At 73.6% G+C, this 224,372-nt stretch carries 186 protein-coding genes, 4 pseudogenes and 3 riboswitches; of the genes and pseudogenes, 72 read left to right on the forward strand and 118 right to left on the reverse strand.

All coding sequences use genetic code 11. The annotated features are described in order from the left end of the window. From ABZ573_RS19020 to ABZ573_RS19055, 8 genes and pseudogenes are all read right to left on the reverse strand, one after another. Positions 1-197 (reverse strand): annotated as a pseudogene (locus ABZ573_RS19020) (2-keto-4-pentenoate hydratase); the annotation flags it as partial. A gap of 174 nt (positions 198-371) precedes the next feature. Next, the gene (locus tag ABZ573_RS19025) at positions 372-1,883 is read right to left on the reverse strand and encodes a 2-hydroxymuconic semialdehyde dehydrogenase (RefSeq protein WP_358119487.1); all 1,512 of its coding nucleotides are present in this window, start codon (positions 1,881-1,883) and stop codon (positions 372-374) included. A gap of 20 nt (positions 1,884-1,903) precedes the next feature. Continuing rightward, positions 1,904-2,167 carry a EutN/CcmL family microcompartment protein gene (locus ABZ573_RS19030; RefSeq protein WP_151454616.1) on the reverse strand — a complete coding sequence of 88 codons (264 nt, stop codon included), beginning with the start codon at positions 2,165-2,167 and terminating at the stop codon, positions 1,904-1,906. Then, on the reverse strand, positions 2,154-2,492 hold the full coding sequence (locus ABZ573_RS19035) for a BMC domain-containing protein (RefSeq protein WP_089000517.1): 339 nt from the start codon (positions 2,490-2,492) through the stop codon (positions 2,154-2,156). The genes ABZ573_RS19030 and ABZ573_RS19035 overlap by 14 nt, the downstream gene beginning before the upstream one ends. Positions 2,493-2,515: 23 nt before the next feature. Beyond that, a complete protein-coding gene (locus ABZ573_RS19040; RefSeq protein ID WP_151454615.1) occupies positions 2,516-2,806 on the reverse strand; it encodes a BMC domain-containing protein in 291 nt (96 codons plus the stop codon). A gap of 35 nt (positions 2,807-2,841) precedes the next feature. Continuing rightward, a complete protein-coding gene (locus ABZ573_RS19045; RefSeq protein ID WP_151454614.1) occupies positions 2,842-3,681 on the reverse strand; it encodes a 2-amino-5-chlorophenol 1,6-dioxygenase subunit alpha in 840 nt (279 codons plus the stop codon). Continuing rightward, positions 3,674-4,657 carry a tRNA U-34 5-methylaminomethyl-2-thiouridine biosynthesis protein gene (locus ABZ573_RS19050; protein WP_358119492.1) on the reverse strand — a complete coding sequence of 328 codons (984 nt, stop codon included), beginning with the start codon at positions 4,655-4,657 and terminating at the stop codon, positions 3,674-3,676. The genes ABZ573_RS19045 and ABZ573_RS19050 overlap by 8 nt, the downstream gene beginning before the upstream one ends. Further along, positions 4,654-6,672 (reverse strand): hydantoinase B/oxoprolinase family protein, encoded by a 2,019-nt coding sequence (locus ABZ573_RS19055; protein ID WP_358119495.1) that lies wholly within the window; start codon positions 6,670-6,672, stop codon positions 4,654-4,656. The genes ABZ573_RS19050 and ABZ573_RS19055 overlap by 4 nt, the downstream gene beginning before the upstream one ends. 167 nt (positions 6,673-6,839) lie before the next feature. On the opposite strand from ABZ573_RS19055, the gene ABZ573_RS19060 reads away from it, so the two are divergent. Then, complete coding sequence (locus tag ABZ573_RS19060) at positions 6,840-7,664, forward strand: IclR family transcriptional regulator (RefSeq protein ID WP_132239079.1); 825 nt, start codon at positions 6,840-6,842, stop codon at positions 7,662-7,664. A gap of 8 nt (positions 7,665-7,672) precedes the next feature. Here ABZ573_RS19060 and ABZ573_RS19065 read toward each other — a convergent pair whose 3' ends face one another. From ABZ573_RS19065 to ABZ573_RS19100, 8 genes are read right to left on the reverse strand one after another with little or no spacing between them, the layout of a single operon-like run. Then, on the reverse strand, positions 7,673-9,292 hold the full coding sequence (locus ABZ573_RS19065) for a thiamine pyrophosphate-binding protein (RefSeq protein ID WP_358119499.1): 1,620 nt from the start codon (positions 9,290-9,292) through the stop codon (positions 7,673-7,675). Further along, positions 9,289-10,050, reverse strand: coding sequence for an enoyl-CoA hydratase/isomerase family protein (locus tag ABZ573_RS19070; protein WP_225852186.1), 762 nt, complete (start codon positions 10,048-10,050; stop codon positions 9,289-9,291). The genes ABZ573_RS19065 and ABZ573_RS19070 overlap by 4 nt, the downstream gene beginning before the upstream one ends. Continuing rightward, positions 10,047-11,405 carry an adenylosuccinate lyase gene (purB, locus tag ABZ573_RS19075; RefSeq protein WP_151454610.1) on the reverse strand — a complete coding sequence of 453 codons (1,359 nt, stop codon included), beginning with the start codon at positions 11,403-11,405 and terminating at the stop codon, positions 10,047-10,049. The genes ABZ573_RS19070 and purB overlap by 4 nt, the downstream gene beginning before the upstream one ends. Then, positions 11,405-12,982: a class I adenylate-forming enzyme family protein gene (locus ABZ573_RS19080; protein ID WP_358119504.1), complete on the reverse strand. Its 1,578-nt coding sequence runs from the start codon at positions 12,980-12,982 to the stop codon at positions 11,405-11,407. The genes purB and ABZ573_RS19080 overlap by 1 nt, the downstream gene beginning before the upstream one ends. A gap of 3 nt (positions 12,983-12,985) precedes the next feature. Beyond that, complete coding sequence (locus tag ABZ573_RS19085; protein WP_327028219.1) at positions 12,986-14,995, reverse strand: hydantoinase/oxoprolinase family protein; 2,010 nt, start codon at positions 14,993-14,995, stop codon at positions 12,986-12,988. A 50-nt stretch (positions 14,996-15,045) separates the two neighbouring features. Then, complete coding sequence (locus ABZ573_RS19090) at positions 15,046-15,873, reverse strand: ABC transporter permease (RefSeq protein ID WP_151454607.1); 828 nt, start codon at positions 15,871-15,873, stop codon at positions 15,046-15,048. Further along, the gene (locus ABZ573_RS19095) at positions 15,870-16,754 is read right to left on the reverse strand and encodes an ABC transporter ATP-binding protein (protein ID WP_327028218.1); all 885 of its coding nucleotides are present in this window, start codon (positions 16,752-16,754) and stop codon (positions 15,870-15,872) included. Before ABZ573_RS19095 ends, ABZ573_RS19090 begins: the two co-directional genes overlap by 4 nt. Then, positions 16,751-17,671, reverse strand: coding sequence for an ABC transporter substrate-binding protein (locus tag ABZ573_RS19100; RefSeq protein ID WP_225852184.1), 921 nt, complete (start codon positions 17,669-17,671; stop codon positions 16,751-16,753). The genes ABZ573_RS19095 and ABZ573_RS19100 overlap by 4 nt, the downstream gene beginning before the upstream one ends. 216 nt (positions 17,672-17,887) lie before the next feature. On the opposite strand from ABZ573_RS19100, the gene ABZ573_RS19105 reads away from it, so the two are divergent. Further along, positions 17,888-18,826, forward strand: a complete 939-nt coding sequence (locus ABZ573_RS19105) for a MaoC/PaaZ C-terminal domain-containing protein (RefSeq protein WP_358119509.1) — start codon at positions 17,888-17,890, stop codon at positions 18,824-18,826. Between the two features lie 87 nt (positions 18,827-18,913). Here ABZ573_RS19105 and ABZ573_RS19110 read toward each other — a convergent pair whose 3' ends face one another. The 3 genes from ABZ573_RS19110 to ABZ573_RS19120 form a co-directional block, all read right to left on the reverse strand. Further along, entirely contained in the window at positions 18,914-20,206 is a 1,293-nt protein-coding gene (locus ABZ573_RS19110) for a DUF6596 domain-containing protein (RefSeq protein WP_327028216.1), read from the reverse strand. A 5-nt stretch (positions 20,207-20,211) separates the two neighbouring features. Next, on the reverse strand, positions 20,212-20,562 hold the full coding sequence (locus ABZ573_RS19115; protein ID WP_132239061.1) for a YciI family protein: 351 nt from the start codon (positions 20,560-20,562) through the stop codon (positions 20,212-20,214). Between the two features lie 124 nt (positions 20,563-20,686). After that, positions 20,687-22,678, reverse strand: a complete 1,992-nt coding sequence (locus ABZ573_RS19120) for a SpoIIE family protein phosphatase (RefSeq protein ID WP_358119513.1) — start codon at positions 22,676-22,678, stop codon at positions 20,687-20,689. Between the two features lie 309 nt (positions 22,679-22,987). On the opposite strand from ABZ573_RS19120, the gene ABZ573_RS19125 reads away from it, so the two are divergent. The 4 genes from ABZ573_RS19125 to ABZ573_RS19140 all read left to right on the forward strand — a co-directional run bounded on the left by ABZ573_RS19125 (position 22,988) and on the right by ABZ573_RS19140 (position 26,604). Continuing rightward, complete coding sequence (locus ABZ573_RS19125) at positions 22,988-24,103, forward strand: DUF4185 domain-containing protein (protein WP_358119516.1); 1,116 nt, start codon at positions 22,988-22,990, stop codon at positions 24,101-24,103. 103 nt (positions 24,104-24,206) lie between these two features. Continuing rightward, positions 24,207-25,334, forward strand: coding sequence for an ABC transporter permease (locus tag ABZ573_RS19130; RefSeq protein ID WP_151454617.1), 1,128 nt, complete (start codon positions 24,207-24,209; stop codon positions 25,332-25,334). After that, positions 25,331-26,008, forward strand: a complete 678-nt coding sequence (locus tag ABZ573_RS19135) for an ABC transporter ATP-binding protein (protein ID WP_151454600.1) — start codon at positions 25,331-25,333, stop codon at positions 26,006-26,008. Before ABZ573_RS19130 ends, ABZ573_RS19135 begins: the two co-directional genes overlap by 4 nt. A gap of 14 nt (positions 26,009-26,022) precedes the next feature. After that, positions 26,023-26,604 (forward strand): TetR/AcrR family transcriptional regulator, encoded by a 582-nt coding sequence (locus ABZ573_RS19140; protein ID WP_151454599.1) that lies wholly within the window; start codon positions 26,023-26,025, stop codon positions 26,602-26,604. A gap of 3 nt (positions 26,605-26,607) precedes the next feature. Here the strand turns inward: ABZ573_RS19140 and ABZ573_RS19145 are convergent, their stop codons facing one another. The 6 genes from ABZ573_RS19145 to ABZ573_RS19170 all read right to left on the reverse strand — a co-directional run bounded on the left by ABZ573_RS19145 (position 26,608) and on the right by ABZ573_RS19170 (position 30,882). Then, the gene (locus ABZ573_RS19145) at positions 26,608-27,735 is read right to left on the reverse strand and encodes an FUSC family protein (protein WP_151454598.1); all 1,128 of its coding nucleotides are present in this window, start codon (positions 27,733-27,735) and stop codon (positions 26,608-26,610) included. 34 nt (positions 27,736-27,769) lie between these two features. Next, positions 27,770-28,147 (reverse strand): sensory rhodopsin transducer, encoded by a 378-nt coding sequence (locus ABZ573_RS19150; protein ID WP_151454597.1) that lies wholly within the window; start codon positions 28,145-28,147, stop codon positions 27,770-27,772. Further along, positions 28,144-29,361, reverse strand: coding sequence for a D-arabinono-1,4-lactone oxidase (locus ABZ573_RS19155; protein ID WP_358119522.1), 1,218 nt, complete (start codon positions 29,359-29,361; stop codon positions 28,144-28,146). Before ABZ573_RS19155 ends, ABZ573_RS19150 begins: the two co-directional genes overlap by 4 nt. A gap of 28 nt (positions 29,362-29,389) precedes the next feature. Further along, positions 29,390-29,656 carry a potassium transporter TrkA gene (locus ABZ573_RS19160; RefSeq protein ID WP_358119525.1) on the reverse strand — a complete coding sequence of 89 codons (267 nt, stop codon included), beginning with the start codon at positions 29,654-29,656 and terminating at the stop codon, positions 29,390-29,392. Positions 29,657-29,766: 110 nt separating this feature from the next. Beyond that, positions 29,767-30,531 carry a rod shape-determining protein gene (locus ABZ573_RS19165; RefSeq protein ID WP_358119738.1) on the reverse strand — a complete coding sequence of 255 codons (765 nt, stop codon included), beginning with the start codon at positions 30,529-30,531 and terminating at the stop codon, positions 29,767-29,769. A 144-nt stretch (positions 30,532-30,675) separates the two neighbouring features. Beyond that, a complete protein-coding gene (locus ABZ573_RS19170; protein WP_151455249.1) occupies positions 30,676-30,882 on the reverse strand; it encodes a hypothetical protein in 207 nt (68 codons plus the stop codon). A gap of 556 nt (positions 30,883-31,438) precedes the next feature. Here ABZ573_RS19170 and ABZ573_RS19175 point away from each other — a divergent pair. The 3 genes from ABZ573_RS19175 to ABZ573_RS19185 all read left to right on the forward strand — a co-directional run bounded on the left by ABZ573_RS19175 (position 31,439) and on the right by ABZ573_RS19185 (position 35,372). Beyond that, the gene (locus ABZ573_RS19175; RefSeq protein ID WP_151455248.1) at positions 31,439-32,803 is read left to right on the forward strand and encodes an endo-1,4-beta-xylanase; all 1,365 of its coding nucleotides are present in this window, start codon (positions 31,439-31,441) and stop codon (positions 32,801-32,803) included. Positions 32,804-32,968: 165 nt separating this feature from the next. Next, complete coding sequence (locus ABZ573_RS19180; RefSeq protein WP_151455247.1) at positions 32,969-33,865, forward strand: bifunctional helix-turn-helix transcriptional regulator/GNAT family N-acetyltransferase; 897 nt, start codon at positions 32,969-32,971, stop codon at positions 33,863-33,865. A 163-nt stretch (positions 33,866-34,028) separates the two neighbouring features. Continuing rightward, complete coding sequence (locus ABZ573_RS19185; RefSeq protein WP_358119530.1) at positions 34,029-35,372, forward strand: PHB depolymerase family esterase; 1,344 nt, start codon at positions 34,029-34,031, stop codon at positions 35,370-35,372. A gap of 61 nt (positions 35,373-35,433) precedes the next feature. On the opposite strand, the gene ABZ573_RS19190 is transcribed toward ABZ573_RS19185, so the two are convergent. After that, positions 35,434-36,663 carry an erythromycin esterase family protein gene (locus ABZ573_RS19190; protein WP_358119533.1) on the reverse strand — a complete coding sequence of 410 codons (1,230 nt, stop codon included), beginning with the start codon at positions 36,661-36,663 and terminating at the stop codon, positions 35,434-35,436. Between the two features lie 58 nt (positions 36,664-36,721). Here ABZ573_RS19190 and ABZ573_RS19195 point away from each other — a divergent pair, with 58 nt between their 5' ends. Further along, complete coding sequence (locus tag ABZ573_RS19195) at positions 36,722-37,513, forward strand: TioE family transcriptional regulator (RefSeq protein WP_327028203.1); 792 nt, start codon at positions 36,722-36,724, stop codon at positions 37,511-37,513. Between the two features lie 28 nt (positions 37,514-37,541). On the opposite strand, the gene ABZ573_RS19200 is transcribed toward ABZ573_RS19195, so the two are convergent. After that, on the reverse strand, positions 37,542-37,976 hold the full coding sequence (locus tag ABZ573_RS19200) for a hypothetical protein (protein ID WP_327028202.1): 435 nt from the start codon (positions 37,974-37,976) through the stop codon (positions 37,542-37,544). 112 nt (positions 37,977-38,088) lie between these two features. Between ABZ573_RS19200 and ABZ573_RS19205 the strand changes: the two genes are divergently transcribed. The 4 genes from ABZ573_RS19205 to ABZ573_RS19220 all read left to right on the forward strand — a co-directional run bounded on the left by ABZ573_RS19205 (position 38,089) and on the right by ABZ573_RS19220 (position 42,314). Next, positions 38,089-38,802 carry a hypothetical protein gene (locus ABZ573_RS19205; RefSeq protein WP_327028201.1) on the forward strand — a complete coding sequence of 238 codons (714 nt, stop codon included), beginning with the start codon at positions 38,089-38,091 and terminating at the stop codon, positions 38,800-38,802. Between the two features lie 253 nt (positions 38,803-39,055). Further along, positions 39,056-41,491, forward strand: coding sequence for a nitrate reductase (locus ABZ573_RS19210; protein ID WP_358119537.1), 2,436 nt, complete (start codon positions 39,056-39,058; stop codon positions 41,489-41,491). 3 nt (positions 41,492-41,494) lie between these two features. Then, on the forward strand, positions 41,495-41,953 hold the full coding sequence (locus tag ABZ573_RS19215; RefSeq protein WP_151455240.1) for a hypothetical protein: 459 nt from the start codon (positions 41,495-41,497) through the stop codon (positions 41,951-41,953). A gap of 169 nt (positions 41,954-42,122) precedes the next feature. Beyond that, entirely contained in the window at positions 42,123-42,314 is a 192-nt protein-coding gene (locus tag ABZ573_RS19220; RefSeq protein ID WP_358119540.1) for a hypothetical protein, read from the forward strand. Positions 42,315-42,414: 100 nt separating this feature from the next. Here the strand turns inward: ABZ573_RS19220 and ABZ573_RS19225 are convergent, their stop codons facing one another. Further along, complete coding sequence (locus tag ABZ573_RS19225) at positions 42,415-43,308, reverse strand: SGNH/GDSL hydrolase family protein (RefSeq protein WP_151455239.1); 894 nt, start codon at positions 43,306-43,308, stop codon at positions 42,415-42,417. Positions 43,309-43,504: 196 nt separating this feature from the next. Here ABZ573_RS19225 and ABZ573_RS19230 point away from each other — a divergent pair, with 196 nt between their 5' ends. From ABZ573_RS19230 to ABZ573_RS19270, 9 genes are all read left to right on the forward strand, one after another. Next, positions 43,505-44,218, forward strand: a complete 714-nt coding sequence (locus ABZ573_RS19230) for a hypothetical protein (protein WP_151455238.1) — start codon at positions 43,505-43,507, stop codon at positions 44,216-44,218. Between the two features lie 213 nt (positions 44,219-44,431). Further along, complete coding sequence (gene rph / locus ABZ573_RS19235) at positions 44,432-47,029, forward strand: rifamycin-inactivating phosphotransferase (RefSeq protein WP_151455237.1); 2,598 nt, start codon at positions 44,432-44,434, stop codon at positions 47,027-47,029. 75 nt (positions 47,030-47,104) lie between these two features. Next, a riboswitch (cobalamin riboswitch) is annotated at positions 47,105-47,237 on the forward strand. Between the two features lie 100 nt (positions 47,238-47,337). Continuing rightward, positions 47,338-48,405: a prenyltransferase/squalene oxidase repeat-containing protein gene (locus ABZ573_RS19240; protein WP_358119545.1), complete on the forward strand. Its 1,068-nt coding sequence runs from the start codon at positions 47,338-47,340 to the stop codon at positions 48,403-48,405. Positions 48,406-48,440: 35 nt separating this feature from the next. Then, positions 48,441-48,926 carry a hypothetical protein gene (locus tag ABZ573_RS19245; protein WP_151455235.1) on the forward strand — a complete coding sequence of 162 codons (486 nt, stop codon included), beginning with the start codon at positions 48,441-48,443 and terminating at the stop codon, positions 48,924-48,926. A 136-nt stretch (positions 48,927-49,062) separates the two neighbouring features. Beyond that, a riboswitch (cobalamin riboswitch) is annotated at positions 49,063-49,133 on the forward strand. A gap of 160 nt (positions 49,134-49,293) precedes the next feature. After that, positions 49,294-50,754 (forward strand): cell wall anchor protein, encoded by a 1,461-nt coding sequence (locus ABZ573_RS19250; RefSeq protein ID WP_358119548.1) that lies wholly within the window; start codon positions 49,294-49,296, stop codon positions 50,752-50,754. Beyond that, entirely contained in the window at positions 50,751-51,674 is a 924-nt protein-coding gene (locus tag ABZ573_RS19255; RefSeq protein WP_358119551.1) for a hypothetical protein, read from the forward strand. Before ABZ573_RS19250 ends, ABZ573_RS19255 begins: the two co-directional genes overlap by 4 nt. Then, the gene (locus ABZ573_RS19260) at positions 51,667-52,929 is read left to right on the forward strand and encodes a CbiQ family ECF transporter T component (protein ID WP_358119554.1); all 1,263 of its coding nucleotides are present in this window, start codon (positions 51,667-51,669) and stop codon (positions 52,927-52,929) included. The genes ABZ573_RS19255 and ABZ573_RS19260 overlap by 8 nt, the downstream gene beginning before the upstream one ends. Then, entirely contained in the window at positions 52,926-54,557 is a 1,632-nt protein-coding gene (locus ABZ573_RS19265; RefSeq protein ID WP_358119557.1) for an ATP-binding cassette domain-containing protein, read from the forward strand. The genes ABZ573_RS19260 and ABZ573_RS19265 overlap by 4 nt, the downstream gene beginning before the upstream one ends. Beyond that, positions 54,554-55,453 carry an ECF transporter S component gene (locus ABZ573_RS19270; protein ID WP_327028190.1) on the forward strand — a complete coding sequence of 300 codons (900 nt, stop codon included), beginning with the start codon at positions 54,554-54,556 and terminating at the stop codon, positions 55,451-55,453. The genes ABZ573_RS19265 and ABZ573_RS19270 overlap by 4 nt, the downstream gene beginning before the upstream one ends. Before the next feature lie 7 nt (positions 55,454-55,460). Here the strand turns inward: ABZ573_RS19270 and ABZ573_RS19275 are convergent, their stop codons facing one another. The 8 genes from ABZ573_RS19275 to ABZ573_RS19310 form a co-directional block, all read right to left on the reverse strand. After that, positions 55,461-56,468, reverse strand: a complete 1,008-nt coding sequence (locus ABZ573_RS19275) for a hypothetical protein (RefSeq protein WP_327028189.1) — start codon at positions 56,466-56,468, stop codon at positions 55,461-55,463. A gap of 214 nt (positions 56,469-56,682) precedes the next feature. Continuing rightward, complete coding sequence (locus ABZ573_RS19280; protein WP_358119562.1) at positions 56,683-57,462, reverse strand: glucose 1-dehydrogenase; 780 nt, start codon at positions 57,460-57,462, stop codon at positions 56,683-56,685. Between the two features lie 243 nt (positions 57,463-57,705). After that, the gene (locus ABZ573_RS19285; protein ID WP_358119565.1) at positions 57,706-59,607 is read right to left on the reverse strand and encodes a hypothetical protein; all 1,902 of its coding nucleotides are present in this window, start codon (positions 59,605-59,607) and stop codon (positions 57,706-57,708) included. Continuing rightward, the gene (locus ABZ573_RS19290; RefSeq protein WP_358119568.1) at positions 59,604-63,284 is read right to left on the reverse strand and encodes a DUF5682 family protein; all 3,681 of its coding nucleotides are present in this window, start codon (positions 63,282-63,284) and stop codon (positions 59,604-59,606) included. The genes ABZ573_RS19285 and ABZ573_RS19290 overlap by 4 nt, the downstream gene beginning before the upstream one ends. Next, complete coding sequence (locus tag ABZ573_RS19295) at positions 63,281-64,471, reverse strand: AAA family ATPase (RefSeq protein WP_358119571.1); 1,191 nt, start codon at positions 64,469-64,471, stop codon at positions 63,281-63,283. Before ABZ573_RS19295 ends, ABZ573_RS19290 begins: the two co-directional genes overlap by 4 nt. Positions 64,472-64,520: 49 nt before the next feature. After that, a complete protein-coding gene (locus tag ABZ573_RS19300; RefSeq protein ID WP_358119574.1) occupies positions 64,521-69,581 on the reverse strand; it encodes a hypothetical protein in 5,061 nt (1,686 codons plus the stop codon). Positions 69,582-69,586: 5 nt separating this feature from the next. Then, positions 69,587-70,444 carry a DUF4132 domain-containing protein gene (locus ABZ573_RS19305; protein WP_151455743.1) on the reverse strand — a complete coding sequence of 286 codons (858 nt, stop codon included), beginning with the start codon at positions 70,442-70,444 and terminating at the stop codon, positions 69,587-69,589. 346 nt (positions 70,445-70,790) lie between these two features. Continuing rightward, a complete protein-coding gene (locus tag ABZ573_RS19310) occupies positions 70,791-71,240 on the reverse strand; it encodes a MarR family transcriptional regulator (RefSeq protein WP_358119577.1) in 450 nt (149 codons plus the stop codon). 79 nt (positions 71,241-71,319) lie between these two features. On the opposite strand from ABZ573_RS19310, the gene ABZ573_RS19315 reads away from it, so the two are divergent. Both ABZ573_RS19315 and ABZ573_RS19320 read left to right on the forward strand, forming a co-directional pair. Beyond that, complete coding sequence (locus ABZ573_RS19315) at positions 71,320-71,721, forward strand: nuclear transport factor 2 family protein (protein WP_192581466.1); 402 nt, start codon at positions 71,320-71,322, stop codon at positions 71,719-71,721. 168 nt (positions 71,722-71,889) lie between these two features. Further along, entirely contained in the window at positions 71,890-72,612 is a 723-nt protein-coding gene (locus ABZ573_RS19320; protein ID WP_151455740.1) for a VOC family protein, read from the forward strand. Between the two features lie 128 nt (positions 72,613-72,740). Here ABZ573_RS19320 and ABZ573_RS19325 read toward each other — a convergent pair whose 3' ends face one another. After that, entirely contained in the window at positions 72,741-73,037 is a 297-nt protein-coding gene (locus tag ABZ573_RS19325; RefSeq protein ID WP_151455739.1) for a hypothetical protein, read from the reverse strand. A gap of 110 nt (positions 73,038-73,147) precedes the next feature. Further along, the gene (locus tag ABZ573_RS19330) at positions 73,148-74,482 is read right to left on the reverse strand and encodes a hypothetical protein (protein WP_358119582.1); all 1,335 of its coding nucleotides are present in this window, start codon (positions 74,480-74,482) and stop codon (positions 73,148-73,150) included. A gap of 260 nt (positions 74,483-74,742) precedes the next feature. Between ABZ573_RS19330 and ABZ573_RS19335 the strand changes: the two genes are divergently transcribed. The 3 genes from ABZ573_RS19335 (at position 74,743) to ABZ573_RS19345 (ending at position 76,570) form a co-directional block, all read left to right on the forward strand. Next, positions 74,743-74,934, forward strand: coding sequence for a helix-turn-helix transcriptional regulator (locus tag ABZ573_RS19335; RefSeq protein WP_121399264.1), 192 nt, complete (start codon positions 74,743-74,745; stop codon positions 74,932-74,934). Beyond that, the gene (locus ABZ573_RS19340) at positions 74,924-75,352 is read left to right on the forward strand and encodes a hypothetical protein (RefSeq protein WP_327028180.1); all 429 of its coding nucleotides are present in this window, start codon (positions 74,924-74,926) and stop codon (positions 75,350-75,352) included. The genes ABZ573_RS19335 and ABZ573_RS19340 overlap by 11 nt, the downstream gene beginning before the upstream one ends. Positions 75,353-75,526: 174 nt before the next feature. Beyond that, positions 75,527-76,570 carry a hypothetical protein gene (locus tag ABZ573_RS19345; RefSeq protein WP_151455736.1) on the forward strand — a complete coding sequence of 348 codons (1,044 nt, stop codon included), beginning with the start codon at positions 75,527-75,529 and terminating at the stop codon, positions 76,568-76,570. A gap of 113 nt (positions 76,571-76,683) precedes the next feature. On the opposite strand, the gene ABZ573_RS19350 is transcribed toward ABZ573_RS19345, so the two are convergent. Genes ABZ573_RS19350 through ABZ573_RS19360 form a run of 3 tightly spaced genes read right to left on the reverse strand, consistent with a single transcriptional unit; the run spans position 76,684 to position 79,106 of the window. Then, positions 76,684-77,148, reverse strand: coding sequence for a hypothetical protein (locus ABZ573_RS19350; RefSeq protein ID WP_151455746.1), 465 nt, complete (start codon positions 77,146-77,148; stop codon positions 76,684-76,686). Continuing rightward, positions 77,123-77,761, reverse strand: a complete 639-nt coding sequence (locus ABZ573_RS19355) for a sigma-70 family RNA polymerase sigma factor (protein WP_132237817.1) — start codon at positions 77,759-77,761, stop codon at positions 77,123-77,125. The genes ABZ573_RS19350 and ABZ573_RS19355 overlap by 26 nt, the downstream gene beginning before the upstream one ends. A 34-nt stretch (positions 77,762-77,795) precedes the next feature. Further along, a complete protein-coding gene (locus tag ABZ573_RS19360; protein WP_225852317.1) occupies positions 77,796-79,106 on the reverse strand; it encodes a S8/S53 family peptidase in 1,311 nt (436 codons plus the stop codon). A 187-nt stretch (positions 79,107-79,293) separates the two neighbouring features. On the opposite strand from ABZ573_RS19360, the gene ABZ573_RS19365 reads away from it, so the two are divergent. After that, entirely contained in the window at positions 79,294-81,924 is a 2,631-nt protein-coding gene (locus ABZ573_RS19365) for a CHAT domain-containing tetratricopeptide repeat protein (RefSeq protein WP_327028178.1), read from the forward strand. 115 nt (positions 81,925-82,039) lie between these two features. On the opposite strand, the gene ABZ573_RS19370 is transcribed toward ABZ573_RS19365, so the two are convergent. The 4 genes from ABZ573_RS19370 to ABZ573_RS19385 all read right to left on the reverse strand — a co-directional run bounded on the left by ABZ573_RS19370 (position 82,040) and on the right by ABZ573_RS19385 (position 86,457). Then, a complete protein-coding gene (locus tag ABZ573_RS19370) occupies positions 82,040-82,690 on the reverse strand; it encodes a dihydrofolate reductase family protein (protein WP_151457690.1) in 651 nt (216 codons plus the stop codon). A gap of 120 nt (positions 82,691-82,810) precedes the next feature. Beyond that, complete coding sequence (locus tag ABZ573_RS19375) at positions 82,811-83,839, reverse strand: NAD(P)H-binding protein (protein WP_327028177.1); 1,029 nt, start codon at positions 83,837-83,839, stop codon at positions 82,811-82,813. 82 nt (positions 83,840-83,921) lie between these two features. Next, the gene (locus ABZ573_RS19380) at positions 83,922-85,319 is read right to left on the reverse strand and encodes an endo-1,4-beta-xylanase (RefSeq protein ID WP_327028176.1); all 1,398 of its coding nucleotides are present in this window, start codon (positions 85,317-85,319) and stop codon (positions 83,922-83,924) included. Positions 85,320-85,608: 289 nt separating this feature from the next. Further along, complete coding sequence (locus ABZ573_RS19385; RefSeq protein WP_327028175.1) at positions 85,609-86,457, reverse strand: ATP-grasp domain-containing protein; 849 nt, start codon at positions 86,455-86,457, stop codon at positions 85,609-85,611. A 116-nt stretch (positions 86,458-86,573) separates the two neighbouring features. On the opposite strand from ABZ573_RS19385, the gene ABZ573_RS19390 reads away from it, so the two are divergent. Beyond that, entirely contained in the window at positions 86,574-86,861 is a 288-nt protein-coding gene (locus tag ABZ573_RS19390) for a DUF1905 domain-containing protein (protein ID WP_151457058.1), read from the forward strand. A gap of 79 nt (positions 86,862-86,940) precedes the next feature. Here the strand turns inward: ABZ573_RS19390 and ABZ573_RS19395 are convergent, their stop codons facing one another. Continuing rightward, positions 86,941-87,135 carry a hypothetical protein gene (locus ABZ573_RS19395; RefSeq protein WP_327028174.1) on the reverse strand — a complete coding sequence of 65 codons (195 nt, stop codon included), beginning with the start codon at positions 87,133-87,135 and terminating at the stop codon, positions 86,941-86,943. 370 nt (positions 87,136-87,505) lie between these two features. On the opposite strand from ABZ573_RS19395, the gene ABZ573_RS19400 reads away from it, so the two are divergent. Further along, positions 87,506-89,374, forward strand: coding sequence for an adenylyl cyclase (locus ABZ573_RS19400; protein WP_327031216.1), 1,869 nt, complete (start codon positions 87,506-87,508; stop codon positions 89,372-89,374). 57 nt (positions 89,375-89,431) lie between these two features. Here the strand turns inward: ABZ573_RS19400 and ABZ573_RS19405 are convergent, their stop codons facing one another. Then, a complete protein-coding gene (locus ABZ573_RS19405) occupies positions 89,432-89,791 on the reverse strand; it encodes a hypothetical protein (protein ID WP_327028173.1) in 360 nt (119 codons plus the stop codon). Positions 89,792-90,012: 221 nt separating this feature from the next. On the opposite strand from ABZ573_RS19405, the gene ABZ573_RS19410 reads away from it, so the two are divergent. After that, positions 90,013-91,356, forward strand: coding sequence for a glycosyl hydrolase family 18 protein (locus tag ABZ573_RS19410; RefSeq protein ID WP_327028172.1), 1,344 nt, complete (start codon positions 90,013-90,015; stop codon positions 91,354-91,356). A gap of 87 nt (positions 91,357-91,443) precedes the next feature. Here ABZ573_RS19410 and ABZ573_RS19415 read toward each other — a convergent pair whose 3' ends face one another. From ABZ573_RS19415 to ABZ573_RS19465, 11 genes are all read right to left on the reverse strand, one after another. Then, the gene (locus ABZ573_RS19415) at positions 91,444-92,127 is read right to left on the reverse strand and encodes a response regulator (protein WP_151452738.1); all 684 of its coding nucleotides are present in this window, start codon (positions 92,125-92,127) and stop codon (positions 91,444-91,446) included. After that, positions 92,124-94,676, reverse strand: coding sequence for a DUF4118 domain-containing protein (locus tag ABZ573_RS19420; RefSeq protein ID WP_327028171.1), 2,553 nt, complete (start codon positions 94,674-94,676; stop codon positions 92,124-92,126). Before ABZ573_RS19420 ends, ABZ573_RS19415 begins: the two co-directional genes overlap by 4 nt. 91 nt (positions 94,677-94,767) lie before the next feature. Beyond that, the gene (locus ABZ573_RS19425; RefSeq protein WP_327028170.1) at positions 94,768-95,649 is read right to left on the reverse strand and encodes a potassium-transporting ATPase subunit C; all 882 of its coding nucleotides are present in this window, start codon (positions 95,647-95,649) and stop codon (positions 94,768-94,770) included. Continuing rightward, on the reverse strand, positions 95,649-97,835 hold the full coding sequence (kdpB, locus tag ABZ573_RS19430; RefSeq protein WP_358119595.1) for a potassium-transporting ATPase subunit KdpB: 2,187 nt from the start codon (positions 97,833-97,835) through the stop codon (positions 95,649-95,651). Before kdpB ends, ABZ573_RS19425 begins: the two co-directional genes overlap by 1 nt. A 20-nt stretch (positions 97,836-97,855) precedes the next feature. After that, positions 97,856-99,511, reverse strand: a complete 1,656-nt coding sequence (gene kdpA, locus ABZ573_RS19435) for a potassium-transporting ATPase subunit KdpA (RefSeq protein ID WP_327028168.1) — start codon at positions 99,509-99,511, stop codon at positions 97,856-97,858. Next, positions 99,511-99,600 carry a K(+)-transporting ATPase subunit F gene (gene kdpF, locus ABZ573_RS19440; protein WP_151452733.1) on the reverse strand — a complete coding sequence of 30 codons (90 nt, stop codon included), beginning with the start codon at positions 99,598-99,600 and terminating at the stop codon, positions 99,511-99,513. Before kdpF ends, kdpA begins: the two co-directional genes overlap by 1 nt. Positions 99,601-100,024: 424 nt before the next feature. Then, a complete protein-coding gene (locus ABZ573_RS19445; protein ID WP_151452732.1) occupies positions 100,025-101,161 on the reverse strand; it encodes a CoA transferase in 1,137 nt (378 codons plus the stop codon). A 174-nt stretch (positions 101,162-101,335) separates the two neighbouring features. Continuing rightward, entirely contained in the window at positions 101,336-102,934 is a 1,599-nt protein-coding gene (locus ABZ573_RS19450; RefSeq protein ID WP_358119600.1) for a beta-1,3-glucanase family protein, read from the reverse strand. Between the two features lie 251 nt (positions 102,935-103,185). Then, on the reverse strand, positions 103,186-104,175 hold the full coding sequence (locus ABZ573_RS19455) for a LacI family DNA-binding transcriptional regulator (RefSeq protein ID WP_192581253.1): 990 nt from the start codon (positions 104,173-104,175) through the stop codon (positions 103,186-103,188). A gap of 258 nt (positions 104,176-104,433) precedes the next feature. Next, entirely contained in the window at positions 104,434-105,195 is a 762-nt protein-coding gene (locus ABZ573_RS19460; RefSeq protein ID WP_327028164.1) for an NAD-dependent deacylase, read from the reverse strand. A gap of 144 nt (positions 105,196-105,339) precedes the next feature. Further along, positions 105,340-105,963, reverse strand: coding sequence for an alpha/beta fold hydrolase (locus ABZ573_RS19465; protein ID WP_151452744.1), 624 nt, complete (start codon positions 105,961-105,963; stop codon positions 105,340-105,342). 434 nt (positions 105,964-106,397) lie between these two features. Between ABZ573_RS19465 and ABZ573_RS19470 the strand changes: the two genes are divergently transcribed. Continuing rightward, on the forward strand, positions 106,398-107,126 hold the full coding sequence (locus ABZ573_RS19470) for a DUF899 domain-containing protein (RefSeq protein ID WP_358119605.1): 729 nt from the start codon (positions 106,398-106,400) through the stop codon (positions 107,124-107,126). Between the two features lie 27 nt (positions 107,127-107,153). On the opposite strand, the gene ABZ573_RS19475 is transcribed toward ABZ573_RS19470, so the two are convergent. Then, entirely contained in the window at positions 107,154-107,822 is a 669-nt protein-coding gene (locus ABZ573_RS19475; protein WP_327031214.1) for a M23 family metallopeptidase, read from the reverse strand. A 144-nt stretch (positions 107,823-107,966) separates the two neighbouring features. Here ABZ573_RS19475 and ABZ573_RS19480 point away from each other — a divergent pair. Next, a pseudogene (locus ABZ573_RS19480) lies at positions 107,967-110,324 on the forward strand (low temperature requirement protein A); the annotation flags it as partial. Between the two features lie 208 nt (positions 110,325-110,532). Continuing rightward, positions 110,533-113,883 (forward strand): hypothetical protein, encoded by a 3,351-nt coding sequence (locus tag ABZ573_RS19485; protein WP_358119608.1) that lies wholly within the window; start codon positions 110,533-110,535, stop codon positions 113,881-113,883. A 46-nt stretch (positions 113,884-113,929) separates the two neighbouring features. On the opposite strand, the gene ABZ573_RS19490 is transcribed toward ABZ573_RS19485, so the two are convergent. The 10 genes from ABZ573_RS19490 to ABZ573_RS19535 all read right to left on the reverse strand — a co-directional run bounded on the left by ABZ573_RS19490 (position 113,930) and on the right by ABZ573_RS19535 (position 128,071). Further along, entirely contained in the window at positions 113,930-116,386 is a 2,457-nt protein-coding gene (locus ABZ573_RS19490) for a right-handed parallel beta-helix repeat-containing protein (RefSeq protein WP_327028161.1), read from the reverse strand. Positions 116,387-116,548: 162 nt separating this feature from the next. Then, positions 116,549-117,544 (reverse strand): ribonucleotide-diphosphate reductase subunit beta, encoded by a 996-nt coding sequence (locus tag ABZ573_RS19495; protein WP_151452723.1) that lies wholly within the window; start codon positions 117,542-117,544, stop codon positions 116,549-116,551. 35 nt (positions 117,545-117,579) lie between these two features. Next, positions 117,580-119,925: a ribonucleoside-diphosphate reductase subunit alpha gene (locus ABZ573_RS19500; protein WP_358119743.1), complete on the reverse strand. Its 2,346-nt coding sequence runs from the start codon at positions 119,923-119,925 to the stop codon at positions 117,580-117,582. Between the two features lie 204 nt (positions 119,926-120,129). Then, positions 120,130-120,346: riboswitch (cobalamin riboswitch) on the reverse strand. Positions 120,347-120,687: 341 nt separating this feature from the next. Continuing rightward, positions 120,688-121,782, reverse strand: coding sequence for an N-acetylmuramoyl-L-alanine amidase (locus tag ABZ573_RS19505; protein WP_225851933.1), 1,095 nt, complete (start codon positions 121,780-121,782; stop codon positions 120,688-120,690). Between the two features lie 282 nt (positions 121,783-122,064). Beyond that, positions 122,065-122,814 carry an SIS domain-containing protein gene (locus ABZ573_RS19510; RefSeq protein WP_327028159.1) on the reverse strand — a complete coding sequence of 250 codons (750 nt, stop codon included), beginning with the start codon at positions 122,812-122,814 and terminating at the stop codon, positions 122,065-122,067. After that, positions 122,807-124,000, reverse strand: a complete 1,194-nt coding sequence (locus ABZ573_RS19515) for a hypothetical protein (protein ID WP_151452721.1) — start codon at positions 123,998-124,000, stop codon at positions 122,807-122,809. The genes ABZ573_RS19510 and ABZ573_RS19515 overlap by 8 nt, the downstream gene beginning before the upstream one ends. A gap of 47 nt (positions 124,001-124,047) precedes the next feature. Then, positions 124,048-124,977: a BadF/BadG/BcrA/BcrD ATPase family protein gene (locus tag ABZ573_RS19520; RefSeq protein ID WP_151452720.1), complete on the reverse strand. Its 930-nt coding sequence runs from the start codon at positions 124,975-124,977 to the stop codon at positions 124,048-124,050. Continuing rightward, complete coding sequence (locus ABZ573_RS19525; RefSeq protein ID WP_151452719.1) at positions 124,974-125,870, reverse strand: carbohydrate ABC transporter permease; 897 nt, start codon at positions 125,868-125,870, stop codon at positions 124,974-124,976. Before ABZ573_RS19525 ends, ABZ573_RS19520 begins: the two co-directional genes overlap by 4 nt. After that, positions 125,871-126,821: a sugar ABC transporter permease gene (locus tag ABZ573_RS19530; RefSeq protein ID WP_225851932.1), complete on the reverse strand. Its 951-nt coding sequence runs from the start codon at positions 126,819-126,821 to the stop codon at positions 125,871-125,873. Next, on the reverse strand, positions 126,800-128,071 hold the full coding sequence (locus ABZ573_RS19535) for an extracellular solute-binding protein (protein ID WP_151452718.1): 1,272 nt from the start codon (positions 128,069-128,071) through the stop codon (positions 126,800-126,802). Before ABZ573_RS19535 ends, ABZ573_RS19530 begins: the two co-directional genes overlap by 22 nt. A gap of 160 nt (positions 128,072-128,231) precedes the next feature. Here ABZ573_RS19535 and ABZ573_RS19540 point away from each other — a divergent pair, with 160 nt between their 5' ends. Then, the gene (locus ABZ573_RS19540; RefSeq protein WP_151452717.1) at positions 128,232-129,005 is read left to right on the forward strand and encodes a GntR family transcriptional regulator; all 774 of its coding nucleotides are present in this window, start codon (positions 128,232-128,234) and stop codon (positions 129,003-129,005) included. Positions 129,006-129,024: 19 nt separating this feature from the next. Here the strand turns inward: ABZ573_RS19540 and ABZ573_RS19545 are convergent, their stop codons facing one another. Next, positions 129,025-132,219 (reverse strand): beta-N-acetylglucosaminidase domain-containing protein, encoded by a 3,195-nt coding sequence (locus tag ABZ573_RS19545; RefSeq protein ID WP_358119618.1) that lies wholly within the window; start codon positions 132,217-132,219, stop codon positions 129,025-129,027. A 554-nt stretch (positions 132,220-132,773) separates the two neighbouring features. Between ABZ573_RS19545 and ABZ573_RS19550 the strand changes: the two genes are divergently transcribed. Next, on the forward strand, positions 132,774-134,555 hold the full coding sequence (locus tag ABZ573_RS19550) for a family 43 glycosylhydrolase (protein WP_358119622.1): 1,782 nt from the start codon (positions 132,774-132,776) through the stop codon (positions 134,553-134,555). A gap of 844 nt (positions 134,556-135,399) precedes the next feature. Here the strand turns inward: ABZ573_RS19550 and ABZ573_RS19555 are convergent. Beyond that, positions 135,400-139,719, reverse strand: a complete 4,320-nt coding sequence (locus ABZ573_RS19555) for a LamG domain-containing protein (RefSeq protein WP_358119625.1) — start codon at positions 139,717-139,719, stop codon at positions 135,400-135,402. A 532-nt stretch (positions 139,720-140,251) separates the two neighbouring features. Then, a complete protein-coding gene (gene metH, locus ABZ573_RS19560; protein WP_358119628.1) occupies positions 140,252-143,767 on the reverse strand; it encodes a methionine synthase in 3,516 nt (1,171 codons plus the stop codon). Between the two features lie 261 nt (positions 143,768-144,028). Here metH and ABZ573_RS19565 point away from each other — a divergent pair, with 261 nt between their 5' ends. Both ABZ573_RS19565 and ABZ573_RS19570 read left to right on the forward strand, forming a co-directional pair. After that, positions 144,029-144,898: a PAC2 family protein gene (locus tag ABZ573_RS19565; RefSeq protein ID WP_101409578.1), complete on the forward strand. Its 870-nt coding sequence runs from the start codon at positions 144,029-144,031 to the stop codon at positions 144,896-144,898. A gap of 127 nt (positions 144,899-145,025) precedes the next feature. Continuing rightward, positions 145,026-145,817, forward strand: coding sequence for a GntR family transcriptional regulator (locus ABZ573_RS19570; protein WP_358119632.1), 792 nt, complete (start codon positions 145,026-145,028; stop codon positions 145,815-145,817). 256 nt (positions 145,818-146,073) lie between these two features. On the opposite strand, the gene mshC is transcribed toward ABZ573_RS19570, so the two are convergent. The 4 genes from mshC to ABZ573_RS19590 all read right to left on the reverse strand — a co-directional run bounded on the left by mshC (position 146,074) and on the right by ABZ573_RS19590 (position 149,805). Further along, entirely contained in the window at positions 146,074-147,312 is a 1,239-nt protein-coding gene (gene mshC, locus ABZ573_RS19575) for a cysteine--1-D-myo-inosityl 2-amino-2-deoxy-alpha-D-glucopyranoside ligase (RefSeq protein ID WP_358119635.1), read from the reverse strand. Positions 147,313-147,399: 87 nt separating this feature from the next. After that, positions 147,400-148,218, reverse strand: a complete 819-nt coding sequence (locus ABZ573_RS19580; RefSeq protein ID WP_151457715.1) for an SCO1664 family protein — start codon at positions 148,216-148,218, stop codon at positions 147,400-147,402. Beyond that, a complete protein-coding gene (locus ABZ573_RS19585; protein WP_151457714.1) occupies positions 148,215-148,802 on the reverse strand; it encodes a DUF3090 domain-containing protein in 588 nt (195 codons plus the stop codon). Before ABZ573_RS19585 ends, ABZ573_RS19580 begins: the two co-directional genes overlap by 4 nt. 289 nt (positions 148,803-149,091) lie before the next feature. Continuing rightward, complete coding sequence (locus ABZ573_RS19590; RefSeq protein WP_151454293.1) at positions 149,092-149,805, reverse strand: histidine phosphatase family protein; 714 nt, start codon at positions 149,803-149,805, stop codon at positions 149,092-149,094. Positions 149,806-150,669: 864 nt separating this feature from the next. Here ABZ573_RS19590 and ABZ573_RS19595 point away from each other — a divergent pair. Then, complete coding sequence (locus tag ABZ573_RS19595; RefSeq protein ID WP_358119640.1) at positions 150,670-151,266, forward strand: hypothetical protein; 597 nt, start codon at positions 150,670-150,672, stop codon at positions 151,264-151,266. A gap of 384 nt (positions 151,267-151,650) precedes the next feature. Here ABZ573_RS19595 and ABZ573_RS19600 read toward each other — a convergent pair whose 3' ends face one another. Beyond that, the gene (locus ABZ573_RS19600; protein ID WP_358119643.1) at positions 151,651-152,487 is read right to left on the reverse strand and encodes an undecaprenyl-diphosphate phosphatase; all 837 of its coding nucleotides are present in this window, start codon (positions 152,485-152,487) and stop codon (positions 151,651-151,653) included. Then, the gene (locus ABZ573_RS19605) at positions 152,484-153,536 is read right to left on the reverse strand and encodes an LLM class F420-dependent oxidoreductase (RefSeq protein ID WP_151454297.1); all 1,053 of its coding nucleotides are present in this window, start codon (positions 153,534-153,536) and stop codon (positions 152,484-152,486) included. Before ABZ573_RS19605 ends, ABZ573_RS19600 begins: the two co-directional genes overlap by 4 nt. Before the next feature lie 178 nt (positions 153,537-153,714). On the opposite strand from ABZ573_RS19605, the gene ABZ573_RS19610 reads away from it, so the two are divergent. After that, on the forward strand, positions 153,715-154,686 hold the full coding sequence (locus ABZ573_RS19610) for an aldo/keto reductase (RefSeq protein WP_132237889.1): 972 nt from the start codon (positions 153,715-153,717) through the stop codon (positions 154,684-154,686). 25 nt (positions 154,687-154,711) lie between these two features. On the opposite strand, the gene ABZ573_RS19615 is transcribed toward ABZ573_RS19610, so the two are convergent. Genes ABZ573_RS19615 through ABZ573_RS19625 form a run of 3 tightly spaced genes read right to left on the reverse strand, consistent with a single transcriptional unit; the run spans position 154,712 to position 157,018 of the window. Further along, positions 154,712-155,608 (reverse strand): hypothetical protein, encoded by an 897-nt coding sequence (locus ABZ573_RS19615; RefSeq protein WP_357577492.1) that lies wholly within the window; start codon positions 155,606-155,608, stop codon positions 154,712-154,714. Between the two features lie 22 nt (positions 155,609-155,630). Beyond that, positions 155,631-156,692 (reverse strand): hypothetical protein, encoded by a 1,062-nt coding sequence (locus ABZ573_RS19620; protein ID WP_327028147.1) that lies wholly within the window; start codon positions 156,690-156,692, stop codon positions 155,631-155,633. Continuing rightward, positions 156,689-157,018 (reverse strand): hypothetical protein, encoded by a 330-nt coding sequence (locus ABZ573_RS19625; protein WP_121397959.1) that lies wholly within the window; start codon positions 157,016-157,018, stop codon positions 156,689-156,691. The genes ABZ573_RS19620 and ABZ573_RS19625 overlap by 4 nt, the downstream gene beginning before the upstream one ends. 92 nt (positions 157,019-157,110) lie before the next feature. On the opposite strand from ABZ573_RS19625, the gene ABZ573_RS19630 reads away from it, so the two are divergent. Then, a complete protein-coding gene (locus ABZ573_RS19630; RefSeq protein ID WP_151454301.1) occupies positions 157,111-157,530 on the forward strand; it encodes a YbaB/EbfC family nucleoid-associated protein in 420 nt (139 codons plus the stop codon). Further along, complete coding sequence (locus ABZ573_RS19635) at positions 157,527-158,564, forward strand: SseB family protein (RefSeq protein WP_358119649.1); 1,038 nt, start codon at positions 157,527-157,529, stop codon at positions 158,562-158,564. Before ABZ573_RS19630 ends, ABZ573_RS19635 begins: the two co-directional genes overlap by 4 nt. A 22-nt stretch (positions 158,565-158,586) precedes the next feature. Here the strand turns inward: ABZ573_RS19635 and ABZ573_RS19640 are convergent, their stop codons facing one another. The 3 genes from ABZ573_RS19640 to ABZ573_RS19650 all read right to left on the reverse strand — a co-directional run bounded on the left by ABZ573_RS19640 (position 158,587) and on the right by ABZ573_RS19650 (position 159,513). Next, positions 158,587-158,742: a hypothetical protein gene (locus ABZ573_RS19640; RefSeq protein ID WP_192581375.1), complete on the reverse strand. Its 156-nt coding sequence runs from the start codon at positions 158,740-158,742 to the stop codon at positions 158,587-158,589. Between the two features lie 85 nt (positions 158,743-158,827). Continuing rightward, positions 158,828-159,034 carry a helix-turn-helix transcriptional regulator gene (locus ABZ573_RS19645; RefSeq protein ID WP_026874506.1) on the reverse strand — a complete coding sequence of 69 codons (207 nt, stop codon included), beginning with the start codon at positions 159,032-159,034 and terminating at the stop codon, positions 158,828-158,830. Continuing rightward, positions 159,034-159,513 carry a DUF2975 domain-containing protein gene (locus ABZ573_RS19650; RefSeq protein WP_151454303.1) on the reverse strand — a complete coding sequence of 160 codons (480 nt, stop codon included), beginning with the start codon at positions 159,511-159,513 and terminating at the stop codon, positions 159,034-159,036. Before ABZ573_RS19650 ends, ABZ573_RS19645 begins: the two co-directional genes overlap by 1 nt. 139 nt (positions 159,514-159,652) lie before the next feature. Here ABZ573_RS19650 and ABZ573_RS19655 point away from each other — a divergent pair, with 139 nt between their 5' ends. Beyond that, positions 159,653-159,844 (forward strand): DUF5703 family protein, encoded by a 192-nt coding sequence (locus ABZ573_RS19655; protein ID WP_121399254.1) that lies wholly within the window; start codon positions 159,653-159,655, stop codon positions 159,842-159,844. Positions 159,845-159,921: 77 nt separating this feature from the next. Here ABZ573_RS19655 and ABZ573_RS19660 read toward each other — a convergent pair whose 3' ends face one another. Both ABZ573_RS19660 and ABZ573_RS19665 read right to left on the reverse strand, forming a co-directional pair. Next, on the reverse strand, positions 159,922-160,575 hold the full coding sequence (locus ABZ573_RS19660) for a hypothetical protein (protein WP_151454304.1): 654 nt from the start codon (positions 160,573-160,575) through the stop codon (positions 159,922-159,924). Positions 160,576-160,635: 60 nt separating this feature from the next. Continuing rightward, positions 160,636-161,964: a M20/M25/M40 family metallo-hydrolase gene (locus tag ABZ573_RS19665; protein WP_151454305.1), complete on the reverse strand. Its 1,329-nt coding sequence runs from the start codon at positions 161,962-161,964 to the stop codon at positions 160,636-160,638. A 157-nt stretch (positions 161,965-162,121) separates the two neighbouring features. Between ABZ573_RS19665 and ABZ573_RS19670 the strand changes: the two genes are divergently transcribed. From ABZ573_RS19670 to ABZ573_RS19690, 5 genes and pseudogenes are all read left to right on the forward strand, one after another. Then, positions 162,122-163,330: a transposase gene (locus ABZ573_RS19670; protein WP_358119654.1), complete on the forward strand. Its 1,209-nt coding sequence runs from the start codon at positions 162,122-162,124 to the stop codon at positions 163,328-163,330. Between the two features lie 41 nt (positions 163,331-163,371). Further along, positions 163,372-164,222: pseudogene (locus ABZ573_RS19675) on the forward strand (IS5 family transposase). A 170-nt stretch (positions 164,223-164,392) separates the two neighbouring features. After that, entirely contained in the window at positions 164,393-165,001 is a 609-nt protein-coding gene (locus ABZ573_RS19680) for a hemerythrin domain-containing protein (RefSeq protein ID WP_151454306.1), read from the forward strand. Between the two features lie 110 nt (positions 165,002-165,111). Continuing rightward, on the forward strand, positions 165,112-166,107 hold the full coding sequence (locus ABZ573_RS19685) for a LysR family transcriptional regulator (protein WP_151454307.1): 996 nt from the start codon (positions 165,112-165,114) through the stop codon (positions 166,105-166,107). A gap of 19 nt (positions 166,108-166,126) precedes the next feature. Beyond that, a complete protein-coding gene (locus ABZ573_RS19690) occupies positions 166,127-166,369 on the forward strand; it encodes a hypothetical protein (protein WP_132237913.1) in 243 nt (80 codons plus the stop codon). Positions 166,370-166,418: 49 nt separating this feature from the next. On the opposite strand, the gene ABZ573_RS19695 is transcribed toward ABZ573_RS19690, so the two are convergent. Genes ABZ573_RS19695 through ABZ573_RS19705 form a run of 3 tightly spaced genes read right to left on the reverse strand, consistent with a single transcriptional unit; the run spans position 166,419 to position 169,505 of the window. Continuing rightward, positions 166,419-166,769, reverse strand: coding sequence for a DUF3140 domain-containing protein (locus ABZ573_RS19695; protein ID WP_132237915.1), 351 nt, complete (start codon positions 166,767-166,769; stop codon positions 166,419-166,421). After that, positions 166,769-166,936, reverse strand: a complete 168-nt coding sequence (locus ABZ573_RS19700; protein WP_165947855.1) for a hypothetical protein — start codon at positions 166,934-166,936, stop codon at positions 166,769-166,771. Before ABZ573_RS19700 ends, ABZ573_RS19695 begins: the two co-directional genes overlap by 1 nt. A gap of 13 nt (positions 166,937-166,949) precedes the next feature. Next, positions 166,950-169,505, reverse strand: a complete 2,556-nt coding sequence (locus ABZ573_RS19705; RefSeq protein ID WP_358119661.1) for an ATP-dependent Clp protease ATP-binding subunit — start codon at positions 169,503-169,505, stop codon at positions 166,950-166,952. A 194-nt stretch (positions 169,506-169,699) separates the two neighbouring features. On the opposite strand from ABZ573_RS19705, the gene ABZ573_RS19710 reads away from it, so the two are divergent. From ABZ573_RS19710 to ABZ573_RS19730, 5 genes and pseudogenes are all read left to right on the forward strand, one after another. Continuing rightward, on the forward strand, positions 169,700-170,098 hold the full coding sequence (locus ABZ573_RS19710) for a hypothetical protein (protein WP_151454309.1): 399 nt from the start codon (positions 169,700-169,702) through the stop codon (positions 170,096-170,098). A 133-nt stretch (positions 170,099-170,231) separates the two neighbouring features. Continuing rightward, complete coding sequence (locus tag ABZ573_RS19715; protein ID WP_089000636.1) at positions 170,232-170,492, forward strand: hypothetical protein; 261 nt, start codon at positions 170,232-170,234, stop codon at positions 170,490-170,492. 9 nt (positions 170,493-170,501) lie between these two features. Further along, positions 170,502-171,518: pseudogene (locus tag ABZ573_RS19720) on the forward strand (hypothetical protein); the annotation flags it as partial. Positions 171,519-171,933: 415 nt separating this feature from the next. After that, a complete protein-coding gene (locus ABZ573_RS19725; protein ID WP_358119664.1) occupies positions 171,934-174,606 on the forward strand; it encodes an FtsK/SpoIIIE domain-containing protein in 2,673 nt (890 codons plus the stop codon). Then, on the forward strand, positions 174,603-175,268 hold the full coding sequence (locus ABZ573_RS19730) for a hypothetical protein (protein ID WP_151454311.1): 666 nt from the start codon (positions 174,603-174,605) through the stop codon (positions 175,266-175,268). Before ABZ573_RS19725 ends, ABZ573_RS19730 begins: the two co-directional genes overlap by 4 nt. 97 nt (positions 175,269-175,365) lie before the next feature. Here the strand turns inward: ABZ573_RS19730 and ABZ573_RS19735 are convergent, their stop codons facing one another. After that, entirely contained in the window at positions 175,366-176,634 is a 1,269-nt protein-coding gene (locus ABZ573_RS19735; RefSeq protein ID WP_358119667.1) for a cupin domain-containing protein, read from the reverse strand. Between the two features lie 9 nt (positions 176,635-176,643). Beyond that, complete coding sequence (locus tag ABZ573_RS19740) at positions 176,644-176,931, reverse strand: hypothetical protein (RefSeq protein WP_151454313.1); 288 nt, start codon at positions 176,929-176,931, stop codon at positions 176,644-176,646. 236 nt (positions 176,932-177,167) lie between these two features. Here ABZ573_RS19740 and ABZ573_RS19745 point away from each other — a divergent pair, with 236 nt between their 5' ends. Both ABZ573_RS19745 and ABZ573_RS19750 read left to right on the forward strand, forming a co-directional pair. After that, complete coding sequence (locus ABZ573_RS19745) at positions 177,168-177,947, forward strand: PIG-L deacetylase family protein (RefSeq protein ID WP_358119672.1); 780 nt, start codon at positions 177,168-177,170, stop codon at positions 177,945-177,947. Between the two features lie 10 nt (positions 177,948-177,957). Further along, the gene (locus ABZ573_RS19750) at positions 177,958-178,767 is read left to right on the forward strand and encodes a DUF72 domain-containing protein (RefSeq protein ID WP_358119675.1); all 810 of its coding nucleotides are present in this window, start codon (positions 177,958-177,960) and stop codon (positions 178,765-178,767) included. 57 nt (positions 178,768-178,824) lie between these two features. Here ABZ573_RS19750 and ABZ573_RS19755 read toward each other — a convergent pair whose 3' ends face one another. The 8 genes from ABZ573_RS19755 to ABZ573_RS19790 all read right to left on the reverse strand — a co-directional run bounded on the left by ABZ573_RS19755 (position 178,825) and on the right by ABZ573_RS19790 (position 184,415). Further along, the gene (locus tag ABZ573_RS19755) at positions 178,825-179,253 is read right to left on the reverse strand and encodes a DUF2267 domain-containing protein (protein ID WP_151454315.1); all 429 of its coding nucleotides are present in this window, start codon (positions 179,251-179,253) and stop codon (positions 178,825-178,827) included. 301 nt (positions 179,254-179,554) lie between these two features. Continuing rightward, positions 179,555-180,427, reverse strand: a complete 873-nt coding sequence (locus ABZ573_RS19760) for a DUF72 domain-containing protein (RefSeq protein ID WP_358119680.1) — start codon at positions 180,425-180,427, stop codon at positions 179,555-179,557. Positions 180,428-180,475: 48 nt separating this feature from the next. Then, positions 180,476-180,874, reverse strand: coding sequence for a TraR/DksA C4-type zinc finger protein (locus ABZ573_RS19765; protein WP_089000644.1), 399 nt, complete (start codon positions 180,872-180,874; stop codon positions 180,476-180,478). A gap of 162 nt (positions 180,875-181,036) precedes the next feature. After that, positions 181,037-181,675: a uridine kinase gene (locus ABZ573_RS19770; protein ID WP_132237939.1), complete on the reverse strand. Its 639-nt coding sequence runs from the start codon at positions 181,673-181,675 to the stop codon at positions 181,037-181,039. Positions 181,676-181,761: 86 nt separating this feature from the next. Continuing rightward, on the reverse strand, positions 181,762-182,364 hold the full coding sequence (locus ABZ573_RS19775) for a winged helix-turn-helix domain-containing protein (RefSeq protein ID WP_151454317.1): 603 nt from the start codon (positions 182,362-182,364) through the stop codon (positions 181,762-181,764). A 388-nt stretch (positions 182,365-182,752) separates the two neighbouring features. Next, positions 182,753-183,307 carry a winged helix-turn-helix domain-containing protein gene (locus ABZ573_RS19780; RefSeq protein WP_358119684.1) on the reverse strand — a complete coding sequence of 185 codons (555 nt, stop codon included), beginning with the start codon at positions 183,305-183,307 and terminating at the stop codon, positions 182,753-182,755. 47 nt (positions 183,308-183,354) lie between these two features. Next, entirely contained in the window at positions 183,355-183,849 is a 495-nt protein-coding gene (locus ABZ573_RS19785) for a rhodanese-like domain-containing protein (protein ID WP_358119687.1), read from the reverse strand. Between the two features lie 110 nt (positions 183,850-183,959). Next, on the reverse strand, positions 183,960-184,415 hold the full coding sequence (locus ABZ573_RS19790) for a cysteine dioxygenase family protein (protein ID WP_151457758.1): 456 nt from the start codon (positions 184,413-184,415) through the stop codon (positions 183,960-183,962). A 165-nt stretch (positions 184,416-184,580) separates the two neighbouring features. Between ABZ573_RS19790 and ABZ573_RS19795 the strand changes: the two genes are divergently transcribed. Both ABZ573_RS19795 and ABZ573_RS19800 read left to right on the forward strand, forming a co-directional pair. Beyond that, complete coding sequence (locus ABZ573_RS19795; protein WP_151457759.1) at positions 184,581-184,979, forward strand: ankyrin repeat domain-containing protein; 399 nt, start codon at positions 184,581-184,583, stop codon at positions 184,977-184,979. Positions 184,980-185,024: 45 nt separating this feature from the next. Next, positions 185,025-185,984, forward strand: a complete 960-nt coding sequence (locus ABZ573_RS19800) for a DUF3500 domain-containing protein (protein ID WP_358119691.1) — start codon at positions 185,025-185,027, stop codon at positions 185,982-185,984. 229 nt (positions 185,985-186,213) lie between these two features. On the opposite strand, the gene ABZ573_RS19805 is transcribed toward ABZ573_RS19800, so the two are convergent. From ABZ573_RS19805 to ABZ573_RS19830, 6 genes are all read right to left on the reverse strand, one after another. Further along, positions 186,214-186,717 carry a DUF2231 domain-containing protein gene (locus ABZ573_RS19805; RefSeq protein ID WP_132237952.1) on the reverse strand — a complete coding sequence of 168 codons (504 nt, stop codon included), beginning with the start codon at positions 186,715-186,717 and terminating at the stop codon, positions 186,214-186,216. A 166-nt stretch (positions 186,718-186,883) separates the two neighbouring features. Next, positions 186,884-187,624, reverse strand: a complete 741-nt coding sequence (locus ABZ573_RS19810) for a GAF and ANTAR domain-containing protein (protein ID WP_358119694.1) — start codon at positions 187,622-187,624, stop codon at positions 186,884-186,886. 185 nt (positions 187,625-187,809) lie between these two features. Continuing rightward, positions 187,810-190,101: an accessory Sec system translocase SecA2 gene (secA2, locus tag ABZ573_RS19815; RefSeq protein ID WP_358119697.1), complete on the reverse strand. Its 2,292-nt coding sequence runs from the start codon at positions 190,099-190,101 to the stop codon at positions 187,810-187,812. A 97-nt stretch (positions 190,102-190,198) separates the two neighbouring features. Then, the gene (locus ABZ573_RS19820; RefSeq protein WP_358119700.1) at positions 190,199-192,013 is read right to left on the reverse strand and encodes an ABC transporter ATP-binding protein; all 1,815 of its coding nucleotides are present in this window, start codon (positions 192,011-192,013) and stop codon (positions 190,199-190,201) included. A gap of 51 nt (positions 192,014-192,064) precedes the next feature. After that, a complete protein-coding gene (locus ABZ573_RS19825; RefSeq protein ID WP_358119703.1) occupies positions 192,065-193,153 on the reverse strand; it encodes a zinc-binding alcohol dehydrogenase in 1,089 nt (362 codons plus the stop codon). Then, a complete protein-coding gene (locus ABZ573_RS19830; protein ID WP_357577458.1) occupies positions 193,146-194,153 on the reverse strand; it encodes a Gfo/Idh/MocA family oxidoreductase in 1,008 nt (335 codons plus the stop codon). The genes ABZ573_RS19825 and ABZ573_RS19830 overlap by 8 nt, the downstream gene beginning before the upstream one ends. A gap of 190 nt (positions 194,154-194,343) precedes the next feature. Here ABZ573_RS19830 and ABZ573_RS19835 point away from each other — a divergent pair, with 190 nt between their 5' ends. From ABZ573_RS19835 to ctaD, 5 genes are all read left to right on the forward strand, one after another. Further along, entirely contained in the window at positions 194,344-195,360 is a 1,017-nt protein-coding gene (locus tag ABZ573_RS19835; RefSeq protein WP_151456371.1) for a glucosyl-3-phosphoglycerate synthase, read from the forward strand. A 73-nt stretch (positions 195,361-195,433) separates the two neighbouring features. Continuing rightward, on the forward strand, positions 195,434-196,591 hold the full coding sequence (locus ABZ573_RS19840) for a glycosyltransferase (RefSeq protein ID WP_327028132.1): 1,158 nt from the start codon (positions 195,434-195,436) through the stop codon (positions 196,589-196,591). A gap of 172 nt (positions 196,592-196,763) precedes the next feature. Next, positions 196,764-197,216 (forward strand): DUF4383 domain-containing protein, encoded by a 453-nt coding sequence (locus ABZ573_RS19845; protein ID WP_151456370.1) that lies wholly within the window; start codon positions 196,764-196,766, stop codon positions 197,214-197,216. A gap of 104 nt (positions 197,217-197,320) precedes the next feature. After that, the gene (locus ABZ573_RS19850) at positions 197,321-198,049 is read left to right on the forward strand and encodes an STAS domain-containing protein (protein ID WP_358119708.1); all 729 of its coding nucleotides are present in this window, start codon (positions 197,321-197,323) and stop codon (positions 198,047-198,049) included. Positions 198,050-198,154: 105 nt separating this feature from the next. Next, the gene (ctaD, locus tag ABZ573_RS19855; protein ID WP_151456363.1) at positions 198,155-200,155 is read left to right on the forward strand and encodes a cytochrome c oxidase subunit I; all 2,001 of its coding nucleotides are present in this window, start codon (positions 198,155-198,157) and stop codon (positions 200,153-200,155) included. Between the two features lie 59 nt (positions 200,156-200,214). Here the strand turns inward: ctaD and ABZ573_RS19860 are convergent, their stop codons facing one another. Together ABZ573_RS19860 and ABZ573_RS19865 are read right to left on the reverse strand one after the other, a co-directional pair. Continuing rightward, a complete protein-coding gene (locus ABZ573_RS19860; RefSeq protein WP_151456362.1) occupies positions 200,215-201,357 on the reverse strand; it encodes a SigB/SigF/SigG family RNA polymerase sigma factor in 1,143 nt (380 codons plus the stop codon). A gap of 228 nt (positions 201,358-201,585) precedes the next feature. After that, positions 201,586-202,998 carry a hypothetical protein gene (locus ABZ573_RS19865; protein WP_358119748.1) on the reverse strand — a complete coding sequence of 471 codons (1,413 nt, stop codon included), beginning with the start codon at positions 202,996-202,998 and terminating at the stop codon, positions 201,586-201,588. 223 nt (positions 202,999-203,221) lie between these two features. On the opposite strand from ABZ573_RS19865, the gene ABZ573_RS19870 reads away from it, so the two are divergent. Continuing rightward, positions 203,222-203,452 (forward strand): CDGSH iron-sulfur domain-containing protein, encoded by a 231-nt coding sequence (locus ABZ573_RS19870; RefSeq protein WP_311410258.1) that lies wholly within the window; start codon positions 203,222-203,224, stop codon positions 203,450-203,452. A gap of 205 nt (positions 203,453-203,657) precedes the next feature. Here ABZ573_RS19870 and ABZ573_RS19875 read toward each other — a convergent pair whose 3' ends face one another. Genes ABZ573_RS19875 through ABZ573_RS19885 form a run of 3 tightly spaced genes read right to left on the reverse strand, consistent with a single transcriptional unit; the run spans position 203,658 to position 207,675 of the window. After that, positions 203,658-204,746 carry an iron-containing redox enzyme family protein gene (locus tag ABZ573_RS19875; protein WP_358119713.1) on the reverse strand — a complete coding sequence of 363 codons (1,089 nt, stop codon included), beginning with the start codon at positions 204,744-204,746 and terminating at the stop codon, positions 203,658-203,660. A gap of 51 nt (positions 204,747-204,797) precedes the next feature. Further along, positions 204,798-206,558: a thiamine pyrophosphate-binding protein gene (locus ABZ573_RS19880; RefSeq protein ID WP_358119716.1), complete on the reverse strand. Its 1,761-nt coding sequence runs from the start codon at positions 206,556-206,558 to the stop codon at positions 204,798-204,800. Continuing rightward, entirely contained in the window at positions 206,551-207,675 is a 1,125-nt protein-coding gene (locus ABZ573_RS19885) for a Vms1/Ankzf1 family peptidyl-tRNA hydrolase (protein ID WP_151453876.1), read from the reverse strand. The genes ABZ573_RS19880 and ABZ573_RS19885 overlap by 8 nt, the downstream gene beginning before the upstream one ends. Before the next feature lie 142 nt (positions 207,676-207,817). Between ABZ573_RS19885 and ABZ573_RS19890 the strand changes: the two genes are divergently transcribed. Both ABZ573_RS19890 and ABZ573_RS19895 read left to right on the forward strand, forming a co-directional pair. After that, positions 207,818-208,366 carry a hypothetical protein gene (locus tag ABZ573_RS19890; RefSeq protein WP_358119751.1) on the forward strand — a complete coding sequence of 183 codons (549 nt, stop codon included), beginning with the start codon at positions 207,818-207,820 and terminating at the stop codon, positions 208,364-208,366. A 47-nt stretch (positions 208,367-208,413) separates the two neighbouring features. Further along, positions 208,414-209,274 (forward strand): alpha/beta hydrolase, encoded by an 861-nt coding sequence (locus ABZ573_RS19895; RefSeq protein WP_358119719.1) that lies wholly within the window; start codon positions 208,414-208,416, stop codon positions 209,272-209,274. Between the two features lie 4 nt (positions 209,275-209,278). Here the strand turns inward: ABZ573_RS19895 and ABZ573_RS19900 are convergent, their stop codons facing one another. After that, the gene (locus ABZ573_RS19900) at positions 209,279-209,617 is read right to left on the reverse strand and encodes a DUF3817 domain-containing protein (RefSeq protein ID WP_132237982.1); all 339 of its coding nucleotides are present in this window, start codon (positions 209,615-209,617) and stop codon (positions 209,279-209,281) included. Positions 209,618-209,800: 183 nt separating this feature from the next. Here ABZ573_RS19900 and ABZ573_RS19905 point away from each other — a divergent pair, with 183 nt between their 5' ends. Further along, a complete protein-coding gene (locus ABZ573_RS19905) occupies positions 209,801-211,279 on the forward strand; it encodes a glutamate--cysteine ligase (protein WP_151453896.1) in 1,479 nt (492 codons plus the stop codon). Positions 211,280-211,342: 63 nt separating this feature from the next. Here the strand turns inward: ABZ573_RS19905 and ABZ573_RS19910 are convergent, their stop codons facing one another. Then, entirely contained in the window at positions 211,343-212,968 is a 1,626-nt protein-coding gene (locus ABZ573_RS19910; RefSeq protein ID WP_327028128.1) for a pentapeptide repeat-containing protein, read from the reverse strand. Positions 212,969-213,401: 433 nt separating this feature from the next. Between ABZ573_RS19910 and ABZ573_RS19915 the strand changes: the two genes are divergently transcribed. Next, on the forward strand, positions 213,402-214,400 hold the full coding sequence (locus ABZ573_RS19915) for a hypothetical protein (RefSeq protein WP_225852103.1): 999 nt from the start codon (positions 213,402-213,404) through the stop codon (positions 214,398-214,400). Positions 214,401-214,512: 112 nt separating this feature from the next. Here the strand turns inward: ABZ573_RS19915 and ABZ573_RS19920 are convergent, their stop codons facing one another. The 4 genes from ABZ573_RS19920 to ABZ573_RS19935 form a co-directional block, all read right to left on the reverse strand. Continuing rightward, a complete protein-coding gene (locus ABZ573_RS19920) occupies positions 214,513-215,091 on the reverse strand; it encodes a GNAT family protein (RefSeq protein ID WP_358119723.1) in 579 nt (192 codons plus the stop codon). A gap of 66 nt (positions 215,092-215,157) precedes the next feature. Further along, positions 215,158-216,330, reverse strand: a complete 1,173-nt coding sequence (locus ABZ573_RS19925) for a zinc-dependent alcohol dehydrogenase (protein ID WP_151453880.1) — start codon at positions 216,328-216,330, stop codon at positions 215,158-215,160. A gap of 26 nt (positions 216,331-216,356) precedes the next feature. Then, entirely contained in the window at positions 216,357-217,310 is a 954-nt protein-coding gene (locus ABZ573_RS19930) for an SRPBCC family protein (RefSeq protein ID WP_225852104.1), read from the reverse strand. Positions 217,311-217,548: 238 nt separating this feature from the next. Next, positions 217,549-218,184: a TetR/AcrR family transcriptional regulator gene (locus tag ABZ573_RS19935; protein WP_151453881.1), complete on the reverse strand. Its 636-nt coding sequence runs from the start codon at positions 218,182-218,184 to the stop codon at positions 217,549-217,551. Between the two features lie 170 nt (positions 218,185-218,354). Here ABZ573_RS19935 and ABZ573_RS19940 point away from each other — a divergent pair, with 170 nt between their 5' ends. Both ABZ573_RS19940 and ABZ573_RS19945 read left to right on the forward strand, forming a co-directional pair. After that, positions 218,355-219,347 carry an alpha/beta hydrolase gene (locus ABZ573_RS19940; RefSeq protein WP_327028127.1) on the forward strand — a complete coding sequence of 331 codons (993 nt, stop codon included), beginning with the start codon at positions 218,355-218,357 and terminating at the stop codon, positions 219,345-219,347. 143 nt (positions 219,348-219,490) lie between these two features. After that, positions 219,491-220,336: a CHAP domain-containing protein gene (locus tag ABZ573_RS19945; RefSeq protein WP_327028126.1), complete on the forward strand. Its 846-nt coding sequence runs from the start codon at positions 219,491-219,493 to the stop codon at positions 220,334-220,336. 93 nt (positions 220,337-220,429) lie between these two features. Here ABZ573_RS19945 and ABZ573_RS19950 read toward each other — a convergent pair whose 3' ends face one another. Further along, positions 220,430-221,440 (reverse strand): hypothetical protein, encoded by a 1,011-nt coding sequence (locus ABZ573_RS19950; protein ID WP_151453883.1) that lies wholly within the window; start codon positions 221,438-221,440, stop codon positions 220,430-220,432. A gap of 428 nt (positions 221,441-221,868) precedes the next feature. On the opposite strand from ABZ573_RS19950, the gene ABZ573_RS19955 reads away from it, so the two are divergent. Then, positions 221,869-222,543, forward strand: coding sequence for a uridylate kinase (locus ABZ573_RS19955; RefSeq protein ID WP_151453884.1), 675 nt, complete (start codon positions 221,869-221,871; stop codon positions 222,541-222,543). Between the two features lie 87 nt (positions 222,544-222,630). Beyond that, positions 222,631-223,194 (forward strand): alpha/beta hydrolase, encoded by a 564-nt coding sequence (locus ABZ573_RS19960; RefSeq protein WP_358119730.1) that lies wholly within the window; start codon positions 222,631-222,633, stop codon positions 223,192-223,194. 72 nt (positions 223,195-223,266) lie between these two features. Here ABZ573_RS19960 and ABZ573_RS19965 read toward each other — a convergent pair whose 3' ends face one another. Then, a complete protein-coding gene (locus ABZ573_RS19965; protein WP_358119734.1) occupies positions 223,267-224,154 on the reverse strand; it encodes a GNAT family N-acetyltransferase in 888 nt (295 codons plus the stop codon). Between the last annotated feature and the right edge of the window lie 218 nt (positions 224,155-224,372).

Genomic DNA, 224,372 nt, shown 5'->3' on the forward strand with positions numbered 1-224,372 from the left:
CGCGACGTCAGCCCGATCTTCGCGCCCACCCGCCGGTGGCCGCGCTGCAACCACTGCCGCACCTGAAGCTGCTGCACCAGGTACGCCGACGTGACGTCCCCCTCCGGCAACAGCCGCCCCCGCAGCGGCGCACACGGCTTGCCGCTCTCCCGCGCGTCAACCAGTTCCCGGGCCGCCGCCTCGTAATCAACGCTCATGTCAGCTCCCCACTCCACTCGGAGCCGCTACCGACAGCCGCGGGTCGACCGGAAGCCGGACGGACACCCCGCGACACTGATGCCGACGTCCAACCCCATACCGGCCCGGTGCGCCCGACCCACGATGTGCTCGCCACGTCCACCGCGCCGCGTCACCGATGCGAACGCCGCCGCTCATGTCAGGTCCACGCAGACGTTGGTCAACTCGGAATAGAAATCAAGGGAGTGCACGCCACCCTCGCGCCCGATCCCCGACGCCTTCACCCCACCGAACGGCGTCCGCAGATCCCGCAGGAACCACGTGTTCACCCACACGATGCCCGCGTCCAACCGCATACCGGCCCGGTGCGCCCGACCCACGTCCCGCGTCCACACCGCCGCCGCCAACCCGTACTCCGTGCCGTTCGCCAACGCGAACGCCTCATCCTCGTCATCGAACGGCGCCACATGCACCACCGGCCCGAAGATCTCCTCAGTGTTCGTCCGCGCATCCGCAGCAAGCCCCGTCAACACCGTCGGCTGCACGAACGCGCCGCCATCACGGGCGTCACCGAAGGCTGGCACCCCACCCCCGGTCAGCACCTGTGCACCCTCACCACGAGCCAGGTCGTAATAGCCCAGCACCTTCTCCCGATGCTGACGCGAGATCAACGGCATGTTCACCGTCGCCTCGTCCGCCGGCCACCCGAACGACAGCGCGGCAGCCCGCTCAGCCAACCGGGCCGTGAACTCCTCGAACACCGGCCGCTGCACATAGATCCGCTCCGTGCACAGACACACCTGACCGCCGTTGGTGAAGCTGGACCGCACCGAACCCGCCACCGCCGCGTCCAGATCCGCATCCGCGAAGACGAGCCCGGCGTTCTTGCCACCCAACTCGAACGACACCGGCCGCACCCCATCGGCAGCCGCCCGCATGATGGCGCTGCCGGTCGACGACTCGCCGGTAAAGGTGATCGCGTCGACGTCCGGATGACGAGTCAAGAACTCCCCCGCCGAATCCGGACCGAACCCGTGCACCAGGTTGAACACACCCTCCGGCACCCCCGCGGCGGCCATCACCTCCGCCAACAACGTCGCCGACGCCGGCGTCTCCTCACTCGGCTTCACGATCACCGCATTACCGCACGCAAGGGCCGGAGCGACCTTCCACGTCAACAGCAGCAACGGCAGGTTCCACGGCACGATCACCGCCACCACACCCACCGGCTTCCGCAACGCATAATTCAACGCCCGGCCGCCGGTCGGGGTGACCGTCGTGAACGACTCCGTCGGCGCGGTCGCCACGATCTCCGCGAAGGCGCGGAAGTTCGCCGCACCACGCGGAATGTCCAACGTCCGCGCCTGCGAAATCGACTTACCCGTATCCGCCACCTCGGCGGTCACCAGATCGTCGAAACGGCGCTCCAGCTCGTCGGCGACCCGGCGCAACACCTCCGCGCGCTCGCGCTCCCCCATCCGACCCCACGGCCCCCGCAACGCCCCCCGCGCCGCCGCGACCGCATCGTCCACACACGCCCGATCCGCCTCGACCACCTCGAAGACCGGCTCACCCGTGACCGGGCTGCGCTTGACGAACCGCCGCCCGCCCTCGACGAACTCACCGCCCACGAAGTTGCGCAGGGTCGGCGGGTCGGCGCCCGGGTGGCCGTCGCGCAGACTCACCGGCCAGGATGACTCGGCCATCGTCAGGTGTCCCTTCCGGTTCAGGTGCTGGGTTCGGTCCGCTCGCTGCCGAGGTCGGCGACGAGCGCGACCACGGCGGCGTCCACGGTGGGTTGGCCGGTCACGGCCGCGGCGGCCTCGTCGGTGACGACCAGGACGGTGGTGCCGACGCCGACGTTCAGGGGATCGACGGCGACGAGGTCGGGCCCGTCGCCGTGCGGGCGGACCAGGACGAGCCGCCTGCCCTGCAACGCCGGCAGGATGCGGTCGGCCCACACCTTGCCGACGACGTCACCGAGCACCATCGGTTTCTCCCCGCAGGCCGGCGATGACCTCGCGGATGCGGGCCGGTTCGGGCGCGTCCAGCAGGGCCGCCGTGGTCGGGTGGGGCTTCGGGTAGACCTGGGAGCTGCGCAGCTCGCCGTGGGCGCGGATGGCGGCCTCGCCGGCGGAGACTGCCTGGCGTACGGCGGCGAGGGTGCCCCGGACGGCGACCGCGAGGTAGCCGCTGGTGACCCGTTCCACGGCCACGCACCGGACGTCGGCGGTCTTGATCATGGCTTCGATTCCCGCCGAGAGCGCCACCAGGCCGCGTGTCTCGACGATTCCGATCGCGATGTCGGAGGACATGGCTGATTCTCCTTACCCGGTTGTCAGTTGCCGACGAGGTCAGGCTCGACGGCCAACGCGCTCACCGCGTCGCAGGGGCTGGCGAAGACGATCGAGCGCACCGAGCGGCTGCGCGCCCGGGCGGTCTCCTCGCCGATGTCCACCGCTTCCTCGACGGTGGCGAGGTCGCCGCGCACGGCGACCGCGACGATGCCGCCGCCGAGGCGTACGACCTTCGTCACCTCGACCTCGGTGGCCTTCACCATCGCGTCGACGGCGTCGAAGATGGGGGTGAAACCCTCGGCTTCGACGAAGCCCACGGCCACGTTTCGCATGTCTGCTCCTTGCTCTGGTTGCGGGTCGGCTTCGGTCAGGGACGCTCGGGCAGGTTCCAGGACAGGACGGCGGCGCCGGTGCCCCAGATCGGGCCGTACGAGTGCAGCTGCGCCGGGCCGCTGGCGGCGCCGGTGCCGGCGGCGAACGCGAGGGCCCGGAACTGGCTGTCCGCCTGGGCCTGCCGGGCGTAGTCCTCGCGGATCGCGAGCGCCTCGTCGACCTTGCCGGCGGTGAGCAGGTCGAGTACGCGGGTGTTCCACTGGTCGTGCGCGGGTGTGCCGATGTGGTCCTGGCCCGGTTCGATCCACTGCTGGATCAGTCCGGAGGACAGTCCGCTCACCACGACGACGGCGGCGCGTACTCCGGCGTCGCGGGCGGCGGCGGCACCGGCCCGGCCGACGTCGGCGAGGGTGTCGGCGTCGGCGTACAGGTTGCAGGAGACCTGCGCCCAGCGCAGCTTGCGCTCCGGGTCGAGCAACGCGGAGGTGACGATGGTCCCGGCGTCGATCGGGAAGCCCTCGTAGCGGGTGCGGCGCGCCTGCTTGCCGTCGGCCTGCACCCGGTCGGCCCACCGCTCGCTGAACTCCACGTCGAAGCGCAGGTCGTAGCGGAGCAGGCCGTAGTCGTAGGCGTACCAGTTCTCGTCGACGTGTTCGCCGCGCGGGTTGGGGTCGCACTGGAACTGGTGGCCGAGGACGGTGAACCACTGGGTGGACAGCAGTAGGACGACGTCGGGCTCCAGCCGGCGCAGCCGTTCGCCCACGTCGCGGGCGGCCGAGGCCAGTGCCGCCCAGCTCGGTGCGGGTTCCTTCGCGAGCAGGTGGGGCATGCCGGGCACGAGTGCGCCGGCGACGATTCCGGTCCGGTCAGCCATGGGGGCTCCCCTCGGGCAGCCACTCGACGACGGCGTTTCCGGTGCCGATGATCGTGCCGTAGCCGAGCACGTCACCGGCGACCTTGGGCCAGCCCATCGCGGCGAGCAGCCAGGTGAGGCTGCCGGCCTTCGTCTCCGACGCGGTCGCCTCGATGTGTTCGGTGATGAGTTCCCGCAGCGGGGCGGTCGGTCCCCGGCGGATCGCTTCGAGCAGCTTCATGTCCCACCGGTACTGGTGGTTGTTGTACGGGTGTTCGCGTTCCATGTCCTCCGGCAGCGCCGGCTCCTCGTGCCAGTGCAGGTGCGACAGGGAGTTGGAGGCGAGCAGCACGGCCCGGCGGCCGGTGGCCTCGACGGCGCGGCGGGTGGCCTCGCCGAGCACCTCCATCTCCTCCAGCGCCGCGTCGGAGTAGAAGTACGGGTTGTTGTTCGCCGACAGGGACACCACGGGGATGTCCCAGGCGGGGTTGGCCAGGTGCAGGGCGCCGATGGTGGCGTAGTCGACGCGCACCCGGGGGTCGCGCATCGCGCGGGTGACGAGGCCGAGGCCGCTGGCCTCCTCGACGATGGCCTCGCCGAGTTCGACGTCGGTGCGGAAGTCGTAGCGGTACCGGAAGAGGTGCGGGAAGATCGGCTCCACGGAGATGCCGCGCGGGTTGGGCGCGCAGTTGACGTGGTGGCCGACCATCGTGATCCAGTGCGGGGCGTGCACGATCAGCACGTCGGGGCGGTGCACCTCCTGGATGCGCTTGCGCAGCCGCTCGTAGGCCCAGCGCAGCGTCTCCCAGCCGCCGGTGGAGCGGGGCTCGTTCTGCGGCGGGTTCTCCGCGTAGATCAGGTGGGGCGGATGTGGGCTGAGGCAGCCGGCGACGATGCCGGCGCGGGCCGGGGCGGCCTGCGGGGCCGGGGCGCTGCCGGCGCCGCCACCGGTGCGGGGCCTGGTGGTCGCCACCGGCACCCGGAAGACCCTGCTCATGACCGCCCCTCCCCGGTGAGGACGCGCACGTACGCGCGGTGCTCGGCGGTGCCGCCGAGGATCTGCATCCCGTCGTCGTCGAGGGCTATCTCGTCGGCGCCGAGCGCGGCGTCGTGGCGCAGCCAGGCCCGCAGTGGTGCCGGGTGCACGCCGTGCAGTTCGACGAGGCTCTCCTCGGCCAGGCCACTGCCGGGCGCGACGTAGGCCAGCCGGCGCTGGCCGCGCCGGCCGGTGTAGGCGGGCCGGTCGGTGGTGGTGAGGCGCAGCCAGCTCCGCTCGTCGCGCAGCCGCTGCCGCAGGTCGGCGGTGGCGGCGCGGTCGGCCTCGCCGGCGCCGTCGAGGACCACGCCGTAGCGCTGGCGGGCCTCCTCGCCGGTCAGGTAGTCCTGCCGGACGTCCTCCGCGACGGCGTCGGGCGCGCGGTCCAGCGGGTCGCCCCAGCCGCCGCCGCCGGCGGACTCCATGACCAGCACGTCCCCGGCGCGCATGGGGAAGCCGGCGATCTTGCCGGGGGTGTCGAAGTCGACCCGTCGGCCGTCGGCGCGGCGCAGGTGGGTGACCGTCGGGGCGCCCGGGCCGCCGTGGCGCAGCCCGTACGGGGGGACGGTGGTGCGGTCGGTCTGCACCGAGTACGACCCGCCGCTGGCCAGCAGCCGGGTCTCCCGCCGGCTGCCCAGGCCGCCCCGGTGCGTACCGTCTCCGCAGGAGCCGGCGCGCAGCTCGCAGGCCTCGACCAGGATCGGGATCTCGGTCTCCAGTCGCTCGACGGACTGGATGGTGGAGATGTCGCCGAGGTCGACCGGGTTCATCGCGCTGGGACCGTCGGATTCGAGGAATCCGCCGTTGCCGCCGGCCGGGTAGTCGTAGTAGAGGTAGGGCTGGCCGGTGTGCTCGTCCACTCCGCCGATGAGGTTCTGGAAGGTGGTGCCGAACTGGTCGGCGGCGATGAGGTCGGGCGCCACCTGGCTCAACGCGGCCATCACGGCGGAGATGACCCGCTTGCGGACCTCGCTGTGGGCGTTGGCCGGGGCGGGGTAGCTGACGTGCACGACCGTGCCGGGCTCGGTGAGGACCCGCAGGGGCCGGAACGCGCCGTGGTTGACCAGCCCGCCGGGATCGAGGGCGGACTTGACGGCGATGAACACCCCGGCCACGGTCATCGCCCGCGACGAGTTGACCACGGCGGCGACCTGGGTGGAGGAGCCCCGGAAGTCGGCTTCGATCTCGTCGCCGTCGACGGTCAGCCGGCAGCGGACGATCGCGGCGTCGTAGTCGCCGTCGGTGTAGAGGTCGAGGTAGTCCTCGTAGCGGTAGGTGCCGTCGGGCAGCGACCGGATCATGTCGCGCAGCCGCTGCTCGGTGCGGTCCATGTTGGCCGCGACGCAGTCGAGGATCAGCCCGGTGCCCCAGCGGTCGACGAGTTCCTTCAGCCGTCGTTGCGCGGTGTGGCAGGCGGCGATGCTGGATTCGAGGTCGCCGCGGCGTTCCTCGGCCATCCGGACGTTGGCGAAGAGGATGTCGAAGGCGGCCCGGTTGGGGCGGCCCGCCTCGATCAGCTTGATCGGCGGGATCCGCAGCCCCTCCTGGAGGATCTCGGTGGCCTGGCCGGAGACGCTGCCGGGGGTCATGCCGCCGATGTCGGCCCAGTGCATCCGGACGCAGGGGAAGAGGAACAGCTCCCCGTCGACGAAGACCGGGCTGATCAGGGTGACGTCGTTGAGGTGGCTGCCGCCCCGGTACGGGTCGTTGACGATGTAGAGGTCTCCGGGGCGCATCTCGGCGGCGAAGTCGGCGAAGATCTCGGCCACCGAGGCGGGCATGGCGATGACGTGTCCCGGCATGTCCCGGCCCTGGGCGACCATCTGCCCCGAGGGGTCGAAGAGTGCGCAGGAGAAGTCCTGGGCGTCGGCGATCACCGGCGAGTGCGCGGTACGGAAGATCGTCTGTCGCATCTCGCGGACGATCGAGATGAGACTTTCGGTGACGACTTCCAGGTCGATCGGATTCACAGTCATGCGGATGCCTCACTGATTTCCGGTGTCGGTCCGTATCTGCCGCCGGAGTGGACCTGGACTGGTCAGGGCGAGTGGACCACCGTGGGTTGAACCACCGTAGAGTGGACCATCATGTGGTCCTAGAGTTATATTATGAAACCTAGCAGCCGGAAAGGCAGGGAAGCAAGATGTCGTACGCCACTGACCCGACGCCCGACGAGGGCGTCGCCCCACGCGAGTCGGGCACCCAGGCGCTGGACCGCGCCTTGGGCGTCCTGCTGGCCTTCCGGGGTGACGCCGTCGAGCGCAAGGTCAGCGACGTCAGCCGCGAACTGGGCCTGCACAAGTCCACGGCCAGCCGGCTGTTCCGCGCGCTGGCCGACGCCGGCTTCCTGCAACGCAACGAGGAGAACGGCACCTACCGCCTCGGCGTCGCCGTCTTCGAGCTGGGCGCCCGCTTCCTCGCCGGCATCGACCTGCACGCGCTGGCCCGGCCCCTGCTGCACCAGCTCGCCGAGCACGAGGGCGAGAGCGTCAACCTCGCCGTCCTGGAGGGCTCCGACGCCATCTCGCTCTACGTCGTACAGGGCACCCGCAACGTGCAGCTCGTCAGCCGCCTCGGCCGGCGCATCCCGCTGTGGTGCAGCGCGGCCGGCAAGGCGCTGCTCGTCGACCACGACGACGACGCCCTGCGCGCCCTGCTCGCCACCGTGCCGCTCCGGGCGCTGACCAGCAACACCATCACCGACCTGGACACCTTCGTGGCGCACATGGCCACCGTGCGGCAGCAGGGCTGGGCCCTGAACGACCAGGAGAGCGAGCACGGGCTGCGGGTGGTGGCCGCCCCCGTACGCGACCGGCACGACCGGGTCACCGCCGCGATCAGCATCTCCGGGCCGATCTTCCGCCTGGACGACACCCGTACCCGCGAACTCGCCGACGCCGCCTGCCGTACCGCCGCCGAGCTGTCCCGGCAGCTCGGCCACGGCTTCGGCGACCGGTGGGGCGACTGACCGCACCGTCAGAAACGCTCCTGGGTGACCTCGGGCAGGACCCGCACGTGCAGCAACCCCGGCCCGGTCACCGGCAGCACCTCGTCGAACGCCGCCTCCGCGCCGGCCTGGTCGGTGACCGTCCAGGCCGGTACGCCCAGGGAGCGCGCCACGGCGGCCAGGTCCCGGGCCGGGAACCGAGCCAGCGCCGGGTCGACCCCGCGCGGGCCGAACTTGCGCACCTCCGCGCCGTAGCCGCCGTCGTCGAGGACCACCAGCAGCACGGGCGCCCCGACCCGGGCCAGGGTGTCCAGCTCCCCAAGGCCGGTGAGCAGGCTGCCGTCGCCCTCGAAGGCGACCACCGGCCGGTCCGGTCGGCCCACGCCGGCCCCGACGGCGTACGGCAGGCCGACGCCGATGCTGCCGAACTCCCAGGGTGCGATGAACGCGCGGTCCACGGCGGACGAGTCGAGCAGCAGGTTGGGCCAGCCGCCGAACTGTCCCACCCCGACCACGGTGGTGCGCCGGGCCGGGAGCCGGCGGGCGCAGATCCGGATGAACGCCCGGGGGTCGATCCCCGCCGCCCCCTCGACGAACTCGATGCCATCGAACGGGTCGGCCGCAGCGACCTGCGCGGCCAGGGCGGGGCTGCGCCACTCCGGGCGCTCGACCGGGTCGAGCCGGGCCGTCACGGCCCGCGCGGTGACCGCCGCGTCCCCGACGATCCCCAGGTCGACGGGCCAGCGCGCCCCCAACGCCCGCGCGTCGGCGTCGACGGCGACCACCCGCGCCCCGGGGAAGAGCGCGCCGTGGTCGGCCGTCCACCGGTTGAGTCCGGCGCCGAAGGTGACCACCAGGTCCGCGTCGGCCAGCACCCGCCGGGTCAGCGGGCGGGCCAGTCCCCCGGCCACCCCCAGGTGGTACGGGTGCCCGGCGAAGAGCCCGGCGGCCAGCACGGTGGTGGCGAGCACCGCGCCGCAGCGGTCGGCGAGGCGGCGTACGTCCTCCGCTGCCGCCTCGGCGCCCCGCCCGGCCAGCAGCACCGGGCGGTGGGCGGCGGCCAGCAGGCCGACCAGCTCGGCGACGGCCTCGTCGGTCGGTGCCGGCGCGGCGGGCCGGTACGCGGCGACGGCCGGCGCGGGCACGGCCTCGGCCGGCACCGGCTCGTCCTGGAGGTCGATGGGAACGTCGAGGACGACGGGGCCGGGCCGTTCGGCGGCGGCCCGGAACGCCAGGCCGACGTCGCGGGCGGCGGTGGCCGGCGCCGTCACGGGCACGAACGCCCCGGCGGTAGCCAGCGCGAACGGCTGTTGCGGGAAGCTCTGCACGTGCAGCGGGTCGCCGGGCGGGGTGTCGCCGGCGATCAGGACCAGCGGCGTGCCGGCCTGCCGGGCGATGGTCAGCGCGGCGCCGGCGACGGCCAGGCCGGGGCCCTGGGTCACGGTGACGACCCCGCACCGGCCGGTGGCGCGGGCCCAGCCGTCGGCCATCATCACCGCGGCGTTCTCGTTGCGGGCGGCCACAAACCGGACGCCGTGGCGCTGCACCAGGTCCGCGACCAGGAACATGTTGGCGTCGCCTAGCAGCCCGAAGATCGTGTCGACCCCGTGCGCCACGATGGCGTCGGCGATCGCCTCGCCGGCCCTCACCGGGGGTCCCGGGCGAGGTAGTCGCCGGCGGGGCGCAGCGCCACGCTCAGCGCGCCGAGGTAGGAGTCGTTGGCGGCCGCCTCGAAGCGGGGCCCGGCCAGGCGGGCGGCCCGCTTGGTCATCGACCGGCCGACCGCGGAGGTGGCCAGCAGCCGCTCGGCGATCCCGGTCGCGGCGTCGGCGAGCCGCCCCGGCTCCACCACCTCGGTCACCAGCCGCAGGTCGCGCAGCTCGTCGGCGGGGATCCGGTCGCCGAGCAGCAGCCACCGCTTGGCCAGGTCGGCGCCGACGAGGTCGGCGAGGATCGCCATGCCGCTCCAGGTCAGCGGGATGCCGAAGCCGACCTCCGGGAAGGTCGCGAAGCAGGTGTCGGCGGCCACCCGCAGGTCGCTGGCGAGACCGAGCACCGCGCCGGAGCCGATGGCCGGGCCGTTGAACGCCGTGACGGTGGTCTGTTCCAGCCGGTACCAGCGTTCGACCAGCTCGGCGGTGCGGCGCTGCACCGACATCGTGGCCCGGGCGTCGAGGGTGGCCAGCTCGTGCAGGTCGGTGCCGGCGCAGAACGCGGTGCCGGAGCCGGTCAGCACGACCACCTCGGTCCGGTCGTCGCGGGACAGCTCGTGCAGCACGTCCTCGAAGCGGGCGAGCATCGCCAGGTCGAAGCTGTTGCGCCGGGCGGGCCGGTTCAGCGTCACCCGGGCCAGCCGGCCGTCGCGGTGCAGCAGCACGGATTCCTCGGCACGGTGTGCGGCGGTCATGGCGACTCCGAGTTCAGTAGGGCGCGGTCGACCAGCGCGGCGGCGTGGCCGACGTACGACAGCGGATCCAGCAGGCCGGCGAGTTCCGCCGCGGGCAGGGCGGCGGTCACCTGCGGGTCGGCGCGCAACGTCTCCGCGAACGGGCGGCCCGCATCGAGGCTGTCGCGGACGATCCGCATGACCAGGTGGTGGGCCTGCTCCCGGCCGAGCGGACCGGCCAGGCGCAGCATCACCGCCTCGGAGAGCACGAGCCCGCCGGTGAGGTCGAGGTTGGCGCGCATCCGGTCGGGGTTGACGCCGAGGTCACCGAAGACGTCGACCAGTCGCTGCATCGCGCCGCCGAGCAGGATGAAGCACTCCGGCAGCAGCTTCCACAGCGTCATCCCGACGCCCATGTCCCGGTCGTCCTGGGCGACCATGGTCTGCAACGCCAGGGGCACCTGGGCCCGCAGGGTGCCGGCGGCGGCGATCACCGCCTCGCAGCGGATCGGGTTGCGCTTGTGGGGCATCGTGCTGCTGCCAACCTGGGTGGAGCGCTGCGACTCGTACGCCTCGCCGACCTCGGTGCGGCCGAGGAAGTAGACCTCCCGGGCCAACTTCTCGGCGCTGGCCGCGACGAGGCCGAAGACCATCAGGCACTCGGCGAAGCGGTCCTGGGTGGCGTGCCAGGGGGTGTCGGCGACGCCGAGCCCCAGGTCGGCGGCGACCGCCTGCTCCAGCGCGAACGCCTGCGCGCCGTAGCCGGCCATCGTGCCGGCCGCGCCGCCCATGCTGGTCACCAGCAGCCGCTGGCGCAGTTGCCGCAGCCGGACGCGGTGGCGTTGCAGCTCGTCCTGCCACACCGCGCAGCGCAGGCCGAACGTCGTCGGCAGCGCCTGCTGCCCGTGGGTGCGGGCGGCCATCGGGGTGGCCCGGTGGCGCAGCGCGAGCCGCCGCAGCGCGCGGACCAGCTCGTCGACCTGCCGCTGCACGATGTCCAGGCCGTCGCGGGCCCGCAGGACGAACCCGGTGTCCATCACGTCCTGCGTGGTGGCGCCGAGGTGGACGTAGCGACCCGCGTCGCCCGGGCAGGCGGCGGTGAGCGCCCGCACCAGCGGCACCAGCGGGTGCACGGTGTCGGCGGCGTCGGCGGCGAGCACCGCCGTGTCGAGCCGCTCGACGCGGGCCGCCTCGGTGATCGCCTGCGCGGCGGCGGACGGGATGATGCCCAGCTTCGCCTGGCCCCGGGCGAGGGCGGCCTCCACGTCGAGCCAGGACTGCATGAGCTGCCGGTCGTTGAAGACCCCGCGCATCTCGGCGTTGCCGAAGAAGCTGGTGACGGTCAGCGAGTCCAGGAAGCACGATCCGAGCTGCATCAGCGTTCCCCCTCCGCGACGAGCAGTTCCCGGGCGGCCCGCCGGTCGACCTTCCCGGACGGCAGCAGCGGCAGGTCGGCGACGGTACGGATCAGGGTCGGCACCTTGTGCCGGGCCAGCCGTTCGGTGGCGGTGCGGGTGAGCCGGTCGACGTCGCAGTGCCCACCGGGGACGGTCACGACCAGGGCCGCGATCTCCTCCCCCCAGCGGGCTGATGGCACGCCGAGGACGCACACCCGGGCCACGGCCGGGTCGTCGGCGAGCACCGCCTCGACCTCGGCGGGATGGACGTTCTCGCCGCCGCGGATGATCAGTTCCTTGATCCGACCAGCCAGGGTGAGGACCCGCTCGTCGGTCAGCGCGCCCAGGTCGCCGGTGCGCAGCCAGCCGTCGCTGGTGATCGTGGCGGCGGTGGTGAACGGGTCGTCGGCGTAGCCGCGGGTGACCGAGCTGCCGCGTACCAGCAGCTCCCCGACCCGCCCGGCGGGCAGCGGGGCGCGGGTGGCGGGGTCGACCACGGTGGCCTGAAGAGCCGGCAGGACGCGGCCGACGGTGTCACCGGGCGCGCCGCAGGTCCCGTCGCCGGGGTCCAGGCTGATCGTCGGGCCGGCCTCGGTCTGGCCGTAGACGACCGCCACCCGGTCCAGGCCGAGCACCCGTCGGGTGCGGGTGAGCAGCGCCGGGGTGCACGTGGCGCCGCCGAGGAAGCCGACCCGCAGGGACGACAGGTCCCAGCGTCCGGGGTCCCGCTCGACGCGGTCGGTGAGCATCGACGCCATGGTGGGCACGGCCTGCACCACCGTGCACGCGTGCTGCTGGATCTGGTCGAGGACCGGCTCGGTGCGGAACCGGCGGGTGGAGACCCACAGCGCGCCCGTCACCAGCGCCAGCATCGCCCCGCTGCCGAGCCCCGCCGCGTGGGCCAGGGGCAGCGGCGAGGCGATCCGGTCGTCGGCGCGCAGCCCTGCGGCCTCGGCCGTCCAGGCCGCGTTGGCCAGCAGGTTGCCGGCGCTCAGCGACACCATCTTGGCCGGGCCGGTGGAGCCCGAGGTGAACTGGATGTTGCAGGCGGCGTCGGGATCACCCACGGGTGCGGGAACCGGGCCGTCCCAGCCGGGCAGCCGGGCCAGCCCCGCGTGTCCCAGGTCCGCGTCGAGGACGTGCCAGCCGTCCGGCCGCTCGCCGGGCGGCAGCGCCGCCAGGACCCGCGTGACGGTGGACGGGCCGTGCCGGTCGCGGACCCGCTCGGCGGCGTAGAGGCGCCGGGGTCGGCTGCGGGCCAGCGCCGAGGTCAGCTCGGGCCCGGTGAGGCCGGGGTGCAGGGTGGTCAGGGCGGCGCCCCGCCAGGCCGCGGCGGCCAGCAGCACCAGCCAGGCCAGCCCGTTCTCGGCCCAGACCGCGATCCGGTCGCCGCGGCCGACGCCCTGGGCCGCCAGGACGGCGGCGGCCCGGCCGGCGAGGTCGGCGAACTCCCCCGTGGTCACCGGCCGGGCCGGATCGTCGAAGACGTACAGGGCGCGGTCCGGCTGCCGCGCGGCGCGCTCCAGCACGGTGAGGTCGAGGGCTGGCGGAATCACGGATCACTCCTTGGTCAGCAGCAGGTTTCCGTGGTCGTCGACCGTGGCGGCCCATCCGCCGCCGACGACGGTGGTGCTGCCGTTCTCGCGTACGACGGCGGGACCGACGACGGCACAGCCCGGCCCCAGGTCGGCGCGCCGCCACACGGTCGCCTCGACCCAGCCGCCCGGGCGGTAGAGACGGGTCCTGCCGGGCTGCGCCGGGCCGCCGGTCGGGGCGGCGAAGCGGACGGCCGGGCGGGGCCCGAACGCGGTGAGCCGACAGTTGACGATCTCGGCGGGGTGGTCGGAGCGGGTGTAGGCGTACCGCTCGGCGTAGGCGGCGTGGAAGGCCGCCACCAGCTCGTCGGCGGTGGCCGGCAGCTCGGGCAGGGCGACGGCGAGGTCGAAGCTCTGGCCCCGGAACCGCATGCCGACCGACAGGCCGAAGCTGACCTGGTCGGGCTCCACGTCGTCCTCGGCCTTGAGCTGGGCCAGGGCGGCGTCGCGCAGGTCGGCCAGGGCCGCCCGGACGGCCGCCAGGCCGTCGTCGTCGGCCGGCACCAGCACGGTACGGACGTAGTCGTGGCGGGCCTGGGCGGTGACGAAGCCGAGCGCGGAGAAGTTGCCCGGCACCGGCGGAACCAGGACCCGACGGATGCCGAGTTCGTCGGCGAGGTCGGTGGCGTGCATCGGGCCGGCGCCGCCGAAGGGCATCAGCACGAAGTCGCGCGGGTCGTGCCCGCAGGCGACGGAGATCTCCTTGATCGCGCTGGTCATCTTGACCGTGGCGAGGGTGAGGATGCCGTGCGCCAGGTCCAGCTCGTCGAGACCGAACGTGCCGGCCAGCCCGGCCAGGGCGGTGCGGGCCGCGTCGGGGTCGAGCGGCACCTCCCCGCCCAGGCTCTCCTGCGGGTCGAGGTGGCCGACGAGCAGGTGCGCGTCGGTGGTGGTCGGCTCGGTGCCGCCCCGGCCGTACGCGGCCGGGCCGGGGGTCGAGCCGGCGCTGCGCGGCCCGACCCGCAGTTCCCCGCCCCGGTCGCGCCAGGCGATCGAGCCGCCGCCGGCGCCGATCGTGTTGATCTCGACCTGGAAGGTGCGGTTCGGGTAGCCGGCGATCTTCCCATCGTTGGTCATCAACGGCGCGCCGTTCTTGATCAGGCAGACGTCCGTGCTGGTGCCGCCGATGTCGCAGGTGATGACGTTGGGATAGCCGGCGAGCGAGGCGAGGTGCACGGTGGCCGCGACTCCGCCGGCGGGCCCCGAGAGGGCGAGGTTGATCGGCAGCCGCCCGGCCTCCTCGGTGGAGACGACACCGCCGCTGCTCGTCATGATCGACAGCGGGTGGGCGTACCCGCCGTCGGCGAGGGCGCCGCCGAGCCCGCGCAGGTAGTCGGCGACGGTCGCCCGCACGCTGGCGTTGAGCACGGTGGTGGCGAACCGCTCGTACTCGCCCTGCTCCGGCACCACGTCGGAGGAGACGGTGCAGACCAGGTCGGGGTACCGCTCGGCCAGCCGCCGCGCCGCGGCCCGCTCGTGGGCGGGATTGCGGTACGAGTGCAGCAGGCAGACCGCCACCGCCCGGGGACCGGCGGCGGCCACCCGGTCGAGGGCCTCGTCCAGTTCGTCGGTGTCCAGCGGCCGGACGACGCTGCCGTCGGCGCCGATGCGTTCGCGCAGCACGTGCCGGTGCCGGCGCGCGACGAGCGGCGGCCGGCCGCTCTCCTTGACGCTGTAGAGGCGGGGCCGGTGCCCGAGGCCCATCTCCAGCACGTCCCGGAAGCCCTCGGTGGCCAGGACCGACACCGGCTCGCCGGAGCCTTCGAGCAACGCGTTGGTCACCCGGGTGGTGCCGTGCACGAAGCGGTCGACCGTGTCCAGGCTGACACCGAGCTTGGCGAGGCCCTCGAAGATCGCCGCCGCCGGATCGTGCGGGGTGGAGAGGGTCTTGGCCTCGGCGAGCCGGGCGGTGGCCGGCTCGTAGACGATGACGTCGGTGAAGGTGCCACCGATGTCGACGCCGATGCAGAGCATGGCGAGCCTTTCGGATAGGGGGTGGATGGCGTCGGCGACGGGTCGGGCCGCTAGAAGTTCACGCCGTAGCGGCGCAGGGTCCGTCCCGTGACCAGACGCAGGATCCAGTCGAAGAGGTAGCCGAGCAGGCCCAGGGCGATGATGCCCACGAAGACCCATTCCGTCTTGGCGTAGTTCCGTGCCGTCCAGATCAGCGATCCCAGGCCGCTCTGGGCGGCGACGATCTCGGCGGAGACGATCGTCAGGAACGAGTTGCCCATCGCCAGCCGGGCCCCGGTGACCACGTGCGGCACCGTCGACGGCAGCACGACCGAGACGAGGCTGCGTACGGGGCCGGCGCCGAGCGCGCGGGCCGCCCGCATCCGGATCTCGTTGACCGACAGCACCCCGGCCAGGGTGTTGAGGGCGACGATGAAGACGGTGGTGTAGAAGATCAGCGCCACCTTCGACGCCTCCCCCGGCCCGAGCCAGATGATGGCCAGGGTGACGAAGGCGATCGGCGGCACGAAGCGGAAGAACTGGATGTACGGGTCGAGCATCAGCCGCAGCCAGGGGATGCAGCCCATCAGCAGACCCATCGGCACGCCGACGAGCACGCCGAGCAGCCAGCCGGTGAGGATGCGGGTCGAGGACGCGCTGACCGAGTCCCACAGGGTCCCGTCGCGGACGAGTTCGACCGCGCCGTCGAGGGTGAGCCGCGGCGAGGGCAGGAAGAAGGCCGTGTAGTTGCGGCTGACCAGGTCCCAGATCAGGACGCCGAGCAGCACCGACAGGACCGACAGCCCGATGCGGGTCAGCCGGGGCCAGCGGTTGCGGCGGGGGCCGGCCGACGCCGACGCCCTGGTGCGGTCGGGAACGGTGGGTGCCTCGACTGTCATCGCCCCTCCGTCCGGTCGTCGCCCGCGCCGGGCCGCCCGTCGTGGCCGTCGTCGAGCCCCTGGGCGCGCAGCGTCCGGGCCACCTCGGCGCCGATGTCCTCGCGCAGCTCCCGGAAGAGCGCCGCGCAGGCCGGGTCGGTCAGGTCGCGGGGGCGGGGCAGGTCGCAGCGGTAGTCCTTCTTGATGGCCGCCGACGGTCCCGCGGTCATCGTGACGATCCGGTCGCCGAGCAGGATCGCCTCGCCGATGTCGTGGGTGACGAAGATGATCGTGGCGCCGGTCTCGCGCCAGATCCGGTCGAGTTCGACCTGCATCACGAGCCGGGTCTGGGCGTCCAGCGCCCCGAACGGCTCGTCCATCAGCACGACCGAGGGGTCGTTGGCCAGGACCCGGGCGAGCTGGGCCCGCTGGCGCATGCCGCCGGAGAGCTGCTCGGGGAACCGCTCGGCGCTGTGCGCGAGGCCGACCATCGCCAGGTACCGCTCGACGACCGCCTCGCGCTGGGCCTTCGGCACGCCGCGCATCTGCGGCCCGAAGGCGACGTTCTGGCGTACGGTCAGCCAGGGGAACAGCGCCTCGGCGCTCTGGAAGACCACGCCCCGCGACACGTCGGGCCCGGTCACGGGCTCGCCGCCGCAGGTCACCTCGCCGGCCGCCGGCCGGACGAAGCCGGCGACCGCGTTGAGCAGCGTGGACTTGCCGCAGCCACTCGGGCCGAGCAGGCAGACGAGTTCACCGGCGGCGATGTCGAGGCTCGCGCCGCTGACGGCGACGAACTCGCCGAAGCGGATGTCGACGTCGCTGATACGGATCGGGGAGCCGGCGCGGCTGGCGGGTCGGCCGGCGAAGGTCGTGGCGGGTGCGGTGCCGTCGACTGTCACGCCACCCCCTTGACCATGACGGTCGCCGGGTCCGCCTTCTGGGTGACGATCTTGCTGTCCTGCTGGAACTGGGCGATCTCGCCGTAGCGCTTGAGGTCGTCGTCGGTGAAGTCGCGGACCTGGCACTGGACGCCCTCCAGCAGCGTCTGGGCCTCCTTCGCCGGCACCTTGATGGCCTTCTCGGTGACCGTGCCCGCCTTGGCCGGGTCCTTCGTGAGCTGCTCGCACGCCTGGCCGATGGTCTGGACGACCTTCTTGGCGGTCTCCTTGTTGGCCTCGTACCAGGCGCCGTCGACCCCGATCACCAGGTTGTAGACGTAGCCGATGTCGCCGCTGGTCAGCAGGACCTTGCCGCCGTTGGCGACGCCGCGCGACGGCCACGGCTCCCACATGATGTAGCCGTCCACGTCGCCGCGTTGCAGCAGGGCCGGCATCTCGGCGGGCGAGGCGTTGACGAACTCGACGGACTCCCGGCTGATGCCGCGCGCCGCGAGGACCTTGTTGGTGGCGTACTCGTTGACGGTGCCGGGAACGACGCCGTACTTCTTGATGCCCGACACGTCGTTGACGCCGGAGCGCGCCACGAGCTTGATGAAGCTGGGCGACTGCGAGAAGACGGCCAGACCCTTGATGTCACCCCGGGTGGCACGGTTCAGCAGGCTCGACTCGGTGCTGGCCGTGAACTGGCCCTGCTTGGCCAGGATCGCGTCGAGGCCGCCGGTGCCCTCCTGGAACTGGGTGACGGTGACGTTCAGGCCGTTGGCCCCAAACAGCTTCTCCTGGTCGGCGAGGTAGATCGGGGAGTACGCCGGGTCGACGCCGACGCCGAAGTTGACCGCCGCCGACGGGGCCGCCTCGCCGCCACCGGACTCGGTCGGGGTCTGGTTCTCCGCGCATGCCGCAACGGCGGCGGTCACCAGCAGGGCTGCTACCGCAGCTCGCAATGCTCGCATTCTCATGGCTACCCCAGATACCTAGCGGCTCATATTATGGTTACCGTTGCTTAATATGGGACGCTACTGCCGGACGGTGGGCGCAGTCAAGAGATTCGGCCTCACCTTCCTGCAACAGACAGTAGCCGTCGATCATCGCCAGCCGACGGGTCGAACCCGCGACCACAAACCGGGAGTCCGATGAACACGCAGGACAAACGGGCCCATGCCGCCCGGACGCAGCCGCCGCCCACCGCCGAAGCGACCGAGTTGACCACTCTGCGTAGCCAAGGATCCGCTGGCGGCGGCCGGCTTGTCGCGCCGGCGCTCGTCGGACTGCGCACCTCGCTGGAGCGGGCGTGGACCCCGACCGAGACGATCCTCTACGCCCTCGGGGTCGGCGCGGGACAACGCGACCCGGCGGCGGAGCTCCGCTTCACCACCGAAAACTCCACCGGCCACCCGCAGCGGGTGCTGCCGACCTTCGCCAGCGTGCTGGCCGCCGACCCGCCGCCCCTGGGCGAACTCACCGCGATCCGGCACGCGGAGGAGGCGCTGACCCTGTTCCGCCCGCTGTCACCGGGCGGGCAGGTGCACACCACCGCCGCCGTGACCGCCCTGCACGACCAGGGCAGCGGTGCCCTGGTCGAGCACGTCTCCCGGCTCCACGACCCGGCGGGCACGCTCGTCGGCACCGTACGCCGGGCCATGTACGTCATCGGGGCCGGCGGATTCGGCGGGCGTCGCGCCCGGCCCGCCCGCTGGCAGCCGCCGGCCGACCCACCCGAGCACCGGATCGTCGCCACCGTCCGCCCGGACCAGGCGCTGCTCTACCGGCTCAGCGGGGACCGCAACCCGCTGCACTCCGATCCGGCGGTCGCCGGTCGGGCCGGGCTGCCCCGTCCGATCCTGCACGGCCTGTGCACCTTCGGCTTCGCCGGCCGGCTCCTGCTGCCCCTCGTCGGTGACGACCCGACCCGCGTCCGGCACGTCCGCGTCCGCTTCGCCGCCCCGCTGCACCCGGGCGACACCCTGACGGTGCACGCCTGGCGGCGCCCGTACGGCGTGGTCTTCCGCGCCACCGACGGGACCGGACGGGTCGTCCTGGACCGGGGCGTGCTGGCGGTCTCCGCCCGGTGACCACCCGCCTGTCCGTCCTCCGGTAGCGCCCCGACACGGCGGAGCGGGTCCTACGGGGCCGCCCGGCCGCGGTCGGCGGTCACGCCGTCACGTGCCCGGCGCGCGGAGCCGCTCGATCGCGTCCAGCCTGCGGCGCAGCAGGGCGCGTTCGGGTTCGGTGCCCGCCAGGCCGAGCGCCTCCCGGTACGCCTCGGCGGCGTCGGCGTGCCGGCCGAGGCAGTGCAGCAGGTCGGCCCGGGCGGCCGGGTAGGGGTGGTGGCCCCGCAGCAGCGGCTCGTCGGCCAGCTCGTCCAGCAGCGCCAGTCCCGCCTCCGGGCCGTCGCGCATCGCCACCGCCGCCGCCCGGTTCAGCGCGACGACCGGGGACGGCGCGAGGGCGAGCAGCACGTCGTAGAGCGCGACGATCTGCGGCCAGTCGGTGGTGGCGAGGTCCGCCGCCTCGACGTGCAGGGCGGCGATCGCGGCCTGCACGCCGTACGGGCCGGGCGGGCCGCCGGCCAGCGCGACGGGCACCAGGTCGAGGCCCTCGGCGATCATGCGGCGGTCCCAGCGACCACGGTCCTGCTCGTCGAGCAGCACCAGCTCGTCGTCCGGGCCGGTGCGGGCGTCGCGGCGGGCGTGGATCAGCAGCATGAGCGCGAGCAGCCCGGCGACCTCCCGGCCGGCGGGCAGCAGCCGGCGCAGGATCCGGGCCAGCCGGATGGCCTCCTCGGCGAGGTCGAGCCGCTGCAGGCGCGGGCCCTCGCTGGCCGCGTACCCCTCCGTGAAGATCGAATACACCGCCTGGAGCACCCCCGGCAGCCGCTGCGGCAACTCCTGCGCGCCGGGCACGCGGAACGGGATCCGGGCCTCGTGGATCTTCTTCTTCGCCCGGGTGATCCGCTTGGCCATCGTCGCCGTCGGCACCAGGAAGGCGCGGGCCACCTCCGGCGTGGTCAGGCCCGCCAGGTAGCGCAGCGTCAGCGCCCCGTGGTCCTCGGCCGCGAGCGCCGGGTGCGCGCAGGTGAAGAAGAGCTGCAGCCGCTCGTCCGGCAGCTCACCACCCGGCATCGGGGCGGGGGCGGGCTCCGCCCGATCCGCCTCCGCCTGGAGGATCGCCAGCCGCGCGGCGAGGGCCTGGTCCCGGCGCAGCCGGTCGACCGCCCGGCGGCGCGCGGTGGTCATCAGCCAGGCGCCGGGCCTGGGCGGAACGCCGTCGACCGGCCACCGGGTCAGCGCCGCCTCGACGGCCTCGGAGGTGACCTCCTCGGCCAGGTCCAGGTCGCCGAAGCGGCGGACGAGGGCCGCCAGCAGCCGGCCGCGTTCCTCACGGAACACGGCCTCCACGACCGCCGCCGGCGCCTCGTCCGTCCCCCCGGTGTCGGCGGGCGCTCCGCCCACCGCGCTCAGCCCCCGAACTCGGCGACCGGCCGGACCACGACGGCGCCGTTCCCGCGCGCGCCGGGGCAGCGCGCCGCCCAGTCGAGCGCGACGTCGAGGTCCGGCACGTCGATCACGTAGAAGCCGCCGAGGATCTCGCGGGTCTCGGCGAACGGCCCGTCCGTGACGGTCCGCCTGCCGTCCTCGCCGACCCGCACGGTGGTGGCGGTGACCAGGTCCGCCAGCGACTCGCCGGAGACCAGAATCCCCGCCTCGCGCACCTGCTTGTCGTACGCCATCCAGTCGCTGACGTCGCAGCCGGCGGCCCCGCCGTCCTCGCCGACCGCACCCGCGTTGATGAGCAACATGTACTTCATGATCCGACTCCCCTCAGTGTCGCGTCGCCGCTGCCGTACCGGGCGACGCCGTACGACATCACTACGGACGGGGGACGGCCGATTGGACAGCCCGCCCGAAGATTCTTTCCCGGTTCGGCTCCGGCTACCGGTGGAACCCGTCGTCCCTGCCGTCCGCGGGGGCCTCCGGCAGGAGGTGACCCAGCCCGGTCAGTTCCAGCACGGCGTGGGCGGGGCTCTGCGGGGTGGCGGTGACGCGCAGATGCGCGACGATCCGGGCGACCTCGTGCAGCACCCGTACGCCGGTGCTGCTCAGGTGGGTGACCGGGGTGAGGTCGATGGTCAGCGGCAGGCTGCCGCCGCGGCTGGCCTGCATGATCGCGGCGCGCAGCCGGGGGCCGGAGACCAGGTCCACCGGCCCCCGCACCCGCAGTGTCCGGCTCGCCGGCGCCTCGATGACGGCGGCCGTGAACTCCTCGACGACGGCGGCCTGCTTGTGGGGGCCGGCCGCCTGGGCGGCGGCGGTGGTGGTGACGTTGGCGGCCTGGCCGATGTGGTGGTGCATGCTGACGGTGGTGCCGGCGGCGGTGCGGCTGACCTCCGCGCGGTCGACGAGCCCGCGGATCATCGTCAGCCCACGGCCGCGACCGCCCGGGTCGGCGACCGGTGGGCGCCACCGCCCCTGGTCGGCGCAGGTGACGTGCACGACGCCCTGGTGGTCCAGCGTGCCGTGCAGCGTGAACGTCCCCGGCGTACCGCTCGGATAGGCGTGGTCGACGGCGTTGGTGACGGCCTCCCCCGCGGCGTGGACGAGGTCGCTCGCGTCGAGTTCGCCGGCCCCGATCCGGACGAGCCAGTCGCTCAGGTGCCGGCGCATCGGGCGCAGCGCCGTCCTGTCGGCGGGCAGGGTCACGTGCAGCGGTGCGAGGGGCTGCGGCAGGAGGTGGGCGGCGAGGAGCGTGGTGTCGTCGCCGAAGCCGCCGCCGGCGAGGGCGAGCCGTTCCGTGACCAGGGTGCAGATCCGGTCGGGCAGCCGCTGCGGGATGGTCGTGGCCGCGTCGAGTATCGCCCGCCGGGCGGCCGCCGCGGCGTCGGCCAGGATGCGGGCGCCGTCGTGCAGGCTCTGCCGGGGGCGTTCGATCAGGCCGTCGGTGTAGAGCAGCAGGACGTCGTCGGCCCGTAGCTGGTGGGTCTGCACCGGGGCGGGGTCCGCTCCGGTGCCCAGTGGTCCCGTGGGCGTCAGGGGCAGGTACCGGGCCTCGCCGGTGGCGCCGATCACCAGCGGCGCGGGGTGTCCGTGGCTGGCCGCTTCGAGCGTCCCCGTGTCGGGATCGAGTACCGCGAGGCAGGTGGTGGCCGCCCGGGTCACGTCGGCGCGGCCCGCGAAGTCGTCCAGGACCGCCAGCACCTGCGGCAGGCCGCCGCCCGACTGCAACGCCTGCCGGGCGACCGTACGGAGCTGACCCATGGCCGCCGCCGCCGTGGCGCCGTGCCCGACGACGTCGCCGACGGTCAGCGCGAGCCGCCCGTCGGGCAGGGGAACCACGTCGAACCAGTCCCCGCCGGCGACGAGGTCGCTGCTCGCGACCAGGTAGTGGGCGGCGACCTGCACGTGCGGCAGGACGGGCAGCACGTCGGGCAGGAGGCTGCGTTGCAGTTCCAGGACCAGACCGGCGGCCTGACGGTAGCGCCGCTCCGCGGTGGCGGCGGCGGTCTCGGCGGCCTGCCGGGCGGCCACCACGGGGGTGGCGTCGACGGCCTGCACGATCACCCCGCGCACCGAGCCGTCCGGGTTGCGCCACGGCGCCATGTCGAACGTGTAGAAGGCCTCGGTCAGCGTGCCGTCGCCGTTGCGGTCGGTCAGGACGCGCTGCTCGTAGCCGTGCGAGCGGATGCCGTGCAGGGCCTGGTCGAGCAGTTCGAAGATGTGCTGGCCGGCGAGTTCCGGCACCGCCCGACGGAAGGGCTCACCGATCAGGCCGCTGCGGTTGCCGACGGCGGCGCGCACCGCCGGGTTCGCGGCCACCACCCGCAGCTCGGGCCCCTCGAAGATCCACACGAATCCGGGCAGCTGCTCGAACCCGTCGAGCACCGCCTGCGGGTCACCGGAGGACCAGCGTGCATGCGGAGCGGTCACCGACGCCCACCCTCACCCGTGCCCACCAGCAGCACCCTGTCATGCCCGCGCCCGCCCGTCCAATCCGTCGCGTGCGTCCACGCCGTCGAGGATCCGGGGGCGGCCCGCCGCGGTGAGCGCGTCGGCGAGCCGGGTACCGGGCCCCGCCGCCGACCCGCGAGGTGACCTCGGGGCGCGCACCGACGGTCCTTGACCACGCCGGCCGGTTGGCCGTAGGTTCCAGCCCTACATCGACATCGGTAGTTCGATGTGGCCGGCACGGCCGGTCCGTTCCCCCACGTCCGCAACCCCCTCGCGACAAGGACGGTCATGACGATCACCCGCCGCTCGCTGCTCGGCACGGTCGCCGCGGCCGGCCTGGCCACGGCCGTCGCGCCGGTCCTCGCCCCCGGCACGGCCCGGGCCGCCGCCTGGAAGAAGCGCCTGACCGGCGCCGACCTGGACACCAACCACCGGTGGCGCGTCGCGGGCACGGACCTGGGCATACCGTACGTGCTGGAGAACGGCTCGATCGGCTACCTGTTCGGCGACACGTTCGACACCCCGTGGCCCGAGGGTCCGCCGGTGCCGAACGACTGGCGCTCGCCGGTGATGCTGCGCTCCGCCGTGCACCCGGGCGCCGCCGGCGGGATCGTCTTCGACAGCGCCGCCCGGGTGGCGGGCAACGGCCGGGCCCCGGAGCTGATGCACAACGGCCACCACGGCATCGGCATCGACGGGCTGCGGGAGGTGACCGTCATCCCGAACGACGGCATCGCCTTCCCCGAGACCGGCCGGCAGCTCGTGTCGTACATGAGCATCGAGAACTGGAACTCCGCCGGCCCGGCCGGGCCGCACTGGCGCTCGCGCTACGCCGGGCTGGCCTACAGCGACAACGGCAACGACTTCATCCGTACGCCCCTGAAGTGGTGGAACGACGCCACCAACACCGACCCGTTCCAAATGTGGACGATGCAGCGCGACGGGGACTGGGTGTACGTCTTCTCGGTGCGCGCCGGGCGCCAGCCCGGGCCGATGATGCTGCGCCGGGTCCGCTGGGACCGCCTGTTCTCCCCCGAGTCGTACGAGGGCTGGGGTTGGAACGGCAGCAACTGGGGCTGGGGCCGCCCGTGCACGCCCATCCTCACCGGCCGCTTCGGCGAGCCCTCGGTGCGGCGGCTGGCCGACGGCACCTGGGTGATGTCGTACCTGAACTGCGCCACCGGGTGCATCGTCACGCGCACGGCGGACGGGCCGGACCGGGTCTGGACGGCCGAGCGGATCCAGGTCACCTCCTGGCAGGAACCGGGCCTCTACGGCGGCTTCATCCACCCGTGGTCCAGCCGACGCGCCAACGACCTGCACCTCATGGTCTCGAAGTGGACCAGGACGCCCGACAACCGCAGCACCGCCTACCACGTCAGCCAGTTCGTCGGATCGGCGTAGCCAGACGCCGCCCCGGCCGACCGACGGCGCCGGGAAGGATACCGACAGCGTGTTGGTACGATGCCAACATGCAGTCGGTAAAATTGCGCCCCCGGTGGTGGGCATGTTCCTAGCGGTACGCGAACTGCGGTTCGCCAAGGCCCGGTTCGGCCTGATGGGGGCCGTCGTCGCGCTCATCGCGGTGTTGGTGGTGCTGCTGTCCGGGCTCTCCACGGGCCTGGTGAACGACGGCGTGTCGGGGCTCCAGCGCATTCCGGCGACCTCCTTCGCCTTCGCCGACGGGGTGCAGCACGATTCGGCGTTCTCCCGCAGCGTCATCGACGTCTCCGCGGTGGACACGTGGCGGGCGCAACCACGCGTCGCCGACGCGGCGCCCTTCGGCAACGCGCTGGTCAACGCCCGCAGCGACTCGGGCGTGGAGATCGACCTCGCGTTGTTCGGCGTGCCCACCGACTCGTTCCTCGCCCCGCCCGTGGCCGAGGGCGCCCGGTTGGACGCCGCGAACGGCATCGTGGTGAGCCGGACCGCCATCGAGGCCGGGCTGCGGGTGGGCGACACGGTCACCGTCGACCGGATCGGCACCCGGCTCACGGTGGTGGGCGCCATGGCCGAGCAGCACACGTTCGGTCACGTCGACGTGGCCTACCTACCGCTGCGGATCTGGCAGGAGATCAAGGCCGGCGTCCGCCCCGGCGAACCCGTACCGGGCGGCACCTACGAGGAGATCACCGCCGTGGCGGTGCGGGCCGCCAACGGTGCCGAGGTCGACCTGGCGGCTGGTGACCGGGCCGCCGGCACCGAGAGCCTGTCCCGCACCCAGTCGTACGGCGCCTCGCCCGGCTACACCGCCGAGACGTCGACCCTGCGGCTGATCGAGTGGTTCCTCTACGCCATCTCGGCGCTGGTGGTCGGCGCCTTCTTCACGGTGTGGACCATCCAGCGCCGTGCGGAGATCGCCGTGCTGCGGGCCATGGGCGCTCCGACGGCGTACCTGCTGCGCGACGGGCTGGTCCAGGCCCTCGCGTTGTTGCTGCTCGCCGTCGGCGCGGGCGTCGCGGTCGGCACGGCGGCCGGCAGCCTGGTCGGCAGCGGCATCCCGTTCGCGCTCAGCGCGCCGGCGATCGCGGTGGCCGCCCTCCTCCTGCTCGTCCTCGGCCTGCTCGGAGCGGCCGTGGCCATCGTCCGGATCGCCGCAGTGGATCCGCTGACCGCACTGGGAGCGAACCGATGACCGACACCGGCCTGGTCATGCGCGGTGTGAGCCTGCGCTTCGGCGATGGCGACGACACCGTACCGGCCTTGGACGGCGTCGACCTGACCGTTGCCCCCGGGCAGTTCGTCGCGGTCGTCGGCCCCTCGGGCGCCGGCAAGTCCAGCCTGCTCGCGGTGGCCGGCGGGCTGACCGTCCCGACGTCGGGTTCGGTCACCCTCGGCGGGCGGGACATGACCGTGCCGAGCGCACGGGCGCGGGCCGCACTGCGCCGGGAGTTCGTCGGCTTCGTGTTCCAGTCCGGCAACCTCATTCCCGCGTTGACCGCCGTGGACCAGCTGCGGCTGCCGGCCCGCTTCGGCGGTCACGGCTCCCGGGCGCGCGAGGCGACGGCCCTGCTCGACGAGGTCGGGATGGCCCACAAGGCGAACCGCCGACCGCACCAGCTCTCGGGTGGCGAACGGCAACGTGTCGGCATCGCCCGTGCCCTGGTCAACCGGCCGCGACTACTCTTGGTGGACGAGCCGACCGCCGCCCTCGACCGTGCCCGCAGTCACGAGGTGGTGGAGCTGCTCGCCCGCGAGACCAAGGAGAACGACGTCGCCACCGTCATGGTCACCCACGACCACGACGTGCTGCGCCACTGCACGACGGTGTACGAGATGATCGACGGGCGACTGATGCCCGTGCCGTGACGATGGGGGTTCCCGTGCCGAAGATCCAGGCGCCCACGGTGGCCGAGCACCGGGCCCGCCAGCGGCGGGCGATCCTGGCGGCGGCCCGGGAGATCCTCGCGGAGAGCGGGGCGCAGGCGCCGAGCCTGGCCGAGGTGGGCAAGCGGACAGGCCTGGCGCGCCCCAGCGTCTACCAGTACTTCAAGTCGCGGGAGGACCTGCTCAACGCCGTCATCGCCGACATGTTCCCGGAGTGGTCGGCATACGTCACGCAGCAGATGGACCGGGCCAACGACCCCGGCGGGCGGGTGCTGGCCTACGTCGAGGCCAACCTACGCCTCGTCGCCCAGGGGGAGCACGCGGTCATGCGTGGGCTCGCCGCCAGCGTGCCGGGCGCCGTCCTCGCCGAGGAGAGCCGCGTCCTGCACGACCAGTTGCGTACGCCGCTGGTGGCGGCCCTGGCCGAGCACGGCGCGAGCGACCCGGCCGCCGCGGCGGAGCTGATCCAGGCGGTGGTCTACGCGTCCTCACAGATGATCGAGAACGGCACCTCGGAAGCCGCCGTGCTCGCCCTCACCCGGGATCTCCTGGGCCCCTACCTGCGACAGCAGGGCTGAGCGTCACGGATGTCCGGCGGCGGCCCGGCGCACCAGCCGACGCGCCTCGTCGCGGGGGACGCCCGTGGCGCGCAGCAGGTCGTTGGCGATGGTCCGCAGTTGGGACACGACGATGGTGCCCGAGAACCCCATGTCCTGACGGCACGCCTCGCCGGCCTCCCGCACCGCCGCCAGCACCCGCTCGCGCGCACCGACGGGTTCCCGGGCGGCCAGGAACTCGCGGTGCAGCATCCGGACGGCCTCGCCGTAGCGCTCGACGGCGGCGGGCAGGCCGGGCGGCACCGGCTCGTCGTCGCGCAGGGCGGTGCCGATGCGGCGCACGAGGGTGCGGCTGTTGCGGAAGGCCCGTTCCATGTGCTCCACGCCGTGCCGGTACGCCCGCAGCGCCCGGCGGCGGCGCCAGCGCAGCGGCGAGAACCTGGTGACCTCCTCGGCGGCCTCGACGGCTTCGCTGAGCCGGTCGAGTTCGGGCTCTGCGGCGCGCATCCGGTCGAGCACCTCCTCCGCCGCGCGGGCGTCGCCGCGGGCCAGCGCCTCCGCCGACGCGGTCAGCTGGCGGGCGAAGAGGTCCAGCGCGGAGTCCGCCACGCGACGCACGGTCCGCAGCGGATGCAGCGGGACGATGACGAGCACGACCAGCAGGCCGACCAGCCCGCCGACCAGCGCGTTGACGGTCCGGGGCAGCTCGAGGTCGGGATTGTTCGGGGTGAGGGTGGCCACCAGCACGCCCGTACCCCCGGCCTGGGTCATGAGGGCTCCGCCGCCGCGGACCAGCACCGCCACGGCGATCGCCAGGAAGACGATGACGCCGGTCTGCCACGGCCCGGTGCCCAGCAGGCCGATCAGCACGTCGCCGACGGCGATGCCGAGCACCACCCCGGCGATCAGCTCGACGGTGCGGCGGGTGCGGTTGCCGATGGCCGCGGCGATCACACCGACCGCGGCGGCCGGCGCGAAGGTCGGGTCCTGGTTGCCCAGCACCTCGCGGGCCGTCACCCAGGCCAGGGCCGCGGCCAGACCGGCCTGCACGGCGAGGAGGAGGTACGACTGCAGGCGCCGGTAGGTCTCCCGGCCGGTGCGGCGCAGCCGGGAGTCCGACTCCGCCGCCGCCGCGTCCCCCACGATGCGCATGGCCGGGGTTACCCTGCCCGCCCGGCCCCGAACGTCAGGCGGGGTGGGCCATGACGCCGGTCAGCGCGACGACCCCGGGCAGCCGGGTGTCCTGGCGCAGGAACTGCACCACCACCGGCACCGGCGAGCGCAGCAGGCAGCCGTAGGGACGGTCGAGGCGGACCGCCTCCGGGTCGATCAGGTCGTTGACCCGCACGTGCCGGATCCGTCGCGCCCCGACCAGGATCCGGTACGGCCCGACGGGCTCGGCGTCCTCGTAGTAGACGTCCAGGCTGACCTCGGTGTCCTGGTCGGTGGCGTTGAGCACGCAGAGCTGGTCGAAGCTGGTGAACTGCGGTTCGGGACCGTGGCCGGGGAACGGCACGTGCCCGCCGGGAACGACCCACGTGCGGGCACCGAGCTGTGCCGTCACGCCTCCTCCAGCAGCCGGGCCAGGTCCGGGGTGAGGAACACCCCGTCCGGGTCCAGTCGGCGCCGCAACGCCTGGAAGTCGTCCCAGCGGGGATAGAGCGGACGCAGCTCGCGGGCGGTCAGCCAGTGCTTCTTGCCCCAGTGCGGCCGGCCGCCGTACTGCCGGAAGACCGCCTCCATGTCCCGGAAGTACTCCTCGTACGGCAGGGTGGTGTTCTGCAGGCAGGCGATGGTCGCGGTCGGCCGGCCGTAGGCGTTGCTCAGCCAGATGTCGTCGGCGGCGATGCTGCGCACCAGCACCCGCCAGCCGGCGACCCGGCGGTGCCGCTGCCTGATGCGCCGCCGCACCTCCGCGAAGCAGGCCGGCAACGCCTCCACCGGCAGCATGTACTCGATCTCCTCGAACCGCAGTTCCCGGTGGCGGGGGATGGCCCGGTGGGTGGGTGCCACGTGGACCTCGCGGGGCTCGTCCACGGCCGCCGAGCCCGGTACCCGCGGCGCGTGCCACACCCGCTCGTCCGGCGTCTGGTCGACCCGGTTCATGACCCGGACCTGGGTAAGGTCGTTGCGGGGATACCAGTAGAAGTCCATGTTGCGGTTGGTGTGCTGCAACTCGGCCAGGTGCTCCAGGGTCCAGGCGACGGGCGCGCACCAGGACCGGCGGTGCAGCTGGTAGCGGGGTTGCACGGTCAGCGTGACCCGGGTGAGCACGCCGAGGGCGCCCAGGGAGAGCCGGGCCGCCGGCAGGAGCTCCGGGTGGTGGTCCGCGCTGACGTCCACCGTGTCGCCGGTTCCGGTGACCAGCCGGACGCCGGCGACCTGGGTGGAGAGGTTGCCGAAGCCGAGGCCGGTGCCGTGGGTGCCGGTGGCGGTCGCGCCGGCGATCGACTGGTAGTCGACGTCCCCGAGGTTGTCCATCGCCAGCCCCGCGTCGTACAGGCCCTCCCCGAGGGCCTTGAGTTTGGTGCCGGCGCGGACCGTGGCGAGCCCGTCGTCGTCGGCGATCACCCCGGCGAGCCGGTCGAGGCTGGCGAGGATTCCGTCGGTGCGCACCAGCGGGCTGGACGAGTGCCCGGAGCCCACCGGCCGCAGCGTCGTGCCGGTCTCGCGGGCCCGCCGCACCAGCGCCCGCACCTCGTCCTCGTCGGCGGGCTCGGCGTACTCGGCGGGGGTGAACGACAGGCTGCCGGACCAGTTCACGAACTCTCGTCCCACGTCCCCTCCCCGCGTCCGGTCCGGCGGCTTACCCGCCGGCTCGTGGGGTAGTCGTGAGGGCGCCGGGCCCGGTGACGTCGAGGACGTCGAGCAGGCCCAGCAGTCCGGCGAGCACGACGGCCTCGTCGTGGGTGAGGGTGATGCTGCGGGTGGCGTCGGGGTCGTCGCCGTCGGGGTAGACCAGCTCACGCCGGCCGCCGACGTGGTGGGTCACCACCCCGACGCGCACTCCCGCGTCGGTGGTGAACATGCGGCGCAGCCCGATACCGGGCAGGGGGGTCAGCTCGACGTCCATCGAAGGCTCCAGGTGTGCGGGGAAGGTCGGTCCCGGCCCGGTGGGCGGCCGGTGGGCGGCGGGCGGCCGCACGGCACCGTCGTCACGACGCCGTGCGGCACCGCCTGTGGTCAGCCGGTGAGCAGCAGGCGCAGGCCGGCGAGCGTGGCCAGGTGCGGATCGGCGGGCATCGTGACGACCCGGCCGGTCAGCGCGGCCAGCCGGGCCCCGAGTTCGGGGTGTACCGCCCCGCCGCCGGTGATCAGCAGCCGGCGTCGCCCCGGGAACGCCGGCCGGGCGCCCACGCGTCGGACCGCGTCGGCGATCAGCGACACCCGGTCGAGAGGATCGGGCGCGTCGACGCGCTCGACCGCCTCGACCGCGCGATCGGCGATGTGCGCGATCTCGGTCCGGCCGTGTCCGATGTCGACGGCGACCACGTCGTCGCGGTCGAGGTCGGCCCGGCAGGCCAGGGCGGCGGCCAGCGGCTCCTCCACCGTGGCGACCCGCCCGCCGAACGCGTGGCGGACCGCCGCCACCAGGAGGTCCTTCTGCCGCAGGGTGGCGGTGGCCGGCACGCCGACCACGACCGGGGAGACGTCGTCACCCGGCCGTCCGCTCGCCGCGGCCAGCACCCGCAACAGGTGTACGCAGCCGAAGAAGTCGGCCACCACGCCGTGGCGTACCGGCCACAGCAGCTTCGTGTCACCGGTGTCCCGCAGGGCGATGGCGGCACGTCCGACGGCCTGGGCGCCGGACGACGTGCACGCGACGACGGCGGGCTCGGTGACCACCGTGCCGGAGACCGGCGTCCACAGTCGCACCGTGGAGGTGCCCAGGTCGAGGGCGACGGGATGCCGCAGACCGAGGCGGGCGTATGCGCCGGGGGCCAGCATGCTCACCGCCCCTGTCGTGGGGCGGGCGTGACCCGGGGTCCGTCGCCGACGGACCGGGGCAGGGTGGATCGATCGTGATGCGGGGTCGGCATGGTGCTCCAAGCCACGGGCCCGCGTCACGGGACGCGGGGAGGCGGACGGGCTTCAGACGGCGAACGTCAGCCCGGGCGGAGCGCGGTCGGCCGACCAGGCGGGCACGCAGCCGGGAATGGCCCGCCGCGCGCTCCGGAAGACGATGCACAGCCCGACGGACCGGGCCGCGGAGAGCACCATGAGCAGCACGGTCAGCATCAGCAGCGCCGGCAGCGAGACCCGCTTGCCGGCGCGGCGGAGGCCGTGCCGATCCTGCATGTCCCCACCATAGCCGGGCGCCGTGCGGACCGGGTGGCCGCCTGCGCGCGGTGGTCGGCGCCGCCCACGGGCTCGGCAACCTCGTCCCGCCGCTGATGACGGGCTGGGCGTACGGCGTGCGGGGCCGTACGCGATCGGTCTGATGCGGTTCGCCGACGTCGCGCCGGCCGCGGTGGGTGCACGCCGGTGCAGATGGGCGGCCTGGCCAGGCGCGACCTCTGACGCGTTACGGAGGCGTACCGGAAAATCCGACCGGCGGACACTCATCCCGGCAGCATGGAGATCAACAGAAGCGCCCGCCTCCCTTCCCGGCCGATCGCTGACCTGCCGTGTGCCACCAATCGACCGACGCGACAGGCTCGGAGACTACCGAAACTTTTCCGGAAATTCTTGCTCGGCCGCGCGCTGCGCTGCCATACTCCACATCCATCAGGGTCGATGACGGCGGGTCCGAGGCCCGTGCGCCGCAGCCCGCCGGGCGGCCCTGATCCGGCACACCCCCACCACACCGGTCCGTCCCCCCCGACGGTGCGGACCGGCCCCGGAAGGAGCAGGAATGACCGAGAGGCACCCCCGGGACACCCGGTCGAGATCGCGTTCGCGGGCGCGCGCGGCCATCGTCGTCGCCGCCGTGGGACTGCTCGCGGCGACCGGCGCCACGGTCCTGCCCGGCGCGGCGAGCGCCGGGACCACGCTGGGCGCGTCGGCGGCGGAGCGCGGTCGCTACTTCGGCGCCGCCGTCGCCGCCAACAAGCTCAGCGACAACACCTACGTCACGATCCTGAACCGCGAGTTCAACTCGGTGACGCCCGAGAACGAGATGAAGATCGACGCCACCGAGCCGCAGCAGGGGCAGTTCACCTTCGGCAACGCGGACCGGATCGTCAGCCACGCCCGCAGCCGGGGCATGAGCGTGCGGGGCCACACCCTGGCCTGGCACTCGCAGCAACCCGGCTGGATGCAGAACATGAGCGGCAGCGCGCTGCGCCAGGCGATGCTCAACCACGTCACCCAGGTGGCCACCCACTTCCGGGGTCAGGTCGTGGCCTGGGACGTGGTCAACGAGGCGTTCGCCGACGGCAGCAGCGGGGCCCGGCGCGACTCGAACCTCCAGCGCACCGGCAACGACTGGATCGAGGCGGCGTTCCGGGCCGCCCGGGCCGCCGACCCCGGCGCCAAGCTCTGCTACAACGACTACAACACCGACGACTGGAGCCACGCGAAGACCCAGGCCGTCTACGCGATGGTCCGCGACTTCAAGCAGCGCGGCGTGCCGATCGACTGCGTGGGCCTCCAGTCGCACTTCAACAGCGGCTCGCCCTACCCGGGCAACTACCGCACGACCCTGTCCAGCTTCGCCGCGCTCGGCGTCGACGTGCAGATCACCGAGCTGGACATCGCCGGGGCCTCGCCCACCACATACCGCAACGTGGTCAACGACTGCCTCGCGGTCTCCCGGTGCACCGGCATCACCGTGTGGGGCATCCGGGACAGCGACTCCTGGCGGGCCTCCGACACGCCGCTGCTGTTCGACAACAACGGCAACCGCAAGCCCGCGTACGACGCGGTCCTCGCCGCCCTCAACAACGGCACGCCCCCGCCGACCTCGCCGCCGCCGACGACCGGCCCGACCACCCCGCCGCCTGGCGGCAGCTGCACCGCCACCCTGCGCGACGGCACCCGGTGGGGCGACCGGTTCAACAGCGACGTCACGGTCAGCGGCGCCACCAACTGGACCGTCGTCGTCGCGGTGACGCCCCCGCAGAAGGTCTCCGCCACCTGGAACGGCACCCCGAGCTGGGACGGCAACGGGAACGTCATGACGATGCGCTCCAACGGCAGCGGCAACGTCTTCGGGTTCACCACGATGGCCAACGGCAACTGGACGCGCCCCCAGGTGCGCTCCTGCACCGCCTCCTGACCGTCGGGCGACCGGACGGCCCCGGGGACGGCGCCCACCGCGCCGCCCCGGGGCCGCCGGGTGGCGGCCCGGGCCGGGTCGCCGGCGGTACGCGCGACGCGACCGCACCCGCCCGCCGGGGCGGCGCTGGCGCGGACCAGGCATCGCTGACTAAGGTCAGGTTTCATGGAAGCGGAGTCGATCGCCGCCGTGCGGCGGTTCAACCGGACGGTGACCCAGCGGGTGGGGGCGCTCGACGACGAGTACATGGCGCGCGCCCGTCCCCTCGCCCAGGCCCGCCTGCTGTGGGAGATCGGCCCCGGCGGCGCCGAGGTCGCGGCGCTGCGGTCCCGGCTCGGGCTGGACTCGGGGCACCTCAGCCGCCTCCTGCGCGCCCTGGAGGGCGACGGGCTCGTCACCGTCGGGCCGTCCGACCAGGTGGGCGGGGACAGGCGGGTCCGGGTCGCCACGCTCACCGCCGCCGGCCGTGCCGAGTGGACCGAGCTCGACGAGCGCTCCGACGACTTCGCCCGGTCGATCCTCGCCCCGCTGACCGGGCGACGCCGCGAGCGGCTCGTCGCGGCGATGGCCGAGGTGGAACGGCTGCTCGTCGCGTCGATGGTGCTGATCGCGCCCTGCCCGCCCGGCGACCCGCGGGCCCGCGCCTGCGTACGGGCCTACGCCCGGGAGGTGGCGCGGCGCTTCGACGGCGGGTTCGACCCGGCCCGGAGCAACCCGGTCCACGACGAGGAACTCGTTCCCCCGGCCGGAGTGTTCCTGCTCGCCACCCTCAACGCCGAGCCGGTCGGCTGCGGCGCGGTGAAGCTCCACCGGGACGCGCCCGCCGAGATCAAGCGGGTCTGGGTGGCGGACGCCGTACGCGGGCTCGGGCTCGGGCGGCGGATGCTGAGCGAGCTGGAACGCCACGCCGCCGAGCGGGGCTGGAGCGCCGTCCGGCTGGACACGAACCGCAACCTCACCGAGGCGATCGCGATGTACCGGGCGGCCGGCTACCGCGAGATCGAGGCGTACAACGCCGAGCCGTACGCCCACCACTGGTTCGAGAAGCGCCTGGCACGGTGACGGCGCGAGGGACAGCACGGCAGGTCGCGCCCGGCCGGCACTTGCCGGACTCTCCATATTAATAGATACTTGTCGATGTTCCTGAGCCGGACGTGATCGGGCAGCCGGGCAGCCCTCGATCGGAACCCCGCCCTGTCCACCGTCTGCGGAAGAGGAACCATCCATGAGGACCAGACTCCGAGTGCTGGGCGCCGCCCTGGCCGCCGCCGCGCTGACCGCCCTGGCGGCGGTGGCGGTCGCCCCGCCGGCGTCCGCCGCGACCCTGACCGAGGTGACGAGCTTCGGCCCCAACCCGAGCAACCTGCGCATGTACCTGTACGTGCCGGACTCCGTCGCGCCCCGGCCGGGGCTGCTGGTCGCGGTGCACTACTGCACCGGCACCGGCCCTGCCATGTACGCCAACACCCAGTACGCGGCGCTCGCCGACCGGTACGGCTACATCGTCGTCTACCCGTCGGTGACCCGCAGCAGCCAGTGCTTCGACGTCTCCTCCCCGCAGGCGCTGCGCCGCGACGGCGGCAGCGACCCGGTGGGCATCAAGTCGATGGTCGACCACGTCCGGCAGCGCTACGCCGTCGACCCCGACCGGATCTTCGCCACCGGCATCTCGTCGGGCGCGATGATGACCAACGTCCTGCTCGGGCTCTACCCCGACGTGTTCAGCGCCGGGGCGGCGTTCTCCGGGGTCCCCTTCGGTTGCTTCGCCACCACCAACGGCTCCGAGTGGAACAGCGAGTGCGCCAACGGCCAGGTCACCAGGACCGCGCAGGAGTGGGGGAACCTGGTCCGCAACGCCTATCCGGGCTACACCGGACGCCGGCCCCGGATGCAGACGTGGCACGGGACGAACGACGAGGTGCTGCGCTACCCGAACTTCGGCGAGCAGGTCAAGCAGTGGACCGACGTGCACGGGCTGAGCCAGACGCCGACGTACACCGACAGCCCGCAGGCCGGCTACACCCGCACCCGCTACGGCGGCAGCGGCGACCGGGCGCCGGTCGAGGCGATCAGCATGCAGGGGGTGTCGCACAACCTGCCGGTCGACGCCGCGCAGGCGATCCGCTTCTTCGGGCTCGACACCGCCGCGCCCCCCACCACGCCGCCGCCCACCACCCCGCCCCCCACCACACCGCCGCCGACGAGCCCGCCGCCCAGCACTCCCCCGCCCAGCACTCCCCCGCCCGCGCCGGGCGCCTGCCGGGTGGGCTACACCGTCAACGCCTGGAACGCCGGCCTGACCGCCTCGGTCACCGTCACCAACACCGGCACCACGACGGTGGACGGCTGGTCGCTGGCCTTCACGCTGCCCTCCGGCCAGAGCATCACCAACGGCTGGAACGCGACGTACGCCCCGACCAGCGGCGCGGTCACCGCCCGCAACGTCTCCTACAACGCCACCATCGCGCCCGGCACGTCGGTCAGCGTCGGCTTCCAGGCCACCCACACCGGCGACACGGGACGGCCCGCCTCGTTCACCCTCAACGGCGCCACCTGCGCGATCGCCTGAACCGGCCGGGGCGGCGCCGGCCCCCGGCGCCGCCCCGGCGGCAGGCGCGGACCAGTGCCGGTCAGTCGTTGCCGGACGCTGGCGGGGCCTGGCCCCGCCCGGCGTCCCTGACGAACAGGATCCCGTCGGTGTCGGCCACGTGGGCCGGGTCGAGCGGGGCGTAGCCGAACCAGGGCGACACCCGGGCGGCGGGCGTCATGCCGGCGAGGGCGGCGGCCAGTCGGCGGGCGTCGACGAGGTGACGCTCCGCCGGCAGCGCGTACAGCAGCCCTTCGACGGTGTCCGGCGGCGGGGCGTCGACTCCCTGGTGGCGGATCGTGCCGACGGCCGTGGCGAGGAAGGCGTACTCCTCCCCCAGGTGGGCGCCGACGATCGCGCCGGCGCTCCACCACTGCACCGGCAGTCCGCCCATCCGCATGCTGCTCCTGTGCCGCTGGAGGTGGCCGTTGTGGGCGTTCACCAGTGCCGGCCCTCGTCCGGCGATGGCGAGCAGGTTGGCGGCCATCATCGAATCCCGCACGGCGAGCAACCGCGCCATGCGGCTCGGCGACGGGTCGGCCATCGCGTGGTGGTAGCGCAGCAGGCCGACGGCCGTACGCCCGTACAGGCGTGCCCGGTGCCAGTCCTCCGGTGTGGACGCCCCGATCAGGTGTGGCGTCTGCGCGTCGAGCAGGGCCACCAGGTCGTCGGCGAGCAGCCGCAGCCGGCCGGCGTCGGGCGTGCGCCCCGCGGACCGGGAGGGGTCCATCATGGCGGCGGGACTGGTCCACCGCTCGTCGGCGCCGAGCAGGTGGTCGAGCGTCTCCGCCGCGCAGGGAAGCAGGTCGGCGTCGACCCGGGCGGCGAGGTAGGCGTGGAGCGCGGTGAGGGCCTGCCGGGGGCTCGCGGCGCCGGTGATCTCCAGCGGGCCGTCGAACCCGGCGAACCGCACCTGCTCCGCCGGGGGCCGCCCGTCGTTGTACGCGCGCATCCAGCGCACCAGCTCGCGGTTGGCGGCGAAGGCGCCCCACCCGTGGCTGAACCCGCGCTCCATGACGTCGTCGAGGACGCCGGTGCCCGAGGTGACGTGGTCGTCCACGACCAGCCCCATCATGCAGTCGCTCTCGATCGCGATCGTCCGGTAGTGCTCCTGCCCGACGAGTTGACGGAAGAGCTCGTTGCGCAGGTCGAGCAGTGCGTCCTCGCCGTGGGTGGGCTCGCCCAGGGCGAGCAGCCGCGGCCTGCCCGGGAGCAACCCCATGACGGCAGCGGGGTCGACGGCACGGGCGGCGTCTGCGATACCAGCAGTCATGCCCTCAACGGTATCGTTGAACCGACGGTGCAAACTTCTCCCTGATGTCGGCAGGAACATGACGCCAAACCCTCAAAGCAGTGGCAGGCTCAGGCCGGTCGATCTGGCGCGCGCGCACGGCCTGTCGACGCAGGCGGTCAGGAACTACGAGGCGGCCGGCATCCTTCCGGCCGCGGACCGCACCCCGCACGGCTACCGCACCTACACGGCGCTGCACGCGCAGGCACTGCGCGCGTTCCTCGCCCTCGTGCCCGGACACGGGCATGCGACCGCCACATCGATCATGCAGGCGGTCAACCGGGGCGCGACCGAGGACGCCCTCCGGCTCGTCGACGAGAGTCACGCGCAGCTGCTCGACGACCGCCGCACCCTTCAGGCCGCCGAAGCCGCTGTCGGTGACCTCGATCCGGTGCCGCAGGGACGGAGCAACACGTTCGTCGGTCCCCTGTCGAGAAGGCTCGGCATCCGCCCGGCCACCCTTCGGAAGTGGGAACGCGCGGGGGTGCTCCAGCCGCGCCGCGACCCGCAGACGGGCTACCGGGTCTACAGCGCCGCCGACGTGCGCGACGCCCGGCTGGCCCACCAGCTCAGGCGGGGTGGCTACCTGCTGGCGCAGATCGCCCCGCTGATCGCCCAGGTCCGCTCCGCCGGGGGCGTCGCGCCGCTCGGGTCGATGCTGCGCGACTGGCGCGCCCGCCTCGCTGCCCGCAGCCGTGCCATGCTGACCGGCGCCGCCGCCCTGGACGCCTACCTCAACTGCCGACCGGTCCCGCCCGGCGACAGGCCGAGCGCCCCCGGCACCGCCTCACCGGCCACGGATCCGATCCAGCCACCGGGTGGCTCCCGCTGATCGTCACCCGAGCGGGCGTCGCCGCCACTCAGACGGGGTCACCCGCTGCCCGGTCGCCTGGCCGTACGAGCAGTTGCCAGTAGTCGCCCGCTCGGTCGTGAGCCGTGAGCCATCGCCGGAGCGCTTCCAGCGACGCCCGGTGGGACGCCGAACTGACCTCGTACCACCTGTGCAGCAGCAGCTCGTGGATCCGGACAGCCTGTGCGGCGTGTTCGAGCACCAGGCCGTCCACGGCGCGGACGACGGCCACCTCCTCGGCCCGTCCCCGCAGCAACGCGGTGCAGTCGATGTCCGTGGCGACCTGGATCCCGTCGCCGGCGGCGAGGACGGAGAACTCGACGGTCCGGTCCCGCCCGCCCACCTCGACCGTTTGGGCGAAGACGAGGACGTCGTCGCCCGGGGGCACGAGCATGCCCCCGGCGGCCACCCCGGGTGGGACCACGTAGTGCACCCAGAACGTCATGCGCAGATGCTAGCCACCCTCGTGGCCCTGCCCAGACCCCTGCGGCGGTACGACTTCTGCGCGGTGCGCGGGGGCGGATTAGGCTCGTGGAGATCGACTTGAGGAGTTGGCCATGCCGAACCTGTCGTCCCCTGCCACGGTCGTCCGTCGGGCCGCCGTCGCGGCCACGCTTGCCGTCGGTGTCGCCGCGTCCATGCCGGCCTGCGCCTCGACGGCTCCCACGACCGGGGAGCCCACCGCCTCGCCGGTGACCCCCGCACCCGACGGCGGGACCGCGGGCACGCCCTCGCCCACCGGCTCCGGCCCTGCGGGCGGCGCGCAGACGACCGGCCCCGGGGCGCCCGACGACGCGGACCCGATCATGCGGGGTGAGCGGCAGATCGTCCTGCGGCCGGTCGGGTCGTTCGAGTCGATCCTGGCGGTCGACGCCAAGGGCCGGCTGAACCTGACCGACGGCGACACGGACAAGAGCCTGTTCGTGCTGCTTCCCGCCGGCGACAACCGCTACCAGATCCGGACCGCGAAGGCACACAGCGGCGGCGAGCCCGACTGCATGGGTCTGCGCGACAACGGCAGCGCCCCGGCGACGGTCGTGGCCGCCGCCTGCGACGCCGGCCGGGCCGGCCAGCTGTTCACCATCGAGAAGACGCGGGAGAAGAGCCAGGGCCGCCCGACCTACACCATCAGCGGCGAGGGCGAGGTCCGCCTCCGCGCGACCGACAGGCAGGGCCTGGTGGCTCAACGGGTGGGCGAGGGGGCCGCCGGCGAGGGCCTGAGCTTCGACTTCGTCGACAACGGCGCCGCGCCCGCGGGCCCGGGCGACTGAGCGCCACCGGCCCCCGTCACGGCCTCCGGCCGGCACGGACACCCGAACCGGTGCTCTCGGTCCGGTTCGGCGTGCTGGTCCGGGGTATCGCCACATGCTCATAGGGGCGAGGCGAGGAGGCGGGCGCGACGGTGCCGGATCCGGTGGTGGGCGGTCGGCGGCCCGGGGCGTGGACCGGGGTGGGCCGGATGCGGTGCGCCTGCTGACGGCGGGACGGATGTGACGACCGAGGCCCGGGAGAAGGGAGCGCGTCATGGTGGACCGGATCGCCGACCCGTGGGGTGAACGGACCCCGTACGGGCCGGGGCAGGAGTGGCCGGTGCGGGTGGACCGCTATCTGGCCGACGGGCGTACCGAGGCGGACGTGGACCGGTGGGTGCAGTCGGCGTCGGTGCTGCACTCCAACGGCGACGCGCTGGACATCGCGGTCGCCGACGGCCGGATCGTCGGGGTACGGGGCCGGGCGGTGGACCGGATCAACCGGGGCCGGCTCGACCCCAAGGACCTGTACGGGTGGCAGGCCAACCACAGCCCCGACCGGCTGACCCGGCCGCTGGTGCGCGAGGGCGGCCGGCTGGTCGAGACGGACTGGGACACCGCGATGGGCCGGATCGTGGCCCGGTCGAAGGAACTCCTCGACGGTCCGGGCGGGTGGGGGCACTTCGGCTTCTACACCACCGGCCAGCTGTTCCTGGAGGAGTACTACACGCTGGGCGTGATCGGCAAGGCCGGGCTGGGCACGCCGCACATGGACGGCAACACCCGGCTCTGCACCGCCACCGCCGCCGCCGCTCTGAAGGCGAGCTTCGGCACCGACGGGCAGCCCGGCTCGTACACCGACGTGGATCACTGCGACGCGATCGCCCTGTGGGGCCACAACGTCGCCGAGACCCAGACGGTGCTCTGGATGCGGATGCTGGACCGGCGGCGCGGCCCCAACCCGCCGGCGATGCTGGCGGTCGACCCGCGCGCCACCCCGGTGGCGCGGGAGGCCGACCTGCACCTCGCCGTGCGCAGCGGCACGAACATGGCCCTGATGAACGGCCTGCTCCGGGAGATCATCCGGCGCGGCTGGTACGACCGCGATTACGTCGACGCGCACACCCTCGGCTTCGAGGAGCTGCGCCGCATCGTCGACGGCTACCCGCCCCGGCGGGTCGCCGACATCTGCGACGTGCCGGCCGCCGACGTGGAACGCGCCGCCGAGCTGCTCGGCACCTCGCAGCGGCTGCTGTCGACGGTGCTACAGGGCTTCTACCAGTCAAACCAGGCCACCGCCGCCGCCTGCGGCGTCAACAACCTGCACCTGATCCGGGGCATGATCGGCCGCCCCGGCGCCGGGATCTACCAGATGAACGGCCAGCCCACCGCGCAGAACACCCGGGAGACCGGCGCCGACGGTGACCTGCCGGGCCTGCGCAACTGGGAGAACACCGCGCACATCGAGGAACTGGCCCGGCTCTGGAACGTCGACGTCGACGTCATCCCGCACTGGGCGCCCCCGACGCACGCCATGCAGATCTTCCGGTACGCCGAGCAGGGCTCGATCAAGCTGCTGTGGATCAGCGCCACCAACCCGGCGGTGTCCCTGCCCGACCTGTCGCGCATCCGGCGCGTCCTGGCGAAGCCGGAACTGTTCGTGGTGGTGCAGGACCTGTTCCTGACCGAGACCGCCGAGCTGGCCGACGTGGTGCTGCCCGGTGCCACCTGGGGCGAGAAGACCGGCACGTTCACCAGCGTCGACCGCACCGTGCACATCTCCGACAAGGCCGTCGACCCACCGGGCGAGGCCCGTCCCGACCTGGACATCTTCCTCGACTACGCCCGGCGGATGGACTTCCGGGACCGCGACGGGCAACCGCTGATCCGGTGGACCGGACCGGAGGAGGTGTTCGAGGCGTGGAAGGAGTGCTCGCGGGGGCGGCCGTGCGACTACACCGGCATCACCTACGCCAAGCTGCGCGGCGGCTCCGGCGTCCAGTGGCCCTGCACCGACGAGCGCCCCGACGGCACCGAGCGTCTCTACACCGACGGGCGCTTCCCCACCGACCCCGACCACTGCGAGACGTACGGCCACGACCTCGCCACCGGCGCCGAGTTCACCGAGCCGGAGTACCGCGCCAAGGAGCCGGGCGGGCGGGCGTTCCTGCACACCGTCGACTACCAGCCCTCCCCCGAGGTGCCCGACGACGAACACCCCATGCTGCTGACCACCGGCCGCACCGTCTACCAGTTCCACACCCGCACCAAGACCGGCCGGGCCCCACAGCTCGACCGGGCCGCGCCGGACGTGTGGGTGGAGCTCAACCCGGCCGACGCGGCCCGGCTCGGCATCGCCGAGGGCGACCTGGTCGGCGTCGCCTCGGCCCGTGGCGGCATCCAGGCCCGCGCCCGCCTCTGCGGCATCCGCCCCGGCGTGGTGTTCCTGCCGTTCCACTACGGCTACTTCGACCAGGACCCGCACGACCGCACACCCCGCGCCGCCAACGAGCTGACCGTCACCGCCTGGGACCCGGTCTCCAAGCAGCCCCTCTTCAAGGTGGCCGCCGTCGCGGTCGAGAAGCTCGCCGACGGCCGCGGCGTACCCGCACCGGCGCCGACGGTCGGCGGCAGCGCGCCGCCCCCGGACGCCGGCATCCCCCCGACCGCGGGTGGACCGGCGGCGCAGGCCACCAGCGGGAAGGAGTGACCCGTGCACCTCGCCCACTACCTCGGCCTGCTGCACCGCGCCCAGGTCAACCTCGCCGGCGCGTTCCGGCAGGTCGCCGACGCGCACGCCGAGGAACCCGACATCCGCCACCTGTGTGAGCGACAGGCGAAGCGCTGCGACGCGCACGCCGAAGGCCTGCGCCCGTTCGCCGCCCGCTACGCCGAGGACGCCCCGACCGAACCCGACCGGCTGCACTCGCAGCTGTTCACCGGCACCCGCACCGGCGGCATCGGCCTGCTGCGTGACCTGCAGGACCTCTACCTGATGGCCGCCGAGTGCGACATCGCCTGGACCGTCGTCGGCCAGGCCGCCTACGGCGCGCGCGACGAGGACCTGCTCGCGCTCGTACGACGCTGCGAGGGTGAGACGGCCATCCAGCTCAAGTGGCTGCGCACCCGGATGAAGGCCGCCGCGCCCCAGGCGCTCGTCGTCGCCGACTGACCGCCGCCGACCCGCCCCCAGATCGCGACCCTGCGCCCGATTGGCGGGGCCGTCGCGGGGCAGTAGGTGGCGATGGATGAACAGGTGATGGTGTTCGCCCCGGCACCGGCCGGCCAACGGGGTCGCCGGACTGCGCCAGGCTGCCCTCGCCCCGTTCGGTCAGGTGCAGGTGGCCGTCGCCGAGAGGGGTCACGGCTACGTCCGTACGGCCCTCGAGGAGAACGGCGCCCGCCGCGTTCCCGGCACCGACCTGGCCTGGCTCGCCGACGGGTACGCCGCCGTCACCGCGGTCCGGGCCCTGGGCGACCTGCTCGACCTGGTGGTGCCGACGGCGGGAGCCGGGGACCCTGCCGTCGGCTGATTCGCCCGGCACCGGCCACCCGTCCCGCCGCCGAATGGGCGGTGGGGCGGGTGGCCGGTGTCTCGTCGGGTCAGGTCGCGCCGGCGATGGGAATCGTCGGTCAGCTGTTCAGCCTGGCCAGCAGCGCGTTGGCCATGCCCTGCTCGCCCCTGGCGTTGGGGTGGAAGGGGGCGGCGGCGTTCTGCGGGACCAGCCCCTCGACCCAGCGGGTGCCGCTGCTCTTGCACGTGTCGCGGCCGACCGACGGGGCGTAGACGTCGGCGTAGGTGGCGTTGTTCGCGGCGGCGGTGCTGGCGAGCATCCCGTTCAGGGACTTCTGGACGCCGCGCAGGTACGGCACGTCCTGGTAGGCGATCGGGACCACCGGCCAGCAGCCGTAGCCGCTGTCCGGCACGATCGCCGGGTAGCCGAGCACCACGACCCGGGCGCCCGGCGCGGCACGGTGGACGGCCTGCAGCACGGCGGTCACCTTCGGCGCCGTGGCGGCGATCCTAGCCTGCAACTGGTCGACGCCACCGGCGGTGTACCGGTTCTTGCACGGAGACCCGAGGGGGCTGCTCAGGCTCGCCTCGGCGCAGTCGGTGATGATGCCGGAGAAGCCGATGTCGTTGCCGCCGATCTGCACGGTGACCAGTGTCGTGTCCGGGGTGACCGCGCTGAGCTGCGGCGGCAACGAGATGCCCAGTGCGCCGCTGCCGCCGACGAGGATGTCCTCGGTGGTGGCGCCGGAGCAGCTCACGTCGGCGAGCGCCGACGAGCCGACGGAGGCGGCGACCAGCGACGGGTAGTTGCGGTTGGAGCGCAGGCAGTTCAGGTCGACCTGGGTGGGGATCAGCGGGCCGGAGGTGTACGAGTCACCCAACGCGACGTAGCGCCCGGTGGGCGCGGCGGCGTTGGCCGGTGCGGCGAGGGTGAGCAGCACACCGGCGGTGGCCGCGGCGAACGCGGCCAGCCGGCTGGCGGCCCGGAGGAACGGCAGGCGGGGACGGGTCATGGCATCTCCCAGCGGGGATCATGGTGGGTGCCGTGATTCTGTCCGCGCCGTCGTCGCACGTCAATATCGACGGCCATTGTTGCCACGGGCCGTCGGGCGGAACGCGACGGCGGCTCGGCCACCCCTTCCGCGCGCGGGAAGGTCCGACGCACTAGCATTGCCGCAGTCCGGGACGGCTCTGCTGAAACGAGGCGAAATGCGTTGGCTCCAGCGACTGCTGGGCGGCGGGCGGGTCCAGCTCGATCCGGAACGGCAGCAGGCTCTGCTACGCGACGTCCAGCACCGGTACGGCGCCCACGCGCAGCTCCGGTTCCCCGAGCAGGTCGAGGCCGTCGCCGGCATGCTGAACGACGACGACGGCGTGGTGGTGGCGGCCCGGATCGTGAGCCAGGTCGCCGACGAGGCCTACGTGGACCTACAGGCCCAGGCCCAGGACGTCCACCGACGAACGGGCCGGCGGCTCCTGGTGCACCGCCGCAACTACCGGCCGCTGTGGATGGAGGCAGGCCGGGCCCTGCGCTGGCCGCTGTTCGCGTTGCCGAGCGGCTTGCACCCGTACGCGCAGGTGGCCGCCGCCGTCGCGGTGCTCGGCGGCCAGGCGGCCCGGCTCGACCGGGTGACCGACCCGAGTCCTCTCGTGACCCGCGTGTTCGAGGTGCTCGACCTCACCACCGCCGGCTGGGAGTACGGCCGGGTGCGGGTGGACACCGACGCCGCCGCCCTCGCCGACAGGCTGATCACGAGCGCCGGACAGATCCTCGCAGCCATGGACGACCCGCCCCGGCTGCCACCTCCGGTCCGTGAGCTCATGCGCCGCAACAACACCCTCGACGTGCACGATCCGGCCAGCCCTCGGGTGGTGGGTGGGTTCAACCCGGGCGCCAGGATGCGCGAGCAACTGCTGGCCTGAGGACATCGCGGCGGGTGATCGCGCCACTTCGGTCGCAGCGGACAACCGCGAAGAGAACTGTCCCGCTTCAACGTATATCGGGCTGGAGGGCTTGCCGCAAGACCCGTGTCCTGCCGCAGAATCGTCCGCTGAACCGGAAACCGGCGAAGAAGCGGGGCACGACGTGCGAGTGTCGTTGTCGCGACGGATGCCGGCTGCCTCGGAGGGGTCGCGATGATCGAGCAGTACGTGTGCGACCTCCACGAGGTCGACGACGCGCAGGTCGCTTCCGTCGGCGGCAAGGGCGCGCACCTGGCGGCTCTGTCGCGGGTCGACGGCATCCGCGTGCCGGCTGGCTTCTGCGTGACGACGGACGCCTTCCGGCGGATCATGGCCGAAGCGCCGTCGATCGACGATCGGCTCGACCGGCTGTCGCGCCTGGACCCGGACGACCGGGAGACGATCCGCGCGCTCGGTGCGGAGATCCGACGGGCCATCGAAGCGGTCGTCCTCCCGGACGACGTGGCGGCGGCGATCGTCCGGGCCCTCGCCCGGCTCGGCGAGGGGGCTGCCTGTGCCGTCCGGTCCAGCGCGACGGCGGAGGACCTGCCGACGGCCTCCTTCGCGGGCCAGCAGGACACGTACCTGAACGTGGTGGGGCAGGAAGCGGTCCTCCAGCACGTCAGCCGGTGCTGGGCCTCGCTCTTCACCGAGCGGGCCGTGACCTACCGTCGACGCAACGGCATCGACCACCGCACGGTCCACATGGCCGTGGTCGTGCAGAAGATGGTCTTCCCGCAGGCGGCCGGCGTCCTGTTCACGGCCGACCCCGTCACGCACCACCGGAAGGTCGCTGTCGTGGAGGCGAGCTTCGGCCTCGGCGAGGCCCTCGTCTCGGGGTTGGTGAACGCCGACGCCTACCGGGTGCGGGACGGTCAGATCGTCGAAAAGGCGATCGCCGCCAAGCGACTGGCCATCCACGCCCTGCCGGCCGGCGGGACGAGGCAACAGGCGATCGACTCGGAGCGGCAGGAGCAGCCGGCCCTGACGGATGCGCAGGTCGTACGGCTGGTGCGGCTGGGCCGGCGGATCGAAGCCCACTTCGGCCACCCCCAGGACATCGAGTGGTGCCTGGTCGACGACGACTTCCAGATCGTCCAGAGCCGGCCGATCACCACGCTGTTCCCCATCCCCGAAACCGGCGACGGCGCGAACCACGTCTACGTCTCCGTCGGTCACCAGCAGATGATGACGGACCCCATGAAGCCCCTGGGGATCTCCATGTGGCAGCTGACGGCCATGGCGCCGATGCACGAGGCCGGCGGGAGGCTGTTCGTCGACGTGACCGGGCGCCTGGCCGCGCCCGCGAGCCGCGCCGGCCTTCTGGAGATGGTGGGGCGGTCCGATCCGTTGATCAGGGACGCGCTGGAGACCGTCCTCGGCCGCGGCGACTTCGTCCCGTCGCTCCCCGACCAAGGGCCGGCAGGGCCGCCCGCCGGCGGCGCGCCCGCCCCGATCGAGACCGATCCGGCCATCGTCGCCGAGCTGGTCGAACGCAGCCAGGCGGCCCTCGCCACCCTGCGGCGCGACATCCGTACGAAGTCCGGGCCGGCGCTGTTCGACTTCCTGCTGGAGGCCTTCCAGGAGCACAAGCGGGGCCTCGGCGATCCGCTGAGCATGCAGGCGATCATGGCGGGGATGGAGGCCACGTGGTGGCTCAACGACAGGCTGTACGAGTGGCTGGGTGAGAAGAACGCGGCCGACACGCTCACGCTCTCCGCGCCCGACAACGTCACGTCGGAGATGGGACTGGCGCTGCTGGACGTCGCCGACGTCATCCGCCCGCACCCGGAGGTGGTGGCCTTCCTGCGGGAGGTCGAGGACGAGGGCTTCGTGGACGAGCTGCCCCGGCTCCCGGGCGGCCGGGAAGCGCGCGACGCCATCCGGGCCTACCTCGACAGGTACGGCATGCGCTGCGCGGGCGAGATCGACATCACGAGGCCGCGCTGGAACGAGCGCCCCAGCACGCTCGTGCCCCTCATCCTCGACAACGTCAGGAACCTCGAGCCGGGCGCCCGCGAGCGGCGCTTCGCGCAGGGGCGCCAGCGGGCGGCGCGGAAGGAACAGGAGGTCCTGGAGCGCCTGCGGGCCCTGCCGGACGGGGAGCGCAAGGCGGCGGAGACGAAGCGGATGATCGACCGGGTCCGGACCTTCATCGGGTACCGGGAGTATCCGAAGTACGTCATCGTCAGCCGCTACCTCAGCTACAAGCAGGCCCTGCTGAGAGAGGCCGGGCGCCTCGTGCGGGCCCACGTGCTCCCGGAGCCGGAGGACATCTTCTACCTCACGTTCCAGGAGCTCCACGACGTCGTGCGTACGCACGAGGTGGACGACCAGCTCATCCAGCGGCGCAAGGACGCGTTCAGGTCGTACCGGACGCTCACCCCGCCCCGGGTGCTCACGTCGGAGGGCGAGGGCATCGCCGGCGCGTACCGGCGCGAGGACGTGCCGACCGGCGCGCTGGTCGGCCTCCCGGTTTCCGGCGGGACCGTCGAGGGGCGGGCCCGCGTCGTCCTGGACCTGGCCGAGGCCGACCTCGAACCGGGCGACATCCTGGTCACCGCCTACACCGACCCGAGCTGGTCACCCCTGTTCGTCGCGATCGCGGGACTGGTGACGGAGGTGGGCGGCCTCATGACCCACGGGGCGGTGGTCGCAAGGGAGTACGGCCTGCCCGCCCTCGTCGGGGTGGCGCAGGCGACCCGGCTGATCCGGGACGGACAGCGGATCCGCGTGCACGCCACCGACGGCTACGTCGAGATCCTGTCCTGACCGGCCACGGGGCTGCGACCGGACGCGCGCGGGCGATCACGCATTGACATCGGGCGTCCCTCCACTCCAGACTGGCGCCACAACTCAACCAACGCGCGTGCGTGCGGGGGAAGTCCGGTCGAAGTCCGGCGCTGGCCCGCAACGGTAGGCCGTCGAGATGCATCTCCGACGGCGAGCCCGAATACCCGACGTACGCGCAGAATCCGCTCCCCACCCGTCGTGGCCCACGGGTCGGAGTCCCGGTCGACCCCCGCGCTGCGGCGGGTGGCCGGGCTTCTGACGACCGCCGGGCCGGAAAGGCGCTTCCGATGGTCGTCCGCCTGAGCCGGCACCGCCTGCTCACCCTGTTCCGCGGCGTGCTCGCCGCCCTCACCCTCGCCACCCTCACCCTCGCCGCGCCGGCATCCGCCCACGTCTCCCCCACCTCGCCTGCCGGGGTCGGCCGGTCGGGGGCCGCGGCCGGCTGGCTGGCCCGGCAACTCGTCGCCGGCGAGCGCCTCGAGGTCGTCTTCGACGGCGTCACCTACCCCGACCAGGGCCTCACCCTCGACGCGGTGTTCGCCTTCGCCGCCGCCGGCGTCGCCGACGACCCGGGAGCCCGGGCGCTGGCCTGGGTCACCCGGCCGGACATCCGCGACGCCTACCTCGGCGACGGCGCGACCGAGGCGTACGCGGGCGCGACCGCCAAGCTCGCCCTCGCCGTCCAGGTACGCGGCGGCGACCCCACCGACGTCGGCGGCGTGGACCTGATCACCCGGCTGCGCTCGCTGCAGGCCCCCACCGGCCGGTTCACCGACCGGTCGGCGTACGGGGACTACAGCAACACGTTCAGCCAGTCCTTCGCCCTGCTCGCCCTGGGCCGCACCTCGCAGGGCACGCCCCCGGCGGCCGCCGCCTGGCTGGCCGCCACCCGCTGCCCGGACGGCGGCTACCCGCTGCTGCCCGCGCAACCGGTCTGTGCCTCCGACGTGGACGCCACCGCGCTCGCGGTGCAGGCGCTGCGGTCCACCGGCCGCCCGTCCGACGCCGCCGCCGGGCTGCGCTGGCTGCTGTCGGTGCAGCGCGCCGACGGCGGTTTCGCCAACGCCGCCGGCATCCCGAACGCCAACAGCACCGGCCTCGCCGCGCAGGCGCTGAGCGACGGCAACCGGCCGCTGGCCTGGGCCCGCGCGCGGGTGTTCCTCGCCGGACTACAGGTCGGCTGCGCCGGGGCGCCGGCCGACCGGGGCGCGGTCGACTTCGACGGCGGCGCCTTCGACCCCGGCACCGCCGCCCGGGCCACCGGCCAGGCTGTCCTCGGCCTGACCGGCACCGGGTACGCCCGGCTGTCCGCGGCCGGCGCCGCCCCGGGCGCACCGGTCCCCGCCTGCCCGTGACCCGTCCCGTCGCTCCACCGATTCCAGGAGGAACCGTGTTCCGTCACCGATCCACCGTCCGCACCCGGCTCGCCGGCCTGTTGGCAGCCGCCGTCGCCGCCGTCGCCCTCACCGCCGTCGAACCCGCCCCCCGGGCCGGGTACGCCGCGGCCTGCACCGGCACCTCCGGTGTCACCGTCGTGGTCGACTTCGCCGCGCTCGGCGGCGGCGTCCAGGTCGCCTGTGCCCCGGGCGACCCGGCCTCCGGGCTGGCCGCCCTCCAGGGCGCCGGCTTCACGGTGACCGGCACCCAGCGCTGGGGGCTGGCGTTCGTCTGCCGGATCAACGGCAAGCCGACCGCCGCGGCCGATCCGTGCGTCAACACCCCGCCCGCCACGGCGTACTGGTCGTACTGGCATGCCCCCAGCGGCGGCGCCTGGTCCTACAGCACGTCCGGCGCGAGCAGCTACAACCCGGCCCCGGGCACCGTCGAGGGCTGGTCGTTCGGCGCGGGCGCCCCGCCGAGCATCGCCGCGCCCTGACCGTGGCCGCACACCGGGTGTGACCGCAGTGGTGCACCGGGTGCCGGCCACCTCCCCTGGCGTCGCGCGACGTGCGGGCGGTACGGTGTCGGCACCCGGTGCATGCCGGTCCACAACTGCATACGTCCCGAGTGGGGGGAAGCCGGTTCGAAGCCGGCGCTGACCCGCAACCGTGAGCGAGGCCCCGGCCTCGCGAGCCGGAATGCCTCGCCCGGGACGAGCGGCTTCCACTGTCGAGGTTTACAGGGTGAAGTCCGGGCCACCCGAGGTCCGTTCCACCCCGCTCATCGCATCACGCGAGCGGGGTGTCGCTGTCCCCGGGTGCTTTCCGGAGCTTCCACCGACCGCTCCGCGAAAGGCACCCCTCATGTCCCGGTCCCGTTCCCGGCGTCTCGGCGCCGGCGTCGTCGCCGCCACTGCGGCAACGATCGCCGCGCTCACCGCCGTACCCCTGACCGTCGTGGCCGCGCCCGCCCCGGCCCACGCCGCCGCCGCGCGCGACGCCGCCTCCTGGCTGGCCGGCGAGTTCGCCGACGGGGTGCTGCCCGGCCCGTTCGGCGGTCCGGACTGGGGTCTGACCATCGACGGGCTCCTCGCCCTCTCCGCCACCGGGGTGGACGCGCCGGTCCGTCAGGCCGCGACGGCGCAGGTCGCGGCGCATGTGCGGTCCTACAACAGCCTCGACGACTGGGGCATCCCCGGCTTCACCGACGGCGGGTCGACCGCGAAGCTGCTGTACGCCGCCTCCGCCGCCGGCGCCGATCCCACCGACTTCGGCGGCTTCGACCTGCGGACGGAGACCCTGTCGCTGGTCGCCGGGGCGGACGCGGGACACCAGCGGGGGCGGATCACCAGCCGCACCACCGCCGACACCGGTCCGGACGCCAGCAACGCCTTCGACCAGTCCTTCGCCGTGCTGGGCCTGGCTCGCAGCGGCGACGTACCGCAGGACACCGTCGACTTCCTCATCCGCCAGCAGTGCGTGGCCGGTGGGTTCCGGCTCTACCCCGACACCGCCGACGGCCCGTCCCCGTCCTGCGACGAGCAGGCCGGCGCCACCCTCGACGTCGACTCGACCGCGATGGCCGTGCAGGCGCTGCTCGCCGCCGCCGCCGACGGCGCCGCCGGCGCCACCGCGGCGGCCGCCAGGGGCGTGGCCTGGCTGGTGGATCAGCAGCGCGCCGACGGTTCGTTCGGCGGCTCCGGCCCGACCACCGGCGCGAACTCCAACAGCACCGGCCTGGCCGGACAGGCCCTCGCCGCCGCCGGCCGCGACGCCGAGGCCGCGCGGGCCGCCGGCGCGTTGGCCGCACTACAGCTGACCGCAGCGAACGGCGGCGCGGCCGCCGCCGACGCGGGCGCCGTCGCCTACAACACCGACAGCCTGACGACGGCGGTCGCGTCCGGGATCACCGACACCGACCGGGACCAGTGGCGTCGAGGCACCGCACAGGCCGTGCTCGGCCTCGTCCAGGTGCCGCTGGGAGGCATCGGCCTCGACCCGCCGCCGTCGTCGCCCGGGCCGACCCCGACCGGCACGGCCCCGCCCACCGCCACCCCCAGCGCCATCACCTCCCCCACGCCCACCGGGTCACCGACGCCCACCGGGACGGCCGTCCCGACACCGAGCCCGTCCGCGACCACCGTGCCGTCGACCCCGTCCGCCACGGCGTCGACGACCGTCGCCCCGGGCGCGACCCCGACCACCCCGGGCCTGGGCGGGCTGCCGACGACCGGCGCGGCGATCACCAGCTACGTGCTGATCGCGTTCCTGCTGGTCGGCGGCGGGGTGCTGCTCGTCGTACTCGGCCGTCGGCGGGCGGCATGACCGTCCGGGCCGCCCGCGCCGGACTGGTCGTCGCCCTCACCGCCGCCGGCACGATGGTCGGATCGGGCACCCCCGCGAGGGCCGCCGGATCGGCCGGCTACTGCCCGGACGCCTCCGGTGTGACCGTGGTGGTCGACTTCAACGAACTCGGCGGCGGGACCGTGGTGCGGTGCGCCCGGGGCGAGCAGTCCACCGGGCTGGCGGCGCTCAAGAACGCCGGGTTCCAGATGACCGGCACGCTGCGCTGGGGCGAGGGGTTCGTCTGCCGGATCGAGGGCAAGCCGTCGACGGCGTCCGAGAAGTGCGTCGACACGCCTCCCGCCAGCGCCTACTGGTCGTACTGGCACGCGACCAGCGGCGGCAGCTGGACGTACAGCGACAAGGGTGTGCTCAACCGCAAGCCGCCGGCCGGCAGCTTCGAGGGCTGGTCGTTCTCCCTCAACCGCAACGCCAACGACGCGCCCCGGCCGGGCGCCGCACCGAGGCGTCCCGCGCCACCGCCGCCACCACCGTCCCCTCCGCCCCCGGCACCGCCCACCCGGGGCGGTGGCCCGGTCCCCCCACCGCCGGCAGGAGACGGTCGGCCGGTCGCGCCACCACCTGCCACCGCGGGCCGACCCGGCACGGCAGGACCGGTGCCGGGCTCCGCCGGGCCCGCGCCGCTCCCCACCGGTACGCCGACCGCCGGCGGCCCGGTCCCGACACCGAGCGCGGGCGTCGCGACGCCACCCGCGAGCGCTGCCGTCAGCCCACCGGCGGGCAGTTCCGTCGACCAGCCGGCGGTGACCGAGGTGGCCGCCCCCCGTGACGCTCGCGGGATCCCGCTGGGGACGGCGGCCGGCGTGCTGCTGCTGGTCGCGCTCGGCGCGGGCGGTCTGCTGGCCGCACGGCGGCGGCGGACCGTCGAGCCGGATGACTGACCGGAGCACCCGCCGGGTGGAGAGGCCCGCCGGCCCGGACCGGGCAGGGTCGGTGGGACGGGCGACGCGCCTGCCCCGGGCGCTGCACCCCGGCGCGTGGTGGCTGTGGGCGCTCGGCCTGGCCACCGCGGCCAGCCACACCACCAACCCGTTGCCGCTGGGCCTGCTCGTCGCCGTCGCCGCGCTGGTGGTCGTCCGGCGGCGGGGAGACGCGCCGTGGGCGCTGGCGTTCCGGATGTACCTGGTGCTCGGCGCGGTGATCGTGGCGATGCGGGTGCTGTTCCGGATCGTGTTCGGCGGCGGGCAGGGCGACCACGTGCTCGTCCGGCTTCCCGAGATCCCCCTGCCCGCGTGGGCGGCGGGAATCCGCCTGTTCGGGCCGGTCGCCGCCGAGCAACTCCTCGGCGGGTTCTACGACGGGCTACGGCTGGCCACGATGCTGGTCTGCCTCGGCGCGGCGAACGCCCTGGCCAACCCGAAGCGGCTGCTCAAAGCCGTGCCCGGGGCCCTGTACGCGGTGGGCACCGCCGTGGTGGTGGCCCTGTCGGTCGCCCCGCAACTGGTCGAGAGCGTGCTGCGGGTCCGCCGGGCGCGGCGGCTGCGGGGTGCCTCCGGCCGGGGAGTACGGGCGTTGCGGGGCATCGCGCTGCCGGTGCTGGCCGACGCGCTGGACCGGTCGCTGGCACTGGCCGCGGCGATGGACTCCCGGGGTTACGGCCGCACCCCGGCGGTGCCGGCCGGGCAGCGCGCCGTCACCGGTGCGCTGGTGCTCGGCGGGCTGGTCGGCGTCTGCGCCGGCACGTACGGGCTGCTCGACGCCACCGGCCCCGCGTACCTGGGTCTGCCGATGCTCCTCGTCGGCCTGTCGACCGCCGTGGCCGGCATGCTGCTGGCCGGCCGTCGGGTGCGGCGCAGCCGCTACCGGCCGGACCACTGGCGGGGCGCGGAACTGCTCGTGGCCGGCTGCGGGGTGGGTGCCGCCGCGCTGACGGTACTGGCCGGTTCGGTCGATCCGGAGCTTCTCTATCCGCCGGTGAGCCCACTCACCTGGCCCGAGCTGACGCCGCTGACGCTGCTCGCCGTCGTGGTCGCGGCGGCACCGGCCTGGCTGGCGCCGCCTCCCGCGCTCGCAAGGACGTCCGCCGCGCGCACCGCCGGCCCGGCGACCGCACCCCGCGGTCCGGTCGACGCCGCGCCGGCGGACGGAGCGGGTCGGCTGGCGTCGTCGTCCCCCACGCAGGGAGGCCCTTCGTGATCGACTTCGACCGGGTGACCGTCCGTTACGCCGAGAGCGACCGCCCGACCCTGCGGGACGTGACGCTGCGCATCGACGAGGGTGAGCTCTGCCTGGTCGTCGGTCGCACCGGCACGGGCAAGTCCACGCTGCTGCGGGCGATCAACGGGCTGGTGCCGCACTTCACCGGCGGCACCCTGCACGGCAGCGTGACGGTCGACGGCCGGGACACCCGCCGTCATCCGCCGCGTGACCTCGCCGACGTCGTCGGCGTGGTCGGGCAGGATCCGCTGTCCGGGTTCGTCACCGACACCGTCGAGGAGGAGCTCGCCTACGGGATGGAGCAGCTCGCCCTGCCGGCGACGGTGATGCGCAAACGGGTCGAGGAGACCCTCGACCTGCTGGGCATCGCCGAGCTTCGCGACCGGCCGCTGCGGACGCTGTCCGGCGGGCAGCAGCAGCGCGTCGCCATCGGGTCGGTCCTCACCGCCCACCCGCGGGTGCTGGTGCTCGACGAGCCCACCTCCGCGCTGGACCCCACCGCGGCGGAGGACGTGCTCGCCGTGGTGACCCGGCTGGTGCACGACCTCGGCGTGACGGTGGTGCTGGCCGAGCACCGGCTGGAACGGGTCGTCCAGTACGCCGACCGGCTGCTCTACCTGCCCGGCGACGGTCGGGTGGTGGACGGGGAACCGGCCGCCGTGCTCGCCGACGTCGACATCGCACCACCGCTGGTCGAGCTGGGCCGTCTCGCCGGCTGGACGCCGCTGCCGCTGTCCGTACGCGATGCCCGCCGGCGGGCGGCCGCCCTGCGCCACCGGCTCGCCGACGCCGCCGTGCCGGCCGCGGCGACGGTCCCGGACGCGCCCCCCGTCCTGACGGCCCGCGACGTCGTCGTGCGCTACCCGGGGACGGTCGCCGTGGCCGGCGTCGACATGGAGCTGTCTCCCGGCCGGATCGTGGCGTTGATGGGGCGCAACGGCTCCGGCAAGTCGAGCCTGCTCTGGGCGGTGCAGGGCAGCGGCCCCCGCCAGGGCGGGACCGTCGCCGTCGTCGGCGCGCAGTGCACCGTCGACCCGAAGGCCCTGCCGCCGGGCCGGGCCCGCCGGCATGTCGGTCTGGTCCCGCAGACCCCCGGTGACCTGCTGTACCTGGAGACGGTGGAGGCCGAGTGCGATCAGGCCGACCGGGAGACCGGAGCACCGGCCGGCACCTGTCGGACGATGCTCGACCAGCTCACCCCGGGGCTACCCGCCGACCGGCACCCCCGCGACCTCTCCGAGGGGCAGCGGCTCGCGCTCGCGCTCGCCGTACAGCTCACCGCCGCCCCGCCGGTGGTCCTGCTCGACGAGCCGACCCGCGGCCTGGACTACCGCGCCAAGCGGCAGTTCACCGCCGTCGTCCGACGGCTGGCCGCCGACGGCCGGGCGGTGCTGATCGCGACGCACGACGTCGAGCTCGTCGCGGCCCTCGCCGACCAGGTCGTGGTGATGGCCGAGGGGGAGATCGTCGCCGCCGGCACCACGGCGGAGGTCATGCTCGCCTCGCCGGCGTTCGCCCCGCAGGTGGCCAAGGTCCTCGCCCCCGCGCCGTGGCTGACCGTGGAGCAGGTCGCGGCCGCACTGGCCACGACCGGGGAGCCGGGGTGAGCGTGCTGCGGGTCGCCCCGCGTACCGCTGTCGTGCTGGTCCTGGCCTCGGCCGCCGCACTGGCGACCTTCACCTGGCCGTTCTTCGTCCCCGCCCATCCCGAGAGCACCGCCCGCACGGGCGAGGCGCCGCTGGTGTTCCTCGTGGTGCTGCCGGTGCTCGTCGCGCTGGTGCTGGCCGAACTCAGCTCCGGCGGCATCGACAGCAAGGCGTTGGCGATGCTCGGGGTGCTCGCGGCCGTCAACGCCGCGCTGCGCCCGCTCGGCGCCGGCACCGCAGGCATCGAGACGGTGTTCTTCCTTCTCGTACTCGCCGGCCGGGTGTTCGGGCCCGGCTTCGGCTTCCTGCTCGGCTCGACGTCGCTGTTCGCCTCCGCGCTGCTCACCGCGGGGGTCGGGCCGTGGCTGCCGTTCCAGATGCTGGCCGCGTCCTGGATCGGTCTCGGCGCCGGCCTGCTACCGGCGAGGCTGCGGGGCCGGGCCGAGATCGCTGCCCTGGCCGGCTACGGCGTCCTCGCGGCCTACGGCTACGGACTGCTGATGAACCTGTGGTTCTGGCCGTTCAGCATCGGCGCGGACACCCAACTCTCCTACGTCGCCGGAGCGCCACTGTTGGAGAACCTGCACCGCTTCGCCGTCTTCACGGCGGTCACCTCCACCTTCGGCTGGGACACCGGACGCGCGATCACCACCGCCGTGGCGATCGTCCTCGCCGGCCCCGCGGTGCTCGCCGCGCTGCGCCGCGCCGCACGGCGGGCCGCGTTCGACGCTCCGGTCACCTTCGCCGCGCCCGAACCACAGCCGGACCCACCTCGCACGGGTGGGGACGACCGGGCGGGTTCGTCCCGGCCGGTGGCCGGAGCCGCGACCACCGACCGACCGGGCGACGTCCCCTGATGTGGTCCTAGACCGCGCGGGCCACGCAGATCCTGGCGTCGAGGCGGGGCCCCGCCTCGTAGAGCATGTACTCCACGCCGCCGTCGGTGCCGAACGTCGGCGAGGCCACCCGGCCGTTGTCCGACGCGATCGGCCGGTGGAACACGCCGAGGTGGACCTCCCGGTCGAAGTTGTTGCCGACCTCGGTCAGGTACATGTTGCCGCTGCTGCCGTGGTACGCGATGTACGCGGTGCCATTTCGCTTCAACAGGTGCGGCGCGGAGATGTCGGTGAGCCCGTCGCCCGACGGCGACACCAGCGGGTTCGGGGAGAACTGCCAGCCGCTCCAGCCGTTCGGCGACCAGCCCCAGAAGATCTTCCGGGTGCCCGGCCGGATCGTGTGTGCGCCCATGAACACCATCACGTAGCGGTTTCCCTTGCCGGCCACCGAGTGCTCGAAGACCCGCGCGTACGAGGTCTCGGTCGTGTTGGGCACCAGGTTCGTCGACAGGATCGGCGTCTCGTTGGTGAAGCGGACGCCGTCGCTCGAGCGGGCGACCCGGGTCGTGTGGTTCTCGCCGTGGAAGTACAGGTAGAACTGCCGGGTCGGCGCATCCCACACGACGTGCGGCGACGACACGTGGCTCACCGTCGTGGACGGCAGCACCCGGTCGACGACGGGATTGTTGGCGTACTCGGTGTAGGGGCCCTCGAGCCGGTTGGCGTAGGCGAGGCAGATCCCGCCGGGCGCGTCGTGTGGCGCGTAGTAGAGGTAGTAGCGGCCGAGGGCACCGCTGATCTTGTCGTAGACCCCGCGCACGCACGGGAAGATGAACTCGCCGGTCGGGTTGTAACGCAACGGCCTGTCGAACGCGTCGCGCACGTACCGGTAGTTGGGGAAGCCGGCCGGTGCGGCGAGCGCCGGCGTGGGGGTCGCGGCAAGGCCGGCGCCGGTGGTCGCGGTCGCGACACCGGCGGCTGCCGCGCCACGCAGCAGCGTGCGTCGGGAGAAGGAGCCTTCCGGGGTACGCGTCATCGCGTTCCCTCCGTTCGTGGGGCGCGCCGACTGGGGGGTGGGGGGTGCGGGCAGGCGTCACTCGACCCCGCGCTGAGCGACCGGACGGTGTGGACGCTCGGCGCGGAACGGGTTCGTTGGTCGATGAGTCTGCGCGCGCCGTCTCGGCGGCGTCAAGATGCTAATACGAATTAGCAAACGCTCCGGCGGGCCTTGACCACGCCGGCAGGCTCGGTCACCTGACGGGAGACCCACCGTCGACCGGGATGGTGTGGCCGTGGATGAAGGAGGCGTCGTCGCTCGCGAGGAAACAGACCGCCCGGGCCACCTCGTGGGGTTCGCCGTACCGGCCCGCGGGGGCCTGCATGGTCAGGTCGTAGAACGGGAAGTCGCTGGTGATCTCCGCGCCCTCGAACGCTGCGGTCTTGATGACGCCGGGCCCGATGCCCACGGCGCGGATGCCGCGGTGGCCGTAGTCGTAGGCGATCTGCTTGGTCAGCCCGATGACACCGTGCTTGGCCGTGGTGTATTCGGCCCCGACCTCGCTGGCGACCAGACCGGAGGCCGACGAAACGTTGATCACGACGCCGCTGCCGCGCTCCAGCATGTGGGGAAGCACGGCCTTCGTCGCGAGGAAGACGCCCTTCAGGTCGACGGCCATGACGCGCTCCCACTGACTGGTCTCGATCTCGAGCAGCGGGAGGTAGGCGCCGAACACACCGGCGTTGTTCACCAGCACGTCGACGTGGCCGTACGCGTCGACGGCGGCGCTCACCATGGCGTCGACCGAAGCCTCGTCGGTGACGTCCGCCGCCACCCCGGTCGCGTCTCCCCCGGCGTCGCGAATCCGCTCCACCGTCGCGTTGGCGCGTTCCAGGGAGAGGTCGGACACGACGATCTTCGCGCCCTCCTGGGCGAGCTCCACGCACATGGACTGGCCGAGACCGGAACCGACCTGCTCGGGGCTGTATCCGCCCCCCGTCACGAGCACGACCTTGTCGGTGAGTCCACGCACGATCCATCTCCCGTCCGTTTTCGACCACGCGGATTCAATCTAGTCCCGCGTCACCGACGGCCACCGGGTTTCCCCCGATGTCCCTTGGGATCGCCCGGCGGGCGGGTCGTGACGCACACGGTCGCCAGGTGTGCGTTCCCTCGCCCGACGGCCCCGGCACCCGCCCGGGTTCGGACGGGTGCCGGAGCCTCGGTGGCGATCGCCTCGCCGGCCCGGAGCGCGATCGCCCCGGGTCCCCGCAGGTCAGCCGAGCGGCGGGGCGGTCCAGGAGGATCGGATCAGCTCCCGCTCGGCGGCGGCGAGATGCGCGGTCGCGGCGAGCCAGGCCCACGCGTACCGCTCCGGGTCGGGATCGGTACGCCGGCCGAACGCGTCCCGGCCGCGCCGGTCGGACTCGTCGGCCAACGCGGTGGTGAGCGCCGCGGCGGTGGTGAAGCCGGCGCGGCGCAGCGGGCCGGCCAGGCCGGTGCCGTCGCCGCGGGCCGCCTCGGCGACGGCGCGGCGACCGCCCGAGACGGCCAACTCCACCAGCCGGCGGACCCGCCACAGCGGGGACTCCGCAACCGCGTCGGCGCCGACGGCCAGGACGGGTCCGGTCGTCTCCGCCGGGTCGCGCGGCGGCAGGTGGCCGCCCTGGAGCTCGTCGTAGCCGAGGTCCGCCCGGCCGTGCCAGTCCGCCGGCAGCCGCAACGTGGCGGCGGCACCGGGCACCGGGCCGACCGCGAGCGGTCGCAGCGTGCTGGCCCGGTCCGGGTCCAGCCGGCCGACCACCCGGACCCGCAGGCCGGGCCGGGAGGCGAGCCGTCGCAGGTTGGCCACGTGGGCCAGCATCGGGTGGGAGTCGACCGGCACCAGCCGGATCAGCGGCCCGTCCGGCACCGGCGCCCGCTCGCCTCCTGCGTCGGTGGCGGGGGCCAGCTCGCGGGCCAACACCTGGTCACCGACGGCGCCCACCACCATCAGGTCACCGCCGAACAGCGCGGTCCCCGCCCGGGCCGGGTCCTCCGGGTCCTCGGTGGCGAGTTGCGCGGTCACCACCTCGGCGAGCGGGCGGGCGAACAGTCGCGCCAGCGGCCCGGTGGACCAGTCGGCCCCGGTGAGCGGGATGGCCCGGACCCCCTTACCGGCGCCGAGCCGGCCGTCCGGGGAGACGGTGGTGCCGGTGATCCGCAGGCCGCCACGGGCCAGTACCGCGTGGTTGACCGCGACCGCGCCCATCTCGGTGACCGCCCGGGCGCAGTCGCGTGCCCGGTCCGGACCGCCCGGTTTCACGTCGCCGAAGGAGACCTGGCGCCCGTCGGCGGCGACCAGGTGGGTGACCACCCCGGCGTACCCGGTCGCGCTGATCACCGGTTCCCGGCAGACGCCGTGCACCTCCAGGGTGCCGTCCGGCTGGTAGGCCCGCCGCAGGACGCCGACCAGCGCCGGGTCGGCGTCGCCGGCGGCCAGCCGGCCGGTGACGTACAGCAGGTCGTGCAGCACCTCGACCAGCTCGGCCAACCGGTGGCCGTTCTGCCGTCCCCGGTGTGCGCGCAGCCCACGTACCGTGCGCAGCGCGGCGCTCTCGGCCCGCGGCAGGCCGGCCAGCCGGGCGCCGTGGGCGGCCCGCAGCAGTTCGGCCTGGGGCACCGCCCCGGCCGCCGGCACGCCGGCCGCGAGCACCGCGGCGGCCGCCCGCCACAGCGCGCCGGCCGCGGCCCGCTGCGCCTTCGTCGGTGCCGCGCCGGCCGACTTCCTGGTACGCCCGGTCCGGCCGGACGCCGCGGCGGCGCTGTCCGACGCCGGGGACGCCGCGGCGGTGGACGCCGGATCGGGGTGGGCGGCCGGGTCGGCGACGGGGCAGGCGAGCAGGACGGCGGTGCGGTGCAGACAGCGGGGCGCCAGCAGGCAGCTGCACCGCGCCTGGTGCGGGTCGGTGACCGCGCCCGTCGCTCCGGGCGTCAGGGTGACCAGCGACTCCGGACCGCAGTCGACCGACACGCCGCCGTCGACCGGGCCGACCGGTACGCCGGCCAGCCGTTCGACGGCGGCGTCGAGCCGCCTGTGCAGCCGGGGTGGCAGGGCCGCCACCGCCGCGGCGGCGACCGCCGGCAGCACCGGCGGCAACCGGTCGGTGTCCACGGCGGTGGCTGTGCGGTCCGTCAACGTGATCCTCCGCGGATGCGGTCGCCCACCCAGCGGGCGAGTTCGAGCGGGCTGAGAGCGGCGACCGGCATCCCGGCCGCGACGAGTTGCTCGGCGACCGGCACCGAGTAGCAGGGCACTCCCCTGTCGTTCAGCGCGGCGCAGCCGAGCAGGTGCACGCCGGAACCGACCAGCGTGCGGACCTCGCCGAGCAGCCCGGCCAGCGCATAACCCTCCTCGAAGTCGCTGACCACCGCGACGATGGTGCGGCTCGGCACGGTCACCAGCGAGCGGGCGGCGGCCAGCCCGGCGGCGATGTGCGTACCGCCGCCGACGCGCACCTCCAGCAGCAGCGACAGCGGGTCGTCGACCCGGTCGGTCAGGTCGACCACCTCGGTGGAGAAGGCGAGGAAGTGGGTGGACAGGGTGGGCACCCCGGCCAGTACGGCGGCGGTCAACGCCGACCACACCACCGACGCCTCCATCGAGCCGGACACGTCGACCACCAGCACCAGCCGCCAGTCGGCCTCCTTGCGGGTGCGGCTGTTGAAGACCGGGCGTTGCGGCACCACCACCGTCCGGCCGTCGCCGAGCCGCTGGGTGTGCGCCAGGTTCGCCCGCAGCGTACGGGCCAGGTTGATCCGGCCACCGGGACGGCTGGTCGGACGCGGGTTGGTCAGCCCGGTCAGCGCCGGACGCACCTGGGTGGCGAGCTGCCTGGTCAGCTCCTCGACCAGCCGCCGTACCAGTGGCCGCAGCTTGGCCAACTGCCCCTCGGGCAGGCCACCGGCCAGCGACAGCACCGAGGTCAGCAGTTCCATCGAGGGGCGTACGGCGGCCGGGTCGAGTTCGGTGAGCACGTCGGTACGGCCGCTCTCGGCCGCCCGGGCGATGACCTCCTCGCGTACGGCGGTGCCGAACAGCGCCTCGAGTTCGTCGGCCCACTCGCGGGCGGTCGGGAAGGAGGCCTCCTGGCCGCCGCCGGCCGCCTGCCCGAGGTCGGTGGCGCCCTCGCCCTGGCCCGCCCCGTACAGCTCGTCCAGGGCGCGGGCGTAGCGGCGGGCGTCGGCCGGCAACCGGTCGGGCTGGCGGCCGAGCAGCAGCCGCCACCGGTCGCTGGCGGTGAGCCGGGCGTCCGGGGTGTCCGGCCCGGGCGTGACGTCGGCATCGGCGTCGACCTCGGTGGGGCCGGTCGGCGTGCCCGGGACGGGGAGGTGGCGGGCGAGCAGGGCGGCCCGACCGGCCGCGTCGGCGGCGGCCCAGCGGGCCAGCAGCTCCGGCGGGGCGGACAGGCTCAGGTCGAGCCGGTCACCCAGCCGTTCGGTGACGGTGTGCAGCAGCCGGTCCCGGGCCGCCGGGGTGAGCACGTCGAACCCCCCGCGCAGCGCGGGCAGCCGGTCCAGGAAGTCGGCGTCGGGGAGCCGCTCGATCCGTTCCAGCAGCGGGTCCAGCGCGGCCGGGGCGGACTGCAACAGCGGGTGTGCCCCGGTGAGCAGGCCGCCGAGCAGCCGGTGCAGGTGCCGTCGGGTGTCCGGTCCGGTCGCCGCGTCGATCCAGCCGGCCACCCGGGTGCCCAGGGTCTCCAGGTCGGTCAGGTCGAGCAGCACCCGGGCGGCCAGGGCGGCGCCCTGGATCAGCGGCGAACCGGCGCGGGCCAGGTGGTCGAGGGCCTCGTCCAGGCGCAGCCCGATGCGGTCCTCGCCGGCCCGTACCGCGAGGTCGACCAGCGCGGCGGCGTCGGCCGGGGTGTCGCTGCCGGCCAGGCCGGGCAGCCCGCGCACCGCCGCGTCCAGCAGCACGACGGCCAGCTCGGCCGCCCGGGCCCGGCCGTCGGCGGTGGTGCCGGGCAGGTGCTCGCGGCGCAGCGCCTCCAGCAGGTCCAGTGCGGCCAGCAGCTCCGGCAGCGTGCCGGTGCCCGGCAGCACCGTGGCGGCCAGGTCGAGCCGGTCGGTGACCAGCTCCGGCAGGTCGCACCGGGCGGCGTCGCGCAGCCCGGTGAGCAGCTGCGCGGCGGTGGGGCCACCGTCGGCGGCCTCCCGGCGGAACCGCTCCCGCAGGGTGCCGGCGGCGGCCAGCGCGGCGGTCACCCCGCGTACGCCGACCAGGTCCAGCCGGGCCGCCACGGACGGCGTCCAGGCCAGCTGCCAGCGGGTGGTCAGGGCGGCGCCGTCGCCGGTGCCGGACACCGCGACGGGCTCGCCGTAGCCGACGCCGCAGATCTGGAGGCGTTGCAGCAGGATCTCCCGCCGCCCGTCCAGGTCGGTGCGCAGCGGGTCCAGCCGCACCTCGCGGGCCTTGGGGCTGCCCGGGTCGGGCAGCCGCAGCGTGGCGAGTTCCGCCTCGACCGCCGGGCCGAGCCCGGAGCGCGGCGTGCCGGGGGCGATGCGGCCCCGTTCGGCGCCGACCAGCACGTTCTCCAGGGCCCTGGCCAGCGCCCGGCCGCGGCCGAGCAGTTCACCCTGGCCGAGCACGGTGGTCACCGCCTCCAGCACCTCGCCCCGGCCGGGGGCGGGCAGGTTCCGCAGCCGGGCCAGGTCGTCGGCGAGCCGTACCGTCTCGGTGGCCTCGCCGGTGCCGGCGGTGTGGCCGGCCGCGCGGAGTTCCCGGCACAGGTCGGTTACCGCCCGGGCGGCGGCGGCCCGGATCCGTTCCGGGTCGCCGGCGGCGGTGAAGACGGACTGCTGCCAGCGCGGGTCGCGGATCCCGGCCGGGTAGCCGGACCGGGAGTCGAGCAGGTCGAACGCGTACGGCACCAGCGAGGTGACCGCCGTGCGGTCGCCGTCGGTGGCGGCCGGTCCGGGCGGGGTCGTCACGGACCGGACCGGATCGGCCGGGGCGGTGCCGGGCCGGGTGGACGCGACGTCGACGGCGGCGGTCGACGGGGCGGGGACAAGGGCCGGGGCGTGGAAGGCGCCGACGACGGCGGCGACCCGCCGGCCGTCGACGCCGGCCTCGGCCAGTACCCGGCGCATGTGCCGCTCGCGGGCCAGGTCCCGGCCCGGTACGCCGTCGCGGTTGGCGCTGTCGGTACGCATCGCCCAGCCGACGCCGAGCGCGGCCCGGCGGACAGCCTCGGGCGGGCAGCCCGGGGCGCGCACCTCGACCACCCGGTCCCACAGGTCGTCGCCGTCGCGGCCGGTGCCGCTGGCGCTGAGCGCGGCGGCGTAGGACCGGCGCAGGCCGGGCACCGGCTCCCCCGCGTCCGGTGCGGGCTCGTCACCGGCGGCCGGCTCGGCACCGGCAGTCGGGTCGGGGTCGGCGGCGCCGGCGCTCCAGCCGGGGTCGGCCAGCGGCAGGTCGCAGCAGACCACCTCCACGCCGTGCTGCCGGGCCCAGCGGATCGCGGCCAGTTCCGGGGAGAAGTCGGCGAACGGGTAGAAGCCCATCGGCCCGTCCGCGCCGTGGCTGCCGACCAGGGCCAGCGGGGCCCGGGCGGCCGGATCGGACAGGTAGGGCAGCCAGCGCTGGAAGTCGGCCGGCAGCTCGATGCAGACCACCTCGGCCCCGGCGGCGTCCAGCAGCGCCGGCACCACCGCCGCCAGCGCCGGGCTGTGGTGCCGCACCCCGATCAGGTACGGCCGCACCGAACCGGCGAGCGCGTCGACCACGGCGCGCGGATCGGCCGACGTCGCATCGGCCCTCGCCGGGTCGGCGGCCGGCGGGGCCGCACCGGGCGTCGTACTGGAGAGGGTCGTCACCGCAGGCTCTCCCGCAGGTCCCAGAGCCGGCGCCACATCGCCGAGCCGTCCTCGGCGCGGCGACGGACCGGGCCGTCCCAGTAGCCGAGCAGCCGGGCGTGGTCGTTCTGGTCGTCCTTGCGGACCACGCCGAGCAGGTGCCCGGGCACCAGGTCGAGCGCGTCCCCACCGGGCAGGTACGCGGCGGCCAGGCCGAGCGACACCGCCACCTGCACCGCCTCGGCGGTGGACATCACCGTGCCGGGCCGTTCCACGTCCCAGCCCTCGCCCGACCGGCCGGAACGCAGGTCGCGGAACACGGTGACCAGGGCGTCCAGCACCGCGTCGTCCACCGTGTACGCCGCGCCGGCGCGCTGCACGGCGGCGGTGGCCTGCTGGCGGACCAGGTCGGTCTCGACGTCCGCGTCGGAGATCGGGTGGATGGTCTCGAAGTTGAACCGGCGCTTGAGGGCCGAGGACATCTCCGACACGCCCCGGTCCCGCAGGTTGGCGGTGGCGATCACGGTGAACCCGGGCGTGGCGCGGATCAGCCCGTCCTCGGTGCCGGACAGCTCCGGCACGTTCATCCGCCGGTCGGACAGGATGGACACCAGCGCGTCCTGCACCTCGGGCAGGCAGCGGGTGACCTCCTCGATCCGGACCACCCGGCCGGTGCGCATCGCGGTCAGCACCGGCGAGTCGACAAGCGCCTGCGGGGTCGGACCCTGGGCGAGCAGCAGGGCGTAGTTCCAGCCGTACCGGAAGGCGTCCTCGGTGGTGCCGGCGGTGCCCTGCACGGTCAGCGCGCTGGTGCCGCAGACGGCGGCGGCCAGCAGCTCGGACAGCATGGACTTGGCGGTGCCGGGCTCGCCGACCAGCAGCAGGCCCCGTTCACCGGCCAGGGTGACCACGCACCGCTCGACCAGGCTCCGCTCGCCGACGAACTTCGCCGGGATGGTCATGCTGGCCGGCAGTCCGGTGCCGTCCGCGCCGGTGCGCCGCTCGGCGGGCAGCTTCAACGCCTCGCCGTCGCTGCCCTGGATGAAGGTGACCACGGCGCGCGGGGTCAGCGCCCAGCCCGGCGGCCGGGCCCCGTCGTCGTACGCGGCCAGGAAGGCCAGCTCGTCGGCGTACCGCTGCTCGGCGGAGAGGACCTGGGCGGCGGTCTCCGGCGCCACGGTGGGGCGGACGTGTTCCGTCACGGTCACGGGCGTTCCTCGATCTCTTTCGGTTCGGATGGGGGTGGTGTGGGGTGGGTCAGCGGGAGGTGGGCAGGTGGTCGAAGCGGGGCCGGTCACCGTCGCGCAGGCGTTGCCAGGCGCGCCGGTGGAGCTCGGCGGCCGGTGCGAACGGCACCGTCACGCCGAGCGCGGCCGTGCCGTCGGGTGCGAGGTCGAACAGGGCGGCCTTCCAGCCCTCGATCGGTGCCTGCCCGCTGCCGCGCTCCAGCCACGGGCCGGGCAGGAACAGCGACCGGCCGGCCCGGGACCGGCTGGCCTCGACGACCAGGTCGGTGCCGGCCAGTTCGGCGCGGGCCGCCTTCAGCCGCGCCGGCTTCCAGCCGGTCCACTTCGCCGTGTTGCGGTCGGTCGGGTCCGGCATGGCCAGCAGCATCAGGTACACCGCCGCCGCGTCGGCGGCCAGGCCGTGCGCCCCGGCCACCTCGGCGACCAGGTCCGGCACCGACCGGGTCGGGTCCTGCGGCCACCAGGTGCCGTCCACCGCCCGCGCACCGCCGGCCGGCTCCCCCGGATCGCCGAGCAGCGCCACGAAGAGTGGGTCACGGACCAGGCGCAACGCCACCTCGACCGGGTACGGCTTCGCGGCGTCCCCGCGCAGCGCCGGCAGGTACGGGTCCGTCCCGTCGGCGTCGAGCAGGTCCGGCCGAAGCGCGGGCGACGGCTGGCTGTCGTAGGTGGACAGGACGATGGCGCCGTACCGTTCCCAACCGGGGCCGGTCTCCGACGGGGTGCCCGCCACCTGCCGGAACGCGGGCAGGGACACGTACTGGTCGAGGTCGAGCAGCAGGCCGGGGCTGGCCAGCCGGTTCCGGATCGCGGCCAGCGCGCCGGGCAGCGCGGCCCGGCACGCGTCCCCGGCCGGCGTGTGGTGGGCGACCCAGGCCGCCAAAGCGACCGTGGAGCGCAGCACGTGACCGGTGAAGCCCGCCGCCTTTGCGTCGACCGGCCGGGCCCGGTCGCCCCTGACCTCGAAGGCCAGGTCGGTGCTCAGCTCGGCCGAACGGGCCGGGTCGAGCAGCGCCGGCAACGCCTTCGCCGGTGCCCAGCCGGTGCGGACCGCGCGCGTCGCCTCGGCGAGCAGGTGTTCGGGCACCACCACCCGGCGCCCCAGGGCGGCGTTCCACACCGCCGCGGCGGCGGCCACGTCCGGGCCCTCGGTCCACAGCCGGGCCGGTTCCTCGGGCAGCAGCGCCGAGACCACGGCCCGCCGCAGCGTCGCCCGGGCCTCCCGCAGCACCCCGAACGCCAGCTTGACCTCCCCGACCTGCCTGATCCCGAGCGCCTTGCGCAGCTCGGCAGGCATCGTGTTCGCCGAGTCCGCGTACGGCAGGCCGGCCAGCACCAGCTTCGCGGCGGTGGGGGTGACGCCGGTCAGCTCGGCGAACTGTTCGGCCGCCTCCGGCCGCCAGGGCAGCGGGCCGCGCGCGGCCGACTCGGCGAGGAACCCGGCCAGCCAGCCGGCGGGCCGTCCGTCACCGACCGGTTCCGAGGAGTGCACCGTGTACGGCTCGGGCACGGCGAACACACCGGCCGGATCGTGGTGCAGCGCGTCGAAGAAGTAGCCGGTGGCCGTACCGCTGGAGTTGAGGACGGCGACGAACGCCCCGTCGGGCAACGGCAGGATGCCGGGCCTGGGGTAGCGGCGCGAGCCGTCCGGGTTCTTCAGCTCGTCGTCGAGCAGGTGCAGCCTGCACTGGCGCCACCGACCCGGCTCCGCCGCCGTGCTCAGGTCGAGCCCGTCCAGCTCCGTGAGCAGGGCCCGCAGCGTCTCCCGGTGCTCGTCCGGGGTGACCGCCGCGACGGCCCGGTAGGCGACCGCGGCGACGCCCCCGAGCAGGGACCACCAGTCCGGCGTGGACGGCAGCGACGGCCCGTCGAGGTGCAGACGCACGGCGGAGCCGTTCCCGCCCGTGGCGGAGCCGTTTCCGTCCGTGGCGGAGCACCGGATGGTGAACGCCTGGAACTGGGTGAAGACGCCGGTCGCGGTGCCCGCCCCGTGGGTCGAGCCGCGCAGGCCGTCCAGCGCCGCGCTGAGCTGCCGGTCGGTGGGTCCGGTCACGGTGGCCGTCGGCACCACCGCGACCGGGGCGGACAGCGACCTGGTGAGCCGCTCCGTCACCGCCTCCAGGTCGGTGCGTACCCGGGCGGCCAGCCGCAGCGCCCCGACCACCCCGGCCAGCAGGGCGTCGTGACTGAGCGCCGGCACCGTCGAGCGGACCAGCTCCACCAGCGCGTCCGTGTCGTCCTCGACGGCGGTGGTGGCGGGGCCGGAGCCGGCGCCGACCGTGGACGCGGGAACGGCGACGGGAAGGCCGGTGATGGCCTGGGTGGCCACGGTCAGCCCGGACCGCGCCGCCGCGCGGGCCGCGGCCCGTGCCGCCTCTTCGGCCAGGACGGCGCGGCGCTCGTCGAGGGCGACCTTCAGCAGCGCGGCGGCGGTCTCCCGGTCCATCCGGCGCAGGGCGGTGGAGCCGGCCGGGTCGCGGGGCAGCAGGTTGCCGAGAAACTGCCGGGCCGGCAGCGGGACCGTGCCGGGGCCGTAGTCCCGGTTGGACGGCGGTCCGGCGGCGGCCGACACCACCCCGTCCGGGTCGACCAGGACGAGGCCCTTGAGCACGGCCCGGGGTCGGTCGTCGCCGGGCAGCACCAGCGCCGCGACCGGCTCCTGGCCCGCGGCGACGGTGACGGTACGACCGGCCAGGTCCGTACCGCGTACCGAACCGTCCGGCAGCGTGACCACCCGCCAGCCGAGCAGCCCGTCAACGGGGACGGCGGCCGGGGTGGCCCGGTCGGACAGGGCCGGCCGCAGCCAGCTGGCCGATTCCTGGAGGCGGCTCCCGTCGACCGGGAGGTCGGCCAGGAACCCGGGCAGGCCGCGCCGGCCATGGGTGTTGGCGACCGGGTCGTACTCGCGCCAGCCGTGGGTGTCGTCGTCCTCGCCGTGCCGGTACACCCAGTGCGAGGTGCCGTCGGTGATGACCGGCAGCTCCGACGGGACAGCGGTGTCACCGGCGTGCAGCACGCCGTCGCCGGTGGTCCGGCCGCCGCCGGCCAGCGGCAGGGTGATCTGCTTCCCGCGCGGCTGGCTGCCGTGGTGACGGCCCTGGATGAGCTGCGGTTCGCCGGGCGACGAGTGCCAGTAGCCGCGCAGGTCGTAGTTGAGCGCCTTGGAACGCCAGTAGACCAGCAGTTGGCCGTCGACGTAGTGGTAGCCGGGCTGGCCCCACATGTCGCCGGCCGGGATGCGCAGGTCGTGGCGAAGCACGATGCCCTCGGCGCCGATCACGCGCACCGTGGTCGGCCCGCCCAGGATCGCGTACGGCCAGGCCTCCTGCCGGATCACCTCGACCTGCCGGTCGCCGCCGGTGACCTCCTGCCAGGCCAGCTCCCAGTCCGGCCAGCCCAGCTCGGCGAGGAGTCCGCCGCGCAGGCTGCGGGCGACGCGCTCGGCGAGGTCGACGCCGAGGGCCTGCCCGAGGCCGCCGCCCCGGCCGGGCTCGCCCGCTCCGTCGAGCTCGTCGGAGACCAGGCGCAGCGCCTCGACCGGGAGCCGGCCCAGCCAGTCCACCGACGCCGGCAGGTACGGCAGCCCGGCGGCGAACCGGTCGCGGATCCGGGCCCGCAGCCAGTCGATCAGCATCGGCCGGACGCCCGGCGTCTCGACCATCCGGCGCAGGGCGGCCTGCTGGTCGTCGAGCTGGTCGAGGCCCCGGCGCAGGGCGCCGGTGAACCGGTCGTCGCCCGCCACGGCGAGCAGATCGCGCTCTCCCCCGCGCTTGACCCAGTTCGCCAGGTCCAGGGCCTCGTGCTCCTTCGGCGCGGCCACCGGCAGGTCGAGGGCGAGCAGCAGGTCGAGCAGTTCCAGGTCCCCGTCCGCGCCGAGGGTCTCGCCGCTGTCGGCCAGCTCGACGCGCAGCCGGTCGGCCATCCGCTCGACGAGCGGGTACAGCTGCGGCAGCCGACGGCGGTGGTGGCCGGAGTTGACCCGGCCCACGAAGCGGCGCAGCCAGCCGACGGAGCCGTCCTGCGGGCGGGCCGGGTCCGGCACGTCCGCGTCGGACAGCCCGGCGAGCGCACCGGTGTCGGTCAGCAGGGCCAGCCACGTGACCAGGTCGTCCCGGTCGGCGGGCATCAGGTCGAGCAGGCTGCCGCGGATCGCCGGGTCACGGCCGGCCAGCGCCGTCACCGCCGGCAGGTGCGCCTTCCACCAGCCGGCCGGCGCCTCGGCGGCCACCGGCAACCGGAGCAGCTCGGTCAGGTAGGCCGCCTCGCGCTCGGCGACGGCGGCCGCGCCGGCCTTACCGGCGGCCTTGGTGGCGGCCCGGACCAGCCGGTTCACCACGCCGGCCGACTGGGTGGACGGAACCACGCCGGCGGTCGCGGCCCGCAGCGCCAGCCGGCAGAACCGCTCCAGCGCCTCGCCTGCCGGCAACTGGGCGGACAGCTCCTTGGCGTAGCCCGCCAACGCGGTCGCGGACACGACCTTGGCCGAGGCGAACTCCACGTAGACCTCGTCCAGCCGGTTCAGGTCGACCGGCAGGCCGTGCTGCGCCTCCGCCTTACGCGCCTTGTTGAACAGCTGCGTCGCGTACGCGTCCTGCCCGGCGGCCAGGAACACCCGCGCCGCCTGCTCGAAGAACGTCGGCAGGAAGTGCGGCAGCGTGCGGGCGAGCCGGTCGGCGATGCTCTGGTGCCCGTCCAGGGCGGCCTTCGGCCGCGACCGCACCTGCTTGGCCAGCTTCTGCAACTCCGGCACCACCGCCAACGCGTGCCGGCCGTCCGCCGGGTGGTGCACCAGCACCCACTCGGGGAACGCCAGCGGCCGGCGGGGGCCCAGCCCGACGACGACCGGCTCGGCGCCCGGCGTCAGGCCGAGGAACTCGACGGCGATGTCCTCGCCCTCGCCGAGTGCGGCGTCGACCAGGCGGACCACCGGTCGGTCGCCGAGGACCGGGTGCCGGTAGGTGCGGGCGGTGAGGGGCACCGCCCGGTCGCCGGCCCCGGCGGTGTCGGCCGGCAGCACCGCGCCGGCGGTCAGCAGGCTCTCGACCGAGCCGTCGCCGGTGGTCGTCGTCATCCCGGTCACGCCTTCTTCCCCGTTCCGGTCACGGCACCGGACAGGGCCGTCGCCATTCGCATTCCTTCCGACCAGGCCACCGGCCCGACCTCGGTCAACCGCAACGTCGGGCCGTCCACCGCCGACCAGGAGAGGTTGCCCAGGGTCGCCTCGGAGTCCCAGTAGTCCTCGTCGAACCGCATGGCGGCCTCGACCGTGCGGCCTGCCTCCCAGATCCGGCACCTGACCTGCGAGCCGGAGACCCGGAAGCCGAGCGTGGCGGCCCGGGCGGCGAGCCGGTTGGGGACCGTGGTGCCGCGGAAGTCGGTGATGGCCGTGTCGCGCTGCTTCAGCACGTCGGGCTTGCCCCAAGTGCCCCGGTGCAGTTGCTCGATCCGCTGGGTGACGTCCAGTTCGTCGGCGAACTCGCGCAGGTCGGGCAGGTCGGGCAGGCGCACCGGGTGCGGCAGCGTGGCGGTCGCCGGCGAGAGCCGGACGGTGTCCCCGTCGAGGTTGACCACGCGGAGGTCGCCGGTGTCGGTGACGTCGCGCAGGAAGCCCGGCTCGGCCGGGTCGTCCCCGAGGACCACGAGGTCGCGCAGCGCGTCCTGCCAGGCCGGGTCCGGCCAGACCCGGGCCAGCAGCCCCGTCGGCACCGGCAGCGAGGACACCACCCAGGCGTCGACCCGGGCCAGGCATTCGGCGGCGTGCCGGTCCAGCCACTGGGCGAGCTGGCGCAGCCGGTCCACCTCGGGGTCGTCACGCAGCGCCTTCGGCAACGTCTTCAGGGGACGGCCACCGGCGCGCGGGCCGGTGGACCGGGCCGCCACCTTTCCGTCCACGAGGGAGATCTCGTACGAGTCTCCCACCGGTAGCCAGGCCATCAGGAATACCCTCCGCAGTGGCAGAACAGCCAGATTTCGTGAGGAATCGGCCGTGATCGACAACGAGGGCACGCTAACAGTAGTGACCGACACGACAGCGACCCATCGGCCGAGCAGCCGAGGCCCGGTCAGCGGGACGAGCGGACGCGATCTGCGGAAGCCGCAGGTCCGGGCGGTCCGAGCGCACCGCGAACGGTCAGTCGCGGCCCCGACGGGAGAAGAGGTGATGACCTAGGTCACACCAGCCGGCCGGCAGTCGGCGGCCGGCGTCTGCGTCCGCATCGACACGTCGGCTGATCGGTAGCGCGAGCGCCGGCGGGTGCGGCCTGGTGGCGCTCAGGCCGGATCACGACGTCGGCGCGCCGCCGTGGTGGTCGAGCACCTTGCCGAGCAACGCGACCAGGGCCTGCCGTTCGGCGGCCGACAGTGGGGCGAGCAGCTCGTCCTGCACGTCGTCGAGCGCGCGGTCCAGCCGCCGCAGCTGTCGCACGCCCGCCTCGGTGCTGCTGACGATGTTGCGTCGGCGGTCCGCCGGGTCGACGCTGCGCTCGACGAAGCCCGCCCCCTCCAGCTCGGTCACGGCCGCGACGACGTCGCTGCGGTCCATGCGGCAGCGCCGCCCCAGCTCCGCCTGGCTCGCGGGACCGAACTCCCGTAACGCCGCGAGCACCCGATAGTGGTAGCCCCGTGCGCCTGCGGTGGCGAACCCCTGGGCGACGAGCCGCCGCGCGTGCACCGCGGTCTGCGTGATCAGCCAGCTCGCCTTCGTGGCGAGACGATCCGGTGTCGGTTCCACGGGTGACCACGCTAACAGGCCGTTGGCCGCACCAACGATCTGCCATATCGTTGGCGCCACCAACGATATGGAGGATGAGATGTCACCCGTGACCGACCGCACCGAGATCGCCGAACTCGTCGCCCGGCTCGCCCAGGCACTGGACGAGCGGCGCTTCGAGGACCTGCGGGGCGTCTATGCCCCGGACGCCGAGACCAGCAGCCCGCGCGGGGCCCTGCACGGCATCGACGACATCGTCGACGTCCTACGGCGGACCAGCCCCGAGGAGGAGTCGACCCAGCACCTCAACACCGACGTGGTGGTGGATCTCGACGGCGACCACGCCGAGGTCGGCACCCATCAGCTCGTGTACTTCTTCCGCCGGGGCGAGGCGCCGCACCGGGTCGCCGGTGTCCAGGCCCGCTACACCGCCACGCGTACGCCGACCGGCTGGCGCTTCGCGCGGGCCCGGATCTCCCCACTCTGGCAGCACGTCTCGTAGCCGCCACGAACGGAGCCACCTCGCCGCCGGCGGCGAGGTGGCCGGCGGCCCGGCGGCCGTCGAATACTCGGCTGCGCACGACGCGGCCCGCCCCTAGGCTCCCGAGCTACGCGCCGGCGAGGCGTGCTGTCGACAGCGGTCACACCGCCGATCGGAGATGCGCAGGAGATGACGAGTCAACTGTTCGCGCTCAGCTTCGACGCGAACCAACCCCTGCGGCTCGCCCGGTTCTGGTCCGGGGTCCTGGGCTGGGACGTGGCCGACGACCCACACGACGGTGTCGCGCTGCTGCCCGGTGACGACACCGGGTTCCGGATCCGTTTCCTTCCGACCGGGAGACCGAAGGTCGGCCCGAACCCGATGCACTTCGACCTGACGAGCACATCCCTCGAAGACCAGCGGCAGACGGTGGCCCGGGCGCTGGAACTCGGCGCGGAGCACATCGACGTCGGCCAACGGCCCGAAGAGGGTCACATCGTGCTCGCCGATCCCGACGGCAACGAGTTCTGCGTCATCGCGCCGGGCAACAACTTCCTCGCCGACTGCGGATTCGTCGGGGCGCTGGCCTGCGACGGCTCGCAGGAGGTCGGCTACTTCTGGAGCGAGGCGCTGGGGTGGCCGCTGGTCTGGGACCAGGACCAGGAGACCGCGATCCGTTCACCGCTCGGCGGCCCGAAGATCACGTGGGGTGGTCCACCCCTGAATCCGAAGACAGGCAAGCAACGACTGCACTTCGACCTCGCTCCGCCTGCGGACGGCGACCAGCAGACGGAGGTCGACCGGCTACTCTCCCTCGGGGCCACCCGGATCGACATCGGCCAGGGCGAGGTCAGCTGGGTGGTCATGGCCGACCCCGACGGCAACGAGTTCTGCGTGCTGACGCCCCGGTAGCCACCCCGGGGCGCCCGTCGCCGGGTCGGCTGCACGGACGGCCGGGGACCGGCATGGTCAGCGACTTTCGGCTGCCACGGTGCGCCGGGACGGCAGCGGTCGGCGGCCGTCCCGGCGGAACTACCGGTTCAGCAGGTGGTGTTGCGGGCCGGGACCCAGCCGTCCACGGACGGGTTCTCAGCGCCGTGACCGTAGATCCAGGCGTCGTCGTCGACCGCCGAGACCTGACCGTGCCAGCGGAACCCGCGGCCGGCAGTCAGGGTGAGCAGCACGTGGCTGTGCGGCGCGGCGCGCAGCCAGGTGTTCTCCCGGAGGTTGCAGACGATGCCCCACGCGTCGCTCGCCGAGGCCGGCGCGGCCACCACAGCCGTACCGGAGAAGACGACGGTCGCGACCGTCAGGATGTGCAGAAGGCGGCGTTTCACTCGCGTCCCTTCGACTGTGGATGATGACGGCCTCCGATTGTGGTCGATGGGTACGCCGCCGACGCCACGGGGGGCAGCATCACGTCGGCGCACCGCTCGGCAGCCGCCGCTCAGTGGAAGGAGTCGTAGAAGTCGTTCAGCACGTCGTGCACGTTGTCCCGGTCGAACTTCTCGATGCCCAGGATCAGGGCCAGCAGTTGCGCCGTGTCCTTGGGGATCTGGCACTTCGCCTCGGCGACGAGTTCGTCGAGCATCCAGTGCAGGAGCTGGGCGACGGGCGTCCGGGCGGCGAGGTCGGAGTTGATGGTGAACCGGATGGTGCCGTCCGCGTTGATGACCGTCGAGTGGTTCAGCATCTTCGGCTCGACCCGCACCACCAGCCGCCCCTCCGCCCGCATCAGCGCCAACATGGCCGCGTGCAGCGCCTCCATGTACGCCCCGATCAACGGCGCGTACGCCCGGTCCTGCGGCAGGTCGGTGAGCACGAGAGCGACCGGCTTGGGCAGGTCGGTCCTGGTGAAGTCGAGGCGGGTGAAGTCGTAGGTGCGCACCCACGCGCGGGTGATGCGGGACGCGAGCACGGTGTGCAGCGAGTCCAGCCGGGGCGCGGCGCGTCCCCGCATGGCGGCCACCTGCGCGTCGGTGGGGAACGGGCCACCCTGGCCCAACACCTCGCAGACGGTCTGCTCGAAGTTGGCGGCGTTCTGCAGGGCGATCTGGCCCTGCAGGTAGTAGGCGGCGTTGCGGTGGCGGTAGACGATGTCGACCGTCGGATTGTCCGCCAGGATGTGCGTGCCCTCGTGAGCGAGCGTGGCGGCGAGCTCCCACAGGTGCATCGTGCCGTCGAGCGCGGAGCGCCCCACGTTGATGATGGCGGTGTCACCCTGACCGCTGGCCAGTGCGCCCATCCCGTCGGGCAACGACAGGTTGCACACGAATCCCGACCGGCGGCCGTCGGTGCGCTCGAGCACTGCCCGCAGGGCCGTGACCGTCTGCGCGAAACGCGCCTTGGCCACCGACGAGGTGGACCCGAACAGACGCGCGAACGCGGTGTTGACGGCGACGTGCGTGGGGCTCTTGTCGTCGTTCATGACGTCGACGATCCTGGTCTTCAGTTCGTCCACAGCGGCGACGAGATACGGGTTGCCGACGGCGGAGGGCACGACCCCGTCGAGCGAGTCCTGCACCTCCTTGAACAGCGTGGCCGCCTGGTGCATCGTCGCGCCGCGTTCCGAGATCTGTTGCAGCCAGGTCCCGACGGCCAGGGCGGCGACCTTGTCGAGCCGGGCGGTCAACTGCTCGCGGCGCAGCCCTGCCGGCAGTGCCCCGACGACGGGGCGCAGCCGCTGCAGTTCGCACGCCATCAGCACCCGGTAGGTCTGGAACACCTCGCGCCGGCCGAGATCGAGTGCCTTCCTGGTCGCTTCGTCGGGAAACGGGAACATGTGGAGGGCTCCTTCGCTCGCCGGCCCGGCCCGGTCGGCCGAACGCCCGCAGAGAGGTAGCACCCGAAGGGCCGTGGCAGTCAGTAGCGCGTCGGTCATCGGACAGTGAGTGATCCGTCGCCCGCGCTCCCGGCCGGCATGTCGCCACCGGGGTGCCGATCGGGCCGGCGAGCCCTCGCCGGAGACAAGCGTGCTTGACAATCCCGGAGGGTGTCAAGCACGCTTGTCACGACAAGGTCACTTGACATCAGGGGGTGTTCATGAAGAACGACCTCTGCGCGCTCCGGCTGGCCACCGGGCTGTCCCAGCGCGAGCTGGCCCAGGCGCTGGGCGTCTCGCGACAGACGATCAACTCGATCGAGAACGGCCGCTACGACCCCTCCCTGCCGTTGGCCATCGCCATCGCGCGCCACTTCCACCGCACCGTCGAGGAGATCTTCCATGTCGACTGATCGACACACGGACAAGCGCAGGGCCCTGGCTCTCGGCGTCGGCATGGCGATCGTGGCGCTGCTGATCGCCGTGGGCCTGCTGCTGCGCGAGCACGCTCCCGGAAACATGGGAGTGGGCTTCCTCCTGGGCGCGGCGGTCGGGCTGATCGGTGCCGCGGTGATGGCGTGGCGGCTCAGCAGGCGACCGGACCGTACGACGGCCTTCGAGCGGGCGTGGTCCCAGTCGGGCGACGAGCGGGACGACGCCGTCCTCACCCGCGCCCTGGCCGTGCTCGGGCTGCTCGCGCTGCCGCTCACCGGTGCGGCGGGGATCGCGATCGGGCTCGGCGCCGCGGTCGAGATGATGCTGGCGCTGCTGATCCTGACGGAGGTCCTGGTCGGGGCGACCGCCTTCGCGGTCATCAACCGACGCAGTTGAGCGCGCATCCGAGCGCTCTGCGGCTTTCGCCGGCTTGACGGCAAGTCACGCCATCTGACATCACCCGCCAGCGCCAGATGTATCTACTCGCATCGATCGGACTCCGTAAGGGTGTCCACCCGCCCACGCCACCACCTCGGGGCGAACGGCGATCCCCCATCATCGGGAGGAAATGTGTCTACCAGACTCGCAGGAAGAGCGCGCCGTTCGACGCTCGCCCTGCTCACCGGCGCGGCACTGGCGACGCTGTTGTCCGTCACCGCGGCCGGTGCCGCACCACTGGCCGGGCCGGCGGACGGCCCCGCCACCGCCGCCGCGGTCGACGTGTACATGAAGGACACCGCCGCCGACGTGGGCCTCGAACCGCACGCGTTGAACCCGCTCTGGCAGAGCCCGGACATCAAGGTCTGCCACACCGCCATCGAGTGCGCGACCAGCCAGAACCCGATCGTCGGCCAGCGCAACTACATCTTCATCAAGCTGCGTAACCCCGGCCCGTACGGCGACAGCGTCATGGAGGAGGGCACGATCTGGGTCTACCGGACCACGCCCGGCGGCGGGGCGGGCTGGCCGGGCGCGTGGACGCAGATCGGGGCGATGGCGGTGCCGGTCTACCCGGGCGTCACCACGGTCACCATCCCGTGGGACAACGTGCCCGGCCCGGGTCACTTCTGCCTGCTGGCCCGCTGGGTCTCCGCCAACGACCCGATGACCTTCGAGGGACCGGACATCGGCGTCAACACCCGCAACAACAACAACATCGCCTGGCGCAACGTGGACTCGGTGGCGGTGACCGCCGGCGGCCTGGCGCAGATCCGGCCGTTCGCCATCGGCAACACGCTGACCCGGCCGGCCCGCAGCAGCGTGGTCTTCAGCCAGACCGGGGCACCGTTCCAGGCCGCCGGTGGCCGGCTCGTCGCCGACCTCGGACCGACCCTGTTCGAGCGCTGGGCCAAGGGCGGCAAGGCCGGCAAGGGTGTCCGCGAGGTGGGCCGCAACCAGGTCGAGATCGTCGACATCGGCCAGGCCAGCCTGGACAACCTGGAGCTCAACCCCGGTGAGCGGCTCGCCTTCTCGCTGAGCTTCACGGCGGCCGTGCCGACCCGGGAACAGACCGCCGTCAACGTGACCCAGGTCGGCCCGGACACCACCGGCGCCGCACGGGCCGACCTCGGCGGCGTGCGGTACGACATCACGGTGGTCCAGCGGGCCAAGTAACGCCCTCGAGGGGCAGGGACGGAGGTCGCGGACGGGGCCCGCGACCTCCGTTCCACCCGTCCGGCCGGTGTCCCGGGCGGTCGCCGCCTCGCCCGGTCCCGCCCGGTGTCCGCTCAGCGCAGGGTGACCCAGGCGGTCGCCACCGCGTACCCGGCGGTGCGGGCGCAGAACTGGACCGGGCCGGCGGGCGGCACCCCCATCGAGAAGTAGCCGACCGCGTCCACCGGCACCTCCTCGTACGGGCCGACGGCGGTCCGGGCCGCCACCCGCCCGCCCCGGGCCGGTGAGAGCTGCCCGACGATGCCGGTCGGGGTCAGCTCGATCTCGACCACCACCGCACCGGTGCGGAACGTCAGCGTGCGGGCCGAGCCGGCGGAGCGGGTGGGACCGGCCGGTTCCGGGTCGCAGACCGAGTCGAAGGTCAGCTCGGCGAGGGCCAACTCGGCGTCGACGGTCCGCCAGCTGAACGCGGCGTGCGCTGCGGCCAGGAACTCCTCCGGCACCGGGCCGGAGTCCCGCAGGGCGGCCCTCAACTCGGCCAGCAGGGCGTCGTCAGCGGCTGGCGGCCACGGCTCCATCCCGGTCACCTCCGCTCCCCTCGTCACCCGGGCGCGCCCTGAGGAAAGGGGCGAGTGCCGGACAGTTCCGCAGCTTGTGCAGGCACCGGGCCTGACTCGGACCGACGCTACCCACCGGCATGCCCAACCGCGCGCCGATCTCGCGGTAGCTGACCGGCGGATCGGCCAGCAGCAGGGCCAGCAGGTCCCGGCAGCGCGGCGGCAACTGCGCGAACGCCTCCCGCAGCGCCTGCTGCCGCTCGGCGCGCAACAGGTCCTCGTCCGGGGTGACCGGGTCCACCAGCAGATGGGCGCCGACGTGCCGGTCGACCGAGTCGTCGTACGGGTCGAACGGCTGGGTCCGCCGGCCGAGGCGAAGCAGCCGGTAACACTCGCGTCGGGTGGTGGTGACCAGCCAGGCGGGCAGGGCGTTCGACTCCCGCAGCCGTCCCAGGTGCTCCACCGCACGAAGCCAGACGGTCTGGTTCACGTCCGCCGCGTCGACCTGGTCGAGCCCGTGGGACCGGATCACCGAGAGCACCAGCGGGGTGTAGCGGCGCACCAACTCGCCCCACGCCCGCTCGTCACCGCAGGAGGCGGCGGCGACCAGCCCGACGGTGCTGCGCTCGCTCACCGGTACGACGCCCGGCGCGCCGCTGCCGACGACCTCACGCGACGAGCACGCCGTAGTCGGGATGCCAGCGGGGACCGGCGACCAGCACGGCTCGGGCCGCCTCCGCGCCGAGCCCGGCGCTGGTCATCAGCGCGGCCAGCCGGCCGGCGACGTGGCCGGTGGCGAACGAGGTGCCGGTCCAGGCCGCGAAGCCGTCGAAGTACCGGATCGGCTGGCCCGGCAGTTGCAGTCGACCCCTGACGTAGGTGCTGGTCCGGTCCCCCAGGGCACAGGCGTCCACCCACGACCCGTAGCTGCTGTACGGCGCCGGGACCGGGCCGGTGGCGCCGGCACTCACCGCGCCCACCGCCAGGACCCGGTCCAGGGCGGCCGGCCAGGCCCGCCGGCTGGTGCCGGCGTTGCCCGCCGACGCCACCACCGCCCTGCCGGGCAGCCCGGCCAGGGCGTTGACCAGCGGCAGCGGAGGCTGATCGTCCTGGGTGAAGTAGCCCAACGAGAGGTTGACGACCGACACCTGCGGGCCGAGCCGACCGAGGGCGGCGACCAGCATCTCCTCGTCGCCGACGCCGGTCGCGTTCAGCGCGGCCTCGGGATCGAGACGTACGCCCGGCGCCGCCTGCCGGACCACTCCGGCGACGAAGGTGCCGTGGCCGCCCTGGAGTGCGAGCACGTCAGCGCCGACGTAGAGGGCGTCCTCGTCGTCGACCTCGGGAAGGTAGCTGCCGGCCAACCACTGCGGATGGCGGGAACCGGCCAGCCGCCAGATGCCGGTGTCGCAGATCCCCACCGTCACCCCCGCCCCCTCACCCGCACGCGCCGGATCCGGTGCGGGCAGGGCAGCGGCGGACCGCGGCGGACCGCCCGGGTTGCCCATGATGTTGCCGAAGCCGAGCAGGGCGTGGTGCGGCTGGACCAGGGGCGCCGGCTGCCCGGGCCACTGCTTCGGGTCGCGGAGCCTGGTCACCACCGACGGGATGTCGGTCTCGGTGGCGAAGAGGAGTCGGGCCACCCCGCCGAAGCCGACGCCCTCGGTGACCGGGTGGCCGTAGCTGCGCAGCCGACCCACGACCCGCTGCACGTCGGGGTGGGCCACGAGCAACTGCCGGGGCCGGTAGAGGAACTCCCGGCCCGTGACGGCGTGGCGGCGCAGGTCGGGGTCGGCGGCCAGGGCCTCCAGGAAGACCCGCTGGTAGGTCTCGTCGGGCGACTCGCCGGCGGCGGCCGGGGCGCCGCGCCCGACGAGACCGAGCGGCGCCGCCGCGGCGGCAAGGGTGGACCAGGCCATGACCTGCCGGCGGGACAGCCCGGCGGGCGGGCGCGACGCGAAGGAGTCGTCAGACGGCACCGGTCCTCCAGGCGGTCGAAGATGCGTGGTCGGCGGCGGGCCGGGCAGCTACGGAAGCGCTCTCCGAGGCACCGGACGATTATTTCAAAGGATAGTCGAGTGTCAATTGATCGTCGGTCAGGCGACTGATGTCCGATCCGCCTCGAGGCGATTGACCGGGGAGCGCGACTGCGAGATTCTTCTTGGCATGGCCGACAGCACCGATCCCGGTGCCGTCCAGGCCCAGGCCGCACTCGACGCCGTCCAGCGCTACCCCCGCGAGGCGATCGCGATCGCCCGGCAGGTCCTCGCCGCCGGGCAGCCCGACGCCGACGAGCGGTCCACCGCCGAACGCGCCATCGGGCTGGCCCTGCGGGAACTCAACGACCTGCCGGGCGCCCTGCGGCACCTGCGCCGGGCGGTGCGGGTCACCGACTCGCCCCGGGCACGGGCACTGGCCCGGATGAGCCTCGGGTACGTCCTGGCCAACGCCGGGCGCACCGGCGCGGCGCTCCGCGCGGTGACCCTGGCACTGCCCCGACTGACCGGTGCCGACGCCGGCCGGGCCCGGATGCAGCGGGGCGTCGTGCTGCACTACCGGGGACGGTTCGACGAGGCGGTCCGGGACTACGGCATCGCGGTGGAGATCGCCCAGCGCGAGGGCGACCTGCTACTGGAGGCACGGGCGCGCAACAACCGTGGGCTGCTCAACGCCCACCGGGGCACCAGCCGGGACACCGACGACGACCTGTTCCGCTCCGCGGCCATCTTCAGCCGGCTCGGGCTCGACCTGGCCGCCGCCGACACCCGCTGGAACATCGGCATCGCCGCCGGCCAGCGCGGCGACGTCGCGGGCGCGCTGCGCAGCTTCGCCACCGTCGGCGACGAGTACCGCCGATTGTCGGTGCCCCGGCCGGCGCTGCTGTTGGACCGCTTCGAACTGCTGCTCTCCGTACCGCTGGTCGACGAGGCGGTCGAGGTCGCTACGTCCGCCGTGACGGAGCTACGGCGGCGCGGCATGGCCTCGGATCTCGCCGAGGCGCTGCTGGCGCGGGCCCGGGCGGCGCTGCTCGCCGGTGACCTGGACACCGCCGCGACCGCCGCCGCCTCGGCCCGGGCCCGCTTCCGCCGCCAGGGACGCCGCATCTGGGCCGCCTTCGCCCGGCACGTCGAACTGCGCGCCGAGTTCGCCCGGGGCACCCGGTCGACGGCCCTGCTCACCGCCATGGTGCGCACCGCCGGGCAGCTCGACGCCACCGGCTGGCCCTCGCCGGCGCTGACCACCCGGATCGAGGCCGCCCGGCTGGCCGAGGCGATGGGCCGGCCCGCCCGGGCGGCCGAACTGCTGGCGGTGGCGGCCCGCGCGCACCGCCGGGGCACCGCGCCCCACCGGGCCCAGGGCTGGTACGCGCTCGCGCTGCGGCGCCGGCTCGACGGTGACCTGCGCGGGGCAGCCCGGGCCCTGCGCCGGGGGCTGGGGGTGCTCGACGGCCACCGGGCCTCCCTGGGCGCCACCGAGCTGCGCGCGCACAGCGGGGCGTACGGGCACGAACTCGCCGCCGAGGGACTGGACATCGCCGTGCGCACCGGCACGCCCGCCCAGGTGTTGGCCTGGGCGGAACGCTGGCGGGCCAACGCCCTGCGGATGCGCGCGGTGCAGCCGCCGCAGGACCCCGAGCTGGCCGCCGCCCTGGCCGAGCTGCGGATGGTCAGCACCGCCCTGGAGGACGCGCTGCTCGCCGGGCACCCCGGGTACGCGCTGCGGCGCAGCCAGGGCCGACTCGAACAGCGCATCCGCGAACTGGCCCGGGGGGCGGACGGCGGGGCCCGGGGAGCGGACGGCGGCGACCTGGTGGCACCGCCCACGGTTGGCGCCCTCGCCGCCGCGCTCGGTGACGCCGTGCTGCTGGAGCTGGTGGCGCACGGGCCACGGCTGCGGGCGGTACTGGTCCGCGACGGTCGGACCAGCCTGCACGACCTCGGCCCGCTCGACGAGGCGCTGGGCCGGGCCCGCCTGCACCGGTTCGGCCTGCGCCGGCTGGTCACCACCGGCGACTCGGCCAGTGCCCGGGCCGGGGTCGAGTTCGCCACCACCGCGCTGGACCAGCAGCTCTTCGACCCGGTACGCCGGCTGCTGCGCGACCGGCCACTGGTGATCGTCCCGATCGCCGCGTTGCACGCCGTGCCCTGGTCGGGCCTGCCGACCTGCGCCGGCCGGCCGGTGACGGTGGCGCCCTCGGCGACGGTCTGGCTGCGCGCCGTCGGGCGGATCGTCCCGGCCGGCCCGCCGGTGCTGGTGGCCGGGCCCCGGCTGCCCGCCGCCGAGACCGAGGTACGTCAGCTCGGCGCGGCCCTGCCCGGCTCCCGCCCCCTCACCGGCTGCGCCGCCACCGCCGACGCGGTCACCGACGCGCTGAACGGGGCCGGGCTGGCGCACATCGCCGCGCACGGCGCCTTCCGCGCCGACAACCCGCTCTTCTCCACCCTCGAACTGGCCGACGGGCCGTTGACCGCGTACGAGTTGGAGCGGCTGACCCGCCCACCGGGCTGCGTGGTGCTCTCCGCGTGCGACTCCGGCCTCTCCGGCGTCCGGCCGGGCGACGAGGTGATGGGCTTCACCGCCGTGCTGCTGGCCCTGGGCACCCGCAGCCTGATCGCCACCGTGTTGCCGGTCCCGGCCGACCTGACCACCGCGCTGATGCTGGACCTGCACCGGCGGATGCATGCCGGTGCTCCGCCGGCGGTGGCGCTCGCCGAGGCCCAGCGCGCGTTCGACACCGCCGGTGGTGGTGGCGCCCATGCCACCGCCGCCGCGTTCGTCTGCTTCGGCGCCGGCTGAGAGGAGCCCAAGCCGGTGGGGAGCCGCCTGGTGTCGAGCGACCGGCAGGAGAACGGCGACGTGGGCGACGATCAGTGGACTCGTCCACCTCGGATACACAACGGCACAGCCAGCACTATCGCCGCCCACTCGCACTGGGCGAGTTCGGCGACCTGCCGCCACCCGGTCGACTCGGGTTCGTGGCGACGTAGGTCGCGATGATCGCGCCCGTGCTGGTCACCTGGCTGTCGGCCAGCCGCAGCGGACGGTGTGCGCCGTCGGCGCCGAACAGGCGCTTGCCGCCGCCGCCCACCACCAGCGGATCGATCATCACCCGGAGTTCGTCGACCAGGCCGAGGTCCAGCAGGGTCTGGAAGAGACCGGGACTGCCGATCAGATGCAGGTCCTTCCCCGTCTCGGCCTTCAGCGCGCGCACGGCCGCCTCGATGTCGTCTGGCAGCAGTGTCGAGTTCGACCAGCCGAGCGGCTCGTCGAGAGTCGTCGAGGCGACGTACTTCGGTAGCGCGTTCAGGGGCCCGGCGAGCACCTGCTGCTCCTCCGGCGCGTTCGGCCAGTGGGCCGCGAAGATCTCGTACGTGCCCCGTCCCAACAGGTAGCCGCCCGCGCCGCGTACGTTCTCGATCACCCAGCCCATCGACAGGTCGTCGAAGTAGTGGGCATGCCAGCCGCCGTGCTGGAAGCCACCGGTCAGATCCTCGTCGGGATAGCTGGGAGCCTGCACCACCCCGTCCAGCGTCATCCACTCGTTCGCGATCACTTTCCGCATCCCGGCTCCTACCGATCGTTGGTTCCGCCGCTCCGCCCGCACGGCGGAACAGCCCCGTCACCCTCGAGGACGGAGCCGGGCGCCCGTCTTCGACATGACCCGCGAGCGGCCGGGCGGCCCCTACCGCCGGCCGGTGAAGTCCTCGACGTGGTCGCGAGCCCACTGCGCGAACGTCAGTGCGGGCCGGCCCAGCAGATGCCGGACGGTGTCGGTGACCGGCTCGGGGTGCGTGATCATCGCCGCGTGGCCGGCGATGATCGCGGCGGCTACGCCCGCCGGCATCGTGGGGAAGAGCTCGGCGGCGGCCTGTGCGGAGTCCATCTCCTCGTAACGCAGTGTCCGGCCGAGCGCGGCACCGATCGCCGCGAGCTGATCGACCTGCGTCAGTTGCTCGGGGCCGGTCAGGTGGTGGGCCGCGCGCTGGTGCCGATCGTCCGTCAGCAGCCGCGCCGCCACCGCCCCGAGGTCCGCCTCGTGCACCAGGGCCCGTCTGGCCTGGGGAACGAACCACCGCAGTACGTCCGACTGCTGGATCTGCGGCGCCCACGCCAGGGTGTTCGCGGCGAAGCCGCTGGAGCGCAGGAAGGCGTACTCGGCGGCCGATCCTGCGAGCAGGCCCTCCAGATGGGCGTGGGAGCCCAGGATGGTCCCGTCCGGCCCAGCGGCACCGTCGGGGTCGTCCGGCACGCCGTGAGTGGACAGATAGACGATGCGCCCGACCCGCTCGGCCAGCGTCGCCACCAACCGACCTGCCGCATGGTCGGCCGTGACCGACGGGAAGACGAGGAACAGCGCATCCACACCGTCCAGCGCGGCGCTCAGGCCGTCGGGCACGGTGAGATCACCGCCGACCACCTCCACCTGCGGCCCCAGGGCCGCCGATGCCCTCGCCGGATCGCGGGACAACACGCGCACCCGCACGCCCTCGGCCTCGACGAGCCGGGCGACGACCTGCCCGCCCACTCGCCCGGTCCCCCCGGTCACCAGTACCGTCCGCTTCACGCTCATACCAACCACGCCCTGATCCGCTCGATCGAACCTGCCGTGTCGACGGTAGAAGTTGAAGTGGACTTGAGGGCAAGTGCCGGAGGACCGGCACCACGGTCGGCTGGGGCTCCGGCAGTCCCGACGACCATCCAGGGCGGACACCGCAGAGCCCGGGCGGGCGGAAGGTGCATACGGCGTCGGCGGCCCGGCGTGGGTGGTTCCCCGCGCCGGGCCGTCGGACGGGTCAGCTCGCGGTGCAGGTGGGCGTGCCGGTCGGGCCGGTCCCGGTGCCCTGGAAGCCGAACTCGGTGGTGGCTCCGGCGGAGAGTCGGGCGTTGTAGTCGACGTTGCGGAACGTCACGGCGCCGCTGGTCCCGGTGGCGCGCGCGCTCCACGTGTTGGTGATCGTCGCGCCGCCCGGCAGGGTGAGGGCGACCGCCCAGCCGTTGATCGCCGCGGTGCCTGCGGTGACGCGTACCGTGGCGACGAAGCCGCCGTTCCACGAGTTCAGCGACACCGTCGCGGCGCAGTCGCCGGACGGCGGCGGGGTGGTGGGCGGCACGGTGGTCGGGGGCGCCGTGGTGGGCGGCGGAGTGGTGCCGCCGTTGAGGGCGTCGAGGGTGGCGGTGTACGCGGGCTTCTTGTTGCCGCTGCCGTCGAAGAGCAGCGGGGTGCCGCTGGCCCGCCAGGAGTCCGTGTCCCGGATGCCCCACACGGTGATGCCGGTGCAGCGGGTCACGGCGAGGCAGGCACGCACCACCCGGCCGTAGTTGTCAGCCTGCGCCTGGCCCGAGCCCTCGATGTCCAACTCGGTGATCTGCACGTCCACGCCGAGGTTGGCGAAGCGCTGCAGGTTGGCCTGGTAGTCGGCGGGCACCGGGGAGGCGCTGTTGAAGTGCGACTGGAAGCCGACGCAGTCGATCGGCACGCCCCGGGCCTTGAAGTCCTGCACCATGGCGTACACCGCGTTGCTCTTGGCGTTCTGCCCGTCGGTGTTGTAGTCGTTGTAGCACAGCTTCGCGGTCGGGTCGGCGGCGCGCGCGGCGCGGAACGCCACCTCGATCCAGTCGTTACCGGTGCGTTGCAGGTTCGAGTCGCGGCGGGCCCCGCTGCCGCCGTCGGCGAACGCCTCGTTCACCACGTCCCAGGAGTGGATCTTGCCACGGTAGTAGGTCGCCACCTGGGTGACGTGGTTGACCATCGCCTGGCGCAGCGCGCTGCCGTTGAGGTTCTGCGCCCACCCCGGCTGCTGGGAGTGCCAGGCCAGGGCGTGGCCGCGCACCTGCATCCCGTTGGCGCGGGCGTGGTTGACGATCCGGTCGGCGTTGGCGAAGGTGAACTGGCCCTGGGACGGCTCGGTGGCGTCCCACTTCATCTCGTTCTCCGGGGTGACCGAGGTGAACTCCCGGTTGAGGATCCCGACGTACGTGGCGTCGGAGAGCTTGTTGGCGGCGACCGCGGCGCCGAAGTAGCGCCCCTTCTCGGCGGCGGACGCCCCCAGGGTCGTGCCGGCGCTGGCGCCGGACGCCACCGCGACCGTCGTGGCGGCGACGGCGAGACCGACCACGACCGACGCCAGCGCGACGCGTGGCCGCCGGCGGGTCACCGGGCGCCCGCTGGCACGGGCGAGCATGTTGTCCATGGCAGAGCCTTTCGATGAGCCGAATGGATGAGAAGGCCGCCTCGGCAACCGCCCGCCACGGCGTGGGGCAGGTGGAGTGGTCGCCCGGAGACCACGCCGCCGTCAGCATCCTCGACACCGTGAGTTGATCGAAGCCCTTCCATCGGACCGTATCGGAACATCTCCGGAACCTCAACGCCCGGTTATCGGATTCTTCCGACGGGTGTGCGCCGCATCGCCGCCTCGGGCAGGGTCACACCCTGCCCGCGAGCCGGACCGACGCCTACCGGAGCACCGGAAGTTTCGGAGGTCAGGATCCGCGACGCAGGACGTCGACCAGAGCGGCCGGGTCGATGGTGGACGGCCGGTCGCTGACCTGCCCGTCACCGAGTTCGACGATCCGCCAGACGCCGTCGGCGCGCAGGGCCAGGTCCACGGTCACGAACGGCAGCCCCAGCGCCGCCACCGAACCGCTCACCGGGCCCGCGTCGAACGCCTCCGGCGGCGTGTCGTGCGGACTGTCGGGATGGGCGCCGACGAGGACGCAGACGCCGTCGACCCACCACGTGCGGACCTCGGCGGTGGTGAACCGCTCGAACCGGCGCAGCACCAGGCCGCCGACGAGGTCGTCGCCGCGCAGGTTGCGGAAGCGGCTGGCGACCCGCCAGGCGGCATCACCGTCGTCGAGATCCGGGATGAACGCCGCCTCGTGCCAGTGGTGCTTCATCGACTTGGTGAAGTCGCGCAGCACCGCCGCCCCGCCCCCGAGCGCACGCCTCGCCCGGTCGAATTCGGCACGCTCGGTGCCGACCGTCCACGCCGAGCGTGGCGTCAGCTCGATCAGGTCCGGGTACCAGCCCGGCAGCTCGTGGGCGCGCCGGTACTGTTCGGCGCTCGTACGCAGGCTGACGCCCCGTCGGGCCAACGCGTCCGCGAAGGCGGCGTACTGCTCGCCGCGCAGCATCCAACCGCGGTAGACCGCGACGCCCTCGGCCCTCACCCGCGACACCGCCCGCGACACGTCGTCACCACGGGTCAACGCGTCGTGGTCGACAACAGCAACCTCGACGCCGGCCTCCCGGGCGGCGCGTGCCTCCGGTGCGAAGTGGGCGTCAGGGTGGCGCGGTCGTAGCGGGTCCGAGGCGACGATCAGGAGCACGGGTGCATGCTGCCCCATCGGCGCTGCCGACGCGAGCGCCGCCGGGCCGGCGCGGGACCGGCCGGCGGCACTCCGCCCGTCCCGAGGAAGTCGGTGCCCGCTCCTATGCTGAGCCGATGGACCTGGAGTTCGGTGGTGAGCTGTGGTTCTGGCGGGGCCCTGCGCCGTGGCACTTCGTCACCGTCCCCGAGGACGGCTGCCAGGAGTTGGCCGCGCGATCCGCGGGCGTGAGCTACGGCTGGGGCATGATCCCGGTCGCGGCCCGAATCGGGAAGACCGGCTGGAGCACGTCGCTGTTTCCCAAGGACGGGCGCTACATCGTGCCGGTGAAGGCGGCCGTGCGACGGGCCGAGGGGCTGGCGGTGGGAGACACGGTGACGGTCCGACTGGTCGTCGACGGGTGACCGGCCCACACCACACGCAGCAGCGCGACCGCGGCCGACGACACCCCTGACACGACACACCGGGCTGCGGCCGGCGCGGCTACAGCGTGGGTGGGTCCGGCAGGATCCGGAAGGCGACGTCGGCGGACTCGATCCGGGCAAGGTCCTCGGCGGTGATGCCGTGGCCGGTGAACCGCTGCACCGCGACCAGGCCCATCAGCTCCTTGCCACGGTGATGGTCGGCGAAGTCGAGGCCCGCGAGCGCCTCCGCCGTCCCCCGTACCGGAAGGCACATTCCTACCATCGACGGCCGACACCGACATCGATCGAGCCGCGAGGGGCACGCCACCGGCGTCGTGCGGTGCGCGGCCCGGCGCGGTCGCTCCACGAGAACCCGCCCTGATCGCGGCGGCGCAGCAGTAGCGCCGGGCGGATCGACAGGGTAGAAACATGCCAACCCTTCTTTCACGGCGTGATAGAAGTCGCGATGGCGAGAGAGCGCTCTCACAAAGGCGTCGTCCCCCGCCGCCGCCCCCACGAGGCAGGTCGACGACGACCGCGGTCCGGCCACCGGCGCGCCCACCCGGGCCGCGCCGGAACACCTCCCCCACCACGTCGCCGAGCCCGGCACCCGCCCCGGCCGGCGGAGAGGACGAACGATGAGAATGCAGTCCCCCGACCCGCGACGGCGGCTCCGCCGGACGCTCGCCCTCGGCCTGGTGCTGACGGCCGTCGCCAGCACCACCGGCACGGCCGCCGCCGCCGGACCGGCCCGGCACGGCGCCCCGGACTTCGGGCCCAACGTGACGATCTTCGACCCCGACACACCGGTCGCCGAGATCCAGGCGACCCTCGACGGGGCGCACGCCCGGCAGGTCGACGCCGAGATGGGCACCGCGCGGCACGCGTACCTCTTCAAGCCCGGCAGCTACGGTACGGACACGCAGCCCCTGCACGTGAAGGTCGGCTACTACACCGAGGTCTCCGGCCTGGGCGCCTCCCCCACCGACGTCACCGTCAACGGCAAGATCGAGACCTACAACCGCTGCCTCGAAGGCGGCGGGACCGGCAACTGCATCGCCCTGGTCAACTTCTGGCGCACCCTGTCCAACCTGTCGCTGTCCGTCAACGCCACAGGCCAGGACGGCTGCCGCTCCTCGGCGAACTTCTGGGCGGTCTCCCAGGCGGTGTCCATGCGCCGTCTCGACATCAGCGGCGGCGGCCTGTCCCTGATGGACTACTGCACCGCCGGCCCGCAGTACGCCAGCGGCGGCTTCATCGCCGACTCCCGGCTGCCCGCCACCACCAACGGCTCCCAGCAGCAGTGGCTCACCCGCAACAGCGAGGTCGAGAGCTGGTCCAACGCGGTGTGGAACCAGGTCTTCGCGGGCACCGTGGGCGCCCCCGACGACGCCGACTTTCCCGACCCGCCGTACACCACGCTGGACACCACGCCCCTGAGCAGGGAGAAGCCGTACCTGTTCGTCGACGACCGGGGCCGCTACCAGGTCCGCGTCCCCGCCGTCCGGCGTGACAGCCGGGGCATCTCCTGGGGCGACGGCATGACGCCGGGGCGCACCATCGGCATCCGGGACTTCTTCATCGCCAAGCCGTCCGATCCGGTGCACGTCATCAACGCCCAGCTCGCCCGCGGCAAGCACCTGCTGCTCACCCCCGGCGTGTACGACATCGCCCGCAGCATCGAGGTCCGACGGCCCGACACCGTGGTGCTCGGCATCGGTCACGCCACGCTCACCGCCGTGAACGGCGCCGTACCGCTGGACGTCGCCGGCGTGCCCGGCGTCGTCGTCGCCGGGGTGACCATCGACGCCGGCCCGACCGAGTCGCCGGTGCTGCTGCGGGTGGGGCGCGAGCACGGCCGCAACGCCAGCACCCCGCGCAACCCGATCACGCTCTCCGACGTATACTTCCGCGTCGGCGGGCCGCACATCGGCAGGACGCACACCGCGCTGGAGGTCAACGCCGACCACGTCCTGATCGACCACACCTGGGTGTGGCGCGGGGACCACGGCGTCGAGGGCTTCACCGAGGGCGTCAACGGCGACACCGACCGCTGGCGGACCAACACCGGTCGCTACGGCGCCGTCATCAACGGCGACCACGTGACGGCCACCGGCCTGTTCGTCGAGCACTTCCAGCGGTACAACACGGTCTGGAACGGTGAGCACGGCACGACGGTCCTCTACCAGAACGAGCTGCCGTACGACCCGCCGACGCAGGCCGACTGGATGAACGGCAAGACCAGGGGTTGGGCCGGCTACAAGGTCGGCGACCGGGTGCGGCACCACACGCTGCACGGCGGCGGGGTCTACGTGTTCAACCAGAACAACCCGTCGATCCGCACGGAGAACGGCTTCGAGGTCCCCGCCGCCCCGGGCGTCAGGCTGCACCACGTCATGACCGTGAACCTGAGCGCCGGCACGATCGACCACGTGGTCAACGGCGTGGGCGCGGCGGCCGACACGACGCGGGTCGGCGAGCCCGTCTACGTCACGCGGTATCCCGCCGCGTAACCCCTGCGGGAGTCCGGGTCGGACGGGGCGCGCACCCCGCCCCGTCCGACCCGGTCGTCAGCCGGCGCAGTTGTTGTTGCGCGCGGGCTGGGTCAGCTTCTCCTGGCTGCCGAACTTCGCGTAGACCCGCAGGTAACACGGCAGCTCGACGTCGCCGTAGTAGCTCTGTACCTCGTTGGCGTAGTGCGTGGTGCCGCTCTGCGCGACCTGCCAGCCGCCGGCGTCCCCCGACTGGATCTCCCAGTAGACGTCGCCGGAGCAGCCCTGCAGGCCCTGCGACCAGGCGATGATGTTGGCCCCGTTGTAGATCTCGGACTGCACGAGCGTGCAGCTCGCCGCCTGCGCCGGGCTCGCGCCGGCGAGCAGGCCCACGGTCAGCATCGCTCCGGCTCCGACCGCCGACATCAACTTACGCATGCTCGATCTCCTCCACGATGGACGGCAGGTGTCCACCGGAGGGTATCCCGTTCCGGAGATTAGCTCCACGGCCATCGTCGATATTGGCGAAAAGTTTTACCGGCCTCCTCCGGCAGGCGTCGGCCGCCCCGCTACGGCCTCGCCGGCACGCCACCCCCGCCCACCGTTTACATTAAACAAAGTTAATTGATAGCCTCCCGCCATCGACGAGGAGGAATGCCATGCGACTTCGACGTACGATGCCCGCCCTGCTGGCCGGCGCGGCGCTCACCGCCACCCTGGCGGCCATGCCCGCCGTGCACGGCCGCGCCGCCGCGAAGACCGCCCCCGACGTCGCCGCCGCGGCCTGCACCGCGCCGGCCTGGGCCGAGGGGACCACGTACGCCGCCGGCAGCCGGGTCAGCTATGCGGGGCGCTCCTACCAGGCGCTGGTGACGCACACGCCCCCGCCGGGCGCCGGCTGGAACCCCGCCGCGACGCCCTCACTCTGGACCGACCTCGGCGCCTGCGCCGGCGGCGGCACACCCTCCCCCACCCCGACCGCCACGTCGGGGCCCTCCCCCACCCCGACGCCGACGCCCACCGCGACGCCGACCCCGCCCGGCCCGGGCACCTGCGCCGGCAAGCCGAAGCCGGCCGGCAAGGTGCTCCAGGGCTACTGGGAGAACTGGGACGGCGCGGCCAACGGCGTCCACCCGCCGCTGGGCTGGATCCCGATCACCGACGCCCGGATCCCCGCGCACGGGTACAACGTGATCAACGCGGCGTTCCCCGTCATCCGCGCCGACGGCACCGTGCTCTGGGAGGACGGCATGGACGCCACCGTCAAGGTGCCCACTCCCGCCGAGATGTGCCGCGCCAAGGCGGCCGGCCTGACCATCCTCCTGTCGATCGGTGGCGCGACCGCCGGAATCGACCTCAGCTCGGCCGCCGTCGCCGACCGGTTCGTCGCGACCGTCGTACCGATCCTCCAGCGGTACAACTTCGACGGCATCGACATCGACATCGAGACCGGGCTCACCGGCAGCGGGAACATCTCCCAGCTCTCCCCGTCGCAGGCGAACCTGATCCGCATCATCGACGGGGTGCTGGCGCGGATGCCCGCCGGCTTCGGCCTCACCATGGCGCCGGAGACCGCGTACGTCACCGGCGGCAGCGTCACCTACGGCTCCATCTGGGGCGCGTACCTGCCGATCATCAAGCGGTACGCCGACAACGGCCGGCTCTGGTGGCTGAACATGCAGTACTACAACGGCAGCATGTACGGCTGCTCCGGCGACTCCTACCCGGCCGGGACCGTGCAGGGCTTCACCGCCCAGACCGACTGCCTCAACGCCGGGCTGGTCGTGCAGGGCACCACCATCCGGGTCCCGTACGACAAGCAGGTCCCCGGACTGCCGGCGCAGCCCGGCGCCGGGGGCGGCCACATGGCCCCGGCGACGGTGGCCCAGGCGTGGAACACCTACCGGGGTGGCCTGAAGGGCCTGATGACCTGGTCGCTGAACTGGGACGGGTCGAAGGGCTGGACCTTCGGCGACAACGTGCGGACCCTCCAGGGCCGCTGAGCCGCCGCGCACCCCGCGCGTCAACCGCCGGCCGCACCCCCGCGGCCGGCGGTCGGCGCCCCGGAACGCGCGGCGCCTCCGTCGCGTTCAGGGCCGGAACCGGTAGCCCATGCCGGGCTCGGTGATGAGGTGGCGCGGGCGGGCCGGGTCGTCCTCCAGCTTGCGGCGCAGCTGGGCCATGTACTGGCGCAGGTAGTTGGTCTCGTTCTGGTACTCGGGACCCCAGACGTCGTGCAGGAGCTGGCGCTGGCTGACGAGCTTGCCCGGGTGACGCAGCAGCTGTTCGAGCACCCCCCACTGGGTTGGGGTGAGCCGGACGTCGGCGCCGTCGTCCCGGGTGACCGTACGGGCGGCGAGGTCGACGGTGTGCCGGCCGACGCGCAGCGTGGCGGTGGTCGCGTCGGCGCTGACGTGCAGTCGCCGGGTCACGGCGCGGATCCGGGCGAGGAGTTCGTCGATGCCGAAGGGCTTGGTGACGTAGTCGTCGGCGCCGGCGTCCAGGGCCGCGACCTTGTCCTGGCTGCCGGCGCGGCCGGAGAGCACGATGATCGGGACGTGCGTCCAGCCCCGCAGGCCCCGGATGACCTCCACCCCGTCGATGTCGGGCAGGCCGAGGTCGAGCACCACCAGGTCGGGCGGGTCGCTGGCGGCTGCCTTGAGCGCGGCCGTGCCGGTCGCGACGGCCTGCACCTCGTAGCCCCGGACCCGCAGGTTGATCCGCAGGGCACGGACGATCTGCGGCTCGTCGTCGACGACCAGGATGCGGGTCATTCCTGCTGCCCCTCCGCGGCGCTCGAGGTGGCGGCGGGCAACCGCAGCACCATGGTGAGGCCGCCCCCGGGGGTGGTCTCGGGAGTGATGCTGCCACCCATCGCCTCGGCGAGGCCGCGGGAGAGGGCCAGGCCGAGGCCGACGCCGGTGGCGTTGTCCCGGTCGCCCAGGCGCTGGAACGGCAGGAAGACGTGCTCCCACTGGTCCTGCGGGATGCCGGGACCGACATCGATGACGCGCAGCTCCACCTGGCCGGCGTGGGCGCTGGCGGTGATGGCCGGGGGCCGCCCGGGCGGGCTGTGCCGCAGGGCGTTGGCGACGATGTTGACCAGCACCCGCTCCAGCAGCCCCGGGTCGGCGACGGCGGCGGGCAGGTCGGCGGGGATGTCGGTGCCGACGTCGGCGGCCTGCGGACCCAGCTCGTCCAGGGCCCTCGGCACCGCGTCCTCCAGCCCGATCGGCACGCGGGTCACGCCGAGGGCACCGGCCTGCAGGCGGCTCATGTCCAGCAGGTTCGCCACGAGCCGCCCGAGCCGGTCCAGGGACTCGTCGGCGGTGGCCAGCAGCTCGTCCCGGTCGTCCGCGTCGAACTCGATGTCGTGGCTGCGCAGGCTGCTCACCGCGGCCTTCGCCGAGGCCAGCGGCGTACGCAGGTCGTGGCTGACCGCGGCGAGCAGCGCCGTACGCATCCGGTCGGCCTCGGCGAGCGGCCGGGCGCTGGCCGCCTCCTCGGCGAGGCGTTCCTGCCGCAGCGCGACCGCTGCCTGCGCGGCGAACGCCTCCACGACGCGCCGGTCCGCCGCCTCCAGCCGCCGGCCGGAAAGCACCACGGTGAGCCCGTCGTCCACCGGCACGGCCGTCTCGCCCGCGCCCGGGTTGCCCGCCGGGTCCTCGCCGACGCTGGCCACGATCCGCCACGCCCCGTCCTCGCTGGCGTGCCCGGGCCGTCCCCCGGCGTCGGCGACGAGTTCGAGGACGCTGACCGCGCGCAGCCCGAACGTCTCGCGCAGCCGGTCCAGCAGCGCCGGCAGCGGCCGCTCGCCGCGCAGGACGCCACCGGCCACCGTGGCCAGCGTCTGCGCGTCGGCGGAGGCGCGCGCCGCCTCCCTGGTGCGCCGCGCCGCGACGTCGACGACCCCGCTGACGGCGACGGCGACGGCGACGAAGACGCCCAGGGCGAGCAGGTTGTCGGCCTCGGCGATGGTCAGCGTGCGGAACGGGGGCGTGAAGAACCAGTTGAGCAGCAGGGAACCGCCCAGCGCGGCGACCAGCGCCGGCCACAGCCCGCCGACGAGCGCGACCCCGACGACGCCGGTGAGGAAGAGCAGGATGTCGTTGGTGAGGCTGAGGTCCGGCAGGGCCCGCAGCAGCACCGTCAGCAGCGGCATGCCGAGCCCGGCAAGGCCGAGGCCGAGCAGCCGGCGCCGCCGCGACAGCGCGGCCGGCACGCCCGCGCCGCGCCGCCCCCGGCCCATCTCCGGGTGGGTGACCAGGTGCACGTCGATCGGCCCGGACAGCGCCGTGGTGGTCACCCCCACGCCACGGGAGAAGAGCTGCGCGAACCGGCCGCGCCGGCTCGCGCCGAGCACCAGCTGGGTGGCGTTCACGCCCCGGGCGAAGTCGAGCAGCGCCGCCGGGATGTCGGCGCCGAGCACCTGGTGGTACGTGCCGCCGAGGCTCTCCACCAGCACGCGCTGCCGGGCGAGCTGCGCCGGATCGGCGCCGGCCAGCCCGTCGCTGCGGGCGACGTGTACGGCCAGCAGGTCCGCGCCCTTGCTGCGGGCCGCGACCCGCGCGGCGCGGCGGATGAGCGGCGCACCCTCCGGTCCGCCCGTGAGCGCCACCACCACCCGCTCGCGGGCCTCCCAGGTCTCGGAGATGCCCTGCTGGGCGCGGTAGGCGCCGAGCTGCTCGTCGACCTTGTCGGCCAGCCACAGCAGGGCCAGCTCGCGCAGGGCCGTGAGGTTGCCGACGCGGAAGTAGTTGCCCAGGGCCGCGTCGATCCGGTCCGGCCGGTAGATGTTGCCGTGCGCCATCCGGCGGCGCAGCGCCTCCGGGGTCATGTCGACCAGCTCGACCTGTTCGGCGGCGCGGACCACCGCGTCGGGCACCGTCTCGCGCTGGGTGGTGCCGGTGATGCGCGCGACGACGTCGTTGACCGATTCGAGGTGCTGGACGTTGACGGTCGACAGGACGGTGATGCCGGCGTCGAGCAGCTCCCGCACGTCCTGCCAGCGCTTCTCGTGACGCGAGCCGGGCACGTTGGTGTGGGCCAGTTCGTCGACCACGGCGACCTCGGGCCGCCGGGCCAGCACCGCGTCGAGGTCCATCTCGGTGAACGCGGCGCCGCGGTAGGTCACCACCCGACGCGGCAGCACCTCCAGGTCGCCGACCATCGCGGCGGTCTGGGCGCGACCGTGGGTCTCGACCAGGCCGACCACCACGTCGGTGCCGCGCTCGGCGCGCCGCCGGGCCTCCTCCAGCATCGCGTACGTCTTGCCGACGCCGGGCGCGGCCCCGAGGTAGATGCGCAGTTCTCCCCTGGGCACGCAGCCATCCTCCCTGATCACCGGCACGGCCGGTCGTCGGACCACGGACCACGGGTGGGGCGGGACGCCCGGCCCCACCCCACGCCGGCCCTCACGCGACGGGCAGCGCCTCGTCGAGGGCGAGGTTGAGGGCGAGCACGTCGACGGCGGGGGCGCCCATGAACCCGAGCACCCGGCCCCGGGTGTGCGCGGCGACGAGGCGCCGGACCGCCGCCGAGTCCGCGCCCCGCTCACGGGCCACCCGGGCCACCTGGATGTCGGCGTACGCCGGACTGATGTGCGGGTCGAGGCCGCTGCCGCTGGCGGTGACCGCGTCGGCGGGCACGGCGGGGGTCTGTGGCGCGTCGCCCCGCACCGGCACGATCAGAGCGCCGGCGGCCACGAGGTCCTCGCCGGGCCGGGCCAGCTCCACGGCCACCCCCTCGTACGCGGCGAGGAACGGGGTGGCCGGCGCGCTCTGGTTGACGCTGACGACCCGGGTGACGGTGCCGGTCAGCCCGTCGGCGCGGAACACCGCCAGCACCGCCCCCACGCCGTCGGGGGTGCAGTAGGGACGCCGGCCGTCGACGCCGTCGAGTTCGCCGACGGCGCGACTGCGGGCGCAGACCTGGCTGAGCAGGCTCCGGCTCGACGCGCGCGGGTCCACGGCGAGCGTGTCGACCACGCTCTCCGGGCCGAGGTTGGACGCCGCGGTGGCCGTCGGGTCGTAGCCGTCGCCGGCGGCCGACGGCCGGGACTGGAAGTACCGGGGCACGGGCGCACCGTCGGCATCGGTGAACGCCTGGCCGATCAGGGCGCTGCCGACCGGCCGGCCGTCGGCGGCGAGCAGGGACCCGTCCGTCCTGTCGCGCAGGCCGGGCAGCCGACCGGCGCCGACCAGGGCGAGCGGGTAGGCCAGGCCGAGCAGCACCGTGAAGACCAGCAGCGCGCGCAGCGCGGCCACGTGTGCGGAGAGCCAGGTGGGCAGACGCATCAGGAGACCCCCGGGAGGAATTGCAGGAGCAGGTCGACGAGCTTGATGCCGACGAACGGCACGACGATGCCGCCGAGGCCGTAGACCAGCAGGTTGCGGCGCAGCAGCCGCGAGGCCGACGCCGGCCGGTAGCGCACACCGCGCAGGGCCAGCGGGATCAGGGCGACGATGACCACGGCGTTGAAGACGACGGCGGCGAGGATGGCCGACTCGGGACTGGCCAGCCGCATGACGTTCAACGCGTCGAGGCCCGGGTGGATGCCGGCGAACATGGCGGGGACGATCGCGAAGTACTTCGCCACGTCGTTGGCGATCGAGAAGGTGGTCAGCGCGCCCCGGGTGATCAGCAGTTGCTTGCCGATCTCCACGATCTCGATCAGCTTGGTCGGGTCGGAGTCCAGGTCGACCATGTTGCCGGCCTCCTTCGCGGCCGACGTGCCGGTGTTCATCGCGACGCCGACGTCGGCCTGGGCGAGGGCGGGGGCGTCGTTGGTGCCGTCGCCGGTCATCGCGACCAGCCGGCCGCCCTGCTGCTCCCGCCGGATCAGGGCGAGCTTGTCCTCGGGGGTGGCCTCGGCGAGGAAGTCGTCGACGCCCGCCTCGGCGGCGATCGCCGCGGCCGTACGCGGGTTGTCGCCGGTGACCATCACGGTGCGGATGCCCATCCGGCGCATCTCGTCGAAGCGCTCCCGCATGCCGGCCTTGACCACGTCCTTGAGGTGGATCACCCCCAGGGCCCAGGCCGGCTCGCCGTCGACGTGCTCGGCGACCACCAGCGGGGTGCCGCCCGCGCCGCTGATCTCGTCGACGATCCGCCCGAGCTGCCCGGCGGGTTCGCCGCCGTGCTCGCGGACCCACCCGGTGACGGCGGAGGCGGCGCCCTTGCGGATCCGCCGGGCCGGCCGGAGCGCGCTCCCGTCGGGGTCGAGGTCGACGCCGCTCATCCGGGTCTGCGCGGTGAACGGCACGAACGTGGCGTGCGGGAGCAGACCGGGCTCGCGCTCGCGCAGCCCGAACTCCTGCTTGGCCAGGACGACCACCGAGCGGCCCTCGGGGGTCTCGTCGGCGAGGCTGGCCAGCTGCGCCGCGTCGGCGACGAAACTCGCGTCGACGCCGTCGACGGGCAGGAACCCGGCGGCCTGCCGGTTGCCGAGGGTGATGGTGCCGGTCTTGTCCAGCAGGAGGGTGTCGACGTCGCCGGCCGCCTCCACGGCCCGGCCGCTCATGGCCAGGACGTTGCGCTGGACCAGGCGGTCCATGCCGGCGATGCCGATGGCCGACAGCAGCGCGCCGATGGTGGTGGGGATGAGGCAGACCAGCAGCGACACCAGCACCACGCCCGTCACGCCGGCGTCGGTGATCGCGCCGTTGTCGGGCGCCGCCGCCTGGTGGCCCTTGGCGAAGACGCCAAGCGGCTGGAGGGTCGCCACCACCAGCAGGAAGACGACGGTGAGCGCGGCGAGCAGGACGTTCAGCGCGATCTCGTTCGGCGTCTTCTGCCGGTTGGCGCCCTCGACCAGCGCGATCATCCGGTCGACGAAGCTCTCTCCCGGCCGCTGGGTGATCCGTACGACGATCCGGTCGGAGAGCACCCGGGTGCCGCCGGTGACTGCGCTGCGGTCGCCACCGGACTCCCTGATCACCGGGGCGGACTCGCCGGTGATGGCCGACTCGTCGACGCTGGCGATGCCCTCCACCACGTCGCCGTCGCCCGGGATCAGCTCCCCGGCCGCCACCAGGACGACGTCGCCCTGCGCGAGTTCCGGCGCGGGCACCGCCTCGTCGCGGTAGGTGCCGGCCGCGGCGCCCGGCGTCCAGTCGCGCAGGCGGGTGGCCACGGTGTCCTTCCTGGCGTGGCGCAGGCTGGCGGCCTGTGCCTTGCCGCGCCCCTCGGCCACGGCCTCGGCGAGGTTGGCGAAGAGCACGGTCAGCCACAGCCAGGCCGCGACGGCGAACGCGAACGCCGACGGGTCGACCAGCGCGAGCACGGTGGTGCAGGCCGCGCCGATCTCGACGATCAGCATCACGGGGTTGCGCCACAGGGTGCGGGGGTCGAGCTTGCGCAGCGCGTCGGGCAGCGACCGCAGCAGCTGCCGCGCGTCCAGCAGGCCGCCGCCCCGGCCACCGCGTACGGCGGGGGTGCCCGCGTCGGCCCGGGCCTCGGGTGCCCGCGTGTCGACGGTCATGGTCTCTTTCCTCATCGGGGTCACAGCCCTTCGGCCAGCGGGCCGAGGGCGAGCGCGGGCAGGAAGGTCAGCGCCACGAGGATCACCGTGACGCCGGCGACCATCGCGACGAACAGGGGCCGGTGGGTCGGCAGGGTGCCCTCGGAGGCGGGTACGGGTCGCTGGCGGGCCAGCGACCCGGCCAGGGCGAGCACGAAGATGATCGGCAGGAACCGGCCGAGCAGCATGCACAGGCCCAGCGCGGTGTTCCACCAGGGCGTGCTCACGGTGATGCCGGCGAAGGCCGAGCCGTTGTTGTTGCTGGCGGAGGTGAACGCGTACAGCACCTCGGTGAGGGCGTGCGGGCCGACGTTCAGCGCGGTCGCGTGGTTGCCGGTGGCGAAGGCGGTGGCCGTGCCGATCAGCACGAGGGCGGGGGTGACCAGGAAGTACAGCGAGGCGAAGCGGATCTCGCGGGAGCCGATCCGCTTGCCCACGTACTCGGGGCTGCGGCCGACCATCAGCCCGGCCACGAACACCGTGATCACGGCGAGCACCAGCATCCCGTAGAGGCCGGCGCCGACGCCGCCCGGCGCGACCTCGCCGAGCATCATGTTGCCCAGCGTCATCATGCCGCCCAGCGCGGTGTACGAGTCGTGGAACGAGTTCACCGCCCCGGTCGACGTCAGCGTCGTCGCGGCGGCGAAGGTGGCCGAGTTCGACACGTCGAAGCGCACCTCCTTGCCCTCCATGGCGGCGCCGACGGCCTGCGGGACGGTGCCGCCCGCCGCGAGCTCGAAGACGTTTGTCAGCGCGACGCTCGCGAGCGCGAGGACGGCCATGACCGCGACGATCGCGTGGCCCTGCCGGGTCTGGCCGACCATCCGGCCGAACACGCGCGGCAGGCTGAACGGGATCAGCAGGATCAGGAAGATCTCGATCCAGTTCGTCCAGGGGCTCGGGTTCTCGAAGGGGTGCGCGCTGTTGGCGTTGTAGAAGCCGCCGCCGTTGGTGCCGAGTTCCTTGATCACTTCCTGGCTGGCCACGGGCCCGCCGGTGACCGTCTGGGTCCCGCCGGTCAGGGTGGCGACCTCGGTGCCGCCGGAGAGGTTCTGCACCACCCCGCCGGCCATCAGCACCAGCGCGCCGAGGACCGCGACGGGCAGCAGGACCCGCAGCGTGATCCGGGTCAGGTCGACCCAGAAGTTGCCCAGCTCACCGGTGCGGCTGCGGGCGAAGCCGCGGACCAGGGCCACCGCCACGGCGATGCCGACGGCGGCGGAGACGAAGTTCTGCACCGCCAGGCCGGCCATCTGCACCAGGTGGCCCATCGTCGACTCGCCCGAGTACCACTGCCAGTTCGTGTTGGTCACGAACGACACGGCGGTGTTCCAGGCGCCGTGGGCGACGACCGGGTCGAGGCCGAGCGACAGCCACAGGTGGTCCTGCCAGCGCTGGAACGCGTACAGGAACAGGATCGACACGGCGGAGAAGGCCAGTACGGCGCGGGCGTACACGCCCCAGGTCTGCCCGGCGGCCGGGTCGACCCCGACCAGGCGGTAGATCCCCCGCTCGACGCGCGAGTGCCGGGTTCCGGCGACCACCCGGTGCAGGTGGTCACCGAACGGGCGGTGGACGACGACCAGGGCCGCCACCAGGGACAGGACGAAGAGGGCGCCGGCTGTCGTGGCGGACATCAGAAGCGCTCCGGGAACAGCAGCGCGACCACCATGAACACACCCAGTCCCAGCGCCAGCACCAGGCCGACGGCATCGACGACGTTCACAGCTTCTCCACGCCCCTCACCACGAGGGCGAGTGCGGCGAACAGCCCCACCGTCACCAGGACGAACACCACGTCGGACACACTGACTCCTCTGCCGGAACCGCTCGTCACGACCGCCTTCCGGCCGTGCCGGGCAATCGAAACTCCGTGCCCGCGCGAGGGACAGGGGTCATCACGCGATCATGACGGCGGCGGCGCGTTTCTTGACGCGCTCTTCACGCGGCCGGGTTGCGGCGGTGACGCCGCTCACCGGCGCCCCCTCCGCCGGAGCACGCGGACGGGACGCGGCAGCCGGGCGAGGTCCGACAACCGGCCGGACGGGGACGGGCGTCAGCCAGGCGGGCGGACGTCAGCCAGGCGTGCAGGCGTGGGTCACTCGGGCGGGCGTCAGCCGGGCGTGCAGGCGTGGGTCACTCGGGCGGGCGTCAGCCGGCCAGCCAGTTCCGGATCTCGTCGCCGTGCTCGTCGAGGCCCGGCGGCGGCAGGTCGTAGCGCGCCGGGGTGGCGCTCAGGCCGATCGGGTGGCGGATGCCGGGCACGCCGCCGGTGGTGACGACCGGGTCCAGCCCGAGTTCCCGCGCCAGGTCGACGCCCCCGGCGACCGTGTTGATCGGGGCGCACGGCACGCCCGCCGCGCGCAGGTCCCGGAACCACTCGTCGCGGCTGCGCAGGACCAGTCGCGCGACCAGGAGGGGCCGCAGTGCCTCCCGGTTGACCGTGCGGTCCTGGTTGCGCCCGAACCGGGGGTCGTCGGGCAGTTCGGGCAGGCCGAGGACCTGGCACAGCTTGCGGAACTGGCCGTCGTTGCCGGCGATGACGACGAGGTCGCCGTCGGCGGTGGGCAGCGGTTCGTACGGGAACAGGCTCGGGTGCCCGTTGCCCATCCGGAACGGCGTCGCGCCGCCGGCGACGTGGCCGCTGGTCTGGTTGACCAGGCCGGACAGCGCGGAGGAGAGCAGGTCCACCTCGACGTGCTGGCCGGTGCCGCAGCGGTCGCGTTGGTGCAGGGCGGCGAGGATGCCGACGGCAGCGTGCAGGCCCGCGATCACGTCGAACACGGCGACCCCGGCCTTGTAGGGCGGGCCGTCCGGCTCGCCGGTGAGGCTCATCAGGCCGGACGCGGCCTGGACCACGAGGTCGTAGCCGGGCAGGTTGGCGCCGGCACCGGCGCCGAACCCGCTGATCGAGGCGTAGACGATCCGCTCGTTGACGGCGGCGACGCTGTCGTAGTCGAGGCCGAAGCGCCGCAGTCCGCCGGGCCGGAAGTTCTGGATCATGACGTCGGCGCGGCGGGCCAGTTCCCGGGCGACGGCCAGGTCGTCGGGGTCGGCGAGGTCGAGGGCGATGGACCGCTTGTTGCGGTTGACACCGAGGTAGTAGGTGGAGGTGCCCTCCCGCACGGGCGGCAGCCAGGTCCGGGTGTCGTCCCCGCCGGGCCCCTCGACCTTGACCACCTCGGCGCCGAGGTCGGCGAGGAGCATGGTCGCGTACGGTCCGGCGAGGATCCGGGAGAAGTCGGCCACGAGGATGCCGCTGAGCGGCCCGGACCCTTGCTCCCCCATCGCCGCTCCCCCTCCCGTCGACGCCACGGCCGGCGCGGCGGCGTCGTGGCACCTGCCGGGGGCGCGTGGCGATGGCAGGACCACGATGGCACAGCGGGCAAGACGGACGTCGGTCGCCCCGACGGTCCGGGCCGGGGGCGGATGGCGACGGGTCGTCGCCATCCGCCGAGCGGGTCAGCCCTTGCGCCACTTCTGGTTGGCGGTGCCGGCGCAGTCCCAGAGCTGGAGCTTCGCGCCGTCGGCGCTGTTCCACTCCCGGATGTCGACGCACCTGCCGGCCTGGATGTTGACCAGGTCACCGGTCGCGGTCAGGGTGAACCGCTGTGCGCCCGTGCCGTTGCACGTGTAGAGCTGGACGACCGCGCCGTTGCCGGTGGCGCCGCCGTCGACGTCCATGCACTTGTTGTTCTGGCTGCGCAGGGTGTCGCCGGTGAACGTCCACTTCTGCGCGTCGGTGCCGTTGCAGTTCCACATCTGCAACTGCGCGCGGTCGACGAAGTTCGAGTTCGGCACGTCGATGCACTTGTTGTTCCAGTTGCTCAGCACGGGCACCGCGCCGCCGGGGTTCCCCGGGCCGCCGCTCCCGGCGCCGAACGGGCTCAGGACGAGTCCGGCCGCGCGGGGGTCGCCGTCGTGGACCAGCGACTCGAACGCGCCGACGTCGTCGAAGGCGAAGGCGTACGCCCTGCCGTCGGTCATGTTGGCGTGGATGACGCGGGCGTAGTGGTTCGTCGGGTTGTTGCGGTAGAACTGGGCGGCGTCGGTGCTGGGCTGGGTGTCGATGGTGCCGAGCGTGCCCCGGTTCAGCGCGGCGCAGAGCGTCCGGGAGATCGGGCCGACGACCGGGTCGTTGGGTGCGGGCAGGTCCCCGTCGCAGCCCCAGACGCTCGCCGAGGAGGGCCGGTTGAAGGAGGCGACCCGCTGGCCGGCGCTGTTGGTGAAGGTCATGACGTTGCCCGAGGTCCGCCCGAAGTAGCGGGTGTTCGGCTGGTCGGCGAACGGCACCACGGTCAGCGTCCTGGTCGTGTACGCGTTCCAGGCCGACGCGATGTAGGAGTCCAGGTAGGTGGCGCTGAACAGGCCGGCGCCGGCCGCCTTGCCGGGCGCGAGGACCCGCAACACGGTCCCGTCGGAGCGGGTGTGGACCGTGTTGGCCCAGCCCGACTGGGACCGGATGCCCTCGATGATCGCGTTGCGGCCCCCGGCGACGACGTCACCGGTGCGCTTGGTGACGCCGTTGGCTCCGGTCACCGTGACCGCGTGCGGCACCGCGAACATGTCGACCTGTGAGCTGTTGAGCCACAGCCCGGCGTCGTTGTAGGTGAACTCGCTCCAGTCGAACAGGATGTCGCGGTTGGCGTCGCCGGCCGCCCACGGGGCGGGTTGCACGAGGCCGTCCGGGGTGAGGAAGAACTTGAGCTTCTCGCCGAAGGAGAAGTAGACGCGGCCGGAGAACCCGCGCGGGAACCGGATGGTCGTGCTGCCGCCGTTTCCGGGCCCCGGGATGGACGCGTCCGGCGCGGGCGACGGCGGGAGCTGCCCGCCCGACCACGGGACGAAGGTGCCGCCCTGGTTGACGTAGCCGAGGCGGCCGCTGGAGAGCTGCACGCCGATCACGTAGAGGTGGACGGCCTCACCCCGGCCGGTGCTGTTGGTGACCGTGACGGGCAGCAGCGCGGGGCCGACGGCGTGGGCGGGGGCTGCGGCGAGGGTCACCGGGACGGCGGCGACCAGCGCGGACACGGCGGCGAGCAGCCTTCTTCGAAGCTTCACGAAAGGTCCTCCTCGGGGTGGTGGGCCGCGCGAGAGAGCGCTCTCTCAGCGTCGGGCCGAGGCGGCTCTCCTGTCAATAGACACAAACCAATGCGACCCCCGCACCGGGCTCGCGGACCGTCTACTCCGGGTGGAAGGTGGCGGAGGCGCGGTCGGCGTCGCCGCGGAAGAGCGTCGAGCCGTCGTCGCGCTCGACGCACAGGGCGACGTCGCGGTGGCGCAGGTGGTGATGAAGTGGATCTCCGGCGGGATCAGCGCCGTGGCGGGGCGGCGACGCTGCGACGGGAGACCAGGGAGGGCGCGACCGTCTGCCGCAGCGGGCCGGCGATGTCGGATTCCATCTGCGCCAGCAGCAGGTCCAGGCTCGCCCGGGCGACCGCGGCGAAGTCGGGCCGCACGGTGGTCAGCGGCGGGATGAAGTACGCCGCCTCGGGCACGTCGTCGAAGCCCACCAGGCTGATGTCGTCCGGCACCCGCCGGCCGTGCTCGTGCAACGCCCGCAGCACGCCGAGCGCCAGATGGTCGTTGGCGGTGAAGACCGCGGTGACCTCGGGCATCCGGGCCAGCATCTGTCCGCACCGGTACCCCGCTGCCGCCGACCAGTCCGCCGGCAGCAGCGGCGGCAACTCGGCGCCCGCCGCCTGCAACGTCTCCCGCCATCCGTCGATCCGGCCGGCGCTGTCGAACCAGTCCGCCGGCCCGGAGACATGCCAGACCGTCCGGTGCCCGGCGTCGAGGAGATGCTGCGTGGCGGCGCGGGCACCGGCGACCTGGTCGACCGTGACCAGGGGCACCGGACGGCGCGGGTCGCCGTCGACGGTGACCAGCGGAACGTCCTTGGGGAGCCGTTCGAGGGCCTCCCCCGCCGACTCGACCGGCGCGATCACCACGATGCCGGCGACCCGGTGCGCGAGGTGCCGCTCCACCGCCGCCGAGATGGACTGGTCGTCGAGGTCGCTCACGCTGCCGACGCTGACCGCGAACCCCGCCTCGGCGGCCGCCTGGTCCAGGGCCGCCAGCAGCGAGGCCGGGCCGTAGAGGGTGGTGTTCTGCGCGACCACCCCGATCACCTGGGACCGGCCGGTGACCAGCGCCCGCGCCGCGCGGTTGGGCCGGTAGCCGAGTTCCGCGATGGCCGCCTGGACCCGCAGCCGGGTCTGCTCGCGTACGTTCGGGTGCCCGTTGAGGACCCGGGACACCGTCTGGTGCGAGACGCCGGCGAGGCGAGCCACGTCCGTCATCGCAGGACCGCGCACGGCCACCTCACCTCTCCCGCCCGCCCCGTCCGGCGACTGCGCCACGTCCGACCTCGACGGAGCGCCTCAGTGACACGGAAACACACTCCGCCGCCAGCCGGCGCGTGTCGGACGGCCGGGGCTGGACCGCCGACAGTCTACGTCAGCGGTACGCCGGCCCTGGTGGGGCTGAACCGGCAACCGGGGCGCCTGCCCACGACATGGCCCGGCCGGCCGTCCCGCACCGGATGCTCCCGCGCGTCGTCACGCCGGATCGGCGCCCCAGGCGGCGTGCACGAGGGCGGGAAGCACCTGGGCGGCCGGACCGCGCAGGTTCACGTCGGACACGGCGTCCAGGGGCGTCTCCTGCGGGTTGACCTGCAGCACGGTGGCGCCGAAGCGGGCAGCCACTTGGGGGATCTCGGCGGCGGGATACACCAGGCCCGAGGTGCCCACGGTCACCAGCAGGTCGCACGTGGACGCCGCCTCCACGGCGGCCTCCAACGCGGCGGTCGGCAACGCCTCACCGAACCACACCACCCCGGGCCGGACGGGGCCCGCGCAGTGCGCGCACCGGGGCGGAGGCACGCGCCGGCCGTCGTCCGGTTCCTCAACAGCCTCGTCCGGCATCGGCGCCGGACGGGCGCAGGCCGAGCAGCGCGGCGCGAAGAGGCTGCCGTGCAGGTGGATCGGCGCGACCGAGCCGGCGCGCTCGTGCAGGTCGTCGACGTTCTGCGTGACGACGACCGCGCCGGGTACGCGTGCCTCGATCGCGGCCACGGCCACGTGACCGGCGTTCGGGCGGGCCCGCCGCACTGTGGCGCGTCGCCACTCGTACCAGCCCCAGACCAGCGCGGGATCCTCGCGGAACGCCTCCGGCGTGGCGAGCCGCTGCGCGTCGAAGCTGCGCCACAGGCCAGTGAGGGCGTCGCGGAAGGTCGGCACACCACTCTCCGCGGAGACGCCCGCGCCGGTGAAGATCACGACGCGCCGCGCCTGCGCCAACAGCGCTGCGGCCTCCCGCATCGACCGCTCCCCCATTTGACCTGCTCCCTTCGACCCGGTCCCGCTGGGCAAGACTAGTGCGGTCTCCGTGCCGGTCCAGCGGGGCAGCGCCGGACCGCTCGCCGGCTGCGGGCCCCGGCGGGCGGACGCCACGGGTCGGGCGGTTCAGTGCTGGGCGCGGGCGGCGAGGAAGCCGTCGACCGCGGCCAGGAACTCCGCCGGCCGGCTGGCGTGCACGTCGTGCCCGGCCGGGATCGTGACGAGGGTGGCGTCGGGCATCCGGTCGACCATCTCGGCGAGCAGCTGCTGCGGGATGGGGCTGTCCGGGCCGCCGCCGACCACCAGGGTCGGCACGTCGACGGCGTCGGTACGGTCCCACCAGGCCGGGTCGGGGTCGTTGAGCTGGGCGCGGATGGCGTTGACGGCGGCGAAGTCGAACGGCGTGGGCGCGTCCGGCGGGGGCAGGGGCGGCCGTTCGAGAGCGCCCGGTCGGGGTGCTGCCACGTCCTCCAGGATCAGGTGGGTGAGTCGGTGCGGGGCGGCCTCGGCGAGCAGGATCGCCACGGCCCCACCCATGGAGTGGCCGATCACCACGCACCGCTCGACCCCCACCGCGTCGAGGAACCCGACGAGGTCGTCGCGCATCGACTCGAGCGAGTACCGGCCGGGGTGGTCGCTGCGGCCGTGGCCGCGCAGGTCCAGCGCGTACACCCGGTGCCTGGCGGCGAGCGCGGCCAGGACGCCGTGCCAGTCGCGTTCGTCCTCGCCGAGGCCGTGCAGCAGCACCATGGGTGGGTCGGTCGAGTCGCCGGCGACGCGATAGGCCAGGGCCACTCCGTCGACCGTGACGGCCCGCAACGCCCCGATGTTCGACTCGTCCACGCGCCACACCGTATCGCCGGGGCCGGCGAGGCGTCGCCCCCGACCGCTGGAGGGCCGGGTGCGGGCGGCTCCCCGTCGTCGAGCGTGGGCGACGAACGCGACGCGCGGCCTTATTCGATAGTGCGCACTTCACCGACTCACGCCGGTGCCGTTTTCCGGCACGCGGACCGGCCGGGCGTCGAGGGCGAACAAGCCGACCTGCGAATTTGCTCCACCGGCCGGCGCGAATCGCCGGAACGGTATCCGGAAATGGGAATCCCACGACACCGGGTGAGGCTGGTGTGATCGCGTACGGCCCGACAAGAATGGGCCAGGCGCTCCAGCGGAAAGGCGTGTCGTCCATGATTGCACCGAAGGTCGTGTCCCGGGACGAGTGGGTCGACGCCCGAAAGGAACTGCTCGACCGCGAAAAGGAGATCACCCGCCTGCGGGACAGGGTCACCGCACTCCGGCGCGAACTGCCGGCGGTCGCCGTCGAGAAGGACTACTCCTTCACCGGTCCCGCCGGCGCCGTCCGGCTGCCCGACATGTTCGAGGGACGACGACAGTTGATCGTCTACCATTTCATGTTCGATCCGGAATGGGCCGAGGGATGCACGAGCTGCTTCCTGCTGGTCGACAACTTCGGGCACCTCACGCACCTGCACGCCAGTGACACGACACTCGCCGTGGTCTCCCGCGCGCCGTTCACGACCCTCGCGGCCTTCAGGAGCCGGATGGGCTGGCGCTTTCCCTGGTATTCCTCGCACGGCAGCGACTTCAACTACGACTTCCACGTCACCATGGACCCGGCCATCGCCCCGGTGGAATACAACTACAAGGACGCCGAGACCCTGGCGGCCCAGGGCCTCACCCACCACCTGCAGGGCGAGGCCCACGGCCTGAGCGTCTTCGTCCGCGACGGCGAACGGATCCTGCACACCTACTCCGTGTACGGCCGCGGCCTCGACCCGCTGCTGAACACGTACAACTATCTCGACCTCACGCCGCTGGGCCGGCAGCGCTACGTCAACGAGTTCCCCCACCACGACACCTACGACACGGACGCGGCCGGCAGCCACAGCCACTGACCACCCGCCGCCGACCGGCGGCGTCGGTCATTCGGGCACGCAGTTGTTGCTCTTGCGCCTGACCGTGTACTCGGTGTCGTCGTGGGTGATGCCCGACGGCGCCCCGTCGAAGTAGGCCTCGACCTTCTCCCAGCCCCGGCGCTGCTCGTAGTGCAGGTGCGGCGCCCCGGAGTTGCCGGTGCTGCCGACCCGCCCGATCTGCTCACCCTGGGCGACCCGCTGACCGACCCGGACCAGCGGCGGTTCGAGCAGGTGCAGGTACTGCGTCTCCCACTTGCCGCCGTGGTCGATCTTCACCCAGTAGCCGCCGCCGCGGCCACGCGGCCCGTCCGGGTCGTCGGGCGTACGGCCACCGAGCGATCCGTTGATCCCCGCCACGGTGACCTCCCCCGCGTAGGACGCGAGCACCGGCCGCCCCCACGCCCTGCCCTCGGTCGGGAACAGGTCCACGTCGTAGTCGTCGTGACCGGGATAGGTGCCCAGTTGCCACGTCTCCCCGCACGCGACGGGAAGCTGGAACAGCGGGCGCGGGCCCGCCGGCCGCACCAGCGGCACCACCACCGCGGCGACGAGGACGGCGACGGCGAGGACCACCGCGGCCGCGCCGGAGACGAGCGCGATCCGGGTGCGGCGGCTGCGGACGCGGCGGTGGGTGCGGGGGGTGGTGGGGCGACCGGTCGTCACCGGCCCGAGCATGGCAGACACCGGCAAGGCGCCCCTCCCCGGGCGGCCGGCGTCACCCGCAGGCCCTTCGACGGTACGGCGGACCAACGCGGCGGTCGACGACCCGCACGCCCGACGGCTCCCCGGACGCACCAGGCGCGGCTTCGGCGATCCCGCGTGGCGCCCGCCCGCCGGTTGGCAGAGTGGGCGGGTGGCGATGAGCGCGTCGGCGGCCGGGCGGATCCGCGCCGCGGTGTCCGGGCGGATCCAGCCCGGCCCGGGCGGGGTGACACGCCTGGAACTGTTCCTCGACCTGGTCTTCGTCTACGCGTTCATCAACGTCACCGCGCTGATGTCGGCGAACACCGGGTCGGCGCCCACCCGTACTTCCACCCCGTCGGGCTGTTCGAGGGGTTCCTGGTGGTCGCGCTGCTGTGGCGGTGCTGGGCGTCGTACGCCTGGTTCGGCAACACCGTGCGTCTCGACCGGGGCGTCATGCCGCTGGTCGTCTTCGGGGCGGCGGCCGGCATCTTCGTGGTCGCTGTCACCCTGCCGGTGGCCTTCGCGGACCGGCCGGGTGGCCGGTGGGATCCCCTCGTCTTCGCCGTCGCGTTCGTCCTGGTGCGCCTCGTGCCGTTGGTGGTCACCACCCTCGCCGGGTTGAACGCCGGCGACCGGCCCCTGTTCACCCGACGCGCGTGGTTGCCGCTGTGCGTCACCTCGCCGCTGCTGCTGGTCGCCGCGTCCCTGCCGGCGCTGCTGCCGGACCTGCCGCCGGTGCGCCTCGCGCAGGTGGTGCTGTTCACCGTGGCCACCGCCGTCGACTACGCCGGCCTGGCGGGGCTCGGCTCGCGCGACTGGCGGCTCGGGTCCGTCGGGCACTGGGCGGAACGGCACAGCCTGATCGTGCTCGTCGCCCTCGGCGAGACGATCATCTCGATCGGCACCAGCCGGGGACTGGTCGGCGACCCGCCCATCACCTGGTCGGTGCTCGGCGGCTCGGCCCTCGGCGCCGTCGTGGTGATCATGCTGTGGTGGACCTACTTCGACCTCGCCCGGTTCGCCGCCGAACAGTCGCTGCGGCGTCTGCCCGGCGGCGCCACGTCGCTGGTGGGCCGCGACGCCTACGCGCTGCTGCACCTGCCGATGGTCGGCGGCCTGATCCTGCTCGCGCTCGGCCTCAAACACGCCCTGAGCGCGACGGAGGTGAGCACCGCCGGCCGCTGGGGCACGGGCAGCGTGCTCGCCCTGTACGGCGGGGCGCTGCTCTACCTGCTCGGGCTGCTGGCCTTCGAGAAGCGCGGGTTCGACCTGGTGGGGCGCAGCGTCGCGCTCGGCATCGGGCTGCTGCTGGCCGCCACACCGGTGGCCCTGAACACGCCGGCGCTGGGATCGCTGGGGATCCTCGCCGCCTGCCTGGGCACCGCCGTGATCGCCGACCGCACCGTCTTCGCGAGGCGGCACCGCCGGCTGCACGAGGCGGTCGCCGGCACGGTGCGGCGGGTGACGGCGGTCCGCCCCCACCAGCTCTTCCTCGACCTGATCGTCGTGTACGCGTTCATCCAGATCACCGTCCTGGTGACCCGTCAGCCGTCCCCGGCGGGGCTGGCGCAGGGCCTCGGTGTCCTGGCCCTGCTCTGGTGGTCCTGGTGCATGTACGCCTGGCTGGAGAGCGTGGCGCCCCGCGTCAGCACCCTGGTGCGGGCGACGGTGCTGGCGGCGGGCGCGTTGACCTTCGTGCTCGGCGTCGCCATCCCGCAGGCGTTCAGCCGCGTTCCCGGTGGGCTTCCCGGCCCGCTGATCGTGGTGGCCTGCTACGTGGCGCTGCGGGCGCTGCACCTCGCCGCGCTCTTCCGGGTCGCGAGAGGCGATCCGGTGCTGCGGGCCCAGGCGGCCCGGGCCGCCGTACCCACCGCGGCGGCGCTGGCGCTGCTGGTGGGCGCGACGCTGACCTTTCCCCCGCTCGGTCGGCCGATCCCCCCGGTCACCGCCGTGTGCTGGACGGCCGCGGTGGTGGTGGACCTGGCGGGCGGCTACCTGACCAGCGCCCGCGACCAGGGGATCCGCTCCATCGGGCAGTGGCCGCACCGGTACAACCTCGTCGTGCTCGTCGCCCTCGGGGAGGGGTTCATCTCCACCGGCGTCGCACTGGCCGACACGTCGATCTCAGCGGCTTCCCTGGTCACCGTCGCGTTGATCGTCACCCTGCTCGCCGCCCTGTGGTGGACGTACGTCGGCACCGACCGTGTCCTCGACCGGCGGCTGTCGCAGGTGTCGACCGGCCCTCGCGGCGCGGCCCTGGCCCGGGACGTCTACACCTACCTGCACCTACTGACCGTCGCCGGTCTGATCCTGGTCGCCCTCGGCCTGACGACGGCGCTGGCCCAGGCGGCCCAGCGGCCGGGCGCGCCGCTGGCGTCGCTGGGACACGCCGCCCTGCACGGCGGCGTGCTCGTCTTCCTCGCCGCCGACCAGCTGATCTGGCGACGCGCGACGGGCCGGTTCTGCCGGCGACGGATGCTCGGACTGCTGGTGGTGGCGCTCGCGGCTCGGCGACCGCCGCGCTGCCCAGCCTCGCGTCGCTGGTGCTGCTCGCGGCGGTCGGCGTCGCGGTCGCCACCACCACCTCGCTGCCCGCCGTCGCGCCGCCCGGCGGCCCTTGACCGGTGGACCGGCAGGACGGTGGTCGTCGGCAGGCGCCGGGCGGATAACGGGTCGGCGGGGCGGCCCCCCGACCGCCACAATGGTCGGCGTGCGGAGATCGACACGACGGCTGCTCGGCGAACTGGACGCGCTGGCCCACCCGGAGCGGATGGCGACGCTCGCCCGTCGCGCCCGCGAGGCGGCCGCCACGGGGGAGCTGCCGGAGATCCTGGCGGACCTGCGCGCCGAGGCGTCGTCGTACCACCGGTTCCTGGCCGTCACCGCCGCCGAGATCGTCAGCGACCACGCGGCGGTGCGGGCGGCGCTGGGCGACCGGCACGGCACGATCCGCGCGGTCGCCGTGAAGGCGGGCCTGCGCGCCGGCTGGCTCGCCGGCGATGACCTGCGCGCACTCGTCCGGGACGCGCCGGCCGACCTGCGGCACCTGGTCTACCGGTCGCTGCGGCACCTGCACCGGCCGGCGGTCGCCGACGACCTGGTCGACGGCGTGCTGGGGCGCTTCGGGGCCGTCGAGGCGGTCGCCCTGCTGCCCGCCTGCGGGGCGGACACCGTCCGCCGGCTGCTGCCGGTCGTCGAACACGCGTTGCCGGGCTCGGTCTGCCTGGCCCGTCGCCACGGCGACGTGGTGCTCGACCACGCCGAGTCGACGCTGCCCCACCTCCAACCCGACGAACGGGACCGCTGGTGGACGGCGCACGGCAAGAGGGTCCTGGTCGCCGGCCGGCGCCGACCGGAACGCGCGCTGACGCTGCTCGAACGGTACGCGCCCACCGGACACCTCCCCGGCGACCTCGCGCACTACGGGCCGCTCGCCGCGTCCGCGCCACGACGGGTGCTGGCCCTGCTGACCGCGCCGTCCCGCGCGGACTGGGTGGCTTACCAGTGGCTGCCCCCGGCGCTGCTGCGTCGGCTCGCCCGGCTGCCGCAGGCGGACCTGGTCGCGCTGGGCCGGCGGGTACGCGGCCACAACAACGCCCTGGACCGGCTGTTGGGGGCGCTACCCCCGGCGCGCCGGGGCGACCTGTACGACGCCGTGTTCGCCGACGTCGAGACGGCCACCCGGATCCCCGACGCGTCGCTGATGGAGGTGCTGCCGCACGACTGGCGGGAGCGGGAGGCACGTCGGGTGCTCGCCCTCGACGACGTCCGCCACGACGAGGCGCAGGTGCGGTCGTGGAGCGCCCTGCTGCCCTGGCCGGCGGCGTCGGCGGCGCTCACCCCCGCCCTGCGCGCCGCCGACGCGCACGACCGGGCCGTCGCGTACCAGCTGCTCCTGGCCGCCGCCCGGCGCAGCCGCCACCCCGCGGCGGCGGCCGAGGCCCTGACCAGGCTGGATCGGCTGCGCAACGAGCAGGACCCGGTCCGGGCCGTGGCGCTGACGGAGCTGGCGGACCTGGCCCCGTTGCTGCGCGCGGACGCCGTCGAGGCGCTGACCCGGATCACCGTCGACGCCACGACCACCCGCGACGCGTCGACACGCACCCTCGCCGCGCTCGGCACCCTCGCCGCCCGGGTGCTGGGTCGGCACGTCGACGAGCCGGCCCTGCTGCGGTGGGCGTTGGACACGCTCGACCGGCTCTTCGGCGGGCACCGGCTGCCGCCGCTCGGGCGGTTCGACGAGACGCTGCGCCGCGGCCAGGAGACGCTGGTCTTCGCCCGGCTCCGCGGATGGATCGAAGCCGGTGTGGCCCGGGGGCAGTTCACCGCGTTGTTCGCGGTGACCCGGGCCCTGGGGCGGCGGGCGTGGCAGCTGCCCGAACTCCAGGAGCTGCTGCGCCGCGCGACGACCCCCGGCACCGTGGCCGCCGTCGTGCGGGAGGCCGTCGAGCTGTGGCTGGCCGACCCGAGGACCCGGGCGCAGCGCGTGGCGTACGTGCTGGACTCCGACAGCTCCACCGTCACCCTCCCCACGGTGTGGCGGACCGTCAGCGCCCGACGTACCGACCTGCTCGACCGGGTGCTGCGTCACCCGCCGAAGGGGGCCTTCCTCACCGCCGGCACCCGCTGGATTCCGGGCCGACCGGTGCGCGTCGAGCGGTGGCTGCCCCGCCAGCAGGAGGCGTTCGTGCGGCTGCAGGCGCGCCTCGCCGCCGACGCCGGCACCCCGCTGCACCACCGGGCCGCCGCCGTACGGGCCGCCGCGCGGGTGCCCGACGCCGGGCGGGAGCTGGTGCTGCGTCACGTCGGCTCGCCGAACGTGACCCTGGCCGAGGCGGCCCTGGAGGCGCTGCCGTGGACCGACCGGCCCGCCGAGGCGCTGCCGCTGCTGCTGTCGCACGCCGACGACGATCGGGCCAGGGTCGCCCTGTACGCCGCCACCCGCGCCGTCCGCTTCACCCGCCCGGCCGACCTGATGGCCCCGCTGTCCGGCGTCGCCCTGGGGCGGGGCAAGGTGACCAGCCGCAAGCAGGCGGTCCGGCTGCTCGGCCGCTTCGGTCCCCCGGAGGCGATGGCGGTACTGGTGTCGGCGTGGCGCCAGCCCGGCCAGCACCGCGACGTACGGGCCGCGATCGTCGACGCCGCCCGGCAGCGGCTGCACGCGCCGGAGAGCTGGCCGATCCTCGAGGAGGCGATCGTCGGGAGTCGGGAGGAGTCGCTGGCCGTGCTGGCGACCCCGCCCGGCGGAATCGCCGCACCGGATCGCCCCCGCTACGCCGCCCTCGTCGCCCGGGCCTGCGCGAGCCCCGACCGGGAGCTCAGCCGGCTGGCCTGGCCCCGGCTCGTGCACTGGCTGCCCTGGGCGCCCGACCTCACCGGCCTGCTCACGGCGGCGCTCACCGACCTGGGCGGGCAGTACGACTGGCAGTCGGTGCGCCCGATGCTGACCGCGGTGCTCCGTCACCCGGACCGCGCCGAACGGGAGGTGCCCGTCGCCGCGCTGGACGCCCTCGTCCGGATCGACGGCGCCGACGCGGACCTCGGTGGCCCCGCCGGGGACCGCCTCGCCCGTCGGCGGATCGACGACATCGTGGCCACGGCGTCCTGGACGCTCGGGCCACTGGCCGACCCGGCGCCGGTCCGGCGGGCGGCGGCGGAGTTGGGCCGGCACCGCGCATACGTTGCCCAGGCGGGCACCCTGCTGACCAGCGCGCTGCCGTTGAGGGACACGACGTCGGCGCGGCTCACCGCCGAGATCCTCACGATCGCGGAGCTGGTGGCGGGCCGGCCGGCGCTCGCCGCCCGGCTCGCCCACCTCCTCGCCCAGCGCACCGCCTCCCCGACGGCCCTGGACGCCGAGCCGATACTCGACACGGCTCGTACGCTCGCCGCCCGGGGTGAGGCCGCCACCGGCCTGTTCGCGGTGGCACTGGCCGCCGGCGGCAGGGCGTTCGGTTGGTCCGCTCCCTGGCGCGACGTGCTCCACCTGCTGCGCGGGCACCCGGTCGCCGATGTCCGCGACGCCGCCTTCGACATCTCGATGCAGGCGTGATCCAGGCCGGACCGCACCGATGGCGCGGGTCAGCGGCGGTTCGCGGTCAGTCGTCGGCGGCGGGGATGTCCTGCGGCAGCAGCGTCCGCAGCTGCTCGGCGGTCGGCGCCGGTACGTCCCCGAGCCGTCCCGCCTGCCGTTCGATCATCGCGTTGAACAGCTTCCGCGCGCCCCGGCCGTTGCCGAACACCGGGTCGCGGACGGCCTCGACGAGCCGGTCCAGCAGGGCGTCGGCGGTCGGCCCGGTCAGGTCGTAGCCGTGCTGCCCGGCCAGCGCGGAGATGATGGCGAGCAGCTCGTCGGGGGCGTAGTCGACGAACTCGATGGTCTTGGTGAACCGGGACGCGAGGCCGGGGTTGGTGGCCAGGAACTGCACCATCTCGTCGGAGTAGCCGGCGACGATGACGACCGTCTCGTCCCGGTGGTCCTCCATCAGCTTCACCAGCGTGTCGATGGCCTCCAGCCCGAAGTCCGAGTTGGTGCCGAACGTGCGGGCCAGCGCGTACGCCTCGTCGACGAAGAGCACCCCGCCGAGGGCCCGCTCGAAGGCCGCGGCGGTCTTCAGCGAGGTGCTGCCCAGGTACTCGCCCACCAGGTCGACCCGCGCCACCTCGACGACCTGCCCCTTGGTGAGGACGCCGAGCTGCGCGAGCAGCCGCCCGTAGATCCGCGCGACGGTCGTCTTCCCGGTGCCCGGTGAGCCGGCGAAGACGAGGTGCCGGCTCACCGGCGGCACCGGCAGGTTGGCCCTGCGGCGCTGTTCGCCGACCCGGATGAGCTGGACCAGCGTCCGCACGTCCCGCTTGACCGCGGCCAGGCCGATCATGCCGTCCAACTCCGCCAGCACGGCGTCGACGTCGACGTTGGCCGACGTCGGACGGGCGGGCACGCCTGCCTCGTCGGCGGAGCCGGCCCGGTCCCCGGGAGCCGGTACGACCGGGGCGGCCGGCTGTTCCGGGGCGGTCACCGACACCCGCGCACGGTCGGCGCCCCGGACGGACTCGCCGGCCACGTCGACGAACTCGCACCGGTCGACCAGCACCGGGGCGTCGGTCTCCACCTGCACGCCGTCGCCGCCGCAGGCGCGCAGCGTGCTGGCCCGCAGGGTCAGCCGGGACTGCTCCCGCAGCAGCATCCCGGAACCGGTGGTCCCGGTGACCGTGCTGGCGGTGAGGTGCAGGGCGGCCTCGCCCGCCCCGGTCACACCGACGGTGCCGCCGGAGAACACCGCGTCGGTGAGGGTGACCGCGATCGCGTCGGTGCCGACCAGCCCCACCGGGGCGTTCTCCACCCGGACGTTCGTACCGGTGAGCCGGCCCGCTCCCCCGGCGGCGATCCCGCTGCTCGTCGCGCCCCGGATGGTGGCGCCGTCGAGGCGGACGTCGGCCTCGACGGCGCCGTCGAGCACCACTCCCGCCTCGCCACCGTCGACCGTCAGGTCCGTCAGGGTCGGGTCGCCGCCCTGCACGATCACCCCGTAGCGGCCCGGAGCCTCGATCCGCACGCCGGTGTACCGGCCGGCGGCGGCCCGGACCAGCAGGGCGTCCTCCCGCGCCCGGCGCAGGACGCCGCCGCGCACCAGCGGCGCCGCCCCGTCGACCACGGCGATCGCGGGCAGCCGGCTGGCCGTCACGTCGCAGTCGGTGAACGTGCCGCGCGCACCGCTGACGTAGATGCCGTTGCGGCCGACGCCCTCGATCCGGCAGCGACGCACGTCGGGCTCGGCGCCGCCGGAGACCTCGACGCCGCAGCCCTCCAGGTCCGTCAGCTCGCACTCCTCGACCAGCCCGCCGGCGGACCCGCTGAACACCAGCCCGCTGCCGCGTCCGCCGGAGACCCGGCACCGCCGCACCGTCGGCCGGGAGCGCCCGCCTGCCGTGACGGCCCCGATGCGTACGCCCGTGAAGTGGCAGTCCTCGACGGTGCCGCCACCGCCCTCGAAGGCATCGAAGCCCCGGTCGGTGTCCCGGACATGGCAGTGCCGCACGGTGGGCTGACTGTCCCGTTTGGACAGCACGGCGTACTCGTCGAGGTCCCACAGCCGGCAGTTCTCGACGACCCCGCTGCCGTCGACGAACGCCACGCCCCGACGCATCCCGCTGACGTCGCACATCCGCACGTGCGCGGTGCTCCGCTCGCAGAGCACGGCGTTGAAGGCCTGCCCGGTGACGACGCAGGACTCGATCGTCAGGCTGGCGCGGAGCGCCGACACCGTCGCCGGCGCGTCCGCGCTCCACGTGCGCAGGGTCAGCCCCTGGAGGACGACCTGAGCGTCCTCGCAGTACACGGCGGGGGCGGCGGCGCCGCTCTCCACCAGCACCGGTGGCCCGCCCGGTACGGCCGCGCGGATCGTGACCGCCTTGGCCCGTACGACGACCTGCCCGTCGTAGCGGCCCGGCTCCACGACGACGACCGCGCCGTGCGGTGCCGCCGCCACCGCCGCCCCGATGTCCCGGTAGGCGTTCGCCCTGCTCAGCGAGACCAGCAGCGTCGGCACACCCACTTGACCCGTCCCCCCGCCCAGGCCGCGCCACCGACGGCGGCGAGGCACCAGGAGCATAGATCGGGCCTGCCCCCGTTCGCGGCCACGGGGGCCGCGAACGGGGGGCGCCCACGCCCGTCCGGTCCCGGCGCGACGGCCGCACGGCCTGCGCGGCCCCCGTGCTCAGAAGTCGTCGTCGAAGGCCACCGTGCCGCTCACCCCGACCTGGTACGCCGACACGCGTCGCTCGAAGAAGTTCGACAGCTCCTGGACGTCCTGCAACTCCATGAACGCGAACGGGTTGGTCGACCCGTAGTGGGCGGGGATGCCGAGCTGCGCGAGCCGCCGGTCGGCGACGTGTTGCAGGTACTCGCGCATGTCGACCAGGGACAGCCCGGGCACGCCCTGGCCGAGCAGGTCCTCGGCGAACTGGACCTCGCACTCGACGGCCTCGGCGAGCATCTGCCGCACCTGAGCGGCCAGCTCGTCGTCGAACAGGTCCGGCTCCTCCCCCCGTACCGTCTCCACCACGTCGAAGGCGAAGGCCATGTGCATGGACTCGTCGCGGAACACCCAGTTGGTGCCGGACGCCAGGCCGTGCAGCAGCCCCCGGGAGCGCAGGAAGTAGACGTAGGCGAAGGCGCCGTAGAAGAACAGCCCCTCGATGCAGGCGGCAAAGCAGATCAGGTTGAGCAGGAAGGCGCGCCGGTCCTCCCGGGTACGCAGCTGGCGCAGCTCGCCCAGCGAGTCGATCCAGCGGAAGCAGAACTCGGCCTTGCGCCGGATCGACGGGATGTTCTCGATGGCCGCGAACGCGGCGAAGCGTTCGGCCTCGTCGGGCACGTAGGTGTCGAGCAGGTTCAGGTAGAACTGGACGTGCACGGCCTCCTCGAACAGCTGCCGGGACAGGTAGAGCCGGCCCTCCGGCGAGTTGACGTGCTGGTACAGGTTGAGCACGAGGTTGTTGGCGACGATGGTGTCGCCGGTGGCGAAGAACGCGACGAGGCGGCTGACCAGGTGCCGCTCGGCCGGGGAGAGCCGGTCGAGGTCGGCGAGGTCGGCGTGCAGGTCGACCTCCTCCACCGTCCACGTGTTGCGGATGGCGTCGCGGAAGCGGTCGAAGAAGTGCGGGTAGCGCATCGGGCGCAGGGTGAGATCCATCCCCGGGTCGAGCAGCATGTGTGTGGTCCTCGGTTCGCTGGTGGTCGGGGTGGTCACTGGCAGGCCTCGCACGACTCGGGGTTCTCCAGGGAGCAGGCCAGCGCCTCGTCCACGGTCGCCACCGGCGCGACGACACCGGCGGCACGGGCCGGCCCGACCGGCGCGACGGTGGCCTGCTGGATCCGGGTGGCCGGCCGCGACCGCAGGTAGTACGTCGTCTTCAGCCCGGCTTTCCAGGCGTACAGGTACATCGAGGAGAGCTTGCCGATCGTCGGCGCGGCCAGGAACAGGTTCAGCGACTGCGACTGGTCGATGTACGGGGCGCGGGCCGCGGCCAGGTCGATCAACGCCCGCTGCGGCAGCTCCCACGCGGTACGGAACAGCTCCCGCACCTCGGCCGGCAGTTCCGCGACGTCCTGCACGGAGCCCTCGGCGCGCTTGATCGCCGAGCGGATCCGCTCCGTCCACAGGCCCCGCGCCTTCAACTCCCGCACGAGGGCGGTGTTGACCTGGAGGAACTCCCCCGACAGGGTCTCGCGCTTGAACAGGTTGGACACCTGCGGCTCGATGCACTCGTAACAGCCGGCGATCGAGGCGATGGTGGCGGTCGGCGCGATCGCCACCAGCAGCGAGTTGCGCAGCCCGTACGCGGCGACGCGCTCCCGCAGCGCGCTCCACCGCGCCGTCTGGGTGCCCGTGACGCCCCACAGGTCGGGTTGCAGCTGCCCGCGCGCCGCCCGGGTCTGCCCGTACGCCGGGTGGGCGCCCGAGCGTCGCGCCAGCTCGGCGGAGGTCTCCAGGGCCGTCAGGTACAGCTCCTCGCTGATCCGGGTGGACAGCTCCCGGGCGGCCGGCGAGTCGAACGGCAGCCGCAGCGCGAAGAACACGTCCTGAAGGCCCATCAGCCCGAGCCCGACGGGTCGCCAGCGGGGGTTGCTCGCCGCCGCCTGCGCCGTCGGGTAGTAGTTGATGTCGATGACCCGGTCGAGGTACGTCACGGCGGTCCAGACGGTGGCGCGCAGCCGCTCCCAGTCGATGCCGTCCGCGCCCAGGTGGGCGGCGAGGTTGACCGAACCGAGGTTGCACACGGCGGTCTCGGCGTCGCTGGAAACCTCGACGATCTCGGTGCACAGGTTGGACAGGTGCACCACGTTGCCCGCCTCGGCGGTCTGGTTGCACAGCCGGTTCGCAGCATCCTTGAACGTCATCCACCCGTTGCCGGTCTGGGCGAGGGTACGCATCATCCGCCCGTACAGCTCCCGCGCCGGGACCTGCCGCACGTAGCGGCCCTGCTCCTCGGCGGCCCGGTACGCCGCGTCGAACTCCTCGCCCCACAGGTCCGGCAGCTCCGGCACCACGTCGGGGTCGAACAGCGACCACACCCCGTCGGACTCCACCCGCCGCATGAACTCGTCCGGGATCCAGTTGGCCAGGTTCAGGTTGTGGGTGCGCCGGGCGTCCTCGCCGGTGTTGTCGCGCAGTTGGAGGAACTCCTCGACGTCCGGGTGCCACGGCTCCAGGTAGACGCAGGCCGCCCCCTTGCGCCGGCCGCCCTGGTTGACCGCCGCCACCGAGGCGTCGAGCGTCCGCAGCCACGGCACGATCCCGTTGGACTGCCCGTTGGTGCCCCTGATCAGCGCGCCCCGGGAGCGCACCCGGGAGAACGCGATGCCGATGCCCCCGGCGAACTTCGACAGGTTCGCCACCTGCGCGTACCGCTGGTAGATCGAGTCGAGCTCGTCGCGCGGGGAGTCGACCAGGTAGCAGGAGGACATCTGGGTGTGCCGGGTGCCGGAGTTGAACAGCGTCGGCGAACTCGGCAGGTACGCCAGGCTCGACATCAACCGGTAGAACCCGATCGCCTCGTCCGGTGCCTGCGACAGGCCGCAGGACACGCGCAGCAGCCAGTACTGCGGGGTCTCCAGCACCAGCCGGCTCGTCGGGTGGCGCAGCAGGTACCGGTCGTAGACCGTACGCAGCCCGAAGTACTCGAAGCGCAGGTCGCCGCGCGGGTCGACGGCGGCGTCGAGGGCGCCGGCGTGGGCGGCGACGAAGGCCGCGGTGTCGTCGCCGATCAGGCCCTCGGCGTGGCCGTGCCGGATCGCCTCGCTGAAGGAGCCGATGCCCTGCCGGCGGACCTCCTTGTCGACGTACCCGGCCAGCAGGCGGGCGGCCAGCCGCGAGTACTGCGGCTCCTCACCGATCATCTCCGCGGCGGTCTGGATGGACAGCCGGTCCAGTTCGGCAGTCGTCGCCCCGTCGTACAGGCCGCTGATCGTCCGGGTCGCCACCCGCAGCGGGTCGACGTCGGCGAGGTCGTCGGCCCACCGCTCGACCGCGCGGACGATCCGGTTGACGTCGACCGCCTCGGTGCCGCCGTCGCGCTTGCGGACCCGCATCTGCGGCCGCCGCTGGCCCACCACGACCGCATCGTCGGCCGGAAAAACCTCGGTGACTGTCACCACTCACTCCTCGCGAGCCTTGATCCCAGACGGATTTCCTGGGCACGCGGGGAGCGGACACCGACGACGACGCGCCGCAGGGCAACGCGTCGGGATGGCGTCGGCCGTCCCACGCGGCCTCGGACCGCCACACACCCGGAAGCGGGCGTACGGCGCACTGGCAGGTCTTCGGACTCGCGGGCGCGACCGGACTCGCCGGTCTCCTACTGGCCGTCGCTTCCCAGGCCGCTGGCGGCCCAGTGCTGATGACGGCGGTCGTTCCCACTCACCGCTGCGGGGCAGTCCCGGATTCCCACCGGGTTCCCTCTTGCCTCGACCACTCCGGATGAGCGGCCGAACCAGCTGCGCCGACACCATATATAGGGTTGGCGCCGTTGTCACACCCCACATGTCGGTCCCGGGCGTGTCGTCGGCGGCGCGGGTCACACCCGTCGATCGCCGGCCAGAAGCCCGCGTCGATGCACCGACCCGCGCACCGGCGCACCGCGACGCGGTGCCGCTCTCTGCCGCAGCTCTCTGCCGGCCGCGCCCCGCAAACGGTGATCAGGACGCCATGGACCCTAAAGCCGCCGGGTCACGTCCATGGCGTCCTGATCACGTTCGGGTGGGTCTGTCGGCGCGCTGGTGGCGGTGGAGGAGGGCCGCGAGGCGTGGCGCGGCGACGCCTGCCGAACGCCCGGCCTCAGCCCGGCAGCGTTCCTAGACCCGGGTGACCCGGACGGCGTCGGCCACCACGTAGCCGGTGCTGCTGGTCCAGCGGCTGACCGCGACCAGGTTACGGTCGCCGGCGGCCAGCCCGAAGGTGCCCAGCGAGCGCCAGACGCCGCCGCTGGAGCGCTGGTCCACGTTGACGGTGCGGTTGCCCGAGGCGGTGACGACGACGTGCGGGGCCGAGCTGTTGTAGCCGGGGTCGGCCGGGTGCCGCACCTCGACGCGGTAGTTGCCGGCCGCCGGGATGTTCACCTTGAACCAGGCGGAGTCGCTGGCCAGCGTGGGGTTGGCGAAGCGGTAGTCGGCGCCGTAGCGCTGGGCGGAGTACGAGGAGGTCCCCCAGTTGGTGCTCGCCGTGAACCGTCCCGCCGTGGTGTTGTCCACGATGGTGCTGAACGTGGGCGGGTTGGGGGCGCTCAGGCCGAGGTAGGCGGCGATGCCCTCGGCGTGGCCACGGGCGGTGGCGGTGATGAAGTCGGCGCGCCTGAGCAGGTTCGAGTCGGCGACGGAGTCGATGAAGAGGTTCTCGGTCAGCACCGCGGGCATGGCCGACTCGCGCAGCATGTGGAAGTTCGCGGTCTTCAGCCCCCGATCGGTGACCCCACCGATCGTCCGCATGCCGCCGATCACCCTCGGGTGCAGGGCGTTGTGCAGATTGACGGTGGCGGCGTCCGACGTCGGGTAACGGTAGCTCTCGAAGCCGGTGCCACCGCCGGAGTTGATGTGCACGCTCACCAGCAGGTTCGCGCCCCACGCGTTGGCGTCGTCGGTGCGGTACGCCAGGCTGCGGGTGATGTCGGTCGTGCGGGACATCCGGACGTCCACGGCCCAGTTGGCCAGCAGGATGTTGCGCAGTTGCAGGGAGATGTCGAGCGTCAGGGCCTTCTCCTGCAGCCCGTTGCCGACCGCGCCGGGGTCGGTGCCGCCGTGGCCCGGGTCGATGTAGACCTTCGGCAACGCCGCCCACGCGGGGCCGGCGATGATGGGGACGGCCGCGGCGCCAGCGACGGCCGCCAACAGGGTACGCCGCCGAAGCGTCGGGTTGTCGAACATGTGCACCTCGTCATCGGGAGAGATCGACACTGCTCGGCAATATAGCGGGACATCGATACAACATGAAAGATGTCTACGTCCCTTGATCTGAGATCTGAAGGTTTCCTCCTACGGCCCGCCGGACCGCCGAGCCCGACCGCTGGCCGGCTGAGCGTGGGTGCGGTCGCACGGCCGTCGTGCCGCGACCGCATCCCACGCCCAGGCGAGCACCCACTCACACCGATCCGCCGGCCCACCGAGCCGGTCGACGGCCCGCTTGAAGGGCCAACTCGACCGGGAGGCTCACGCCCCCGGAGCCTTCGTCCCGGCCGATCAGGGTTCGATCGGGCGGACCTGATCGCGGTACCGCTCGTAGAGGACGCGGTTGTGCGCGTCGCCCTGCGCGAGATTCGCGGATACGTGCACGGGCGGGTCGATGTCGCGGCCCAGCAACCGGCGGCAGACCAGTTCGGTGAGTAGCTGCGCGATGAGGACTCCGGTGAACGACGAGACCGCCCCGATCCGAACTCCTGGGGTGATCTCCAGCGCCGCGTCCCCCGCCGGCGCCTGGTTGTCGATCACCACATCCGCCAGGTCGGCGAGATGCGGTCCCTGGGTCGCACGGGCACCGGCCGAGCGAGTGTGTGCCAGTGAGGTGACCGCCACGATCGGATGGGAGCGCTCGCGGGCCAGCACCGCCATCTCGGTGACGGCGGCGTTGATTCCGGAGTTCGAGACGATCAGGAAGGCATCGTGCGCGGAGGGTGCGGCGAGCTGGTAGATCCGCTCGGCGAGGCCGGGCTCGCGCTCGTACGTCGGATCGAGGATCGGCCCCGGCTCGGCGCCACCGAACATCACGAGATCCTTGACCGCCAGCATGCTGACGGCGGCGAGCCCGCCGGCACGCCCCGCGAGTTCGAGGGTGACGATCCGCGAGTGGCCGGTCCCGAACGCCTGCAGGACACCACCGGCGGCGATGGCGTCGGCGACGAGCCCGGCCGCTGCCTCGATGGCGTCGAGCTGCGTTGACAGGACCTGTTCGAGTGCGGTCCGGGCGATGTTGGCGTAGGCAGGCTCAGGCATTGATCCTCCTGGAGTGGTCCCGGTTGCCGACGGCCGCCGCGACGGCCGCCACTGCGGCCTCGACGACGATCTCGCTGCTGCCCGAGGTGACCGGACTGGCATAGGTTTCGTAGCAGGGCTGCGTGTCACGGGCGGGTAGGTAGCCGAGGTAGCCGTTCGCGTAGCCGAGGACCACGACGTCCCGTGCCTGGTCCGGCGCCGCGGCCCGGATCGTCTCGCCCAGTTCCAGGAACAGTTCGCCGGGAACGGCCACGACCGTGACGCCGTCGAGGTCCACCGCCTCCACGTCGATCACGTACGGTTCCGTGCGTTGCCGGGCGGCCTGTTCCGCCGCGATCCGCAGCCCCTGCTGCATGACCCGGTGGATGCGTTCGTTCCCGCCCCCCGGCGGCGGGGTCTGACGCACGGCGACGTCGAGTTCCGCCGGCTGCTTCGGCGCGAGCGTCACCGTCCGCACGACCGGCGGGCGTACCGGCGGCGCCGCACCCTCGCCGACGCGCGGCGACACCGGTTCGACCCGGTCGGCCAGCCAGGCGCCGAGCCGGTCCGCCTCGTCGAGCCCCCGCCCCTGACGGGTGTGCCGGGTGCTGATGTCGCCGGCCGCACCGGTGGCGACGACCACCCACCGGTCCGGCGTGGCCAGCGCCCGGCGGATGCCGCCGTTGAGGTCCGCGCTCACATGGTTGTTGTCGGCGGGAAGGATGGTCGGGTGGACCGGTGAGACCACGACCAGCCCCACCACTTCGGTGCCCGCGGTGACCACGATGGTGTCGACGGGAATGTCCAGGGGAGCCGGATCAGCGACGTTACGGTGACCGGCCAGTTGGGGAACCAGCGTGCGGGCGGAGCCGAGTCGGGCGGCACGCTCGGACGCCACGGCAGACCGCGCGGCCACGAGGGACGCGGCTTCGAGCCGGTCGGCGACGTGCCGTGGCGTGGCGTCGCCGCCAGGGCTGCAGCCCGCCTCGGGGCTCGCGTGGGTGTGGGTGGCGGCGACCCAGCAGGACTGCACGCCGACGTCTCGCATGGCGGCCCGGATCCGGTCGACGACGTCGACGTTGACGCAGATCAGGTCCGCGACCACCAGGGCGAAGCGGTGGCCCTCGTCGGCGAAGGTCACGACATGGACCTCCAGCGGGTCGAGCACGTTCCGCACGCCGTCCGAGCGGTCGGCGTACCCACCCATGGGTTCCCCCGGCACGACCTCGAGTCGCGCCACCCCGTGCCCGGCCCTCACGCGTCGCCGCCCTGGCGCGCCAGCAGGCGCGCGTAGGGGGCGGCACCGCTCAGGAGCGCCGGACCGCCGTCGAGCGGCTCCGCTCTGGGCGTCACCAGGGGCAGCCCTCTGGCCTCGAGTTCGGCCGACAGCGCCTGGTGAAGAGGGTTACCCGGCGTCAGCAGCCGTCCGCTGAAGGACACCCGGCGGGCTGGCCCGCCGAGACCGAGCCGTTCGGTTGCCGCCTGTGCCGCGTCGGCGAGGTCGGCCGCGGCCCCGGCGCAGATCCGGCCCGCCACCGGGTCGGCCCCGGCGGCCGCGTCGAGCACCTCGCGGGCGAAGGCCGCCGTACGCGAGATCATGGCCGGGTCCCGGTAGTACCGCTGCAGCGCGGCCAGGTCCACGCCGCCGAGCGCCGCGACGAGGCGGTCGGCCAGCCCGGTGGCCGGCCCCACCCGGTCGTACGACGCGGTCGCGGCGCGCATTCCGGCCAGCCCGATGGCGTGCGCGCTGCCCCGGTCACCGAGGTGGGGACCCCATCCGTCGAGCCGGGCGTGGTCGCCGTCAGCGTCCACGGCGAGCACGGTCGTTCCGGTCCCGACACACAGCAGTACGCCGGGGCCGCCGAGAGCGCCGGCGTGCGCGAGGATGCTGTCCTCCACGACCACGGCCGGACCGCCGAACTGTCGTTCGAGGGCGAGGGCGAGGCGCCGGCGTTCCGCCGACTCCCCCGGCACGCCGGTCAGGCCGGCCACCACGCCCGCCACCTGTTCGGGAAGGGAGATCGTCGCCGCGGCGCCACGAACCGCGGCCAGGATCCGGTCGACGCCGTCCTCGTGGGGCTGGTAGGAGAAGCCCGGGCCGACGCCGAGCTGGCGGCCCGCCGCCGCGCGTAGCAGCAGCCGGAGCTCCGACTTGCCGCCGTCGATGGTGATCGTCGTCGTCAACGTGACATCCCTGCGGTCAGGCCCGCGACGATCTGCTTGGTCGCGAGGGCGAACACCACGGCCAGCGGCACCAGGGCGATCACGAGTCCGGCGAAGAGGGTGCCGCGGTCGGCGGCGAACTCGCCGAAGAACCGGGTCAGCCCGACCGGGACGGTGTACTTGTCCCCGCTGCGCAGCAGCACCAACGGATAGAAGAAGTCGTTCCAGGTCGGCGCGAACTGGAAGACCGTGGCGACCGCGAGCGCCGGCCGCATCAGGGGCAGGACGACCGACACGAACAGCCGGCCCTCGTGTGCCCCGTCGATGCGCGCGGCCTCCTCCAGCTCACCGGGTAGTCCCCGCATGAAGCCCATGATCACGAAGATCGAGAACGGGATTCCGCTCGCCGCGTAGAGCAGCACCAACCCGATCCGGCTGTCGATCAGACCCATCGACTGGAACATGTAGAACACCGGCAGCAGGCCGAGCTTCGCGGGGATCATCAACCCGGACAGGAAGAACGCCGCCAGCAGGGCGCGGCCCCGGAACTTCCACCTGGACAGGGCGTAGGCGGCCATCGCCGACACGCTGACGCACAGCGCCACCGAGGCGCAGGTGACGGTCAGGGAGTTGACGAAGTACGTCGAGATCGACGCGGTCTGCCAGGCCCGGGTGTAGTTGCTCAGGTCGAACGAGCTGGGCAGCCCGACCGGTGCCTGGAGGATCTCCGCGTTGCTCCGCAGCGATCCGATCAGCACCAGCAGCAGCGGGCCGAAGGCGATCGCGGCGTAGGCCCACAGGACGAACTGGCCGCCGGCGGTGCGCAGCAGCGAACGCTGGCGGGTGCCACGCGGAGGTTCAATATCGCCCCTGGCTTTTTGTGCCGTGCGGGGGGCGGCGCGCAGGGTCGTCATCTAGTGGACCTCCCGGCGGCGCAGCACCCGCTCCAGGCCCAGGGAGACCCCGAAGATGAACACGAAGATGAGCATGGCCAACGCCGAGGACTCTCCGATCGCGTTGCTGCCGCCCTGGAAGGCGGTCCGGTAGTAGAGCAGGCCGAGCACGTCCATCGCGCCGCCGGGTCCGCCGTCGGAGCCGCCCAGCGCGTAGACGAGGTCGAAGATGTTGAAGCACCCGATGAACGTCAGCACGGTGATGACGCCGACCGCCGGCATCAGGAGCGGGAACCGGATGCTCCAGAACGCCCGGGTCGCGGACGCGCCGTCCATCGCGGCCGCCTCCTCCAGCTCCTGGGGGATGCCGCCCAGGGCGGCGCCGAAGATGAGCATCGGTCCGCCGATCCACTGCCAGGCGTTGACGAGGATCAGTACGGGCAGGGCGAGGTCCGGCTCACCGAGCCACGGACGCGCCCACGCGTCCAGGCCGACCGCGCGGAGCGCGAAGTTGATCGGCCCGAAGGTGGGGCTCAGCAGGAGCGACCAGATGTACCCGACGATCAGCGGGCTGATCAGGTAGGGAAGCGAGAAGAGCGTCTGGAACAGCCGCTTGCCCCAGGGATTGCGGTGCAGGAGCACCGCCAGGCCCAGTCCGACGGTGTTCTGGATCGCCATGGTGCCGACGAAGAAGAGGACGTTGTGCCCCAGCGCGGCGGGGATCTCGTCGCGTAACGGATAGCGGGCGAGAACCTCCTGGTAGTTGCCGATCCCGACAAACTCCCCCTGCCGGGTGCCGTCCCAGTGGAACAGCCCGTAGTAGAAGGCGGTGACGAGCGGCACCACGACGAAGAGGCCGTAGAGCGCGAGGGCCGGCAGGCAGAAGGTCGTGATCCACCCTGCCGAGACCCGTCCCGCCCGGCGGCGTGACCGCCGGGCAGGACGGACCGTCAGTTCTTGGGCCGGAACCACTGATCGACCCCTCGTTGGACGTGGGCGGCCGTGTCAGCGGCGCTGCGTCGACCGAGGACGTAGTCGGAGAACGCCTCGGAGGCGAGGTCCCAGCCGGTGGGTGTGCCGCCGGAGAAGTACGCGTAGGTGACGTACGGACTCGGGTTCGCCTGGTATTCCCGGAGTGCCTGGGCCAGCAGTTCGTCCTGCGGCTGGACGCCCGGCACCGCGGAGATCTGGTGGAGCTCGGTGGCCAGGGCGCGGCCGAACTCCTCGGTCGCCATCCACCGCACGAGTTCCAGAGCCGCGTCCCGCCGGGGCGACTTCGCCGAGACGCCGAACGACCCGTCGACGTAGCCGGGAACCAGCGTCTTGTCGACCGCCGCGCCGGGCGCGGGCGGCACGTTGAAGATGCCCAGGTCCAGCTGCGGATTGGCCTTCTTGAACCCGGCGATCTCCCACACGCCGCCGGGGAACGCGGCGGCCCGGCCGGAGGTGAAGAGTGCCTGCGCGTCCGCGTAGCTCACCCCGGACGCCTGCGCCGGCCAGTACTTCTGGGTGCTCTTCCACGCCTCGAGGGAGTTCACCCAGGGCGTGCCGGTGAACTTCGCCGAGCCGTCGAGCATCCTGGTCAGGTAGTCGGGGCCGCCGTACGTCGTGGCGCCGAAGATCTCCTGCTCGATCGGGAGCATCCACTTGTCGGTGACGGTGTTCGCCAGCGGGGTGACGCCGGCCTTCTTGAGCTTGTCGAAGCCCGCGATCATGTCCGCCCACGTGGTGGGGGCGGCGATGCCGTTGTCGGCGAAGATCTTCTTGTTGTAGATGACGTGCAGGGTCTGGAGCGCGAACGGAACGCCGTAGACGCGCCCGTCCTTCTCGCCCTTCGCGCCGTCGAGGACCGGCTTCGGGAAGCCGCCGAGCTTGTCGACCTGGTCGTCGAGGGGCACCAGGCTGCCGGCGGCGACCAGCGGCTGGAGCAGCCCGTAGGAGCGCAGCTGCGCGACGTCGGGGCCGCTGGAGTCGGTGAGGCCGGTCTTGAGGATCGTGTCGTACTCGGTGTTCTTGTAGGGCAGGTACTCCACCGTCACGCCCGGGTGGGCCTTCTCGTAGATCTGGAAGATCTTGTTGTATGCCGCGACATCCTCCTGCCGCCAGCCCCAGACCTTCAGGTTGACGGCGTCGTCGCCGCCACCCCCGCTGCCTGGCGCGCACGCAGTAAGGGTGATGGCGAGCAGCGCTGCCGCCCCCAGCACACCGCGTCTTCTGGGCATCGCATCTCCGATCGTCGTGGCCGCCACCCCGCTGGACGTGGCGGACCAGCCGAGGCTAATACTGGTATAGACCGGAGGTCAACGGTTACGCCGACCTCACCAGCCGTCCGGGCGTTTGCCCGTACGATGGCTTGAATTGCGTAGGAAGGAGAACTGGTTCGTGCCAAGGACGCGACATGAGCCGAGCGACGGGGCCCTTGAGTCCCTGCCGGCGGAGCGCAACGGCGGCAAGGGCGAGCACATCAGGGACGTCCTCACCGCCATGGTCCTGAACTCGCGGGACGGTGCGCTGCTCCCCTCGGAGCGGGTCCTCGCCGAACGGTTCGGAGTCGCCCGGATGACCGTCCGGGGCTCCATCGACGCGCTGGAGTCGAAGGGAATGGTCCGGCGCGTGCCCGGGCGTGGAACCTTCGTGCAGCACCCCACGCTGACCCACTCGGAGATCTTCCGCTCGTTCAGCGAGGACATGCGGATGCGCGGCATGACACCGGGTGCCAAGTCGTACCGCGCCCGCACCCGCCCGGCCGCCCGCCAGGTCGCCGCCAACCTCGACATCGCCCCGGGCGACCCGACCCACTACATCGAGCGGATCCGCACGGCGGACGGCATCCCGATGGCGTTGGAGCGGACGAACCTCGCCGCGGCACGGTTCCCCAGCCTGCTGAAGGTGATGGAGCGCGACGACTCGCTGTACGAGGTTCTGGGCCGTGTCTTCGGGGTGCGGCTCGAATCGGCCCGGCAGACCGTCACCATCGCCCGGCTGACCGGCACCGAGGCGAAACGGCTCGAAGTCGGCGAGGACACCCCGGCGTTCCTGATAGAGCGCATCTCGGTCGACAACATGGGCAAGGTCGTGGAGTACGGCCGCTCGCTCTACCGCGGCGACCGGTACGCCATCCAGATGCACGTCAGCCCCCCGTCCCAGGGCGGCTGACGCGCATCCGCAGGGCCGGTCAGCGCAGACCGGTGAGATGGTGCGCCTCGATTTCGGCTGCCGTCAGGGCGCGGTCGTAGATCGCCGCCTCGTCGAGGTCACCCTGCAACCGCTGGGACGTGTCGTCCCCACGGCCACCGAGCTTGACGCTCGCCGTACCGCTGCCGGGCGGCACCGACGTCGCGACGCTGTTGTCCGCGACGCCGTCGAGGTACACGGTCAGTCGCGATCCGTCGAAGACGGCGGCGACGTGGTGCCACTCGTCGACCGTCAGCCGGGTACGGCCGGTCACGAGGCCGTGCCCCTTCCCGGCGGCGCCGAGCGACCACGCCTGCAGGACGCCGTCGGTCACCCGCAGGGCGTAACCGTTGACCGCCGGCCCGGAGTAGCTCTCGATGACCGCCTGCCCCGGCGCCGGGGCGAGCCTGTCGAGCTTCACCCACGCCTCCAACGTGAAGGCGCCCTGAAGGTCGGTCCGCGGGCCTCGCGGCGCCTCGATGTAGCCGGCGGAGAGGTCCGCCGCCCGGTCACCGGTGATCGCGCCCTCGGCGACCGGCTGGGCGCCGGCGAGGTAGGTCCCGTTCCGTCCGCTGGCGGAGCTGTCCACGGCGGTGCTTGAGCCGGCCGGGTCGCCGAGGCGCCAGTAGCCGGCCGGGTCCGCCCCGGTCACGAGGTTCGGGTAGCTCTGCTGCCCGACCAGGATCGGCAGCGACACCTTCACCGGGGGCGCGCCGTCCTCGTTGAAGGCCACCGTGACCTGGTGGCGCCCCGGCTCCGCGCCGGCCGGTACGCTCACCTTCACCGGCACGCTCGCGACGATGGTCCGGCCATCCGGCCGGGCACGGAACACCTGCGTCGCCGGGTCGACGGTCCAGCCGTCCGGGCCGGTGGCGGTCACCCGTCCACTGAGCCGGTGATCCGCGAACACCTCGACGGCGACCTGGAACCGCTTCGTCTCCCCCGGCGCGATCAGCGACCCGGGCGGATCGACCGAGACGGCACCGCTGAACACGTCGGAGTAGTGCGGGACGATCTCGTAGACGCGCGGGGCCGCGCTGCCCGACGCCCACCGGATCCGCACCGCGCCGGCCGAGAGGTCTCCCGCCGGCACCTTGGTGAACCCGTCAGCGAGCGGTCCGAGATCCACCCAGGCGCCGTCGACCAGCGCCTGGATCACGCCGTCGGCGGGAGCGGTCGCGTCCTGCACCACGGTCACCGCCGACAGCCGATGCGGCTTGGTGATCGCAACCGTGATCGCGTCGCCGTCCTGCGGCTTGCCGGCCGCGACGTAGGCCGTGTCGTCGCGCCGGTCGGTCAGGTTGCCCAGCGCGGACCCCTGGGCGGCAGCCGGTAGGCCCGTGGGGGCCCCGAGGTCGCCGTACCAGCGGTCGCCGATGTAGCCGTCGCTCTGCGCGGCCGCGAAGCTGAGCAGTTCGTCGACCGGGCCGGGGCTGATCTGGTGCGATGTCCTGTCGAGGATGCCGCGGGCACGCGCCTGCTCCCGCCGGGCCAGCCAGGCGGCTTCGCCGTTCCCCCGGTCCTGCGCCCGCAGGATCGCCAGCGCCGCCCGGCCCGCCTGGCCGGTCGTGCCGACCCGGTCCAGCCAGGGCTCGATCTGCTTGAGCAGCAGAGGGTTGTCTAGCTGCGCCCGCAGCGTGGTGGGGAGTTCCTCCAGACGGCGCAGCTCGCGGTCGAGCTGGTCGAGCTGGGCGTCCACCGCTCGGCCCGCCGAGTAGTCGGCGATGAGCCGGTTGACGAGCGCGGCGAACTGGGGCCGCGCGGTGTTGTCCAGGGCGCTGGCCTTGTTGTTCTCCGCGAAGAGTCGCAGCTGCGCGTACGCGTCGCCGCCGATGATCTCGAGAGTCCGCGTCCATGAGCGCTCGGCGTCGTAGGCCCCGGGGTTCCAGGCGTAGTCGGCCTGCGTGCCGAGTGGGATCTGCGAGGCCTCCTGGTGCTGGACGAGTCCGTTGAACGAGATGCCCAGGACGTCGTCCGCCATGCCGGCGTCGCGGTTCACCAGTGGGCCCAGCAGGAGTCGGTTGGGGCTGTAGTCGTTGACCGGGTAGTTGTCCCAGATCATGATCCGGTGCCGCGGCCAGACGCCCTGAGCGGCCCGCAGGTCGTCCTCGGTGATGCGCGGCGAGACCACCTCCGAGCCCGTCCAGTAGAGGTCGACCTCGGTGCTGAGCAACTCGTCGAACCGGTTCTTGTACGGCGTGGGCGTCATGCCCCAGTACTCCGTCGGCACCGTCACCATGCGGCTGGCGCCGGGGCGCTTCTCGATGAACTCGCGTTGGACCAGGTTGGTGACCCCGGCCTGGGCCGCCGCGAGCGGCGACGGATCGCCCTGGTAGGCGTCCCGGTCCTCCTGGCACGCGAAGTTTCCGGACACGTCGTCCCAGGCGATGACGTAGCTGCGGACCCCGATCTCCCACAACTGCGCCAGACGCGCCAGCAACTTGGCCCGATCGGTGTCGCGTACGTGGCAGATCCCCCTGCCCGGAGCCAGGGGCGCCTCCGGCGAGATCCGGTACACGAAATCGACATGACGGGACGTCGCCAGGTCGAGGATCTCCTTCAACCGGCCCAGTTCCGCCTCGTCGTACAGGGAGTCCCAGTGCGATCCGGTACGCAGGTCGTCCGCCGGCCCGTAGAAGAACTGGTTCATCTTGTGCCGGGCCAGGAACTCGATCTGCGAGCGCCGGTCCTCCTGCGACCACACGGGTCCGTAGAACGACTCCATGCCCCCACGGATCCGGTAACCCGGCCAGTCGCGCACCGCCACGCCGTCGACGGCCACCCGGGCGCCTCGCGACACGAGCAGCTGACGCAACGACTGGACCGCGTAGAAGGTGCCCGCGCCGTCCACCCCCGCGAGGACGATCCGCGGTCGCCCGAGCCGATCGTGCCCGGCCGCCAGCACGTACCCCTCACCGGGCAGTCCCGCTGGCCCCTGCACCCCGAGGGCACTCAGCGCGGCGACGCTCGCCGACGTCTCGTTCGGGCCGCCGAGGAGGATCACCGGACGCGATGTCGACATGTCCGCGCTTCCGACGACCCTGGCGGTGACCCCGCGCGCGTCGAGCACGTCCACGAGAGACTGCCGGGCGGCCGGATCGGCGGCCGCACCCGCGACGACGTCGACGTGGTCGGGCAGGACGACCGATCCCGCACGCGCCTGCACGCGCTGCGGCGTCGGAAGGACGCGCGCCACGCCCACCCGATCAGGGGCCTGGGCCTCCCCCCGAGCCGGCACGGGGTTCACCAGGCCAACGGCGAGCACGACCGATCCGGCCAACACGCCGGTGCGGCGACAGCCGCGAAACGAGCGCAACAGAAACATCGAACCTCCACTCATGCGATATGGGCCAGCCGTGGTTCCGTAAAGGGTCCGGCGTGGCGTGCGGTGAGCGGACCACCGCGAGGACCGGCCGACATGGCAACCGCCGGTCTGGTCGAGTCAGCAGGGACGAGGCCGGCCGTCGGGGTCGGAGCCGACGGCCGCGCGAAAGGGGCTCCCGGAGGATCGTCCGGGCCGGGCTGGCATCCGCGCGTGGGATCGGTTGTGGCCGACCGGTCTATACCGATGACGAGGATCCATGCCACACCCGGTCACGTCAACCCCCTACCGTCGTACGACAGCGCTGGTCCGGGTCGCTGCGCGTAGCGAGCCATTGACATCAACTCGGTCGGACTTCACGATACTGGCCTAGGCCGGTATCTGGTCGTGCCGTGGACATCGACGGCCGACCCCGAAGGGAGATCGCCATGCGTATCCCGCCCATCCGCCGCGGCCAGGCCCACGCGGCCATGCTCGCAGCGCTTGCCTCCGTCGCCCTCGTCGTGCCGGCCGCGCCGGTCGCGGCGGGCCCGAGTGCCGTCACCGCAGTAGCCGAAGGTCCCAGAAAGCTCATCGCACAAGGGTTCGCAGACCCGGACGTGGTCCGCATCGGCCAGACCTGGTACGCCTACGCCACCAACGACTTCAGGCACCTCCCGGTGGCCAGCGCGCCCACCATCGACGGGCCGTGGCAGGTCCTCGGTGACGCGATGCCGGGCGGACCCGGCAGCTGGGCCGTCGCCGGCAGGACCTGGGCACCCGACGTGCACCCCAACCCTGACGGCAGTCTGACCCTCACCTACACGGCCCAGGACGCCGCCTCTGGCCGTCAGTGCATCGGTGTGGCGCTCGCGTCCTCGCCGCTCGGTGGGTTCGTGCCCTACGGATCGGGGCCGCTCATCTGCCCCCTCAGCCAGGGCGGCGCGATCGACGCGAACACCTTCGTCGCGCGGAACGGAACGCGCTACCTCACCTGGAAGAACGACGGCAACGCCATCAACCGGCCGTCCACGCTCTGGGTCAGCCAGGTCACCAACAACGGCACCGCCCTGGTCGGTCCGACGACGGCAATGCTGACCGTCGCGGCAGGCCAGATCATCGAGGCGCCGGACCTGGTCCAGCGTGACGACAAGATGGTGCTCTTTTACTCCGGTGGGTCCTTCGCCAGCTGCGGCTACTACACGTCGTACGCCACGGCGCCGACGGTCATCGGCCCCTGGACGCCGGCGCCGAACGCCTTCATGACCCAGGCCGACACGGGACTCTGCGGTCCGGGTGGCGCGGACGTCGTGACGGCCCAGGACGGGCTGGGCGGCGGCGACAAGGTCGTGATGCACGCGGCGGTCGCCGACGGCAGCAGGCACATGTACTCGATCAACCTCCGCTGGGTCAACGGCCTCCCGGTGCAGGGCGGCAGCCGCAAGTCCTCGCTCGACGGCAACGGCCGCGCCGAGATCGCCCTGGTCCAGGCCGACGGGCAGATCAAGGCCTGGCACAACTACAAGGGCTTCGACAACATGCCGTACGGCGCCGCCGCGGTCATCGGGACCTCCTTCACCGACCCGGCCCGGGTGCGCTTCGCCGACCTCGACGACGACGGGAGGTCCGAGCTGATCCAGATCCAGGCCGACGGCCAGATCAGGGCCTGGCACAACGACCTCGGCTTCGCCGCCTCGCCGTACGGGAACTCCGTCGTCATCGCGACCGGATTCACCGACCCGACCCGGGTACGCCTCGCCGACCTGGACAACGACGGGAAGTCCGAGCTGATCCAGATCCAGGCCGACGGCCAGATCAGGGCCTGGCACAACGACCTCGGCTTCGCCGCCTCGCCGTACGGGAACTCCGTCGTCATCGCGACCGGATTCACCGACCCGACCCGGACCGTGTTCACCGACCTGGACGATGACGGCCGGTCCGAGATCGCCCTGATCCAGACCGACGGCCAGATCAAGGCCTGGCACAACGACCTCGGCTTCGCCGCCTCGCCGTACGGCTACACCGTCGTCATCGCGGCCGGGTTCACCAACCCCGCGAGGGTGCGGTTCATGGATCTCAACGACGACGGCCGCTCCGAGATCGCGCTGATCCAGACCGACGGGCAGATCAAGGCCTGGCACAACTACAGGGGCTTCGACACCATGCCGTACGGCGCCGCCCAGGTCATCGCGACCGACTTCCTCGACCCGGCCCGCACGATCTTCATCTGATCCGGGCTCGGACACCAGCACCACGAGCAGGGCGCTGCTCGGCGCGGCTACGTCGGTCCGGTGAGCTCGGGGCCGGTCCTTTCGCGCCGCCGGGTCCGCAGCCGCGCGGCCACCCTCAGCGGTGAGCCGGCGTGGTCGTCGACTCGCACGGAGGCCGCCGCCGCCCAGTCGATCTTCGTACGGCGCGGTGCGGCCGGCGTCGACGGTACGACGCCGGCCGCAGCCGACCGCACGGAGCCGACCCGGGTCGCAACGCTCCTGCTCGGCCCGGAGCCCAGCCCCGGCGCCGTGGACGTCGTCGCCGGTCATCCCCTGTGCGGCGACACCGCAGGCCAGCGCCGCAGTGATATCGCCATGGCCGCGGTCGCCCCGTCGTGGACGCCGGCCGCTCCGCGGCTCGGGGCCGGCCGGGCGCACCAGGTCGTCTCGGGTAGGTGGAGCCGGCGGCCGTCCGCGGTCCAGGGGCCCAGGAACGGCCTGGCCTGGGCGTTCTCGATGCGCCCGGCAGTGCCGGTGTGCTGCCGCCGCATCGCCTGCGGATCGCGGTGCCTCCGCGACGCGTGCGCCCGCCGGGGTCGCCGGGCCCGCGGTCGGCCAGGGACCAACACGTCGTGCGTTCCACCCGTCGACAGCAGCCTCCGCACGGACGCCGTCGCGGTGCGGCCCGGCTCCACGCGCACGCACGAGACGGCCGGTGACACGCCACCTTGTTGCGCATGACGTGCCACCGGCCAGGGTCTACGCCGCGGCCACCGCACGATCTCCGGTGGTCCTCATGGACTGTCGACGATCGTGCGGTGGCCGCCCTCATGCCCTCGCCACGCCTCACACGTGGCGTCCGGGGTCAGCCCGTCGTGCCGGCCGAGTGGTGTCGCGCGACCTCGTCGGCGGTGAGGGCATGGTCGTAGACGGCAACCTCGTCGAGCAGCCCGGAGAGCCTGGCACCGGCATCGTCACCACGGGCCCCCAGCTTGAGGCTTCCGGCCCCGTCGGTCGGGCTCACCTTCGTGGCGGCCGAGCTGTCGGGTCGTCCGTCGAGGTAGACCGTCAGGGTCGACCCGTCGTAGACCACGGCCACGTGATGCCACTTGTCCGGCGTGACCACCGTCTGCCCTTCGACCGACGCCAGTTGCCCGGCTGCGCCCAACGTGAGGGCGCTGATCCTGCCTCCGGGCAGGACGCGCAGCGCGTAGCCGTTGTAGGCGGGCGCGTCGTACTTCTCGACCACGCCGTACTGACCGCAGACGTCGTTGAGATTCACCCACGCCTCGAGGGTGAACGAGCCGCTGACGCTCACCGAGGCCGAGTCCGGTACGGCGACGTAGCCGCCGGTCAGCTCGGCGGCGGTATCCGGATCGCCCGTCAGCGCGCCCGGGCGGCCCAGTGCCACCGCGTCCGCGTACGCGCCACGGTTGCCGGTGCCGGAGGAGTCCTCGGCGCTCGTGCCGGATCGCTCACCCAGCCGCCAGTAGCCGACCGGCTTGTCGGCCAGCACCTGTGCCGCGTAGGAGGACTGGGCGATGGCCGCCGGCTGCCTGCTCGTCGACGGCTGCCCGGCTGCCGAAACCGCCGGAGCCGGCGCTGAGCTGCCCTGCACCGCACTCCCACCCGAGCGCTGCGCACTGGGCGAGGGGCCGGGGTTGCCGAGCACACCCTTGACGTAGTGCGAGTCGATCTGCCCCGGACTCAGGGCCTTGTGGTAGATCGCGACCTCGTCGAGGTCGCCGAAGAAGCGGTCCGCCGCGTCGTCTCCACGGGCGCCAAGCTTGAGGCTGCTCCTGCCGTCGGTAGGCGCCTTGGCCACCGGGGTGGACGTCTGCAGCTGCCCGTCGAGGTAGGTCCGCAGCGTCGTCCCGTCATACGCTGCCACCACGTGGTGCCATCGCACCTGCTGCACGCTGCGCGGGCTGGACGCGCCGGACTGCGCCTCGTCGGCGATCGTGAGCGCCTGCAGCTTGTTGCCGTTGACCAGGCGCAGGGCGTAGCCGTTGCGCGACGGCAGGCAGTCGCCGCCGTCGTACTTCTCGACGATGCCCTGCGGTCCACCCGCCGCGTCCTTGACCCACGCCTCCAGCGTGTAGGCCCCGGTGACACTGAGCGAGGCGCTGTCCGGAATCTCGGCGTAGCCGTCGTCCAGCCGGACCGCGGTGTCGGCGGAGTCGGCGATCGCCCCTGGCTGGGACCGACCGACGCTGCCACGGTAGGCACCAGCGTTTCCGTTGCCGGAGGCATCGACCACCGGCTGGCCCTGGGCGTCGCCGAGCCGCCAGTAGCCCACCGGCGCGTCCCGCTTCACCAGCGCGGCGTAGTCAGCCGGATCCGGTCGGGCGACCCGGACCGACAACGAGGTGGTCCGCGCCGTCCCACCGGACGGACGGGTGACCACGTCGATCCGGTAGCTCCCGGGCGCCGCATCGGTGGGGATCCGGACCGAGGTCGCGAGCTCGGACCAGGCCAGTCTCTGGTTGCTGCTCACGCGGAACGGCAGCTTCGGGTCGCGCACCGTCCAACCGGTCGGAACACCGACACCGACGGTGCCGCCGACCGTGCCCTGCCCGAGCGCCTCGACCTCCAGGTCCAGCGCAAACGTCTCACCCGGCTCCAGCAACATACGCGGGGTCGTCACCTTCGTGGCCTCCGCGCTCGGCGCGGTGGCCACCTTCACCGCCCGGTAGGTCGCCCGGACCGTGACCGCCGTCGTCGGCCGGCCGAGGTCGACCAGCTCGCGCTCGGCGTCAAACGTCACCGAACGGCCGTCGACGGTGACCCCGGTCAGCCGGTGACCGCGCGGCGCACGCAGGTGCAGCACCACGTCCGTCAGCGGCGCCCGTCCGGTGGCCGCGCGCGGTGGGTCGACCCGCACGGTCAGCCGGCCGTCCGTCAGCTCCGACGAGGAGGCGAACCCCACGGGGCCGAAGGACGTCGGCAGGTCGGCGACCTCGATCCGCTCCCCGTCCGCGAGCCAGGGCCGCGGCGTGGCCGGCGCCAGGTGCAGCCGGGTCGGCACGCCGTCGGCGTTCAGGTCCTCGCTGACCAGCAGGCCGCGCACCGCCTCCAGATAGGTGGCGTTGTTCGGCGACAGCGGCGGCCAGTACTGCGACCGGTAGTACTCACCGAACTGCGGGCACGGCGAGATCGTGGCGCCCTCACCGCCGACGTAGGTGTGCGGCGTGAAGTTGTGCGCGAGCATCCCGTAGAAGCTCAGGTCGAGGCGATCGGACTCGGCATTGTCGGCCAGGAACCGCATCAGCGAGTAGCCGTACTGCTGGTCGATGCCGCTGGACTTGTATCCAGGCACCGCCGGCCACTGGTTGTGCCGGATGTTCTGGCAGACGCCGGGATCGGCGGTCGAAAGGTTGAACCTGGTCAGGCCAAGGAACAGCGACCCGTGCTTGTAGAGGTAGTCCCGTAGTCCGGTCGCCGTCGCGCTGCCCGGCTCGAACAGCCCGGTCGCGAGTGCGTACGGCATGATCAGGTTCCAGTAGCTGCCGAGGAAGTCGGTGGTGACCTTGTCGTACGGCTTCGACGACGCCGGATCCAGCAGCGCGATCGGCACGAACACCGAACCGTCCGGCAGCACCGTCTTCGACTTCTCCACCGCGCCCAGCAGTGACGCGCGCAGGCCGGCCGCCTCGTCGAGGAACGGCTTCGCCTCGTCGGCACGGCCCATCAGCCGCAACGCGACACCGACGTCGCGCAGTCCGCGCCAGACCTCCGACTGGTGGTGCAGGCCGTAGACCGGCTCCGGAATGTCGGAGGCGTAGCGGGTCTTGGCCAGCAGACCGTTCGGGTCCGCGACGCGTTGCCGCTTGAAGTCGGCGAGCCAGTCACGGAACGTCGGCAGGTTCTCCAGCAGCAACGACCCGTCGTTGCTCTGCAGGTAGTACGTCGCCACCGTCTGCAGCTTGATCCCGCGCTCCCAGGACACGAAGAAGCTGCCCTGGCCGCGTCGCAGCATCTCGGTGAGGTTCGCGCGCGCCTTGTCCTGGTAGCCGAAGTCCCCGAGCGAGGTGACCGTCGCCGCGATCTCCGGCACCCAGGCGAAGGACTTGTCCAGCGACTCGTAGCCGTTTCCGACGGTGAGGTTGAAGCCCATCACCAGGTTGTTCAGCAGCGTGCTGCGCATGGCGTCCGCGGCGTACCGCTCCGGAAGCCGGACCTTGGCGCCGGCGTTGAGCTGCGCCGTCCAGTAGGCGCCGGTGCGGGACTTCGCGGCGTCGTAGAGCTTGGCCGACGGACGGTCGGCGGGCAGTTCGGCCGGCTCGTTCGGCACGACCAGATAGAACTCGGCCTTCCCGCGGCTCAGGTCGGGCGTGAAGCTCAGGTCGGGCGCGGACCAGGTCGCCGCACCGCTGTACGCGACCACGGTCTTCCCATCGAGGGTCAGCCGTCCGGGCGTGGCGACGACGTCCGCCACCTTGTCACGGCTCACGTTCAGCCGCAGCCTCGGGCGCGCCTTCGCCGGCCCGCTGACGACGAACCGGAGCATGCTGACTGCCGGGCCACCCGGGGTGAGCTCGGTGACGAACGACTCGCGCTCGTAGCGGACCCCGGCGGCGTCACGATAGGTGTTGGCGAGGATCGGCAGGTATCCGCCGGTCAGGCGGGGGGCACCCGACCTCGCCTCGGCCTGGCCGTAGCGCTCGGCCCCGTCCGCGCCGACGAAGAAGCGGACGCGCTGGGTCGCCCGCGAGTCCGACCATTGCGACATCAGCTCGCTGCCGTCGGCGACGTGCAGCGAGAAGTCCCGCTCCTCGGCCCACCGGGTGGGGTCCGGTGCCGGGTAGGTGAAGGGCAGGTAGTACCAGGGCGAGGCGGCGTCCGTCGTGCCACCGTGGTTGGCCGGCACCAGCAGCGGCTTGACGTTGGTCAGGGTCGGACCGTCGGGCAGGCCGAGCAACTTCTCGCCCCAGTGGTCGGATCCCTGCTCCAGCGCGTGGTTCACTCGATCGGCGTAGCCGTCGGGCAGGGTCAGGTCATCGCGGGGGCCGGACTGGCCGTGAGCCTTCTGCTCGCCGGCCGCCCGCTCGCCGGCCGCCCGCTCGCCGGCCGCCTGGACGCCGGCCGCCTGGACGTCCTCGGATTCCTGCGCCAGCAGGCCGGCCGCCAACGTCACCACCGTCAGCAGCGACAGCGCGGCCCTCGATCTCGATCTTGTGGCCATTCGATCCACCTTCGTGTGGAGTACTGCGAATACTGGACTAGTCCAGTAACTCTGGAGCACCCTCCTCGCCGGTGTCAACACTCCGACTGCCCACCCCTTTCACGAGGGCGCGTCACGACGATCGACCCGAGCGCGGGCTGTCTGCTGTGTACCGTCCCGGCTCCTGGAGAGACTTCCCGGATTCGGAGGAACCGCCAGACAGCAGAAACGGAATCGAATCCCCAGTGCTGCGGGAGCGAGCGGTGCGGATGGTCGAGGAGGTGTGCAGATGTTCGCCGAACAGGGCGTCGAGGGAACTGCGCGTGCGCTCCGCCCCTGCGGCCCGCACGCGCGTTCAACCCCGATGAGCAGGATCGCCGGTCAGGAAGATGTCCCCACTCACGGCAGTGCCGGGGTGACGGGCTCGGTCAGCACGCCGGCAGCGACGACCGCACCGCCGCAATCGATGCGGCCTTTCGGCCACAGCCTGGGCGCCTTCGACGCCCGGCAGGACCCGAGGGGATGTTCGCGCAGCTCGGACAGGGTGACGGCGTCACTTGGCGTTGAAGTAGCTCGCCTCCGGGTGGTGCACCACGATCGCGTCGGTCGCCTGCTCCGGCATCAGCTGGAACTCCTCCGACAACTGCACGCCGATGCGCTCCGCGCCCAGCAGCTCCACGATCTTCGCCCGGTCCTCCAGGTCCGGACAGGCCGGGTAGCCGAACGCGTACCGGCAGCCCCGGTAGTCGGTGCGCAGCAGACCCGCCAGATCCGCCGGGTCGTCGTCGGCCACCGTACGGCCGCCCGGCAGGGCCAGCTCGGCGCGGATCCGCCGGTGCCAGTACTCCGCGAGGGCCTCGGTGAGCTGTACGGACAGCCCGTGCACCTCCAGGTAGTCGCGGTACTCGTTGCGGGCGAACATCTTCGCCGTGTACTCGCTGATCGGCTGCCCCACGGTGACCAACTGCAACGCCACCACGTCCAGCTCGTCGCCGCGCGGGCGGAAGAAGTCGGCCAGGCAGAGCCGCCGCTCCTGCCGCTGCCGGGGGAAGGAGAACCGCGCCCGCTCGGAGTGCCCGTTCTCGTCCAGCACCACCAGGTCGTTGCCCTCGGCGTACGCCGGGAAGTAGCCGTACACCACGGCCGCCTCCAGCACCTGGTCGGCGATCAGCCGGTCCAGCCAGTAGCGCAGCCGGGGCCGGCCCTCGGTCTCCACCAGCTCCTCGTAGGACGGTCCCTGCCCGCTGCGGGCGCCCCGCAGGCCCCACTGCCCGAGGAAGGTGGCCCGCTCGTCGAGCAGCGCCGCGTAGTCGGCCAGCGGCACGCCCTTGACCACCCGGGTGCCCAGGAACGGCGCGGCGGGCACCTCCACGTCGGTGGCCACGTCGGAGCGCACCGAGGCGTCGTCCAGCTCCGGCAACGACTCGCTGACGATGGCGCGCTGCCGCTCGCGGCGCGCCCGCCGGGCCGCCAGGGCCGCCTCCCGCTCCGCGTCGATCACGGGCGCCCCGCCGCGCTTGGCCGTCATCACCCGGTCCATCAGCGACAGTCCCTCGAACGCGTCCCGGGCGTAGTGCACCTGGCCGGGGAACATCGCCCGCAGGTCGTCCTCGACGTACGCCCGGGTCAGCGCCGCCCCGCCCAGCAGCACCGGCCAGCGCTCCGCGACCCCGCGCGACGCCATCTCGGCGAGGTTCTCCTTCATGATCACCGTGCTCTTCACCAGCAGGCCGGACATGCCTATCGCGTCGGCCCGGTGCTGCTCGGCGGCCTCCAGGATCGCGTTGATCGGCTGCTTGATGCCGATGTTGACGACCTCGTAGCCGTTGTTGGACAGGATGATGTCCACCAGGTTCTTGCCGATGTCGTGCACGTCACCGCGCACCGTGGCCAGCACGATGCGGCCCTTGCCGCCGTCCTCGGCGGTCTCCATGTGCGGCTCCAGGTACGCCACGGCGGTCTTCATCACCTCGGCGGACTGGAGCACGAACGGCAGCTGCATCTGACCGGAGCCGAACAGCTCGCCGACGACCTTCATGCCGTCGAGCAGGATGTCGTTGATGATGGACAGCGGCGTGCGCCCCTGCGCCATCGCCGCGTCCAGGTCGGCCTCCAGGCCGTTGCGCTCGCCGTCGATGATCCGCCGCTTGAGCCGCTCCTCCAGCGGCAGCGCGGCCAACTCCTCCGCCCGCCCGGCCCGCGCCGACGCGGCGTCCACGCCCTCGAAGATCTCGATGAACCTCTGCACCGGGTCGTAGCCCTCGCGGCGGCGGTCGTAGACGAGGTCCAGCGCCGCCTCCCGCTGCTCGTCGGGGATCTTGTTGAACGGCAGGATCTTGCTGGCGTGCACGATGGCGCTGGTCAGGCCGGCCTCGCGGCACTCGTGCAGGAAGACCGAGTTGAGCACCTGCCGGGCCGCCGGGTTGAGCCCGAACGAGACGTTGGAGATGCCGAGGGTGAAGTTGACGCCCGGCCAGCGGCGGGCGATCTCGCGAATCGCCTCGATGGTCTCGATGCCGTCGCGCCGGGTCTCCTCCTGGCCGGTCGCGATCGGGAAGGTCAGCGCGTCGATCAGGATGTCCGCGCGGTCCATCCCCCACCGCCCGGTGAGGTCGTCGATGAGCCGCCCCGCGACCCGCACCTTCCAGTCGGCGGTACGCGCCTGCCCCTCCTCGTCGATGAGCAGCGCCACCACGGCGGCGCCGTGCTCCTTGACGATGGGCATCACCCGGGCGTAGCGGGACTCCGGCCCGTCGCCGTCCTCGAAGTTGACCGAGTTGACCACGCACCGGCCGCCGAGCATCTCCAGGCCCGCCTCGACCACCTGCGGCTCGGTCGAGTCGAGCATGATCGGCAGGGTGGAGGCGGTGGCGAAGCGGCCGGCGAGTTCCCGCATGTCCTGGGTGCCGTCGCGGCCGACGTAGTCGACGCACAGGTCCAGCAGGTGCGAGCCGTCGCGGGCCTGGCTGCGGGCGATCTCCACGCAGGCCCGCCAGTCGCCGGCGAGCATGGCCTCGCGGAACGCCTTGGAGCCGTTGGCGTTGGTGCGCTCCCCCACCATCAGCAGGGAGGCGTCCTGGGCGAACGGCACCGGGTGGTAGACCGACGAGACACCGGCCTCGTGCCGCGGCTCGCGGGGTGCCGGGCGCGTGCCGTGCAGGCGCTCCGAGAGGACCCGGATGTGCTCGGGGGTGGTGCCGCAGCAGCCGCCCACCAGCGAGACGCCGTACTCGGTGACGAACCGCTCCAGCGCGTCGGCCAGCTCCACGGGGGTCAGCGGGAAGTACGCCCCGTCGGCGGTCAGCACCGGCAGGCCCGCGTTCGGCATCACCGACAGCGGAATCCGGGAGTGCCGGGACAGGTAGCGCAGGTGCTCGCCCATCTCGGCCGGCCCGGTCGAGCAGTTCAGCCCGATCAGGTCGACGCCCAGCGGCTCGATGGCCGCCAGCGCCGCCCCGATCTCGCTGCCCACCAGCATGGTGCCGGTGGTCTCCACGGCGACGTGGCAGATGATCGGCACCGTCCGGCCGAGCCGGGCCATGGCCCGCTTCGAGCCGACGACGGCGGCCTTGACCTGGAGCAGGTCCTGGCAGGTCTCCACGATCAGCGCGTCCGACCCGCCCTCGATCAGGCCCTCGGCGTTCTCCTGGTACGCGTCGCGCAGGGTCGCGTAGTCGGCGTGCCCCAGGGTGGGCAGCTTGGTGCCCGGGCCGATCGAGCCCAGCACGAAGCGGGGCCGCTCGGGGGTCGCGTACGCGTCGGCGGCCTCCCGGGCGAGGCGGGCCCCGGCCTCGGAGAGCTCGCGGATGCGGTGCTGGATGTCGTACTCACCCAGGTTGGCCAGGTTGGCCCCGAAGGTGTTGGTCTCGACGCAGTCCGCGCCGGCGGCCAGGTACGCCTCGTGCACCCCGCGCACGACGTCCGGTCGGGTGGCGTTGAGGACCTCGTTGCAGCCCTCGTAGCCCTCGAAGTCGTCCAGGGTGAGATCGGCCGCCTGCAGCATCGTGCCCATCGCGCCGTCGGCGATGAGAATCCGGTCTGCCAGTACGTCGAGCAATGAGGTCCGCACAGGATCAGGTTAGTGCCGTCGCCGGCCGATGGATTCCCCCGCACGTGCCTTCCCACATTGTGTCAGCGGGATCACGCTGTCCGGTTCATCGTGGTATGGCCGACCGTCGCTGGGCTCGACCGGCGCGGCCGGCGGGCCGCATCCCGCCCCGACACGTAGGCTGACGGACGTGAAGGACTACAGCGACAGCACCACGCCCGGCGGGCGGACGACCGGGTCCGGTCCCGGCGCCGGCCCCGACGAGCAGGGTGAGGTGACGGCGTGACCGAGTTCGACGGACTGCCGGTGCTGCGGTCCCCCGTGGCGATCGCCGCGTTCGAGGGCTGGAACGACGCCGCCGATGCCTCCACCGCCGCCGTCGAGCACCTGGAGCAGGTGTGGCAGGCCCGGCAGGTCACGGAGCTGGACCCGGAGGACTTCTACGACTTCCAGGTCAGCCGCCCCACGATCACCATGGCCGAGGGCGAGACCCGCCGGGTGGAGTGGCCGACGACGCGCTTCATGGTGGCCAGCCCCGAGGGCACCGAACGGGACGTCGTGCTGATCCGCGGCATCGAGCCGAGCATGCGGTGGCGCACCTTCTGCGAGCAGGTGCTGGAGATCTGCCACAGCCTGGAGGTCGAGCGGGTCGTCGTGCTCGGCGCGCTGCTGGCCGACGTGCCGTACACCCGGCCGCTGCCCATCAGCGGCAGCGCCTCCGACGCGGAGGCCGCCCAGCGCTACCAGCTCACCCCCACCCGCTACGACGGGCCGACCGGGATCGTCGGCGTGCTGCACGACGCCTGCAACAAGGCCGAGGTCGACGCCGTCTCGTTCTGGGTGCACGTGCCGCACTACGCCAACAACCCGCCCTGCCCGAAGGCCACCCTCGCCCTGCTGCACCGGGTCGAGGAGGTGCTCGACCTGCCGGTGCCCATGGCCGACCTGGCCGAGGAGGCCGCCGAGTGGGAGCAGCGGGTGCGCAGCGCCGCCGAGCAGGACGCCGAGCTCGGCGAATACGTGCGCGAGCTGGAGGAACGCGTCGGCGACGCGGGCATCACCCCGCTGACGGGTGACGAGATCGCCCAGGAGTTCGAGAAGTACCTGCGCCGTCGCGGCGGCTCCGCCGGCCCCACGGCCGGCTCCTGGTAGCACCCATCCCCTGCCGCACCGGCCCCGGACGCGTGTCGTCCGGGGCCGGTCTTTTGGCGTGTCCGGGGTGGCGCGGTCACCACCCCTAGGGCATCCTAGGAACCTAGCTGTCATCGAGGAGGCGGGCATGCAGATCAATCCGGGGGCGGCCGAGTTCCCGCACCGGCAGATCGCCGCGCAGCTCAAGGCCCAGATCCGCCGCGGCGACTGGGCACCGGGCGAGCGGCTGCCGTCCATCCCGGCCATCGCCGAGATGTTCGGCGTGGCGAAGCAGACCGTGCAGCGCGCCGTCGACCAGCTGCGGGTCGAGGGCATCCTGATCACCAAGCCCGGCTCCGGGACGTACGTCCGAGGCACCCGGCGGCGGCTCAACCGGCTCTCCCGGGGCCGCTACGGCGGCTTCCGCGGCTACCACACCGACCTGGCCGCGCGGTACCGGCAGCAGCTCGTCTCCGTCGGCAGGGCCCCCGCCCCGCCGGAGGTGGCCGACGCGTTCGGGGTCGCCGACGGCACCGACCTGCTCTGCCGCCGCCACCTCGTGCGCACCGAGGACTCCCCCGTCGAGGTGGGCGCCTCGTGGTTCCTGCCCGCCGACACCGCCGGCACCTCGCTGGAGCGCGCAGAGGCGTTCGGCCGGCCGCTCTACCAGGAGGCCGAGGAGGCAACCGGCCGGCGGTACGTCTCCGCCACCGACACCATCAGCGCCCGCCAGCCCAGCCGGGAGGAGGCCGAGATCCTCCAGATCCGCCCCGACACCCCCGTGCTGCACCTGCTGCACGTGGCCTACGACGGCCACCGCAAGCCGATCGAGGTCGCCCAGGCCACCTGGCCCGGCCCGGTCACCACGCTGACCGAGGAGTACAAGATCCCCGCCCCGGCCCCCGACCCCGCCCCGGACCCGGGCCTCGTCCTCGGCTAACCAACCCTCCACCCCACCCCGTCGATCATGCACTTGGGGTGGGCGGCTACCGCCGTTATGCACCTTTTGCGGGGCACCACAACTGCATGATCGACGTCGCGAGGGGCGGGGCCCACGGCGGGGCGGCGGGCGGGAGCGAGGACCGGGAGCGGGAGCGGGGGGGCGAGGGGCGAGGGGCGAGGGCGGGGCGGGGCGGGTGGGGTCAGTCAGAGGCTGAGTCAGACCGACCGGGTGACCCGCTCCCACATCATCACTGTCAGAGGTGAATACCGAGGAGGGCGTCCAGGGTGGCGGCGAAGAGGGCGGGGGCGGCCGGGTCGTCGGCGGTGCCCGCGAGGGTCGCCTCGGCCCATCCGTCGGCCAGCGCCAGGGCGCCCGGCGAGTCCAGGTCGTCGGCGAGGCGGGCGCGTACGCCGGCCAGGAACTCCTCGCCCGACGGACCGGCTGGCGCGGCGGCGGCCCGCCGCCAGCGCGCCAGCCGCTCCAGCGACGTCGCGAGCAGCTCGTCGGTCCAGGCGCGGTCGGTGCGGTAGTGCCCGGAGAGCAGGGCCAGCCGGACCGCCATCGGGTCGACCTGGTCGGCGCGCAGCCGGGAGACGAAGACCAGGTTGCCCCGGGACTTCGACATCTTCTCGCCGTCGAGGCCGATCATGCCGGCGTGCACGTAGTGCTGCGCGAAGGGCGCGGCGCCCGTGAGCCGCTCGGCGTGCGCGGCGGAGCACTCGTGGTGGGGGAAGATCAGGTCGTTGCCGCCGCCCTGCACGTCGATCCGGTCGCCGAGCAGGTTGAGCGCGATGACCGTGCACTCGATGTGCCAGCCGGGGCGGCCGGCGCCCAGTTCGCCGCCCGGCCAGGACGGCTCGCCCTCGCGGGCGCCCCGCCACAGCAGCGGGTCGAGCGGGTCGCGCTTGCCGGCCCGGTCCGGGTCGCCCCCACGCTCGGGGAAGATCTCCAGCATCTGCTCCCGGGTCAGGTTCGACTCGTAGCCGAAGCGGGGGGTGGCGGCGATGTCGAAGTAGACGTCGCCGGTGCCGTCCTCCAGGCGGTACGCGGCCCCGTCCTTGAGCAGCAGGAGGACCTTGTCGGCGATGTCGGGGATCGACTCCACCGCGCCGACGTAGTGCGCCGGCGGGATGATCCGCAGCGCCTCCATGTCCTCGCGGAACAGCGCGGTCTCCCGCATCGCCAGGACCTTCCAGTCCTCGCCGTCCCGCTCGGCCCGCTCCAGCAGCGGGTCGTCGATGTCGGTGACGTTCTGCACGTAGTGCACGTCCCGGCCGGCGTCCCGCCACACCCGCTGCACCAGGTCGAACGCGATCATGGTGGCGGCGTGGCCCAGGTGCGTGGCGTCGTACGGGGTGATGCCGCAGACGTACATGGTCGCGCTGCCGGCCGGGTCGCTCGGGTGGGCGCCCTGCCGCGCCGAGTCGAACAACGACAGCGGCTGGCCCCTGCCCGGCAGCCGCGGCACTTCATGTCCCGCCCAAGAGTCCATGACCGTCAGCCTAACCAGCCGACGCGGCGCGGCAGGCCCGGCCCACAGTGATCAACATGACAGCGCCGCGGGACGGAACGGGCGCGCTCACATGGGGGGCCAGGGCACCGTCGGCCAGTCCTGCGACGGCTGCGGGAACAGGCCGGTGTGCCGCAGCCGGTCCACCCGCGCCGCCAGCTCGGCGACCTCCCGGATGGTCAGGTGGTCGGCCAGCTCGGCACCCAGTGCCCCGGGGAGCTGGCCGGCGAGTGCGTCGAGCATCTCCACGGCGTCCGCCGGCAGTTGCCGCCCGGCCCAGCCCCAGAGCACCGTGCGCAGCTTCTCCTCGACGTGGAAGCTCACCCCGTGGTCGACGCCGTAGATCCGGTCCTCCGGACCGACCAGCACGTGCCCGCCCTTGCGGTCCGCGTTGTTGATCACCGCGTCGAGCACCGCGAGCCGGGCCAGCCGCGGATCGTCGGCGTGCGCCAGCGCGTACGGTGTGCCGTCGTCGTCGCGGGCCGCCGCGATCGGGAACCACCGGGGCGGTAGCGCGTCGGCCGGCACGAACCCCACCAGGGGCTCGGCCGCCTCCGGCTCGTCGATCCAGAGCTGGCACGATCCCGGGCCGAACGGGCCGTCGCGCAGCACGGTCGGCGGCACCAGATCCCAGCCGGTGGCCCGGGAGACCACGTACGCCGAGACCTCCCGACCGGCCAGCGTGCCGTCCGGAAAGTCCCACAGCGGGCGCTCGCCCCGCACCGGCTTGTAGACGCAGCGGGCCGTCACCCCGTCGAGGGTCAGGATGCCGCGCAGGGTGGTGTTGGAGGCGTCGACGAGCCGCCCCTCCAGGTCGAGGTGGCCGTCACGCAGCAAGCGGAGCGCGGCCTCGCCGTCCTGTCGGGGCTGGAGATCCGACGACGTCACCGGTGATAACCGTTGTGGCGCGGACAGAGATGACCGGCGGGGTCGAGGGGCTGGCCGCAGAGCGGGCAGGGCGGACGACCGGCGTTGACCACCCGCCGGGCCCGCTCGATGAACTGTCGGGTCGCCTCGGGGGTCAGCCGCACCCGGAGCCGGTCGAGGTCCTCGTCCGGCTCCTCGTCCTCGTCCTCGGCGTCCTCATCGTCGTCGTCGGGCTCGCCGAGCTCGACCTCGACCTCCGCCTCGCCCACGGCGATGGCCTCGATCACCACGGTCGCGGTGTCGACGTCGAACGCCAGCCCGAGCGTGCCGACCCGGAACTCCTCGTCGACGGGCGTGTCCAGCGGGTCGTTGTCGCCGACGACGGCCACCGGCTCGGGCAGGTCCACCCCGAAGCGGCGCTGCGCCTCGGAGAGCAGCTCCTCGAGCTTCTCGGCCAGCAACGACACCTGGACCTTCTCCAGCGCGACGCTGACCAGCCGGCCACCGCCGCGCGCCTGGAGGAAGAACGTGCGCTCCCCCGGCGGCCCGACCGTCCCGGCGACGAACCGCTCCGGCGGCTCGAAGGCGTGCACCTGGTGGGTCATACCCACGACCCTATCCGGCGCGCCACAGCGCCGCGCACCCCACCGACGCGAATCGCCGTACCCCCGCCGCGCCCGGCACACCGTGCGCCGCGCCCGGGCGTGGCGGCCGGCGAGGCCCCGGGCCCGCGCCGCAGCATGCTCGCGGACGGGACTCTCGGTCCGCAGCGGCGCGCGGACTCCTCGCCGGCCGGGGCGAGCGTCGCGGGAGGGACGGACGCCACGCCCCGGCAGCGCCCCACCGGACGCGGCGCCCCGCCGCGAGGCCGTGGGTCAGGGCGCCGCCGGCCCGTCACCGGCCCGCCCCCGCGCCGCCGCCGACCGGCGCGTCGGAGTCGGCCGCGCCGGCCGCCCGCGTCGCCCGTCGGCGCCGCTTACGCGGCGGCGGCACCAGCCCCGCCAGGTCGCCGCCGGTGTCGTTGAGTCGCATCAGGAACGGCCGCAGCGGCGTGTAGCGGATCGCCGTCACGGAGGCCGGGTCGGCCACGATCCGCTGGAACAGATCCAGGTGTACGCCGAGCGCGTCGGCGACGATCGCCTTGATCACGTCGCCGTGGCTGCACGCCAGCCAGACCGCCTCGGGGCCGTGCTCCGCCGTGATCCGGGCGTCCCACGTACGCACCGCGGTGACCGCCCGCGCCGCCATCTCCGCCATCGCCTCCCCCTCCGGGAAGACCGCCGCGCTCGGGTGCTGCTGGACCACCGGCCAGAGCGGCTCCTTGGCGAGCTTCTTCAGCGGCTGCCCCTCCCAGGCGCCGTAGCCGCACTCGATCAGCCCCTCCTCCACCACCGGGGCGGCCCCGGGCAACGCCAGCTCCAGGGTCTGCCGGCACCGGATCAGCGGGCTGGTCACCACCGCCGCGAGCGGCACCGCCCGCAGCCGCTCGCCGACCGCGCTCGCCTGGGCCCGGCCCGTCTCGTCCAGTTCCACGGGCTGACGGCCGGCCAGCCCGCCGTCGGCGTTCGCGGTCGTCCGGCCGTGTCGCAGAAGCAGAAGGGTCGCCACGGGACCACCCTATGACCTGTGTCCGGCCACGGGTGCCTCCCCGGTGCGCGGTATGACCCGCGCTCCCCCATCTGCGCTACGACCCCGGGCCCGACTCACCTCGACGGCGCTGACCGCCCAATCGACGATGACAGTCCCACACCAGGCGCAACACCCACGGCCCGCACCTATCCCGCACCGCCCCCGCGTCTGCCGGCCCCGCGCCACACCACGTCGGCGTCGGCGTCGGCGTCGGCGTCGGCGTCGGCGTCGGCGTCGGCAGATCTTGGAACGAGAGTGCCCCTCCAGGGGCCGATCCTTGCCAAGATCTCGCAACAGGGGCCGGCCCGACAGGCTCGACTAACCGTTGACCATGCCCGGGGGCACCAACGGACATCACTCGACGCCCGCATGTCCGGTTCATCCCCTCACACGCGGCTTCAGCAGCCCTCCACCCCGACCGATCGCCCTGTCCGACACCAATCCGGAACGCCCACCACGACCCGCACCACACCCGCCCGAAACGAGTCGACGACGAGACGCTTTGTCCGGTTTCAGGGTGTGACCGGGGGCATCGTGGGGGCGGAATCGTGGCCGGCCCCGGGTCGTTACACCATGCGTACGACCGAGTAAGGGCACGCCCCGCCTCCCGGGCAGGTGGTCAGCCCGGGCCCCGGAATGATGGCGGCCGGCCGGTCGTTACACATGGTCCCGGCCCACGTGCAGGGCATCCCCCTCCGCCCCACGCGGCCGACTCTGATCTTTCCTCCGGCAGGACGCCGGAGGTTCCCCGTTGTTCATCGAGCGCCGGACGGTGCTTGCACCCGCACACAGAGCCGATCCCCCTTCGGTGTGTGGTGCCAACCCCCGAATGGAGCGTCCCCCATGAACACGTTCATTCGTAACAGCGTTCTCGGTATTGCTGGTCTCGCGTTCGCCGGTGGTGTGGCCGCCGGCCCGATGACCGACAGCACCCCGACGACTGTCGACACCACGCCCGTGGCGGCTGTGGCCATGCAGGCTGACAAGCCGGCCGTGGACAAGGGCAAGCTGATCCCGCACGGTGTGCAGGGCACCCAGTCGCACGTCGACCTCTCGGACGAGCAGGTCGCCAACGTCAAGGCCATCATCGCGGCCACGAAGAAGGCCGGCATGGACGAGCGCGCCGCCGTGGTCTCCATCGCCACCGCGTTGCAGGAGTCGAAGCTGGAGAACCTGGGTCATCTGGGTGACCGCAACGACCACGACTCGCAGGGCCTGTTCCAGCAGCGTCCGTCCAGCGGGTGGGGCACGATCGAGCAGATCACCGACCCCGAGTACTCCACCACCGCGTTCCTGAAGGGCCTCAAGCAGGTCGACGGGTGGCAGGACATGCCCCTGACCAAGGCCGCGCAGACGGTGCAGGTGTCGGCGTACCCGGACCACTACGCCCAGTGGGAGCAGCAGGCCGCCGACCTCGTCACCGAGCACTGGAACAGCTGACACAGACTTTCCACCACAAGGGGGACCGCCGGCCGGCACCGATCAATCGGTGCCGGCCAGCGGCACGTCCACACGACACGGCCGGCACCCCGACAGGGGCGCCGGCATCTCCACCTGAAAATCTTGGACAGTTACCGCTCGCACCCGACGACAACCGTCCAAGATCTCGACGTGAGGACGGCGAGCACGGCTTACGCGATCCGGCGAGAGAGAATACGCCCCTCGGCCTTCGGGTCGCCGGGGTTGTGGTCCGGGTGCGAATCGCGGCGCCAGACGCCAGAGCACCAAGGCGCCAGGCAGGCGGTGACGGCCGGCGGTGGGTCGGACACGGACCGGCCCCCGTCCGGTGGTGCGGGGACGGGGGCCGGCGCGGGCTCGGGCGGATCAGGTGGCGCTGATGGTGCCCGTCATCAGCAGGGCGAGCACCAGGGTGCCCACCGCGACCCGGTACAGCACGAAGACGTACAGGGTGTGGTGGGCGACGTAGCGCAGCAGCCAGGCGATGGCCGCGTACCCGACGCCGAAGGCGATGATCGTGGCGATGATCATCTGGGCCATGCTCGGCACCGACGTGCCGGGCGCCGCCGGCTCGAAGACGTCGCCGACGCTGAAGATCCCGGACATCACCACCGCCGGGATGGCCAGCAGGAACGAGTAGCGCGCCGCCGCCTCCCGGGTGAGGTTGAGGAACAGCCCGGCGGTGAGCGTGCCGCCCGAGCGCGACACCCCCGGGATGAGCGCCATCGCCTGGGCGAAGCCCATCACCACGCCGTCGCGCATCTTGAAGTTCACCAGGGTGCGGGTCTGCCGCCCCCAGTACTCGGCGAACGCCAGCACGAACGCGAACACGATGAGCGTGGTCGCCACCAGCCACAGGTTCCGGCCGGCGGTGCGGATCTGGTCCTTGAACAGGAAACCGAACAGCCCGATCGGGATCGAGCCGACGATGACGTACCAGCCCATCCGGTAGTCGAGGCTGGAGCGCACCGACTTGTCCCTGATGCCGACCAGCCAGGTACGGGTGATGCGCCAGATGTCCTTGGCGAAGTAGATCAGCACCGCCGCCTCGGTGCCCAACTGGGTGACCGCGGTGAACGACGCTCCGGCGTCCCGGTCGAAGAAGATCGCCGAGGTGATCCGCAGGTGACCGGACGAGCTGACCGGAAGGAACTCGGTCAGTCCCTGGACGATGCCCAGGACGATGGCCTCGACCCAGGTCACTCCCCGACTCCCGAGAGGTCCAGCGCCTCGGCGACGGTACGCAGGGTGTGCACGCCGCTGTCCCGGTCGGCCGCGAACAGGGTCACCGACAGGGTGGTGACGCCGGCGGCGGCGTACTCCCGCATCCGCTCGGCGATGCGCTCCTTCGGGCCCAGCAGCGAGGTGCGGTCGATGAACTCCAGCGGCACCGCGGCGGCGGCGTCGCGCTGCCGCTTGGCCAGGTAGAGATCCTGCACCTCGCGGGCGGCGTCGCCGTAGCCCATCCGGGTGGCGAGCTGGTTGTAGAAGTTCTGCTGGCGGCTGCCCATGCCGCCGACGTAGAGGGCCGCGTACCAGCGGACCAGCTCGGCGCAGGTGGCGATGTCGTCGCCGACCACCACGGGCACCGACGGGACCACGTCGAAGCCGGCGAGTTCCTTGCCGGCCTTCGCCCGCCCGGCGCGCACCGACGCGAGCTGTTCCTCGGCGAACTCGGGGGCGTAGAAGATCGCCAGCCAGCCGTCGGCGATCTCGCCGGCCAGCTCCAGGTTCTTCGGGCCCACGGCGGCGAGGTAGATCGGGATGTGCTCGCGCGGCGGGTGGAAGCCCAGCTTCAGCGCCTTGCCCGGCCCGTCGGGCAGCGGCAGCGTGTAGAACTCGCCGTCGTACGCCACGGACTTGCGGGCGACGGCCAGCTTCACGATGTCCACGAACTCGCGGGTCCGCGCCAGCGGCTTGGCGAACCGTACGCCGTGCCAGCCCTCGGAGACCTGCGGGCCGGACACGCCGAGGCCCAGCCGGAACCGGCCGCCGGACAGCGCGTCGATGGTCGCCGCGGTCATCGCGGTCATCGCCGGGGTACGGGCGGGGATCTGCATCACCGCGCTGCCCAGGTCGATCCGCTCCGTCTGCCCGGCCATCCAGGCGAGCATGCTCGGCGAGTCGGAGCCGTAGGCCTCCGCCGCCCACACCACCGAGTAGCCGAGCCGGTCCGCCTCCTGGGCGAAAGCCAGGTGATCGGCCGGCGTGCTCCACGCCGTCTGGTATCCGAGGCTGAGCCCGAGTCGCACTAGGTCCTCCCCCATCCGCACCACAGGTCGCATCAGGTTACGCAATGCCGCAAGTCGACCCGTTCACCGGTCGCCACCACCGGGGGGCGGTGCCCGGACGGTCGGAAACGCGACGCGCCCGGCTCACTTGACGGGAGCGAGGATATCGGCGGGCCCTCGTTCGAAATAAGGTTCACCCATGCAACAGCGACCGCTCGGCCGAAGCGGGCTGGCGGTTTCGCGGCTCGCGCTCGGCACCATGACGTGGGGCCGGGACACCGACGCCGACGATGCGGCCGCCCAGCTGAAGAGTTTCCTCGACGCGGGCGGCAACCTGATCGACACCGCCGACGTCTACGGCGACGGCGACGCCGAGTCGGTGATCGGGTCGCTGCTGGGCTCCCTGGTGCCGCGCGAGGAGCTGCTGATCGCCACCAAGGCGGGCCTGCGGCCGGGCAGCGGCCGGCGTCGGGACGGTTCCCGGGGGCACCTGTTGCGCACGCTGGACGCCTCGCTGCGCCGGCTGGGCACGGACCACGTCGACCTCTTCCAACTGCACGGCTACGACCCCGACACGCCGCTGGAGGAGACGCTCGCTGCGCTCGACCACGCGGTGGCCAGCGGCCGGGTCCGCTACGTCGGGGTGTCGAACTTCGCCGGCTGGCAGACCGCGCGGGCGGCGGCCTGGCAGACCGCCTGGCCGGGGCGCGCCCCGGTGGTGGCGGCGCAGGTGGAGTACTCGCTGCTGGAGCGGGGCGTGGAGCGGGAGGTGCTGCCCGCGTGCGAGGCCCTCGGGCTGGGGGTGCTGCCGTGGTCGCCGCTGGGCCGCGGGGTGCTCACCGGCAAGTACCGGCACGGCCGGCCCGCCGACTCGCGGGCGGCCTCGCCGCACTTCGAGCGCTTCGTCGCCACCTACCTGGAGCCCCGCTGCTCCAGCATCGTGGAGGCGGTCGCAATCGCCGCGGGCGGGCTGGGCGTCTCCCCGACGGAGGTGGCGCTGGCCTGGATCCGCGACCGGCCCGGGGTGGTGGCCCCGATCCTCGGCGCGCGGACGGTCGGGCAGCTGCTCGGCGCGCTCCAGGTCGAGCGGGTGACCCTGCCGGAGGAGATCGTCACCGCGCTGGACGACGTGTCGGCGGTGCCGGTGGGCTACCCCGAGCGCGACGGCTGACTCCGCCCGCGGCACGAGCGCGCGGTCAGGCCGTGGGGCGCTGGCCGGGCAGGTCGCGTACGGCGGCGAGGAAGCGGGACTGGTCGTCGCGGGTGGCCGGGTTGACGATCCGGATCCAGGACCCGTCGTCGAACACGATGGTGGACGGGAACTGCATGAGGCGGGCCCCGTGCTCGGACTCGATGCGGGCGATGCGCCGCCGCGGCACGCTCCACAGCACCTGGGGGCGCCGCCGGTCCTCGCGGTCGGGGTCGGGGCGGCGGCCCATCCGCAGCAGGTGCAGGTGGGTGTCGGTGACCGCCAGCGGGGTGCCGGTGTAGCGCTCGAGGAAGAGCAGCAGGCTGCCGGCGAGGGTGGCCAGGTCGCCGCTGAAGACGTACCGCCGCCGGTAGGCGATCTCGGCGAGCTGGTCGGCCAGCGGGCGGTAGCGGCTGAGCCGGAACAGCGCCCGGAACGCCTCCTGCTCGTCGGTGAGCGGCAGCGGCTCCCGGGGCGCGCCGCCCGGCGCCGGTTCCGGCTCGGCCGTCTCCGGGGTGCCGGCGGCGAGCACGGCGGCCTTGCCGGGCAGCAGCAGGACGCCCGCGGCGATGCGTACGGGCGTCAGCACCGCGTCCACCCAGGCGACCGGGTTGACGATGTTGAGCAGCCCGAACAGCGCGCGCGGATCGAGCGCCTCGGCCAGCTCGGCGTTGACCCGGTCGGCGAGCTGGCTGCCGGCCCGGTGGTTCTCCGGGGCCCGGACCGGCGCCAGGCCGACGTAGCGGATCTCCTCGTCGGGCAGCAGGGGCGCCACCAGGGCGCGCTCGGGCTCGTCGGTGGTGCGGAACTCGTCGCGCAGCTCACGGGCCTTGTCCCGGGCGGCCCGCGCACCGCCCAGCACCGCGTCGGTCAGCCGGCCCAGCCGACTGCGCCCCTCGGACACGCCCCACCCCCTCGATCGGCCGTCACCTGCCGGCCGGCTGCTGCGCCGGCGGCTGCCCGAAGACATTCTGGTCGATCCACTCGGCGCCGCCCTGCACCGCCGCGTCGACCTTGTCGCCGACCTGGTCCATGCCGGGCACCGACAGGCCGGAGACCATCGCGACGGTGCCCCAGGTGGCGCCGTGCACGACGGAGTTCGGGATGTTCCACGGCAGGTTGGTGGCCCAGTCCCGGCCGATCATCCGCGCCCCGTCGGCCATGCCGTGCGCCCGCAGCGCCCCGAGGCGCTCGAACGTGCTCATGTCGAACGGCGAACCGGACTTGCCGAGCTTCCAGGTGCCCTTCGCCGGGTCCATGAACTTGTGGTGCCACTTGTCGGCGGCGCCGGCGGCGCGGCGCTTGTCGGCGTACTTCTGGCCGGCGCGCAGCGCCTTCTGCTTGTCGACCAGCTTGTCCAGGTGGTTGCGCAGCTTGCGCAGGTGGAGCAGGACCCGTTGCAGCAGCCGGATGACCTTCTGCAGGTGCGTCGCCAGCGGCCGGATGATCTTCAACATCCGGGTCAGCGCGATCATGCCCCGGGTGACCCCCAGCGCCACGCCGGCCGCCCAGGACGCCCCGGCGGTGAACGGGGCCATCAGGAGCGCGGTGACCAGCGTCACCAGCAGGAAGTTGACGAACTCGACGCAGATGTCGACCAGGACGTCGTGCACCGTCTGGAGCGCGTCGGCGACCCCGCGCAGGTACTCGGCCGTCGCGGCGAACTGCTCGGCGACGTCCAGCAGCTGCTGCTCGACCTCGGCCATCCGCCGCCCGTACGCCTGGCCGGACGGGGAGCGCCAGCCGGCCTGCTCGGCCTCGCGCACGCTGCGGTGGCCCATCGCCAGCTCCCGCACCTGCCCGGCCAGCGCGTCCCACTCCGTGGCCTTGGCGCGCAGCGCGGCCGGCTCGCCGTCGACGAGGTCGACGAGCTGGATCAACGGCCAGGCGAGAGTGCGGCAGACGCTGTCGACCACCTTGTCCACGCCGGACAGGGCGTTGTCGATGCCGTTCCAGAGCTCGACGGCGGTGCCCGCGGGCCCACTCACCGGGGCATCCCGGCGCCGATGGCGCGGAAGGATGCGTCGATGTCCTGCTCGTTGCGCTCGTAGGCCTCGGCCGTCCCGCCCAGCGCGCCGCCGACCCGCTCGAACGCGTCGTGGCCGGACCGGAACAGCTCCATCCCCCCGGTGACCTGCTCGGCGTACTTCTCGCGGAGCATGTCGCTGACGAACGGCAGGTGCCCGAAGGCCCCGTCCGGTATGTCGCCCGCTGACGTGATCCGGCTCTCCAGCGCGGTCAGCGAGGTGGCCACCCGCTTCGCCGCCGCCTCCAGCCGACGCACCGCCTGCACGTCGACGTCGATGTCAGGCACGCCGTTCCTCCCCCACTCGCCCGGCGGGACGACGATACGATCATGCCGCCGCCGGGCGCCACCCCGGACGGCACCGCGCACGGGAGGTTCTCATGTCTGACCCGCTGTCCGCGTTCGACGCACTCGCCGGACGGCTCGCCGACATCGAACGCCGCTTCGCCGGGCTCACCGACGACCTGGAGGAGCTGAGCGCCACCGCCACCGACGACAGCGGGCTGGTCACCGCGACCGTCGACGCCACCGGCGAGCTGACCGACCTGAGCCTCGCCCCGACCGCGCTGCGGGTGGGCACCGAGGACCTCGCGGCCATGGTGCTGCAGGCGTACCGGCAGGCCCGCACGGCGGCGACCGCGCAGCTCGAAGAGCGCACCGGGGGTCTCGACGCGACGCTCGGCGCGGGCCTGAACGGGATCTTCGGCACCCCCGGCGACTTCGCCTCGCTGGGCCGCCTGGAGGAGGCGATGGGACGGCTCGGCCGGCTCGACGGCCGCCTGCCGGGGCCGCCGGCATGACGTCGCCGGGCTGGCCAGACATCGTCACCCGGCTCCACGACACGCTGTCGGGCTGCGACCGCGACACCGACCTGGAACTCGCCGCCGGCCCCCGCCGGCTGCACCTGATGGTGCGCCGGGACACCGTCCGCGGGGTCTGCCCGCCCTACGACGAGCGACGCCTGGCCGAGCTCGGCTGGCAGGCGCCGCGCGGGGTCGGCGGTTGGTGGTACGAGACGCCGCGCAACGCCGAGGGCCTGCGCTGGTGGAGCGGGTTCGCGGCGCAGACCGCCGCCACGGTGCTCACCACGGAGCCCGCAGCGCTGTCCTGCCAGATCCTCCCGCCCACCGGTCCCCGGGTGCGCCCGGAGCCGACCGTGCCCCGCGTCCGGGTCGCGGCGCCCGATGCCGAGGCCGGGCACCCCGCTGCCGGAGCCGGGCAGCCCGTCGCCGAAACCGAGCACGCCGCTGCCGGAGCCGAACGCCCCGCTGCCCAAGTCGAGCAGCCCGTCGCCGGGGTCGAGCGGCCCGTCGCCGGGGTCGAGCAGCCCGTCGCCGGGGTCGAGCAGCCGGCTGCCGGGGCCGGGGACGCGCGTGTGCCCGACCCGCCGCCCGCGGAACTGCCCGCAGATTCGCCCGCGGGCCCCGCCGCGGACGAGGCGCGGAGCGGGGCGGACCCGGGCGGGCCGTCCGTGCTCGACCTGCTCGGCGAGGCCGGCGCGCGGCGGGACCTGCCCGGCTACCTCGGCATCCTCGCCGCCGCGGCGGTCTGCGTACCGCTGGCGGCGGAGCCGGGGCCGGACCGCGAGGTGCCGTGGACGATCGTCACCGACCCGACCGGCGCGCCGCTGCTGCCCGTCTTCACCTCCCCGGACGCGCTGACCGCGTTCGCCGGGGAGGGCGTGCCGTTCGTCGCCGTGCCCTGCGCGGACCTGCTCGCGGACTGGCCCGACCCGGCGTGGGGGCTGGTGGTGGACGCGGGCACCCCGCGCGCCCTGGCCCTGGGGGCGGCGTCGCTGGCGGCCCTGCTGGCGGCGAACCCGCCCGCCGGCTGACCGCCGGCCGGCAGTCCTACCGCTACCGGCCGCGCCGCGCGAGCCGCACGGCGAACACGACCGCGCCGACGACGAGCACGACGCCCAGGAACTGGAGGCCGGGCGAGTCGTCGGCCTCCCCGTGCACGACGCCGGCGACGCCGAGCGCGCCGGCGAGGAGGGCGAGCAGGTACTTCACGGCGTCTCCCTGGTGGCGGCCGGGGTCTCGGACCTGCTGGTGGGCGGTTCGTGGCCGTCGGTCCGGGGCGGCGCGCCGTGGGGGTTCACTCGTCGACCCACTCGAGCAGGTCACCGGGCTGGCAGTCGAGCACCCGGCACATGGCCTCCAGGGTGCTGAACCGGACGGCCTTGGCCCGGCCGTTCTTCAGCACCGCCACGTTCGCCGGCGTGAGTCCGACGCGCTCGGCGAACTCGCCGACGCTCATCTTGCGTTTCGCCAGTTCGACGTCGATGCGTACGACGATGGGCATCAGATCACCGCCTCCATGTCGGTGCGCAGCGTCGTGGCCTGCCGCAGCAGCGCGCGCATCACCACCATCAGCAGGCCCAGCACGGCGACGCCCACCAGCAGCAGGAACAGCAGGAGCGGCAGCCCGGGGTCCGTGGCGTTGAAGCCGACGTAGAGGAAGACGCCCAGCAGCACCACCCAGGCGGCGACGATCGCCCAGACGATCGCGTCCACCCACGCCAGCGAGGCGTCGCTGAAGATGCGGTCGCGCTTGACCAGGGTGAGCAGCTTCCAGGTGGACACGACCACCACCTGGACGCACAGCACCCAGAACACCGCCACGGCGGTCATCGGCCACCTGAGGTAGGCCTGCTCCGGGGACTCCTCTGCCATGTGGGCGAACTGCCCGGGCAGCGAGAAGGTCTGGAGCATGACCAGGATCCCGAACAGCACGACGAGGAAGACTCTGAGCGGGGCTACCGCTCGATGCTCGTTGAACATGCATCGACTATCGCTCTTAACCTATCGAAAGTCAATCGGTTTGGCGATGGCCGGGAAGCCGGGCGGCCACGCCTGGCAGCGGCGCGGGTCACCGGCGAGGGGGTGGCGAAGGCCTCCCGGGCTGGGCAGCATGGAGGTCATGGACTACGAGTACGCGCCGCTGCGGCTGCCGCCGGACGTCGACCGGTTGACCGCCGCGGCGCAGTTGGCGATCCAGGCGGAGTTCTCCGGGTGGGAGTTGGCGCGGGTACGGCTGTACCGCGACGGCACGCGGCAGGTGGTGCTGCGCCGCCGCCGGGTCAACCAGCCGCAGCCGGGACTGTCGTACTGACCACGACAGCAAGGCCCGGGGCCGACCGTCCGGTCGGGCCCCGGGCCTGCGCCGCCTGACTGGCGGGCCGTCACCGCCTAGTGGGCGTGGTCGTGCTCCTCGTCGAGCTCCATGAAGGGGTGCTCGTCGAGCCGGCCGACCAGCCGGTCGTCGGCGGCCGGCTGGAACGGGCCCACCGGGTCGTCGTCGTCGAAGGACTCCAGGTCCACAGGAGTGCCGACCTCGCTGACCATCACCACACCGTCGAGCGGCTCCAGCTCCGGCACGTCCAGCGCGCCGAGCGAGCCGTCACCGCTCTGGAGCAGCTCCAGCACCGCCTCGCCGACCCCCTCGACGGGCTCCGGCTCGTCCTCGGCCGGGGTGCCCTCCCGCCGGGCGGCCTCGGCGACCCGGATCAGCGCCGACACGCTCGGCACCCGGTAGTCGCGCCGCTGCCGTACCGAGATCACCCGCGGGTGCGGGTCGGTGGGCTCCACGCCCTCCGCGCCCCCGAAGCGCTGGTCTGCCTCCTCCGGGTCGATCGACTCGACGTCCCACGGGGTGACCTCGCCGAAGGCGTCCAGGAGTTGCTCGTCGTACGCGAAGGACGCGTTGTTGAGCGCGACGTACGCCTGCCAGACGTCGTCGTCGTCGACGCGGCCCTGTGCGGCGCGGACGGCGGCCAGGTGGTGGCGGGCCGCATCGATCACGCGCTCGAGGGCGGCGTCCAGCTCACCGTGCTGGTCGGTCATGTGGGTCAGTCCCTTCACGATCAGTGGTTCCCGCCGGGACACCGGGGTTCCTGGCGGGGGCTAGCAGGTGCGGAGGAACCGGTCGAGAACCCGCACGCCGAACTGTAGTCCGTCCACCGGAACCCGCTCGTCGATGCCGTGGAACAGCGCGGAGAAGTTCAGGTCGGCCGGCAGCCGCAGCGGCGCGAAGCCGAAGCAGCGGATGCCGAGCTGCGAGAACGCCTTCGCGTCGGTGCCGCCGGAGAGCATGTACGGCACCGGCCGCGCCCCCGGGTCCTCCGCGCGCAGCGCGGCGGACATCGCGTCGACCAGGTCGCCGTCGAACGTCGTCTCCAGCGCCGGCTGGCGCTGGAGGTACTCGATGACGATGTCCGGGCCGACCAACTCGCGCAACTGCCGCTCCAGCAGCTCCGACTGCCCCGGCAGGCTGCGGCAGTCGATGGTGGCGGTGGCCCGGCCCGGGATGACGTTGTCCTTGTACCCGGCGGCGAGCCGGGTCGGGTTGGCGGTGTTGCGGATCGTCGCGCCGATGATGTTGGCGATCGGGCCGAGCTTGGCGATGGCGGTCTCCGGGTCCTCCGGGTCCAGCTCGACGCCGAGCAGGTCGGAGACCTCCTCCAGGAACGCCCGGACGGTGTCGGTGACCACCACGGGGAAGCGGTGCCGGCCGACCCGGGCCACCGCCTCGGCGAGCGCCGTGACCGCGTTGTCGTCGTGGATCATCGAGCCGTGCCCGGGGCGGCCCTTGGCGTGCAGGCGCAGCCAGTCGATGCCCTTCTCGGCGGTCTCGATCAGATAGAGCCGCTGGCTGTCGTTGACCGAGTACGAGAAGCCGCCGACCTCGCCGATGGCCTCGGTGCAGCCGTCGAGCAGCCCACGGTGACGGTTGACCAGGAAGTGCGCGCCGTAGTCGCTGCCCGCCTCCTCGTCGGCGGTGTACGCGAGCACGATGTCCCGGGGCGGGCGGACCCCGGTGCGCTGCCAGTGCCGCACCACCGCCAGCACCATCGCGTCGAAGTCCTTCATGTCGATGGCGCCCCGGCCCCACAGGTAGCCGTCGCGCAGCTCACCTGAGAACGGGTGCACCGACCACTCGTCGGCGTCGGCGGGGACGACGTCGAGGTGGCCGTGCACCAGCAGCGCCCCGCGGCTCGGGTCGGTGCCGGGGATGCGGGCGACCAGGTTGGCCCGGCCGGGCGCCGACTCGTGGATGACGGACTCGACGCCCACCTCGGCCAGCTTCTCCGCCACGTACTCGGCGGCGAGGCGTTCCCCGGCGCTGGTGTCGTTGTCCCCGGTGTTGGTGGTGTCGATCCGCAGCAGGTCACGGCAGAGGTCGACGACCTCGTCGGTGGGGTCGGGTCGGGCGGAGGCGGCGTCGCTCGTCATCAGACTCCTTCTGTGAGTGTCCCGGGCCTTCGGGCCGGGGAGGGAACTGGACCTCCTGCGAGACAGGTCAGGGATGGCAGGGTCGCCGTCAAGGCCGACAGAAGTACCGCACGGATACCGCAGGTCCGGTTCCAAACTATCGTGTTAGCTTGTGAAAGTGACCTCAAGGGTGAAGCGGGCCTACAAGTTCCGCTTCTACCCGACGGCCCAGCAGGCAGAGCTGTTGAGCCGAACGTTCGGGTGCGTGCGCAAGGTCTACAACCTGGCCCTGCACACCCGGACCGAGGCGTGGTACCAGCGGCAGGAACGGGTCAACTACAACGCGACCAGCGCGATGCTGACCGCTTGGAAGAAGACCGACGAGTTGGCTTTCCTCAACGAGGTCTCCTCCGTGCCGCTGCAGCAGACGCTGCGGCATCTGCAAGGCGCCTTCGCGAATTTCTGGGACAAGCGCGCCCGCTACCCGCGCTTCAAGTCCAAGCGCAGGTCGCGAGCTTCGGCCGAGTTCACCCCCAGCGCGTTCCGCTGGAGAGACGGCCAGCTCACTCTGGCCAAGATGACCGACCCGCTGGCCATCGTCTGGTCGAGGTCGCTGCCCGAAGGGCAGTCCCCGTCCACCGTGACCGTGTCCCGTGATTCGGCCGGCCGCTGGTTCGTGTCGCTGCTCTGTGAGGACCAGATCGAGACCCTCCCGGCCGCCGAGAGCGCAGTAGGCATCGATGCCGGCCTCGAGCACCTGCTGACTCTGTCCACCGGGGAGAAGATCGCCAACCCCCGGCACGAACGGGCCGACCGCACTCGGCTGGCCCGCGCCCAGCGAGAGCTGGCACGCAAGGAGAAGGGCTCCCACAACCGGGCCAAGGCCCGGCTCAAGGTGGCCCGCGTCCACGCCCGCATCGGCGATCGCAGGCGTGATCACCTGCACAAGCTCACCACTCGACTCGTGCGCGAAAACCAAACGCTCGTGATCGAGGACCTGACCGTGCGCAACATGGTCCGCAACCACCGCCTGGCCCGCGCCATCAACGATGCGGCCTGGCACCAGTTCCGCGAACTGCTCACCTACAAGTGCGCCTGGTACGGCCGGAACCTCACCGTGATCGACCGCTGGTATCCCTCCTCCAAGGTGTGCTCGACCTGTGCAGCCGTCGCGCGGAACATGCCGCTGAACGTGCGGGCCTGGACGTGCCGGTGCGGCACCACCCACGACCGCGACGTCAACGCGGCACGCAACATCCTGGCCGCCGGGCTGGCGGCTGCTGCCTGTGGAGCCGGTGTAAGACCTCAACGGGAACCCTCCCGGACGAGGCGGTCGGCGATGAAGCAGGAAACCCCTGGGGCGACCCAGGGAACCCGCGCCCTCTAGGCCGTGTTTTCAAAGGATCTTGGTGTCGGATGATGTAGCGCGTGGGTCGTCGCTACGAGTTGTCTGACGTCGAGTGGGAAGCGCTGTCGCGGTACCTGCCGTCGGCGGTGACCGGTGGTCGGCCTCGGGCCGATGACCGGCGGGTGCTCAACGGAATCGTGTGGAAGATTCGGGCCGGGGCGGCGTGGCGGGATGTGCCCGCCCGGTACGGGTCCTGGCAGTCGATCTACACCCGTTTCCGCAGGTGGGCCCTGGACGGCACGTTCGAGCGGATGCTCGCCGGGATCCAGGCCGATGCGGACGCGGCCGGGGACATCGACTGGTTGGTGTCGGTGGACTCGACCATCGTGCGAGCCCACCAGCACGCCGCGGGCGCCAAAGGGGGCACCGAGAAACGGACGAACCACAAGATCACGCCCTCGGCCGATCTCGAGGTGGACTGACCACCAAGATTCACCTCGCGTGCGACGGCCTGGGTCGGACCCTGGCCTTCGTGCTCTCCAGTGGCAACGTCAACGACTGCACCCGCTTCCACCATGTCATGGCCGCGATCCGTGTCGAACGTTCAGGTCCGGGCCGGCCTCGCGTCCGGCCGGAGCACGTCATAGCCGACAAGGGCTACAGCTCCAAGGCCATCCGGGCAGACCTGCGCCGCCGCGGCATCGGACACACCATCCCCGAACGCACCGACCAGAAGGCCAACCGCCGCCGGCGAGGCAGCCGCGGCGGCCGGCCACCGGCGTTCGACAAGCAGCTCTACCGGCACCGCAACATCGTCGAACGGTGCTTCAACCGGCTCAAGCAGTGCCGCAGCCTGGCGACCCGCTACGACAAGACAGCAACGTCGTACCGGGCCACCGTCACCATCGCCGCGCTACTCCAATGGTTGTGAACCTTTGAAGACACGGCCTAGGGCGGGGAGGATGTCAACGGTTCTTCATACCAGCCGGATCGACCGGCACTCGGCGGCCGATCCAGGCGGTTTCGCCGCCGACGCGGCCGGGTACCGCCGCTCGCGACCGCTCCCCACCACCTGCGCCGCCCGCCACAGAGGAGGGCACCATGACCGTTCCCCTGCCACCGCTGCCGCCGACCGGAGAGGACGAGGGCTTCCGGCCGGGCGGCCGCAGCATCGCCGACATCCTCGACGCCGAGCACCGGCAACTGCGGGAGCTGCTGCGGCGGCTCACCGACCCGGGCCCGGAGCCCGCCCCCGAGCGCGGCCTGGAGGTGCTCACGGCGGCACTGTCGCGGCACCTGTCCGCCGAGGAGCAGTACCTGCTGCCCGCCGTCCGGGCCGCGCTGCCCGACGCGGCGGAGCGGATCGACCGGGCCATCGCGGACGACCGGGCCCTGCTGACCGCCCTGAAGGCGCTCGCCGACGAGGGGCTCGCCGACGTCGCCGCGCGGGTCCACCGCCACGTCGAGGAGGCCGGCGCGCTCGTCGCGGCGCTGCGCGAAGTGGCCAGCGCCGAGGAGCTGATCCGCCTGGGCAACCGGCTGGAGATCGCCGAGGAGGCGGCCCCGACGCGCCCGCACCCCGGCACCCCGGCGACGCCGCCGTGGAACCGGGTCGTCGAGCCTGCGGTGGGCGTCGTCGACAAGGTCCGCGACGCCGTCACCGGCCGACCCACCTACCTGGCCGATCTCACCGAGCGGCCGCCGGGCTGAGCCGGCGGCGGGCGCGGACGCGGCGCGCCGGAGCAGATCAGGCACACATTGGGAGGCGTTGATCCGTCCAGGGCCTTCCGTCGGCCGCTACGGGGTCATACCGTCACGGTATGAATCTGGAGCTGCGACACCTGAGGGTGGTCTGCGCGATCGCGGAGACGGGGAGCGTGACCAAGGCGGCATCGACGCTCGGCCTGGCCCAACCGGCACTCACCGCCCAGCTCCAGCGCATCGAGCGGACCCTGGGCGGGCCCCTGTTCGAGCGGGACCGCCGCGGCGCCCGCCCGACCGCCCTGGGCGAGCTGGTGCTCGCCCGGGCGCGGGTGCTGCTGCCGGCGATGAAGGGCCTGCAGGACGAGGCGGCGCGGCTGGCCGGGGCCGGGGACGTGCCCCGCCGCTACCGGTTCGGCGGGGTGAACAGCCCCATCCTCGGCCGGCTCGTGCACCGGCTCGCCGCGGAGCCCCCACCGGCCCAGATCACCACCCACGCCTCCTGGTCGGCCGACGAGCTGGCCCAGCTCGTCGCGGGCGGCCGGCTGGACTTCGCGCTGATCGGGGTGTGCGGCGACGCGGCCCCGCCCGCCGAGCTCGGGTTGAGCTGGCGGGAGGTGGCCGTCGACCCGGTGCTGGTGCTGCTGCCGGAGCAGCACCCGCTGGCCGAGCACGCCGAGGTGAGCCTGGTGGACCTGAGCCACGAGCAGTGGGTCGCCGCGCCCGGCGACGGCTGCTTCGGCGACTGCTTCGCCGCCGCCTGCGCCCGCGCCGGCTTCACCCCCCGCAAGGTGTACGAGACCGACGTGCGCTGCTGCATCGACATGGTGGACTCCGGCGAGGCGATCGCGCTCTGCCAGGCCACCTTCCGCCCGGTCGCCGGGTTGGTCACCCGGATGCTGACCGGGACTCCGCTGCGCTGGCGGCTGATGCTGGGCTGGCATCCCGACTCCCCCGCCGCCCGCGACGCCGAACTGGTGCTGGAGTTCGCGCTGGCCGCGTACACCGACTCGCTGGCGGCGCACCCGGAATACCTGGCCTGGCTGCTGCGCAACCCGAGCTACGGGGCGCGGAGGCTGACGGCCGCCGGGGCCGACGGGGTGCGAACGGCGTAGCGCCGGGTATCAGGCGGACATGACCGATGCCTACCCCGCCGCCGACGACCGGGAGATCCTCCGGCAGGCCGCCGCCACGCACACCGCCGCCGCCCGCGACGTGGAGGCGTTCCTGCGTCGCCTGCCCGAGGTGCCCGACCCGGCGGACGTCACGGAGTACGCCAACCTGCTGACCCGCGAGGAGCGGGCGCGCGCCGACCGCGAGGCGGCTGCCGACGCCGCGGGCCTGACGATCGGCAGCCTGGAGAGCGACCACGGTTGACCACGGCGGGCGGCGCCCGGGTCCTCCCGGGCGCCGCCCTACCGCCGGCTCAGCGTTCGACGAGGACGTCGTGGCCCAGGTCGAGCAGGGCGTGCCGCCACTCGTCGTCGGCGTTGCCGCGGGGCGGCTTCTCGTCGAGCAGGGACTGGATCTCGTCGATCGCGTCCCGCATCACCCGGATGTCCTCCGGCGTGAGGTCCACCTTGCGTTTGGCCAGCACCCGCAGGATCCGCCGGCCCATCCCGGGCAGGTCGAGGTCCGGGTCGGGCCCGAACGACTCCTCCCCGGAGCCGCGGGTGAGCAACCACTGCCGCAACTGCTCCGACGGGACGTTCACCTGGGCGTGGAAGTCGTCCCAGAGCACCTCCACCTCGGGTTCGAGCCGCTGCTCGCGTACCATCAGCCCTCCTCTCGACGGCGGCGGTCGGACTCCGCCGGTTCCGGGTCGTCGCCCTGCTGGCCCACGCCCTCCGGCGGCATCCGCACCCGGGCGGGGTTGGCGGTCGGCGGGGCCACGATCGGATCGGTGCGCTCGCTCTCGTCCCGGGTCTCCTCGGGTTCGCTCATGTCCGCCCTCCGGTCATCGGGGATGGGACGTCGTGGCCGGGGTGTAGCCGCGCTCGCCGGCCGTCACGTCGAAGGCGAGTCGCCCGTCGCGGGCGTCCACGGTGATCTTCTGGCCGGGTGAGACCGCCGACTCCAGCAGCATCCGGGACAGCTGGTTGTCCACCTCCCGCTGGATGACCCGGCGCAACGGCCGGGCGCCGAACTCCGGCTGGTAGCCGTGCTCGGCGATCCAGTCGACGGCGGCGGTGGTGAAGTGGACCTGGATGTCCTGCGCGTGCAGGCGGCGGCGGGTCTCCTCCAGCAGCAGGCCGGTGATCTGGCGCAGCTGCTCGGCCTCCAGCCGGCGGAAGATGATCACCTCGTCGATGCGGTTGAGGAACTCCGGCCGGAAGTTCTCCTGGAGCCGGCGCATCAGCCGCTCGCGCAGCTCGTCGCGCTCCTGCTCGCCGCCCTCCGCGCCGGTGCCGAACCCGACGGCGCGCTGGGCGCCGGTGATCAGTTCCGAGCCGAGGTTGCTCGTCATGATCAGTACGGTGTTCTTGAAGTTGACCGTCCGGCCCTGGCTGTCGGTGAGCCGCCCGTCGTCGAGCACCTGGAGCAGGATGTTGAACACGTCGGCGTGGGCCTTCTCGATCTCGTCGAGCAGCACCACCGCGTACGGGCGGCGGCGGACCGCCTCGGTGAGCTGGCCGGCCTCCTCGTAGCCGACGTACCCGGGCGGGGCGCCGACGAGCCGGCTGACCGTGTGCCGCTCCTGGAACTCGCTCATGTCCACCCGGACCATCCGGTCGGCCTCGCCGAACAGCGCCTCCGCGAGGGCCCGGGCCAGCTCGGTCTTGCCGACGCCGGTGGGCCCGAGGAAGAGGAAGCTCCCCATCGGGCGGTCCGGGTCGGCCAGCCCGGCACGCGAGCGGCGGACCGCCTCGGCGACCGCGGTGACCGCGTCCTCCTGGCCGACCACCTTCTCGTGCAGGTGGCCCTCCAGGCGCAGCAGCCGGTCGCGTTCCTCCTCGGTGAGCTGGCTGATCGGGATGCCGGTGGCGCGGGAGACCACCTCGGCGATCTCCTGCGGCCCGACGGCCGGCACCTGCGACGGGCCGCCCTCGTCGCCCCGGGCCAGGCGGATCTGCTCCTCCACCTCGGCGAGCTGGTCGCGCAGCGTGGACGCCTTCTCGTACTGCTCGTCGGCGACGGCCTGCTCCTTGTCCCGGCGTACCTCCTCGAGCTGTGTCTCCAGCTCCCGCACGTCGGACGCCGGCGTGCGGGTGCGCAGCCGGACCCGCGCGCCGGCCTGGTCGATGAGGTCGATCGCCTTGTCCGGCAGGAACCGGTCGGTCACGTACCGGTCGGACAGCTCGGCCGCGGCGACCAGCGCCTCGTCGGTGAACCGCACCTGGTGGTGGGCCTCGTAGCGGTCGCGCAGCCCGCGCAGGATCGCCACGGTGTCGTCGACGGTGGGCTCCGGCACGAACACCGGCTGGAAGCGGCGGGCCAGCGCCGCGTCCTTCTCGATGCTCTTGCGGTACTCGTCCAGCGTGGTCGCGCCGATCACCCGCAGTTCGCCCCGGGCCAGCGCCGGCTTGAGCATGTTCGAGGCGTCCATGCCGCCCTCGCTGCCCGCCCCGCCCGCGCCGACCAGGGTGTGGATCTCGTCCAGGAAGACGATCAGCTCGTCGCGGTGCGCCCGGATCTCGTCGATGACCTTCTTCAGCCGCTCCTCGAAGTCGCCCCGGTAGCGGGTTCCCGCCACCAGGCCGGCCAGGTCGAGCTGGATCACCCGCTTGCCGAGCAGCGTCTGCGGCACGTCGCCGTCGCAGATCCGCTCCGCCAGGCCCTCCACGATCGCGGTCTTGCCGACGCCGGCCTCGCCGATCAGCACCGGGTTGTTCTTCGTCCGCCGGGACAGGATCTCGACGGCCTGCTCGATCTCGTCGGCCCGGCCGATCACCGGGTCGATCTGGTCGTTGCGGGCCAGGTCGGTCAGGTCCTGGCCGTACTGGTCGAGGGTGGGGGTGCCGCGGTCGGGCTTCGGCCCGGTCATCGGCCCGCGCTCGGCGCTGGCCGCCTGCAACGACTCCGGCTGGATCCGGCCGGCGGCGAGCATCCGGCCGGCCGGGGACTCCGGGTTCAGCGGCAGCGCCATCAGGATGTGCTCGGGGCCGATGTAGTTGGCGCCCATCGCCCGGGACAGCTGGTGGGCGTCGAGCAGCGCCCGCTTGGCCGCGGGGGTGAGCGACAGGTTGGGCGGCACCTCGCCCTTGGGCGCGCCGTCGCCGCGCCCACCGAGCGCGTTGAGCAGCGTGTCCGGGTCGGCGCCGGCGCGCCGGACGAGGTCGCGCAGCGGTTCGCGTTGCAGCGCGGCCCAGAGCAGGTGATCCGTGTCGAGGTCGCTGCTCTTCCGTTGGGCGGCCCGGCGGGCCGCGTCGGCCAGCATCTCCCTGGCGTCGGCGGTCATCAGCCGGGTGATGTCGACCCGGTGCGCGGGTCGGCGCCCACCCTCGCCCCGGCCGAAGTACCGGGCCAGGAACTCGTCCCAGGGGTCGGAGCCGAAGTCACCGGGTCCCATCATGTCTGTCCTCCGCAGTCGGGCGCGACGGTCGCCAGGGGCTACCCGGCGGTCCGCCCGACAAACGCCACCACCCGCGCCGCGACCCGCCACGATGGCCCCGGGCGATGTGTGCGAGGAAGGGCCCCTCGTCAACGCCTGCGGTAGCGGAAGGGTCCCTTCCTTGCACCTGAGCCGGCGGGTGGCAGGCTGGCGGGATGGAGCCGACGATGCCGCTGCTGATCGTGGACGCCGCCAACGTGGTGGGGTCCCGCCCGGATGGTTGGTGGCGGGACCGCGCGGGCGCGACCGCCCGGCTGCGCGACTCGCTGGCCCCGGTGGCCGCCGCCGGGCTGCCCCCGCAACTGCCGCCCCCGGTGGAGGTGGTGCTGGTGGTGGAGGGCCGGGCGCGGGACGTGCCGGGCACGGCCGGGGTCCGGGTGGTGGCCGCGCCCGGGTCCGGCGACGACGCCGTCGTCGACCTGGTCGCCGCCGCGCCGCAGCGCCGGCGGCTGGTCGTCACCGCAGACCGTGAGCTGCGGGAACGCGTCGTCGCGCAGGGCGCGGAGGTGTACGGGCCGCGCTGGCTGCGGGACCGTCCGGCCCCGCCCGGGTAGTCCCGTCAACCGGACTAGCAGCGCTTCCGGTCGACAACCGGTCAGCGGGGCAGGAACACTGACAGGGCGGATGTTCTCTCACCGTGAGGGATAGGCTCTAATGGAGGCCTCCCCGCCCCCAGGAGGTTTCGCCGTGGCGAGCGTCGCCGAGCTCAAGGCAGCCATCGATGTCGCGCTGCAACAGATCGGCGACGGCCAGAGTGCCGTGCAGGCGGCCGGGGAGAAGCTGGCCGAGGCGCAGCAGACGCTGGCCGGCGCGCTGGAGGGCAGCGGGCACGAGACCGTCGAGGCGGCCCAGTCCTCGCTGACCCAGGCCAGCCAGGAGCTGGAGGAGTGCCTCGCCGCGACACTCGTCGCCGTCGAGCAGGCGCAACTCTACGTCGCGACGCTCTGAGGTTCGGCCGTGTCCATCGTCGAGGACGTCGGCGCGCAGGTCCGCGCCGCCGCCGATGACCTGCCGCTCGCGCAGCTGGCCCTGGCGCTCGAGAAGTTCGGGCTGGCCGCCGAGCGGCTGCGCTGGGTCCGCCAGGAGTCGGCCGACCCGATGGGGGTGCCGGAGCTCTCCGCCGCCACCGAGCACGCCGAGACCGCCGGCTACGCGCTACGCGTCGCGCAGGAGCAGCTCTCGGCGTACCTGGCCGCGATCGGGCTGGCCGCCGACGGCTCCCCCGCCCCCAGGCCGCAGGAGCAGCGGCGCCGGCCCGCGCACGACGCGCCGCGCGAGGCGGCCCCCGGGGAGCCGGCGCCGGAGCCGGCCGCCGACGCGACGCCCCGCCGCTGGTGGGCGGTACGGGTGGCCGAGCTGACGGGCGGCCGGGAGGGTGCGCCCGAGCAGCCCGACGAGAAGGTCGACGACGCCCGGGAGCTGCTGCGCCGGGTCGTCGGCGGGGTCCGCGCCGGCGACCGCGACCGGCTGCACAGCGAACTGCGTCGCGCGCACGCCGACGTCGGCCTCGGCCTGGCGGCGGTCGCCCCGCCGCTGCTGCGCGAGCTGGCCGGTGAGCTGCTCGGGCACCCGCCGCGCGCCGAGGACCTCGGACGGCTGCACCGCGAGCTGGACGGCCGGGTGCGGGACCTGCTGCCCGGCCTGCCCCCCGCGGTGCTGGACACGCTGCTGACCCGGATCTGCCGGATGCCCCCGCCCCGGCGCGGCGAGGCGGAGCAGCCGCACGCCGCCGACCCGGCCGTCACCGCGGGGGTGCTCACCGGGGTGTTGCTGGCCCGGCTCGGCCGGGACCTGCCCACCGAGGACGAGCGGGCCCGGCAGGCCGAGACGGCCCGGGAGCGACGCGCCGCCGCCGAGCGGGACCGGCAGGCGGAGACCGCCCGCGACCGGGCCGACGACGCCGAGTGGCAGCGACGAGCCGCCGCCGCGAAGGGCCGGGTTGCCGACGCACGGGAGCGGGTCGCGGCGGCACGGGACCGGGCGGAGGCGGCACACGACCAGTCGACCGCGGCCCGGGAGCGGGCGGCGACCGCCGGCCAGGCCGCCCCGAAGCCGGACCGGACGACGACACAAGGCCGGCCCGATCCGACGGCCGACCGGGCAGCGACGCACGGCCGGCCCAGCCCGACGCCGGACCGGGCGGCGGCGCACGGCCGGCCCGGCGGGTCGACGGGCAACGGCGGGTCGGCTGGCGGCGCGCCGGCCAACGGTGGCGCACCGGGCAGCGGCGGATCGACGGGCGATGGCGGCGCGTCGGCGGGCCGCGGTGGACCGGCCGCCGACGGTGCCGCCGCGGGACGGCCCGGATCGGCCGGCCGCGTCTGGTCGAGCCCGCCCGCGGGCCGGCCGGCGTCGGGCGGCACCCCGGGCCCGCGCGGGCGGGGCGTCGATGGCTGACCGGCGGAGCCAGCTGGTCACCCGGGCCAGGGGCATGCTGGGCGAGGCCCTCGGCGCCACCCGGACCCGGCTGTCCAGCGCGCAGGCCGAGCTGACCACGGCCCGGGAGCGGCTGGCGAAGGTCCGGCGGGCCGCGTCGGTCGTACCGGAGCGGGTGGGCGCGCAGCGCGACCGGCGGCTGGCCGAGATCGACGATCGGCACGCCGCACGCATCGCGGAGCTGGCCCGGCGGGCGGCGGACGCGGCGCAGCGGGAGGCCCCCGGGGCGGCCTCCGCGGACTGGACGCGGTGGCACCCGACCCCGACCCGGCGGGCCGAACCGCCGGGCGCGCTGCGCATCGGCACGGTACGCATCCCCGGCGCCGAACCGGTGCCGGCGCTGGTGCCGCTGCTCGACGCCGGCCACGTCGAGCTGACCGGGGACGACCGGGAGGGCTGCGACGCGGTGGTGTCGGCGCTGCTGCTGCGCGGCGTCGGGCGCGCCGATCCGGGCGCCGTACGGCTGGTCGGCTACGACCCCGAGCACCTGGGCGGCGGCCTGGCCGGTTTCGCCCCCCTCGGCACGGCCGGGCTGCTCACCTTCGTCGGCCCGGGCGGCTTGGCCCGGCTCCTCGACGACCTGGTGGAGCAGATCCGCCGGATCAACGAGACGGTGCTGGCCGGGGAGTACGTCTCGCTGCGCGAGCTGGCCGCCGCCACCGGTCGCCGGCCCGAGCCGTGGCGGGTGGCGGTGCTGCTGGGCGGGGACGAGCTGTCGCGGCACGAGCGCGGCCAGCTCGACCGGGTGGTCCGCACCGGGGCCGCCTGCGGCGTGCACCTGGTGGTGCGGGGCGTGTCGCTGCCCGAGGATCCCACCGTGACCCGGGTGGGCGCGTACGCCGACGGCGCCCGGATCGGCGGGCCGAACGGCCTGCCCGTACGCCTCGATCCGCCGCCCCCGCCGGTCCTGGTCACCGAGACCTGCCGGGAGGTGGCGGCGCGGGTCAACGCCGGCCCCGCCCCGACTCCGTTCACCGACCTGCTGCCGCCGGTGGAGCAGATGTGGCGGGAGGACTCCGCCACCGGGCTGACCGCCCCGATCGGCGAGGGCCCGCACGGCCGGCCGGTGCTGCTCACCCTGGGCGACTACCCGCCGCACGCGTTGATCGGCGGCCCGTCCGGCACCGGCAAGACGAACCTGATCTTCGCCTGGATCGGCGCGCTGGCGGCCCGCTACTCCCCCAGCGAGCTGGAGTTCTACCTGCTGGACTTCAAGGAGGGGGTGTCGTTCGCCCGGTTCGCCAAGGGCCGGCGGGACCCGAGCTGGCTGCCGCACATGCGGCTCGTCGGGATCAACGTCAACACCGACCGGGAGTTCGGCCTGGCGTTGCTGCGCTTCCTCGCCGAGGAGCTGCGGCGGCGGGCCGACGCCGCGAAGAAGCACGAGGTCACCAAGCTCGCGGAGCTGCGCGCGGTCGACCCCACGGGGCACTGGCCGCGGATCGTCGCGGTGGTCGACGAGTTCCAGATGCTGCTGGCCGGGCGGGACGTGGTCGCCCGGGAGGCCGCCGACCTGCTGGAGGACCTGGCCCGGCGCGGCCGGTCCCAGGGCATCCACCTGGTGCTCGCCTCGCAGGACGTACGCGGCATCGAGGCGCTGTGGGGACGGCCGGCCCTGGTCGCGCAGTTCACGTTGCGCATCGCGCTGCCGAAGGCGCTGCGGATCCTCGCCGAGCGCAACGACGCCGCCCAGTCCCTGCCGCGCCACCACGCGGTGGTCAACGCGGAGTCCGGCATGGCGGAGGGCAACCAGGTGGCCCGGATCCCGTCGGCCAGCGACTGGGAGACGTGGAGCGAGTTGCAGCACCGGCTGTGGCGGATGCGCCCGCAGGACGCCGCGCCGGCCCGGCTCTTCGACGGCGACGCGATCCCCCGCCTCGCCGACGCGCCGGACTTCCGGGCGCTGGCCGCGCCGGAGACGGGGCACCCGCGTACGCCGGTCGCGCTGCTCGGCGAGATCATCGACGTGCAGTCCCGCTCGGCGGCGTTGCGGCTGCCCCGGGCTCCCGGCCGCAACCTGGCGGTGCTCGGCACCCGGGTGGACGAGGCGTGCGCGGTGCTCGACGCGGCGGCCCGCTCCCTGGCCCGCCAGCACCGCCCCGGCACGGCCCGGTTCTCGATCGCCTGCCTCGACCCGGACGCCGACCCGGCCGCCCGGTCCCTCTACGAGGATCTCGCCGACGACGCCGCCTGGTACGACGAGGAGACCGTCGGCGAGCTGATGGCCGAGACCGCCGAGGGGCTCGGTGCGCCGGGCATGCCGCACTACCTGCTGCTGTTCGCCGTCGACGCGGCGGCCGGGGCGTTGGCCACGCGGATCGGCCGGCGCACCGGGCTGGAGGAGCTGCGCCGGATCCTGCACGACGGGCCGGAGCGGCGCACCCACGTGCTGGCCTGGTGGCGGGGCGTCGCCCGGATGCGGGCCGACCTGGGCGGGCCGGCGGCCCGGACGGACCAGATCGGCGCCTGGGTGGCGCTGGACGCCCACGGCGGCGAGCTGGGTTCGTCGCTGTATCCGGGGACGGGCGGCCCGGACTGGTATCCCCGGCCCTGGCGGGGGCTGTTCTTCGATCGGGCGGTGCACCGCACCGGCCAGGTGATCATTCCCTACGGGCCGGCGCGATGAACGAACCGGTGACCAGTGAGTCGTACGCGGCCCAGATCCGTCGGCTGGCCGAGCTGAGCGCGCGGGTGCGCGTCCAGCGGGCCGAGGCGCACACCTGGCACGCCCAGCAGTGCGCGGCGGCCGAGCGGGCCGTCGCCGAGGCGGAGGCCGAGCTGCGGCGCGCGGAGCGGGAGCTGGTGGACGCGCGGGAGGAGCAGGAACGGGTGGACGCCGAGGTCGCCGACCTGTGGCAACTGCTGCGCGGCCGGCTCGGCGGCTCGGGTCGCCGGGCGGGCGGGCCACCGGCGCCGGTGCCCGGCGCGACGGGCGACCCTGCTCCGCTGCTGGCCGGCGTGCGGGACCTGCTCAACCGCACCCGCCAGCCGGGTGACCTGCCGGGCTCGGTCAACCCGCTGCTGGCGTTGTGCGGGGTTGCGGGCGCGGTGCTCGCGTACGCCCTCGGTGGCGCGGCCCGGGCGGCGGGCGAGCGGTACGGCGGCGAGCTCGGGGTCGGGCTGCCGGTGCTGGCCCTGGTGGTGACGCTGCTGGGTCCGCTGGTCGGTCTGGTGCCGGCGAAGGTCCTCGCCGACCGTCGGCACGCCGTGCTCGGCCCCCGGCCGATGACCGTCGTGCTCGTCGCCGGGCTGGTGACCACGGTCGCGCTGCTGGTCGCCGGCCGCTGAACCGCGGCTCCGTCGCCGTGCCAGCGCCGGCTGGCCGGCCGCACACGCGGCCGACGGCAGCCGGGGTCGTCGCCCCGCCGCCGAAACGGTGGCCCGCTCAGGCGGGGACCAGCACCGCCTCGCGCAGGAGGCGGCGGGCCAGGGTGATCCGGTCGGCGTCGTCGTCCAGGCCCGGCAGGTCGCCGACCCGGACGGACCCGGCGCCGAGCAGGGCGTGCACGGCCGGCGCGCACGACGCGGGCAGGGTGATCGTGCGGTCGAACAGCACGAGCGCGACCTGGTCGCCCCGTGGGGTGAGCCGCCAGCGCAGGCCGGGTCGCGGGACGAGCCGCGTGTCGGCGTCCAGCGCCGCCAGCGCTGCGGCCTGGGCCAGGGGTCGGATGGGCGCGGGCCGCGCGGCCGGCCAGGCGCGCTGCCGCAGCCGGGCGGCGACGGCCGCCGGGTCGGCCCGCAGCAGCCAGTCCCGCAGCGCCTCCACCGTCTCGGTCAGCTCCGGCTCGATCGCGTCCGGATCGGCGACGTCGGTGCCGAACGGCAGCGTGGCGCGCAGCCGCGGGTCCTCGGCGGCGAGGGCGAGCAGCTCCTCGACCAGGGCGTAGCGGGTCAGCGCCCGGACGCCGACGGTCAGGTGCAGCGAGCTGGACTCCTGGGCCTGCGCGCTGTGCAGCCAGCCGCGGGGCAGGTAGAGCGCGTCGCCGGGGGCGAGCACGACGTCCAGCGTGGCGGGCCCGTCGGCGGTGGCGGCGACCTCGTCGGCCCGGCCGCCCCACGGCTGCTTCTCCAGCGGGTCCGGCAGCACCGGCGGGTGGATCCGCCAGTGCTTGCGGCCGTCGACCTGGAGGACGAAGACGTCGTGGGTGTCGTAGTGGGTGGCGAAACCCTGGCTGCCGGCGGGGGTCAGGTAGGCGTTGACCTGCAACGGCTGCCCGACGGCGGTGCCGAGTTCGCGGGTAAAGTCGGTCAGGGCCGGCCAGGTGCGGTGCAGACCCTGCAGGACGAGGGTGGCGCCGCCGGCGTACAGCTCCAGCACCCGCTCGTCGAGGACCTGGTCGGCGATCTCGGCGCCGGCACCACCGCCGCCGGTGAAGCGGGCCGCCGGCACGAGCTGGCCGTCCTTGGCGATCCGCAGGAACGGCGTACGCAGGCCGCGGCGGCTGAGCAGCTCGTCTGCGTCAGCGGGGCTGAGCAGGTCGGTGAAGCCGGCCCGGTTGGGCAGTTCGTCGGCGCGGGAGAGCAGCGGGGTGCGTCCCCAGTGGGCGGCGGCGAACTTCGCCGGCTCGACCGACACGCAGCGGGCGAGCGCGGCCGAGGCCTCGGACGGGACCGCCGGGCGGCCGTCGCCGCCCGGCGGGTCGATGTCGGTCATGGCGGTCCGTCAGGCGCTGCCGTCGGCGCCACCGTCGTGCTGGCCCGGCGTGGCACCGCCGTCGGCGGGACCCTCCGCGCTGCCGTCGGCGCCACCGTCGTGCTGGCCCGGGGTCGCACCGCCGTCGGCGGGACCCTCCGCGCCCTGGTCAGCGCCCTGGTCGGCGCCACGCTCGGCACCGCGGTCGGCACCGCCGTCGGCGCCACCGTCCTGCTGGCCCGGGGTTGCGCCGCCGTCGGCCGGGCCCTCGGGGCCGCCACCGCTGCTGGTCTGCATGTCGTCGTCGTTGAGTGCCATCGGTGCTCCCTAGGGATGTGCCGCCCCGCCGTTACGCCGGGGTCCGTCGTGCAGCGGGTGGTACCCCACACGCGATCTTCTCTAACCACACCGTAGACGTCCTTTCCGGTTCACACCGGCGGTTCGCCGTGCCCGGTCAGGGCCGCCAGCAGGCACGTCGCGGCGCGCCGTGCGGGTCCGACGCCGACGGCACGGGGGTTCGCGCCGCCCGGCGCGGCGGCTCCGACGGTGACAGGATGGTCCTGTTCGAGCAGGAGGTGGCGATGACCGACCCGACCGGGCCGCGCCCGCTGGAACCGGTGACCGAGCAGTGGCAGCGCGCGCTGGCGATCGTGGCGCACCCCGACGACCTGGAGTTCGGCGCCGCCGCCGCGGTCGCCCGCTGGACGGCGCAGGGCAGGCAGGTCGTCTACTGCCTCGTCACCAGCGGCGAGGCCGGCATCGACGCGATGCCCCCGCCGCGGGCCAGGGAGGTGCGGGAGCGGGAGCAACGCGAGTCCGCCGCCCTGGTCGGGGTGGAGACCGTGGAGTTCCTCGGCCTGCCCGACGGCATCCTGGAGTACGGCGTACCGCTGCGTCGCGCCCTGGCCGGGGTCGTCCGCCGGCACCGCCCCGAGATCGTCGTCACCAACAACTTCCGGGCCACCTGGGACGGTGCGTACGCCCTCAACCAGGCCGACCACATCGCCACCGGCCGGGCGGTGCTGGACGCCGTCCGCGACGCCGGCAACCGGTGGGTGTTCCCGGAGCAACTCGTCGACGGGATCGGGCCGTGGAACGGGGTGCGCCAGGTCTGGGCCGCCTCCTCGCCCCTCGCCGCGCACGGGGTGGACGTCACCGACACCTTCGCGCGGGGCGTGGCCTCGCTGCGGGCGCACGACGCGTACCTGAGCGGGCTGGGCGACGGCAGCTTCGACCCCGAGGAGTTCCTCGAAGGGCTCTGCCGCCCCGTCGGCGCCCGACTGGGCGTCCGTTACGGCACCGCCTTCGAGGTCTTCCACTTCGACCTCTGGTGAGGGACGGCGGATGATCCTGCTCGGCACCTCGGGATGGCAGTACCGCGACTGGCGGGGCCGCTTCTATCCGGCCGGGCTGCCGCAGCGGCTCTGGCTGGAGCACTTCGCCGCCCGGTTCGCCACGGTGGAGGTCAACAACGCCTTCTACCGGCTGCCCGAGCGCGACACCTTCGCGGCCTGGCGGGCCCGTACCCCCGACGACTTCTGCGTGGCGGTGAAGATGAGCCGCTACCTCACCCACGTCAAGCGCCTACGCGACCCCGCCGAGCCGGTGGCCCGCTTCCTGGGCCGGGCCACCGCGCTCGGCGACCGGCTCGGCCCCGTGCTGGTGCAACTGCCGCCGAACCTGCCCGCCGACCCGGCGGCGCTGGACGCCACGCTGCGGCTCTTCCCCGCCGAGGTGCGGGTCGCGGTCGAGCCGCGGCACCCGTCATGGTGGACCGACGCCACCCGCGCCGTCCTGGAGCGGCGGCGGGCGGCGCTGGTCTGGGCGGACCGGCTCGGCCGGCCCGTCGCGCCCCGCTGGCGTACCGCAGACTTCGGCTACCTGCGGCTGCACGAGGGACGGGCCAAGCCCTGGCCCCGCTACGGCCGCACGTCGCTGGCCTCCTGGGTGCGCCGGCTGGCCGACGCGTTCGGCGACGACGAGCCCGCGTACGTCTACTTCAACAACGACCCGGGCGGCGCCGCCATCGTCGACGCGACCGCCTTCGCCGCGCTCGCCCGCCGGGCCGGCCGGTCGGTCAGCCGCGTACCCGGGACGCCCCCGGCCCTCGACGACGAGGACGAGGGAGAAGTGGCGCCGAGCGGGCCGGCGTGAACGGCGCGCGGTCCGCTCCGCCAGGGGCGGAGCGGACCGTCGCGGACGTGCGGCGCGTCAGGGAAGGATGTTCGCCATGTCCCGGGGCATCGTGGCCTTCACGTCCTCCCACTCGCCCTGGGTCACGTGGCGGCGCAGGGTGTCCAGCACCACCTGCACCACGCGCTCCGGGCCGCCCTCGACGTCGTACGGGAAGCCCTGCCGGACCTCCAGCAGGAAGTCGTCCCGGTTGAGCTTGATCGGCACGTCCGACGGCTTCCAGCCGTCGAAGTAGATCCCGCGCACCAGCACCGGGAGCTGCGCGGCGAACTCCACGCTCTCCTGCACCGGCATCCGGTCGCGCAGCAGGTGCAGCACCGTGCGCAGCGCGCAGTAGGACTGGTTGCGTTGCTCCTTGGGCCAGCCGTAGGCCTGCTCGATGTCCTTGAGGATGATGTTGGTCTTGTCCATCGAGGACTCGAACGCGGAATGCAGCTGCTCAGCCATCTGTCCACCCCCGTACGTCGGTCTCCCACCGTCGGTCGTCGTCACGTCGCGGCGGCCCCACCGGGCCGCGCGGCTGCCGGGTCGGACCGACCCGGGCAGGGCGCGGCGCCCACCGGGCGTCGGGGGACGACCCGACGACGTGCAGCACGGGGCCGCGTCGTCGACCCGGGACCACCCGAACCGTCATCTCCACCCACCTCCGTGGTGTCGCCTGCCGCGGCCACGGTCTGCCGCACACACCGTCCATGCTGCGTGGCGCCGGGGTGAGCGGCCCTCACCCCGACGGAGTGAACCGCCCGGCTCAGTCCGCGTCGAGCAGCCCGGCGAGGGTCGCGGCGTTGGTCTGCGCGAAGTCGCGGTAGCAGTTGTTGAGGAGGACGTGGGTCTGCCCGGTTGAGTCGGCCAGCTCGCGCAGCTTCGGCGCCCAGTCGCGCAGCTCCCGGTCGGCGTAGCGGTAGCCGAACTTCTCGTGGATGTCCTTGCTGGTCCACTTGTCGCTGTGCCCGTGGAAGCGGACCACCGCGAGGTCCGCGGTGGCGGCCAACACCGGGGGCACCGACGAGCGGTGCCCCTGCGGCATGTCCACGCAGACGTACGCCAGCCGGTGCTCGCGCAGGAAGTCGAGGGTCTCGTCGGCGTTGTCGCCGTCGAACCAGGAGGCGTGCCGGAACTCGTAGACCGGGCGCAGCGGGGCGCAGCGCTTCGCCACCTCCAGCAGGTACTGCTTGTTGTCCCGCCTGATGGTGAACCAGGGTGGGAACTGGAACAGCAGCGCGCCGAGCTTGCCCGCCTCGACCAGCGGGTCCAGCGCGGCGAGGAAGCGCGTCCACACCTCCTCGTACGCCTGCGGCGGCAGGTCGTCCGGGTACAGGTTCTTCTTCCTCGTGTCCGGCCGGAGGTCCTTGTAGAGCGCGCCGACCCGGGTCGGGTGCCCGGTGAGCAGGCTGAACGCCTTGACGTTGAAGGTGAAGCCGGCCGGGGTGCGCTCGGCCCAGAGCCTCGCCGTCCGCTCGGCGGGCGGCGAGTAGTAGGTGGCGTCGACCTCGACCAGCGGGAACTGGCGGGCGTAGTACGCCAGCCGCTTCTCCGGGGTGTCGGCGGTCTGCGGATACCAGCCGGAGTCCAACAAGGTCCGGTCGGTCCAGGAGGCGGTGCCGACCTTGATCTCACCCATCGGTCGACCTCGCCGCGGTCCGGACCGACCGGCAACCGCTGGCGGGGATCAGGCCGCCCGACGTTCCCGGTTCTGCTTGCACTGCACGCAGGTGGTGGCGGAGGGGAAGATCTCCAGCCGCTCGACGGGGATCGCCGAGGTGCAGCCCTCGCAGAAGCCGTAGGTGCCCTCCTCCAGCCGGGTGAGGGCGTGCTCGTACTGGGCGCGGCGGTCGAGGATGGTCCGCAGCAGGGACTGCGCGGTGTCCCGCTCCGCCGTCTTGGTGCCGCTGTCGGCCTGGTCGTCACCGGCGGTGTCACCCACCTCCACCAGTCGCAGCACCTGGCTCTGCAGCACCGCCTGCTCGTACTCCGCGGACAGCTCGTCGTAGCGGGCCTGCAGGGAGCGCCGGATCTGGTCGATCTCCGCCTGGGATCGGCCCGTACCGATCGTGTCGTGGACGAGCATCGCTGCCTGCCTTTCTGGCCTGGAAGATCCGCCGGGGCACCGGGTAGGTGCGCCCGGCGCCGTGGTGGTCTGCGCGCGGGCGGATCACCCGCGCTCTGTGAGCCGGGCGAATACCCCGGCACGTCGACCGTCAAACCGACGACTTTTCGCCGTGTCACGGCGTCAGGGCGACACCGGGGACTCCACCAGCGCCGGATGCCGGGGATCGTCGGCGCGGACCACGACGTCGGCGAAGGAGGCCGGTGCGACCTCGTCGGCGTACCGGGCGAAGGCGGGCAGCGTCCACCGCTGCGCGGGGTCGGTGCGCCGGTCCAGGGCGGCCGGGGAGAGCACCAGGTGGACCGTGACGTCGAAGGGCAGGCCCCCGCCGAGCAGCAGTGCCCCGCTGACCAGCACGACTCCCCCGGGCGGCAGGTCGACGTACGCGGCGCGGCTGGCCCGGTCGGTGGTGGCGTCCCACAGCGAGGGCAGCACCCGTCCCGAGCCGCCGGGCCCCGCCGGGTCGAGCACCTCCCGGCGCAGCCCCGGCTCGTCGACCCAGCCCTCGTAGAACGCGTCGGGGTTGGTCCGGCCGAACTCGAGGCGCACCGACGCGGGGCGGAGGAAGTCGGCGGCACGTACGTGCAGCACGGGCCGGCCGAGCGCGCGCAGCGGGTCGACCAGCGCGGCGGCGAGTTCGTCCGGGCCGGCCGCCGGGGCGCCGTCGACGGCCACCCGCAGCCGGCCGGGGGCGTCGGTGCCGGCGAGGCGCTCGGTCAGCTCGGCGACGAGCAGCTCCGGGGAGATGGGTCGGATCCGCATCCGACCATGGTGCCCCGCCGGCCGCCCCGGACGGGGCGCGGCGGCCGGCGCCCGCGCCGTGGACGGTGCTCGCGCGGTGGGCGGCGTCAGCCGTTGCGGTCGATGGTGACGCGGGCGTCGTCGGCGAGCCGGTAGCCGACGCCGTAGACGGTGGTGACCAGCGGGACGTCGACGCCGACCTTGCCACGCAGCCGACGGACGTGCACGTCCACGGTACGCACGCCGGCGTGCTCGTAGCCCCAGACCGCGTTGAGCAGCTGCAACCGGGTGAAGACCCGGCGGGGGTGGGCGACGAGGTGCAGCAGCAGGTCGAACTCCAGCCGGGTCAGGGGCAACGGCTCGCCGTCGCGCAGCACCGACCGGGACGAGGCGAGGATGTGCAGGGTCGGGATGGTGGCGGCGACCGGGCGCGACGGCGCGCGGCCGGCGGGCACCGGGTCGGGGCGGCGTTCGACGGTGGCGGTGATGACGGTGCCCTCGCCGCGTTCCAGCATCTCCCGGGCGGCCTCCAGCAGCCGTCGGGCGGGCGCGGTCAGCGACTCCTCGGATGCCAACGGGATGTTCAGGGTCACCGTGAGCATCGGTGCGGCCGTGTTGGCGGGGCGACGCTGGCCCCCCGGGGGTCGTCCGGGAACAGCGGGCTGGGACGTATGCCATCCGGCGCGCGACGAGGCGGGGCTGACCGACATGGTCCTCCTTGGCTGGTCCGGGTATCTCCCCACGGCCCGGGACGCCGCTCCATCGATGCTTCCCGGCGCCCGGGCGAGGGTCAAGGGGCGGCTGCGTTGCATGAATGTGACAATTGACGAACGCATCGGAGCCGGATGCTCGCTCTGCGTACGAAGCCTGATGATTACAGCAGAGCCGCCGGGTTGACCCGATAGGGGGGTGCCCGCCCGGTTCACGGTGGTCGGCGCGGGTGCGCCGGGAATGGATCAGCGTGGATCGCGTCGGCCCTCCGGACGGCCGTGGGCACGCGACCGGGGTGCCGCGCGGCGTACCGGCGACGGGACACTGCGGACGCGGACGCGGCGGCGCGGCGCGCCCAAGGCCGGGCACGCCGCGCGGGTGGCGCCGTCAGCGACTGCGCTCGATCTCGATCCGTGCCTCGTCGGCGAGGCGGTAGCCCACGCCGTAGACGGTGGTCACCACCGGCATGTCCGGGTCGAGCTTGGCGCGCAGCCGGCGGACGTGCACGTCGACGGTGCGCGCCACCGCGTGCTCGTAGCCCCACACCCGACTCAGCAGCTGGAGCCGGGTGAACACCCGGCGGGGCTGCTCCGCCAGGAACAGCAGCAGGTCGTACTCGATGCGGGTCAGCGGGATCACGCGGGAGCCCTGGTGGATCACCCGCGAGCCGGTGGCGATCCGGATCGCCTGGGGGTCCACGACGGCCGGCACCGGCCGGGGCGCCGCCGGCCGGTCCTCGGCGACGCCGGGACCCAGCCGCCCCTCCCCCGACTCGGCGAGTTCGCCGATCAGCTCCAGCAGCCGGGCCAGGCGGGGGCTCACCGGCCCCGGGACGAGGTCGAGGGTGATGGTGACGGTCGGGGCGGAGCGCGGTCGGCCCGCTCCGATCCGCTCGGGGCGCGCGGTCGAGTGGTGTCGGGTGGGGATGGCGACGACGGACATGGAGCCTCCTGGGCGGCGGTGCCGCCACGCCCGGTGGAGCGTGACGGTCAGGACGGCGCCCGACCGGCGGTCACCGGGGGCGCGGGGGCGGACGTGGGCTGCGGCGGGGTGGGGCCGAGCACGGGCAGGCCGGCGAGCCGCCAGGCGACGAAGCCGCCGACGACGTCCGTGGCGTGGCGCAGCCCGAGATCCTGGAGGGCGGCGGCGGCCAGCGAGGAGGTGTAGCCCTCCTGACAGATGACCATCACCCGCAGGTCGTAGCCGACGGCCTGCGGCAGCCGGGCCGGACAGCGGGGGTCGAACCGCCACTCCAGCACGTTGCGCTCGATCACCAGCGAGCCCGGCACGGTGCCGTGGGCGGCCCGCTGGGCGGCCGGGCGGATGTCCACCAGCAGGGCCCCGCCCCGGTGCGCCAGGTGTGCGCGCTCCGGGTCCAGCCGGTCCAGCCGCACCCGGGCGGCGGCCAGGATCTCGTCGATGCCCCGGGAGCCCGGCGGCGCCACCGGGGCCGGACACGCGTGCGGGTCGTCGGTCTGCGGCATGGTCGTTCCCTCCACTGGTTGCTGACGGTGCACGTACGACGGCGGGCCGCCGGCGCGGGGCGGGCGGCGCGCAGGGGGTCGCGGGCGGCCCGGGCGCGACGGCGCCGCGCTCACCAGGCCACCCCGGCCTCGGCCACCTCGGCGACGCGCAGCCGGCCGTCGGTGAGCCGGTAGCTGGTCATCCGGCGCAGTGCGGGCCGGTAGACGTGGACGCTCACCGCCGGCTCGTCGTCCCGGTTGGACACCAGGTGCACGTGCCGCGGGCCGAAGCGACGCCCGGACCCGGCCGGCAGCCGGTGCGGGCGGAGCACGCCCCCGCCGACCGTCTCCTCGGTCAGGACTCCGGAGACGACCAGGAACGCGCCGCCGCAGCCACCGTGGTCGTGCAGATCGGTGCCCTGGCCGGGCAGCCAGCTCAGCGCCCACACCTCGTGGTCGGTCTCGTGCGCGAGCCGGGCGTACCAGCGGGAGACCGGGTCGAAGCGCAGCGGCACCGGCCAGCGGGCGGGGTCGGCGGCCCACCGCCGGGCGGTGGCGAGCAGGTCGGGTGGGCGTCGGTCGGGCATGGCGGTCCTCGCGGTTCGGCGGTGCGTCGACCAAGCATAGGCTGCAAACCCTATTGGTTTAGTAGGCATTCCCAGGGGCTGGGACGCGGCAGCGGCGGACCGGCGGATCCACCCGGCAGGCCGGCCGAGCAACGCACCAGGGGAGCGTCCGACTAACCTGGACCGGTGAGTGAGGAACTCGACGCGGAGACGCTGGCGTTCGCGCACCGGATGTTCGACCTGGCCCGCGACGGGGCCACCGCCGAACTCGCCGACTACGTCGACGCGGGGCTGCCAATCGACCTGACCAATGACAAGGGCGACACCCTGCTGATCCTCGCGGCGTACCACGCCCACGCCGAGACCGTCGCCGCGCTGCTCGCCCGCGGTGCCGACCACTCCCGGACCAACGACCGGGGCCAGACGGCACTGGCCGCCGCCACCTTCCGCAGCAGCGCCGAGGCCGTCCGGGCGCTGCTCGCCGCCGGGGCCGACCCGCACCACGGCAACCCGTCGGCGGTGGAGACCGCCCGCTTCTTCGACCTGCCCGAGATGCTCTCGCTGCTGGCCGCGCCGACCGGCTGACGCCGACGCCCGGCGCATCCGGTCCGCGCCCGGTATACAGGGTCGGTGGAGGATCCGCTGCCCGAACAGATGCGCACCGCCGCCACGGCGCTGCTGGCCGCGCTGGACGAGCCCGCCCGCGCCCAGGCCGCCCACCGGTTCGACGACGAGGCGGCCCGCCGCTGGCTCGAGTACCGGCCGCGACCCCGGCCCGGGGTCTGCCTGGCCGACCTCGACCGCGCCGGGCGCAAGGCCGCGCACCGGCTGCTGGCCACCGCGCTGAGCCCACCGGCGTACGCCCAGGCGATGGCCATCGTCGCGCTGGAGGAGGTGCTGGACCGGGCGGAGGGATGGCGCCGGGGCCGGCACAGCGGCGACTACTGGGTGGCAGTCTTCGGCGACCCGGCCCGCGACGACGCCTGGGCGTGGCGCCTGGAGGGGCACCACCTCTCGGTGAGCATGACCGTGGTGGCCGACCAGGTCTCCCCCGCGCCGATCTTCCTCGGCGCCAACCCGGCCACCGTCCGGTACGCCGGCCGCCCGGTCTCCCGGCCGCTGGGCGTGGAGGAGGACCTGGCCCGCGCCCTGCTCGACGCGATGGGCCCGGCGGGCCGGACGGCGGCGATCGTCGCCGACGAGGCGCCCGGGGACATCATCAGCGCCACCCGCGCCCGGGTGGACGGGCCGCTGGAGCCGCTCGGGGTGCCCGCCGACCGGCTCGGGCCCACCGGGCGGGCCCTGCTGGACCAGCTCGTGGCGCTCTACCTGGACCGGCTCCCACCCGAGCTGGCGGTCCGGGAGGCGCGCCGGCTGGACTCCGGGCAGCTGCACTTCGCCTGGGCCGGCCCGACGGCGCCCGGCCGGCGCCACTACTACCGCGTGCAGGGCGACGACCTGCTCATCGAGTACGACAACACCACCGACGACGGCAACCACGCGCACACCGTCCTGCGCCGCCCGGCCAGCGACTTCGGCGCGGACGTCCTCGCCGCCCACCACGCCGAATCCCACCCCCACCCCCGCTAGCCCTCTCCCCCGCTAGCTGCCCCCAGCACCGCCCCGCCCACCCCCAGCCTCGTCGATCATGCAGTTGTGGCGCCCCGCGAAAGGGGCGAACAGTCCTCAACCGGCCACCACAGCTGCATGATCGGCGCCGCCGGGGCGGGCGGGGCGGACGGAGCGGGGCGGGGCGGGCGGGGCAGACGGAGCGGGGCGGGGCGGGACGGACGGAGCGGGGCCGGGCAGGGGTGGGGGGTCAGGGGCGGTGGTGAGCCAGGTCGACGGTGGAGTCGGAGGCGCTGGAGAGCGCGTCGAAGGTGGTGGGCTCGGCCCGGCGACCGGCGTCGAAGCGGCGCACCAGCCGGGCGCCCAGCGCGACGCCGACGGCGCCGATGCCCAGGGCCACCAGCTCGGTGAGCAGCAGCACGACAGAGGCGCCCCGCTGCGGCGCGTCCGCGCGGACTAGGCAGGAGATCAGGAACAGCGCGGCCATCGCCACGTTCACCAGGTTGAAGGTGACCGCCGTGCGCCGGGTCCGGTCGACCGGCACGTCCCACAGGTCGATCATGCCGGCCACGGCGGTCAGCGCGGCGGCGACCAGGGCGGCCACGGACGTCCAGTAGCCCACCTCACCGAGGAAGGCCGGCCCGCCGAGCACGTCGGTCAGGTCGAACACGGTCGCGCTCACGAAGAGCCCGAACGGGAACGTCACCAGCATCGGTTGGATCGGGTGCCCCTGCACCCGCAGCCGGCTCTGCATGGTTCCTCCCCAGGTAGGCACACGTCACCAGTCCAGGGTGCTACCCGGGCGCCCGTACGCCGAAACGACACGCGGCCCGCCGGCCACCAGCGTCACGCAGGTCCCGATGGTCACGCCGGCCACGGAGGGCCCGCGGCGTCACCGCAGCACCGGCCGGCTGGCGGGTTCAGTTGTCCCGGGGGCGCGACACGGTGGCGACCAGCCGGTCGGCCACCTCCCGCAGCGGGATGTCCAGCGACGACGCCGCGCTGCGCAGCACGTCGAGCGCCTCGCCGGCCACGCAGCCGCGCTGGGTCATGATCACGCCGATCGCCTGGCCGATCACCCCGTCGCCGAGCACCGAGGGCTCCAGTTCCCCGACCTCGGCCGCCTTGCGCGCCCGGTCGCGGACCGCCGCGAGGAGCAGCCCGGCGTGCTCGGCGAGCAGCATCGCGGTGAGCTGGTGCCCCGGGGTGAGCAGGTCGTCGGGGCCGGCGTACAGGTTGATCGCCCCGATCACCTGTTCGTCGACGTCGACCGGCGCGGAGATCACCCCGTGCACGCCCAGCTCCCGGGCCCGCGGCGTCCAGGACGGCCAGCGCACCTCGCGGTCCAGCCGGTCGGAGAGGATCATCTCCCGCCGCCGGATCGCGTCCATCGCCGGCGAGTCGGGGCCGTGCCGCAGGTCGTCCAGCCCCGCCAGGCGCGCGTCGGAGGCCGCCACCCCGGCCGGTTCGCCGGCGCGCAGCGCGGTGAAGCCGCACCAGCTCACGCCGGCCACCGCCTCGCGGGCGGTACGCACCAGCGCGTCCAGCGCCTCGTCGAAGTCCTCGACCGCGATCAGCGCGGCCGTCAGCTCGCGCAGCAGGGCGGCGGTCTCCAGGACACCGAGCCGCTCCACCGCCGGGTCCCACATCTCCAGGTTCACCGCTCCACAGCCCCCACCGTCCCGGGGCGTGCTTCCGCACGGCCGACCGGCGCCGTCACGTGTTCCATCGTCTGGTCTCTCCCGACTCCTCGGACCCGGCCTACTACCCTCGCAAACCGGGATCGAAACGGCGCAAAAGGGGGCCCCTTCCTGCGCCCGAAGGCGCCGGAAGGGGCCCCGGAGCGTCAGCGCGACGCGGAGCTGAGCCGCCGCCCCACCGAGGCGATCAACCGGTCCAGCTCCGAGCCGAACGGGTTGTCGTGCACGAGGTACGTCCAGGTCGCGCTCGGCCGCACCAGCTTCGCCTCGTCCGGCTCCCAGTCGTCGGTGAACTCGGTCTCCTCGAAGGTCTCGATCGTCCGCCGCTCGATCTCCGGGATCAGGTTGTTGAACGCCGGCACGGCCGCCCGGTGGAACTCGTCCAGCGGATCGAGCCGACCCAGGGCGCGCAGGTGCACGCCCTCGCGTACCTCGGAGAGCTCCGCGAGGTGGTCCGTCCAGAGCCGGTCGAGGTGGTAGAGGGCGATCGAGCGGGCGACCCGGGCGAGCAGGTCCTCGTCCATCTCACCGGCCTTCTCCGGCACCCGGTCCAGCAGCATCAGCGCCGCGACGTCGCTGGTCAGCAGCCGTTCCCGGCGCTCCGCGAGGGCCTTGCGCTGCTGCTCGATGACGACGCTGTAGCGCCAGGTGTTGCGGTGGATCTCGTGGTTGACGCCCTCGGCGACCCGCTGGGCGTGCTCGACGGCGTACTCGACCTGGTCGTCGGTGACCAGGCCGTCGGCGTTCATCCGGGGCGAGGCGGGAACGGCGTCGCCGGCGTGCCGGGCGACCAGGTCGTCCTCCAGGCTGACGAAGAAGACCGATCCGCCCGGGTCGCCCTGCCGCCCGGCCCGGCCGCGCAGCTGGTCGTCGACGCGCCGGCTGTCGTGCCGGCCGCTGCCGATGACGTAGAGGCCGCCCAGCTCGGCGACCCGGTCCCGGTCGGTCTGGTCACTGCCGCCGAGGCGGATGTCGACGCCCCGGCCGGCCATCTGGGTGGAGACGGTCACCGCGCCGTACGCGCCGGCCTCGGCGATGATCGTCGCCTCCTCGTCGTCGTTCTTCGCGTTGAGCACCACGCAGGGCACCCCGATGGCGTTCAGGCCGGCCGCCAGCCCTTCGGACTCCTTCACGTCCAGGGTGCCGACCAGCACCGGCCGCCCGCGCTCGTGGTGGCGCTTGATCTCGTCGACCAGCGCCTCCTCCTTCTCGGCCCGGGTGGCGTAGATGCGGTCCGTCTCGTCCTCGCGCACGCACGGGGTGTTCGGCGGGATCACCGCCACCTCGAGGCCGAAGAACTCGCGGAGCTGGTCGCCGACCAGCACCGCGGTCGCCGTCATGCCGCACACCTTGGGGTAGAGCGCGATGTACGCCTGCACGGCGATCGTGCCGAGCACCTCGCCCTCGGCGGTGGCGTCGAGGCCCTCCTTGGCCTCCACGGCCGCCTGGAGCCCGTCCGGCCAGCGGCGGCGCTGGGCGACCCGGCCCCGCATCTCGTCGATCAGCTCGACGGAGCCGTCGCGGACGATGTAGTCGACGTCGCGGTGCAGCAGGGCGTGCGCGTGCAGCGCCACGTTCACGGCGGAGAGCTGCGCGACGTGCTCCTCGTCGTACAGGTCGATGCCGAGCTTGGCCTCGACGGCGGCCAGGCCGGCGGCGGTGAAGGCGACACTGCGGCCGTCCTCGGCCACCGTGTAGTGCTTGCCCTTGCGCAGGCCCCGCACCTGCGCGGCGGCGGCGTGCACCGGGTCCTGCTCGCCGGCGACCGAGCCGGCGAGGACCATCGGCACCCGGGCCTCGTCGATGAGGATCGAGTCGGCCTCGTCGACGATCGCCGTGCGCAGCGGCGGCTGCACCCGGTCCTCCACGTCCGTGACGAGCTGGTCGCGCAGGTAGTCGAAGCCGGCCTCGCTGACCGAGACGTAGGTGACGTCGCAGGCGTACGCCTCGCGCCGCTCCTGCGGGGTGGACGCCTCGTTGACCCAGCCGACGCTCAGGCCGAGCAGCTTGTAGACCGGCTCCATCCAGAGGGCGTCGCGCCGGGCCAGGTAGTCGTTGACGGTGAGCACGTGCACCGGGCCGTTGCCCAGCCGGACGTGCCCGTAGGCGGCGATGGTCGCGGTGAGCGTCTTGCCCTCACCGGTGGCCATCTCGGCGACCTTGCCCGAGAGCAGCGCCATCGCGCCCAGCAGCTGCACGTCGTACGGCCGCTGGTCGAGGCCGCGGCGGGCAGCCTCGCGGCCGATCGCGCAGATCTCCTCGTAGCCCGTGGCCTTGCCGGCGGCCTCGGTCAGCTCGGCGTCGTCGAGCGCCGACAGCTCATCCTCGCGCGCCTCGACGGCCGGCAGCAGCTTCTCCAGCGGCCCCAGGTCGACCGTCGTCCCCGGGCGCTGGAGGAACCGGCGGAACCTGGTCTTCAAGCGTTGCGACACACCCATGAGCGGCAACGGTACGCGACCGGAGCCCGCGTTGGCGGCCCGCCCGGCGCGCCGCCGCGCGGGTGTCGTCGCCGGGCGGGTCGCGGGCGTGGACCGCTCAGCTCACCAGGAGCTGGTGCGTGGCCAGCTCACGGTAGAGCGGGCTGGTCCCGGTCAGCTCGTCGTGGGTGCCGGTGGCCGCCACCCGGCCGCCGTCGAGCACCACGATCTGGTCGGCGTCGACGACGGTGGAGAGGCGGTGCGCCACGATCAGCAGGGTGCGCCGGGCGGCGACCGCGTCGATGGCCCGGCGCAGCGCGGCCTCGTTGCGGGCGTCGAGGTTGCTGGTCGGCTCGTCGAGCAGCAGCACCGGCGGGCCGGCCAGCAGGGCGCGGGCGATCGCCAGCCGCTGCCGCTCGCCGCCGGAGAGCAGCACCCCGCCCTCGCCCACCTGCACGTCCAACCCCTCGGGAGCGCGCTCGGCGAGGTGGCCGAGGTTGACCTCGTCGAGCACCGCGCGCAGCCGGGCCTCGGTGGCCTCCGGCGCGCTGATCAGGAGGTTCTCCCGCAGCGTGCCGGCCAGCACGGGCGCGGACTGCTCGACGTAGCCGATCCGGGCGCGCAGCGCGTCGCGGGGCAGGTCCCGCACGTCGACCCCGTCGATGCGCAACGCGCCCTCGGTGACCTCGTAGAAGCGCTCGACCAACGCCAGCAGCGTCGACTTCCCGGCGCCCGACGGGCCGACCAGGGCGGTGCGGGTGCCGGCCGGCACGGTGAAGCTCACCTCGTGCAGCACCGGCAGGCCGCCGGGGTAGCCGAAGCCCACCCGGTCGAACTCGACGGACGCCGGGGCCCCGCCGGGCAGCGCCCGGGCCGGGACGGACGCGGGCCGGTCGGCGGCCCCCTCGACCGGCACGGCGAGCATCTCCTCGATGCGCTGGAGCGCACCCAGCCCGGTCTGCAACTGGGTGTAGGCGTGCACCGCCTGCCCGAGCGGAAGGACCAGGAAGAACAGGAACATGATGAAGGCGACCAGGTCGCCGACGGTGATCGCGCCCGCCGCCACCCGCGCCCCGCCCACCCCGAGGACCAGCAGGAACGCCCCCTGGATGGTGACGCTGCTGGCCGGGCCGACGAACGCCTGCACCCGGGCCACCCGCAGGCCCGCCGCGTACGCCCGCGCGGCGCTGACGCCGATCGCGTCCGCCTCGCGCCGCTCCGCCCGCGCCGCCCGGATCGTCCGGGCTGCGGAGATGGCGCGTTCCACCGCCGAGGTCATCTCGCCGACGCGTTCCTGGGCGGCGCGGGCCAGGCCCCGCACCCGGTGGGCGAAGGCGACGGCGATGCCGATGCCGGCGGCCACCCCGAGCAGGGTCACCCCGAACAGCACCGGGTCGAGCAGGACCATCGCGCCCCCCGCGCCGAGCACCATCACGGCGCCGGTGACGACCTCGAACAGGCCGGAGGTGACCACCGCGCGCAGCAGGGTGGTGTCCGAGCCGACGCGGGAGAGCAGGTCGCCGGTGCGGCGGCGGTCGTACTCGGCGATCGGCAGCCGCAGCAGGTGGCCGGCAAGCCGCCGCCGGGTGCCCAGCACGACCCCCTCCGCGGTGCGTTGCAGAAGGTAGTCCCGCACCCCGCCGATCGCCGCGGCCACCAGCACCAGGGCGACCAGCGCCGCGACCAGGCCGGCCACCGACCGGCTGCCGGAGAGCCCGTCCAGCACCGAGCGGGTGAGCAGCGGTTGTGCCAGTGACGCCGCCGCGCCGGCCAGCGACAGCGCGCCCACCACGGCGAGGGTGCCGCGGTGGGCGCGCAGGTACGGCAGCAGGGCGGCCAGGCCGATCCGCCGGTCCGCCACGGGGGCGCCCGGACCGCCGGCGGCGGTCGGCACGGGGTCGTCGGCGGTCGTCACGGGAGCGGCGGTGGTCATGGCTGGCACGGTATCGGGCCGCGCCATCCGCCCGGGGGGCGACGCGGGGCCTCAGACGGTCAGCACCACCTGGAGCTCCTGGCGGCGCCGCTCGGCGAGATCGGTCAGCAGGGCCGGGGCCTGCTCGAACGGCACCACCGCCGAGACGAGGTGCTTGCGGATCACGTCCCCGTACGTGCGCAGCAGGTCGATCGTCTCGGCGGAGAGGCGCTCCCGGTCCCAGGTGGGGGCGAGCCCGCGCGGCACCCGGCCGATCTGCGCGCACCGCAGCGACAGCCCGTTGTGGTGGAACTCCTCGCCGAACCGGACCGCGTCCGCGCCGGCCTGGTAGAAGGCCAGGTCGACGACCGTGCCCTGGGGACGCAGCAGGCGCAGCGCGAGCTGCAACGCCCACGCCTGCCCCCGGCACTGGAACACCACGTCGGCGCCCCGGTCGCCGGGGCCGTGCGCCCAGCGGGTCTTGAGCACCACCGCCGGGTCGTCGGCCTCCGGGTCGAGGGTCTCCAGGCCCAGCGCCTCGGCGACGGCCCGCCGCTGCGGGGTCGGGTCGAGCACCACCACCGAGGCGGCGCCGTGCCGCTTGGCGAACAGGGCGGTGAGCAGGGCCACCACCCCGCTGCCGACGACCGCGACCCGGCGGCCCCGCACCCCGTCGCCCAGCGACCGCACGTCGGCGCCGTGCAGGTCGGCGGCGGCGTGCAGCACCCCGTTGGCGCAGATCGGCCCCATGTGCGCGACGTAGACGCCGAGCAGCGGGTCGAGGTCCTCGGGCAACGGCACGAACCGCTCGGCGACCGGGTCGGCGACCCAGCCGGTGCGGTGTCCGTACGTCATCGCGCCGACGGTGCCCACGGCGACGGCGGGCGTACGGCTCTCCACCACCCGGCCCACCTGCATGTAGCCCAGCCGGGTCACCGGGTACGGGGTGCTGGCCGCGCCCGGCTGGAAGAGCCCGAGGTCGGCGTTCCAGGTGACGTTGAGGTAGGGGTTGGTGCCCTTGACGTAGCTGAGTTCGGTGCCCGCGGAGACGCCGCTGAACAGCGTCTCGACCCGGAACGTGCCGTCGGTCAGCTCGGCGGCGTCCTGCTCGACCAGCTCCACCCGGCCCGGGCCGCTGACCACCACGACGTGGTCACGCATCGACGGTCACCCCCGCGGCGAGCGGCGCGGCGACGGGCGTGTCCAGCCGTACGGGCCGGCCGGTGCGGGCGGAGTCGGCGACCGCGAGGGCGAGCCGCTGGGTGCCGAGGGCCTCGGCGTACGGGACGCGGACGTCGTCGCCGACGCCCCGGACCGCGTCGACGAAGGCCCGGTCCACGGCCACCCGGGCGGCCTCGGGGTCGGCGTCGAAGCGGCGTTCCCCGTCGGCGTCGCGTACGACCAGGCCGTCCTCGCTGAGCGAGAGGGCCAGCCCGTCGGCGAGGATCTCCAGTCCGGCGCGGTGCTTCCAGCCGAGCACGCAGGCGGCGGTGAGCGTGCCGACCGCGCCGCCGGCGAAGCGCAGCGTCGCGGTGGTCACCGAGTCGATGTCGGCGCCGTCGACGGGCGGCGGGGTGCCGTTGCCGTACGCGGTGACCTCGGTGGCCTCGCCGACCAGGCACCGGATGAGGTCCAGCACGTGGGCGGCCTGCTCGACCACGGGGCCGCCGGAGCGGTCCCGCCGCGACCACCAGGCCACCGGGGGCACCTTGTCCCACCACGCGCCGCTGACCATCCGCACCGGACGGTCGCCGAGCAGTTCCCGGGCCTGCTGGACCACCGGCAGGTACCGCCAGTGGTGCCCGACGCCGGTGAGCAGCCCCCGCCCGGCCACCAGGTCGGCGATGCGCTCGGCGGTCACCAGGTCGACGGCGACCGGCTTCTCGACGAACATCGGCACACCGGCCGCGACGACCGCCTCCTCGGCCGGCCCGTGGGCGAACGGCGGCACGCAGACGTAGACCGCGTCCGGCCCGGCGGCCAGCAGTTCCTCGACGTCGCCGAAGGTCCGGGCGCCGTGCGCGTCCGCCAGTTCCGCCGCCGCCTCCGGCACCACGTCGGTCACCCCGAGCAGTTCCACGTCCGCGAAGCCGCCCAACACCCGGGCGTGGCGTTGCGCCACCCCGCCGGCCCCAACCAGTCCCACCCGGCACGTGCGCATGTAAGAGCCCCTTCGCCACAGTTTCGCGTTCGGCGACTGCACTCCCCCCGCGTGCGCGCAACCAAACGTTCACCAGGGCGGAACCCGGTCACGTCACTGACGTGATCAAGCTGTTAGGCATGCTGCGTTAGCGCGAGTGCGGTAGTGGGAAAAACAGGGAAGGTTTTTCCGCCACGATCTGGGGGTGCCTGTGCGGAATACGGAAACGATGGTGTCACCGGTGGTGGAGGCGTGGGCCACCTACCGCACCACGTCGGCGGGTGACTGGCCGGCGCGGCGGCTGATCCGCGCCAAGGGGGACAGCAGGGTCAGCGTGGTCCTGCCGGCCCGAAACGAGGAGGCCACGGTCGGCGCGATCGTGTCGACGATCCGCGAGCACCTGATGGAGCGGGTGGCCCTGGTCGACGAGCTGATCGTGGTGGACTCCCGGTCCACCGACCGCACCGCCAGCGTGGCCCGCGCCGCCGGCGCGGAGGTGGTGAGCCAGGACGCGATGACCCGGGGCCTGCCCCGGCTGACCGGCAAGGGCGACGCGCTCTGGGCCGGGTTGGCCGCAGCCGAGGGCGACGTGGTGGCGTTCATCGACGCCGACCTGCGCGAGTTCCGTCCGCACTTCGTGACCGGGCTGATCGGTCCCCTGCTGACCGATCCCTCGGTGGACTTCGTGAAGGGCTTCTACCACCGCCCGCTGGTCGGGGCGTCGAGTGTGGAGGCCGACGGCGGCGGGCGGGTGACGGAGCTGATGGCCCGGCCGATGCTGAACCTGTTCTGGCCCGAGCTGGCGGGCTTCGTGCAGCCCCTCGCCGGTGAGTACGCCGGCCGCCGGGAGGTGCTGGAGCGGGTGCCGTTCGTCTCCGGCTACGGGGTCGAGACGGCGATGCTCATCGACCTGCTCGAGCTGGTCGGGTTGGACGCGCTGGCCCAGGTGGACCTGGGCGAGCGCAAGCACCGCCACCAGGACACGGCCGCGCTGGGCCGGATGTCGGCCCAGATCATGCTCACCGCCTGGTCGCGGCTGCAGCGGCGCGGCTGGGCGGCACCGGGGGCGATGCCCGCCGCCCTGCTGACCCAGTTCCGGCGCGGCGGCTCCGACGCCCTGCCGAACCTGGACCGGGAGATCGTCGTCAGCGACGTCTCCGTCGAGGAACGGCCGCCCCTGGCCGAGCTGCGGCACCGTATCCCCCGCCGACGGGTCGCCGCGGCGTGACCACGCGACCCCCCGTGACCGCGAACGACCGGACGCGGACGGCCCAGGCCCCCGCCGAGGGAAGGAATCCCGCATGAGCCTCACCGTCCTGATGAACGCCGGTCCGTGGCTGTCCGTGCCACCGCCCGGCTACGGCGGCATCGAGAACGTGATCGCGACGCTGGTGCCGGAGCTGCGCCGGCTCGGCGTACGGGTGGTGCTCGCGTCGGTCGACAGCAGCACCCTGCCGGTCGACGAGAAGTTCTCCGTCTTTCCCGACGGGCAGTTCCACGCCCTGCAACGGCCGTACAACCAGGTCTGCGGCATCTCCCAGGCGCACCTGAACGGCGTGGTGCGCGCGTTGCACTCGCGCGACGACATCGACCTGGTGCACGACCATGTGGAGGCGGTCGGCCTGGCGACGCTCGCCGCGATGGGCCCGGACGCCCCGCCGGCCCTGCACACGCTGCACTGGGACCTGGCCAAGCACCCGGCGCTCTACGGCAACGTCGACGGCGGCGACCGGGTCCGGGTCAACGGGGTCTCCGCCTCGCAGCTGGCCCGCGCGCCCCAGGCGTTGCGGGAGCACTCGGTGGGCCACGTGCACCTGTCCACCCCGCTCGCCGTCGACGCGGACCGTCGGCCCCGGGTGGAGAAGGGCGACTATCTGATCATCCTTGGCCGGATCAACCCGGGCAAGGGCCAGGACGTGGGCGCGCGCCTCGCCCGGCGGGTGGGGGTGCCGCTGGTGCTCGCCGGGCCCGTCGGCCCGTACCACCGGCCGGAGGACCTGGCCGCCGCCGGGGACGAGGCCCGGCAGAACCCGGACGTCCGGTTCTTCTACGACGAGGTGGCGCCGCACGTCGACGGTGACCTGGTCCGCTGGGTGGGCACCGTGGCCGGGCAGGAACGCGACGACCTGCTGGCCGGCGCCCGGGCCTCGCTGTTCCCGCTGCGCTGGGAGGAGCCGGGCGGCACGGCGGTGGTCGAGTCGCTGGCCCTGGGCACGCCGGTGGTGGCCACCGCCCGGGGCTGCCTGCCCGAGCTGATCGAGCACGGCCGCACCGGCCTGCTCACCGCCGACGAGGATGAGCTGGGCGATCTGCTGCTGGCCGCCGGCCTGCTGGATCCGGACGAGTGCCGGCGCGAGGCCGCCGTCCGCTTCACCCCCGCGGTGATGGCCGAGAAGTACGTGGGCCTCTACGAGCGGGTCCGCCAGCTCGCCGCCGCACCGCGCCTGCAACCGGCCTGACCGGCGATCCGCACCCCGGGGCCGGCCCGCCGTCACGGTGGGCCGGCCCCGGCTGTGTGCCGGCGCCTGGATGGGGCGGTCCCCCGGCGGTGGGGTTTGACGGTGGGGGCAGCGGGAAGGCGCGATCCACTCAGCGTTCTCGCACAGTGAGGAGACGGCGGTGACCGGTCCCATGGCGCACTCCCGCGCCCGGCACAACCCGGCCGACGGCAGGGCTCCCGTCCGGCGGGCCGCCACCGCCGTGGCGGTGGTCTTCCTCCTGGTCGGCGTGCTCGGCTTCGTGCCGGGCATCACCAGCAACTTCGGCGACCTGCGCTTCGCCGGGCACGACTCCGAATCCAAGCTGCTCGGCCTGTTCCAGGTCTCGGTGCTGCACAACATCGTCCACCTGCTCTTCGGGGTGGCCGGGCTGCTGCTGGCCCGCACCGTCACGGGCGCGCGGACGTACCTGGTCGGCGGCGGCGCGATCTACCTGGTGCTCTGGCTCTACGGCCTGGTGATCGACCATGACAGCGCGGCCAACTTCATCCCGGTCAACAACGCCGACAACTGGCTGCACCTGTTCCTGGGCCTGGGCATGATCGCGCTCGGCATCCTGACCACGCGGGACCGGACCCGCCGGTGACGCATCGTGACCGGCCGGGGCGGCGACGCCCCGGCCGGTCCGTTTGACCCTCCGCGCGGCCGGGTAGTTCGCAGATCCCCGACGATGCGAAACGAGGGCGCCCGATGCCGAGCCGGATCACCTGCGAGGTGCACGACGAGTCGCCGGTGACCGTCGTACGCCTGCGTGGCGACCTCGATCTCGGCACGATGCGCACGGTGCACGACGCGCTCGACGGCTGCCTCGCCAGCCAGCCCGACGCGCTCGTGGTCGACCTCACCGACGTCACCGTCCGTGACCGTCTCGCCCTCTCGGTCTTCGTCGCCATCGCCCGTCGCGCGGCCGGCTGGCCGGCGGTGCCCGTCGTGCTGTGCGCCCCGCCGGGCGAGGCGGCGACCTGGCTGGCCCAGTCGACCGCCTGCCGGGTGGTGCCCGTGCGCCGCGACTGCGACGAGGCGACCCGGGTGGCGAACGCGGCGGCGGCGCCCCGGCTGCGGGCCCGGCTCGAACCGGTGGCGGAGGCCTGCCGGCGGGCGCGGGAGCTGGTCACCGACGCGTGCGCCCGCTGGAACCTGCCGGAGACCGTCGGGCCGGCGTCGCTGGTGCTCAGCGAGCTGGTCGGCAACGTCGTCCGGCACGCCGGCACGCCGATGCAGGTGACGCTGACCCTGTGCCGGCCGTACCTGCACCTGGTCGTCGCCGACGGCAGCCGGACCGCGGTCCGGGCCGGCGCCGCCGACCTGCGCGCCGAGGGCGGCCGGGGGCTGATGCTCGTCCGCGAGACGGCCCAGCGGTGGGGCAGCGCCCCCGCCGGCGACGGAAAGGTCGTCTGGGCCATCCTGCCCGCGAATTGACCGAATTTACCACTCTCGCCTGAATAACCCCTGTCGCCTGGTTTCATGGGATGCGGGGCGGGTAGCCGCGCCGTCCTATCTGTCGTCTGGCGGGGTGAGAGTCACATGCCCAAGCGGGTAACCACGGAACCACGCGACCGAGGACCGGCGATCCTGGCGCCGGCACGCTTCGGCGGCTACCCCGGGCCGCTGCGCAAGGCGCTTCCCGGCGGCAAACTGACCCGGTTCCTGGCCACCACCGACCACAAGCAGATCGGCCTGCTCTACCTGCTGACCTCGTTCGGCTTCTTCCTGGTCGCCGGGATCCAGGCGATGCTGATGCGCGCCGAGTTGGCCCGGCCCAACTTGCAGTTCCTCTCGGCCGAGCAGTACAACCAGCTCTTCACCTCGCACGGCGCGGTCATGCTGCTGCTGTTCGCCACCCCCGCGGCGTTCGGGTTCGCCAACTACATCGTGCCGATCCAGATCGGCGCCCCCGACGTGTCGTTCCCCCGGCTCAACGCTCTCGCGTACTGGCTCTACCTGTTCGGCGGCCTGATGGTGCTCGGGGGATTCCTCACCCCGGGCGGCTCCGCCGACTTCGGCTGGACCGCGTACTCGCCGCTGAGCAGCCAGGAGCACTCCCCCGGCGTCGGCGCCAACATGTGGGTGATCGGCCTGGTGATCTCGGGGCTGGGCACCATCCTCGGCGCCGTCAACCTGATCACCACGATCCTCACCCTGCGCGCGCCGGGCATGACCATGTTCCGGATGCCGATCTTCACCTGGAACATGCTCTTCACCAGCGTGCTGGTGATCCTGGTGTTCCCGCTGCTCGCCGCCGCGCTGCTGGCGCTCGCGGCCGACCGGCTGCTCAACGCCCACGTGTACGACCCGGGGACCGCCGGCCCGATGCTCTACCAGCACCTGTTCTGGTTCTTCGGCCATCCCGAGGTCTACATCATCGCGATTCCGTTCTTCGGCATCATCACCGAGATCATCCCCGTCTTCTCCCGCAAGCCGATCTTCGGATACACCGGCCTCGTGCTGGCCACCATCGCGATCACCGTGCTGTCGATGACCGTGTGGGCCCACCACATGTTCGCCACCGGCCAGGTGCTGCTGCCGTTCTTCAGCATCCTGAGCTACCTGATCGCGGTGCCCACCGGCGTGAAGTTCTTCAACTGGATCGGCACCATGTGGAAGGGGCAGATCACCTTCGAGACGCCGATGCTCTTCGCGATCGGCTTCCTGGTCACCTTCCTCTTCGGCGGCCTCACCGGGGTGCTGCTGGCCAGCCCGCCGGCGGACTGGCACACCCACGACACGTACTTCGTCGTCGGGCACTTCCACTACGTGCTGTTCGGCACGGTGGTCTTCGCGCTCTTCGGCGGCTTCTACTTCTGGTGGCCGAAGATGACCGGACGGCTGCTCGACGACCGGCTCGGCAAGGCCCACTTCTGGACCATGTTCCTCGGCTTCCACGGCACCTTCCTCGTCCAGCACTGGCTGGGCAACGAGGGCATGCCCCGCCGGTACGCCGACTACCTGCCGTCCGACGGGTTCACCGCCCTGAACACCATCTCCAGCATCTCCGCCTTCGTGCTCGGCGCGTCCACGCTCTTCTTCATCTGGAACGCCTGGAAGTCCTGGCGCTACGGGGCGATGGTGAACGTCGACGACCCGTGGGGCTTCGGCAACTCGCTGGAGTGGGCCACCACCTGCCCGCCGCCGCTGCGCAACTTCGACCGGATGCCCCGGATCCGCTCGGAGCGACCCGCCTTCGACGCCAAGTACGGTCCGCTCGTCGCCGACCTCGGCCGGGACCTGCCCCAGCGCACCACGAAGCCGCCGCAGGACTTCGGCGACGAGCTGCACCGCGAGAGGCACGTGCCCGAGGCGCCGGCCGCCGAGGGGGCGCACGGCGCGCGGGAGGCCGCCGCGTTCCAGCCCGCGGCGCAGTCCGGGGCCCGGCCCGTGGACGTCCCCGAGCCGGACGACATCCGTCGGCCCAGCTTCGAGCAGACCGACGAGCCGGAGGAGACCCGCCCCGGCGGTGACCGGGAGCCGCAGGCCAGGGAGCGCTGGCGGCATCCGCGCGGGCCCGGCGACACGCCCGAGCGCTGAGCGGGCGTACGCGAGAGGGCCGGCACCCCGGGGGTGCCGGCTCTCTTCGCGACGTGGTCTCAGCCCTCGCGGGCCGCCGCCAGGCCCGCCGCGGTGAGTGAGCGGCGCACGGCCGGCTGGACGCGGGTCAGCCGTAGCGGTACCCCGGTGCGGGCGGCGGCCTCGCGGCCCGCCATCAGCGCGGCGATGCCGCCGGCGTCGAAGCCACCGGCGCCCACCAGGTCGACCACCACCTCGGCGGGCTGCCCGGTCACCGCCTCCAGCATCGCCCGGCGGAGCTGGTCCGCGCCGTCCCGGTCGACCTCCCCGCCGACCTCCACGACCACCCGGTCGCCGTTGTGCCGCACCGAGATCCTGGTCTTCGCCGGCTCGGACGACTCGGCGGTCCCGTTCTGCCACGGCGGCGGGGCGTCGGCCAGCATCGCCTGACGCAGCCAGGTCAGCGCCCGCGACAGCAGCCGGGAGACGTGCATCTGGGAGATGCCGAAGCGGGCGGCGATCTCCGCCTGGGTCTGGTTGCCGTAGAAGCGCATGGCCAGGATGCGCCGCTCCCGCCAGGGCAGCCGGTGCAGCAGCCCGCTGACCGTCACCCGGTCGTCGACGGACTCCAGCGCGTTGTCGGACTCGCCGACCAGGTCGCCGAACTCCGCCGAGCTCTCCCCGCCGACGGGGGCGTTCAGCGAGGCCGGACTGTAGCCGGCGGCCGACTCCAGCGCGGCGAGGATCTCCTCCTGCGGGGTCTCCAGCCGTTCCGCCAGCTCGGCGACCGTCGGGGCCCGGGACAGCTCGCTGGTCAGCGCGGAGGTGGCCTGCCCGACCTCCAGGATCAGGTCGCGCAGCCGGCGCGGCACGTGCACGCCCCAGGTGCGGTCGCGGAAGTGCCGCTTGATCTCGCCGACGATGGTGATGGCCGCGTATGCGGTGAAGGAGCCCCGCTCGGGGTCGTACCGGTCGACGGCGTTGACCAAGCCGAGCCGGGCGACCTGCTCCAGGTCCTCCAGCGGCTCGCCCCGCCCCCGGTAGCGGCGGGCCAGCCGGCCCGCGAACGGCAGGGCGAACCGGACGAGGTCGTCACGTGCCTCCTGGCGTCGTTCGGGCGGTAGGCCCTCGATCCGCGCCGCGTACGCCAGTGCGGCCGCGTCGAGGTCCTCCAGACCCCGATCGGTCGGAGGTGGTGTGGTCGTGGTGGTCTGTCCGAACATCCGCGCCTCCCTCAGGAAGGTCCCCCGCCCGGATTCAGGAAACCGGTCGTGCGCGCGCGTGGTCGCACCACGCCCGGGCCGGAAAATGGGTCACATGACTGGGATGTCAGCGGGCGACGGCGCCACGCCGGACGGCGTGATCAGGCCGTCGCAGCCAGCGGTGTTCCCGCTCCGTAGGTACTCAATCACGGGACCCGGGGTTCGCGAGGATGTTTCGAAAGGGCCGACTCAACAGACGAGTAACCCCTGGTGGGAGCCGCCGTCGCGCAGCGCCGCGAGAGCCTCGGGGACGGTCATCAGCGGCGGCGTCGGCAGGTCGTACGGCTGCGCCCGCAGCACCTCCGTCGCCCGGCGGGTGGGCACCGAGGTGACCGGGTAGCCGCGCGCCGAGGTGCGGTCCAGCGCCCGCCGGCGGCGCCCGAAGCCGGCGACGGCCAGCCACTGGGGCAGCCCGGCCAGCGCCGGCGACCGCAGGCCGGGCGGCTCGGGCAGCACGTCCACCGAGCTGAACGGCTCGCTCCCGGCGAGCCACCACTCCGCCGCCTCCACGCTGCGCCGGGTGGCGTTCTCGCACCAGTACGGCACCATGCCGGCCCGGACCACCTGCCACGGGTCGAGGAGCCGGCCGCACTCCACCACCAGCCGGTCGCCGGTCTTGCCGGCCGCGCGCAGCCAGCGCCGGTACAGGTCGGCGGTCGCGGCGCTGAGCGCCTCCGGCCGCGGCACGAGGACCCGGTGCAGCGCATGCCCGTGCCCGCCGGCCCACTCCTGGACGCCGGCCTCGAAACCGGACTCCACGCCGTGTTCCGCCGGCTCGGGCGGCGAGGCAACCTCCGGCGGCTCCCAGTGCGCGCCGTCCCCGCCAGCCGAACGGAGCACCTGGCGCAGGGCGTGGCTGTCCGGGTGGAAGTCGACCGGGTCGAGGCCGCTGCCCGGGCAGCCGACCTGGAAGCTGTGCCCCGGGGCGGAGTCGAAGACCGGCCAGGTGCGGGCGTCGCGCAGCAGCAGCACCGGGGCGCCGGGCTCCAGCCGGTCGGCCAGGAACCGCGCGTACGCGGCCGGCAGGGACCGCCACCGGGCCGCCAGCGACACCGTGGCGCCGGCCAGCGCGCCCCGGCTCGCGGGGCAGTGCACCTGACGGACGTGCAGGTCGGCGTTGCCGCCGAGGAGACGGGCGGTGAGGGCGGCACCGTGGTCCAGGGCGGCCTGCGGCCGGTCGACGGCGCCCTGCGCCCAGTGCACGGTCATCTCGAACCCGGCCGGTAGCCAGGGCACGCCGAGCGCCATCGCCAGGTGCGCGGCCGCGCCGTGCGGGGAGCCGATCAGGGCGCCCGGGTAGCGGCGGCGCGGGTACTGCTCGGCGAACCAGCGGGCGACCCGGCCCGCGTCGACCTCGGCGGTCTGGCCGGGGGTGAGCGCCACCCGGCCGGCCGCCCGGATCACCGCCGCCCGGCGCACCGGTTCGGGCGCGCCGACGAACCGAGACAGCGGCCCCGGGTGTCCCGGGTGTCCGAGGTCGGCGCAGTCGGTGCCGCGCAGCGCCCGCGCGGTGGCGGCCACCAGCACCCGCGCGGCGCTGCCGGCGGCCACCACCCGGTCGCCCGCCAGCCCGGCACCCTCGGCCGTGAGCCCCTTGCGCACCTTGTGCCCCGGCTCCACCTTGCCTCGTTCGCTCACCACGCGGCCCGGCTTCCCGTCCCGATGGGGTTCAAACGGGGCATCCCCCACCGGGCGGGAGCAATCAGAAGATCCCGGGCGGGCCGCCGCCGAACCGCCGAACCGGGTGACGACGCCGGTCACGCACCGCGACGGCACGCCGGTGAGCTGGGGTTTCAGTGCCGGAGCAAGGGGCACTTCAGCGCCCATGCGCACCGACGACGACACTCCCGCGGCAGCCACCATCACCCCCTACCAGGACGGCCCGCTGCTGGTCCGGGGCGACTTCGCCCTGGTCACCCCCGACGGGGAGACCATCGACGCGCGGCGGGGCACGGTGGCCCTGTGCCGCTGCGGGAAGTCGGCGCTCAAGCCGTTCTGCGACGGCACCCACAAGGCCGTCAACTTCCGCGCCGCCCCCACCCGCGAAACCCCCTGACCCCTGCCCCTGCCCCGCCCTGCCCCCACCCACGCGCGCCCCGGTGGCCGGCTGCGGCGATTGGACGCGTCGATCATGCACTTCTGGTGGGCGGAAGCTGGTGTTTCGAGGCTTTTGCGGGGCGCCACAACTGCATGATCCACGGACGGCACGGCGGGGCGGGGCGGGCCGCACGGCGGGGCGGGGCGGGGTGAAGCCGGGTGGGTCAGGCGACGGCGGCGGGTCGGCCGCCGGGGCGCGGGCGGTCGCGCAGGTCGATGCGGATCGGCGCGGCGGTGGCGCGCAGGGAGGTGCGGCCGGCGGTCCAGGCGTCCAGCAGGTGTGCGGCGAAGAGCCGGTCCACCGCCAGCGCGGCGGCGGCGCCGAAGAGGACGTCCGGGGCGAGCGCCGGCTCCACCCGGACCAGCCCGCCGCACAGGTCGTGGGCGGCGATCTGCTCGTGCACCGCGTCGGCCTCGACGTGCTCGTCGTAGAAGCGGGTGGCCGGCCCGTCCAGGCCGAGCCGTCGCAGCCCGTTGCCGTACCGGCGGTTCGGCAGCGAGGAGGTCATCTCGTACGCGGCGAGGTGCCCCAGCAGCGCCCCGCGCAGCCGCCGGTGCAGCCCGAACAGCGACATGAGGTTGTTGGTGGCCAGGGTGACCGCCGGAACGGTGTCCAGGTGGGCGGCGTAGCCGGTGTCCAGCCCCAGCTCGGCCAGGGTGACCCGGAACAGCTCGGCGTGCATCCGGTCCAGTCGCCCGTTGCCGTACTCGTCCATCTGGATCTCCACCAGGGCGGCCTTCGCCGGCCCGCCGAGGCGGGGCAGGGCCCAGCTGTGCGGGTCGGCCTCGCGCAGGTGGTAGATCGAGCGGTGCGTGACGAACTCCCGGAACTGGGCCAGCGACGCCCGGCGTTGCAGGTGGCCGGCGAGCGACGGCCCGTCGTCGGCGGCGACCACGTCGGCCAGCGCCGCCGGCATCCCGCCGGGCAGCGCCGCCGGCAGGGGCCCCACCAGCGCGCGCACCGCCGCCTCGAAGTGCCGTTCGGCGTACGCGCGCAGCGCGAGCAGGGAGGGCTGCCACTCCCAGTCCTCGTCGACGCCCTGCCAGCCCCGGTAGTGCAGCTCGTAGCAGCAGAAGAGGGTGAGCTGGAGGTCCTCGTCGGTGAGGGCGTCGGCGGGGGCGAGCCCGGCGCCGAGCCCCGCCGGAAGGTCGTGCGGCGCCCGCCGCAGCGCGTCCAGCAGCGCCGTCGACACCGGCCCACGGGGCTGCGGCAGGGGCGCGGGGCCGTACCGGCGGTCCGGGGCTTCTGACAAGGTGACCTCCAGCGTCGTACTGCCCGTCCTCAGTGCCCCTCGACTGGAGCGTTAAACGAGGTCGTCGACCTCCACGGCCACCCCGGCGGCGAGCATCCGGTCGCGTACCCGCCGGGCGGCGTCGCCCTCGGCGAACACCTCGCGCAGGTCCGCGAACGCGGGCTCGGGCGGCGCCAGCCGCACCGCCGGGTCGACCACCGCCTCCAGTACGCAGGGCCGGTCGGCCGCCAGCGCCTCGTCCCAGGCCGCCCCCACCAGCTCCGGCCGGTCGACCCGCACCCCGTGCAGGCCGAGCAGGCGCGCCCAGCCGGCGTACGGCACGTCGGGCCGGCGGCGCGTCGGGTCGGTCGGCGTACGACCGCCGCCCATGCCGGACAGGTCCCGGTTGTTGAGCACCAGCACCACCAGGCGGGGATCGCGCCACTCCCGCCAGTGGTGTGCCACGGTGATCAGCTCGGCCAGCCCGTTGAGCTGCATCGCGCCGTCGCCGAGCAGGGCGACCACCGGCTGGTCCGGGGCGGCGAGCTTGGCCGCCACGGCGTACGGCAGGGCACAGCCCATCGTGCCGAGCGTGCCGCAGAGCTGCGCGTTGACGCCCGGCGGCAGCTCCAGGTGCCGGGCGTACCAGTACATGACCGATCCGACGTCCACCGCCACCGCCCCGCGCGGCGGGACCCGGGTGGAGAGTTCGTGCAGCACGAGCTGCGGGTTCACCGGCTCGGCGGGGGCGGCGGCCCGGTCGGCCCGCTCGGCCCGCCACCGGTCGACCGAGCCCTCGACGGTCTCCCGCCACCGGGCGTTCGGCCGGTCGGGCACCCGGGCCAGCAACGCCCGCAGCGTCTCCTGGGCGTCGCCCACGAGCGGCACGTCCACCGGGTAGCGGGTGCCGATCCGGCGGCCGTCGATGTCGATCTGCACCGTGCGGGCCTGCCCCGGCATCGGGAAGTAGTCCGTCCACGGATCGTTCGTGCCGATGAGCAGCAGCGTGTCACAGCCGCCCATCAGCTCGGCGGCGGCCGGGGTGCCGACCTCGCCGAGCACGCCGGCGTGGAAGGGCAGCCGTTCGTCGAGCACCGGCTTGCCCAGCAGCGAGGCCGCCACCCCGGCGCCGAGCCGGTCGGCGAGGGCGACGATCTCTCCGGCCGCGCCCCGGCCGCCCTGCCCGACCAGGATCGCGCTCCGCCGGCCGTTGGCGAGCAGTTGGGCGGCCGCGTCCAGGTCGGCGTCGTGCGGCAGGACCCGGGCCAGCGGCTCGCCCGGCGTCGCCGAGAGCACCCCGGCCGCGTGGGACTGCAGGTCGGGCACGGTGGCCTCCTGCAACTGCCGCGGCAGCACCACGCAGACCGGGCTGCGGGTGGCGGCGGCCGTGCGGAACGCCTGGTCGAGCAGGGCCGGCACCCCGTCGGGCGTACGGCCGTAGCGGACGAACTGGTTGCACACGTCGGCGAACAGCCGGCTCAGGCCGATCTCCTGGTGGGCGCCGCCGAGCGGGCCCGAGACGTCCTCGCCGACGATCGCCACCACCGGCTTGCTGTCCAGCTTGGCGTCGTAGAGGCCGTTGAGCAGTTGCACGGCGCTCGGCCCTTGGGTGGCCAGGCAGACCCCGATCCCGCCGGTGAACTTGGCGTGCCCGGTGGCCATGTAGGAGGCGGTCTCCTCGTGCCGGGCCGGCACGAACTCCGGGTCCCCGCCCGAGGCGTCCAACGCCTCGACCACCGGGGCGATGGCCTCCCCGGGGTAGCCGAAGACCCGCGGCACCCGCCAGGCGCGCAGGCGCTCGACCACCAGGTCGGCCACCGTACGCTCAGCCATCGCCACGCCCCGGGGTGCCGGAGTCGACGTAGCGCAGCACCGCGCCGACGCCGTCAGTCAGCTCCGGTGCCTCGTCCGGGCCCAGCACGGTCAGCTCGGCGTCGGTGCCGACCAGCGCGCGCACGAGGGCGGCGTCGGCGCGGACCTTCTCCGGGTCGCGTACGGACATGGCGGCGAGCTGCCCCGGGTCGGTGGCGATCTCGGTCGGGTCCGGCCCGATCCAGAGTTCCCCGGTGGCGGACGGGTCGTCGACGATGAGCATCGTCTCGACCTGGTTGCGTTGCAGGGCGGACACCACGGCGTCCAGCCCGGCGCCGACGTCCTCCTGCATGCCGAACCGGTCCAGCACGGCGGTGATCCGCTGGTCGGCCACCTCGGCGATGGTCTGCACGGTGAGGTCGTCGAGCAGGCTCTGGTCGGCGCCGCCGCCCCGGGACCCGGCGTCGGTGCGCACCATCAGGTCCTGCCAACGTTCGGGCATCTGGGCGGCGATCACGCCGGTGGCGCGCACGTCGCCGGCGACCACCACCACCTCCGCGCCGACCTTCTCGGCCAGCTCCACCGTGGCGGCGGTGACGTCGCCCGCGTTGTGGTGCCAGGCCTCCATGGCGGCCCGCTGGTGGTGCGACTGCGACCAGCCGCCGGGCTGCACCCGGCGCAGCTGGAAGTCCTCCCGGCCGCTCACGTGGGCCCGGCGCGGGACGCCGCCGGCGCTGATCGCCATGGCGTCGGCGCCGGTCCGGTCGGCCAGCACCCGGACCCAGGCCACCTGCTCGCCGCGTTGCGCCAGCATGGGCATCACGTGCGGCAACGAGGTGTACGCGGCCAGGTCCCGCAGCGGCGGGGCGGAGAGGTACTCCGACAGCACCACCCGGCCCCGGGCGCCGAAGACCGCCAGCCCGTAGCCGCCGGGCATCGGATCGTGGCCCCGCACGACGCGTTCGACGGCGTCGATGGTGTCCACGTCGGCGCGCTGCTGTTGAAGTTGGTCACGCAGGGCGCGCCAGCGCAGATCGAGCGCCGGGTGGGCGTCCTCGGTGTTGGCGGACGCGTCCAGGTACACCGAGACCCACGGCCCCGGCCGGTCGTAGAGCGGGCGCAGGAAGGACAGCTGCATGCTCGACCCCTTTCCAGCTCGGCCCCCCGCTTACCCGTGCCGCTGCGGTTGTCACCTGGCCGCCGCGAGCGCGTGACCGCATTTCATTCATGTCGTTCAACCCGGACGACCGATACCATGAGTGAACGCAACCGGACTCTGGGTGGTGGAGATGGACAGCGACCTGCACATCCGGCGGATCGTCCATCCGACCGGCCGGATCGTCACTGGGCGGATCGTCCGGCTGATGGACGGCTACCCGCGCGAGGTGCGCATCGGCCAGCCGGTGCTGGTCGCGGTGCTCGTGGCGGCCGGGATCGCCGGCCTGCTGATGGCGCTGGCCCGCTCCCTGTTCTCCGCCAGCTCCGGCGCGGCCCGACGAAGCTTCAAGGACCTGAAGAAGGGCCCGGAATACCTGGTCACCCCGGTGCGGCTGCGCGACGCCGCCGGGCGGCTCTGCGAGGTCGAGCTGCACGGGCACCTGCCGCAGAGCGCCCTGCACCCGGCCGACCACGTGCAGCTCACGTTGCGCCCGCAGGGCGACCCGGACCTGCCGCCGAAGATCGAGCGGATCGTGAACCTGACGACGGGCCAGCTGCTCACCCCGCGTACCGCCACTCTGTGGTCGCACCTCGGGCCGCCGCTGCTGCTCCAGGCGGTGCTGGGCGCGGTGCTGGTCGCCGCCGTGCTGGCCTGGTCCACGCTGACCTGACGGCCGGCGCGGTTTCCGGCGGCGCGCCCGCGGGCACGGTGGCGGACATGTTCGAGGGATTCACGCTGGAGCGGATCGACGTCGGCGAGGTCCAACTGCGGGTACGCCACGGCGGCTCGGGGCCACCCGTGGTGCTGCTGCACGGCCATCCGCGCACCCACGCGACCTGGCACCGGGTCGCGCCGCTGCTCGCCCGCGAGCACACCGTCATCTGCCCAGACCTGCGCGGTTACGGCGGCTCGTCGAAGCCGTCGAGCGACCCGGGGCACACCACGTACGCCAAGCGGGCGATGGCCCGCGACGTGGTCGGCCTGCTCGACGCGCTCGGCCACGACCGCGCGGCGGTGATCGGGCACGACCGGGGCTGCTACGCGGCGATGCGCACGGCGCTGGACCACCCGGATCGGGTCAGCCGGCTGGGCGTGCTCGACGGGGTGCCGATCGGCGAGGCCCTGGCGCGCGCCGACGCCCGGTTCGCGGCCCGCTGGTGGCACTGGTTCTTCCTCGGCCAGTCGGACAAGCCGGCGGAGCGGGTGATCACCGCCGACCCGGACGCCTGGTACGGCGGGTCGCCGGCGGCCATGGGCGAGGAGGCGTACGCCGACTACCGCCGGGCCATCCACGACCCGGCGACGGTGCACGCGATGTGCGAGGACTACCGCGCCGGGCTCGGCCCCGACCGGGCGGCCGACGACGCCGACCGGGCCGCCGGGCGGCGGATCGCCTGCCCGGTGCTGTTCGGCTGGTCGGAGCGGGACGACATGGTCGACCTGTACGGCGACCCGGCGGCGATCTGGCGGGACTGGGCCGACGACGTGCGGGTGGCCGCGATCGACTCGGGCCACCACATGGCCGAGGAGGCCCCGGAGCAGCTCGCCGCCGCGCTGGCCGACTTCCTCGCCGGCTGACCGGTCAGCCGACGGGGGTCAGCGGCCGGTCCGGCTCGCCCGCGGTGCGCAGCATCCCGCGCCGGGCGGCCCAGCGTTCGAAGATCAGGGTGGCGAACGGCGGTACGGCGCAGGCCAGGGCCACGAGGGTGGGCCAGGGCCGCCACCGGTGCAGCCGGGCCATCGCGAGGACCAGCAGGCCGTACGCGACGAAGAGCGCGCCGTGGATCGGGCCGAAGATCTGCACGCCGATCTCGTTGCCCGGGGGGCCGTACTTGACGGCCATGCCGATCAGCAGGGCCAGCCAGGAGCAGGCCTCGGCGATCGCCGCCGCCACGAAGAGCCTGGTGATCTTCTCGCGCATCGTCACTCCCCCACCGGTTGCCGCACATGCTAACCACCCCGCCGGCCGCGCCGACGGCACGACGGGCGGAGGCGACAGGGATCACGCGGGCCCGAGCTGGGTACGTACAAGGAGCTTCGGGTCTTCCCCGGCCCGCCCTAAGCGTGCGAGGTTAGGGGAACCAACGGTGACAGGGCGGTGACCATGGGCGAGGACGTCGGCGTACGGACCTTCAGTCGCGAGGACCGGGCCCGCTATCGCGAGAAGGTACGGCGGTGCCTGGACGTCTTCGCCGAAATGCTCCGGGAGTCCCGGTTCGACGTCGAACGGCCGATGACCGGGCTGGAGATCGAGCTGAACCTGGTCGACGACGACTCGTTGCCGACCATGCGCAACGCCGACGTGCTGGCCGCCATCGCCGACCCGGCCTTCCAGACGGAGCTGGGCCAGTTCAACGTCGAGATCAACGTGGCGCCGCGCCGGCTGGCCGGCACCGGCACCCGCGAGTTCGAGGAGTCCGTGCGGGCCAGCCTCAACGCCGCCGAGACCAAGGCGCGGGACGTGGGCGCGCACATGGTGATGATCGGCGTCCTGCCGACGCTGCGGCCGGAGCACCTGACCGCCGAGACGCTGTCGGCCAACCCGCGCTACGCGCTGCTCAACGAGCAGATCTTCGCCGCCCGCGGCGAGGACCTGCGGATCGCGATCAACGGCGTGGAACGGCTCGCGGTCACCGCCGACACCATCACCCCGGAGGCGGCCTGCACGAGCACCCAGTTCCACCTCCAGGTCAGCCCGGCCCAGTTCGCCGACTACTGGAACGCCGCGCAGGTGATCGCCGGTATCCAGGTGGCCCTCGGGGCGAACTCGCCGTTGCTCTTCGGCCGGGAGCTGTGGCGGGAGACCCGCATCCCGCTGTTCCAGCAGGCCACCGACACCCGGCCGGAGGAGATCAAGGCCCAGGGCGTACGCCCCCGGGTGTGGTTCGGCGAGCGCTGGATCACCACGGTGTTCGACCTGTTCGAGGAGAACGTGCGCTACTTCCCGGCGCTGCTGCCCGTCTGCGACGCGGAGGACCCGGCCGAGGCCCTGGCCCGGGGGGACGTGCCGAGGCTCGCCGAGCTGCGGCTGCACAACGGCACCGTCTACCGCTGGAACCGCCCCGTGTACGACGTGCTGAAGGGCCGCCCGCACCTGCGGGTGGAGAACCGGGTGCTGCCGGCCGGGCCGACGGTGCTCGACACCGTGGCCAACGGCGCCTTCTACTTCGGTCTCGTCCGGGCGCTCGCCGAGGCCGACCGGCCGCTGTGGTCGCAGATGTCGTTCAGCGCGGCCGAGGAGAACTTCAACGCCTGCGCCCGCTACGGCATCGACGCCCAGGTCTTCTGGCCCGGCCTCGGTTATCTCCCGGTCACCGAGCTGGTGCTGCGCCGGCTGCTGCCGCTGGCCCACCACGGGCTGGACCGGTGGGGCCTCGACCCCGCCGAGCGGGACCGGCTGCTCGGCGTCATCGAGCAACGCTGCCTGACCGGCCGCAACGGGGCGAGCTGGCAGGTGGAGACCCTGCACCGGTTGGAGTCCGCCGACCATCTCGACCGGCCGGAGGCGCTGCGTGAGGTGGTGCGGCACTACGTGACGCTGATGCACACCAACCGGCCGGTCCACGAGTGGCCCATCCCCTGACCGGGACCACGACGGGGGCGGGGGTGCCCCGCCGGCCCGGACGCGCGTCGGTCCGGGACACGGTCAGGGCTCGACGTCCGGGTCGTCGAGCACGGCTTTGGCGTGGAACACGACGCCGCCGAGGACCTCCCGGACGTTGTGCCAGCGGTCGAGCCGCGCCCCGGCGAAGGTGACGTCGCCGTGGAACGAGGCCCGCCCCTGCCGACCGTCGAGCCGGAAGGCGGCGCTGGCGAACCCGCTGGCGTCGAACCGGGTGGTTCCGTGGAACTGAGCGCCGGTGAAGTCCGCGTAGCCGACCTGGCAGCCGCTGAGGTCGAGGTCGACCAGCGTCGCGCCGCACAGCGGCAGGTTCGTCTCCGGCCAGTGCGGTGGCCGCGCCCCGCCCGGCACTGCGCTCGCCGGACGCAGCCGCTCGGCGAGCAGCCGCTGCGCGTCGCGCCGCGCCTGGACCTCCCCGGCCTGGGCGGGGGTCAGCTCGCCGGTCACGTCGAACGGCAGCGGCACCCGCAGATACGCGCAGACGGCGTCGACCACGCGCTGGCGCAGCTCCGGCCTCGCGTCGCCGAGTTCGCCGAGAGCCCGCAGCCCCACGCGGCGGACAGCGGAATCCCGGTCGGCGAGCTGGCGGGTGCGGGGCGCGACGGGTCCGTCCCGCACGAGCACGCTCGCGCCGTCCGGCCCAGGCTCGGGCACCCAGCCGAGGGGCCAGCACATCGGCTCGCCGTCGGCCGCGCCGGCCCACCGGGCGCCGGTGAGGTCCACGGCGGGCTGGTCCAGGTGCACGAGCCCGCCGAACTCGGCGTCCCGGAACGTCGCCTCCGCGCCGAACCGCGCCTTGCCGAACCAGGCAGGGCCGTCGAAGCGGGCCCACCGGAACGACGCGGCCCCGACGAAACGTGCCCCGTCCCCGCCCTCCGCCCAGCCCTGGTAGTCACCCATCAGGACCGCGGCCGGCCAGCCCGGGTCGTCCTCGTTCGGCTCGTCCCACGGGGCGGGGTCGACGTTCTCGACGTCGTCCCAGGCCGGGTCGTCCTCCCACAGCTCCTCCTCGCCCCGCCCGAACCACGCCATCCCGGCGAAGGCGACCCGGTCGAAGCTGGCCGGGCCCCGGAACCGGGCTCGGCCGAACACGGCGTCGGCGGCGAACCGGGCGTCGTCGAACCGGGTCTCGCCGTGAAAGACCGCACGGGCGAAGACCGCGTCGCCGGTGAACCGGGCGAAGGCGAAGGAGGTCGACCCGAAGAACCGCGTGTCGGCGAAGCGGGCCTCGGCCAGCTCGCAGCGGCCAAGGTCGGCATCCACCAGGGTCGCCCCGGACAGGTCCACGGCGAGGTCCGGCCCCGGCGACGCCCCGGCGCCCTCGGCCGCTCCGGCGGCGTCGGTCGTCCTGGCGCCCTCGCCCGCCCCGGCGCCCTCGCCCGCGCCGTCGACCGCCCCGGCAGCGGGGCGCAGCAGCAGCCCGGCGAGCACCCGCGACGCCTCGCGTCGCGCGTCGGCGTCCGTGCCGTCCGGGGCGGGCGGCGTACGCAGGTAGGCGCAGACCGCGTCGGCCGCGACCTGGCGCAGCGCGGGACGGGCCGCGCCGAGTTCGGCGAGCCGCCGCAGGGCGGACCCCCGCTCCGGGCCCGTCGCCTCGACGACCTGGGCGGCGGTCCGGCACGCCTCGACGCCCCTCTCCTCGACTGCCATGCGCCCTCCAGAACCGACGCGACAGCCCGCCCGCCGGGGTTTCCCGCCGGGGCCGTCCCCCGACGTGCCGGCGCAGGATAGCGGCTGGGGGCGACACACCCCGTCGTCATGGCGCTCTCCGACGGCGTCACCGCCTGCGCCCGCGGCTGCCAACCGCGACCGTCGGCCCACCCGCTGCCGGAGGCGGCCGGTCGGCCTGTTTCGGAGTCGCCGGCGCCCTGACGGGGGCAGATCGGGTCAGGAAATCGCGCACGATTGAAGAAACGAGGTGACGACGGTCGGCCCATCATGAAACGCGGACATCGCTCCACGTGACTCGCCGCTCACGGAGGGTCGCGTGGGCGCGTCCACGTCGACCGGTGGCCATTCGTCGCGGGCGTCGGCGCCCGCCTTCCCTTCCCACCGGCCCCTCCCTCACCTTCGAGGAGCGCATGTGACGCAGACCCAGAGGTCCCCCCAGCGACCCGACGCGCCCGTCCGGTTCGGCCCCGACACCGCGCGGACCGCGACGTCCGCGTTCGTCAACGGGCACTTTCCCCGGCGGCGAGGGCTGATCATCCTCCTCAGCGTCCTCGGCGGGTTCCTGCTGACCGTCATCTGGTCGGCGGAGTTCGTGGACCGGACCATCGGCGACAACGTCGCCAACACAATGCTCGGCCACGACGCCAAGGAGACGCCCATCCAGGGCATCGCGGCCGGCATCATGTTCGCCTTCGTCTCCGGCATCGCGGGTACGTTCACCGCCTGCAACATCGCCGCGTTCGGCGCCCTGGCCCCGCTGACCGGCACCACGGGCGGCAGGTTCAGCCGGATCGTCGCGCCGCTGAAGCCGCTGGGCTGGATGTCGGTGGGCATGGTCGCGGTGTCGGCCGCCTACGGCGCGGTCGTCGGCCTCGTCGGCACGTCGATGCCGCAGTTCTCCACCGCTCCCAACGCCCCCGGCGGGCTGTCACCGAGGAGCATCCAGTCCATGGTGGTCTTCGGCGTGATCGGGATCATCATGATCTATCTCGGTCTGGCCGCGCTGGGCGTCGTGCCGGACCCGTTCGCCCGAATCGCCCGACGGTTCCCCAACGCCCCGATGGTCTTCATGGGCGCGCTGATCGCCGGCTTCCTGATCGGCCGGCCCTTCGCGCTGTTCCGGCAGATGTTCCGCGACGCCGCCGAGAGCGGCAACCCGCTCTACGGCGCGGCGGCGTTCACGCTTCAGTCCCTCGGCAACATCGTCATCATGGCGGTGCTGTTCCTGCTGCTGGCCTGGCTCGCCGGCTCCCGCCTGCAACGCTGGTTCAGCGCCCGGCCGAGCCGGCTGGCGGTCCTGACCGCGGTCGCGTTCATCGTCGCCGGCGCCTTCACGTTCCTCTACTGGGACGTGCGGCTGCTCGCCCGCCGCGAGATCATCCCCTGGTACCCGACGGCCCCCTGGGCCTGAGCCGGTGACGAGGTCCGGGGACGGCGGTGCCCCGTCGTCCCCGGACCCGGCCGACCGCGAGGCGGCACGACCCACCGGAGCGTCCGTCCCACAGGACCGGCGTCCGGCTCGGTCAGTCCTCCGGGCGGTCCCACGGCGACGGGTCGTCGCGCAGCCGGCTGTAGAGCCAACCGTCGCGCCACCGGCCGGCCCGGAACTCGCAGGCGCGCAGCACGCCCTCCAACTGGAATCCGGCCTTTTCCAGCGCCCGCTGCTCGGCGGCGTTCTCGGGGTGGGTGCCGGCCTGGACGCGCTGCGCCGGGGTGTGACAGAACAGGTAGTCGCAGAGCAGCGCCTGCGCCTGCCAGCCGATTCCCCGCCCCCGCCACTCCGGCAGCAACACGATGCCGATCTCCCAGTGGATCGCCGCGCCGCCGTACCGGCCGGCACGGTAGCCGACGACGCCGGCGGCGGCCTGCTCCGCCTCGACCTCGACGGCCAGGCGGCCATCCTCCTCGCCGAGCCAGCCGTCGGCGGCGAATCGTCGCGCCGGCGCCCCCGGGTCCCGGAACCCGTGCCAGTCCAGCCCGACCAGACCCGGCTCGACGGCGAACCGGACGAGCATCGGCAGGTCCCCCTCGGCCACCGGGCGCAGCCGCACGCCGTCGCGGGCCACCTCCGCGCCCGGGTACCTCGATCGGTCCGTCACCATCCCGGCACGGTACCCACCCGCCGGCACCGGCGCGGTCCCGAAGGCGGGGCCCTGCCGACCGCCGGCTCAGACCTTGAGGACGACCTTGGTGCACTCGTCCTGCTTCTTCTGGAAGATCTTGTAGCCCTTGGCCGCGTCCTTGAGCCGCATCCGGTGGCTGATGATGAAACTGGGGTCGATGTCGCCGCGCTGGATGCGGTTGAGCAGCGGACGGGTGTAGCGCTGGACGTGACACTGACCGGTACGCATGATCAACGACCGGTTCATGAACGCGCCCATCGGGAACTTGTCGACGAAGCCCCCGTACGCCCCGACCACCGAGACGACGCCGCCGCTACGGCAGGCGAGGATGGCCTGGCGCAGCGCGAACGGGCGTTCCGTCTCGACCCGGGCGGCCTGCTTGGCCCGGTCGTACGCGTAGACGGCGGTGTTGCCGTGGTGCCCCTCCAGGCCGACGGCGTCGATGCAGGCGTCGGGCCCCCGGCCGGCGGTCATCGCGTTGAGCGCGTCGAGCACGTCGGTGTCGTCGTAGTTGATGGTCTCCGCGCCGGTGTGTTCCTCGGCGAGCCGCAGCCGGTACGGGTACCGGTCGATGACGATCACCCGCTCCGCGCCGAGCATCCGGGCGCTGGCGGCGGCGAGCAGGCCCACCGGGCCGGCCCCCCACACGGCGATCACGTCGCCCGGCTTGATGTCGCACATCTCCGCGCCCATGAAGCCGGTGGGCAGCACGTCGGCGAGCATCACGGCCTGGTCGTCGGGGACCTCGTCGGGCACCTTGATCGGGCCGACGTCGGCGAACGGCACCCGGGCGTACTCGGCCTGGCCGCCGGCGTAGCCGCCGAGCAGGTGGGAGTAGCCGAAGATGCCGGCCGGCGAGTGCCCCATGATCTTCTCGGCCACCCCGGCGTTGGGGTTGGAGTTCTCGCAGACCGAGAAGAGCCCGCGCTGGCAGGAGGAACAGTGCCCGCAGGCGATCGGGAACGGCACCACCACCCGGTCGCCGGGGCGCAGGTTGCGCACCTGCGGGCCGACCTCCACGACCTCGCCCATGAACTCGTGGCCGAGGATGTCGCCCTTGCGCATGGCGGGGATGTACCCGTGGTACAGGTGCAGGTCGGAGCCGCAGATGGCGGTCGAGGTGATCCGTACGATCGCGTCGCGCGCGTTCATGATGGTCGGGTCTGGTACGTCGACGACCTTGACGCTGTCCTTGCCCATCCAGGCGGTGGCCTTCATCGTTCGTCCTCTCGGGTGGCGGGCGGTCAGCGGCGGGCGATGGGCAGCGGCTGGGCGGGGCGTTGCATGACCTGCTGGCGTACGGAGATGCCGTCGGGGCTGCCCTCGGAGCGGACCACCTCGCCGGTCTCCACCACCTGCTTGAACCGGCGCAGGTCGTCGCGTACCTGCTGCTCGGGTTCCTCGCCGAAGAGCTTCGCCACGGCCCGGCCCAGCGCGCCGGCCGGCGGGGCGTAGCGCAGCCGCACCCGGACCTCGGTGCCACGATCGCCCGGCGCGGGCACGAACCGGACCCGACCCGCGTTGGGCACGCGGGTGCCGGGCAGCGACCGCCAGGCGAGCGACCGGTTCGGCTGGTCGTCGACGATCTCCGCGTCCCACTCGATCCGGCGGCCGGCCGGGCCGTGCGCGGTCCAGTGCGACCGGCGCAGGTCGTCGGCGCGTACCGACTCCAGGTGGGACATGAACCGGGGCAGGTTCTCCAGGTCCCGCCAGAAGCGGTACGCCTCGGCCGGGGACCGGTTGACGGTGACCGAGACCTCCATGTCGATCACCCGCCGGTGCGCGGCCCGGGCCCGTCCGGCGCGCACGGCGGCGATCAGGTCGACGGCGGCGATGCCGGCGACGGCCGCGGTGGTGAGGCCGACCCGCCGGCGCCGCTCGCCGCACCGCTCCGCCCAGGCCCGTCCGAGCAGGGTGAGGTCCAGCGCGTCGCCGGCCACCCGGGTCCACGCCCAGCCGGCCGGCCGGCGGCCGCCGAGCAGGCCCGCCGCGTGGATCAGCTCGCGGGCGCCCACGGCCATGATCACCCCGCCCGCGGCGGGTGAGTCGTCCACGCCGGTCAGCCGGGCCACCGCGCGCGGGGCGAGCAGGCTGCCGGCCCCGAGGGCGAGGCTGACCGCGCCCAGCAGCCGGGGCAGCCCGGCGCCCTGGCCGCGTCGTCCCCGCTGGTCCAGCATCATCGGATCGGTCTCGTCCACGTCGCACCACCGTCAGATCGTCCTGACCCGCCCCCGGGGCAGGCCCGGCGGCGGGAAGCCGCCACGCCTGACGCTATGCCCGCGAATCGCCTAACGAACCCCGAATCGGCACACAACTCGACGCCCGCTGCCGCCCTGTTTCCGCCCGTCGGCCGGGGCCGCGCCGGCGACCGTCTCACGCTCGCCGGCACGGGCGCCGCCAGCACCGTTGCGGCGCGGGCGGGCACCGCCGTATCCGTCAGCGCCCGTCGGACTCCGGCCGGCGGCGGTACGCCCGGTCCAGGATCGCGATCAGTTCGTCGGCGGCGCGGGCGCCGTCGAACCCGGCTCGGGCGAGCTGCTCGGCGACGATGGCGTCGATCGCGCCGTTGATCATGACGGCGAGCAGTTCGGCGTCAGTGTCCTCGCGGTAGTCACCGGCCGAGCGCGCCGCCCCGATGAGGTCCACGACGCTCTGCCGCCGGCTGGGCGCGTCCGGCCCGTCGGAGATGCCGGTCTCCTCGGTGATGGCTTCGATGATCATGCGGGCGTGCTCGGGGTGCTCCCGCAGGTGGGCGACGAGCGAGCGGACGTACGCCTCCAGCGCGGCGGCCCCGCGGGCACGCTCGACGGCCGCGCCGACGTCGGTGGTGAGGGCCTCGATCACCGCCGCGTACGCGGCCTGGACCAGGGCGTCCTTGGAAGGGAAGTGATAGAGCACCGCCGCCTTGGACAGGCCGGCCGCCTCGGCGATGCGCGCCAGCGAGGTGCCGGCGTAGCCGTGGCGGGCGACGAGGTCGGTGGTCACCCGGACGAGCTGGGCGCGACGGGCCTGCTCGGTGATGGTCAGCGGCCGGCGCGAACGGTCCTTGCGGGTGGTGGCGTCCGGCGTCATTCGGTGTCCTCGGGGTGTCGTGGCGGCCCTGCCGGGCCGGGTAGCCGCGGCACGGACAGGGTAACCCCCCGGTCAGACTTTCTACCGACTGGTTGAAAATCTGACCGACCGGTAGAATCCTGGGATGGGCAACGACGTCCACGACCACCACGGAAACGGAGGGGGGCACCATGCGAGCGCGCGTACCTCGGATCAGGCATCGCCGGCGCTGGATCGTCGGCGGCGGCGTCGCGCTCGTCACCACCCTGGCGGTGGCCGCGGGGGTCGCCCTGCACCACCCCGCGCCCGTCGGCTACTACGTCTCCGCGCGGGCGCAGGACCGCTTCCTGCGCGCCTACGAACGGGCGATGGCCGACCTGCCCCAGCCGGACCGCACGCTCGACGTGCGGACCAGCTACGGGGTGGTCCGCGTCTACCACTTCGCGGGCGCCGACTCCTCCCCCGCCGCTCCGCTGCTGCTGTTGCCGGGCCGGGCCGCGCCCTCCCCCGTGTGGGCCGACAACCTGCCCTTGCTGCTGCGCACGCGGAGCGTGTACACGGTGGACCTGCTCGGCGAGCCGGGAATGAGCGTCCAGCAACGACCGATCGGCTCCGCCCGTGACCACGCGCAGTGGCTGCACGAGCTGATGCGGGGCCTGCCCGACGAGCGGCTGCACCTGCTCGGCCTGTCCATCGGCGGCTGGACCGCGATGAACCTCGTGGCGCACCGGCCGGAGAAGGTCGCAAGCGTGGTCCTGCTGGATCCGGTCCTGGTCTTCACCGATCTGTCGCCGGCAGCGATCGTCCGCTCCATCCCGGCGAGCGTGCGCTGGTTCCCCCGGTCCTGGCGGGACGACTTCGCGAGTTGGACGGCGAACGGCGCGCCGGTCGAGGACGTCCCGGTCGCCGAGATGATCGAGGCCGGGATGCAGTCGTACGTGCTCAAGCTCTCCGCTCCCGAACGACTCACCGACGAACAGCTCGCCGGCGTGCGGGTGCCGGTCCTCACCCTGCTCGCCGGCAGGTCGCGGATGCACGACACGGCGGCCGGGGCGGCGCACGCCCGGCGCGTCCTGCCGCACGCCGCGGTGAAGGTCTACCCGGAAGCCTCGCACGCCATCAACGGCGAGCATCCGGAGCAGATCGCCGCCGACGTCGCCGCGCACCTGGCACCCCTACCCTGACGCAGGACCCACACGCCCGACCGGCCGCCGCCCCCGGTACCGGTTCGCGGCGCGGCGACGGACCGCCCTCAATTGAGGGGTATGGCGATCGGTCGATGGCTTGTAGCGTGGGCCCTCCTCACCCACCCAGGAGGGAAGTGATCATGCCCACGGTCACCGTTCGCGTTCTCGGTGCCCTCAGCGCCAGCGTGCTGAGCGCGACTCTCGGCGTCCTGGCGGTCGCCGCGCCCGCCCAGGCCGCGTCCCGCGACGGCGCCTGCAACACCGGCGAGTTCTGTTACTACTACAACAGCAACCACGCGGGCTCGATCTCCGATCACGCCGGCTCGCTGGCCGACTACGGCACCGCCCAGCCGGGCTGCTACGAGTTCAAGGGCGCCGGCAGCGGCAAGGGCCAGTGCATCAAGAACAACGCCGCCTCGGCGTGGAACCGCACCGGCAAGACGGTGCGTGTCTACTACAACACCGGCTACAACGGTTCCCAGGCGCACCAGGACTTCGCGCCCGGGGCGAAGAAGAACCTCAGCTCCACGCTGAAGAACAACAACGCCTCCCACCAGCTGATCTCCGCCGGCGCCAGCTACCCGGCGAAGGACGACTACCCCTACAAGGGTCAGACCTCGGGCATCGATCCGTGGAACTTCTACAAGGGGCAGTGCACCAGCTTCGCGGCCTGGGCGGTGCGCAGCCGGGTCGGCGTCGCCTTCCACAACCAGTACAAGGGCCAGGCGCGGTGGGGCAACGCCAAGGAGTGGGTCGCCGCCGCCGGACGCGCCGGCGTGCCGGTGTACAACAGCCCGAAGGCCGGTGACGTCGCGGTACGCCTGGGCGGCACCTACGGTCACGTCGCGTTCGTGACCAGGGTGAACGCGAACGGCACCTTCGAAATCGACGAGTACAACTACGTTTCGGCCGACAGGTACAGCCACCGGACGGTGTCGGTGGGAACCGCCAACAACCAGTTCTCCAAGTTCATCCGCTTCAAGTGACCCCGCGCCTCGGACGGAAACTTCTCCGCCGATGACGGAACACCGCGCGCAGAGCCCCGGCCGCATGGCCGGGGCTCTGCCGATCACGTGCCCTTACGCCGGGGAGAGACCCTCCACGAAGTCGTAGAGGCTCTTGATGTCGTTGTCGAAGTACGGGCCGTCGAACTGTCCGTTGCCCGGGTTGTCGCCGTGGCTCACGACGCTGTTGATGAATCCGAGACCATTCTGGTCGTTGTATTCCTGCAGCCAGGGACCGCCGCTGGAGCCGTAGGTCATGTTGCACCACATCCGGATCTGCTGGGCGCCGGCGTGCCAGGTGCCGCTCTGGCAGAAGTACTGGCTCTCGCCGCCGCCGAGATTGGACGGATAGCCCAGCGCGGTCATCAGGGAGATGTTGTAACCCCAGTTCCAGCGCATGCCGTGGCCGCCGACCGTCTCGACGACCTTCAGGCCCCAGTTACCGCCGTTGTGCATGATGGCGATGGCCATGTCCTCGTCGTAGCTGCTGCTGTTGATCCACGCGGTGCGGGCCGCGAGCTGGTACGCCACGAACGTGCCGAACGGCCGCGCGCCGTCGCGGTAGCGCGGCACGAACTGCCAGTTGCTGTACCACTGCCCGCCGGCGCCCTGGTGCACGCAGTGCCCGGCGGTCATGACCAGTCGCGCCTTGCCGCTGGCGACCGCACTCGCCGAGCACGAGGCGCCGCCACCGTTGGGGGTGGTGAAGTAGACCTTGCCGACGACCGCCGACTCGTTGAGCTGGATGCCGACGTCGGCGCCGCTGGCGGCGCTCGGTCGCACCGGCGCGACCGAGCCCGCCGGTCCGTCGGGCTTCGGCGCCCGGCTCGTGGATTCGGTGGCCTTCGCCGACTTCGCGATGTCGAGGTCGACGGCGTTCGCCATGCGCTCCGGCGTCCAGAACCTGGCGACCTCCTCGGCGATCTTCTCGTTGGTGATCGCACGACCGTCACTGGTGCGGGCGACGGCGGTGGTGTTGCCGTTCCTCTCGACCGTGGTCGGCTTCGCCTGGGCGACCGCCGGAGCGGTCACGACCAGCGCGAGTGCCAGGCTGGCCGATGCGGACCAGCGCAGGGTTGATCTCAACAGTTGCCCCCTTTTTCGGGTACTCCAACTCGGACCAGCGAAACCTATCGATCAAATTGCTTTGATCACAACGTGATCGAATGACAGGTAATTGACATTGACTTTCTGGCGTCCGAAAAGGACCACAGCCGGCGGCAAACAAAGCACCCCCACCCCGAACAGAAGCGTCAAAATTGACTCGCAAATCCCATCGCCGCGAATTCGCACTCTCAATTTGAGGACGCTCACCGCTGTCGACAGGTGGGAATTGCGGACCGCGGCAGTTGAGACGTTGCCCGGACGCGTCCGGCTGCCCATTCGCGCCGCGACCGCAGCCACCCGTGCACGCGGCAATCTCGCTCACCCGGGGAGGGGCCGGCACGGAGGGGCTGACGCGCATAAGGTCGGCTCGACCCGGCAACCTTCGCGAGGACAGGACGGGACAGCACATGGACCAAGGCACCCGCAACGAGGTGCTCGGCCGCCTGGCTGAGGCAGTCGGGTCCATCACCGTCGCGCACCCGACGCGGGTTGCCGTCGACGGACCGCCCGCCGCAGGCAAGACCACCCTCGCCGACGAGCTCGCCGTCATCCTGCGCGACCAGGGCCGCGACGTCATCCGCGCGACGATCGACGATTTCCTCTTTCCCCGGGCACAGCGCTATCCGCGCGGCGAATTCTCGGCCGAAGGCTGCTACTTCGACACCCACGACTACGACGCGCTGAACCGGGTTCTGCTCGATCCGCTCGGCCCGGGCGGGGATCGACGCTTTCGACACGCGGTCTACGACCGTACCGCGGATAGTGTGCTGTCCCCGCCGGCCGCCACTGCCACCGCCGACGCCGTGCTGGTCTTCGACGGCGTCTTCCTCATGCGTCCGGAGCTGATCGACAGGTGGGACCTGCGCATCTTCGTGTCAACCGCGCTTGAGAAGACCGTGGACCGTGCCGTGATCCGAGAGCGCCGGACGTCGTCCCGGGCTGAAATCGAACGGCGCTGGCGCGAGCGTTACATCCCCTCCCAACAGCTGTACTTCGCTACCGTCCGCCCGACCGATCACGCCGACATCGTCGTGCACAACGACGAGCCTCAGCGGCCGATCTGGGAGACTCGAAGACGCTGACCGCACCCGATTCGGCAAAGCCCTCGACTCAACCACGACATTTGGCACCGCAAGAGTCCGGGGGATCGTCGCGCTACCCTCCCCAGCATGACGCGTTACCTTGTCGTGCCCGGTCGAGGCGTTCCATTCCCCGACCACTGGTCGCGCAGTTGGGTCAGGGACTACCCGAAGTACCAGTGGGCGCCCGAACCGCCCGGGCCACCGTACGTCGCCGCCGAACGGGTCGCCGCGCTGCACGCTGCCATAAGCGCCGACGATGAGCCGGCGATCCTCGTGGCGCACAGTGCGGGATGCCTGACCGTCGCCGTCTGGGCCAGCCAGCATGTCGGTCCCGTCCGTGCCGCCCTGCTGGTCACGCCACCGTACCTGGATCCGGACTGGACTCCCGACCCTCACGAGACCGTCGATGTCGTCATCGACCACGTGCCACGCGAGCCACTGCCCTTTCGCTCGATCCTGGTCGCCAGTCACAACGACCCAATTACCACGCTCGAGCAATTCGAAGCGTACGCGCGAGACTGGGGCTCGGAACTGTTCGACGCGGGCGCAGTCGGGCACCTGGACTCCAAGACCGGGTTCGGCGCGTGGCCCGACGGCGAGCGCCTGGTCCGATCATTGGCCCAGCCCGCACAAATGACGTTGGAGTACTAGACTGGAACCAAGATCAGTGCGGCCCGCTGGCTACGACTATCTGCACGAGGGGTATCGACCTTCGCCCGGTGTTCACCGGGAACCGCGGCGCAGATCGGCCACCTCGTCTGACGGCGTGAAGCCGGCCGAGGCGTAGGTAGCTACGGCGCCGACGTTGGAACTCTCCACGCACACACTCGCGCTGGACGAACCCATGTCGCGAAGCGCCGCAGCGGCGGCAAGCGTGATCGCAGTGCCGTAACCATGGCCTCGGTGACTGCGGTGCACGCCCATCGGTTCCAGCAGTCCAGGCCGCCCCGGGCCGGCTGACCACACAGCCGCCACCGCCACGGCGTCGTCATTCTGATCAAATGCGGCGAGGCAGCGTGCGTCAGCGTAGAACGGGCCACCGGCCATCGCGAGCCAACCTCCGACCGTACGGCGCCGGTCGGCATCGGTGAAGGGCGACCCGCGGAACGCGGACCAGTGGACGGCGACCCACACCTCGGCGCGATCGGGCTCGATCGTCTCGATGCGCAGACCGCAGTCCTGTACCGGGTCCGAGAGACCGCGGTGGAACGTTGTCCACGGCTCATCCCGCTCCCAACCCCGCTTCAGCAGCAACTGGGTGAAAAGCCCCGCACCTCGGGCTTCGACGGTCGCACCGTGGGGAGCCAGGACACGCCCTGGTTCGTCCAGATCAGCGGCGAGCCGACGGGCCAGTGCCTCGTCATCACGCCAGTCGGGAGCGACGGCCATGCGCACCAGTTCGGGGCCGTCCAGCAGCCCGATCGCGAGAGCCTCCCCGTCGCGCGACCACATCCGGATGGCAGCCGCCGTAGCCTCGGCACCACCTAACGAGTGCCACCCGAGATCGCCGGAATGCAGATGCAGCGGTCCCCCGTCGTACTGCCACCCCTTGAGCGCGTCCACCGCTGGTGACAACTCATCAACGCTCGGGGTGCTCAAGATGATGCTCACGGTGCATCCAAACCCCAAAGAGCGACCTGGCACCATCGATTTTGTAGGGAGCCGGCGTTCTCGTCACGGTTCGCCGAATGCCTGTTCCAGGCCGTCACCAGGCTGTCGATAGCCGATCCGGAACGTCGAGGTGGCCCGGCACCTGTTCGAGGAGTGCGTCCACAAGAAGGCGCAGGGCGTCTTCGCCAACCCGAACGTCTTCTTCTACCGGCGCAACG

It is taken from the genome of Micromonospora sp. NPDC007220 (assembly GCF_040634035.1).
GTDB classification, from domain to species: domain Bacteria; phylum Actinomycetota; class Actinomycetes; order Mycobacteriales; family Micromonosporaceae; genus Micromonospora; species Micromonospora reichwaldensis.

Excerpts from the sequence above, each read along its gene's own strand:
- ABZ573_RS19040 (WP_151454615.1), bottom strand. The coding sequence starts at position 2,806 with ATGCGAAACGTGGCCGTGGGCTTCGTCGAAGCCGAGGGTTTCACCCCC.
- ABZ573_RS19610 (WP_132237889.1), top strand. The coding sequence starts at position 153,715 with ATGCAACAGCGACCGCTCGGCCGAAGCGGGCTGGCGGTTTCGCGGCTC.
- ABZ573_RS19840 (WP_327028132.1), top strand. The coding sequence starts at position 195,434 with ATGAGCCTCACCGTCCTGATGAACGCCGGTCCGTGGCTGTCCGTGCCA.
- ABZ573_RS19275 (WP_327028189.1), bottom strand. The coding sequence starts at position 56,468 with ATGACGCGTACCCCGGAAGGCTCCTTCTCCCGACGCACGCTGCTGCGT.
- ABZ573_RS19830 (WP_357577458.1), bottom strand. The coding sequence starts at position 194,153 with ATGCGCACGTGCCGGGTGGGACTGGTTGGGGCCGGCGGGGTGGCGCAA.
- ABZ573_RS19255 (WP_358119551.1), top strand. The coding sequence starts at position 50,751 with ATGACCGTCCGGGCCGCCCGCGCCGGACTGGTCGTCGCCCTCACCGCC.
- ABZ573_RS19350 (WP_151455746.1), bottom strand. The coding sequence starts at position 77,148 with ATGGAGCCGTGGCCGCCAGCCGCTGACGACGCCCTGCTGGCCGAGTTG.
- ABZ573_RS19410 (WP_327028172.1), top strand. The coding sequence starts at position 90,013 with ATGCGACTTCGACGTACGATGCCCGCCCTGCTGGCCGGCGCGGCGCTC.
- ABZ573_RS19380 (WP_327028176.1), bottom strand. The coding sequence starts at position 85,319 with ATGGACAACATGCTCGCCCGTGCCAGCGGGCGCCCGGTGACCCGCCGG.
- ABZ573_RS19945 (WP_327028126.1), top strand. The coding sequence starts at position 219,491 with ATGCCCACGGTCACCGTTCGCGTTCTCGGTGCCCTCAGCGCCAGCGTG.
- ABZ573_RS19205 (WP_327028201.1), top strand. The coding sequence starts at position 38,089 with ATGCCGAACCTGTCGTCCCCTGCCACGGTCGTCCGTCGGGCCGCCGTC.
- ABZ573_RS19870 (WP_311410258.1), top strand. The coding sequence starts at position 203,222 with ATGCGCACCGACGACGACACTCCCGCGGCAGCCACCATCACCCCCTAC.
- ABZ573_RS19390 (WP_151457058.1), top strand. The coding sequence starts at position 86,574 with ATGGACCTGGAGTTCGGTGGTGAGCTGTGGTTCTGGCGGGGCCCTGCG.
- ABZ573_RS19755 (WP_151454315.1), bottom strand. The coding sequence starts at position 179,253 with ATGGCTGAGCAGCTGCATTCCGCGTTCGAGTCCTCGATGGACAAGACC.
- ABZ573_RS19250 (WP_358119548.1), top strand. The coding sequence starts at position 49,294 with ATGTCCCGGTCCCGTTCCCGGCGTCTCGGCGCCGGCGTCGTCGCCGCC.
- ABZ573_RS19035 (WP_089000517.1), bottom strand. The coding sequence starts at position 2,492 with ATGTCCTCCGACATCGCGATCGGAATCGTCGAGACACGCGGCCTGGTG.
- ABZ573_RS19765 (WP_089000644.1), bottom strand. The coding sequence starts at position 180,874 with ATGCTCGTCCACGACACGATCGGTACGGGCCGATCCCAGGCGGAGATC.
- ABZ573_RS19635 (WP_358119649.1), top strand. The coding sequence starts at position 157,527 with ATGACGTCGCCGGGCTGGCCAGACATCGTCACCCGGCTCCACGACACG.
- ABZ573_RS19725 (WP_358119664.1), top strand. The coding sequence starts at position 171,934 with ATGGCTGACCGGCGGAGCCAGCTGGTCACCCGGGCCAGGGGCATGCTG.
- ABZ573_RS19055 (WP_358119495.1), bottom strand. The coding sequence starts at position 6,672 with ATGACTGTGAATCCGATCGACCTGGAAGTCGTCACCGAAAGTCTCATC.
- ABZ573_RS19895 (WP_358119719.1), top strand. The coding sequence starts at position 208,414 with ATGTTCGAGGGATTCACGCTGGAGCGGATCGACGTCGGCGAGGTCCAA.
- ABZ573_RS19135 (WP_151454600.1), top strand. The coding sequence starts at position 25,331 with ATGACCGACACCGGCCTGGTCATGCGCGGTGTGAGCCTGCGCTTCGGC.
- ABZ573_RS19180 (WP_151455247.1), top strand. The coding sequence starts at position 32,969 with ATGGAAGCGGAGTCGATCGCCGCCGTGCGGCGGTTCAACCGGACGGTG.
- ABZ573_RS19200 (WP_327028202.1), bottom strand. The coding sequence starts at position 37,976 with ATGACGTTCTGGGTGCACTACGTGGTCCCACCCGGGGTGGCCGCCGGG.
- ABZ573_RS19525 (WP_151452719.1), bottom strand. The coding sequence starts at position 125,870 with ATGACGACCCTGCGCGCCGCCCCCCGCACGGCACAAAAAGCCAGGGGC.
- ABZ573_RS19690 (WP_132237913.1), top strand. The coding sequence starts at position 166,127 with ATGACCGATGCCTACCCCGCCGCCGACGACCGGGAGATCCTCCGGCAG.
- ABZ573_RS19145 (WP_151454598.1), bottom strand. The coding sequence starts at position 27,735 with ATGCGCATCGTGGGGGACGCGGCGGCGGCGGAGTCGGACTCCCGGCTG.
- ABZ573_RS19115 (WP_132239061.1), bottom strand. The coding sequence starts at position 20,562 with ATGAAGTACATGTTGCTCATCAACGCGGGTGCGGTCGGCGAGGACGGC.
- ABZ573_RS19805 (WP_132237952.1), bottom strand. The coding sequence starts at position 186,717 with ATGCAGAGCCGGCTGCGGGTGCAGGGGCACCCGATCCAACCGATGCTG.
- ABZ573_RS19340 (WP_327028180.1), top strand. The coding sequence starts at position 74,924 with ATGTCGACTGATCGACACACGGACAAGCGCAGGGCCCTGGCTCTCGGC.
- ABZ573_RS19400 (WP_327031216.1), top strand. The coding sequence starts at position 87,506 with ATGCAGTCCCCCGACCCGCGACGGCGGCTCCGCCGGACGCTCGCCCTC.
- ABZ573_RS19705 (WP_358119661.1), bottom strand. The coding sequence starts at position 169,505 with ATGATGGGACCCGGTGACTTCGGCTCCGACCCCTGGGACGAGTTCCTG.
- ABZ573_RS19260 (WP_358119554.1), top strand. The coding sequence starts at position 51,667 with ATGACTGACCGGAGCACCCGCCGGGTGGAGAGGCCCGCCGGCCCGGAC.
- ABZ573_RS19335 (WP_121399264.1), top strand. The coding sequence starts at position 74,743 with ATGAAGAACGACCTCTGCGCGCTCCGGCTGGCCACCGGGCTGTCCCAG.
- ABZ573_RS19920 (WP_358119723.1), bottom strand. The coding sequence starts at position 215,091 with ATGGTGACGGACCGATCGAGGTACCCGGGCGCGGAGGTGGCCCGCGAC.
- ABZ573_RS19030 (WP_151454616.1), bottom strand. The coding sequence starts at position 2,167 with ATGGTGCTCGGTGACGTCGTCGGCAAGGTGTGGGCCGACCGCATCCTG.
- ABZ573_RS19060 (WP_132239079.1), top strand. The coding sequence starts at position 6,840 with ATGTCGTACGCCACTGACCCGACGCCCGACGAGGGCGTCGCCCCACGC.
- ABZ573_RS19740 (WP_151454313.1), bottom strand. The coding sequence starts at position 176,931 with ATGGCACTCAACGACGACGACATGCAGACCAGCAGCGGTGGCGGCCCC.
- ABZ573_RS19960 (WP_358119730.1), top strand. The coding sequence starts at position 222,631 with ATGACGCGTTACCTTGTCGTGCCCGGTCGAGGCGTTCCATTCCCCGAC.
- ABZ573_RS19085 (WP_327028219.1), bottom strand. The coding sequence starts at position 14,995 with ATGCTCTGCATCGGCGTCGACATCGGTGGCACCTTCACCGACGTCATC.
- ABZ573_RS19210 (WP_358119537.1), top strand. The coding sequence starts at position 39,056 with ATGGTGGACCGGATCGCCGACCCGTGGGGTGAACGGACCCCGTACGGG.
- ABZ573_RS19665 (WP_151454305.1), bottom strand. The coding sequence starts at position 161,964 with ATGACGAGCGACGCCGCCTCCGCCCGACCCGACCCCACCGACGAGGTC.
- ABZ573_RS19090 (WP_151454607.1), bottom strand. The coding sequence starts at position 15,873 with ATGACAGTCGAGGCACCCACCGTTCCCGACCGCACCAGGGCGTCGGCG.
- mshC (WP_358119635.1), bottom strand. The coding sequence starts at position 147,312 with ATGGACTCTTGGGCGGGACATGAAGTGCCGCGGCTGCCGGGCAGGGGC.
- ABZ573_RS19650 (WP_151454303.1), bottom strand. The coding sequence starts at position 159,513 with ATGTTCAACGAGCATCGAGCGGTAGCCCCGCTCAGAGTCTTCCTCGTC.
- ABZ573_RS19760 (WP_358119680.1), bottom strand. The coding sequence starts at position 180,427 with ATGGGTGAGATCAAGGTCGGCACCGCCTCCTGGACCGACCGGACCTTG.
- ABZ573_RS19770 (WP_132237939.1), bottom strand. The coding sequence starts at position 181,675 with ATGCGGATCCGACCCATCTCCCCGGAGCTGCTCGTCGCCGAGCTGACC.
- ABZ573_RS19745 (WP_358119672.1), top strand. The coding sequence starts at position 177,168 with ATGGTCCTGTTCGAGCAGGAGGTGGCGATGACCGACCCGACCGGGCCG.
- ABZ573_RS19925 (WP_151453880.1), bottom strand. The coding sequence starts at position 216,330 with ATGAAGGCCACCGCCTGGATGGGCAAGGACAGCGTCAAGGTCGTCGAC.
- ABZ573_RS19445 (WP_151452732.1), bottom strand. The coding sequence starts at position 101,161 with ATGGGGGAGCAAGGGTCCGGGCCGCTCAGCGGCATCCTCGTGGCCGAC.
- ABZ573_RS19365 (WP_327028178.1), top strand. The coding sequence starts at position 79,294 with ATGGCCGACAGCACCGATCCCGGTGCCGTCCAGGCCCAGGCCGCACTC.
- ABZ573_RS19630 (WP_151454301.1), top strand. The coding sequence starts at position 157,111 with ATGTCTGACCCGCTGTCCGCGTTCGACGCACTCGCCGGACGGCTCGCC.
- ABZ573_RS19045 (WP_151454614.1), bottom strand. The coding sequence starts at position 3,681 with ATGGCTGACCGGACCGGAATCGTCGCCGGCGCACTCGTGCCCGGCATG.
- ABZ573_RS19655 (WP_121399254.1), top strand. The coding sequence starts at position 159,653 with ATGGACTACGAGTACGCGCCGCTGCGGCTGCCGCCGGACGTCGACCGG.
- ABZ573_RS19550 (WP_358119622.1), top strand. The coding sequence starts at position 132,774 with ATGCGTATCCCGCCCATCCGCCGCGGCCAGGCCCACGCGGCCATGCTC.
- ABZ573_RS19660 (WP_151454304.1), bottom strand. The coding sequence starts at position 160,575 with ATGACCGACCAGCACGGTGAGCTGGACGCCGCCCTCGAGCGCGTGATC.
- ABZ573_RS19940 (WP_327028127.1), top strand. The coding sequence starts at position 218,355 with ATGCGAGCGCGCGTACCTCGGATCAGGCATCGCCGGCGCTGGATCGTC.
- ABZ573_RS19170 (WP_151455249.1), bottom strand. The coding sequence starts at position 30,882 with ATGCAGGATCGGCACGGCCTCCGCCGCGCCGGCAAGCGGGTCTCGCTG.
- ABZ573_RS19710 (WP_151454309.1), top strand. The coding sequence starts at position 169,700 with ATGGAGCCGACGATGCCGCTGCTGATCGTGGACGCCGCCAACGTGGTG.
- ABZ573_RS19515 (WP_151452721.1), bottom strand. The coding sequence starts at position 124,000 with ATGGGTGGGTACGCCGACCGCTCGGACGGCGTGCGGAACGTGCTCGAC.
- ABZ573_RS19470 (WP_358119605.1), top strand. The coding sequence starts at position 106,398 with ATGATTGCACCGAAGGTCGTGTCCCGGGACGAGTGGGTCGACGCCCGA.
- ABZ573_RS19300 (WP_358119574.1), bottom strand. The coding sequence starts at position 69,581 with ATGACGACGACCACCGGCGACGGCTCGGTCGAGAGCCTGCTGACCGCC.
- ABZ573_RS19025 (WP_358119487.1), bottom strand. The coding sequence starts at position 1,883 with ATGGCCGAGTCATCCTGGCCGGTGAGTCTGCGCGACGGCCACCCGGGC.
- ABZ573_RS19735 (WP_358119667.1), bottom strand. The coding sequence starts at position 176,634 with ATGACCGACATCGACCCGCCGGGCGGCGACGGCCGCCCGGCGGTCCCG.
- ctaD (WP_151456363.1), top strand. The coding sequence starts at position 198,155 with ATGCCCAAGCGGGTAACCACGGAACCACGCGACCGAGGACCGGCGATC.
- ABZ573_RS19900 (WP_132237982.1), bottom strand. The coding sequence starts at position 209,617 with ATGCGCGAGAAGATCACCAGGCTCTTCGTGGCGGCGGCGATCGCCGAG.
- kdpB (WP_358119595.1), bottom strand. The coding sequence starts at position 97,835 with ATGACCGTCGACACGCGGGCACCCGAGGCCCGGGCCGACGCGGGCACC.
- ABZ573_RS19750 (WP_358119675.1), top strand. The coding sequence starts at position 177,958 with ATGATCCTGCTCGGCACCTCGGGATGGCAGTACCGCGACTGGCGGGGC.
- ABZ573_RS19395 (WP_327028174.1), bottom strand. The coding sequence starts at position 87,135 with ATGTGCCTTCCGGTACGGGGGACGGCGGAGGCGCTCGCGGGCCTCGAC.
- ABZ573_RS19330 (WP_358119582.1), bottom strand. The coding sequence starts at position 74,482 with ATGTTCCCGTTTCCCGACGAAGCGACCAGGAAGGCACTCGATCTCGGC.
- ABZ573_RS19405 (WP_327028173.1), bottom strand. The coding sequence starts at position 89,791 with ATGCGTAAGTTGATGTCGGCGGTCGGAGCCGGAGCGATGCTGACCGTG.
- ABZ573_RS19905 (WP_151453896.1), top strand. The coding sequence starts at position 209,801 with ATGGGCGAGGACGTCGGCGTACGGACCTTCAGTCGCGAGGACCGGGCC.
- ABZ573_RS19555 (WP_358119625.1), bottom strand. The coding sequence starts at position 139,719 with ATGGCCACAAGATCGAGATCGAGGGCCGCGCTGTCGCTGCTGACGGTG.
- purB (WP_151454610.1), bottom strand. The coding sequence starts at position 11,405 with ATGCAGCTCGGATCGTGCTTCCTGGACTCGCTGACCGTCACCAGCTTC.
- ABZ573_RS19495 (WP_151452723.1), bottom strand. The coding sequence starts at position 117,544 with ATGCTGCTCGACCCGGGGATGGATCTCACCCTGCGCCCGATGCGCTAC.
- ABZ573_RS19070 (WP_225852186.1), bottom strand. The coding sequence starts at position 10,050 with ATGACCGCCGCACACCGTGCCGAGGAATCCGTGCTGCTGCACCGCGAC.
- ABZ573_RS19860 (WP_151456362.1), bottom strand. The coding sequence starts at position 201,357 with ATGTTCGGACAGACCACCACGACCACACCACCTCCGACCGATCGGGGT.
- ABZ573_RS19460 (WP_327028164.1), bottom strand. The coding sequence starts at position 105,195 with ATGCGGGAGGCCGCAGCGCTGTTGGCGCAGGCGCGGCGCGTCGTGATC.
- ABZ573_RS19500 (WP_358119743.1), bottom strand. The coding sequence starts at position 119,925 with ATGCGGGTCCGCAAGCGCGACGGCGGCACCGAGGCGGTCGACGTCAAC.
- ABZ573_RS19820 (WP_358119700.1), bottom strand. The coding sequence starts at position 192,013 with ATGACCACCGCCGCTCCCGTGACGACCGCCGACGACCCCGTGCCGACC.
- rph (WP_151455237.1), top strand. The coding sequence starts at position 44,432 with ATGATCGAGCAGTACGTGTGCGACCTCCACGAGGTCGACGACGCGCAG.
- secA2 (WP_358119697.1), bottom strand. The coding sequence starts at position 190,101 with ATGGGTGTGTCGCAACGCTTGAAGACCAGGTTCCGCCGGTTCCTCCAG.
- ABZ573_RS19315 (WP_192581466.1), top strand. The coding sequence starts at position 71,320 with ATGTCACCCGTGACCGACCGCACCGAGATCGCCGAACTCGTCGCCCGG.
- ABZ573_RS19570 (WP_358119632.1), top strand. The coding sequence starts at position 145,026 with ATGCAGATCAATCCGGGGGCGGCCGAGTTCCCGCACCGGCAGATCGCC.
- ABZ573_RS19780 (WP_358119684.1), bottom strand. The coding sequence starts at position 183,307 with ATGTCCGTCGTCGCCATCCCCACCCGACACCACTCGACCGCGCGCCCC.
- ABZ573_RS19790 (WP_151457758.1), bottom strand. The coding sequence starts at position 184,415 with ATGCCCGACCGACGCCCACCCGACCTGCTCGCCACCGCCCGGCGGTGG.
- ABZ573_RS19785 (WP_358119687.1), bottom strand. The coding sequence starts at position 183,849 with ATGCCGCAGACCGACGACCCGCACGCGTGTCCGGCCCCGGTGGCGCCG.
- ABZ573_RS19645 (WP_026874506.1), bottom strand. The coding sequence starts at position 159,034 with ATGCCCATCGTCGTACGCATCGACGTCGAACTGGCGAAACGCAAGATG.
- ABZ573_RS19845 (WP_151456370.1), top strand. The coding sequence starts at position 196,764 with ATGGCGCACTCCCGCGCCCGGCACAACCCGGCCGACGGCAGGGCTCCC.
- ABZ573_RS19695 (WP_132237915.1), bottom strand. The coding sequence starts at position 166,769 with ATGGTACGCGAGCAGCGGCTCGAACCCGAGGTGGAGGTGCTCTGGGAC.
- ABZ573_RS19730 (WP_151454311.1), top strand. The coding sequence starts at position 174,603 with ATGAACGAACCGGTGACCAGTGAGTCGTACGCGGCCCAGATCCGTCGG.
- ABZ573_RS19825 (WP_358119703.1), bottom strand. The coding sequence starts at position 193,153 with ATGCGTGACCACGTCGTGGTGGTCAGCGGCCCGGGCCGGGTGGAGCTG.
- ABZ573_RS19190 (WP_358119533.1), bottom strand. The coding sequence starts at position 36,663 with ATGACTGCTGGTATCGCAGACGCCGCCCGTGCCGTCGACCCCGCTGCC.
- ABZ573_RS19185 (WP_358119530.1), top strand. The coding sequence starts at position 34,029 with ATGAGGACCAGACTCCGAGTGCTGGGCGCCGCCCTGGCCGCCGCCGCG.
- ABZ573_RS19425 (WP_327028170.1), bottom strand. The coding sequence starts at position 95,649 with ATGCGTCTGCCCACCTGGCTCTCCGCACACGTGGCCGCGCTGCGCGCG.
- ABZ573_RS19415 (WP_151452738.1), bottom strand. The coding sequence starts at position 92,127 with ATGACCCGCATCCTGGTCGTCGACGACGAGCCGCAGATCGTCCGTGCC.
- ABZ573_RS19880 (WP_358119716.1), bottom strand. The coding sequence starts at position 206,558 with ATGGCTGAGCGTACGGTGGCCGACCTGGTGGTCGAGCGCCTGCGCGCC.
- ABZ573_RS19935 (WP_151453881.1), bottom strand. The coding sequence starts at position 218,184 with ATGACGCCGGACGCCACCACCCGCAAGGACCGTTCGCGCCGGCCGCTG.
- ABZ573_RS19050 (WP_358119492.1), bottom strand. The coding sequence starts at position 4,657 with ATGAGCAGGGTCTTCCGGGTGCCGGTGGCGACCACCAGGCCCCGCACC.
- ABZ573_RS19240 (WP_358119545.1), top strand. The coding sequence starts at position 47,338 with ATGGTCGTCCGCCTGAGCCGGCACCGCCTGCTCACCCTGTTCCGCGGC.
- ABZ573_RS19475 (WP_327031214.1), bottom strand. The coding sequence starts at position 107,822 with ATGCTCGGGCCGGTGACGACCGGTCGCCCCACCACCCCCCGCACCCAC.
- ABZ573_RS19885 (WP_151453876.1), bottom strand. The coding sequence starts at position 207,675 with ATGCAGCTGTCCTTCCTGCGCCCGCTCTACGACCGGCCGGGGCCGTGG.
- ABZ573_RS19700 (WP_165947855.1), bottom strand. The coding sequence starts at position 166,936 with ATGAGCGAACCCGAGGAGACCCGGGACGAGAGCGAGCGCACCGATCCG.
- ABZ573_RS19465 (WP_151452744.1), bottom strand. The coding sequence starts at position 105,963 with ATGGTGCTGCTGCACGGCCTCGGCGAGGACGAACGCGACTGGCACGGC.
- ABZ573_RS19850 (WP_358119708.1), top strand. The coding sequence starts at position 197,321 with ATGCCGAGCCGGATCACCTGCGAGGTGCACGACGAGTCGCCGGTGACC.
- ABZ573_RS19105 (WP_358119509.1), top strand. The coding sequence starts at position 17,888 with ATGAACACGCAGGACAAACGGGCCCATGCCGCCCGGACGCAGCCGCCG.
- ABZ573_RS19160 (WP_358119525.1), bottom strand. The coding sequence starts at position 29,656 with ATGGACGTCGAGCTGACCCCCCTGCCCGGTATCGGGCTGCGCCGCATG.
- ABZ573_RS19370 (WP_151457690.1), bottom strand. The coding sequence starts at position 82,690 with ATGCGGAAAGTGATCGCGAACGAGTGGATGACGCTGGACGGGGTGGTG.
- ABZ573_RS19585 (WP_151457714.1), bottom strand. The coding sequence starts at position 148,802 with ATGACCCACCAGGTGCACGCCTTCGAGCCGCCGGAGCGGTTCGTCGCC.
- ABZ573_RS19125 (WP_358119516.1), top strand. The coding sequence starts at position 22,988 with ATGACGATCACCCGCCGCTCGCTGCTCGGCACGGTCGCCGCGGCCGGC.
- ABZ573_RS19910 (WP_327028128.1), bottom strand. The coding sequence starts at position 212,968 with ATGGCAGTCGAGGAGAGGGGCGTCGAGGCGTGCCGGACCGCCGCCCAG.
- ABZ573_RS19455 (WP_192581253.1), bottom strand. The coding sequence starts at position 104,175 with ATGACGGACGTGGCTCGCCTCGCCGGCGTCTCGCACCAGACGGTGTCC.
- ABZ573_RS19165 (WP_358119738.1), bottom strand. The coding sequence starts at position 30,531 with ATGCTGGCCCCCGGCGCATACGCCCGCCTCGGTCTGCGGCATCCCGTC.
- ABZ573_RS19130 (WP_151454617.1), top strand. The coding sequence starts at position 24,207 with ATGTTCCTAGCGGTACGCGAACTGCGGTTCGCCAAGGCCCGGTTCGGC.
- ABZ573_RS19175 (WP_151455248.1), top strand. The coding sequence starts at position 31,439 with ATGACCGAGAGGCACCCCCGGGACACCCGGTCGAGATCGCGTTCGCGG.
- kdpA (WP_327028168.1), bottom strand. The coding sequence starts at position 99,511 with ATGTCCGCCACGACAGCCGGCGCCCTCTTCGTCCTGTCCCTGGTGGCG.
- ABZ573_RS19485 (WP_358119608.1), top strand. The coding sequence starts at position 110,533 with ATGGTCGGCGTGCGGAGATCGACACGACGGCTGCTCGGCGAACTGGAC.
- ABZ573_RS19230 (WP_151455238.1), top strand. The coding sequence starts at position 43,505 with ATGCGTTGGCTCCAGCGACTGCTGGGCGGCGGGCGGGTCCAGCTCGAT.
- ABZ573_RS19595 (WP_358119640.1), top strand. The coding sequence starts at position 150,670 with ATGAACACGTTCATTCGTAACAGCGTTCTCGGTATTGCTGGTCTCGCG.
- ABZ573_RS19680 (WP_151454306.1), top strand. The coding sequence starts at position 164,393 with ATGACCGTTCCCCTGCCACCGCTGCCGCCGACCGGAGAGGACGAGGGC.
- ABZ573_RS19305 (WP_151455743.1), bottom strand. The coding sequence starts at position 70,444 with ATGGCCTGGCTACCGGTGGGAGACTCGTACGAGATCTCCCTCGTGGAC.
- ABZ573_RS19320 (WP_151455740.1), top strand. The coding sequence starts at position 71,890 with ATGACGAGTCAACTGTTCGCGCTCAGCTTCGACGCGAACCAACCCCTG.
- ABZ573_RS19225 (WP_151455239.1), bottom strand. The coding sequence starts at position 43,308 with ATGACCCGTCCCCGCCTGCCGTTCCTCCGGGCCGCCAGCCGGCTGGCC.
- ABZ573_RS19535 (WP_151452718.1), bottom strand. The coding sequence starts at position 128,071 with ATGCCCAGAAGACGCGGTGTGCTGGGGGCGGCAGCGCTGCTCGCCATC.
- ABZ573_RS19955 (WP_151453884.1), top strand. The coding sequence starts at position 221,869 with ATGGACCAAGGCACCCGCAACGAGGTGCTCGGCCGCCTGGCTGAGGCA.
- ABZ573_RS19195 (WP_327028203.1), top strand. The coding sequence starts at position 36,722 with ATGACGCCAAACCCTCAAAGCAGTGGCAGGCTCAGGCCGGTCGATCTG.
- ABZ573_RS19685 (WP_151454307.1), top strand. The coding sequence starts at position 165,112 with ATGAATCTGGAGCTGCGACACCTGAGGGTGGTCTGCGCGATCGCGGAG.
- ABZ573_RS19510 (WP_327028159.1), bottom strand. The coding sequence starts at position 122,814 with ATGCCTGAGCCTGCCTACGCCAACATCGCCCGGACCGCACTCGAACAG.
- ABZ573_RS19775 (WP_151454317.1), bottom strand. The coding sequence starts at position 182,364 with ATGTCGGTCAGCCCCGCCTCGTCGCGCGCCGGATGGCATACGTCCCAG.